The organism is Enterococcus pingfangensis, from assembly GCF_005405205.1.
Classification (GTDB): domain Bacteria; phylum Bacillota; class Bacilli; order Lactobacillales; family Enterococcaceae; genus Enterococcus_A; species Enterococcus_A pingfangensis.
In genome coordinates, this window is the sequence record NZ_BJDP01000004.1 from 1 (window position 1) to 206,356 (window position 206,356).

193 protein-coding genes, 1 tRNA gene, 1 pseudogene, 3 riboswitches and 3 other annotated features are annotated in these 206,356 nt (G+C 40.1%); of the genes and pseudogenes, 153 read left to right on the forward strand and 42 right to left on the reverse strand.

The genetic code is table 11. The features are described from left to right. The first annotated feature begins 195 nt into the window (after nucleotides 1-195). The 12 genes from pstB (at nucleotide 196) to ccpA (ending at nucleotide 11,074) form a co-directional block, all read left to right on the forward strand. Nucleotides 196-951, forward strand: coding sequence for a phosphate ABC transporter ATP-binding protein PstB (pstB, locus tag FFM63_RS02015; protein WP_137608676.1), 756 nt, complete (start codon nucleotides 196-198; stop codon nucleotides 949-951). A 109-nt stretch (nucleotides 952-1,060) separates the two neighbouring features. After that, nucleotides 1,061-1,738 (forward strand): phosphate signaling complex protein PhoU, encoded by a 678-nt coding sequence (phoU, locus tag FFM63_RS02020; RefSeq protein ID WP_137608677.1) that lies wholly within the window; start codon nucleotides 1,061-1,063, stop codon nucleotides 1,736-1,738. 279 nt (nucleotides 1,739-2,017) lie between these two features. Beyond that, nucleotides 2,018-3,568, forward strand: coding sequence for a daptomycin-sensing surface protein LiaX (gene liaX, locus FFM63_RS02025; protein ID WP_137608678.1), 1,551 nt, complete (start codon nucleotides 2,018-2,020; stop codon nucleotides 3,566-3,568). A gap of 25 nt (nucleotides 3,569-3,593) precedes the next feature. Continuing rightward, nucleotides 3,594-3,911 carry a PspC domain-containing protein gene (locus FFM63_RS02030; protein WP_137608679.1) on the forward strand — a complete coding sequence of 106 codons (318 nt, stop codon included), beginning with the start codon at nucleotides 3,594-3,596 and terminating at the stop codon, nucleotides 3,909-3,911. Next, the gene (locus FFM63_RS02035; protein ID WP_137608680.1) at nucleotides 3,911-4,273 is read left to right on the forward strand and encodes a phage holin family protein; all 363 of its coding nucleotides are present in this window, start codon (nucleotides 3,911-3,913) and stop codon (nucleotides 4,271-4,273) included. The genes FFM63_RS02030 and FFM63_RS02035 overlap by 1 nt, the downstream gene beginning before the upstream one ends. Before the next feature lie 341 nt (nucleotides 4,274-4,614). Beyond that, nucleotides 4,615-5,550, forward strand: a complete 936-nt coding sequence (gene hprK / locus FFM63_RS02040; RefSeq protein WP_137608681.1) for an HPr(Ser) kinase/phosphatase — start codon at nucleotides 4,615-4,617, stop codon at nucleotides 5,548-5,550. A 1-nt stretch (nucleotide 5,551) separates the two neighbouring features. After that, a complete protein-coding gene (gene lgt, locus FFM63_RS02045; protein ID WP_137608682.1) occupies nucleotides 5,552-6,382 on the forward strand; it encodes a prolipoprotein diacylglyceryl transferase in 831 nt (276 codons plus the stop codon). A gap of 144 nt (nucleotides 6,383-6,526) precedes the next feature. Further along, nucleotides 6,527-7,546, forward strand: coding sequence for an NAD(P)H-dependent glycerol-3-phosphate dehydrogenase (locus tag FFM63_RS02050; protein ID WP_137608683.1), 1,020 nt, complete (start codon nucleotides 6,527-6,529; stop codon nucleotides 7,544-7,546). An 18-nt stretch (nucleotides 7,547-7,564) separates the two neighbouring features. Then, a complete protein-coding gene (galU, locus tag FFM63_RS02055) occupies nucleotides 7,565-8,458 on the forward strand; it encodes a UTP--glucose-1-phosphate uridylyltransferase GalU (protein WP_137608684.1) in 894 nt (297 codons plus the stop codon). 227 nt (nucleotides 8,459-8,685) lie between these two features. Continuing rightward, the gene (locus tag FFM63_RS02060) at nucleotides 8,686-9,123 is read left to right on the forward strand and encodes a DUF948 domain-containing protein (RefSeq protein WP_137608685.1); all 438 of its coding nucleotides are present in this window, start codon (nucleotides 8,686-8,688) and stop codon (nucleotides 9,121-9,123) included. A gap of 2 nt (nucleotides 9,124-9,125) precedes the next feature. Continuing rightward, complete coding sequence (locus FFM63_RS02065; RefSeq protein WP_137608686.1) at nucleotides 9,126-9,692, forward strand: YtxH domain-containing protein; 567 nt, start codon at nucleotides 9,126-9,128, stop codon at nucleotides 9,690-9,692. A gap of 377 nt (nucleotides 9,693-10,069) precedes the next feature. After that, a complete protein-coding gene (gene ccpA / locus FFM63_RS02070; protein ID WP_137608687.1) occupies nucleotides 10,070-11,074 on the forward strand; it encodes a catabolite control protein A in 1,005 nt (334 codons plus the stop codon). A gap of 144 nt (nucleotides 11,075-11,218) precedes the next feature. On the opposite strand, the gene treR is transcribed toward ccpA, so the two are convergent. After that, complete coding sequence (gene treR / locus FFM63_RS02075) at nucleotides 11,219-11,941, reverse strand: trehalose operon repressor (RefSeq protein ID WP_137608688.1); 723 nt, start codon at nucleotides 11,939-11,941, stop codon at nucleotides 11,219-11,221. A gap of 324 nt (nucleotides 11,942-12,265) precedes the next feature. On the opposite strand from treR, the gene treP reads away from it, so the two are divergent. Beyond that, on the forward strand, nucleotides 12,266-14,206 hold the full coding sequence (gene treP, locus FFM63_RS02080) for a PTS system trehalose-specific EIIBC component (RefSeq protein WP_137608689.1): 1,941 nt from the start codon (nucleotides 12,266-12,268) through the stop codon (nucleotides 14,204-14,206). A gap of 15 nt (nucleotides 14,207-14,221) precedes the next feature. Further along, the gene (treC, locus tag FFM63_RS02085; protein ID WP_137608690.1) at nucleotides 14,222-15,844 is read left to right on the forward strand and encodes an alpha,alpha-phosphotrehalase; all 1,623 of its coding nucleotides are present in this window, start codon (nucleotides 14,222-14,224) and stop codon (nucleotides 15,842-15,844) included. A 129-nt stretch (nucleotides 15,845-15,973) separates the two neighbouring features. Here treC and FFM63_RS02090 read toward each other — a convergent pair whose 3' ends face one another. The 4 genes from FFM63_RS02090 to FFM63_RS02105 all read right to left on the reverse strand — a co-directional run bounded on the left by FFM63_RS02090 (nucleotide 15,974) and on the right by FFM63_RS02105 (nucleotide 20,259). Next, nucleotides 15,974-16,477 carry a QueT transporter family protein gene (locus FFM63_RS02090; protein WP_137608691.1) on the reverse strand — a complete coding sequence of 168 codons (504 nt, stop codon included), beginning with the start codon at nucleotides 16,475-16,477 and terminating at the stop codon, nucleotides 15,974-15,976. A gap of 118 nt (nucleotides 16,478-16,595) precedes the next feature. Next, a complete protein-coding gene (locus FFM63_RS02095) occupies nucleotides 16,596-17,348 on the reverse strand; it encodes a 3-oxoacyl-ACP reductase (RefSeq protein WP_137608860.1) in 753 nt (250 codons plus the stop codon). Continuing rightward, nucleotides 17,345-17,566: a DUF2829 domain-containing protein gene (locus FFM63_RS02100; RefSeq protein ID WP_137608692.1), complete on the reverse strand. Its 222-nt coding sequence runs from the start codon at nucleotides 17,564-17,566 to the stop codon at nucleotides 17,345-17,347. Before FFM63_RS02100 ends, FFM63_RS02095 begins: the two co-directional genes overlap by 4 nt. Nucleotides 17,567-17,883: 317 nt before the next feature. Continuing rightward, nucleotides 17,884-20,259, reverse strand: coding sequence for a transglycosylase domain-containing protein (locus FFM63_RS02105; protein ID WP_137608693.1), 2,376 nt, complete (start codon nucleotides 20,257-20,259; stop codon nucleotides 17,884-17,886). 337 nt (nucleotides 20,260-20,596) lie between these two features. Between FFM63_RS02105 and tyrS the strand changes: the two genes are divergently transcribed. The 3 genes from tyrS (at nucleotide 20,597) to FFM63_RS02120 (ending at nucleotide 23,766) form a co-directional block, all read left to right on the forward strand. Further along, complete coding sequence (gene tyrS, locus FFM63_RS02110; protein WP_137608694.1) at nucleotides 20,597-21,859, forward strand: tyrosine--tRNA ligase; 1,263 nt, start codon at nucleotides 20,597-20,599, stop codon at nucleotides 21,857-21,859. A gap of 92 nt (nucleotides 21,860-21,951) precedes the next feature. After that, nucleotides 21,952-22,857 (forward strand): AEC family transporter, encoded by a 906-nt coding sequence (locus tag FFM63_RS02115; protein WP_137608695.1) that lies wholly within the window; start codon nucleotides 21,952-21,954, stop codon nucleotides 22,855-22,857. Between the two features lie 18 nt (nucleotides 22,858-22,875). Continuing rightward, a complete protein-coding gene (locus FFM63_RS02120) occupies nucleotides 22,876-23,766 on the forward strand; it encodes a deoxyribonuclease IV (RefSeq protein ID WP_137608696.1) in 891 nt (296 codons plus the stop codon). Nucleotides 23,767-23,946: 180 nt separating this feature from the next. Here the strand turns inward: FFM63_RS02120 and FFM63_RS02125 are convergent, their stop codons facing one another. Next, the gene (locus FFM63_RS02125) at nucleotides 23,947-25,197 is read right to left on the reverse strand and encodes a glutamate-5-semialdehyde dehydrogenase (protein WP_137608697.1); all 1,251 of its coding nucleotides are present in this window, start codon (nucleotides 25,195-25,197) and stop codon (nucleotides 23,947-23,949) included. Next, nucleotides 25,190-25,999, reverse strand: coding sequence for a glutamate 5-kinase (gene proB, locus FFM63_RS02130; protein ID WP_137608698.1), 810 nt, complete (start codon nucleotides 25,997-25,999; stop codon nucleotides 25,190-25,192). Before proB ends, FFM63_RS02125 begins: the two co-directional genes overlap by 8 nt. A gap of 293 nt (nucleotides 26,000-26,292) precedes the next feature. On the opposite strand from proB, the gene FFM63_RS02135 reads away from it, so the two are divergent. From FFM63_RS02135 to FFM63_RS02175, 9 genes are all read left to right on the forward strand, one after another. After that, nucleotides 26,293-26,511, forward strand: a complete 219-nt coding sequence (locus FFM63_RS02135; RefSeq protein ID WP_010740033.1) for a YneF family protein — start codon at nucleotides 26,293-26,295, stop codon at nucleotides 26,509-26,511. A gap of 244 nt (nucleotides 26,512-26,755) precedes the next feature. Then, the gene (gene trxB, locus FFM63_RS02140; RefSeq protein ID WP_137608699.1) at nucleotides 26,756-27,670 is read left to right on the forward strand and encodes a thioredoxin-disulfide reductase; all 915 of its coding nucleotides are present in this window, start codon (nucleotides 26,756-26,758) and stop codon (nucleotides 27,668-27,670) included. 232 nt (nucleotides 27,671-27,902) lie between these two features. Next, the gene (locus tag FFM63_RS02145; protein ID WP_137608700.1) at nucleotides 27,903-29,627 is read left to right on the forward strand and encodes a phospho-sugar mutase; all 1,725 of its coding nucleotides are present in this window, start codon (nucleotides 27,903-27,905) and stop codon (nucleotides 29,625-29,627) included. A gap of 14 nt (nucleotides 29,628-29,641) precedes the next feature. Continuing rightward, nucleotides 29,642-29,929, forward strand: coding sequence for an ArsR/SmtB family transcription factor (locus FFM63_RS02150; RefSeq protein WP_137608701.1), 288 nt, complete (start codon nucleotides 29,642-29,644; stop codon nucleotides 29,927-29,929). A gap of 127 nt (nucleotides 29,930-30,056) precedes the next feature. After that, the gene (locus FFM63_RS02155) at nucleotides 30,057-31,346 is read left to right on the forward strand and encodes a homoserine dehydrogenase (RefSeq protein WP_137608702.1); all 1,290 of its coding nucleotides are present in this window, start codon (nucleotides 30,057-30,059) and stop codon (nucleotides 31,344-31,346) included. 2 nt (nucleotides 31,347-31,348) lie between these two features. Continuing rightward, on the forward strand, nucleotides 31,349-32,407 hold the full coding sequence (thrC, locus tag FFM63_RS02160; RefSeq protein ID WP_137608703.1) for a threonine synthase: 1,059 nt from the start codon (nucleotides 31,349-31,351) through the stop codon (nucleotides 32,405-32,407). Next, on the forward strand, nucleotides 32,404-33,267 hold the full coding sequence (gene thrB, locus FFM63_RS02165; RefSeq protein ID WP_137608704.1) for a homoserine kinase: 864 nt from the start codon (nucleotides 32,404-32,406) through the stop codon (nucleotides 33,265-33,267). The genes thrC and thrB overlap by 4 nt, the downstream gene beginning before the upstream one ends. 492 nt (nucleotides 33,268-33,759) lie before the next feature. Beyond that, nucleotides 33,760-34,032 carry a hypothetical protein gene (locus FFM63_RS02170; RefSeq protein WP_137608705.1) on the forward strand — a complete coding sequence of 91 codons (273 nt, stop codon included), beginning with the start codon at nucleotides 33,760-33,762 and terminating at the stop codon, nucleotides 34,030-34,032. Then, nucleotides 34,017-34,946 carry a homoserine O-succinyltransferase gene (locus FFM63_RS02175; RefSeq protein WP_137608706.1) on the forward strand — a complete coding sequence of 310 codons (930 nt, stop codon included), beginning with the start codon at nucleotides 34,017-34,019 and terminating at the stop codon, nucleotides 34,944-34,946. The genes FFM63_RS02170 and FFM63_RS02175 overlap by 16 nt, the downstream gene beginning before the upstream one ends. A gap of 2 nt (nucleotides 34,947-34,948) precedes the next feature. Here the strand turns inward: FFM63_RS02175 and FFM63_RS02180 are convergent, their stop codons facing one another. Then, on the reverse strand, nucleotides 34,949-35,803 hold the full coding sequence (locus tag FFM63_RS02180) for a pyruvate, water dikinase regulatory protein (RefSeq protein ID WP_137608707.1): 855 nt from the start codon (nucleotides 35,801-35,803) through the stop codon (nucleotides 34,949-34,951). 85 nt (nucleotides 35,804-35,888) lie between these two features. Between FFM63_RS02180 and FFM63_RS02185 the strand changes: the two genes are divergently transcribed. From FFM63_RS02185 to glyS, 20 genes are all read left to right on the forward strand, one after another. Continuing rightward, nucleotides 35,889-36,326, forward strand: a complete 438-nt coding sequence (locus tag FFM63_RS02185; protein WP_137608708.1) for a Fur family transcriptional regulator — start codon at nucleotides 35,889-35,891, stop codon at nucleotides 36,324-36,326. 137 nt (nucleotides 36,327-36,463) lie between these two features. Beyond that, nucleotides 36,464-36,640, forward strand: coding sequence for a 30S ribosomal protein S21 (gene rpsU, locus FFM63_RS02190; protein WP_002356740.1), 177 nt, complete (start codon nucleotides 36,464-36,466; stop codon nucleotides 36,638-36,640). A 20-nt stretch (nucleotides 36,641-36,660) separates the two neighbouring features. After that, nucleotides 36,661-37,107, forward strand: coding sequence for a GatB/YqeY domain-containing protein (locus FFM63_RS02195; RefSeq protein WP_137608709.1), 447 nt, complete (start codon nucleotides 36,661-36,663; stop codon nucleotides 37,105-37,107). A gap of 379 nt (nucleotides 37,108-37,486) precedes the next feature. After that, complete coding sequence (locus FFM63_RS02200) at nucleotides 37,487-38,407, forward strand: PhoH family protein (RefSeq protein ID WP_171000185.1); 921 nt, start codon at nucleotides 37,487-37,489, stop codon at nucleotides 38,405-38,407. Between the two features lie 15 nt (nucleotides 38,408-38,422). Beyond that, nucleotides 38,423-40,627, forward strand: a complete 2,205-nt coding sequence (locus tag FFM63_RS02205) for an HD family phosphohydrolase (RefSeq protein WP_137608711.1) — start codon at nucleotides 38,423-38,425, stop codon at nucleotides 40,625-40,627. Continuing rightward, entirely contained in the window at nucleotides 40,627-41,100 is a 474-nt protein-coding gene (ybeY, locus tag FFM63_RS02210; protein ID WP_137608712.1) for an rRNA maturation RNase YbeY, read from the forward strand. The genes FFM63_RS02205 and ybeY overlap by 1 nt, the downstream gene beginning before the upstream one ends. After that, complete coding sequence (locus FFM63_RS02215; protein WP_137608713.1) at nucleotides 41,078-41,473, forward strand: diacylglycerol kinase family protein; 396 nt, start codon at nucleotides 41,078-41,080, stop codon at nucleotides 41,471-41,473. The genes ybeY and FFM63_RS02215 overlap by 23 nt, the downstream gene beginning before the upstream one ends. Before the next feature lie 54 nt (nucleotides 41,474-41,527). Beyond that, entirely contained in the window at nucleotides 41,528-42,427 is a 900-nt protein-coding gene (era, locus tag FFM63_RS02220) for a GTPase Era (protein WP_137608714.1), read from the forward strand. Nucleotides 42,428-42,552: 125 nt separating this feature from the next. Next, nucleotides 42,553-43,332: a DNA repair protein RecO gene (recO, locus tag FFM63_RS02225; protein WP_137608715.1), complete on the forward strand. Its 780-nt coding sequence runs from the start codon at nucleotides 42,553-42,555 to the stop codon at nucleotides 43,330-43,332. A gap of 303 nt (nucleotides 43,333-43,635) precedes the next feature. After that, nucleotides 43,636-45,195, forward strand: coding sequence for an ATP phosphoribosyltransferase (hisG, locus tag FFM63_RS02230; RefSeq protein ID WP_137608716.1), 1,560 nt, complete (start codon nucleotides 43,636-43,638; stop codon nucleotides 45,193-45,195). Next, nucleotides 45,192-46,514 (forward strand): histidinol dehydrogenase, encoded by a 1,323-nt coding sequence (gene hisD / locus FFM63_RS02235; RefSeq protein WP_137608717.1) that lies wholly within the window; start codon nucleotides 45,192-45,194, stop codon nucleotides 46,512-46,514. The genes hisG and hisD overlap by 4 nt, the downstream gene beginning before the upstream one ends. Nucleotides 46,515-46,572: 58 nt before the next feature. Beyond that, on the forward strand, nucleotides 46,573-47,631 hold the full coding sequence (hisC, locus tag FFM63_RS02240; protein ID WP_137608718.1) for a histidinol-phosphate transaminase: 1,059 nt from the start codon (nucleotides 46,573-46,575) through the stop codon (nucleotides 47,629-47,631). Next, on the forward strand, nucleotides 47,628-48,221 hold the full coding sequence (hisB, locus tag FFM63_RS02245) for an imidazoleglycerol-phosphate dehydratase HisB (RefSeq protein ID WP_137608719.1): 594 nt from the start codon (nucleotides 47,628-47,630) through the stop codon (nucleotides 48,219-48,221). Before hisC ends, hisB begins: the two co-directional genes overlap by 4 nt. A gap of 181 nt (nucleotides 48,222-48,402) precedes the next feature. Continuing rightward, nucleotides 48,403-49,029, forward strand: coding sequence for an imidazole glycerol phosphate synthase subunit HisH (gene hisH / locus FFM63_RS02250; RefSeq protein WP_137608720.1), 627 nt, complete (start codon nucleotides 48,403-48,405; stop codon nucleotides 49,027-49,029). Then, complete coding sequence (hisA, locus tag FFM63_RS02255; protein ID WP_137608721.1) at nucleotides 49,026-49,745, forward strand: 1-(5-phosphoribosyl)-5-[(5-phosphoribosylamino)methylideneamino]imidazole-4-carboxamide isomerase; 720 nt, start codon at nucleotides 49,026-49,028, stop codon at nucleotides 49,743-49,745. Before hisH ends, hisA begins: the two co-directional genes overlap by 4 nt. 129 nt (nucleotides 49,746-49,874) lie before the next feature. Then, complete coding sequence (gene hisF, locus FFM63_RS02260; RefSeq protein ID WP_137608722.1) at nucleotides 49,875-50,633, forward strand: imidazole glycerol phosphate synthase subunit HisF; 759 nt, start codon at nucleotides 49,875-49,877, stop codon at nucleotides 50,631-50,633. 109 nt (nucleotides 50,634-50,742) lie between these two features. Next, nucleotides 50,743-51,375 (forward strand): bifunctional phosphoribosyl-AMP cyclohydrolase/phosphoribosyl-ATP diphosphatase HisIE, encoded by a 633-nt coding sequence (hisIE, locus tag FFM63_RS02265; protein WP_137608723.1) that lies wholly within the window; start codon nucleotides 50,743-50,745, stop codon nucleotides 51,373-51,375. A 92-nt stretch (nucleotides 51,376-51,467) separates the two neighbouring features. Continuing rightward, on the forward strand, nucleotides 51,468-52,295 hold the full coding sequence (locus tag FFM63_RS02270) for a histidinol-phosphatase (RefSeq protein ID WP_137608724.1): 828 nt from the start codon (nucleotides 51,468-51,470) through the stop codon (nucleotides 52,293-52,295). A 352-nt stretch (nucleotides 52,296-52,647) separates the two neighbouring features. Continuing rightward, nucleotides 52,648-53,535, forward strand: coding sequence for a glycine--tRNA ligase subunit alpha (gene glyQ / locus FFM63_RS02275; RefSeq protein ID WP_137608725.1), 888 nt, complete (start codon nucleotides 52,648-52,650; stop codon nucleotides 53,533-53,535). A 1-nt stretch (nucleotide 53,536) separates the two neighbouring features. Next, nucleotides 53,537-55,615, forward strand: coding sequence for a glycine--tRNA ligase subunit beta (gene glyS, locus FFM63_RS02280; protein WP_137608726.1), 2,079 nt, complete (start codon nucleotides 53,537-53,539; stop codon nucleotides 55,613-55,615). Between the two features lie 75 nt (nucleotides 55,616-55,690). Here glyS and FFM63_RS02285 read toward each other — a convergent pair whose 3' ends face one another. The 4 genes from FFM63_RS02285 to FFM63_RS02300 all read right to left on the reverse strand — a co-directional run bounded on the left by FFM63_RS02285 (nucleotide 55,691) and on the right by FFM63_RS02300 (nucleotide 60,224). Then, on the reverse strand, nucleotides 55,691-56,632 hold the full coding sequence (locus FFM63_RS02285) for an AEC family transporter (protein WP_137608727.1): 942 nt from the start codon (nucleotides 56,630-56,632) through the stop codon (nucleotides 55,691-55,693). 49 nt (nucleotides 56,633-56,681) lie between these two features. After that, nucleotides 56,682-58,634, reverse strand: a complete 1,953-nt coding sequence (locus FFM63_RS02290; RefSeq protein WP_137608728.1) for a fructose-1,6-bisphosphatase — start codon at nucleotides 58,632-58,634, stop codon at nucleotides 56,682-56,684. Nucleotides 58,635-58,769: 135 nt separating this feature from the next. Beyond that, nucleotides 58,770-59,582, reverse strand: a complete 813-nt coding sequence (locus FFM63_RS02295; protein ID WP_137608729.1) for a pyruvate, water dikinase regulatory protein — start codon at nucleotides 59,580-59,582, stop codon at nucleotides 58,770-58,772. A gap of 12 nt (nucleotides 59,583-59,594) precedes the next feature. Then, a complete protein-coding gene (locus tag FFM63_RS02300) occupies nucleotides 59,595-60,224 on the reverse strand; it encodes a helix-turn-helix transcriptional regulator (RefSeq protein WP_137608730.1) in 630 nt (209 codons plus the stop codon). Between the two features lie 239 nt (nucleotides 60,225-60,463). On the opposite strand from FFM63_RS02300, the gene FFM63_RS02305 reads away from it, so the two are divergent. Continuing rightward, nucleotides 60,464-60,535 (forward strand) — tRNA-Glu (locus FFM63_RS02305). 335 nt (nucleotides 60,536-60,870) lie between these two features. Here FFM63_RS02305 and FFM63_RS02310 read toward each other — a convergent pair. Next, nucleotides 60,871-62,112, reverse strand: a complete 1,242-nt coding sequence (locus FFM63_RS02310; RefSeq protein WP_281276885.1) for a helix-turn-helix domain-containing protein — start codon at nucleotides 62,110-62,112, stop codon at nucleotides 60,871-60,873. Nucleotides 62,113-62,139: 27 nt separating this feature from the next. Beyond that, a complete protein-coding gene (locus FFM63_RS02315; protein ID WP_137608732.1) occupies nucleotides 62,140-62,388 on the reverse strand; it encodes a hypothetical protein in 249 nt (82 codons plus the stop codon). A gap of 496 nt (nucleotides 62,389-62,884) precedes the next feature. On the opposite strand from FFM63_RS02315, the gene FFM63_RS02320 reads away from it, so the two are divergent. The 6 genes from FFM63_RS02320 (at nucleotide 62,885) to FFM63_RS02345 (ending at nucleotide 71,271) form a co-directional block, all read left to right on the forward strand. Continuing rightward, nucleotides 62,885-63,142, forward strand: a complete 258-nt coding sequence (locus FFM63_RS02320; RefSeq protein ID WP_137608733.1) for a hypothetical protein — start codon at nucleotides 62,885-62,887, stop codon at nucleotides 63,140-63,142. Continuing rightward, nucleotides 63,136-65,895 carry an MSCRAMM family protein gene (locus FFM63_RS02325; protein WP_137608734.1) on the forward strand — a complete coding sequence of 920 codons (2,760 nt, stop codon included), beginning with the start codon at nucleotides 63,136-63,138 and terminating at the stop codon, nucleotides 65,893-65,895. Before FFM63_RS02320 ends, FFM63_RS02325 begins: the two co-directional genes overlap by 7 nt. Beyond that, nucleotides 65,896-67,191, forward strand: coding sequence for a pilin N-terminal domain-containing protein (locus FFM63_RS02330; RefSeq protein WP_137608735.1), 1,296 nt, complete (start codon nucleotides 65,896-65,898; stop codon nucleotides 67,189-67,191). 91 nt (nucleotides 67,192-67,282) lie between these two features. Beyond that, the gene (locus tag FFM63_RS02335; protein WP_137608736.1) at nucleotides 67,283-68,809 is read left to right on the forward strand and encodes a SpaH/EbpB family LPXTG-anchored major pilin; all 1,527 of its coding nucleotides are present in this window, start codon (nucleotides 67,283-67,285) and stop codon (nucleotides 68,807-68,809) included. A 102-nt stretch (nucleotides 68,810-68,911) separates the two neighbouring features. Further along, the gene (locus FFM63_RS02340; protein WP_171000181.1) at nucleotides 68,912-70,099 is read left to right on the forward strand and encodes a class C sortase; all 1,188 of its coding nucleotides are present in this window, start codon (nucleotides 68,912-68,914) and stop codon (nucleotides 70,097-70,099) included. Continuing rightward, nucleotides 70,096-71,271, forward strand: coding sequence for a class C sortase (locus FFM63_RS02345; protein WP_137608738.1), 1,176 nt, complete (start codon nucleotides 70,096-70,098; stop codon nucleotides 71,269-71,271). The genes FFM63_RS02340 and FFM63_RS02345 overlap by 4 nt, the downstream gene beginning before the upstream one ends. 154 nt (nucleotides 71,272-71,425) lie before the next feature. Here the strand turns inward: FFM63_RS02345 and yidC are convergent, their stop codons facing one another. Both yidC and FFM63_RS02355 read right to left on the reverse strand, forming a co-directional pair. After that, entirely contained in the window at nucleotides 71,426-72,358 is a 933-nt protein-coding gene (gene yidC / locus FFM63_RS02350) for a membrane protein insertase YidC (protein WP_137608739.1), read from the reverse strand. A gap of 104 nt (nucleotides 72,359-72,462) precedes the next feature. Next, on the reverse strand, nucleotides 72,463-72,735 hold the full coding sequence (locus FFM63_RS02355) for an acylphosphatase (protein ID WP_137608740.1): 273 nt from the start codon (nucleotides 72,733-72,735) through the stop codon (nucleotides 72,463-72,465). Between the two features lie 178 nt (nucleotides 72,736-72,913). Here FFM63_RS02355 and FFM63_RS02360 point away from each other — a divergent pair, with 178 nt between their 5' ends. The 4 genes from FFM63_RS02360 to efp all read left to right on the forward strand — a co-directional run bounded on the left by FFM63_RS02360 (nucleotide 72,914) and on the right by efp (nucleotide 75,737). After that, entirely contained in the window at nucleotides 72,914-73,675 is a 762-nt protein-coding gene (locus FFM63_RS02360) for a TrmH family RNA methyltransferase (RefSeq protein ID WP_137608741.1), read from the forward strand. Between the two features lie 128 nt (nucleotides 73,676-73,803). Then, nucleotides 73,804-74,301, forward strand: a complete 498-nt coding sequence (locus FFM63_RS02365; protein WP_137608742.1) for an HD domain-containing protein — start codon at nucleotides 73,804-73,806, stop codon at nucleotides 74,299-74,301. 123 nt (nucleotides 74,302-74,424) lie between these two features. Next, nucleotides 74,425-75,063 carry a YczE/YyaS/YitT family protein gene (locus FFM63_RS02370; RefSeq protein ID WP_246033272.1) on the forward strand — a complete coding sequence of 213 codons (639 nt, stop codon included), beginning with the start codon at nucleotides 74,425-74,427 and terminating at the stop codon, nucleotides 75,061-75,063. A gap of 110 nt (nucleotides 75,064-75,173) precedes the next feature. Then, nucleotides 75,174-75,737, forward strand: a complete 564-nt coding sequence (gene efp, locus FFM63_RS02375; protein ID WP_137608743.1) for an elongation factor P — start codon at nucleotides 75,174-75,176, stop codon at nucleotides 75,735-75,737. A gap of 91 nt (nucleotides 75,738-75,828) precedes the next feature. On the opposite strand, the gene FFM63_RS02380 is transcribed toward efp, so the two are convergent. The 3 genes from FFM63_RS02380 to FFM63_RS02390 all read right to left on the reverse strand — a co-directional run bounded on the left by FFM63_RS02380 (nucleotide 75,829) and on the right by FFM63_RS02390 (nucleotide 78,559). Beyond that, the gene (locus FFM63_RS02380) at nucleotides 75,829-76,728 is read right to left on the reverse strand and encodes a WaaS/CpsH family glycosyltransferase (RefSeq protein WP_137608744.1); all 900 of its coding nucleotides are present in this window, start codon (nucleotides 76,726-76,728) and stop codon (nucleotides 75,829-75,831) included. Nucleotides 76,729-76,910: 182 nt separating this feature from the next. Then, nucleotides 76,911-77,438, reverse strand: coding sequence for a folate family ECF transporter S component (locus FFM63_RS02385; RefSeq protein WP_137608745.1), 528 nt, complete (start codon nucleotides 77,436-77,438; stop codon nucleotides 76,911-76,913). A 35-nt stretch (nucleotides 77,439-77,473) separates the two neighbouring features. After that, a riboswitch (THF riboswitch) is annotated at nucleotides 77,474-77,570 on the reverse strand. 86 nt (nucleotides 77,571-77,656) lie between these two features. Continuing rightward, nucleotides 77,657-78,559 (reverse strand): LysR family transcriptional regulator, encoded by a 903-nt coding sequence (locus tag FFM63_RS02390; protein ID WP_137608746.1) that lies wholly within the window; start codon nucleotides 78,557-78,559, stop codon nucleotides 77,657-77,659. A gap of 323 nt (nucleotides 78,560-78,882) precedes the next feature. On the opposite strand from FFM63_RS02390, the gene FFM63_RS02395 reads away from it, so the two are divergent. From FFM63_RS02395 to FFM63_RS02425, 7 genes are all read left to right on the forward strand, one after another. After that, the gene (locus FFM63_RS02395) at nucleotides 78,883-79,737 is read left to right on the forward strand and encodes a sugar phosphate isomerase/epimerase family protein (RefSeq protein WP_137608747.1); all 855 of its coding nucleotides are present in this window, start codon (nucleotides 78,883-78,885) and stop codon (nucleotides 79,735-79,737) included. A 15-nt stretch (nucleotides 79,738-79,752) separates the two neighbouring features. Then, nucleotides 79,753-80,601 (forward strand): shikimate dehydrogenase, encoded by an 849-nt coding sequence (locus FFM63_RS02400; RefSeq protein ID WP_137608748.1) that lies wholly within the window; start codon nucleotides 79,753-79,755, stop codon nucleotides 80,599-80,601. A gap of 56 nt (nucleotides 80,602-80,657) precedes the next feature. After that, nucleotides 80,658-81,941: an MFS transporter gene (locus FFM63_RS02405; protein WP_137608749.1), complete on the forward strand. Its 1,284-nt coding sequence runs from the start codon at nucleotides 80,658-80,660 to the stop codon at nucleotides 81,939-81,941. Between the two features lie 250 nt (nucleotides 81,942-82,191). After that, nucleotides 82,192-83,520 carry a citrate transporter gene (locus FFM63_RS02410; RefSeq protein ID WP_137608750.1) on the forward strand — a complete coding sequence of 443 codons (1,329 nt, stop codon included), beginning with the start codon at nucleotides 82,192-82,194 and terminating at the stop codon, nucleotides 83,518-83,520. A 28-nt stretch (nucleotides 83,521-83,548) separates the two neighbouring features. Continuing rightward, entirely contained in the window at nucleotides 83,549-85,669 is a 2,121-nt protein-coding gene (locus FFM63_RS02415) for a hydantoinase/oxoprolinase family protein (protein ID WP_137608751.1), read from the forward strand. 14 nt (nucleotides 85,670-85,683) lie between these two features. After that, a complete protein-coding gene (locus tag FFM63_RS02420; RefSeq protein ID WP_137608752.1) occupies nucleotides 85,684-86,298 on the forward strand; it encodes a hypothetical protein in 615 nt (204 codons plus the stop codon). A gap of 123 nt (nucleotides 86,299-86,421) precedes the next feature. Next, a complete protein-coding gene (locus FFM63_RS02425; RefSeq protein ID WP_137608753.1) occupies nucleotides 86,422-87,258 on the forward strand; it encodes an SDR family NAD(P)-dependent oxidoreductase in 837 nt (278 codons plus the stop codon). A 172-nt stretch (nucleotides 87,259-87,430) separates the two neighbouring features. Here FFM63_RS02425 and FFM63_RS02430 read toward each other — a convergent pair whose 3' ends face one another. Continuing rightward, on the reverse strand, nucleotides 87,431-89,338 hold the full coding sequence (locus FFM63_RS02430) for a M13 family metallopeptidase (RefSeq protein WP_137608754.1): 1,908 nt from the start codon (nucleotides 89,336-89,338) through the stop codon (nucleotides 87,431-87,433). Nucleotides 89,339-89,526: 188 nt separating this feature from the next. On the opposite strand from FFM63_RS02430, the gene FFM63_RS02435 reads away from it, so the two are divergent. From FFM63_RS02435 to FFM63_RS02460, 6 genes are all read left to right on the forward strand, one after another. Beyond that, a complete protein-coding gene (locus tag FFM63_RS02435) occupies nucleotides 89,527-90,072 on the forward strand; it encodes a C39 family peptidase (protein WP_137608755.1) in 546 nt (181 codons plus the stop codon). Between the two features lie 120 nt (nucleotides 90,073-90,192). After that, nucleotides 90,193-91,164: a ribose-phosphate diphosphokinase gene (locus FFM63_RS02440; RefSeq protein WP_137608756.1), complete on the forward strand. Its 972-nt coding sequence runs from the start codon at nucleotides 90,193-90,195 to the stop codon at nucleotides 91,162-91,164. Between the two features lie 216 nt (nucleotides 91,165-91,380). Next, the gene (locus FFM63_RS02445) at nucleotides 91,381-92,526 is read left to right on the forward strand and encodes a cysteine desulfurase family protein (RefSeq protein ID WP_137608757.1); all 1,146 of its coding nucleotides are present in this window, start codon (nucleotides 91,381-91,383) and stop codon (nucleotides 92,524-92,526) included. A 55-nt stretch (nucleotides 92,527-92,581) separates the two neighbouring features. After that, nucleotides 92,582-92,929 (forward strand): DUF1831 domain-containing protein, encoded by a 348-nt coding sequence (locus tag FFM63_RS02450; protein ID WP_137608758.1) that lies wholly within the window; start codon nucleotides 92,582-92,584, stop codon nucleotides 92,927-92,929. A 194-nt stretch (nucleotides 92,930-93,123) separates the two neighbouring features. Then, on the forward strand, nucleotides 93,124-93,765 hold the full coding sequence (locus FFM63_RS02455; RefSeq protein ID WP_137608759.1) for a hypothetical protein: 642 nt from the start codon (nucleotides 93,124-93,126) through the stop codon (nucleotides 93,763-93,765). Nucleotides 93,766-93,855: 90 nt separating this feature from the next. Continuing rightward, on the forward strand, nucleotides 93,856-94,461 hold the full coding sequence (locus FFM63_RS02460) for a metallophosphoesterase (RefSeq protein ID WP_137608760.1): 606 nt from the start codon (nucleotides 93,856-93,858) through the stop codon (nucleotides 94,459-94,461). Nucleotides 94,462-94,526: 65 nt separating this feature from the next. On the opposite strand, the gene FFM63_RS02465 is transcribed toward FFM63_RS02460, so the two are convergent. Together FFM63_RS02465 and FFM63_RS02470 are read right to left on the reverse strand one after the other, a co-directional pair. After that, the gene (locus FFM63_RS02465; protein ID WP_246033273.1) at nucleotides 94,527-95,900 is read right to left on the reverse strand and encodes a PH domain-containing protein; all 1,374 of its coding nucleotides are present in this window, start codon (nucleotides 95,898-95,900) and stop codon (nucleotides 94,527-94,529) included. Beyond that, nucleotides 95,900-96,277 (reverse strand): GntR family transcriptional regulator, encoded by a 378-nt coding sequence (locus FFM63_RS02470; RefSeq protein ID WP_137608762.1) that lies wholly within the window; start codon nucleotides 96,275-96,277, stop codon nucleotides 95,900-95,902. Before FFM63_RS02470 ends, FFM63_RS02465 begins: the two co-directional genes overlap by 1 nt. 181 nt (nucleotides 96,278-96,458) lie before the next feature. On the opposite strand from FFM63_RS02470, the gene mnmA reads away from it, so the two are divergent. After that, a complete protein-coding gene (mnmA, locus tag FFM63_RS02475) occupies nucleotides 96,459-97,577 on the forward strand; it encodes a tRNA 2-thiouridine(34) synthase MnmA (RefSeq protein ID WP_137608763.1) in 1,119 nt (372 codons plus the stop codon). Nucleotides 97,578-97,634: 57 nt separating this feature from the next. On the opposite strand, the gene FFM63_RS02480 is transcribed toward mnmA, so the two are convergent. After that, nucleotides 97,635-97,865 carry a hypothetical protein gene (locus FFM63_RS02480; protein ID WP_137608764.1) on the reverse strand — a complete coding sequence of 77 codons (231 nt, stop codon included), beginning with the start codon at nucleotides 97,863-97,865 and terminating at the stop codon, nucleotides 97,635-97,637. A gap of 328 nt (nucleotides 97,866-98,193) precedes the next feature. On the opposite strand from FFM63_RS02480, the gene FFM63_RS02485 reads away from it, so the two are divergent. Together FFM63_RS02485 and FFM63_RS02490 are read left to right on the forward strand one after the other, a co-directional pair. Continuing rightward, nucleotides 98,194-98,565, forward strand: coding sequence for a DUF1033 family protein (locus tag FFM63_RS02485; protein WP_137608765.1), 372 nt, complete (start codon nucleotides 98,194-98,196; stop codon nucleotides 98,563-98,565). Beyond that, the gene (locus FFM63_RS02490; RefSeq protein ID WP_137608766.1) at nucleotides 98,504-100,579 is read left to right on the forward strand and encodes a DNA topoisomerase III; all 2,076 of its coding nucleotides are present in this window, start codon (nucleotides 98,504-98,506) and stop codon (nucleotides 100,577-100,579) included. Before FFM63_RS02485 ends, FFM63_RS02490 begins: the two co-directional genes overlap by 62 nt. 208 nt (nucleotides 100,580-100,787) lie before the next feature. Here the strand turns inward: FFM63_RS02490 and FFM63_RS02495 are convergent, their stop codons facing one another. Further along, on the reverse strand, nucleotides 100,788-101,711 hold the full coding sequence (locus FFM63_RS02495; protein WP_137608767.1) for a ketopantoate reductase family protein: 924 nt from the start codon (nucleotides 101,709-101,711) through the stop codon (nucleotides 100,788-100,790). Between the two features lie 144 nt (nucleotides 101,712-101,855). Between FFM63_RS02495 and FFM63_RS02500 the strand changes: the two genes are divergently transcribed. The 13 genes and pseudogenes from FFM63_RS02500 to rlmN all read left to right on the forward strand — a co-directional run bounded on the left by FFM63_RS02500 (nucleotide 101,856) and on the right by rlmN (nucleotide 117,539). Further along, the gene (locus FFM63_RS02500) at nucleotides 101,856-102,350 is read left to right on the forward strand and encodes a TetR/AcrR family transcriptional regulator (RefSeq protein ID WP_137608768.1); all 495 of its coding nucleotides are present in this window, start codon (nucleotides 101,856-101,858) and stop codon (nucleotides 102,348-102,350) included. 98 nt (nucleotides 102,351-102,448) lie between these two features. Next, nucleotides 102,449-105,127, forward strand: a pseudogene (locus tag FFM63_RS02505) (sigma-54-dependent transcriptional regulator). 119 nt (nucleotides 105,128-105,246) lie between these two features. Then, on the forward strand, nucleotides 105,247-105,564 hold the full coding sequence (locus FFM63_RS02510; protein WP_137608769.1) for a PTS sugar transporter subunit IIB: 318 nt from the start codon (nucleotides 105,247-105,249) through the stop codon (nucleotides 105,562-105,564). 11 nt (nucleotides 105,565-105,575) lie between these two features. Then, entirely contained in the window at nucleotides 105,576-105,905 is a 330-nt protein-coding gene (locus tag FFM63_RS02515) for a PTS lactose/cellobiose transporter subunit IIA (RefSeq protein ID WP_137608770.1), read from the forward strand. A gap of 11 nt (nucleotides 105,906-105,916) precedes the next feature. Then, nucleotides 105,917-107,056, forward strand: a complete 1,140-nt coding sequence (locus FFM63_RS02520) for a GNAT family N-acetyltransferase (protein ID WP_137608771.1) — start codon at nucleotides 105,917-105,919, stop codon at nucleotides 107,054-107,056. 66 nt (nucleotides 107,057-107,122) lie between these two features. Beyond that, nucleotides 107,123-108,376 (forward strand): PTS sugar transporter subunit IIC, encoded by a 1,254-nt coding sequence (locus FFM63_RS02525; protein ID WP_137608772.1) that lies wholly within the window; start codon nucleotides 107,123-107,125, stop codon nucleotides 108,374-108,376. A 120-nt stretch (nucleotides 108,377-108,496) separates the two neighbouring features. Beyond that, nucleotides 108,497-109,885: a glycoside hydrolase family 1 protein gene (locus FFM63_RS02530; protein WP_137608773.1), complete on the forward strand. Its 1,389-nt coding sequence runs from the start codon at nucleotides 108,497-108,499 to the stop codon at nucleotides 109,883-109,885. A 25-nt stretch (nucleotides 109,886-109,910) separates the two neighbouring features. Continuing rightward, nucleotides 109,911-111,002, forward strand: coding sequence for a DUF871 domain-containing protein (locus FFM63_RS02535; protein WP_137608774.1), 1,092 nt, complete (start codon nucleotides 109,911-109,913; stop codon nucleotides 111,000-111,002). 80 nt (nucleotides 111,003-111,082) lie between these two features. After that, nucleotides 111,083-111,308: a binding site (T-box leader), on the forward strand. A 232-nt stretch (nucleotides 111,309-111,540) separates the two neighbouring features. Continuing rightward, a complete protein-coding gene (locus FFM63_RS02540) occupies nucleotides 111,541-112,182 on the forward strand; it encodes an amino acid ABC transporter permease (protein WP_137608775.1) in 642 nt (213 codons plus the stop codon). Nucleotides 112,183-112,195: 13 nt separating this feature from the next. Next, on the forward strand, nucleotides 112,196-112,831 hold the full coding sequence (locus FFM63_RS02545; protein WP_137608776.1) for an amino acid ABC transporter ATP-binding protein: 636 nt from the start codon (nucleotides 112,196-112,198) through the stop codon (nucleotides 112,829-112,831). Between the two features lie 57 nt (nucleotides 112,832-112,888). Continuing rightward, on the forward strand, nucleotides 112,889-113,719 hold the full coding sequence (locus FFM63_RS02550) for an amino acid ABC transporter substrate-binding protein (RefSeq protein ID WP_137608777.1): 831 nt from the start codon (nucleotides 112,889-112,891) through the stop codon (nucleotides 113,717-113,719). Nucleotides 113,720-113,837: 118 nt separating this feature from the next. Beyond that, complete coding sequence (locus FFM63_RS02555) at nucleotides 113,838-116,219, forward strand: DNA translocase FtsK (RefSeq protein WP_137608778.1); 2,382 nt, start codon at nucleotides 113,838-113,840, stop codon at nucleotides 116,217-116,219. Between the two features lie 252 nt (nucleotides 116,220-116,471). Beyond that, nucleotides 116,472-117,539, forward strand: coding sequence for a dual-specificity RNA methyltransferase RlmN (rlmN, locus tag FFM63_RS02560; protein ID WP_137608779.1), 1,068 nt, complete (start codon nucleotides 116,472-116,474; stop codon nucleotides 117,537-117,539). An 87-nt stretch (nucleotides 117,540-117,626) separates the two neighbouring features. On the opposite strand, the gene FFM63_RS02565 is transcribed toward rlmN, so the two are convergent. The 5 genes from FFM63_RS02565 to FFM63_RS02585 all read right to left on the reverse strand — a co-directional run bounded on the left by FFM63_RS02565 (nucleotide 117,627) and on the right by FFM63_RS02585 (nucleotide 121,089). After that, a complete protein-coding gene (locus FFM63_RS02565; protein ID WP_137608780.1) occupies nucleotides 117,627-118,106 on the reverse strand; it encodes a DUF2798 domain-containing protein in 480 nt (159 codons plus the stop codon). 151 nt (nucleotides 118,107-118,257) lie between these two features. Further along, complete coding sequence (locus FFM63_RS02570) at nucleotides 118,258-119,088, reverse strand: NUDIX hydrolase (RefSeq protein WP_137608781.1); 831 nt, start codon at nucleotides 119,086-119,088, stop codon at nucleotides 118,258-118,260. Nucleotides 119,089-119,189: 101 nt separating this feature from the next. Continuing rightward, the gene (locus tag FFM63_RS02575) at nucleotides 119,190-120,119 is read right to left on the reverse strand and encodes a peptidylprolyl isomerase (protein ID WP_137608782.1); all 930 of its coding nucleotides are present in this window, start codon (nucleotides 120,117-120,119) and stop codon (nucleotides 119,190-119,192) included. A 148-nt stretch (nucleotides 120,120-120,267) separates the two neighbouring features. After that, nucleotides 120,268-120,663 (reverse strand): YtxH domain-containing protein, encoded by a 396-nt coding sequence (locus FFM63_RS02580; RefSeq protein WP_137608783.1) that lies wholly within the window; start codon nucleotides 120,661-120,663, stop codon nucleotides 120,268-120,270. Continuing rightward, nucleotides 120,664-121,089, reverse strand: coding sequence for an HIT family protein (locus FFM63_RS02585; protein ID WP_137608784.1), 426 nt, complete (start codon nucleotides 121,087-121,089; stop codon nucleotides 120,664-120,666). Between the two features lie 191 nt (nucleotides 121,090-121,280). Between FFM63_RS02585 and FFM63_RS02590 the strand changes: the two genes are divergently transcribed. From FFM63_RS02590 to FFM63_RS02665, 16 genes are all read left to right on the forward strand, one after another. Then, on the forward strand, nucleotides 121,281-122,018 hold the full coding sequence (locus tag FFM63_RS02590) for an ABC transporter ATP-binding protein (protein WP_137608785.1): 738 nt from the start codon (nucleotides 121,281-121,283) through the stop codon (nucleotides 122,016-122,018). Beyond that, entirely contained in the window at nucleotides 122,011-123,219 is a 1,209-nt protein-coding gene (locus FFM63_RS02595; protein WP_137608786.1) for an ABC transporter permease, read from the forward strand. Before FFM63_RS02590 ends, FFM63_RS02595 begins: the two co-directional genes overlap by 8 nt. 3 nt (nucleotides 123,220-123,222) lie before the next feature. After that, entirely contained in the window at nucleotides 123,223-124,092 is an 870-nt protein-coding gene (dat, locus tag FFM63_RS02600) for a D-amino-acid transaminase (RefSeq protein ID WP_137608787.1), read from the forward strand. 89 nt (nucleotides 124,093-124,181) lie between these two features. Next, nucleotides 124,182-124,964: a phosphotransferase family protein gene (locus FFM63_RS02605; RefSeq protein ID WP_137608788.1), complete on the forward strand. Its 783-nt coding sequence runs from the start codon at nucleotides 124,182-124,184 to the stop codon at nucleotides 124,962-124,964. 110 nt (nucleotides 124,965-125,074) lie between these two features. Then, nucleotides 125,075-125,725 carry a tRNA (guanosine(46)-N7)-methyltransferase TrmB gene (gene trmB, locus FFM63_RS02610; RefSeq protein WP_137608789.1) on the forward strand — a complete coding sequence of 217 codons (651 nt, stop codon included), beginning with the start codon at nucleotides 125,075-125,077 and terminating at the stop codon, nucleotides 125,723-125,725. 84 nt (nucleotides 125,726-125,809) lie between these two features. Further along, nucleotides 125,810-126,730, forward strand: a complete 921-nt coding sequence (comGA, locus tag FFM63_RS02615; protein ID WP_137608790.1) for a competence type IV pilus ATPase ComGA — start codon at nucleotides 125,810-125,812, stop codon at nucleotides 126,728-126,730. After that, nucleotides 126,714-127,727 (forward strand): competence type IV pilus assembly protein ComGB, encoded by a 1,014-nt coding sequence (comGB, locus tag FFM63_RS02620; RefSeq protein ID WP_137608791.1) that lies wholly within the window; start codon nucleotides 126,714-126,716, stop codon nucleotides 127,725-127,727. The genes comGA and comGB overlap by 17 nt, the downstream gene beginning before the upstream one ends. Next, a complete protein-coding gene (gene comGC / locus FFM63_RS02625) occupies nucleotides 127,724-127,996 on the forward strand; it encodes a competence type IV pilus major pilin ComGC (RefSeq protein ID WP_137608792.1) in 273 nt (90 codons plus the stop codon). The genes comGB and comGC overlap by 4 nt, the downstream gene beginning before the upstream one ends. Beyond that, nucleotides 127,965-128,432: a competence type IV pilus minor pilin ComGD gene (gene comGD, locus FFM63_RS02630; RefSeq protein ID WP_171000182.1), complete on the forward strand. Its 468-nt coding sequence runs from the start codon at nucleotides 127,965-127,967 to the stop codon at nucleotides 128,430-128,432. The genes comGC and comGD overlap by 32 nt, the downstream gene beginning before the upstream one ends. Then, entirely contained in the window at nucleotides 128,410-128,691 is a 282-nt protein-coding gene (comGE, locus tag FFM63_RS02635) for a competence type IV pilus minor pilin ComGE (protein WP_246033274.1), read from the forward strand. Before comGD ends, comGE begins: the two co-directional genes overlap by 23 nt. Beyond that, nucleotides 128,678-129,091: a competence type IV pilus minor pilin ComGF gene (gene comGF, locus FFM63_RS02640; protein WP_137608794.1), complete on the forward strand. Its 414-nt coding sequence runs from the start codon at nucleotides 128,678-128,680 to the stop codon at nucleotides 129,089-129,091. Before comGE ends, comGF begins: the two co-directional genes overlap by 14 nt. Then, nucleotides 129,084-129,404: a competence type IV pilus minor pilin ComGG gene (gene comGG / locus FFM63_RS02645; protein WP_171000183.1), complete on the forward strand. Its 321-nt coding sequence runs from the start codon at nucleotides 129,084-129,086 to the stop codon at nucleotides 129,402-129,404. Before comGF ends, comGG begins: the two co-directional genes overlap by 8 nt. A gap of 166 nt (nucleotides 129,405-129,570) precedes the next feature. Continuing rightward, nucleotides 129,571-130,578 carry a class I SAM-dependent methyltransferase gene (locus FFM63_RS02650; RefSeq protein WP_137608795.1) on the forward strand — a complete coding sequence of 336 codons (1,008 nt, stop codon included), beginning with the start codon at nucleotides 129,571-129,573 and terminating at the stop codon, nucleotides 130,576-130,578. Between the two features lie 47 nt (nucleotides 130,579-130,625). Then, the gene (locus FFM63_RS02655) at nucleotides 130,626-131,822 is read left to right on the forward strand and encodes an acetate kinase (protein WP_137608796.1); all 1,197 of its coding nucleotides are present in this window, start codon (nucleotides 130,626-130,628) and stop codon (nucleotides 131,820-131,822) included. 134 nt (nucleotides 131,823-131,956) lie between these two features. After that, nucleotides 131,957-132,307 (forward strand): BMC domain-containing protein, encoded by a 351-nt coding sequence (locus FFM63_RS02660; RefSeq protein ID WP_137608797.1) that lies wholly within the window; start codon nucleotides 131,957-131,959, stop codon nucleotides 132,305-132,307. Nucleotides 132,308-132,309: 2 nt separating this feature from the next. Further along, complete coding sequence (locus FFM63_RS02665) at nucleotides 132,310-132,750, forward strand: EutP/PduV family microcompartment system protein (RefSeq protein WP_137608798.1); 441 nt, start codon at nucleotides 132,310-132,312, stop codon at nucleotides 132,748-132,750. A gap of 16 nt (nucleotides 132,751-132,766) precedes the next feature. Then, nucleotides 132,767-132,940, forward strand: a riboswitch (cobalamin riboswitch). Nucleotides 132,941-133,059: 119 nt separating this feature from the next. Here the strand turns inward: FFM63_RS02665 and FFM63_RS02670 are convergent. Further along, complete coding sequence (locus tag FFM63_RS02670; protein ID WP_137608799.1) at nucleotides 133,060-133,956, reverse strand: PocR ligand-binding domain-containing protein; 897 nt, start codon at nucleotides 133,954-133,956, stop codon at nucleotides 133,060-133,062. Between the two features lie 283 nt (nucleotides 133,957-134,239). On the opposite strand from FFM63_RS02670, the gene FFM63_RS02675 reads away from it, so the two are divergent. The 25 genes from FFM63_RS02675 to FFM63_RS02790 all read left to right on the forward strand — a co-directional run bounded on the left by FFM63_RS02675 (nucleotide 134,240) and on the right by FFM63_RS02790 (nucleotide 160,549). Further along, complete coding sequence (locus tag FFM63_RS02675; RefSeq protein ID WP_137608800.1) at nucleotides 134,240-134,518, forward strand: BMC domain-containing protein; 279 nt, start codon at nucleotides 134,240-134,242, stop codon at nucleotides 134,516-134,518. Between the two features lie 16 nt (nucleotides 134,519-134,534). Continuing rightward, nucleotides 134,535-135,344: a propanediol utilization microcompartment protein PduB gene (pduB, locus tag FFM63_RS02680; protein ID WP_137608801.1), complete on the forward strand. Its 810-nt coding sequence runs from the start codon at nucleotides 134,535-134,537 to the stop codon at nucleotides 135,342-135,344. A 19-nt stretch (nucleotides 135,345-135,363) separates the two neighbouring features. Next, nucleotides 135,364-137,025, forward strand: coding sequence for a propanediol/glycerol family dehydratase large subunit (locus FFM63_RS02685; protein ID WP_137608802.1), 1,662 nt, complete (start codon nucleotides 135,364-135,366; stop codon nucleotides 137,023-137,025). Between the two features lie 12 nt (nucleotides 137,026-137,037). Then, nucleotides 137,038-137,703, forward strand: coding sequence for a propanediol/glycerol family dehydratase medium subunit (locus tag FFM63_RS02690; RefSeq protein WP_137608803.1), 666 nt, complete (start codon nucleotides 137,038-137,040; stop codon nucleotides 137,701-137,703). A 13-nt stretch (nucleotides 137,704-137,716) separates the two neighbouring features. Beyond that, complete coding sequence (locus FFM63_RS02695) at nucleotides 137,717-138,229, forward strand: diol dehydratase small subunit (RefSeq protein WP_137608804.1); 513 nt, start codon at nucleotides 137,717-137,719, stop codon at nucleotides 138,227-138,229. A 38-nt stretch (nucleotides 138,230-138,267) separates the two neighbouring features. Then, a complete protein-coding gene (locus FFM63_RS02700; RefSeq protein WP_137608805.1) occupies nucleotides 138,268-140,103 on the forward strand; it encodes a diol dehydratase reactivase subunit alpha in 1,836 nt (611 codons plus the stop codon). Beyond that, nucleotides 140,093-140,470 (forward strand): glycerol dehydratase reactivase beta/small subunit family protein, encoded by a 378-nt coding sequence (locus FFM63_RS02705; protein ID WP_137608806.1) that lies wholly within the window; start codon nucleotides 140,093-140,095, stop codon nucleotides 140,468-140,470. The genes FFM63_RS02700 and FFM63_RS02705 overlap by 11 nt, the downstream gene beginning before the upstream one ends. Continuing rightward, a complete protein-coding gene (locus FFM63_RS09915; protein WP_137608807.1) occupies nucleotides 140,467-140,937 on the forward strand; it encodes a BMC domain-containing protein in 471 nt (156 codons plus the stop codon). Before FFM63_RS02705 ends, FFM63_RS09915 begins: the two co-directional genes overlap by 4 nt. 27 nt (nucleotides 140,938-140,964) lie before the next feature. Further along, nucleotides 140,965-141,249, forward strand: coding sequence for a BMC domain-containing protein (locus FFM63_RS02715; RefSeq protein WP_137608808.1), 285 nt, complete (start codon nucleotides 140,965-140,967; stop codon nucleotides 141,247-141,249). Next, entirely contained in the window at nucleotides 141,242-141,874 is a 633-nt protein-coding gene (pduL, locus tag FFM63_RS02720; RefSeq protein ID WP_137608809.1) for a phosphate propanoyltransferase, read from the forward strand. The genes FFM63_RS02715 and pduL overlap by 8 nt, the downstream gene beginning before the upstream one ends. A 15-nt stretch (nucleotides 141,875-141,889) precedes the next feature. Further along, nucleotides 141,890-142,729, forward strand: a complete 840-nt coding sequence (eutJ, locus tag FFM63_RS02725; RefSeq protein WP_137608810.1) for an ethanolamine utilization protein EutJ — start codon at nucleotides 141,890-141,892, stop codon at nucleotides 142,727-142,729. A 64-nt stretch (nucleotides 142,730-142,793) separates the two neighbouring features. Continuing rightward, nucleotides 142,794-143,330, forward strand: a complete 537-nt coding sequence (gene pduM / locus FFM63_RS02730) for a PduM family microcompartment protein (protein WP_137608811.1) — start codon at nucleotides 142,794-142,796, stop codon at nucleotides 143,328-143,330. Continuing rightward, nucleotides 143,281-143,544 (forward strand): EutN/CcmL family microcompartment protein, encoded by a 264-nt coding sequence (locus FFM63_RS02735; RefSeq protein WP_137608812.1) that lies wholly within the window; start codon nucleotides 143,281-143,283, stop codon nucleotides 143,542-143,544. The genes pduM and FFM63_RS02735 overlap by 50 nt, the downstream gene beginning before the upstream one ends. A gap of 17 nt (nucleotides 143,545-143,561) precedes the next feature. Next, nucleotides 143,562-144,563, forward strand: coding sequence for a cob(I)yrinic acid a,c-diamide adenosyltransferase (locus FFM63_RS02740; RefSeq protein ID WP_137608813.1), 1,002 nt, complete (start codon nucleotides 143,562-143,564; stop codon nucleotides 144,561-144,563). A gap of 2 nt (nucleotides 144,564-144,565) precedes the next feature. Then, nucleotides 144,566-145,951 carry an aldehyde dehydrogenase family protein gene (locus FFM63_RS02745; RefSeq protein ID WP_137608814.1) on the forward strand — a complete coding sequence of 462 codons (1,386 nt, stop codon included), beginning with the start codon at nucleotides 144,566-144,568 and terminating at the stop codon, nucleotides 145,949-145,951. Nucleotides 145,952-145,966: 15 nt separating this feature from the next. After that, the gene (locus FFM63_RS02750; RefSeq protein ID WP_137608815.1) at nucleotides 145,967-147,082 is read left to right on the forward strand and encodes a 1-propanol dehydrogenase PduQ; all 1,116 of its coding nucleotides are present in this window, start codon (nucleotides 145,967-145,969) and stop codon (nucleotides 147,080-147,082) included. 132 nt (nucleotides 147,083-147,214) lie between these two features. Beyond that, on the forward strand, nucleotides 147,215-147,937 hold the full coding sequence (locus FFM63_RS02755; RefSeq protein WP_137608816.1) for an MIP/aquaporin family protein: 723 nt from the start codon (nucleotides 147,215-147,217) through the stop codon (nucleotides 147,935-147,937). A 31-nt stretch (nucleotides 147,938-147,968) separates the two neighbouring features. Beyond that, nucleotides 147,969-149,159, forward strand: coding sequence for an acetate/propionate family kinase (locus FFM63_RS02760; protein WP_137608817.1), 1,191 nt, complete (start codon nucleotides 147,969-147,971; stop codon nucleotides 149,157-149,159). Between the two features lie 59 nt (nucleotides 149,160-149,218). Next, complete coding sequence (locus FFM63_RS02765) at nucleotides 149,219-149,614, forward strand: DUF4430 domain-containing protein (protein ID WP_137608818.1); 396 nt, start codon at nucleotides 149,219-149,221, stop codon at nucleotides 149,612-149,614. An 86-nt stretch (nucleotides 149,615-149,700) separates the two neighbouring features. Further along, nucleotides 149,701-149,873, forward strand: a riboswitch (cobalamin riboswitch). A 121-nt stretch (nucleotides 149,874-149,994) separates the two neighbouring features. After that, a complete protein-coding gene (locus FFM63_RS09775) occupies nucleotides 149,995-150,159 on the forward strand; it encodes a hypothetical protein (RefSeq protein WP_171000184.1) in 165 nt (54 codons plus the stop codon). After that, nucleotides 150,143-155,839 (forward strand): prenyltransferase/squalene oxidase repeat-containing protein, encoded by a 5,697-nt coding sequence (locus FFM63_RS02770; protein WP_137608819.1) that lies wholly within the window; start codon nucleotides 150,143-150,145, stop codon nucleotides 155,837-155,839. Before FFM63_RS09775 ends, FFM63_RS02770 begins: the two co-directional genes overlap by 17 nt. A gap of 2 nt (nucleotides 155,840-155,841) precedes the next feature. Beyond that, nucleotides 155,842-157,059: a DUF4430 domain-containing protein gene (locus FFM63_RS02775; protein WP_212741163.1), complete on the forward strand. Its 1,218-nt coding sequence runs from the start codon at nucleotides 155,842-155,844 to the stop codon at nucleotides 157,057-157,059. A 127-nt stretch (nucleotides 157,060-157,186) separates the two neighbouring features. Beyond that, nucleotides 157,187-158,086, forward strand: coding sequence for an energy-coupling factor transporter transmembrane component T (locus FFM63_RS02780; protein WP_246033275.1), 900 nt, complete (start codon nucleotides 157,187-157,189; stop codon nucleotides 158,084-158,086). After that, the gene (locus FFM63_RS02785; protein WP_137608821.1) at nucleotides 158,067-159,758 is read left to right on the forward strand and encodes an ABC transporter ATP-binding protein; all 1,692 of its coding nucleotides are present in this window, start codon (nucleotides 158,067-158,069) and stop codon (nucleotides 159,756-159,758) included. The genes FFM63_RS02780 and FFM63_RS02785 overlap by 20 nt, the downstream gene beginning before the upstream one ends. Next, nucleotides 159,731-160,549, forward strand: a complete 819-nt coding sequence (locus FFM63_RS02790; protein ID WP_137608822.1) for an ECF transporter S component — start codon at nucleotides 159,731-159,733, stop codon at nucleotides 160,547-160,549. The genes FFM63_RS02785 and FFM63_RS02790 overlap by 28 nt, the downstream gene beginning before the upstream one ends. Before the next feature lie 58 nt (nucleotides 160,550-160,607). Here the strand turns inward: FFM63_RS02790 and FFM63_RS02795 are convergent, their stop codons facing one another. The 4 genes from FFM63_RS02795 to FFM63_RS02810 form a co-directional block, all read right to left on the reverse strand. Then, entirely contained in the window at nucleotides 160,608-161,165 is a 558-nt protein-coding gene (locus FFM63_RS02795; protein WP_137608823.1) for a BMC domain-containing protein, read from the reverse strand. After that, nucleotides 161,162-162,508: a 4Fe-4S dicluster domain-containing protein gene (locus FFM63_RS02800; protein ID WP_137608824.1), complete on the reverse strand. Its 1,347-nt coding sequence runs from the start codon at nucleotides 162,506-162,508 to the stop codon at nucleotides 161,162-161,164. The genes FFM63_RS02795 and FFM63_RS02800 overlap by 4 nt, the downstream gene beginning before the upstream one ends. A gap of 53 nt (nucleotides 162,509-162,561) precedes the next feature. Next, entirely contained in the window at nucleotides 162,562-163,737 is a 1,176-nt protein-coding gene (locus tag FFM63_RS02805) for a phosphotransferase (RefSeq protein ID WP_137608825.1), read from the reverse strand. A gap of 352 nt (nucleotides 163,738-164,089) precedes the next feature. Then, nucleotides 164,090-164,614 (reverse strand): CDP-alcohol phosphatidyltransferase family protein, encoded by a 525-nt coding sequence (locus FFM63_RS02810; protein ID WP_137608826.1) that lies wholly within the window; start codon nucleotides 164,612-164,614, stop codon nucleotides 164,090-164,092. 264 nt (nucleotides 164,615-164,878) lie between these two features. Between FFM63_RS02810 and FFM63_RS02815 the strand changes: the two genes are divergently transcribed. The 4 genes from FFM63_RS02815 (at nucleotide 164,879) to FFM63_RS02830 (ending at nucleotide 169,453) form a co-directional block, all read left to right on the forward strand. Then, nucleotides 164,879-165,445, forward strand: a complete 567-nt coding sequence (locus FFM63_RS02815; protein ID WP_137608827.1) for an NAD(P)H-dependent oxidoreductase — start codon at nucleotides 164,879-164,881, stop codon at nucleotides 165,443-165,445. A gap of 194 nt (nucleotides 165,446-165,639) precedes the next feature. After that, nucleotides 165,640-166,491 carry a DUF368 domain-containing protein gene (locus FFM63_RS02820; protein WP_137608828.1) on the forward strand — a complete coding sequence of 284 codons (852 nt, stop codon included), beginning with the start codon at nucleotides 165,640-165,642 and terminating at the stop codon, nucleotides 166,489-166,491. Nucleotides 166,492-166,539: 48 nt separating this feature from the next. Beyond that, nucleotides 166,540-166,756: a binding site (T-box leader), on the forward strand. Nucleotides 166,757-166,809: 53 nt separating this feature from the next. Further along, nucleotides 166,810-168,249, forward strand: a complete 1,440-nt coding sequence (gene proS, locus FFM63_RS02825) for a proline--tRNA ligase (protein WP_137608829.1) — start codon at nucleotides 166,810-166,812, stop codon at nucleotides 168,247-168,249. A gap of 232 nt (nucleotides 168,250-168,481) precedes the next feature. Next, nucleotides 168,482-169,453: a D-2-hydroxyacid dehydrogenase gene (locus tag FFM63_RS02830; protein ID WP_137608830.1), complete on the forward strand. Its 972-nt coding sequence runs from the start codon at nucleotides 168,482-168,484 to the stop codon at nucleotides 169,451-169,453. 99 nt (nucleotides 169,454-169,552) lie between these two features. Here FFM63_RS02830 and FFM63_RS02835 read toward each other — a convergent pair whose 3' ends face one another. Further along, nucleotides 169,553-170,488: an aldo/keto reductase gene (locus FFM63_RS02835; RefSeq protein ID WP_137608831.1), complete on the reverse strand. Its 936-nt coding sequence runs from the start codon at nucleotides 170,486-170,488 to the stop codon at nucleotides 169,553-169,555. 176 nt (nucleotides 170,489-170,664) lie between these two features. Next, nucleotides 170,665-170,872, forward strand: a binding site (T-box leader). A gap of 243 nt (nucleotides 170,873-171,115) precedes the next feature. On the opposite strand from FFM63_RS02835, the gene hisS reads away from it, so the two are divergent. The 4 genes from hisS (at nucleotide 171,116) to FFM63_RS02855 (ending at nucleotide 177,336) form a co-directional block, all read left to right on the forward strand. Next, nucleotides 171,116-172,414, forward strand: a complete 1,299-nt coding sequence (gene hisS / locus FFM63_RS02840; protein ID WP_137608832.1) for a histidine--tRNA ligase — start codon at nucleotides 171,116-171,118, stop codon at nucleotides 172,412-172,414. 120 nt (nucleotides 172,415-172,534) lie between these two features. Next, entirely contained in the window at nucleotides 172,535-174,307 is a 1,773-nt protein-coding gene (aspS, locus tag FFM63_RS02845) for an aspartate--tRNA ligase (RefSeq protein WP_137608833.1), read from the forward strand. Nucleotides 174,308-174,411: 104 nt separating this feature from the next. Beyond that, nucleotides 174,412-175,290: a YitT family protein gene (locus FFM63_RS02850; protein ID WP_167483489.1), complete on the forward strand. Its 879-nt coding sequence runs from the start codon at nucleotides 174,412-174,414 to the stop codon at nucleotides 175,288-175,290. Nucleotides 175,291-175,461: 171 nt separating this feature from the next. Beyond that, on the forward strand, nucleotides 175,462-177,336 hold the full coding sequence (locus tag FFM63_RS02855) for an acyltransferase family protein (RefSeq protein WP_137608835.1): 1,875 nt from the start codon (nucleotides 175,462-175,464) through the stop codon (nucleotides 177,334-177,336). Nucleotides 177,337-177,529: 193 nt separating this feature from the next. Here the strand turns inward: FFM63_RS02855 and FFM63_RS02860 are convergent, their stop codons facing one another. After that, a complete protein-coding gene (locus FFM63_RS02860; protein ID WP_137608836.1) occupies nucleotides 177,530-177,811 on the reverse strand; it encodes a GIY-YIG nuclease family protein in 282 nt (93 codons plus the stop codon). Continuing rightward, complete coding sequence (locus FFM63_RS02865; RefSeq protein WP_137608837.1) at nucleotides 177,801-178,535, reverse strand: tRNA1(Val) (adenine(37)-N6)-methyltransferase; 735 nt, start codon at nucleotides 178,533-178,535, stop codon at nucleotides 177,801-177,803. The genes FFM63_RS02860 and FFM63_RS02865 overlap by 11 nt, the downstream gene beginning before the upstream one ends. A 75-nt stretch (nucleotides 178,536-178,610) precedes the next feature. On the opposite strand from FFM63_RS02865, the gene FFM63_RS02870 reads away from it, so the two are divergent. From FFM63_RS02870 to FFM63_RS02885, 4 genes are all read left to right on the forward strand, one after another. Further along, entirely contained in the window at nucleotides 178,611-179,240 is a 630-nt protein-coding gene (locus tag FFM63_RS02870; RefSeq protein WP_137608838.1) for a lysophospholipid acyltransferase family protein, read from the forward strand. Nucleotides 179,241-179,464: 224 nt separating this feature from the next. Continuing rightward, on the forward strand, nucleotides 179,465-180,598 hold the full coding sequence (locus FFM63_RS02875; RefSeq protein ID WP_137608839.1) for an exonuclease SbcCD subunit D: 1,134 nt from the start codon (nucleotides 179,465-179,467) through the stop codon (nucleotides 180,596-180,598). Then, complete coding sequence (locus FFM63_RS02880) at nucleotides 180,598-183,720, forward strand: AAA family ATPase (RefSeq protein WP_137608840.1); 3,123 nt, start codon at nucleotides 180,598-180,600, stop codon at nucleotides 183,718-183,720. Before FFM63_RS02875 ends, FFM63_RS02880 begins: the two co-directional genes overlap by 1 nt. Further along, nucleotides 183,721-186,900 carry a DEAD/DEAH box helicase gene (locus tag FFM63_RS02885; RefSeq protein WP_137608841.1) on the forward strand — a complete coding sequence of 1,060 codons (3,180 nt, stop codon included), beginning with the start codon at nucleotides 183,721-183,723 and terminating at the stop codon, nucleotides 186,898-186,900. A gap of 15 nt (nucleotides 186,901-186,915) precedes the next feature. On the opposite strand, the gene FFM63_RS02890 is transcribed toward FFM63_RS02885, so the two are convergent. Beyond that, nucleotides 186,916-187,635, reverse strand: coding sequence for an HAD family hydrolase (locus tag FFM63_RS02890; RefSeq protein WP_137608842.1), 720 nt, complete (start codon nucleotides 187,633-187,635; stop codon nucleotides 186,916-186,918). Nucleotides 187,636-188,417: 782 nt separating this feature from the next. Here FFM63_RS02890 and spxA point away from each other — a divergent pair. The 4 genes from spxA (at nucleotide 188,418) to pepF (ending at nucleotide 192,850) form a co-directional block, all read left to right on the forward strand. After that, the gene (gene spxA / locus FFM63_RS02895; RefSeq protein WP_010739854.1) at nucleotides 188,418-188,816 is read left to right on the forward strand and encodes a transcriptional regulator SpxA; all 399 of its coding nucleotides are present in this window, start codon (nucleotides 188,418-188,420) and stop codon (nucleotides 188,814-188,816) included. Nucleotides 188,817-189,084: 268 nt separating this feature from the next. Continuing rightward, nucleotides 189,085-189,729 carry an adaptor protein MecA gene (locus FFM63_RS02900; protein WP_137608843.1) on the forward strand — a complete coding sequence of 215 codons (645 nt, stop codon included), beginning with the start codon at nucleotides 189,085-189,087 and terminating at the stop codon, nucleotides 189,727-189,729. Nucleotides 189,730-189,889: 160 nt separating this feature from the next. After that, a complete protein-coding gene (locus tag FFM63_RS02905) occupies nucleotides 189,890-190,891 on the forward strand; it encodes a competence protein CoiA (protein ID WP_137608844.1) in 1,002 nt (333 codons plus the stop codon). A 141-nt stretch (nucleotides 190,892-191,032) separates the two neighbouring features. Continuing rightward, nucleotides 191,033-192,850, forward strand: a complete 1,818-nt coding sequence (gene pepF, locus FFM63_RS02910; RefSeq protein WP_137608845.1) for an oligoendopeptidase F — start codon at nucleotides 191,033-191,035, stop codon at nucleotides 192,848-192,850. 249 nt (nucleotides 192,851-193,099) lie between these two features. On the opposite strand, the gene FFM63_RS02915 is transcribed toward pepF, so the two are convergent. Together FFM63_RS02915 and FFM63_RS02920 are read right to left on the reverse strand one after the other, a co-directional pair. Then, on the reverse strand, nucleotides 193,100-193,747 hold the full coding sequence (locus FFM63_RS02915; protein WP_137608846.1) for a DsbA family protein: 648 nt from the start codon (nucleotides 193,745-193,747) through the stop codon (nucleotides 193,100-193,102). Then, a complete protein-coding gene (locus FFM63_RS02920; protein ID WP_137608847.1) occupies nucleotides 193,744-194,352 on the reverse strand; it encodes a CYTH domain-containing protein in 609 nt (202 codons plus the stop codon). Before FFM63_RS02920 ends, FFM63_RS02915 begins: the two co-directional genes overlap by 4 nt. A 210-nt stretch (nucleotides 194,353-194,562) precedes the next feature. Here FFM63_RS02920 and yjbM point away from each other — a divergent pair, with 210 nt between their 5' ends. The 5 genes from yjbM to FFM63_RS02945 all read left to right on the forward strand — a co-directional run bounded on the left by yjbM (nucleotide 194,563) and on the right by FFM63_RS02945 (nucleotide 198,926). Continuing rightward, nucleotides 194,563-195,228 carry a GTP diphosphokinase gene (gene yjbM, locus FFM63_RS02925; RefSeq protein ID WP_137608848.1) on the forward strand — a complete coding sequence of 222 codons (666 nt, stop codon included), beginning with the start codon at nucleotides 194,563-194,565 and terminating at the stop codon, nucleotides 195,226-195,228. Beyond that, nucleotides 195,200-196,003, forward strand: a complete 804-nt coding sequence (locus FFM63_RS02930) for an NAD kinase (RefSeq protein WP_137608849.1) — start codon at nucleotides 195,200-195,202, stop codon at nucleotides 196,001-196,003. Before yjbM ends, FFM63_RS02930 begins: the two co-directional genes overlap by 29 nt. Nucleotides 196,004-196,008: 5 nt before the next feature. Then, entirely contained in the window at nucleotides 196,009-196,902 is an 894-nt protein-coding gene (locus FFM63_RS02935) for an RluA family pseudouridine synthase (RefSeq protein ID WP_137608850.1), read from the forward strand. Between the two features lie 168 nt (nucleotides 196,903-197,070). Continuing rightward, nucleotides 197,071-198,441: a magnesium transporter gene (gene mgtE, locus FFM63_RS02940; protein ID WP_137608851.1), complete on the forward strand. Its 1,371-nt coding sequence runs from the start codon at nucleotides 197,071-197,073 to the stop codon at nucleotides 198,439-198,441. A gap of 41 nt (nucleotides 198,442-198,482) precedes the next feature. Further along, the gene (locus FFM63_RS02945; RefSeq protein ID WP_137608852.1) at nucleotides 198,483-198,926 is read left to right on the forward strand and encodes an NUDIX hydrolase; all 444 of its coding nucleotides are present in this window, start codon (nucleotides 198,483-198,485) and stop codon (nucleotides 198,924-198,926) included. Nucleotides 198,927-198,983: 57 nt separating this feature from the next. On the opposite strand, the gene FFM63_RS02950 is transcribed toward FFM63_RS02945, so the two are convergent. Then, nucleotides 198,984-199,619: a copper homeostasis protein CutC gene (locus FFM63_RS02950; protein WP_137608853.1), complete on the reverse strand. Its 636-nt coding sequence runs from the start codon at nucleotides 199,617-199,619 to the stop codon at nucleotides 198,984-198,986. Nucleotides 199,620-199,855: 236 nt separating this feature from the next. Here FFM63_RS02950 and FFM63_RS02955 point away from each other — a divergent pair, with 236 nt between their 5' ends. The 4 genes from FFM63_RS02955 (at nucleotide 199,856) to recD2 (ending at nucleotide 204,547) form a co-directional block, all read left to right on the forward strand. After that, entirely contained in the window at nucleotides 199,856-200,683 is an 828-nt protein-coding gene (locus FFM63_RS02955; RefSeq protein ID WP_137608854.1) for a methyltransferase domain-containing protein, read from the forward strand. Between the two features lie 239 nt (nucleotides 200,684-200,922). Then, nucleotides 200,923-201,426: a tRNA (uridine(34)/cytosine(34)/5-carboxymethylaminomethyluridine(34)-2'-O)-methyltransferase TrmL gene (gene trmL / locus FFM63_RS02960; protein ID WP_137608855.1), complete on the forward strand. Its 504-nt coding sequence runs from the start codon at nucleotides 200,923-200,925 to the stop codon at nucleotides 201,424-201,426. Between the two features lie 25 nt (nucleotides 201,427-201,451). Further along, the gene (locus FFM63_RS02965) at nucleotides 201,452-202,105 is read left to right on the forward strand and encodes a histidine phosphatase family protein (RefSeq protein ID WP_137608856.1); all 654 of its coding nucleotides are present in this window, start codon (nucleotides 201,452-201,454) and stop codon (nucleotides 202,103-202,105) included. A gap of 36 nt (nucleotides 202,106-202,141) precedes the next feature. After that, nucleotides 202,142-204,547: an SF1B family DNA helicase RecD2 gene (gene recD2, locus FFM63_RS02970; RefSeq protein WP_137608857.1), complete on the forward strand. Its 2,406-nt coding sequence runs from the start codon at nucleotides 202,142-202,144 to the stop codon at nucleotides 204,545-204,547. Nucleotides 204,548-204,673: 126 nt separating this feature from the next. On the opposite strand, the gene FFM63_RS02975 is transcribed toward recD2, so the two are convergent. Beyond that, the gene (locus FFM63_RS02975; RefSeq protein WP_137608858.1) at nucleotides 204,674-205,663 is read right to left on the reverse strand and encodes a diacylglycerol/lipid kinase family protein; all 990 of its coding nucleotides are present in this window, start codon (nucleotides 205,661-205,663) and stop codon (nucleotides 204,674-204,676) included. A gap of 268 nt (nucleotides 205,664-205,931) precedes the next feature. Between FFM63_RS02975 and FFM63_RS02980 the strand changes: the two genes are divergently transcribed. Beyond that, a complete protein-coding gene (locus FFM63_RS02980; protein ID WP_137608859.1) occupies nucleotides 205,932-206,231 on the forward strand; it encodes a hypothetical protein in 300 nt (99 codons plus the stop codon). The last annotated feature ends 125 nt before the right edge of the window (nucleotides 206,232-206,356 follow it).

Below are 206,356 nucleotides of genomic sequence, written 5' to 3' on the forward strand. Positions count from 1 at the left end.
TTAGAAAAATCAATTCCTATATATGAAAAAGGATGCCAGTTCCACTTTTTACAGTTAAAACGATTAAAATAATTTAGTAAAAACAAGCGAATCATTTTCAGATAAAATCTAGTGGAATGGTATACGGCTTGAAAATAAGACTGATTTTTCTTTTTAGAAAAATCAATTCCTATATATGAAAAAGGAGAAAATTGAATGTCGAAGATTATTACTTCCAAAGACCTTCATTTATATTATGGTAAGAAAGAGGCCTTAAAGGGCATCGATATGGAAATTGAAAAAGGTGAGATCACTGCGATGATCGGACCTTCAGGTTGCGGGAAATCTACTTATTTGCGGTCGTTGAATCGGATGAATGATTTGATCCCCGGAGTGACGATCACCGGCAGTGTCATGTATAAAGGCAAAGATATTTATAGTCCTAAGACAGATACTGTAAATTTACGTAAAGAAATCGGCATGGTTTTTCAACAGCCGAATCCTTTTCCCTTTTCGATTTACGAAAATGTTATTTATGGGTTAAAATTAAAGGGCGAGAAAGATAAAAATAAACTTGATCAAGTCGTTGAAGAAAGTTTGAAAGCAGCTTCGGTCTGGGATGATGTCAAAGATAAATTACACGAGAGTGCATTGTCATTATCTGGCGGACAGCAACAGCGGGTATGTATTGCTCGGGTGTTGGCGGTCAATCCTGAAGTGATTTTAATGGATGAACCTACCAGTGCATTAGATCCGGTATCAACAGGTAAAATCGAAAATATGCTGCTGGAATTAAAAGAAAATTATACGATCATCATTGTGACCCACAATATGTCGCAAGCTTCACGGATCTCTGATCGCACGGCATTTTTCTTGCAAGGGGAACTGATTGAATTTGATCAGACAAAGAAGATTTTCTTAGCACCGGGAAAACAAGAGACCGAAGATTATATCTCAGGAAAATTTGGTTAGTATCCGACATAAAAAACTTGCTATTAAAACACTTAATTGGATAATATAACTATAATGAACAGTTAGAAACTTTATCAGCAACAGACAACTATTAATAAGGAGGGCAACGATGTTACGTACACAATTTGAAGAAGAGTTGTTGAATCTTCACAACCAGTTTTATGAAATGGGTATGATGGTCTCAAGTGCCGTGCATAAATCAGTGCGCTCATACATTGACCATGACAAAAAAATCGCGCAAGAGGTCATCGATCACGATATCGAGATCAATGACATGGAAGTCCGCCTAGAGAAAAAAAGTTTTGAAATGATCGCTTTGCAGCAGCCGGTCACAACGGATTTACGCACGATCATCACGATCATGAAAGCCAGCTCTGACTTGGAACGAATGGGAGATCATGCGGTATCTGTCGCAAAATCAACGATTCGCCTGAAAGGTCTGCCGCGGATTTTAGAAGTTGAAAAAGAGATCAATGAAATGTCTAACTACGTTAAGAAAATGGTGGACAATGTCTTGATCGCTTATGTGAAGACGGATGAAAAGGATGCCCGCATGATCGCCAAAATGGATGAGCGGGTAAATGATTATTTCCAAAAAATTTATGATATGACTACCAATACAATGGAAAAAGAATCAGATACGATCATTAGCGGAACAGACTATCTGCACGTTGCCGGCTATTTAGAACGTGTGGGTGATTATGTGACCAATATTTGCGAATGGATCGTTTATTTGGCCACAGGAAAAATCACTGAGCTGAACAGCAATCGTAATGAGACTTTTTAAGAGGAGCCAGCTGGAAGATTCTAGCTGGTTTTTTCTTAATTCGTGAAGTCTTAAAAAAATAGTTTTCAATCGGACGTATTTTAGTTAAAACGGTGATTATTTCTGCACTATTCTTATGAGGGTATTTAAGCCAGATTCTTTCCAAATAAATAGGAAGTAACTCTTTATGAAGTCGGATAAAAAGATGGGTCTTTAGTCCTATGACAAATGCTCAGAAACATTGCATAATATGAATGTAAACAAAAGTAATGTATTTGCTTTTTGAAGGAGGCAATTTCTATGAATGAAAGACAAAGAATTTTAGAATTAGTGAAAAAAGGTATTTTATCAACTGAAGAAGGTTTAGATTTATTAGAAAGCATGGCTAAGGCGAAAGATGAGGAACAGATCAAACAAGCAGCAGATAAAGTTGATTCTTATCACCGCGACCAAGCGACGAATTTAGTTGATGAATGGGAAAATGAAACGGACACTGAAGCAACGACTGGTTCCGAAAAACAGGACTTGGAAGAACTTGAAGCGTACTTCGATGATTTAGCGACAGAAGCGAACCAAATTTCTGTACATATCGATGAAATCAATCAAAAGAAAAAAGAATTACGTGCAGCGCTTCATGAAAAAGAAGAAGTTTTGATGGAATTGGATACAAAAGAAGAATTGGATACTTTGTCAGAAGAAGATGATGCGATCCGTGAAACTGTGGAAGATGAAATCGATGAGTTGAAAGAACAAATCGAAGAGCTAGATGAACAAGCAGCTGAGCAAGAAGAAGAATTGAAAAATGTACAATCTAGTCAAAGCGAGACTCGCAAAGAACGCAATCGTGCGCGCTTTGATATCCCAGATGATTTGAAGGACCAAGCAAGCGAAACATTTACACAAGTTGGTGAAAAATTAGGAGAAGCTGGCGTTCAATTAGGCCGTTTGATGAAGAAGACATTAAAAACAGTTTCTAATACAGTAGAAGAAAATGTTGATTGGAAAGACTTCAACGTAAAAGTTCCCGGACTTGTGACTTCTAAATTCGAACATCAATTTTTATATACCGATGTTGAACCGACCTTGATCGATATCAAGCTGGCTAATGGGAAAGTTATCTTGAAAGCTTGGGATGACTCAGCAATCAAAGTGGATGCGAAAATCAAACTTTATGGTAAAATGAGTGAAGCAACACCGCTACAATCATTGTTAGAACGTAGCCAAATCGAAGTGAACGATGAACATATCTCGTTCCAAATCCCGAATAAACGGGTCCAAGCAGAATTGACGTTCTACTTGCCAAAACGCACCTACGATCATGTAGCGGTAAAATTATTAAATGGTGATTTAGTAGTTGAAAAAATGGATGCAAAAGATGTTTACGCGAAATCAACAAATGGCAACATCAACTTCAAACAGATCAATGCGACCATGCTTGAGATTCAAGGGGTCAATGGCAATATCGAAATTCGCGAAGGTGAAATTTTAGACTCGATCATCGAAACAGTCAACGGCAGCATCACGACGAAAGCTACAATTCAAAATTATGGGATCTCATTAGTCAATGGCGATGTGCGGTTGACAGCAGTCCATGATAATTTACAAAAAATCAAAGCAAGCTCAGTGAATGGGAATGTTAAAGTTGCATTGAACAAGTCGATCGGTCTAGAAGGACTAGCTAAGACAAATTTGGGCAGCATCAACGATCGCTTATCGGACTACGAAGTGATCAGAGAGAAAAAAGAAAAAACAAATCGTTTGCTGCAATTCCGTCGAGTGGCTGATAAAATGGCTAAGATTGATGTTTCAACAACAACTGGTAGTATTTTCTTGAAAGATATTGATAACTAAGAAATAATAAGGAAGGAAGATTCATATGCGAAAAAGATTACAGAAGTCACGAACAAATGTGGTACTGACTGGTACCTTAGCTGGGATCGCCGAGTATTTCGGCATTGACCCAACAATCGTGCGTGTGATTTATGTTTTCTTGAGTTTTGGCTTGATCGGCGCACCGATTGTATTATATATCTTGTTAGCATTAGTGATCCCTGCAGGTCCAAGAGGTGGGGATTCGTATGGACATAACAATCCATACTATGGCAACAATGATTACACCAACTACGAGAAAAAGGCGTCCCGCCAACGTAAGAAAGCGGATAAAATTGACGATGATGACTGGAGCGACTTTTAATGACTTACTTACAGCGCTTAATAGCTAACGCATTGATTTTTATTTCACTGTCGGTGCTCTTCCCCAACCATATTTATGTGGAAAGTCTGGTGATGGCTATTGTCGCAAGCTTTGTTCTATCAATATTGAATACATTAGTGAAACCAGTTTTGACTTTACTTTCACTGCCGTTGAATATTTTGACATTTGGACTGTTTAGCTTTGTGATCAGCGCTGGTATGTTGCAATTGACTTCTAACTTATTAGGAAATTATCGCTTTGGTTTCTCTAGTTTTACCGTTTCTATTTTAGTAGCAATCGTGATGGCGATCATCAATGCGATCGTTTCAGAACATAATATCGACAAGTATGCGGATAGGTAAATAACCTATCCGTTTTTTTTGTATGTCTATCTTTTGAGGATTTGATCGTGGATGGAACAAATCCTCAACTTGTTCAGCAAAAGGATCAGCTTATGAAAATAAAACTATTTCTATATTATGAGCAAATACTGCTCATAATTATTCGCGGTTAGCTGACCGGTCATTTCTTCAGACAAGTGACGACAGCTGTTTTACTAAATTCAAATTAGACGGCAGATCCCGTTGGTTTCATGAATTATTTGTAAAGCCTTTCTTATTCTTACTTTTGAAAGCTGTCTCTACCTAGTCACTCTATTGATAAAATGATAAAATAGAGCGGAAGTGTAGAAAAGAGGGATTATATGACTGAAACAGTGAGAGTAAAAGATTTAGTTGATAAACTTTCATTAGAAGTAGTAACAGGCGATGAAGAAAGTCTTACGCGGGTTGTCACCACTGGCGATATTTCTCGTCCTGGATTGGAATTGACCGGCTATTTCAATTACTATTCCCATGATCGGTTGCAACTTTTTGGAAATAAAGAAATTACCTTTGCAGAACGCATGATGCCAGAAGAGCGTTTGATGGTCTTGCGTCGGATGTGCAGTGATGATACACCGGCATTTATCGTTTCGCGGGGATTGACACCGCCAAAAGAAATGATCATAGCCGCTAGTGAACACAATATTCCAGTACTGAGCTCACCAATCTCGACCTCGCGTTTGTTGGGAGAAATCTCAAGCTTTCTAAATGGCGGCTTGGCACCGCGGACGAGTGTCCATGGTGTATTGGTCGATGTGTATGGTTTAGGTGTGTTGATCCAAGGGGACAGTGGGATCGGTAAAAGTGAAACAGCTTTGGAATTAGTCAAGCGCGGACATCGTTTGATCGCAGATGATCGTGTCGATGTTTATCAACAAGATGAATTGACTTTAGTCGGTGAACCGCCTAAAATCTTGCAGCATTTGATCGAAATTCGTGGAATCGGGATTATCGATGTGATGAATCTATTCGGTGCCAGTGCTGTGCGAGGATCAATGCCTGTCCAACTTGTCGTTTACTTGGAGAGCTGGTCTAAAGATAAAAAATATGATCGCCTAGGCAGCGGTAATACTGAAGTAGAGATCGCTGAAGTAAAAATCCCGCAAGTGAAAATTCCAGTGAAGACTGGGCGAAATGTCGCCATTATCATCGAAGTTGCGGCAATGAATTTCCGGGCACGTACGATGGGTTACGATGCGACGAAGACCTTTGAGAATCGCTTGACCCAATTAATCGAAGAAAATTCGGGACAGTAAGATGTTAGCACAAGTAAATCGCGTGGCCTTTGAATTATTAGGTCTTCAAATTTATTGGTACGCGATTATCATCGTTTCAGGAATCGCCGTTGCTTTATGGCTGTCCAGCCGAGAAGCTGTACGAGTTGGTCTAAAAGAAGATGACATGACAAACTTTATTCTCTGGGCATTGCCGATTGCAATCGTCGGTGCTCGCTTGTATTACGTTTTATTTGATTTGGCACCGTATCTTGCTGATCCAGTCCAGATTTTTAATATTCGAAACGGCGGATTAGCGATCTATGGCGGATTGATCGCGGCGGTGATCGTTTTGATCATTTATACACGGTATCATTTTATTGATCCTTGGCTGTTTTTAGATGTAGTTGCTCCGGGAGTCATGCTGGCGCAAGCGATGGGCCGTTGGGGAAATTTTATGAACCACGAAGCGTATGGTGGCGAAACGACGCGTCAATTTTTAGAGAACTTGCATTTACCGCAATTTATCATCAACAATATGTACATTGACGGCGCTTTTCGACAACCAACCTTTCTTTATGAATCCATGTGGAGCTTTTTAGGATTTGTCTTGATCCTATTCATTAGAAAAAATGGGAAAATCAAGCGTGGCGAACTCTTTTTAGGCTATATGATCTGGTATAGTTTAGGTCGCTTCTTTATTGAAGGAATGCGGACAGATAGTCTTTATTTATTTGGCGGAATCCGAGTATCACAGCTATTGTCGGTGATTTTATTTGTCGGCGGACTTGTTTTATTATATTATCGTCGAAAAAAAAGTACGAATATTAAGTTATATGAACGTGATAAAGGTGTTAATCAAGCTTTAATTTAAGCCAGAGACGTCAGCTGCCTGTGTTATGATAAAGAAAAAGGTTCGAGACTTGTATTATGAACTAAATGCCAAATCTGTAAGTTATTTTATAATGGCAGATTGGAATATAGGATGAGGCGTAATATAAACTAGGAGGAACTCTCGGTGAAACAAAAAGTAGCAGTTTTAGGACCCGGTTCTTGGGGGACCGCATTAGCAAAAGTATTAGCTGAAAATGGTCACGAGGTCAGACTTTGGGGAAACAATGAAGCGCAAATGGATGAGATCAATACGTATCATACCAATCGTCACTACTTGCCTGATTTAAAGATTCCTGAAAGTATCAAAGGGGAAAAAAGTTTAAAAAATGCGATCAAAGATGCGGATGCTGTTTTATTTGTTATTCCAACAAAAGCTGTTCGGATCGTCGCACAGGAATTTGCACAAGTAGTTGAAAATAATCCAGTGGTCATCCATGCAAGCAAAGGTTTGGAACAAGGCACCCATAAACGCATCTCAGAAATTTTAATAGAAGAGATTCCCGAAGAGCATCGTCAAGGTGTGGTTGTTTTATCAGGTCCTAGTCATGCAGAAGAAGTAGCGGTCCACGATATCACAACGATCACAGCTGCTAGCGAAGACAAAACATTAGCGGCATATGTTCAAAAATTATTCATGAATGAATATTTGAGAATTTATACGAATACCGACGTTATCGGTGTCGAGACGGGTGCGGCATTAAAAAATATTATCGCATTAGGCGCAGGCGCACTGCATGGTCTTTCTTACGGAGACGATGCGAAGGCGGCCATTATGACTCGCGGTCTAGCAGAAATCAGCCGTCTCGGTGTAGCAATGGGTGCCAATCCATTGACTTTCATTGGGCTGAGCGGTGTTGGAGATTTGATTGTTACTTGTACATCCGTTCATTCGCGAAACTGGCGGGCAGGCAATCTTTTAGGTAAAGGTCATAAATTAGATGAAGTTTTAGACAACATGGGGATGATCGTTGAAGGTGTCTCAACGACGAAAGCGGCGAAAGAACTGGCTGATCGTTTGAATGTCAGCATGCCGATCACTGAAACGATCTATGATGTTTTGTATAATGGTAAAGACGTCCGTCAAGCATGCCGTGATTTGATGATGCGTGAAGGTACGTTTGAAAATGAATTTACTTTAGAGTAGAAAGTGTGGGAAAAAGTCATGCGAGTAAAAAAAGCAGTCATTCCAGCCGCTGGATTAGGAACAAGATTTTTACCGGCTACTAAAGCGATGGCCAAAGAAATGCTGCCGATCGTTGACAAACCAACGATTCAATTTATCGTGGAAGAAGCATTAAATTCTGGTATTGAAGATATTTTGATTGTGACTGGAAAAGCGAAACGTCCAATCGAAGATCATTTTGATTCAAATATTGAATTAGAGATGAATCTGAAAGAAAAAGGCAAAACAGATTTATTGAAATTAGTTGAAGAAACGACTGACGTAAACTTACATTTCATCCGTCAATCACATCCTAAAGGGTTAGGTCACGCGGTTTTACAAGCCCGCGCTTTTGTAGGAAATGAACCCTTTGTCGTCATGCTTGGGGATGATTTGATGGAAGATCGTGTGCCGTTGACTAAACAATTGATGAACGATTATGAACAAACTCATGCGTCAACGATCGCCGTAATGCGTGTCCCAGAAGATGAAACCTCAAAATATGGGATCATCAATCCGGGTGAAGAAGTTTCTAAAGGGTTGTTCAACGTAAAGAATTTTGTAGAAAAACCAAAACCTAAAGAAGCTCCAAGTAATTTGGCGATCATTGGCCGCTATTTATTGACACCTGAAATTTTTGACGTTCTGGCAACACAAAAACCAGGGGCTGGAAATGAGATTCAATTGACCGATGCGATCGATACATTGAATAAGACCCAACGCGTTTTTGCTCAGGAATTTAACGGAAAACGTTATGATGTAGGCGATAAATTTGGGTTTATGACAACGAGTATTGAATATGGTCTGAAACATCCAGAGATCAAGGATAAGTTACAAGATTACATCATCGCTTTAGGCAAAGAATTAAGCGAACAAAATAAACCAAAAAAATAATAGATAAGAAAAGGTTGTGACAAGAGTTTTGTCACAACTTTTTTGTAGCGTTCTATAAAATGTTCTGACTTGATCAGTTAAACGAACTATTTTCAAAATTTTTCAAAGCAGCTCGCATAGCTGATTTTTTATTCGATGGGATTATAACTCTTTCTCTTTCATTAATTTACGTGAGAATGGTATAATTTAAGTTAGTATAGCGAGGAAAAACGGAAAGGAGCGATTAAATGAGTTTAGGCGGTATTGCAGCCCTGATTGCAGCGCTAGCATTTGTTGTTTTGGTTATTTTTTTAGTTCGTGTCTTGAATCAAGTCTCAAAAACGGTTGAGAAAGTTGAGACGACTGTGACTGAAGCCAATACAACGATCGATGTTCTTACTAAAGACGTGGATCTGCTCATGCAACAAGTAGAAGGATTATTGGTTAAAGGCAATCATTTATTGAATGATATCAATGGAAAAGTAGAAACAATCGATCCATTATTTACGGCGGTAGCTGATTTGAGCCAGAGTGTTTCTGATTTAAATACTACCAGTCGAAACTTAGCGGGAAAAGTCAGCGGAGCCGGTAAGAATGCGGCGAAAGCCAGTGTAGCAGGAAAAGTTGGTGCAACAACGATGAGATTCTTTAGAGATCGCAAGACAACAACGAAAGCGGAGGGATAAGAATGGCAAAACGCGGAAAATTTTTAGCAGGCGCCTTGATTGGCGGCGCAGCAGCAGCGGCAGCAGCTCTACTATTAGCACCTAAATCAGGGAAAGAGTTGCGTGAAGACTTAGCGAAGAAAACAGATGATTGGTTAGATCTAGCTTCAGATTACACAGATGATTTTGTCACAAAGACAAGTGAGATGGGATCAATCGTGAAGGAACGGGCTTCTGATTTAAGCGATCAAGCAAATGACTTGGCTTCGAATGTAAAAGGGAAAGTCGCCGATTCAAAGGATGAGATTGATGAGCTTACTTCGGACACGTTGGAAGATTTGAAACGTCAAAGTTCAGATTTATCTGATCGTTTCCGTAAAGCGGCAAGCGATGCGAAAGACGTTGCTGAAGATGCTTCAGAAGATATCGTGATCGATGTTAAAGAGACGAACGAAGGCGCAAAAGAAACAGTCTCTGAGGGTGCGGAAGCTTTAGCCGATAAAACAAAAGAACTAAATGAAGAAAAACCAGATTTCGCTGAAGTTAAAGAAGAACTAAAAGAAGAAATTGAAAAAAATAATCCCGAATAGCAAAAATGGCTCTCAGTATTGAGAGCTTTTTTTGTGGAGAATTCAAGAATAATTGAGTCAGCGCGCGCGAAGAATTTAGCGACAAGCAGCAGCCAGATCGTATCCATACCGTCATTTTCTAAATAGGAGTGTGAGCGAAAGATACGCGAAGTCTGTACAGCTGATTTTATAACTAATCAACGTTTGACAAGACATAGTACAGCCAGAGCAGTTGACTTTAGAGACAGCAATCGCAGAGAAAAGCAAGAATTTACATAAAACGCTTACATAAAATTAAGAAAAAAAGTGTAAAACGGTTGCAATCAATGAAACAACGTGCTATTATCTTTTAGAAATGTAAATGACATTTTCTGAAAACATGATAAAAGGAGCATACCATGGAAAAGCAAACAATTACGATTTATGATGTTGCCCGCGAAGCAAATGTTTCAATGGCGACCGTTTCTCGTGTAGTCAACGGCAATCCCAATGTAAAACCAACAACACGTAAAAAGGTGTTAGAAGTTATTGAACGTCTAGATTATCGTCCAAATGCTGTTGCACGCGGATTAGCGAGTAAGAAAACAACGACTGTCGGTGTAATCATTCCCGATGTCAGCAATATGTTCTTCGCATCATTAGCTCGCGGGATCGATGATATTGCGACGATGTACAAATATAATATTATTTTAGCCAACTCTGACGGCGAAGCACAAAAAGAAGTCAACGTGTTAAACAACCTATTAGCAAAACAAGTAGACGGTGTTATTTTCATGGGACATCGCATCACGGATGAAATCCGTGCTGAATTTTCTCGTTCAAAAACACCAATCGTTTTAGCTGGTTCAATCGATCCAGACGAACAAGTCGGCAGTGTCAATATCGATTATACAGCTGCAACGAAAGAATCAATTGACTTACTAGCCAAACACGGCAATAAGAAAATTGCTTTCATCAGCGGTGCGTTGATTGATCCAATTAATGGACATGCCCGCATGGATGGCTATAAAGCATCATTAGCTGAACATGGTTTGGAATACAGTGAAGGTTTGATCTTTGAAGCACCATATAATTTCAAAGAAGGAATCGCTTTGACTGATCGTATTTTAAACAGCGGAGCAACTGCGGCTTATGTTACGGATGACGCATTAGCAATCGGTTTATTAGATGGTTTGATCGACAAAGGCGTAAAAGTTCCTGAAGAATTTGAAATCATCACAAGCAATGATTCATTGCTGACAGAAGTAGCTCGTCCGCGCTTGAGCAGTGTGACTCAGCCATTGTATGATATCGGTGCTGTAGCAATGCGCTTGTTGACAAAAATGATGAACAAAGAAGAAATCGAACAAAAAACGATCGAATTACCACACGGTGTTTTCGAAAAAGGTTCAACTAGACAATAATTAAACGAGTATGACAAGAAGAATCCTGTTTTAAAATAGAGCAGTCTATTTTACAGAAAAAACTTCACTGTTCATATTTAAGAGGCTGCGGCAATGGATGCTGCAGCCTCCTTTTTTAGTAAAAAAACTGTTGAATAGGAGAGCTTACATCGTTGATGGATGTCGCCGCGCAAAATCAAAGAAGCGGAATTTATCGACTTGATGACGGCTCTCAGTATATTGAAATTGATGCGCATCGCTAGTAAAAACCCGACTTTTCACCGATACGATATTGATATCGTGTTGATTGAGATCAAGCAACTCACGATCTTCATCAGTCAATGCGTCGATCGTGATCTCTTTTTCAGCAAAAGAAATATTGATCCCTAATTGATTCTCAAAATATCGATAAATAGAATCCTTCGCAATTTCCGTATCTAGCTCCGGTACGATCTCAATCGACAACAGATCTTTATCGAGGATCACTTTTTTTTTATCGATCGTGCGAGTGCGGATCAGCTCCCAACAAATAGCCCCCACTTCAAAGCCGGTAATGTGCGCGGTTTCTTGATTGATCGTGATTTTTCTAAGACTGACCACCGCGGTGCTGCTTTCATAGCCGTAAGAATTTTGTAATTCTTTATAACTAGTCAGACCAGAAACAGGAAAACGCAGTTGTTCTCGTTTCAAAACGAGTGAACCTTTGCCTTGAATTTTTTGGATATAGCCATTAGCCATTAAAAGTGCGAGGGCTTTTCGAATAGTATCGCGGGAAACGTGGTAAGTTTGCCGAAGTGTATTTTCACTAGGCAGGTACGTGCCTGCCTCATAAATATCTTTTAAAATCCCCCGTTCGATTGCTTGATAAATTACTTCATAATTTTTCATCAAATCATCCTAACTTGTCCGTATATGTTTTATCATTATACAAATAAAGAAATAGAAAGTAAAACGCTTTCTATGGAGCTTCTAAAATTAAAATGAGAAAATTTTTATTTTAGCTAGAACTTGTTGGTTTAACTACCAACCTGTTGGTAGTTGTCAGACTAAAAAGAGGAAGATAAAAATCGTTATCTTTCATTTAGATTAAAAATATCTAATGTAACGGTTTTTACCATACATGTAAGCGGTTTACAAAAGGGGTTGGACCAGATATAGTCAAAGTATCAACTGAACTTATCCATACAAGTTAAATTGATCGGAGGAGAAAAAATGGAAAAATACGAAAAGGATACGAAAGACTTATTGGAGGCCATTGGTGGTTCCCAAAATATCTCGGCAGTGACCCATTGTGCCACGCGGATGCGTTTTGTTTTAAATGATCCAAAAAAAGCGAATGAAGAAAAAATCGAAGACATTCCCAGCGTGAAAGGGATGTTTACCAATGCAGGACAGTTCCAAGTAATCATCGGAAATGATGTCGCTGTTTTTTACAACGAATTCGTCAAGACTTCCGGCGTGACAGGTGTCTCAAAAGAAGCGGCAAAATCAGCTGCGAAACAAAATCAAAATCCAGTCCAACGCGCCATCACTGTTTTAGCAGAAATTTTTACCCCATTATTACCAGCAATTATTGTCGGCGGTTTGATTTTAGGATTTCGCAATATTTTAGAAGCTGTTCCAATGGGGTGGCTGGATGGTCAAACGATCGTTGAAGCTTCAACTTTTTGGAGCGGGATCAATGGATTCTTATGGCTGCCAGGTGAAGCGATTTTCCACTTCTTACCAGTGGGGATCACGTGGAGTATCGCTCGTAAAATGGGTGCTACAGAAATTTTAGGAATCGTTCTTGGGATCACGTTAGTTTCGCCGCAATTGTTAAATGCGTATGCGGTAAACGGAACGACTGCTGCAGAGATCGCTAAAAATTGGACTTGGGATTTTGGCTTCTTTACCGTTGATAAGATCGGTTATCAAGCACAAGTTATTCCAGCAATGTTAGCCGGTTTTCTACTAGTATATTTAGAACGTTTCTTCCGTAAACATATTCCAGAAGCAATCTCGATGATTTTTGTCCCGTTCTTTTCATTGATTCCAACAATTTTAGCAGCTCACCTTGTTTTAGGACCGATTGGTTGGAAAATCGGTACAGCGATCTCAGCTGTAGTGAATGCTGGTTTGACTTCTAGTTTCAGCTGGTTATTCGGTGGAATCTTCGGAGCGCTGTATTCACCGCTCGTTATCACAGGGTTGCATCATACAACTTTAGCAATCGATTCACAGTTGATCGCAGACTTTGGTTCAACTAATTTATGGCCAATGATCTGTTTGTCGAATATCGCGCAAGGTGCGTCTGTTTTAGCAGTTGTTTTCGCTCATCGCGGCAATAAAAAAGAAGAACAAGTTTCGATCCCATCTGTAATTTCTGCTTGGTTAGGAGTTACAGAACCGGCGATGTTCGGGATCAATCTGAAATATACGTATCCATTCATCGCTGCTATGATCGGCAGCGGGATTGCAGGACTGTTTGTTACTTTATTTAAAGTTCGTGCATTGTCGATTGGTGTTGGCGGACTGCCAGGAATTTTGGCGATTCGTCCGCAAGACTATTTAATCTTTGCGATAGGGATGGTTATTGCGATTGCTGTGCCGTTTATTTTAACATTGACCTTCCGGCGGATTGGTTTATTCAATAAAGTTGACCGCTCAGAAGATGTCCCAACTTTAGACAATGAAACAGTTCAAACAGCTGGAGCAACGGTTGAATTATTTGCGCCTATTACTGGCAGATTACATCCGTTAAGCAGTGCGAAAGATCCAGTTTTTGCAGAAGGCATGATGGGACAAGGCGTTGTGATCGATCCGAGTGAAGGAAAATTATATGCACCATTCGATGGTCAAATCAGTTTATTGTTTCCAACAAAACACGCGATCGGGTTAGTCAGCACGGAAGGCACAGAAGTATTGATCCATATTGGAATCGATACGGTTCAATTGGATGGAAAATATTTTACGAGCCATGTGGCACAAGGCGATAGTGTGAAAAAAGGCCAATTGTTGATGGAATTTGATATAGCGGCAATCAAAGCGGCAGGCTATGAAGTACAGACCCCAATCATTGTGACGAATTCGACTGAGTTTCAAGTGGATTCTCTAATTGAAGATGCGGCGGTCACCACTACTGAAAAAGTCTTACTAGCGACAAAATTATAGATATTGGAGGACAAAATGAGTTTTAAAGAGAAAGTAATTTACCAGATCTATCCAAAATCATTTTTAGATACGAATCAAGACGGTGTAGGCGATCTGCCTGGGATCAAACAAAAAATTCCTTACTTAAAACAGTTGGGTGTTGATATGGTTTGGTTAAGTCCAATCTATAGTAGTCCGCAAAAAGACAATGGCTATGATGTAGCCGATTATGTCGCCATCAATCCTACGTTTGGGACGATGAAAGATTTTGATGATTTGATGGCTGCGGCAAATGAACATGGCATCGAAATCATGCTGGATATGGTCTTTAATCACGTATCTACAGAACATGAATGGTTTCAAAAAGCATTAGCCGGCGAAAAAAAATATCAAGATTATTTTATCTTACGTGATGAGCCGACGGATTGGGTCTCAAAATTCGGCGGCAATGCTTGGGCGCCGTTTGGCGAGACCGGTCGTTATTATTTGCATCTCTTTGATAAAACACAAGCCGACTTGAATTGGCGCAATCCAGAAGTTCGTAACGAATTATTTAAGGTCTTGCATTTTTGGATGGATAAAGGTGTCAAAGGATTCCGTTTTGATGTGATCAATCTGATTGGTAAAAATGAAGTGTTGAAAGACTGTGCTGAAAATGACGGCAAACCGGCTTATACGGATCGTCCCATCACGCATGAATTTCTTCAAATGATGAATCAAGCAACTTTTGGTCAAGCAGACGAAATGATCACAGTCGGTGAGATGAGTTTCACTACAGTAAAAGAATGTATTTTGTATACAAAACCTGAGCGTGAAGAATTAAATATGACCTTCAATTTCCATCATTTGAAAGTAGATTATAAAGATGGAAAAAAATGGACGCAGATGCCGTTTGATTTTGCCAAACTAAAAGAATTGTTTCATACTTGGGGAACGCAGATGAGTGAAGAAAGCGGCTGGAACGCTCTTTTCTGGAATAACCATGATCAGCCGCGGGCATTGAATCGATTCATCGATGTGGATAACTATCGTATCGCTGGGGCTAAAATGTTGGCCAGTGCGATTCATTTAAATCGCGGTACACCGTATATCTACATGGGAGAAGAAATCGGGATGCTCGATCCAGATTATGATTCGATGGAACAATATGTCGATGTAGAAAGTCTAAATGCTTATCAAGAGCTGTTAGACACTGGAAAGACAGAACAAGCGGCCTTTGAGATCGTCAAAGCGAAATCACGTGATAATTCCCGTACCCCTATGCAATGGGATAACGAAAAGTACAGCGGTTTTTCACAAGTCGCTCCGTGGCTAACAATTGGAAGCTCCGCGGATGAGATCAATGTAGCCAAAGAATTGCAAGAAGGTTCTATTTTTAAATATTATCAACAGCTGATTAAATTACGGAAGGAATATCCTGTGATCTCAGCAGGCAGCTATGAAGCCTTTTTGCCTGAACATCCGCAGATCTATGGTTATATCAGACGTTTAGCAGAGCATTCGCTCTTAGTGATCAACAACTTCTTTGCAGAAGAGACGACGATCGAATTGCCAGAAGAATTTTTAACCGGAAAAGTTTTAATCGATAATTATGCTACTGAAAACATTACGAGAGAAATCACGTTAAAACCGTATCAAACCATGGCGATCTATTATTAGAATCGTTACTACGGAAAATGAGCAAAACTATTTTTTACGCTCGTTTCATTTACGCAGCTGTAAAAGTAAATACTAAAAAGGGTTCCGAAGAAATAAACCTATTTCTTCGGAACCCTTTAATAATAATGACTATTTTGTCAGATCGATTCGTTTATTGACTAAATAGATCAAGCAGCCGCCTAATCCCATAGAAAGCAATTCGCCTAAGCCGATAATCAGCCAGTTAAAGAAAAACGGTGCTTGATAGAAAAAGCTTAACTGTCCTGCGACTGTAAACATTGAAAAGGCAAAAATCAAAGCGGTTATGATCATTTTCTTTTTAAGACTCGTAATATTTTTAGTTACTGCTCGACAAATCAGTAAAACAATCAAAGTAGAGATACTGCCTAATAAAACATCGACAATTCCTAGCGGAGAGGCTAGATTGGCGATCGCCACCCCTAAAGTCACTGCGATAGTGTAGCGTTTGTTGAAAAGCGGCAAGTAATTGAACATTTCGGCTAACCGGAATTGAATCGCCCCAAAACTTATCACGGATAAAACAATCGTGACAGCGACGTATAGTCCCGTCACAACGGCCATTTTAGCCGTGTCAGTGGTTGTCCAGCGAGCTGAACTTTTTTCAAGATGCATTTTATCATTCTCCTTTACAAGACAAAGTCTCGTTGATAACTGCGGCCAAAGGATCGAAGTGTCGCAGTGCGAATTTCTCGCTAGTACTTATCTTAGAGGATTTCAAAAAAATTGCAAGCTATTTTAAAAGCCAACCGCCATCAATCGGCAAAATATTTCCTTGCATATAGCGTGCTTCCTCACTTGCTAAAAACAATGTGGCATAAGCAACCTCTTCCGGAGCCGCCCAACGTTTAACTGGAGTTTCATCCGCGACCCATTGTGCCATCTGACCGTCACCGGCAAAGTCAGCTTGATTCATCGGCGTCTTGATCGCGCCTGGTGCCAGAGCATTGACATGAAGTCCTTTATCCGCGTAGTCCAGTGCCAACTGTTTAGTAAAACCAACGATAGCATGTTTGCTGGCAGTATAAGCGATCCCGCCACCGCCAGCGACGAGTCCAGCAATTGAAGCCATGTTGATGACCGTTCCTTGATTTTCCAATAATTCCTGCAAAAGTAATTTGGTCAGCGTGAACATACTTTTTACATTCGTATCTAAAATGCGCGTCCATAAAGTGTCGTCTGTCTCAGCCAACGGCAAATAATCATCCAGCACACCAGCAGTATTCAGTAAAATATCGACTGTACCGAACACGGTATGACAGTGTTGGAGTGCTGTTTGCAGATCAGTTTTTTCACGCACATCACCAAGAGAAAAAGCAAAGCGTTCCGGAAACGTCTGCTGAAATTTTTGCAGCGATAATTCTTGTTGATCAAAGGCAAAGACTTGTGCGCCAGCATTCAACAATGCCTGTGCTTGAGCCGCCCCGATTCCTGAAGCCGCACCAGTGACAAAAACTGTTTTATTTGTGAAATCAAAGGTCATCATTTGACGATTTTCCAATCGTCCGCCAAAATATCACAAACCGTCGGAGCAAAGCTGGAGAAGCCTTCATCGGCTGTTTTGATCAAAAAATAAGGTGTGACAGGCGAGCCGTCAAATTGTTGATTTTCAACGAGTGTGACATATAACTCAAAACCGCCCCAGCCTTCACGGATAATTTTTGCGCCTTTTTTCAGTTCTGGTAAAATTTCTTCAAATGTCATTAGTTTTTCTCCTTAGTAGATTTATTTTAGTTCGAGTCGCATATTTCAATGATTTATCAAATAGTTTTTATTTTAAGATATTGAAAAACACACGAGCATTATTTAAAAATGATTTTCTGTTGGTAGAATACCAAAAAGTAAGAGCAGTCACAAGAAGATTAAGAAAAATGACGTCTCATTGCTGCAAATGGTAATTGAAGCTGAGAAAACTTGAATGAGGGCCGCTTGCGGTTTGAAAAAAGGGATATGACAGAATGTCACATCCCTTTTTGCTGAAATAAACAGTGTTCTAAAAGCAGCCTCTTCAGATTACTTAATCAGTCATCATCATCTGTTTCAGTATTTTTGTTTTTGGTGCTGACTTTATTTCGTGTATTCCAATAAGTCTTGTAGTCATCATCATCGCCGCCGATACCAAATTCATAGGTATTTTCTGCCGGCCCGTCTTTTGCCCAAAGAGAAGTTGTTTCGCCGCTTGGAACTTGATAAGTTGTTCCATTGTGAGTGACTTTTCCAGATTTCAAACCAGTAAAATCAGAAACTTTGATCTGTTTTACTTCATCCGCTAACTCAAATTCTTCGTTTTCGGCAAATACAGATGGATTGACTTGATAGATTCGGCCGGCAAGATAAGCCATGTAAGTCGCTGTTCGATTACCCGCGCCATCATTCATTGGCTTGTTGTCATCTCGACCAGTCCAAGTTCCCAATGTAATCGAAGGAGTGGAAACGATCAACCAATTATCGGCATAATTATCAGTCGTCCCCGTTTTACCGACCCAGTCAGCAGTACTTAAAGAATAATTCACACCGCTTAAAATAGATTTGAACGGAGTAGTATGCTGTTCGTCGATCACGCTGCGCATCATATCATTCATAATCGAAGCCGTGGCTTTCGAATAAACTTGCACTGGATCATTTTTATGTTTATAGATTTCTTTACCCGTGCTGTCGGTGATAGATTCAATCATGTAGCCTTGCTGATAAACGCCGCCGTTAGCTAACGTTTGGAATCCATTAATCTCCGTTAAAGTCGAAATACCGGTCGTACCTAATGGCGCCGATTCAACGCCCCAAGTATTCGAAGTCGGGTAATTCATCTTCTTCAAATAATTATCGTAAGCAAATTGCTCAGAACCTTTATTCGTCAACATATCTTGATAAACATGGTAGGCGGTGATATTGGTCGATTCAACTAATGCTTCGCGTGCTGTTTGGAAAGTTTTTGAACCTTTGTTTTCCGCATTTTCCAACTCTTTACCTGCGTGTTCGCCGCGTTGGTATTTCATTGGGAAATCGGCAATCCGTGTGGCACTGCCCAGCAGTCCTTGATCGATTGCCGGACCGTATACTAAGACTGGCTTAATCGATGAACCAGCTTGCCGGACCGTATCAAACGCGTGATTATTTTGGTTCGTACTGTAATCACGACTGCCAATGAAACCGTAGATCCGACCTGTTTGATTATCCATCATGACCGTCCCGGGTTCGATTGTCGCACCTGATCCATCATCTAAATATTGTCCGTATTCAGCGACCCCAAGCTGCATCGCATCATAGATGTTTTTATCGATCGTTGATTTCACAACGAGTCCTTGGTTTTGCATTTTGACTTTAGCTTGTTCGACATAGCGGCTGCGGACATCATCTTTGTCATATTCACTGTCGCTGACGCCGTCTTCTTCAGCTTGTTGCTTTGCTACGATGCTGATTGCTTCGTTGTAGACGGTATAATATAAGAAGCCGTGTTGTTGGACTTCAATGTCTTGACGCGCTTGGAAATCTTTTGCAAGATCATATTTTTTCGCTTCATCGTATTCTTTTTTAGAAATCATTTGCTGGCGATACATATTGAAAAGAACATCATCTTTACGAGCCATTCCGAGCGAATAATCTTGTTTTAAGTCTCCTGTGTTGGTATAAGGACTGTAAACAATCGGACTTTGCGGCAAACCAGCAATGAAAGCTGATTGCGGCAAGCTCAAGTCTTTTGCGTGGACGCCGAAGATACCGATCGCAGCTTCTTCAACGCCGGCGATATTTTGTCCTTTATTGTTACGGCCAAAAGGCGAGACGTTTAGATAAGCAGTCAAAATCTCATCTTTGCTTAGATATTTTTCTAAATCAAAGGCTAAGACGATCTCGTTCGCTTTTCGTTTGAAGGAAGTCTCGTTAGTCAAAACTTGCTGTTTAACTAGTTGCTGGGTCAGAGTCGAACCGCCTGATCCGGCACCAAAGCCAACGACTTCTCCTAACAAGGCACGTACGACAGCTTTAGGGACGACGCCGCGATGTTCATAAAAATTCTCATCTTCAGTAGCGACTAAAGCTTTTTTTACCCATGTAGAGATCTCATCAGAATCAACCTTCTCACGGATCGGATCCGATTGAATCGTTGCTAACTCTTGTTCATCCGCATAAAGCAATTTGGATGGTTCCGCGATGTCGCCAACTTCTTGTTTCATTTCCGTCTTTGTCGGTGTCGGTGTTCCTTCGACAAGATGGGCGAAATACCCAGCCCCGATCCCAACGACGAGCAGGCCGCCTAAAAAAAGGACTACGATGAAGCCGAGTAACAGCGACTTGATCACCCGCAATGAAACATTGAGTGCAAAAAAACCGCCAAGAGTAGATTTTGCTTTCTTCTTGCTACTCTTTTTCGGTTGTTTACTTATTTTTTTCTTGTGAGCCAAAAAGTCCACCTCGTTAAATTCTATTCATTTTAATTATCTGTTGAATTATAGCAAAGTTTTACTTCTATTAACAAGCAGATCCAATGTTTGTAATCAAAACTTCAACTAATTGTTAAGTAAACAAAATGAATCGGATCCAATCAGCAGACTTCTATCGGCTAAAACAAATTTTATTCGCGCAGAACTTCGAATAAATCCGGCGAATGCCTTTTATTTCCTCGTTTTTTCGGTTAATATGGGAAAGTATAAGCAGCAATCATTAAGAAATGAGATGCGTAATGAATAGATATTTCACTTTTCTAAAGCGAGGTATCAGAAATAATTAGGAGGATAAAAAATGCATTCAGACTTTTTCCAAGAATTAAAAGCCCGTGGCTTAATTTTTCAAGCAACCGATGAAGCAGCCCTAGAAAAACAATTAAATGAAGAGTCTGTTAAACTATATATCGGTTTTGACCCGACGGCAGACAGTCTGCACATTGGTCATTTATTACCGATTTTGACGTTGCGTCGTTTCCAACAAAACGGACACGTGCCGATCGCTTTAGTTGGCGGCGGGACCGGGATGATTGGAGACCCTTCATTTAAGGATGCAGAACGTCAATTGAATACGTTAGATACCGTTCAAAGCTGGTCGCAAAGTATCAAAAATCAGCTTTCTGGGATCATTGACTTTGAAAATAAAGAAAACCCAGCAATCGTCGCCAACAACTATGAGTGGTTGGGCGAATTAAAAATGATCGACTTTTTACGCGATGTGGGTAAAAACTTTACGATCAATTACATGATGAGTAAAGAAAGTGTGAAGCGCCGAATCGAGTCGGGCATTTCGTACACAGAATTTGCTTACCAATTATTACAAGCCTATGATTTTTACGAATTGAATAAACGCTATGGTTGTTTGCTGCAATTAGGTGGAAGCGATCAATGGGGAAACATCACATCAGGGATCGAATTGATTCGGCGTGAAGAGGGCAAACAGGCTTTTGGCTTGACGATGCCGCTGATCACTAAAGCTGACGGAACAAAATTTGGGAAAACTGAAGGCAATGCAGTTTGGTTAGACCCAGAAAAAACGTCACCTTATGAATTCTATCAATTCTGGATCAATACAGACGATCGTGACGCGATCAAATTCTTGAAATATTTTACTTTCTTGAGTTTGGCAGAAATTTCTGCGATCGAAGCAGAATTTACAGCAGCACCTGAACAGCGCGCTGCGCAAAAAGCTTTGGCAAAAGAAGTCACCGTGTTAGTCCATGGTGCAGAAGCTTATGAACAAGCGGTGCATATTTCTGAAGCACTATTCAGCGGTAACGTAAAAAACTTGAATGATGAAGAAATCAAACAAGGATTCAAAAATGTACCAAACTACCACGTACAAGCAGACGATGATCTGAATTTAGTCGAGATCTTGCTGACAGCTGGGATCGAAAATTCGAAACGACAAGCTCGTGAAGATATTACTAACGGTGCTATCTATATCAATGGCGATCGTGTGCAAGAAGTTGCGTACACATTAAGCGATCAAGATAAATTAGCAGATAAATATATCGTTATTCGCCGTGGCAAGAAAAAGTACTTTGTTTTACAATTTTAGTTAGGACTGCAAGGGATTGTACCAATATTTTGGAACAATCCTCTTTCTATATATTGCTAGGTAAGCGTTTTTTAGGTTGAAGAGGTGCGGATATGCGAGCAGTTTTATTAAATTCACTGGGATTATTTGTTATTATCTTGATAGGCTATTTGACTAAACGGCTCAACTTATTAACTAAAGCAGACGGGTCGCTGATCTCAAAAATAGTGGTCAATGTCACATTGCCGGCAGCAATCGTCGTAAATCTGCAGTCATTAGTGATCAAAAATCAGTTATTGCTCTTGATTTTAGCAGGACTGTTTTTAAATTTAGCAATGATCCTCGTCGGTCATTTCTTATCAAAGAAACAGGAACATGTCGAACGCGAATTTTTAATGTACAGTGTTTCAGGTTACAATATCGGGAATTTTGCGATTCCTTTTGTGCAAAGTTTTATGCCGCTGGCCATTCCGATTTTATCTTTTTTTGATATTGGAAACAGCGTCATGTTAGCCGGCGGATCCAATGTAGTGATCGAAGGCATCAGCGGCGGGACGGAAGAGCGTCCTAGTTTCAAAAAAGTGCTTGGGCGTTTGGGACGGTCTGTGCCATTTCTTTGCTATTTGATCATGCTGCTTTTGCGTGTGTCAAAGATCAATCTGCCACAAGACTTCTTTCAAATGGTACAACCGATCGCTAACGCGAATACTTTTTTATCGATGTTTATGATCGGATTGTTTTTGGAACTGCGCTTGCCGAGAAAAGATCTGACGTTGGTGGCACGAGTCTTAATGATCAAATATGGCGTAGGACTATTGATCGTATGTTTAGTGCTGCTGCTGCCACTGCCGGAAATGATCAAAATCGTTTTATGTTTGGTCTCTGTCGGACCAATCCCGACATTTGGTGTTATCAATAGTGTCGCAGCTGGAATGCGAGCAGAAGTGGTGGGCTTTACCTCATCTCTGAGTTTTTTGATCAGTCTGCCGCTGATGACAAGTTTATTATTATTTCTATAAAAAAAGCTGGAGGTTTTTATGTTAATTGGTTCTCATGTAAGTATGAAGGGAAAAGGTATGTTATTAGGCGCAGCGCAAGAAGCTGCCAGCTACGAAGCATCGACCTTTATGATCTATAGCGGCGCCCCGCAAAATACCCGCCGCAAATCAGTGGAAGAGATGAACATTCCAGCTGGTGAAGAATTTATGAAAGAGCATAATTTGTCCAACATCGTGATGCATGCGCCGTACATCATTAATTTAGGTAATACACAGAAACCAGAGATGTTTCCTTTTGCCGTTCAATTTTTGCGTGATGAGATCATGCGGGCAGAAGCTTTAGGCGCAATGCAGATCACTTTGCATCCAGGTGCTCATGTAGGTGCTGGCGAAAAAGCTGGCTTAGATCAGATCATCAAAGGATTGAACGAAGTATTGACTAAAGATCAGCGTGCGCAAATTGCTTTAGAAACGATGGCAGGAAAAGGAACAGAATTAGGCAGAACATTTGAAGAATTGGCGTATATTATCGACGGAGTAACTTTAAATGAAAAACTTTCGGTGACTTTTGACACGTGCCACACCAATGATGCCGGCTACAATGTCAAAGAAGATTTTGACGGCGTATTGGCAGAATTTGACCGCGTGATTGGTTTGGATCGTTTGAAAGTTCTCCACATAAATGATTCAAAAAATCCTATCGGTTCTCACAAAGATCGCCATGCCAATATTGGTTTTGGTACGATCGGATTTGATGCGCTGAATGCTATCGTACATCACGAAAAGCTGGAGCAGCTGCCTAAAATATTGGAAACACCGTACGTGGGAGCAGACAAAAAGAATCAACAGGCTCCTTACGGTTTTGAAATTGCGATGTTAAGAGCTGGAAAATTTGATCCAGATTTATTAACAAAAATCCAAGCACAATAAAAAAACCGACACCCAAAGCGATCAGCTGCTCGTAAGGACTTAATTATTTCTTTGTCCTAACAAGTCAGCCGGTCTTGTGGAGTGTCGGTTTTTTGCGATTATTTCTGGTATAAAGTGAAGCTGCATCGTTAGACAAGCGGACCGAACGTTTTTAAGTTTGACTTGCTGTAGAATCAGCAGCTATTCTCGAATTTGACCATCGCCGTAGATGATGTATTTACTAGAAGTCAACTGTTCCAAGCCCATTGGTCCACGAGCATGTAATTTTTGCGTAGAGATTCCAATCTCTGCACCAAGTCCAAATTTAAAACCGTCAGTAAAACGAGTGGATGCATTGATATAAACTGCCGCTGCATCGATTTCTTTCAGAAATTTTTGTCCATTATGATAGCTGTCAGTCACAATCGCTTCTGAATGTTTAGAGTTGTAGTGATTGATGTGCTCGATCGCTTCATCGATAGTAGCGACGACTTTGACTGCTAAAATGTAATCCAGAAATTCAGTTGACCAATCTGCTTCTGTGGCCAAATTCGCTTGCTTTAAATGAGATAAAGCGAGAGCATCGCCTCTTAAAGAGACGTGCTGAGGTGTCAAAGCTTTTTCGATCATCGGTAAAAATTCAGCGGCAATCGCTTCGTGAACCAATAAAGTTTCGACAGCATTGCAGACGGAGGGGCGTTGTGTTTTTCCATTGACAACTATTTTTAACGCCATCTCCAACTGTGCGGCAGAATCAACATAGATGTGATTATTGCCGGTACCTGTTTCAATTACTGGGACGGTCGCATTATTTTTGACGTGTTGGATCAAACCGGTACCGCCGCGGGGAATCAAAACATCTAAATACTCATTCAACTGCATCAGCTCATTTGCTGCAGCATGAGAAGTATCGTTGACAAACTGAATCATTGCCGGATCTAGCTGATTGTCGCGCAACGTCTGCTGCATCAGTTTTACTAAGATTCTATTAGAGTAAAAAGCTTCTTTGCCGCCGCGTAAAATTACCGCATTGCCGGATTTGAAACACAGGCTAGCCGCGTCGGTAGTTACGTTTGGCCGCGATTCAAAAATAATCCCGATCACACCTAAAGGAACCCGTTGTTGTCCAATCAACAGCTGATCTTCTGTCCGCCACATTTTTTCTACTACGCCGATTGGATCAGGCAATGCCGCTACTTGTCGAATCCCCTCAGCCATCTCTTGAATTCTTTTATCCGTTAAGCAGAGTCGATCGATCATCGGCTCAGAAATCCCGTTTTCCTTTGCTCGGCTCAAATCCTGTCGATTTTCCGCCAAAATTATTGCCGCGTTAGTTGTTAAATCATTTGCCATTTGCAGCAAGCAATTATTTTTTTGTACAGTTGTTAGCTGACTCAATTTTTGTGCAGCCGATTTACTTTGCTGTCCTAGTGTGGTCAATAAATTAGTCATATTTTTCCCCCTTAAATAATGTTCCGACTTCTTTGCCTGCTAAGATATCAAAAATTATTCTAGGAGGTTTGCCGTTTGCCAAGACCATCGTACTTTTTTCTGCTAAGATTCTTTGAGCGGCTTTCAGCTTACTGACCATGCCGCCCGTACCAAAACGACTGCCTTCACCGCTAGCTTGATCCAGCAATGTTTGATCGATCACTGAGACAGTAGAGTATAAGACAGCATGTTCATTTTTGGCAGGATTTTCCGAATAAAAACCGTCAATATCGCTTAACATGATCAAGACATCTGCTTTCATTAGTTGTGACACGATCGCGGATAATTCATCATTGTCGCCAAATTTTCTCGTGTGATCCATTTCATCGACTGCTACGGTATCATTTTCATTGATGATCGGCAGAATTCCCATTGCGAGCAGTTGGTCCAATGTATTGATGACGTTTGAGCGGCTTTCTGGAAAATCAACGACATCGCGTGTCAATAAAACTTGAGCCGTTTGTTGACTGTATCTTAAAAAGCGCTGATTGTAGATTTGCATCAGTTCCGCTTGACCGACTGCCGCGACCGCTTGTTGCAACGGAATCTCGCACGGACGTTGGGAAATCATCAGTTTAGCCATCCCGACACCAATCGCACCCGAAGAGACTAACAATATTTCTTTTCCTTGATTGCGAAGGTCAGTTAAGACGAAAGCTAATTGATCAATACCGTCCAAATTGATCTTGCCGTTTGGATGGATCAAGGAACTTGTCCCGATCTTCACCACAATCCGATTGACGGACCTTAAAAAATTTCTCATAGTTGCACCTCTTCACTTAGCCACCAGGAAGAAAGGTATTGTTTCGAAGTTTAGCATATTTTAATTATTATTTCACCATTTTTTTATAATTTACTGAAGAATTATGCGGTTTATTTGGTTTTTATCAATAGAAAAACGTCCTGCTCTTCTTTTATATAGAAAATAAATGACGGATAAGCAATCAGATTGAACGAAAATTTCATAGTTTGATTTTAAGATTTTGAAAACGGCTTTTCTTTTGCGGGATCTTCTAGTAAAATGTATGAGAATGTGTCAGGAAAGGAGCGGTGAAAATGGTATCAACTGGAATTGTAGTATTGATCGCAGTAATTGCTGCACTATTAGGTGCTGTTGGCGGTTTCTTCTTAGCCCGTAAATATATGCAAGACTATTTCAAAAAGAATCCTCCAATCAACGAGGATATGTTACGTCAAATGATGATGTCGATGGGGCAAAAACCTTCAGAAAAAAAAGTGCGTCAAATGATGCAACAAATGAAAAATCAACAATAATCTTTGAAAGGACAATCGTCGAAGGATGGTTGCCCTTCTTTTTTGATAAATTTAGAGCGAAACACACAATCTGCAGCTAACTTCAGTTGAAGAAATCAGTTTTCAAAAATTGAGAGAACTGATTTTGATGGGCGTTTCGCAGCGGATGCAACCTGTTAAAGCAGAAAGCAGGGCTCGCAAAGCAGATTTGTCGACAGAATAAATTCTTGGATGTAAAGTAAAGCCGAATGGGGGAATTGCTGAAATGTATGATGTAATAATTATTGGTGCGGGTCCGGCAGGGATGACCGCAGCCTTATATGCTTCACGTTCAAATTTGAAAGTTCTTTTGATTGAACGCGGGGCACCCGGCGGACAAATGAACAACACCGCTGAAATTGAAAATTATCCAGGGTTTGAGTCCATCATGGGACCAGAGCTTGCGATGAAAATGTATGACGGCGTCACAAAATTCGGTACTGAAAATGCTTATGGGATCGTTCAAGATATTAAAGATCATGGCGATTACAAAGAAGTCATTACAGAAGATAAAAAATATCAGGCTAAAACAATCATCGTTGCAACAGGCTGTGTGCATCGGAAACTAGGTGTACCAGGTGAAGAATCTTTTGCAGGTCGCGGCGTTTCTTATTGTGCAGTCTGTGACGGAGCCTTTTTCCGTAATAAACGTTTGATTGTTGTCGGCGGCGGCGATTCAGCAGTAGAAGAAGCAATTTATTTAACACGTTTCGCTTCTGAAGTTGTGATCGTTCATCGTCGTGATGAATTGCGGGCACAAAAAATCATTCAAGATCGTGCTTTTGCAAATGAAAAAATTTCATTTATTTGGGACAGTGTTGTCGATGAAATCGTCGGCAATGAGATGGTCGTGACGGGTGCGCAGATCCGCAACGTCAAAACAGGAGAAGTCCACTTAGAATCAGCAAATGGCGCCTTTATCTATGTTGGTTTGGAACCATTGACTGAACCGTTTAAAAATAGTGGGATTACGAATGCTGCTGGCTGGATTGAAACTGATTTTGAAATGAAAACGAAGATTCCGGGTGTTTTTGCGATTGGTGATGCTCGTGAGAAAGATTTGCGTCAAATCACGACAGCCGTTGGCGAAGGCGGGATCGCAGGCCAACAAGTCTATAAATATATTGAAGAACAAAATTGATCTTAGGGGATGCGACAAGAGGATTGTCGCATCTTTTTTTCGACTAAGCGGCGTTTTAGTCATTTCTTCAGAAATAAGTCAAAATTTTTTTGAAGCTGTCCGCTATTGTCGTGCGCTTTTTTTGCGAGGAGAGCTGTGGCGCTTTTTTTAGTCTGACATAGATGTTCCCTTTGCTGGATATAACAGTAATGGTATACTTAGATGGTAAAAAAATTTGAAAGAGGTGTGTTTCATGTCTTGGGAACAAGTTTATGAACAATGGATCGATTCAGATAAATTAGATGAAAACATGCGAAAAAAATTACAAGACTTAGGCAAAGACCCTGAGTTGAAAAAAGATGCATTTTACAAACCATTAGAATTTGGAACCGCGGGAATGCGCGGAATCTTAGGGCCTGGCGTCAATCGAATGAATATTTTTACCGTTCGCCAAGCAACTGAAGGATTAGCACGTTTTATGGATACGCAAGACCCTGAAACGAAACGTCGCGGAGTGGCAATCGCTTATGATTCACGTCATATGTCGCCAGAATTTGCCATGGAAGCAGCAAAAACATTGGCAAAACACGACATTCCTTCGTTTGTATTTGAAAGTCTGCGGCCAACGCCAGAATTGTCTTTTGCCGTTCGTTTTGAAAATGCCTTTACAGGAATTATGATCACTGCATCGCACAACCCTGCGGAATACAACGGCTATAAAGTATACGGCGAAGATGGCGGGCAAATGCCGCCTGAAGACGCGGATGCATTGACGAAATTTGTCCGTAATGTGGAAAATCCGTTAGAAGTCGAAGTATTATCAGATGAAGAAGTTGAACATAGCGGCTTGATCACTATTATTGGAGCTGAGGTCGATTCCGAATATTTGAAAGAAATCAAATCCGTAACGATTGACCAAGCGCTGATCAATGAAATGGGTAAAGAATTAAAACTAGTTTATACACCGTTACATGGGACAGGCAAAATGCTTGGAGAAAAAGCCTTGAAACAGGCCGGCTTTGAAAAATTCATGCTTGTTCCTGAACAAGCAATCGCTGACCCAAATTTCTCAACTGTAAAATCACCAAATCCAGAAGAACATTCTGCGTTTGAATATGCGATCAAATTAGGTGAACAAGAAGGTGCAGACTTATTGATTGCGACAGATCCTGACGCCGATCGTTTGGGTGCGGCCGTTCGTTTGCCGGATGGACGTTATCAAGTTTTAACAGGAAATCAAATCGGTGCTCTTTTGATTCGTTATATTTTGGAAGCACATAAACAAGCAGGAACTTTACCAGCAAATGCGGTAGTCTTGAAATCGATCGTATCGAGTGAATTAGCGACAACGATTGCGGCTAGTTACCATGTGAAGATGGTAGATGTGTTGACCGGCTTTAAATTTATCGCTGAAAAAATTCAACAATATGAAGCGGATCATTCGCAAACATTTATGTTTGGTTTTGAAGAAAGCTACGGCTATTTGATCAAATCTTTCGTTCGTGATAAAGATGCGATCCAAACCTTAGTCTTATTAGCGGAAGTTGCGGCTTATTATAAAAAACAAGGTAAAACACTGTATGACGGCCTTCAAGATATTTTTGCAGAGTACGGCTATTACGCAGAAAAAACGATTTCTGTTACATTAAGCGGTGCTGAAGGTGCTGAACGAATCAAAACGATTATGGAAAACTTACGTAGTGAAGCACCAAAAGCATTCGCTGATGTTGCAGTTACGCTGACGGAAGACTTCAAAACAGCCAGAGCGATCGCGGCTGATGGCTCTGAAAAGGCAATTGAGATGCCTGCTTCGGATGTCTTGAAATATACGTTGGCTGATGAAACTTGGTTAGCGATTCGACCTTCTGGGACAGAACCAAAAATCAAATTATATATCGGTGTGAAAGGTGATTCTCACGATACTGCCGCAGAAAAAATTGCGACTTATGAAGAAGCAATCCGTAAAATCGCCGAGTAAATGAGGGCTAAAAAATGAAGGAACACGAAGAGTTTCAAGCGGTCAGTCAATTTTTTAAAGTTTTGAGTGATCCGACACGGTTAAAAATTTTAATGTTTCTGAAAGAAGGCGAACGCAATGTTTCATCGATCAGTGACACGTTAGCGATGGAACAATCCGCTGTTTCTCATCAATTGCGACTATTACGCGACAATCGGTTAGTAAAAGCACGCCGTGATGGCAAGGCGATGCTATATAGTTTGGATGATCAGCATGTCTTAGATGTTTTAGAACAAACCTTCCGTCATGTCTTACACCAATAAAAAAGAGCTTTTCCAAATTTTTTGGAAAAGCTCTTTTTTTTTATGAGAATTTTGTTATACTGGTAGCTAACTATTAGAGAATGATGAAATTACTTTTAATAATAATGCAATTTAACGGAGGCGGATTATGGAAAAAGCAGTCAAGGTGGGTCTATTAGGATTAGGTGTGGTAGGTACCGGCGTCTTAGAAATTCTAGCAGATCACCAAGAAAAAATTCAAAAAAGTATTGGTGGCTCCTTGGTTGTAACGAAAGCTTTGATTCGACCAGGAGAAGATAAAAGTCAGTTAGCTAAAAAATATGATTTAGAATTAGTCACTGAGCTAGAGGCGATTTTGAATGATCCGGAAATTTCAATCGTTGTAGAAGTAATGGGACGGATCGAACCGGCCAAGACTTTCATCACAAACGCACTCTTAGCCGGCAAACACGTCGTGACTGCCAACAAAGATTTAATGGCTCAGTATGGCAGCGGATTGGTTGATCTAGCACGTGATCAACAGCGAAATCTATATTATGAAGCCAGCGTGGCAGGCGGGATCCCGATTTTACGGACGATTGCCAATAGCTTAGCGGCAGATGATATTACAGAAGTCTTAGGGATCGTCAACGGCACGACCAACTATATGTTGACTAAAATGGTGCAAGAACATCGAACGTATGAAGAAACACTGAAGGAAGCTCAAGAACTTGGCTTTGCGGAAAGTGATCCGACAAATGATGTTGACGGGATCGATGCCGCTTATAAAATGGTCATTTTAAGTAAATTTGCTTTTGGGATGACGGTAGCGATGGATCAAGTCAAGATCAAAGGAATCCGCGGGTTAGCGGCAGAAGATGTTGCGATGGCTGACCGGCTGGGTTACACCGTTAAATTGATTGGGTCAACGATCAAAAAAGACGATACGATCTCTGTTGAAGTTGGTCCTGTACTTGTGGCGCAAAATCATCCGCTAGCTTCGATCCATAACGAAATGAATGCAGTATTTATCAAAAGTTCAGGGATCGGCGAATCGATGTATTACGGTCCAGGTGCGGGTGCCCGGCCTACAGCGACAAGTATCGTAGCGGATCTGATGACGATCGTCAATAAGATGAAAAAAAATACAGTCGGTCATCGGTTCACCGGCTATACACAGCCAACCAAAATCACGCCGCCAAGTGAAAATACCAGCAAGTATTTCTTATCATTGGAAATGCCGGATGAACCAGGTCAATTTTTAAAACTTGCTGAGATTATGACACAAGCAAAAGTTGGCTTTGAACAAGTTGTTCAAGAAAAAGGCAACGGAACAAGTGCACGAGTAGTTTTGATTACGCATGAGACATCCGAAACGGAATTAGCAACGATCCAGCAAGGAATCAAAGAAAAAACGAGTTATAAATTATTGTCATTAATGAAAGTTATGGGGGAATAACGATGTATGAAGGTTTATTAAAACAATATAAAGAATATTTGCCAATCACGGATAAGACACCGCAAATCGCTTTAGCAGAAGGAAACACACCGCTGATTCCTTTGAAAAATCTATCAAAAGAGTTAGGCATTACTTTATACGGAAAATACGAAGGATTAAATCCGACCGGTTCATTTAAGGATCGTGGAATGGTGATGGCTGTCGCTAAAGCAGTGGAAGATGGCGCAAAAGCGATCATCTGTGCTTCAACGGGTAATACGAGCGCGGCAGCGGCAGCCTATGCCACACGAGCAGGGATCAAAGCTTATGTCGTTATTCCTGACGGGAAAATCGCTTTAGGGAAACTGGCTCAAGCAATTGCTTATGGTGCGGATATCATCTCGATTCCCGGAAACTTTGATGAAGCATTGAAAGCTGTTCGCGACATTGCTAAAACTGAAGCAGTAGCTTTAGTCAATTCAGTAAATCCCTATCGATTAGAAGGTCAAAAGACAGCTGCTTTTGAAGTTTGCGAACAATTAGGAAAAGCACCAGACGTGTTGGCGATCCCCGTGGGTAATGCCGGAAATATTTCTGCTTATTGGAAAGGTTTCAAGGAATGGCACGAGAAAAAAGGAACGGAATTACCACGAATGCATGGTTTTGAAGCAGAAGGCGCAGCGGCCATTGTGAAAGGCCAAGTCATCGAAGCACCTGAAACAGTCGCGACAGCTATTCGGATCGGGAATCCAGCCAGCTGGAAACTAGCCGAAGCAGCGCGTGATGAATCAAACGGCTATATCGATTCAGTGACAGATGCAGAAATTTTAAATGCTTATCGTAAAGTCGCCGCTCAAGAGGGTGTTTTTGTTGAACCAGGTTCTGCAGCGTCACTAGCAGGAGTGATCCAACACGTGAAAAATGGTCGGATCAAGCCAGGTGAAACCGTTGTGACAGTCTTTACCGGAAATGGCTTAAAAGATCCTGATACAGCAATCAAAGAAACAGATATCAAAATCAATAAGATGAGCGACGTGGAGGATATGCGCCAACACTTACGTGAAGGAGTGGCGGCTCTATGAAAATCCGCGTCCCGGCAACCAGCGCCAATTTAGGTCCTGGCTTTGACTCGTGCGGCATTGCTTTGTCACAATATCTAACAATCGAGATAGGTCCGGAAACTCGGACCTGGCAGATTGATCATCAATTAGGCAGCAAGATCCCTTCAGATGAAAGAAACTTGTTGATCAAAACTGCTTTAGATCTTGCACCGAATTTGAAACCGCACCAGCTTACGATGATTTCAGATATTCCGATTGCACGTGGTTTAGGCAGCAGCTCATCAGTAGTCGTAGCGGGGATCGAATTAGCCAATCGTTTAGGAAATCTAGGGATGACGCCACAGCAAAAAGTAGCCTACGCGACAAAAGTCGAAGGTCATCCTGACAATGTGGCGCCAGCGATTTGCGGCGATTTTGTAGTAGCAAGCTACAACAACGATGAAGTAAATTTTGTGGAGCATACTTTTCCCGATTGTGATGTGATTGCTTTCATCCCAAATCACGAGTTATTGACTTCAGAAAGCCGTGCTGTTTTGCCAAACGAAATGTCTTACCGCGATGCGGTGCAAGCTAGTTCAATCGGCAACGTGATGATTGCGGCCATTTTAAACGGCAATTTGCCGTTAGCTGGTAAAATGATGGAACGCGACATCCTGCATGAAAGTCATCGCCAACACCTTGTTCCGCATCTCAAAAAGATTCGGGCATTTTGTAAAACATACGGCGGCTATGGCAGTTTTTTAAGCGGTGCTGGACCGACTGTTTTAGTGTTGACACCGCCAGAAAATACTGAAAAATTAGTCGCCGTTTTGCAAGACTTCGACCCCGAAGCATTGATCGATGTACTTTCAATTGAAAGAGAAGGCGTACAAATATTTTAATTGCATTGAAGAGAAGAGTATAATCAATCGGACTTGACAGAGAGCTTCGGAAACTGAGAAGAAGCAGCAGCGATTTGTTAGAAGATGGCCTCGGAGCAATTGTCGATTCGACACGGGAACGCCCGTTACAGCAGTTCGTAGCAATACGACGAAAGTTCAGTCTTGTAAGAGACTGATAAACTAAGGTGGTACCACGGAACTCCCGTCCTTTCATAGCTGAAAGGATGGGAGTTTTTTTGCGTTGAGATGACTCCGGAAAAAAAGTTTAAAACAAAAAACTATTTAGTTGATTGATCCAGTCAATTGATCGAGATACATATAAAATTTGGAGGTTGTGACAGAAGGCAAGAAGGCAGCTTCAAGAAATACGACTTATCGTCAAAGAAGCCGAAGCACCGTTTATGCGAAAAAGGCGAGGAGACAAGATTTTTATCACATCACCAGAAGTCAGTTTTATTTTTGAATTAAAAAAGCCAAATGAGGAGGAAAATAATGGAAATTGAAACGAACTATTTGGATTATAGAAATTATCCAGACAATAAAAAATTAAACGTACTGTCAAACACGATCGATGATCATAAATCTGCAGCTGAAGTGGAAAATTATTTAAAGTGGAATATTGTCAGTGATTGGCAGAGTCGCCAACAATTGAAGTGTTGCACCAAATCAGAAATTTCCTTGTTCGTCGGTCTGGAAAAAACAGAACGATGTACGTCGTTTTTAGTAAGTAGTCTAAGGGGGGATGTCTTATGCCGATTCGCTTAGAGCCTGATTTTCCGGCAAAAGCCATTTTAGAGTCCGAGGACATTTTTGCGATTGCTGATTCTCGCGCGAAACACCAAGACATCCGTCCGTTAAAGTTATTGATTCTCAATCTGATGCCAAATAAAATTGACACAGAGATCCATCTACTGCGTTTGATCAGTCAAAGTCCGCTGCAGATCGATGTGAATTTTTTGAAAATTGCTAGCCATGAACATAAGCATACGAGCAAGAACCATCTAGACGAATTTTATTTGGATTTTTCTCGGGTAAAAGAGACTTGTTATGACGGGTTGATCATTACCGGCGCACCAGTCGAGCAGCTGGCGTTTGAAGACGTCGATTACTGGCCGGAATTAGTAGAGATCATGGAATGGAGCCAATCGTCAGTGACTTCTGTCGTCCACATTTGCTGGGGAGCACAAGCCGGATTGTATCACCATTTTGGGGTTGATAAAGTTGCGTTTAAAGAAAAACTTTTCGGGATATATAAACAAGCTATCGAACATCAATTTCGCTTGTTCAGAGGTTTTGATGATCGTTTCTGGATGCCGCAATCACGTTATACGGGGATTGATGAAGAACAAGTTCGTCAGAAGAAGATCCGAGTGATCGCTAAAGATGAAACGGGTCAGTCGACGATTTTGATTTCTGAAGATGAACATGATGTTTTCTTGATGGGACATTTTGAATATGGTACCGATACTTTAGAAAAAGAATACTTGCGCGATCGCGAGCGGGGAATAGCGACTGCTGAACCAAAAAATTATTACGAGGACGGGAACATCCATAATTCTTGGCGGGCACAAGCGCATTTGTTTTATCATAACTGGCTAAATGATGTGTATCAACTCACGCCTTATCACTTAGAAGAGATTCGACAATTGCAAAAAGAAAGAAAGCTGAGATCGATTTGATCTCAGCTTTCTTCTTCCATAAAGTAATAACTATGGTCTTCTAAGTCTAAGGCACTCATAATCATCGCCGCTGTTTCTTCAATGGAAAGAGTCGCCACGTTGATGATCTCACAACCTAACTTATGATAAAGCTCATGGGCAAATTTTAATTCTGCTTGGATTTTTTCTCGATCTGAATAAGCCGTTTCGGGATTTAAACCATAAGCACGCATCCGTTCTTTGCGAATTCCGATCAAAACTTCGGGATCATTGGTCAAGCCAACGATTTTTTTAGGATCGATTTCAAACAATTGTTTTGGGATATGAGCTTGAGGGATCAATGGCAAGTTGGCAACTTTCAAGTTTTTGTTGGCTAAGTACAGGCTCAAAGGTGTTTTTGACGTTCTGGAAACACCCAACAAGACAACGTCAGCTTCCAAAAAGCCGCGGGGATCTTTGCCATCATCATATTTGACCGCAAATTCCATCGCTTTGATGCGTTTGAAATAATTATCATTCAAATGGTGCAATGCCCCGCGTTCGCCGGTCGGTTCAAGCTGGGCTCGTTTTCCTATTTCACTAACAACAGGATTTAATAGATCCATTGTAAACAGCTCTTCATTATCAGAAAAATCTTTAGCAATTTTAGCTAAGTCGGGGTCGATCAATGTATAAATGATCATGCCGTTTTCAGCTTTGGCATCATTCAATGCTTTCATCAATAATTCTTCCGTATGCACAAAGGTCCGGCGGAAGAGACAAAATTCCACAGTTGGATACTGCGCCATTGAGGCTTGAGCTAATTTTGAAGCAGTTTCTCCTGCAGAATCGGAGATGATAAAAATAGTGACTACTTCGTTTTGTTTTTCGCTATCCATAAAGAAAATCTCCCTTGCAATCAGTGATAATTTATTATACCATACAGTTTATTCGGAATCATTACACTTTGAAATGAGGAATACGATGACTCAGACAACGTTATTAGAAAAAGCTATCGCGAAAGTAAAAGAAAATGGCTTTAAGTATACCAAGAAACGTGAAACACTGTTGGATTATTTGATCAAAAGCAATCGTTACGTTGCTGCCCGCGAAGTTTATGATTATTTGAATGGACAGTTTCCCGGCCTGAGTTACGATACTGTTTATCGCAATTTAAGAGAATTTTGCGAGATTGGTTTGATCGAAGATACCGAACTGCAAGGAGAGATGAAATTTCGCTTCAGCTGCAGTGAAAATTTTGAACACCATCATCATTTTATTTGTACGGTCTGCGGGATGACAAAAGAGATTCATATGTGCCCAATGAATTTCTTTGAAGAACAGTTGGATGATTGCGAGATCGAAGGCCATCGCTTCGAGTTATATGGGCGATGTGCGAAGTGTCAAAAAGTTAATGAATAAATTAAAATTAAAATTCTTCAGTACCTTGACTCAAAATAGCCCATTAGCTATAATGACTTATGGACGGTCTTGTTTATTGAGAGTATCTTTCAATAGCAAAAACGGTTACATTTCAAGCCCGGAGGGAGGGAATTTATATGTCAAAAACAGTGGTTCGTAAAAATGAATCTCTTGACGATGCTCTTCGTCGCTTCAAACGTTCCGTTTCAAAAGCAGGGACTCTGCAAGAATCTCGCAAACGTGAATTTTATGAAAAACCAAGTGTGAAACGTAAGAAAAAATCAGAAGCAGCTAGAAAACGTAAGAAATTCTAGTCTGTGAACGGAGTGATTCGATGTCACTACTTACTACCTTGAATGAAGACATGAAGCAAGCGATGCGAGCAAAAGACAAAGAGACTTTGCAAGTGATCCGGATGCTGAAAGCTTCGATTCAAAATGAGCAAATAAAAAATGGTCAGGATTTAAATGAGGAAGAAGAGTTGACTGTCTTATCTCGCGAGATGAAACAACGTCGAGATTCTTTAACCGAGTTTGAAAAGGCTGATCGCGCCGATTTGGCTGATAAAGTCAAAAAGGAAATCGTAGTTGTTGAAAAATATTTGCCGGCTCAACTTTCCGAAGAAGAGATCCGCGCAATCGTTACAGAAGCAATTACAACAACAGGAGCCGCTTCACCAAAAGAATTTGGTAAAGTGATGGGTGCAGTGATGCCGAAAGTCAAAGGCAAAGCCGATGGCAATCAAGTCAATGCAATCGTCAAAGAGCTTCTGAACAATTAAGCAGTAATGAAAGTCGAGAGAATTTTCTCTCGACTTTTTTTGTGAGGATTACATAGTTCAGCATTTACTAACAGCAGAGGCTGCAAGCCAGATGTATCTGCTAGAAAACAAAGTAAAAATAGAAAAGACTGCTCCAACAAAAACATCCGTGCTTTGAAATTAGGAAAATGAACCAGTAAACGATGGAACTTCTGCCAGCAGGATCGCTTCTTTTTTAGCGGCAGTTTCTTTTGATTTTTTATGAAAGTTTAGACAATTTTGCTTTTATTTAGAGTGTGGTATTATAAGATGGAATGATTTACGAAGGGATGAACGCTTGTTGAATAGCAACGATTTTGAGTCGTTAGAAATAAAGCTTGATGGAAATGATGACATCAGTATGCTTTTAGGTACCCATGATAAACATATAAAATTTTTAGAAGACAATACTGAAACTACGATCAATACTCGCGGTGAGATGATCCAAATCATCGGACCAAAAGAAGAAACGCAATTAGTGGCAGAGATTATCCGAACGCTGCAAGTTTTGATCGATCGCGGGATTAAGATTGCAACGCCCGATGTCATGACGGCCTTGCGTTTGGGACGCGAAAATCACTTAGATGAATTTATCATGATCTATGAAGAAGAATTACTAAAAGATCGCAATGGAAAACCAATTCGGCCTAAAAATATCGGTCAGAGCCGCTACATCGCAGCGATTCGCAAGTCGGATGTAGTTTTCGGAGTGGGTCCTGCGGGGACTGGGAAAACGTATTTAGCGATCGTCATGGCAATCGCCGCATTAAAAAAAGGCGAGGTTCAGCGAATTATTTTAACGCGTCCAGCTGTTGAAGCCGGTGAAAGTTTAGGTTTCTTGCCGGGGGATCTGAAGGAAAAAGTCGATCCGTATTTACGTCCAATGTATGATGCACTGCATCAAATTTTTGGAATGGAGCATACGAACCGTTTATTAGAACGCGGAGTTATTGAGATCGCACCATTAGCTTACATGCGCGGTCGGACATTGGATGATGCCTTTGTCATTTTGGATGAAGCGCAAAACACGACGATCTCACAAATGAAGATGTTTTTGACGCGTCTTGGGTTTAATTCTAAGATGATCGTCAATGGCGATACCTCTCAAGTGGATTTGCCGAAAGGACAAGTCAGCGGGTTGATCCACGCTGAGCGAACGTTAAAAGGAATCAAAAAAATCCGCTTTGTAAACTTTGAAGCAGGGGACGTAGTTAGACACCCCGTAGTTGCAGAAATCATCGAAGCGTACGAGCAAGAGAACCTACGGCGCCAAGAGAAGTAGTCAGGAGGGAATTGAATGTTAAATCAACCCATCAATAACTTGCTGAAGAAGTTAGGTTCCAAATTTATAGTGATTATTCTAGGCGTTTTTTCACTTATCTTAGTTTTGACGATGCTTACTAGTGTGATTCAAAAAAGTGTAGACTATCAAGAAGGTCAAGTTGCCACAGAAAGCATTCGTGCTAATAAGACGATCGAAAATAAAGATGAAACGGATCAAAAACGTCAGCTGGCCGCTGAAGCAGTTACGCCTGAATATACATATCAGGCTGATTTAGCCAACACACAGCATGATCGGATCAGTCAATTGATCACCTTGATTCAAAAAGCCAATAGTGAGCTGGATAAAAATTATCAAAGCAAAGTCTCACAAGCTAAGGAAGGCGAAAAAATTCCTCAGCCGACGGTAGATGAGCGGGTAGCGGCGGTTAAAAAGAATTTTGAAGGTCTAGATCAAGACACAGTTACTTTTTATCAACAGCTGCCGGAAGAGTTTTATCAAGCAGTCGTCCAGTTGAGTTCCGCTGATTTGACTAAAGTCGGAACGGAAAGTTTGAGCCTTTTAGACGAACAAATGACCAAACGGATCCGCCAAAGCGATCTTGTTGAATACAAACAACAAGCCATCGACAAGATCCAAAATTTGGGTTTGTCTGATGCGTCTAATCAAGTCATCCGCTACTTATTAGATGACGGAATCGTGATCAATGATTCATTGAATCAAAAACGGACGGATGAATTAAAAGAACAAGCCAGCGACTCAGTCCAGCCGGTGATGATCTATCAAGGGGAAGTCATCGTGCGAGAAGGCAGTCAGATCGATGCTAATTCGATCAACAAGTTGAAATTACTAGGTTTGACCAGCTCAAGTACTTCGATCTTTCCATTAATCGCAATGATTTTAGCAACAATCTTGCAAGGGGTATTGCTGTGGTTTTATAGTCGGCAATTTGAAGTCGAATTTCAACGGGTGCGTTTTATTTTATTTTATAGCGCAACGATGGTGATCGGCGTCGTTATCATGAAGATCCTCCAAAGTTTTCAAGGCAGCAGCTCCAATAATTTGGCGCTGTTCTTCCCAGCCGCTTTTATGCCTTTAATCTTGACAGTCTTTGTCAATCGGCGGGCGGGGGCGTTATCGGCCGTTTTCCAAACGGTCTTCGCGTTGTTTATTTATTACAATGTGATTGGAACGAATATGCTGCCGGTGATTTTGATGACGTATCTATTTTCAGGCACATTGGCTGTTATGGTGAAACAAAAACGATTAGCCGATCAGCTGAAACAAGCGATGCTTTGGATTGTGGCGTTCCCATTGTTTTGGTCGATTATTTTGAGTATCTATCAAGGTATGTCCTTTACTGATTCGCAAACTTGGGGATTATTATTAGGCGCCTTTGCTGCCAGCATCTTATCTTTTATTATGGGGATGGGGTTGCAGCCATACATTGAAATTTTAGTGACCGACAGCAGCGTGATCACGTTGAATGAGTTGAGTAATCCTAACCATCCGCTGTTGAAAGAGCTGTTAGAAAAAGCTCCTGGAACATACCATCACTCGATGATGGTAGCTAATCTGAGTGCAAATGCAGTAGCAGAGATCGGCGGCCGCTCGCTGCTGACTCGAGTAGCGTGTTATTATCATGACATTGGCAAGATCCGTCACGCGAATTTCTTCGTTGAAAATTTGCCAACAGGCGCCGAAAATCCGCATAATTTTTTACTGCCGGAAGATAGCAAACAAATTATTTTTGGTCATGTCATCGAAGGAGCAAAAATTTTGCAAGAATATAAGATGCCGCAGATGGTCATCGACATTTGTTATCAACATCATGGGACAACCTTGATGAAATTTTTCTACTTTAAAGCAAAAGAACGCAATCCTGAAACGACCGAAGCGGAGTTCCGTTATCCGGGACCTAAACCGCAGACGCGAGAAGCTGGAGTTGTGAATATCGCTGATAGTTGCGAAGCTGCAGTTCGAGCAATGGATCATCCTTCGATTGATAAGATCACCGATTTTGTGCACAAGTTGATTGAAGAACGAATCAACGATGGGCAATTAGATGATTCTGGTTTGACTTTAAAAGAGATTCGTATCGTTGAGAAATCATTGATCAGCGGATTGAGTTCGACCTTCCATTCTCGGATCAAGTATCCAAGAATGCAATCAGAGGCAGAGAAAATGAAAGAAGAGCAAGAGAAAAAAGGGGAAGAGTAATGGATATTACCTTTATTGATGAAACCGAGCAAGTCTCGAATGAAAAAATCCAAGAAATCGACGGTGTCTTACAATTTGCAGCGGATTATTTGAAGCTGCCGGAAGATACGGAGATGTCGGTGACATTTATGGATAATGCCGCGATCCAAGTTATCAATCGTGATTATCGCGGAAAAGATGCACCGACAGACGTCATCAGTTTTGCCTTGGAAGAAGAAGGGGAAGATGAAGTTCCAATCATCATGGATGAAGAAGATCCGATGCCGCGCAATCTTGGCGATATTATGATTTCTACAGAGCGTGCCAAAGAACAAGCCGCAGAGTATGGGCATAGTTTTGATCGTGAGTTAGGCTTTCTAGCCGTCCATGGTTTTTTGCATATCAATGGGTATGACCATATGACAGCTGAGGATGAAAAAGAGATGTTCGGTCTGCAGAAAGAGATATTAGATGCCTATGGACTTAAAAGATAAAACGGGGAAAAATAAACATTTCGTCACGTCTTTAGAATTTTCGATCCAAGGAATCAAAACGGTTTTTCAAGAAGAACGTAATATGCGCGCGCACGCAGTCTTTGGACTGATGGCGATTCTTGTCGCATTCTTGTTGGGCGTCTCTGTGCTTGAATGGCTGTGGATCTTTTTAGCGGTCTTTCTAGTTTGGATCGTAGAAATCATCAACACCGTCTTTGAAAATGTCGTGGATATGGTGACAGATCACCATTTTCATCCGATCGGAAAAAAAATCAAGGATATGGCTGCCGGAGCAGTTTTAGTCACTTCGGTATTTGCCGTGATCGTTGGTGTCATTATCTTTTTACCAAAAATTATTGAGCTCTTTCTTTAGTCAAAGACAGCAGACTCAAAATAGCATTTATTTGCTATCAGGAAGGAATGGAATATGTCAGAACATAAATCAGGGTTTGTAGCGATCGTCGGTCGACCAAATGTCGGCAAATCAACATTGTTGAATCGGATCGTTGGGCAAAAAATCGCCATTATGAGCGACAAGGCGCAAACGACTAGAAATAAAATTCAAGGTGTTTATACGATACCGGAAGCACAAATCATCTTTATCGATACACCAGGCATCCACAAGCCGCGCCATCGTCTAGGCGATTACATGGTTGAGATGGCTTATAGTGCGCTTAGAGAAGTTGATGGGATCATCTTCATGGTTAGCGCAGATCAAAAACGCGGCCGCGGCGACGACTTTATTTTGGAGCGTCTAAGCAAACAAGAAGTTCCGGTTTACTTAGTGATCAATAAAATCGATACGATCCATCCAGATGAACTGTTAGCGATCATCGATGATTATCGTACGATCATGGATTTCAAAGAGATCATTCCCATTTCGGCAACTGAAGGAAACAATGTCGAGCATCTGCTTGAAACATTGGTCGATCAAATGGACGAAGGCCCGCAATATTTTCCTGATGATCAAATTACCGATCATCCAGAATACTTTATCGTTTCTGAATTGATTCGAGAAAAAGTTTTGAGTTTAACTAGAGACGAAGTACCGCATTCTGTAGCGGTCGTGACCGAGTCGATGAAGCGCGACGAAAATGACAAAGTTCATATCCAAGCGACCATTATTGTTGAACGAACGAGCCAAAAAGGCATCATCATTGGTAAAGGTGGTAAAATGCTGAAAAACATCGGGACACAAGCCCGTAAAGATATCGAGACACTTTTAGCAGATAGAGTTTATTTAGAACTATGGGTCAAAGTCCAAAAAGACTGGCGAGATAAACAAACATATCTGCAAGATTACGGTTACCGAAAAGACGATTATTAAACAAGAGCTTCACGAATTTCTCGTGGAGCTTTTGTGCACCCGTTCTGCTTTGCGCAATTTTTTATGTTTGATTTAGAACGAACAAAAAATAATTAAATCCAGAATTAATGGCGAGAGGTGAGTTTATGGCACAGATCGGTGAGACAAAAGGAATCATTTTATTCAGCCGTGATTATAAAGAAAAAGACAAATTAGTCAAAATATTTACCGAATCAGCCGGCAAAGTGATGTTTTTTGCGAAAGGGATCCACCGTGCCAACCATCCTTTGCAAACAGCGATCCAGCCCTTCACAGAAGCAGTATTTATCGGAAATATGAAAACCGAGGGCTTGTCTTTTTTAAACAGTGCCAAAGAGGTCCATCCTTTGCGGAAATTACAAGAAGATATTTTTTTGAATGCTTACGGCTCATATATTTTAGGTTTGACCGATGCCGCAATCGAAGATCATGTCTACGATCCGGCATTGTACGGATTTACGCGGGAAGCTTTGCAGCGGATGAATGAGGGGGCAGACGGCGAGACGATCATGAATATTTTTGAAGTGCAGATCATGCAGCGATTTGGTGTTTCGTTGAATTGGCAGGCTTGCGGTGTGTGTGGCAAGAAGACGGGGGCCTTTGACTTTTCTTCAAAATATAATGGAATCCTTTGCCAAGAACATTGGGATTTGGATCCGCGGCGCTATCATGCTGATCCGCGGGCTATCTATTTTCTGCGCTTGTTCAATAGTGTGACGTATGAAAATATCAATACCATCAATTTAAAACCCGAAACAAAAAAATCGATCCGTCAAACATTGGATCAACTGTACGAGGAGTACATCGGCTTACAGTTGAAAAGCAAGAAATTCATTGATCAGATGAGCGAGTGGCAAGACATATTAAAACCAAAAAATGAAAACTAATCTGCAGAGCCTGAACGGTGCTGCAGATTTTTTTATTACTCATTTTCTTTGAAAATTTCAGGGATTTTACGATAGGGATGATTTTTTATTTGTTAAAGAGTGCGTTGTTCCACAGATTTTCATTGCTAATTTATGATAAAACAATTAATATTATTAGAAATAAATAATATTTTAACGGTAAAAATGAGAAAAGCATTTTGTGTTGTGAGTTAAAACTGCTGGTAAATCAGTCTATCTGGTGAAAGTCAGCTCGCTTTTAATCTACAACAATGAGAATGTTAATAAGAATTGGGAGTGATGAGCATGGAAGAATTATGGGAAGTATTGAGGCCTGAAGAACAAATCGAATTAAAGCTAAGAAAGTTGTATACTCAGCATCATTTCCATCCTTATCACTTAAATAACTTTGAAGATTATGGAAGTTATCAACAAAGCTACAATTTTTTAAGAAACTCATCGATTATTACGTTTACTGGAAATGATGGTCGAACGATGGCATTGAAACCAGATGTGACGTTATCGATCGCTAAAAATACGCCAGCCGGAAAAGCACGGAAAGTCTATTACGTAGAAGATGTGTACCGTCATGATCGGCAAGCGGGAGAATATCAAAAAATTTATCAAATTGGTCTGGAGATCATCGATGAGATCACTTGGGAGAATCAGCTGGAAGTATTGGAACTGGCTTGGGAAAGTTTGGCTCAAGTTGGCGAAGGAACGCTGGATCTTTCTCACATGGGGATTTTAAATGGGATCTGTGACCGTTTTGCGGAAGAAGATCGCCAGAAAGTATTAGATTGTTTGCGGGATAAGAGTTCTCACGGCATGGATGCATTGACTGCAAAAGCGGGACTTGCAAAAGAAGAATCTGAAAATCTAGCCAAATTGGTTCGTTTGTCAGGGGATTTTGAAACGAAATATCAACGGGCAAAAAAATTATTGGCAAGTTATCCTGAAGCGCAAGCGGGTTTAGAGGAGCTGAAGCAATTATACCAAGCGTTGCAAGAAAAAAATCTAGCCGAAAAAGTTCATTTACGTTTAGATTTTTCAATTATGAATGATGCGGATTATTATAGCGGATTGTTGTTCCAAGGTTTTACAAAAGAGGCGCGCGTGACGATTTTGTATGGCGGACGATATGATCAGTTAATGAGCCGTCAAGGAAAAAATCAAGGAGCGATCGGTTTTGGGATGAAGTTGAATCATGCCGGACAAAAGATCCCGGTGGCAAGTGAAAGTGCTGAATATTTGAATATCGCTTTACCTAAAGGTCGAATGGGAGATGCGGTCTATGAGCTGTTTACGAAAGCAGGTGTCGCGGCTAAAGGAGTTTTTGCAGAAAATCGGAAATTGATTTTTTGCGATGAGGTAAACAAGCTGCGTTTCTTTTTAGTAAAGCCGAGTGATGTCGCGATCTATGTCGAGCATGGTGCCGCTGATATCGGTGTAGTAGGTAAAGATGTTCTGTTAGAAAGCAAAGCTGAAGTGATCGAATTTTTAGACCTTCACATGGGCAGCTGTCGTTTAGCAGTCGCCGCGCACAATGATTTTGAAGAAGATTTTTCACGCCCTTTACGTGTGTCAACTAAATATCCGCAAATCACAAGAGCATACTATGAAGGCCGCGGGCGTTCGGTAGAATTGATCCAACTACATGGTTCAATCGAATTAGCTCCGCTATTAAGGTTATCAGATGTGATTGTTGATATTGTCGAAACGGGAACGACGTTAAAAGAAAATGAGCTAAAAGTCATCGAAGAGATTGCGCCGTCTTCCGCACGTTTGATCATCAACAATGCGACTTGGCGTTTTAAACAGGAAAGAATCCAGAAAGTGATCGAGAAGGTGAGGGAACAATTATGAGAGTTTATTCCACCCAAAAGGATTCAGTAAATGACATTTTAACGCGGAAATACGCTGAAACTGCGGATGTCTCCACGATCGTCCAAAAAATCATTGCGCGTGTACGGGCTGGAGGCGATCAAGCGGTCTATCAATTAATCGAAGAAATAGATAATGTCGCACTTGATTCATTGGCGGTGAGCAAAGCAGAAATCGAAACGGCTTTGCAAACAGTCTCGGCTGAATTGCTGGCAGTGATGGAGCAAGCAAAAGCCAATATTCTTGCGTTTCATCAAAAACAAGTCCGCCAAGGATTCGTTTCAACTGAGCAAAATGGGGTTGTAATGGGTCAACGAATCTTGCCTTTGTCTTGCGTTGGGGTTTACGTCCCCGGCGGAACGGCCGCGTACCCCAGTACCGTGTTAATGGACGTATTACCGGCAAAAATCGCCGGAGTCAAAAAAATTGTTATGATGACACCAACGGATAGTGAAGGCAATGTTCCAGTTGCGATTTTGGCCGCAGCAAAAATCGCCGGAGTAGATGAAATTTATAAAGTCGGCGGCGCGCAAGGCGTGGCGGCACTTGCTTATGGAACCGAGACGATTCCGAAAGTAGATAAAATCGTAGGTCCCGGAAATATTTATGTGGCGACGGCCAAACGGATGGTCTATGGAACCGTCGATATCGATATGATCGCCGGACCGAGTGATGTTTCGATCATTGCTGATCACAGTGCCAATCCGCGCTGGATCGCAGCGGATCTTTTAGCCCAAGCAGAACATGATAAATTAGCGCAAGCAATTCTCATAACGACAGAAGAAGCATTGATCGAAAAAGTTCAATTAGAACTAGAAGAGCAATTGGCTGAATTACCGCGAAAAGAAATTGCAGCCGCCGCAATTGAAAACAACGGGAAAATAATTTTGGTCCGAGATTTGGCAGAGGCGACAGATATCGCCAACCAAATCGCACCGGAACATCTTGAATTGTCAGTCGCTGAGCCATTTGCTTTACTAGGAAAAGTTGAAAATGCCGGAAGTGTTTTTTTAGGCCACCATACGCCAGAAGTTTTGGGAGATTATTTTGCGGGTCCGAATCATACTTTGCCGACTGAAGGAACAGCACGATTTTATTCACCATTATCAGTAGATGATTTTGTTAAAAAGAGCAGCTATCTTTATTACACTCCAGAGGCGCTGGAAGCAGTCGGCCCAGCGGTCGAATTGTTTGCGGAGACCGAAGAGTTGATGGGTCACGCACGTTCGATGAAAGTTCGAAGAGACAGTGATCCTGCTTTTACAGCAAAGGATAAAAAGAGTGCGGACAGATCTGTCTGACAGAACACGAGATTTTTTTAAATGAATTTGTAAAAGGCGTTGAATTAGGAGGAAAAGAATGACCTTTTTAAATCAGAAATATCAAGATTTAACTCCCTATACACCAGGCGAACAAGTAGATGAACAGGTGTATATCAAATTAAATACCAACGAGAATCCGTATCCGCCCGCGCCAAGCGTGCAACAGGCAGTCAGTGAAGCGGCGAAAAAGTTGAATCGGTATTCAGACATCGCCGTCGAAACTGTCGCCAAACCATTGGCTCACTATCTGGGTGTGAAGCAAGAACAACTATTTCTTGGTAATGGCAGTGATGAAGTGCTTTCCTATCTTTTTCAAGGATTCACGGAAAAAGGAATCGCTTTTCCTGACGTAACTTACGGTTTTTATCAAGTCTACAGCAATCTTTATCAAGTAGAGACACAAGTTGTTCCGCTGAAAAAAGATTTTTCACTGGAACTAAAAGAATACGATGGATTAAAGGGAACGGTGATTTTTGCCAATCCTAACGCACCGACTGGAATTTATCTGACGCAAGAAGAAATTTGCGACTTTTTAACACGCCACCCGGATCGTTTGGTCGTGGTGGATGAAGCCTATGTTGATTTCGGCAACCAATCGATGGTGTCCTTGATCAATCAATATAAAAATTTGTTCGTAGTCGGGACTTTTTCTAAATCACGCCAGTTAGCTGGTGCGCGCCTAGGTTTTGGTGTAGGGAATGCGGAGTTAATTGCAGACCTGAATCGTTTGCGCTTCAGTCTGAATCCTTACAATGTCAATAGTTTGACCCAAGCAGCCGGTGGTGCCGTCTTGCACGAACAAGCTTACGTAGATCAGAAAATCCAAGAAACAATCCGTGTCAGAGAATGGAGTAAAAAAGAGTTGACAAGACTAGGGTTTGAACAGACCGATAGTCAAGGCAATTTTTTATTCGCGAAACATCCAAAAGTGGCAGGTGAAAAGCTGTTCACTAGTTTAAGAGAAAACAACATCTTAGTCCGCTGGTTCGACCAGCCGCGCATAAAAGAGTATTTACGAATCACGGTTGGGACACAAGAACAAATGGAACGCTTGATAAACGTTTTGACAACAATAATAGAAGAGGTGACAGTATGAGAAAAGCGGAAGTGATTCGCCAAACATCTGAAACAAAGATTCAGCTGGCCTTGACGATAGACGGCACTGGACAGCAAACGATCAAAACAAAGATCGGTTTTTTAGATCATATGTTGGAATTGTTCGTTCGGCATGGTCGTTTTGATTTGGAGCTTACTTGTGACGGTGACATTGAAGTAGATGCGCATCATACAACAGAAGATATCGCCATCGCACTTGGACGGGCTTTTTCTGAAAGTCTGGGCGAACGTCGCGGGATCACACGCTACGGCAGTATGTTGCTGCCGATGGATGAAGCGTTAGTGATGACTGCTGTCGACATCAGCGGCCGCGGGATGGCAGTCGTCGAGTTAGACATTCCTAGCGAAAAAATCGGTCAACAGTTTGATACTGAATTAGTCGAAGAATTTTTTATCGCGTTTGCGCGTGAATTAGGAGCGACGATCCATTTGCATCAAATTGCTGGAAAAAATAGTCATCATATCGTTGAAGCGTGTTTTAAAGGTTTTGGCCGGGCATTAGGCGAGGCGACTGCGGTCAATCAGCAAGCTCCGGATGAAATTCCATCCACCAAGGGAACAATCAATTGATGACTAAATTTTGACGGGGTATTCATGTTTAAAAATGTTAGAGGAAGTTTAATTTAGGGTAAATATAAGCAATCATGACGTTAGAAAAATTTAGACAGTACGGATAAATCAACTTTGATTTAGATACTTCTGTCAACTTAAGCAATCACGTTCATTGAAATGATTCTAAAGGAGGAAATTCATGCTAGCAATTATAGATTACGGCGTGGGCAATTTGTTTAGTTTAGCGCGTTCATTGGAGTACTTAGGTGTTAAATGCCAAATCACGCGTTCCCTAACCGAATTAACCGCCGCCGATCGGATCATTTTGCCAGGAGTCGGCGCGTTCGGCGATGCACGCAAAAAACTTGATGAATTATCACTAGTTGAGCCCATCCAAGAGTTAGCAGCGTCAGGCAAACCTTTTTTAGGAATTTGTCTGGGGATGCAGCTGCTGTTTGATAAAAGCGAAGAATTCGGCGATCACCCAGGTCTGGGACTGATTCCGGGACGAATCGTTTCTATGCGCGGGGCATTTGAACAAGCGAGTATCGATCTAAAAGTTCCGCAGATTGGCTGGAACAAGCTAAACGTACACAATCACCAAAGTCCGCTAGTGAAATCACTAGGAGAAAATGATTTTGTTTATTATGTCCACAGCTATTATGCGACAGATTGCCAAGAACATTTAATTGCAGACAGTGAGTATGGGATCTCGATCCCTGGTATCGTCCAAAACAAAAATGTTTTCGGCACGCAATTTCATCCGGAAAAAAGTGGAACGGTCGGTTTAAATATCTTAAAAGCTTTCACGGAGGTGCCTGTATGAAAATTTTTCCAGCGATTGATCTTTTGGATCAGAAAGTCGTTCGGCTCTACCAAGGGGATTATCAGCAAAAAGAAGTTTTTGGCGATGATCCAGTTGCCTTTGCCCAGTCATTTGAGCAAGCCGGTGCAAATTATTTGCATCTCGTTGATTTAGACGGGGCTAAAGCGGGGAAGCTGCACTATTTTGAAATTGCACAAAAAATTGTTGAAAACACAAATTTATTTGTAGAAGTCGGCGGCGGGATTCGTGACGAGGAAACGATCAAACACTGTCTATCAGCCGGTGTAGATCGAGTTATCCTCGGAACGATCGCTCAAAAAGATCCTGCGTTTACACAAGCGATGCTGAAAAAATATGGAAATAAAATTGCCATCGGCGTAGATGCTAAAGATGGAAAAGTCGCCGTCGAAGGCTGGTTGGAAAAAACAGAGACGGATGCGTTTGGATTTTGTCAGCAATTAGTCGTTTGGGGAGCTGAAACGATTATTTTCACTGAGATCGCCCGCGATGGGACCGGTGAAGGGATCAACTTGCCGCTGTATCAAAAACTCAATCAGCTAGAGGCAGAAATCGTGGCTTCTGGCGGGGTAGCGTCTTTGAAAGATATTGAAGGGTTGAAACAGTTAGGGATTTCCGGCGCGATCGTCGGAAAATCACTGTATAACGAAAGTTTGAAATTAGAAGATGTTCTAGCGGCAGGCAGAGAAGAGTATTAATCATTCTGCTATGCCCGATTTGTCTGAGTCAGCTGATTTGCAATGCAGAAATAAAACGGGACTGTTCAGCAAACTGATTTGCAAAAAGGCGGAAGTATTTTTACAGAAACGATAGTGGGAGGACAATTAATGATCGCAAAACGAATCGTTCCATGTTTAGATGTGCGTGATGGACGTGTTGTCAAAGGGGTCAATTTTGCGGGGCTGCAAGATGTCAATGATCCAGTGACGTTGGCGCGTTTTTACAACGAGCAAGGCGCAGATGAGTTAGTCTTTTATGACATCACCGCTTCAGCAGAAGAGCGGGGACTATTCACGGATATTTTAAAAGGTGTGGCGTCAGAAGTATTCATCCCTTTGACTGTTGGCGGCGGGATCAATACGTTGTCTGATTTTGAACGTGTTTTGAATTGCGGTGCGGATAAAGTCAGTATTAATTCTGGTGCGCTTCGCCGGCCACAGTTGATCGAAGAAGGTGCAAAACGCTACGGCAGCCAATGTGTCGTTTTATCAGTAGATATTCGGCGTGTCGGTGACCAATGGCATGTTTTTGCAAAAGGCGGACGCGAAGATACGGGATTAGAAGCGTTGGAATGGATCCGTCAAGGCGAACAGCTGGGAGCGGGCGAATTAGTCATCAACAGTATGGATACAGATGGTGTGAAGCAAGGCTTTGATCTCAAGCTGCTGGAAACTGTCAGCAAGAACACTTCGTTACCCATCGTAGCTTCTGGCGGGGCTGGGAAAAGTGAAGATTTTATTGACTTGTTCCAATTACCGAAGATCGAAGCTGGTTTAGCTGCCTCGATTTTCCATTATGGCGAAGTGAAGATTCCAGAATTGAAAAAACAATTGCTGGCCGCAAAGATACCCGTTCGGATCGTTTAGACTATTAAGCGGATTTTTACAGGATTTTAAAGCCATTCTATTTTAGAAATAAATTTATTTTTATTTTTTCGCAAAAGGCGGATGCCAATTTGAACTAGGGGTGAAAAACATGACGAAGTTAAAATTTGATGATCAAGGATTGATTCCGGTGATCGTTCAAGATGCGGAAACCAATGAAGTACTGACATTGGCCTATATGAATCAGGAAAGTTATGAATTGACGTTGAAAGATCAATTGATGACTTTTTATTCTCGCAGCCGCAAAGAGTTATGGCGCAAAGGCGAAACTAGCGGGAATTACCAACATCTAGTATCGCTGAAATTAGACTGCGATCAAGATGCACTAGTAGCGAAAGTAAAAAAAGAGGGACCGGCTTGTCATACTGGCGCAGAAAGCTGTTTTAATGAAGTTTTATTTGGCAAAGATTCGGCTAGTACGATCGACGCTTTGTATCAATTAGTCAAAGATCGGAAAGAAACGCCGCAAGAAGGCAGCTATACTAGTTATTTATTTGAAAAGGGCGTTGAGAAAATTTTGAAAAAAGTCGGTGAAGAGTCGACGGAAGTTGTGATCGGTGCAATGAAAGAAGATCATGACGAAACGGTTTTTGAAATTTCTGATTTGGTGTATCATATTCTTGTATTGATGGTGGAAAGAGAGATTGATTTGGCAGAAGTGCGCCAAGAATTAGCAAACCGCCATGTTGTTGATAAAAAAGTGAAACAAGAACGGATGCAGTAGCTGCAAGTATGATTTTTGGTTGGCAGAAAAGTTAGCCAGCCAAAATATCAGACACATTTTCAACAGATTCATTTAAACTAGGAGGATCAGCGATGTTTTATTCAAATGCACATACCCACAGCACGTGGTGCGACGGAAAAGATACTTTAGCAGATATGGCGCAAGCAGCGATTGATTTAGGTTTTACGGATCTGGGATTTACGTGTCACTCGCCGGCACCTTTTGATCCAAGTTGTCCGGGCGTGCAAAATGAAGCAGCTTATCAAGCCGCATTGCATGAATTAAAGCAGCAATTAGCGGGGCAATTGAACATCGTCTCAGGATTAGAATGGGATTATTACAGCCCGGATCCAATGGACGGCTATGATTACACTGTAGGCTCTGTTCATTATTTTCCGCCGCGGCAAGGGGTTTTTCGCAGTGTCGACGAAAGTCCGGAAAGTCTCATGCAGACTGTGGATCAGTGGTATCAAGGAGATAGTATGCAGCTAGTCCAAGATTATTATGATACGGTGGTCAAGCACATCGATCAAAATCATGCGAAGATCGTCGGTCATTTTGATTTGATCACAAAGTTCAATGAAAAACAGCCTTGGCTGGATGAAGATAGTGAAAAATATCAAGCAATCGCTTTGAAGGCGTTAAATGATGTGATCGATATCATCCAAACGTATGACGGAATGGTGGAGATCAATACAGGAGCGATCTCGCGCAACTGGCGAACGACGCCGTATCCGAATCCTTTTTTACTGAAGCAATTGAAGCAACGAGAATGCCCAATCATTATTACAAGCGACAGTCATGAAACGACGACATTGACTTGTCATTTTTCTGAAACGGTCAAATTATTGAAAACAATCGGTTTTACCGCAACAAGGCAATTAAAAGACGGAATTTTTCAGCCGATTTCTTTTGATTAAGAGAAAGATTTGACAAAAGGGGTGCGGTGTCGCTATTATAGAACCAAGTTGAATACGTGCGAAGATCAAATTTAGAAATTTGTGGAAGATCACAGCGAGTTTGGGATAGTGGGAGCCAAACAGGGAAACAGATTTTGTTGGCATTTGTGAGCACATTTAGTTAAAGCTGCCAAGCACTCTTGCTTGGAAGTAGGGTGGAACCGCGTTGATACGTCCCTATGCCGAATCTCGGCATAGGGACTTTTTTTGCGAGCGCCACTTTTTATTTTAGTATGGTCAGTGGAGTCATGAGCTAGCTGCTCTGTGAGTTAAAAGAAAAATAAAAGTTAATAATCAAACAGGAGGAAACAAAATGAGCAAGTTAACGGTACAAGAAATGATTTTGACGTTGCAAAAATTTTGGTCAGACAATGGCTGCATGTTAATGCAAGCCTACGATACAGAAAAAGGGGCGGGGACAATGAGTCCGTATACTTTTTTACGGGCGATCGGGCCAGAACCATGGCGTGCGGCTTACGTGGAACCTTCACGTAGGCCGGCTGATGGACGTTACGGGGAAAATCCTAACCGGTTGTATCAACACCATCAATTCCAAGTAGTGATGAAACCTTCACCAAAAAATATCCAAGAGTTGTATTTAGACAGCTTGCGTTTATTAGGAATCGATCCGCTGGAACACGACATTCGTTTTGTAGAAGACAACTGGGAAAATCCTTCAATGGGTTGTGCCGGTGTTGGTTGGGAAGTTTGGTTAGACGGAATGGAGATCACCCAGTTTACTTATTTCCAACAAGTCGGCGGTCTGCAATGCCGTCCAGTAACTTCTGAATTGACTTATGGCTTGGAACGGTTAGCTTCATACATTCAAGCGGTTGATAGTGTTTATGATTTAGAATGGAGCGCCGGTGTGAAATACGGTGAGATCTTCAAACAACCTGAATATGAACATTCAAAATATTCATTTGAAGAAAGTAATCAAGAAATGTTGTTAGAAAACTTTGATAAATTTGAAAAAGAAGCCAAACGTTGTATTGACGAAAATCTAGTACATCCTGCGTACGATTACATTTTAAAATGCAGCCATACGTTCAACTTGTTAGATGCTCGCGGAGCGGTATCTGTAACAGAACGTGCCGGCTACTTAGCACGGATCCGCAATATGGCGCGTGCTGTTGCTAAAATTTTCGTAGCTGAACGTGAGAAACTAGGCTTCCCATTATTGAATCAGGAGGGCAAATAAGATGGCGAAAAATCTATTATTAGAAATTGGTTTAGAAGAAATGCCAGCCCACGTGGTGTGGCCAAGCATCAAACAATTAGAAGAAAAAATCTCAAAATTTTTGGCAGAAAATAGTTTGACCTTTGAATCGATTGAAAACTTTTCAACGCCTCGTCGGTTAGCAATCCGGGTAACCAATATTCCTGATCGACAAGAAGATGTACAAGAAGAAGTCAAAGGTCCCGCAAAAAAAATCGCACTAGATGCTGAAGGCAACTGGAGCAAAGCGGCCGAAGGATTTGTTCGCGGCCAAGGCTTGACGACGGATGCTATCACATTCCGTGAGCTGAACGGTGTCGAATATGTCTATGTCACAAAATACATCCACGGAAAAGAAAGCAAAGAAGTCTTGACTGGATTGTTAGACGTTGTCAAAAGCATGACTTTTCCAACTATGATGCATTGGGGCGACACGATGTTTGAATACATCCGTCCGATTCATTGGATTGTGGCTTTATTAGATGATGAAGTCATTCCCTTTGAATTATTGGATGTTCAAACAGGACGGACGACAGAAGGCCATCGTTTCTTAGGAGATCAAATCGAGCTTACAAATCCGAGTGAATATGAAGAAAAATTAGCAGAACAATTCGTAATTGCCGACGCACATAAACGCCAACAAATGATCGTGGAACAAATCGAAGTGATCGCTGAAAAAAATAAATGGGTCATCGATCTGGATGCTGATTTGTTAGAAGAAGTAACAAATTTGGTAGAATACCCAACCGCTTTTGTCGGCGATTTTGAAGAACGTTTCTTATCGATACCAGAAGAGGTTTTAGTTACTTCGATGAAAGAACATCAACGTTACTTTGAAGTCCGCAATCAAGCAGGAATGCTATTGCCACATTTTATTTCAGTCCGTAACGGCAACAGTGTGAAATTAGACAATGTCGCTAAAGGAAACCAAAAAGTTTTAGCGGCCCGTTTAGAAGACGGCGAATTTTTCTTTGAAGAAGATAAGAAATTGTCGATCGAAGACTGCGTTGAAAAATTAAAAAATGTGACTTTCCACGAAAAAATCGGCAGCATGTATGAAAAAATGCAGCGGGTTGGTTTAATCAGTCAAGTGATCGGTCAACGCGTTGGATTAACTGAGGAAGAATTAACGACTTTAAAACGTGCATCAGAAATCTACAAATTTGATCTAGTTACGAATATGATCGGAGAATTTCCTGAATTGCAAGGGATCATGGGCGAAAAATATGCCTTATTAAAAGGTGAGACACCGGCTGTTGCTGCAGCGATTCGTGAACATTATTTACCGACGTCAGCTGACGGAGAATTGCCAAAAACAGTGATTGGAGCGGTTTTAGCGATTGCTGATAAACTGGACAGCGTATTAGGCTTCTTCGCGGTAGGCATGATCCCAAGCGGTTCAAATGATCCTTATGCATTGCGTCGTCAAACTTATGGAATCATCCGGATCATCGAAGCACAAGGTTGGACCTTCCCGTTCACCGATATGCAAGGAGCAATCGTGGATGCGATCAATGAAGACGTCTTAGATTATGGAATCCATTTCAACCGTGACCAAAAAGAATTCATTGAGTTCTTTAAAGGCCGGATCCGTCAGCGCCTGCAAATCTATAATGTCCGTCACGATATCATCGATGCGGTAGTAGATTCAAGTCAAGATGATTTAGTGCAAATTTTCAAAACAGCTCAGATCTTTGATCAGCATTTATCGGATGAACATTTCAAAGAGACGATGGAAGCTTTGACGCGGGTCATTAATTTGACGAAGAAGATGGAGCCGGCCGCGATCAATTACAAAGTTGATCCTCAGTTATTTGAAAATGACAGCGAAAAAGAGCTTTATGCCGCCGTAAAAGAAGCCGAAGATGAATTTGCAAACCAAAGTATGGCTGAAAATTATCAAACTTTAACGAACTTGCGTCCAGTGATCGAACGTTATTTCAATGACACGATGATCATGGTCGAAGACGAAAAAATTCGCGACAATCGCTTGAATCAATTAGCGATCATCACGCGGATGGCCAATGCGTTAGCAAGTATCGATAAGATCATTACGAAATAAGAAAAATCAAACACTGCTGATTTACGAAATAGTGCCATAATAAAAACCTTTGAGTGCAAACTCAAAGGTTTTTTCTTATAGGATCAATTTTAATAATAGCGGGATGTAGGCGAGATAAAGTAAGACAGAATAGCCTAAGGATGACGCTGCAAATTTTTGATCGGCGTCATAGGAACGAGCCAAAATTGGGACAGAATTTTGGACGGGCATAGCTGATTGAATGATAAAAACAGAAAGCATCAAAGGCGGTACGCTGATCCATTGTCCTAATGACCAAACGATCAAAGGCGAAATCAGATAGCGCCCGATGAGCACACCGAGAATATCTTTGTTCAGTTTCAGGTTTTTAATGCCGACATTATAGACGATGATCCCAATTACAAACATTGACAATGGTGTCGTCAAATTCGCGAGATAGGCTAAAAATGTCGCGATGGAATTTGGCACGGTCAGGTTTATCAAAACCATACATAAGCCAAGCAAGAAGCCTAAGAGTGCCGGTGAAAAAATTTTCTTTAAAATCGGAATCAAATGAAAACTGACGGTCGCTTGTTCGATCTGCGGATTATCGCGAGCGATGAAATAAATTCCTAATGTCCAAAAAAGTGTCGTATTGACGATGTAATAGAGCAAGACATAAGGAACCGCCCGTTCACCAAAGATCGCTAAATTGATGGGCAATCCGATAAAGATCGTATTGGAACAAGTGAACATCGTAGAAAAAATCCCTTTGCGAGCTGGTGAGATATGGAAGATCCGTCGATAGATAAAACTGATCACAAAAGTCAACAGCATCGAAAGAAGCGGGATCACCATTCCGCCAACAAGATGCAGAAATTCAGAGCGGGAAAAATTTTTGGTGATCGTCAAAAACATATTGCAAGGCAAGGCGATCTGTAAAACTAATTTTGAAAAGGCGTCGCCGATTTGATTTGTGAACCACTGTTTATAGGTCAAAACGTAGCCGATAAACATTAAAACAAAAATAAAAAGGATATTGATATATGCAGAAATCATTTTTTCACCCCAAGTCTACTGTCTACTATACAGAAAAAAACGGATGTCATCAATTGCTGATGACGCCCGTATGTTCATTTCTATCTTGATAATTCAGTAAGCCGGTTAAATTTTCGATTTGTTCCTCGAGACTGTCGCCAACGGTCGTATCCTTGATGAGGACACGCGTCAAATCTTTATCGATCACGCGTTTCAAAGAAGTTTCATCGACTTGTCTAGTTAATAAATTCTCAACCGACTCAAACGGATCATGGGTGACCAATTGGAAGCCGTAAGAATTATTCAGCAATGAGTACCCAGCGATGCCCGTCGTCTTTTGATAAGCTTTAGAGAGCCCGCCGTCGATCACAAACAGCATGCCTTCACCTTTGATCGGCGATTCGCCACCTTTGACCCTCACCGGTGTATGGCCGTTGATAATCCGCGAGTGGGGAGAATATAATGCAAATTCTTCTAAGATCAGCTGACAAGTTTCATAGGTATCACGAAACTGATAATATGGATTTTTGATTTCTTTATGGGTCTTTTTATCAGCGATAAAGTAGCGCTCGAAAGTAGTCATGGCACTTTTGCCAAACTGGGGTGAAACTTTTCCCGTCCAACAATACCAGATCCAATCAGCGGCTGAACTATCTTTTTGCTGGCTTTGACAACCAGAACGAATCTGTTCTTCAAAAAAGTTCAAAAGATCTTTCCCGCTGTGATCCTTGCCGGCAACGTTCAGCGGCAGAAAACTTCCATCAGCTTTTAAGGGCAGACAACCGTGAAACAGAAGGTGCTGGTTATAAACTAAATACATCGAGCCTTTATCTAACAACAGCTGCATGTGTTCTCGCATTTTTGTTGATTGTTGGAAAGAAGCCAACAATGTATCTACTACATATTCTTCTTGTTCGGTGAGCGCATGAACATCTTTTTGGATCGTTTGGAAACAGCTGCCTTGCAATGGATACTCTTTGCCAGCTAACCGGATCGTTTCTTGCTCGAAGTCGATTTTTTCTAACAGCAGCCGATCATTCATTTGAAACTCAGGATGTCGTTTGATCAATTGACCTTCTAATTTAAATTGAATAACTGACAACGCTTGGTGGACTTTTTCCAAGCTGTCTAAACTTTCGATTGAATAACTTTCCCCACTATTTTTTTCTTTTGGCGTAAAAATTGGATTCTTTTGATAATGTTCTTCTGCATACATGAAGAGCGGCCGGAGATTCAAAGCATACGCCTGTTCGATCTCGTATAAATAATTATAACGAGCAGCGATTCGTAACAAGGTCATCAAACAAGCGCGGGAGCCAGCATACGCACCCATCCACAAAATATCGTGGTTGCCCCATTGGATATCGACAGAAGGATGCTGGCACAAAGTATCCATAATTTTATCAGCAGCGGGTCCGCGATCAAAAATATCACCGACTACATGAAGATGATCTAATACCAAACGCTGGATACTTTGACACAAAGCGATGATAAACGGTTTACCTTGCTCCAAATCTAGTAAGTGGGCTAGGATCTGATCAAAATAAGCGGCTTTGTCAGTGTAATTCGTATCCGTATACATCAGTTCTTCAATAATATACGCATATTGTTTCGGCAGCGCTTTCCGAACTTTTGAACGTGTATATTTTGTTGAGCAAAAAGCCAGCAATTCTAATAATTGCCGGATCTTTTTCCGATACCAAGAACAATCACGATACGCATAGAAGTCTTCATCTGACAATGCTTGCTGCGGATAAGCAACTAGGATCGTTAATTTGTCTTTTTCGTGTTCTGTTAAGCGGTCACCAAAAAGCAAGCTGATTTTTTCTTTGATATTTCCGGCACCAGTGCGCAAGATGTGATCAAAGGCGGCGAACTCCCCATGAATATCACTGATGTAAAGTTCGGTTCCTTTTGGCAGATGCATGATGGCTTCTAAGTTGACCAACTCAGTCATGATCGCTTCTTTGGTACTAAATTCTTTTTCCAACATTTGATAATATTTTTCACGGGTCGATAGCATACAGGCACTCCTTATTCAGATTGGTTTTTCACAGATCGATCGAGCAGGCTGACTCTCTTTTTAGGTTTAGAAAAAATGAGGTTGAGAACTGCTTTATTCACAAGAGTTTTTAACCTCAACTAGCTGAATCATATTTTATAGCGAGTTATCTAAGTATTCGCAAATCAGTGTCGCTGATTCTTCGATTGATTTGTCGGTAACGTCAAGTGTAAAAGCACCTAGTTCATCATAAATTCCTAAAGCATAGTCGGCTTCTTCTTTGATTCGATTAATATCTGAGTAGCGGGAATTTTCAGCCAGACCTAAAGAATTCAAACGACTCATCCGAATTTTTTTCTGAACTTCAGGCTCGATCATTAGCCCAACAAGTTTTTCTTTTGGCACAGCTTTGATCTGTTCAGGTAAAGGCACTTCTGGAATCAAGGGCAGATTCGCTACTTTGATTCGTTTGTTTGCTAAATACATACTCAAAGGTGTTTTAGAAGTCCGCGAGATCCCCAGCAAAACAAGATCTGCTTCTAAAAATCCTTTGGCATCTTTGCCGTCATCGTATTTCACGGCAAATTCAATCGCCGCTACGCGATCAAAATATTCTTGATTTAATTTATGCACCACACCGGCTTGTTGCAATGGCGCAACGCCGGTTTTTTGATGGACGATCTCCATAAAAGGACTCATCAAATTAATATACTGCAATCCTGTCCGTTCACCAAAGTCTTCAATGATTTTAGTAAGATTGTCGCTGACTAAAGTAGTCACTACGATCGCGCTGTCTTTTAAAGCATCGCTTAGAATACTCGTTAATTCATCTTCATCTTTAGTGAAAGGAAAACGGTAAGACAAATCAAAATCCACCGTAGGAAATTGTGCCGCTACGGCATTAACTAATTTAAGCGACGTTTCGCCGACTGAATCAGAGATCATATATAGAGGTACACTTTTTTTCATTATTTTTTACTCCTATCGATTGGTTTCCGTTTGTTTTGCTTGCTGCATAATGTAATTGAAAATTCGAGATTTCGTAATTTTTCCGATAACTTTTTTTGGATCTTCTTCGCTGACCACCGGCAGTGAATCAACTTGATAATCCAGTAAAACAGCGCCCGCCTCTAAAATCGTGTAATCTTTTGTACAAGTTTGTAGATGCGGCGCGCGCGTCATCACGACCGCTACGGGTGTGCTTTGTAAGTTGCTATTCAATGAAGCTCGCAACAAATCTTTGCGAGACAATAAGCCCACAAGATGTTGATCTTTATCTGTTACATAAATAGAACCCACATCATACATAAACATATTAGTGATCGCATCATGGATCGAAGTATCTTGCGGTGTCAATAACGGAGATAACATGATTTCTTCAACCTTGACGGAAAATATTTTATCAAATAAAAACTGCTCGATGCCTACACCGGTATAAGTGTAACCAACTTTAGGGCTGGCTTCTAAAATACCCGCCATAGTCAAGAAGGAGAGATCAGTTCGTAGAGTAGCATGTGAGATTCCTAAGTGATCAGCGATTTTTTCGCCGCTCAACGGTTGATCGCGTTTGACGACCTCGATGATTTTCTCTTGCCTTTGTGATAGATTCATAGGTCCTCCTAGTAATGCATTCCTTTTTTAAAAAAAGAAAATTAATTTTTTCATTAGTAATTCAAACGGATTGCCTAAAAAAGACAAACGCGTGAATACACATTCTATTATACACGTAAAAACTATATAAACAACATGAATGATTAAATAAACACATATTTGATTATTCAAAAAAATAAAGGAAAAATCCTTTCTAAAAAGTAGATTTAGCAGTATAATACTTTTTGTTGATAAAAGACAACCTGTTAGTCAAGGGGTCAAGACGCCGCGTTCTCAGCGCGGAGGCACGGGTTCAAATCCCGTACAGGTTATAAAGATAGTTAGAGTTGATAGGACGGCCTTTTTGGATCGTCAGTCAACTCTATTTTTTTTACCGTTTTTTCTCTGTGTGGCAGGAATTTTTCAGAAGATGGTCAATAAGAAAAAAGTGCCAGCAGTTTTTGAATCAACGGATAATAGTTAGAAGAAATCTTTTCGATGGCAGGAACAGTAAGCCGGAAAGATTTTTTGTGCGTTTTCAGGTGGGATATAAAAAATACTGACAGAAAACCACTAATGATTTTTGTCAGTATAAATAGGAGCACCATCAAATTTGATCAATTTTTATCCCTCAAGGAAAAGATAACCAGAGAAACGGCTTTTTAAATCAAAAAGCAAGTTCTTCTGCTTGGAGATGGTAGGAGATATTCTTTTTTTGATGCTGTTTTCGTAAAGTCCGATACAACGCGATATGATCCGTATTTTTACTGAAAAAATTAAAAACAAAATACGGTAACGTATTGTTTTTTGGGAGCAGCAATGCTGAAGAACAGATCAGAAAATCATAGTCTGCCATGGCATGGATCGAAAATGGGACTAATTTGATGAATGAAAGATCCTTTAGCCGTTGCGTGATGTCTTGGCGAAACAGTTGGTTAGATTCTACGACTAGAGAAACAATCAAAGGTTGTTGCTGACCGGCAGATTCAAAATATGCCAGAGTCAGCCAGGTGAATAATTCGATCAAACAAGTTTGACAGCCTTGCAACCATTCAAATCCCCGACGTTTACTGAATCGCATAAAAAAGCGGGTGATCTTTTGCTGAAGATAATCGTAATGAATAGAAGGACTTTGACGAAAATAAACTAAAAGATTAAACAATGTCGGAAGTCGTTGCGGGAAAATATAGTAACAGACCAATATGTTATGCAAATTCCCGTGGATATCGGGATTTTTTTTCAAGAGACCAGTGTCCCCGCGGATGATCGTTTTTTCCCAAAATGCTTCAAAACTAAGCAAAATAGTTGATAATGAATTTTTTTCAGTGAGATATTGCTGAATCATTGGCAAGCGCGGATCATCGATCCCGGTATAAGTAGGCGCGTAATAATGCATAAATTGTAAAAACCGATATTCTGCATACAGCTGATCTTTTGATACAGGGAAAAAATGCTCCAGTGCATCTAGCGGCATTGCACTTTTCTTGGAGAAAACGGCATCGTAACGTTCATCATCTTCAACGTAGAAGCCAGCTTTCGTGCGCAGATAAGTAATTTCAACAAATAGATAGATTTCTTTTGTCCCAACATAATCGCGTCCTAAAGGGATCTCGTGACTCAATGCAGCTAGTGTAGTCGCTAATTCACCTGATTGGAAATGTTGGAACAACGATTCGCTTCCTTTTGAGACGGCCCAAATAAGATTGAATAAAGTGATTCGGATCAAGCGTTCATCGCCTTTTAGCGATAATTGGCTGCGATTGAAAGTCAATCCAAATTGCTGGACATATTCTGCTAATGGCTGGAGATGCCGCATACATGAGGCGATACTGACATAGTGAGATTGACAAAATGTCTTTAAATCTTTTTTTGGATGTTCCAATAAATAAAGCAAACATTGATGAGGCACACCTTGATAGACCAAAAAAGCAAAATATTAGTCATAAGATACTTCTGAAAGAGGGCAGCTGACTTGTTTTTGTGGAGTGAACAATACTGCCGCTTGATTGATCGTTGAACAATCGGCCGCTATTTCATTCAATAAAACTTGTGTCGTGCTATAGACGTACCCAAGTTCATCGCTAATCGACTTCACCGTATACTCTCCCGCAGGCAACCGTTCCAAATGATAAAAGAGAGCCAATTTTTTTTGTTCTTTTTTTGTTAAGAAAATTGTTGCTAGCAAGCTCTCCGCCTTCTTTCTAATTGATATCTTAACTTTATTATAAAGGAAATATGAAATATTATCAAAAACCATCTGTCAAATACAATATAAGTCATCCAAACAATTATTTTTAAATGATAATCAGAGTAAATAAAACCTATAACAAGAAAAAAACTTAAAAATTCTTATTATTGATCGGATTATAATAATCAATTTTAATGTACTATTTTATTTTTTTTGATAAATACAAAACGTTATTATGAAAATATAGTTATTTTACTCGCTCTGTATATGATAAAACAGGATATTTTTAAGCTAAAAAGCGTTATAAAACTAATTAAATAACCTAAATACATATTAATTGGTTATAAAACAATTATATTGATAAACTTAATGTGTAATAAATAAAATATTTTTAAGAAAACGAGGGTGGGATTAAAACAAATGAGTCTATGAAGCCCAACAAAAAACAAGGTAGCAGTTCAGGGATTTTGTAAGAAAGGATGTGGATAAACGAATGAGAATGAGGAAAAAAAGACAGGCACTGTGGTCGATAGTTGCGATTTTGATGATCATTTTTCCTTATATTTTGTCGATAGCTTCAGTCTTGCCGCAAAAAGTCGAAGCAATCACGACAGGGGAAGTTATTTTCGATCAAGAGGATATGGGACGAGTAGAAGTTTCATATCAAGAAAAAGAAACCATGATCGATGGCAGATTGATTATCAGAAATACGAAGATGCAAGTATCGAATACGATAGCCAACGCTTGCTGAAACTAAAATTAGATACAGTATCAGATATCAACAGCGGGCTGAAGGATCCTGCTAGTATGCAGCTGCAAGCAGATGGTTGGTTAGTTGAGTCAACGTATTCAACAACGTCAAAAGGCAAAATTCTTTTAGAAGTACCGAAAGAAGAAAATACTTTGGCAGTTGAGATCCAGTTTGATGAACGTCGCGCAGTGATAAACGAGAGCGATCCAGCGGAGTTGGAAGCATTGGTTGAAGAAGACAGTCAAGATATTCCGGAGCTTCAATTAACTGATATTTTGCCGGCAGAAATGCAAGGGCCGTATCAAGTAACTGCCCAAGTAGACACGGCAGAAGAAACACAAGCAACGGAAGCAGAAAACGAAAATGATCAAGAAGAAACAGTAGATGCGGCAGCAAGCTTACCTAGCCGTGCAACACGAAACATTACGCGGTCATCAGAATTTCCAGATATCAGATCAACTAAGCGTGCACAGTTAGCGACTAAAGATGCAGATGGAAATCCTTTGTCGCCACTAGATGCGTGGAATCAACGATTGTATGAAATTACATTTGATTTGACGGCGACTGCGCCCTTGCTTCATGGCGAGGCAGATATTGTGTTTATCATGGATGGGAGTTCTTCTGCTTCAGGTGGGGACCGTTACGCGGATGTGCAAGCCGCTATCACATTTTTAGAGCAGGAACTTGAAGGGACAGGAGCCACAGTCAATATTGCGATTTTACCAGCTAGTGGAGCATTTAATCCTAATAATAATAAGCAAGGTATCAAACTTGATTTTGCGTCATTAGAGGACTGGACTAAAGAAAACGCTGACGGGGAGACTTTGTTTGAGGATCAGATCAATAAAATTCATAAAGACAATTACGGTGGAAACAAAAAAGCTATCGTAACAAATGAATATATCAATGAAGTGCTCTTACCGGGGCGAAATAATCACGCCTTTGTTGTTTATACAGTAGGGACAACGATCAATGATCCTGATTCTGTTGGAGCATATGTGAATACTGCAGAACATCTTTCCCCAGAAAATACTTTTGTTGCACAGTCTGAAAATATGGATAATGCCTGGTTATCTAATGGAGTCACCATAGCAGAAAACTATTTTCATAACAATAATGTGGGCGAAGGAGACATCGTCAAAGCCATGGTGGATGCCTTGGTTAGAAAGCTGAGGATCAATAATCTTCAATTGACGGATGAACTCAGCCAATATTTTGAGATCGTTGCAATTCCTGAAAACGAAGAAGACGGTCCAAAATTTTCCATAGCTAATGATGGAAAAACATTTAATGTCACAGATATTGAATTAAATAGTAATGATCCGGCAGAAGGCGAAGAGGCCTATTATTCTTGGAGCACAACGATCTTAGTCAAAGCAGAAGAGGCCTTTGTCGGAGCAGATGTGGTGCCAACGAATATCGGAGAAAGTTCAGGGATAAAAATACCTGAACTGGAAACAATGCAGCCGTTTGAAACAGTTGATGGTGATGGATGGGAGTATGAGCTTACTACTCCTTATGTAGATGTGAAACTACATGCTCCGATACCAATCGAAACAAATGAGACGATCTTATTGAACCAATCAGCTAAGGATATCGATGAGATCACCAAAGGCTGGCATGAAAAAATATGGAAATCAGAGCATGATCACAAAGATATTGAACATAAACATGAGCTGAAAGATGATTTTCATAAAGATCATAAACCTCATCCGCAAAAAGACGAGACGTACGAATCTGAGCATACTATAAAAGCGGGTGTAGCTAGTGAAGAAATGGTAGCAGCTGAGTACGTTGCAAATTATGGAACAAAAGAATTAGAAGGTTTAGAAGACCCAGAAGCAGATGCTTATCCGCGAAGCAATCAGCATGTTCGCTCAGTTGTTCATAACGTACAAGTTTTAACAACAAAATTAACAATCGACAAAAAATTAGATGGCAAGGAACTTCTAGAAGATTTCAAAGCAACTTTTAACTTAGAAATCGTGGAAACAGCCGAGCCGATAGAACCAGAATATTCAGAAGAGCGTACATTACCAGATGAGGACTTGGAATTTGAAGAACTTGGTGTAGGAACGTACGAATTATCAGAGCAGTTAGCAAGTGAATTAAATGGAATAAAAATCGCAGGACCATGGGAAATTGTTGTATCAGAAAAGGCCAAGCAAAATGCGGATGATCCGCCGACTTTTGAACTATCGATAGGCGATCAAGAGATAGTTGTTACAGAAGACGGTTTCCTCCTTGAACTGAATAACGAGTCAAAAGAACTAGCAGTCGATGTCCTGAAACTTGACGAACATTCGCAAGCACCAATCAGCGGAGTGACGTTTGAGATTCATGATTCAGTCGAGACGCTGATTGCTAGCGGCACAACAAATGACCATGGGGAATTGATTTTTGAAACAGAACCTGAATTTAAGGTGAACGAGACATACACATTAACAGAAACTTCTGTCCCAGGTGATTACGTAATGCTGTCAGAAAAAATCAAATTTAAGATCGACAGCACGGGCACGTTGACGGCTTTTAAAGGAGATGACGACGCCTATCCACTCATTTCCGAAAAAGACTCAGGAGATATAAATGCCTTGCTATTTGAGATCACGGTTCTGAATCGACCTAAAGGACAGCTACCGACGACAGGCGGCGAGGGTCGAAGGATGTTTATGATTATTGCAGCGATTTTGATTGTCTGTGCCATGGGAACTAGCGTCTATTATGTCTATCGCAACCGAAAGGGGGCAAAGTAAATGAAAAAAATCAAAGGATATTTCTTCCTACTTTTACTTTTGCTGCCGTTTTTCATCAGTGGACCGGGCATGACACTGCAAGCGGAGGCGCAAACAGAAGATGTTGAATTGATCGTGCACAAGCGAATGGTCAGAGATATCAATTATCAAGACATAGAAAAATTTTCAAATAATGGACTAGTCGCTCCTGAAGATGCCGACGTGATCACTAAATCAGTTCCGTTAAATGGAGCCCATTTTAAGATTTATGACATGACGGAGTATTATGCGAGTCAGAGATTATCACCAGAAGCTTTTATGACTAGTATAGCAACGATGTCGCGGTCACAAATCGGCCAGTTGATTGAAGCGGAAAACTTGTCAGAAGTTGCTAACCCAATCGAAACAGGAAAAGATGCTGAGTTAGGTGATGGTGTTGCTCGCGTGACTGTTCCGCGAATGAATGGTGAACGCTACGCTGTCTATTTATTATTTGAGACCCATATCGATCCAGAACTGGAATTAAATGTCGATATTGAAAAACTAGCAGTACCGTTAGCAGTGATCTTACCGATTGAAAATCCGGTAAATCCAGAAGAAGAGCTAAGCCAAATTCATATTTATCCTAAAAATGTCGGCTACTTGCGAGATCCTTACTTTTTCAAATATGGAAAAACTTCGAAAACCGAAGAAGGGATTGGCGTACCATTGGAGGGAACAGAATTTGTTCTTTACCAGTTAGTTAATGGTGAAAAATTGTATCTAGACATCAGTTCGCTCAATGATCTGCAAAATGTTTGGGTACCTTCTAATGATCCACTGAATAACGCGAACATCACGAAATTTATTTCAGATAAAGATGGATTGGTTTCAATGAATGGCCATTTCCTTGGTTCAGGTACCTATTATTTTGAAGAAGTCAAAGGAATAGAGGGCTATGAAATCACAGAAGAGGATCAAGCAATCGAAGTGATCGTACCGGATCTTTGGGAGGATGAGAATGGCAATCCAAACTATGTGACGGTCAATGGTCAAATTATGGATGAATTAATTGAAGGAGGGGTGCCGGATTCCGCATATGAAAAAATTGAGCCGCGAGTTTATAACTACCAAGCTTCAACCGATCCAGAAAAAGTAATACCGGAGCAGCCTTCAGGGCAAACGCCGGAAGCAACACCGCCTAAGAAGCCATTTCTGCCAGTGACAGGAGAAGCAAAAACACTTATATCACTGATCGGATTATTGATCTTAGGGATCGTGGCGTTCATCTGGTATCGGCGAAAAGCAGTCATCAAAGCAGAAACGAAAGGAGAGTAGAGCCGCTAAACGAGACGTGTAAATGAAATAGTTTCGATGAATTTAGGTATGAGTCAAAAAAATAGAAAATTAAAATCTAGGAGGAAAAGAGATGAAAATGACAAAATTATTTGGCCTGATAGCCACCAGTTTAATAGCCTTGCCGCTGTTTATAGGCGGAGCATTAGGTATGGGAGAGGTCGCGGAGGCGGCGGCAGAAGATCCAGTAAAGGTTACATTGCATAAACGTGTCTTTGAAGGTGAGGATTATCCCAATTCCCCTATTCAAAATACTGGTGCATTGATAGACAATTTTGGTGGGGAAGCATTACCTGGAGTTACTTTTACGGCTTATGATATTACAGGATACTATCATGCACAAATTAACAATAGCTCGCAAAGTGCTGTAACGAATGCCATTGTAGCGAATACATCTGCCGCACTTAATGACATAAGTAGTTCGAAAATTGAAGATATTGTTACTGATTCCGAAGGTCTTGCTGTTTTCAATGATTTGCCAGTAACGAGTACGTACCAAAATGTAACAAAAGACGCAGTCTATCTCTTTGTCGAAACTGGCACGCCTGGTTCGACGACTGTCACAAAAAAAGCAGCACCAATTGTTTTAGCGATGCCAATCTATGGTATTACTACAAATACTAGCGGAAACGTGACTTACACTGATGAACTAAATAAAGACATTCATCTTTATCCTAAAAATCTGACCGCGACCGATACAAAAGAAGTTGATTATGGCGATACTGCAGTTCCAGTTTATGATGATGAAGAAAAATTATTGTATTACACTGCCACTACTGCCGATACATTTGACTATACGTTAACGATCAATATTCCGGCAAACATCGATTCTTTAGGCTCGTTCACTATTACCGATATACCGACTGCTGGACTAGCACTAGTTGCAGAACCAACAGTCGGATCAGAACTGATTGAGGATACCGATTATACATTTAATGAAAGTGGTAATGGATTCGTAATTGGTTTGGCTCCTGGTAGTACGGCTGTTAAGGCTTTGGCCGGGCAAACGTTGACCATTACCTATCAGATGAAGTTTGTCGATACTATTGATGTCGATGACTTACAAAATAATACGGCCTATGTCTCGATTAATGGAACTAAACAGCCTGATTTGATCACTGATGAGGTCGGAACGGGAGGACACAAATTTACTAAGGTAGATAGTCATACTGGTGAAGGTTTAGTTGGAGCAGAGTTTGTCATAAAAAATGCTGAAAATAAATTTGCAAAATTTACGGAATTAAGTGATGGAACCTATAAGTTTGATGGGTGGGAAGATAATCAGCCTCAAGCGACAACTATCAAATCAAAAACAGGCGGTGCTCTTAATGTAATCGGACTTTCTAATGGCAGCTATAGTTTGATTGAAACCAAAGCACCATCTGATAAATACGTACAACTAACAGATGCAGTAGCTTTCACTGTGACTCACGGGGAATATGAAAACACTGCCTTAAATACAGAGGTCAGCAATACGCCTAAAGGATTATTGCCTTCTACAGGCGGGAACGGGATCTTGCTCTTCTTAGCAATCGGTCTTGGACTGATGGCCGGTGCCTTCATTTGGTACAAAAAAGTAAAACGGACTGTTGAAGTTTAATCAATTATTTTAACAAAAAAACAGATTGAATCAGTTCATTTTGAGACTGTTTCAGTCTGTTTTTTTAAACTACATAGAAAAACGATGGAGGAGGTGATACGGATGGTAAAAAAACAGCAGTCTAGCCGAAAACAGCAAACAAATCTTGTGATCAAGTGTTTGATCGTGGGAATGTTTCTAGCAGGTATCGGGGTATTTTCCTATCCTTTCTTTGTCGATTCTTTGAACAATTATCTTGATCAGAAAATGGTGGAGAAGCATCAGCAAGAAACTGCTGAACAAAATCAAAAAAATCGGGAACAAGCATTGGAAAAAATGGCCGCTGAAAATGCGAAGCAATCAGCGGAAAAGCAGCTTCCTCATGGATTGATCGAGGAGCTGTTTGATCCAGCTGATCTTCAAGGAAATCATTCAGCAGAATATTACGAAGAGCGGCTGTTAGGTGCGCTATATATTCCTAAAATTAGGACAAGTCTGCCGGTATTCAACGAGACGAATCCGGTCCTTTTAGAAAGAGGGGCGACGTTGCTGCAAGGAACGTCTTACCCGATTGGCGGAACAAGTACGCATTCCGTGATCACTGGACACACCGGCTTGCCAGAAAAAATGATTTTTACCGATTTGGAGAACTTGCAGTATGGCGATCAATTTTATATCGATATTTTAGGTGAACGTCTTGCGTATCAAGTAAATCAAATCCAAGTAGTATCCCCAGATAATCTGGACGTGTTGGCTGTGCAAGAAGGACGTGATCTCGTCACGCTATTAACCTGTACGCCTTATATGATCAATTCGCATCGTTTATTGGTGACCGGTGAACGGGTTCCTTACAAAGAAAAGATGGAAGCGGCGATCAATCGAACCAAACACTACCAATTTTGGCGGCTTGTAGGATTGATTGCGCTCATCATGGGAATTTTAGGGGGGTTCTTGTATTGGCTGTGGCGCAAAATAGTTTTAGTTCGTGCGGCAAAACAAACGTATACGATCCGATTTTTCGACGCAGAGCCGAATTTTCGACAGTTTCAATTAGTCCAAAAAGATGGGACGCCGGTTCTAAAAGATGGCAAACCGCTGATTGAACAAGCGAGCGAACAAGGCGAGATTTGCTTTTCAGAAATTCCTGGGGGGATCTATTTAGTCATTGATCCAGAAAAACACGAGCAATTATTCAAGGCGAAAGTTTGGCGTGTAAAAGATCAAACATTTCGTTTGATTGGAAAAAAAGGCAACAAGCTTTCTAAGAAAGACGGCAATTATCTACTTACCAGTAGGAGTGTGGTGAAATGAAAACAGGTGGGAAGAAAAAGTTGATCACGCGAATCTTGATGCTCCTGCTTTTTCTGGTGGGGAGTTTGACAGCGTTGTATCCTTTTTATTCAGATGCAGTCAACAGTCTGATCGATCAAAAAATGGTTGAGAATTATCAAAAGAAAGCCGATAAACAGCGGCTAGAACAGATGAAAAAAGCTAATGATTCTAATACTGAACAGGGAACGGTTCTGGCGGATCCGTTTGAGGAAACAGGCGAGACTATTTCTGATAGTCAGAAGTACCTTGATAAACACTTGATAGGTACGCTGGAGATTTCTTCTATCAAAGCCGTGATGCCAGTCTATGATACGACAAATGAATTTTTGCTGTCACGAGGAGCGACTGTTTTGCAAGGAACCTCGTATCCAACGGGAGGAAAAAATACGCATGCTGCGATCTCGGCGCACCGGGGATTGCCTCAGCGTCAATTGTTTACTGATCTGCCGAAAGTCAAAGAAAAAGATATCTTTGTTTTGACAATTGCCGGCGAAAAACTTGCTTATGAAGTCGATCAAATCAAAGTTGTAGAACCCAATGAGATTGAAGACTTACAAGTGATTCCGGAATCAGATCTTGTCACATTGATCACCTGTACGCCCTATATGATCAATTCACATCGTTTATTAGTTCGAGGATACCGAGTCCCTTACACGGAAAAAATCGCTTCAGACACAAAACAAGCTGTCGGTACACGGCGATTGTATCAATGGGCGATCTTAGCGGGGATCATCGGGTTATTAGTGGGAATCGCTGCATTAATATACCGTATGTTTAAAAATTATTGGCTGCGTAAAAAAACATTTGATTTAGTATTTTATTTGCAAGATCCGCAAGGGATACCATTGCAGCAACACCCTGTACTTTTAACTGATCGTCGCGGAAAACAAGTTTTACAGCGAAATGACGCCCCCTTTATTGTTCAGTCAGATATGGAAGGCAAAGTTATTTTTGAACAGCTGCCGGGAAACGTTTATACCGTTATGTTAGCAGAGCAAAAAAGAGCAAATGCGGCTCGCTTTCGAGCGGGATTCACAAAGCTCAAACAAACAGAGCCAAGCTTTTTCTTACCCAAAAGAACGACGCTCAGTAAAAAAATCGTTTCAGAACAGGTAATTATTCAAGTAAATCAAGAGAATCCAACTAGCTAGTATTTTCATTTGCTTAGATAATAAAATCGCTAGCGACCCGCGTTGTAGGGTGTTAGCAATCCTTTGATCTTAGTGAAAACGCTCAGTTTGTTAAACAAAAAAAGCTAAGCAGATCAGTTTCGATCAGCTTAGCTTTTTTACGTTTTTTCAATGATTATTTGCGTTGCTGTTTGCCAGCGTTGCGGCCGTTGTTATTATTTTTACCGGCATTTTTTGGTTGGCTGACTTGTTTTGGTTTGATTGGTTCAGCCTTTTTGATTGGTTTGGTCACTACTTGTTTGGGTGGATTTTTTTTCAAGTCTTCTTGGATTTTTGCTTTGATACGAGGGCGCATCAAAACATTCGTGATAAAGGTTTGAAGACAGCTAAAGACTCCGCCGACTACCCAATACAGAGCAACTCCTGCAGGGGACGTGAATGACATGAAGACGATCATCAATGGTGAAGCGATCATCATACTGCGCATTGTTTTCTTCTGTTCTTCAGGCACACCAATCAGTGAGATGTAGCCTTGTAATAAGTAGGCGATCCCGACAACGACAACTAGGACATAACTTGGCTTTGCCAAATCGATCCCGATGAAAGTTGAATGTTGGATTCCTTCAGAAAAACGAGCGGTGTAATACAATGCTGAGAAGATCGGCATTTGAATCAGTAACGGCAAACAACCCATACCGCCCATCATGCTGACGTTGTTTTCTTTGTAGACAGCTTGCATTTCACTTTGTGCAGCCATCTGTTCTTCTTTTGTCGTTGCCTGTTTTACTTTTGCTTGAGCTGCATCGATTTGTGGTTTGATCGATTGCATTTTTTCAGATTGAATCAATGATTTTTTCGATTGGTGAATCCCTAATGGCAAGATGATCAAGCGAACAATGATCGTCAAAACAATGATTGCTAAGCCATAAGACCAGTCGAAATTTTGAACCATCCAATTCAAAAAATTCTCTAGCGGAACGACCAGTGTACGATACACAAGACCTGACGTATCCGGGTTGCCATTTTTATCCGAGCGTACACAGCCTGAAAGGATTAAAAGAACACCCAAAAGTCCAGAGCCTAAAAGCCAATTTTTAAATTTTGTCATTTATTTCTTCCTCTGCTAATAAAAATTTATACAGGAAATACTATACTAGATAACACAAGCCTTTTCAATTAAATTCGAGAAAATCGGCGAACCTTGTCATATTTTTAATAGACGACATTGAATTGATTAAAGTCTTTGATCGCGGGGTCTTCAAATTGTTCGATGTGTTTGACTTTAGCGAAAGGATTCTGCGGTTTTCTAAGTCTTGTGATAAAATGTTCGATCTGTTCACTTGTTCCAACTGCTTCGATGGTCACGCTGCCGTCAGCTTCGTTTTTTACTGTACCGGTCAGTCCAATCTCTACGGCTAATTGATAAGTAGTATAACGAAAACCTACGCCTTGTACTCGTCCAGTAACATTGAGATGCATCTTCATAAGAAAACCTCCTGTTTATTTTTCGCTTATACTCTATGATACCGAGTTTTACTAGTTGTTACAAGAATTCACGTGCTATAATGGCAGACGAGATCGTCTGTTTTTTCTGTTAGAAAGAACCAAACGTGAAGAACTGATTTCTTCCATTATAATAGATAGCAAAAGCGAGGAGCCCAGCATGAAAGAAATTCAATCAAGTAAAAATACATTGATCAAAGAAACTAAAAAATTACAGCAAAAAAAATACCGTCAGCAAACGCAGAACTACTTATTAGAAGGCTTTCATTTGATCCAAGAAGCACAAACAGCCGGTGTAGTTTTAAAAGAAGTATTTGTCAGTCAACGTGGATTAAATGAGTGGTCTGCTTGGATCGAAGAAAACTTGGCAGAGTATTATTTAGTTTCCGATGAGGTATTAAAGAGTTTAGCTAGTCAGCCCGCACCGCAAGGAATGATCGCTGTAGCAGAAATGCCGCAAAAAGAGGAACTAGATTTTTCTGGCGCGTGGTTGTTACTAGATAATGTACAAGATCCTGGCAATGTCGGGACGATGATCCGGACAGCCGATGCAGCAGGATTTTCTGGAGTGATCTTGGGTCAAGGTAGCGCAGATCTCTACAATCCGAAAACATTACGTAGTACGCAAGGCAGCCTGTATCATTTGAAAATCAGCAATCAAGATCTAACAGAGATTATTCCGCAGTTTCAACAAGCCGGCAGTCCGGTCTTTGGGACCGCGCTAGATAAAGAAGCCAAAGATTATTTGACAGCAACTAAAATGGAAAATTTTGCGTTAGTGATGGGAAATGAAGGTCAAGGGATGTCACCGGAATTATTGGCGCTGACAGATCAAAATCTTTATATCACGATCAAGGGACAAGCGGAATCTTTGAATGTCGCGATTGCGGCAGGCGTGCTGATGTTCCATTTATTTAAATAATTCTTCACAATTTGTTAATCGATATTAAGGAACTATTAAACTTTATTTTCAGATTTGTGGAAGCCTATTCAAGCTTTTCAAGCCGTGCTATAATTGGTGGCAGCAACAAGAAAAGGGGCTTTATATCCATGACAGAAAACTGGCGTGACGATGAGGAATACGTTTCTTATATTGAAGATCTATTAGCTACCGAAGAAGTTCAAAAATTAGCGAATTATACCCAACATATAAATTCTACTCGTTTAGAACACTCAATCAGTGTTTCTTATACAAGCTACAAATTAGCAAAACAATTTCATGGAGATGTAAGAGCAACTGCTCGTGCGGGCTTATTACATGATTTGTTTTACTATGACTGGCGGACGACGAAATTCGATGAAGGTTCGCATGCGTACATGCATCCGCGGATTGCTGTGAAAAATGCCGAAAAGATCACTGAGTTGTCAGATCTTGAACGGGATATTATTGTTAAACATATGTGGGGCGCAACAATCACTCCTCCCAAATATAAGGAAGGTTACATTGTAACGCTGGTCGACAAGTATTGCGCGATCGTAGAAGCTGCCATTCCTTTGGTAGAGCGGTTCAATTCCTATAAAGGACGTTTTAGAAAAGGCTGGAACTAATAGAGACTTATTAGGCACCAAACAAAAAACTTGTTTGGTGTCTAATTTTTTGCCGGTTTCTTAGGTTTATGGATCAGAAAGAGCGATGTTCAGCTTAAACGGTTCATGTTAAAATATTTTTTTATGAAAGTGAGGAATAAAATTATCAAACCAAATGTAACAAAGCAATTATTTTTTACGATTCTTGGAACATTTATCGCCGCAGTCGGCGTTCGTCTGATCGTTGTCAGCGGATTAGGGGCAGATGCGATCAGCACGTTAGTTTTAGGTATTTTGCAACACGTCCCATTAAAATTCGGGACGGTCAGTATGCTGTTCAACGGCATTATTTTAGTCATCATCTTCTTTTATGATCGTAAAATGATCGGCTTTGGCAGTCTGATCAATAGTTTCGGTTTAGGTTTTTGCTTAAATATTTTAGATTGGCTCGGTATTTTGCAGACGATTCCTAGCGGTACAGGCTATTTTTCGATTATTGCGGGATCAATTGTTTTTGGCATCGGAACGGGGATCTATCTCTTAGCTGATGCCGGTTCAGCCGCCTACGAATCCTTAATGATCTTATTAAAAAAGTTATTGAAAAGTTCAGTAAAAATAGCGCGGATCGTCTTAGATGCACTCATCTTTTTAACTGGTTTTTTACTCGGCGGTCATATCGGATTGGGCACATTGATCGTTTTGCTTTTAATGGGACCCTCTTTGGAGCTGACACTGAATCAACTGCCTAAATTAAGCTTTTTCCGGATCCAAGAAGCCAAATAAAGGGAATCCAATGTTTTTTCCAAGCAGATAACGACTTTTCCCTAGTAACTAGAAAAGTTATTTGCTACAATGAATAAGGTTCAGCTTATATAGTAGAGGAGTGCTTATCAATGATAGCAGCAAGCGATTTACGCGCTGGTATGACTTTTGTTCAAGACGGAAAATTGATCAAAGTTTTAGATGCCAGCCACCACAAACCTGGTAAAGGAAATACCGTTATGCGTATGAAATTACGCGATGTTCGTTCTGGTTCAACGTATGACACAACTTTCCGTCCAGAAGAAAAATTTGAAAAAGCGATGATCGAAACAAAAGCAGTTCAATATTTATACAGCCAAGATGACGTGGCTATTTTTATGGATCTAGAAACATATGAACAATATGAGATCCCTGTTTCAACGGTTGAAGAAGAAATGAAATACATCCTTGAAAATATGGAAGTAAAAATCCAATTCTTCGGCGACGAAGTGATCGGCGTGACATTACCGACTTCAGTTATCTTGAAAGTCGTTGAAACACAACCATCGATCAAAGGCGCGACAGTTACTGGTTCAGGCAAGCCTGCCACAATGGAAACTGGTTTAGTCGTGAACGTGCCTGACTTTATTGAAGAAGGCGAAATGCTGGAAATCAATACTCAAGAAGGTACGTACCAAAAACGTGCAAATAAATAAAAAGCAAGAGGCTGCGATTTTTATCGCAGCCTCTTTTTTCATAGTAAAGAAAGACTGTTGCGGCCTTTTGTGTGCGCTAAGTGGTTAGTTTTTACAGTGCGCTTTTTTGTTCCATCAGTTCGGGATAATATTCAAATTTTTCAAAAATTTCGGGCTGATGATTGACGAAGCGTTTGACCCAGTTACTCACTTCAAAAAAATCAAGCATCGTTTGGTCAGCTGGTCGATAAGGGGTAGTTAAAAAGGCGGGCAATTGACTCAAATCAGGTCCGATCATAAAGACATTGTTTGGATCGTAGAGACGATAAAAGGGCAGCATCTTATTGGTTGTGACTAATTTTTTTTGCAAGAAAAGTGATTCAAAGGTGCGCAGAGTCACACCGTATTGTCCAGTCCGCAAAATTTCCAAGATTCCTTTGCTGCGCTTGACTAGTTTCAAGTACTCATCGTAAGGCAAGTAGCCGGCTTGTTCGTTTCCGCGTTTTGGCAAAATATGATAAAACGTAGAAAGTCCCAAAGACTCGAAGCGATCTTTCAATTCTAAGGCTTGTTGTTTGCGCCCATTGTCATTGGCACCGAAGAAAATATCATACTCCGTGTGATCTAGCGCTTCGCCAACTGTGTGGGTATAAAAGGAGCTATTGTGTTTTAAATTTAAATCGCGTGCTTCTAATGGATCGAAGTGATAGATCTCATCGATCGCGGGTTCTTTTTGACAAGCAGTCAGCTTTTGGTAATGTTCTAACTTGAAATGATTCCAGAAAAACAGAATAATCTTTGCTTTGGTGAAGGGACGGATCTTTGCGGCCAGCTCCGGTTCAAAACCGTAATCTAAAAAGATGATCAATTGAAAATTTTTTAAGTATTGGTTTAAGTGATTATTACTTGCGGCAAGTAAATCTTTCCCTGAACAAACGCTAATTTCCGATAGGGCAGGGAAAAAGTAAAGTGAACGGTCTTTAGGAACGATCAATACGTCAGAATTTTTCATTTTTCTCCCGGCTTTCATCTCAGATTTTCCACAGCATAGCGCTTTCTATAACGAATAGCGATTATTATGCTTGAGAAAAATAATACAAAAAAAGAGACTGCCTATGGGATAAGACAGTCTCTAAAGGAATTCATAGTGTGAAAGAAATAACTAAATCTATATAAACATAAGGTTTTCGTAAACTATGCGCGATTAAAACGTGCGATCCATTGTTTGTAAGGCAGCACACCACCTAAGAAATAGGTAATGGCTGTTTGGATTGGAATCCAAATCACTGTTTTAATTAAGCGCGGTGCCCAGATCACCCAGCTGTTCAATGGAACATGATACATCATTGCCAGCCAAAGCGGCGTTAGGATCAGATTGATTAAAATTGTTGAGACTAACACGGATTGAATCGAATTTTTCCAAGTGATTTCTTTCTTGTAGAAAAAGTAGCCATAAATTGCTCCTTCAAGAAAGGCATTGATCGTAAAACCGATAAAAAATGGTGCTTTCGCAAAAAGCGACATTCCAATAAAATCAGCGATTACTGCGCCGACCCCTGTCCATAGCGGACCGAACAGCATGCCCATAATAATTTCTGGAATAAAGGCAAAACTGACTTTAAGAAATTGTGTCTCGATTCCTAATAGACGAGACAAAGTGACCATCATGGCAATCAAAAGCGCCATCGTTGTGATGCTTCTAGCATCGAGGTGTTTCTTCATTTCTAGCATCTCCTTATCGAGCTGCTACATCTTCATGCAGCGAATGCGAAAACAAAACCGCAGACTAAGTCTTTCGTCCAGAGGACAACATCCCATCCCTCCAGCACTTAACGCTTTATTTTCTACTCTGTTTTTTTGAGGTTAGACCTCGAAAAAATAGTAGCACAGAATGCATAAGGAAACAATCTTTTCAATTCGAAAGTGTCAATTTTTATGTGCTAATATACGATTTTTTTAGGATCTGAATGGGCCAAGACGAATTCCTTGAAATTTATGACGGCAGGAGTGAGGTACGCTTCTTTATTTGTAACTAAATAAAAGGAGCGATCTTGGATCACATTTTTCAAATGAATCGTTTTCAACGGCAAATGTTTCAAAATATACATGTTTGGAACGACCGCAATCCCAAAACCCTGACTGACAAGACCGGCGATGACTTGATCCACCGTTACTTCATAAGTGATCGTATAGCTGCAATTATTTTTTTGAAATACTTCATCAATCACATTGCGCAAGCCGCTGTTTTTGCTAAAGCCGATCTGCTCGTAAGGTTGGGTCTGCTCCAAATAAACTGCGTCAAATTGTGCCAAAGGATGGTCTAAAGGCGCGATCACCACTAATTCTTGACTGGCAATTGGTAAAAATTCGACGCTAGGTTCATTAGGCAAATACGACGCGATTCCGATATCATAATGCATATTTTTGATCCCGTCGACGATCTCTTTCGTTACGCCAGATGAAGTATGAAAATCAAACAGGATCTCTTTGTCTGGATGGGCATCATGGAAATCGCGGACCAGCTTTGGGACAAAGGTCGTTCCTAGCACCGGTAAAAAAGCGAAACTGATAAAACCGCTGCCTTTGCTGATTTTTGTGATCGTCTCGATCCCGTCGTCTAATGTTCCTAACGTACGCGAAACATAATCTTGAAAAATTATTCCCGGTTTGGTCAACACGACATTCCGGCCTTTTTTTTCGAACAAAGTCACGCCCAATTCATCTTCAAGCGAAGCGATGGCATTGCTTAAACTTGGCTGTGTTACATTTAACAATTTACTGGATCGAGTATAGTGCTGCTCACGGGCTAAGACATCAAAATATTTTAAATGTTGTAAATTCATCTGTACGACTCCTTGTTAATAGGCTTCTTTAAAGGTCCACTGACAATAATCTAATTCGTTCGCATTTGTTCAAAAGAGAAGCGCGTTCATAAAGCTTTTCTATGAGTATATCAAAACTTATATGTTTTACCTATAGGTCATTCGATAAAAACCAATTAGAATTTTAAAGAGCATCACGTTAAAATGAATGCAAGATTTGATTGTGAAAACCGACTCATAGTGAATGTTTCGAATTCACGTCAAAAAAATTTCGCAATGGTGGGACTGCAGCCTGTCATGTGAAATAAATAACTTTAGGAAATTAGCTATTAGGAGGAAGAAAAATGACAAAGGCACCATTGACGATCAGCTCTTATACTTTAGGAGTAGACATTGATTTTGAAGAACGGGTAAAAATTGCTAAAGCAGCGGGCTTTGACGGCATCGGCTTACGAGCTGAAACATACATGCTGGCGATCAAACAAGGCTATTCTGATGAACGAATGTTAGAAATATTAGCAGAAAATGATATGAAGGTGACCGAAGTTGAATACATCACGCTTTGGGCTGATCCAAATAAAACGCAAGAAACACCCGAAACGTTGCTGCAACAATTTAAAGAACAAACGATTTATCATATGGCACGTTTGTTTGGTGTCGGACATATCAACTGTGGATTGATGGAAAATTATCCAGCAGAAGTTCATATCAAAGCATTTAAAGAATTGTGTTTGCGAGCAAAAGAATTAATAATTGGACTAGAATTTATGCCTTACAGCGGCGTTCCTGATTTAGCCAGCGCTTGGAACATCGTTAAAGAAGCCGGTTGCGACAACGGCATGTTGATCTTAGATACATGGCATTGGGCACGGGCTGAAACAATGGCAGAAGATTTGAAAAATGTTCCTGCAGAAAAAGTAGTGTCGATCCAAATCTGCGATGTGTTAGAACGTCGTTATCCAGATCCAATTTTACGCGATGAATCAATGCACGATCGTCTATGCCCAGGAACAGGCTGGGGCGATACAGTCGGCTTCTTGAAAGCAATCAAAGAACACGGCATCAAACCACGTGTAGTCGGAACCGAAGTTATCTCTGATCCGATTTTGAGCTTAGGTTACGAAAAAGCTGCTCAAATGAATTATGACACTAGTATCGATGTCATTAAAAAAGCTTGGCCAGAATTATTAGAAGATTAAAAGGTAGGTAAGAAAATGTTAGAAGGCGTATCAGGTAAAACACAATTATATGGATTGATTGGAAGCCCAGTGGGACATTCCGGCTCACCTGCGATGTACAATTATGGTTTTGAACAATTAGGGATCGATGCAGTTTATTTAGCATTCGATGTCAAACTCGATGCAGTGGAAAAAGCATTCCAATCTGTTCGTACATTCAATTTACCAGGAGGCAACGTCACGATGCCTTGTAAAGGTGAAGCAGCAAAATATATGGACGAATTATCACCCGCCGCTGAAATGGTCGGTGCGATCAATACGTTCCAAAATAAAGACGGCAAACTTATTGGTCATATTACAGATGGGATCGGTTTTGCCGACAATCTGAAGAATCATGGCGTTGAAGCAAAAGGGAAAAAATTTGTGGTAATAGGAACCGGTGGTGCAGCAACGGCGATCCAAGTACAATTAGCAATCGAGGAAGTTGCATCAATCGATATCTTCAATATCAAGGATGACTTTTTCGCAAAAGGCGAAGAAACCGTTGCACGAATCAAGAAATTTTATCCTGGGCTAGCAGTTGCGATTCATGATTTAGCTGATGCTGAATTATTGAAACAAAAGATCGCCGAAGCAGACGTCTTGGTAAATGGAACAACCGTCGGAATGGGAACCGGTTCAACGAAAACACCAATCAGCGATCAAAGTGTTTTTCATGAGAACTTAGTTGTAGCCGATACGATTTACAATCCGCCAAGAACCCAGTTGATCAATGATGCGGCTGAAAAAGGCTGCAAGACAGTAACGGGCGAAGGTATGTTATTAGGACAAGGAAAAGCATCATTTAAGATTTTTACGGAGCAAGAATTACCAGTTAGACCATAAAAACTCACACGTATTCTTCGGAATACGTGTGAAAATTTCCTATAAGGAGTGGAAAGATGAGATCAAAAAAATATATCATGTCATTAGTGACGACGTATTTGTGTTATTTTACACATGGCATGCAAGCACTTATTCTTAGTCAAAATATGCCTTATTTTTATGAAAAATGGGGTTATACAGATCCGACAGCCGGAGCGGCAGCCGTTTCTCTAGCAATTACAGCAACTGGTTTCGGTAAATTCGTTTCCGTTTGGATCGGCGGCGAGATCTCTGATAAGATCGGCCGGAAAAAAATGGCGATTGGCGGAGCAATCCTTTATATCATTTGTTTTGCTGGATTATTGTTGAGTCCAAGTATGGTGATTGCAGCTATCTGTGCCTTTATGGCAGGTGTTGCCACATCAGGTTTCTGGGATGCATCTTTGTATCCAGCAGTTCAAGAAGCCGCACCAAAATATTCTGGATCAGCTTTATTGGGAATCAAGTTATTCGTTTCACTAGCAGGGATCGTTTATCCGTTAATGGTCGTTAACTTTACTGAAATGGGTTCACCACAATTAAGCGTAATTATTCCACTTGTTTTATCTGTCGGCTGTTTGATTTTAGCGGCGGTCTCACCGTTTGCTTACGACGATATGATGAAAGAAAACAAAGATCACTCGGATGGAAAAAATTCCGATGCGATCAAACAAGAAATTGAAGCTGCAAAAGCCAAAATGTTAGTAAAACCAAATATTTTAGTTAATTTCATTACTATGTTCTATGCTTTTTTATGTATGTTTATCATGTACGGTGCTCAACAATATACCAAAGCATTTGGGTTGAGCAATGCTGGTTTGACCGAGATCCAAGCAGCAGGCTTGACTTCGATCTACACATTCGGCGGAATCATCGCCGTAGTCTTCTGGGCGTTCTTGATGGGTAAATTACGTTGGAACCCATTGAAAGTTTTAGTGATTGATTCAGTCTTTACTGCGTTAGCACTTGCGGTCGTATTGATTATTCGTCATCCGGCAGTGATTTACGCAAGTATTGCAGCTTTAGGTTTCTTCGCATCCGGCGGCGCTTTACAAACTGGATTAGGCTTGCGGCAATTATTCTGTCCAGGGCCTAAAGGTCGAAATACCGGGATCTATTATACATTCATGGGATTTGCGAGTACCTTTTTACCGTTCATTGTTTCAACAATGACCAAGTCGGTAGGAGAAAAACAAGCTATTTATATTATGATGGGCTTGCTTTTAGTGGCAGCATTGATGGCTACTGTCATGATGATCTATTTATTAGGACAACACAAAAAGGTTTTTGGATACAGTGCCTTTGAAAAAATGCGTGATTAATTGCGAAAAATGGAGGCTTGACTATAACTAGTCGCCTCCATCTTTTCCATATTTGGCTTGATATAATAGTTTTTTGCTTGAAAAAAATGCGGAAGATCAACTGCCATTTAACTAGACTGATCATTTATTATTCGGCCTTTTTCTATTTATTTTTTATTTCAAATGAATGGTGAAAAGTTGAATGGAAAGCTTCTTTTGCAAGTGAAATTGCGTGTCCGTTGTTGGGCACTAGGTAATTTAGGAGGTCCTTATGGATATTATTATTGGACTATTGCTGATCTGTTCCTTTGCGGGGATGGTCATTTATTGTATCAAAGGTCATAACTTGATGATTGGCTTTTTCATCATGGCGACGATTTGGACAGTTTTACCAATTATTGGGAATCTGTTGTCGCCAAATGCGGCATTTGCTGGGTTGACGATCCAAGACATGCTGCACCAAGTGTATCAAACAGCTCCAGAGAAATATGGGGCTTCTGTTATGAATATTTTCTTGGGCGCTTTTTTTGGCCGAATCTTATTAGACACTAGTATCGCAGCGACAATCATTCGAAAAAGTGTTGAATTAGGCGGAGACAATCCGGCGGTGATTTTAGCGATCGTAAATTTAATCAGCGGTTTTATCTTTACATCAATGACTGGCGGTGGTTCGGTAATCGCCATCGCAGTAATCGTCTTACCCATTTTATTTTCGATTGGAATTCCGAAAGTTGTCGGCTTTTTCTCTTTTACGGGATCTGTTGCCGCAGGTATTTTCTTAAATCCGATTAACTTTGGTCAATACTCAGCTTTTTTTCTGAATTCAAATGGCGGACAAGAATACTCGTACAATGATTATTTTCCCTTCGGAATTTTAGCTTTTGTCGTGATGATCACAGTAGTTTCATTGGCTTCAATGATTTATTTGAAAATGGAAAATCTTACATATTCTTGGGCGGCAGTCAAACAAAGTGAAGTTGTGGAAGCACCAGGAATTTCGCTGATCACGCCATTTTTACCAGTAGTAGGAGTCATCGTTTTTAAATTGCCAGTGATCTTATGTTTTATTTTGGCAAGCTTGTATGGCTTAGGAGTTTGCGGCGGCTTGAAGGGAAACTTCCGCGAAATCTGCCGAACAATCTCACGGATCTTTACCGAAGGGGTAAAAGACATGTCAGCATTGATCGCTTTTTGGATCACTTTAGCGATGTTCAATGATGCAGCAGTTTATGCGGCACCTTATTTTAAAGAAATCATCGGCGGCTGGATTCCAGCTTCACCGTTAATTTTATGTATCGCATTTGGTATCTTAGCGCCATTGACGTGGTTCAAAGGACCGCTGTCTTTGATTGGTTCCGGTGCGGCTTTACTTGCAGTGGTGAGTCAGACAACGAATTTTCCCACCACGTTTTTATATCCCTTGTTTGCTAGCGTGCTGATTGGTATGGCTCACTTTGACATTACGATTTCTTGGAATGCGTGGGGGCTGGGCTTCAATCGAATCAATGCAGTCGATTATATGAAGATAGCATTGATTCCAGGTACAACAGTGGCATTGATTTTGGAAATCGCTAATTTTTTCCTCAACAATCCGCTATAGATTTTAAAAAGTAAGGGGAGTCTCAAAAATGAAACGACGCGTTCGAATCGGGATCGATGTCGGTGGTACTCACACAAAAGCGGTAGCAATCGACAATGATACTCAAGAAATTATCGGAAAATCATCCGTAAAAACAACCCATGACAGCGAACAAGGTGTAGCTGAAGGTGTGGCCAATTCCTTTTTGAAATGTTTGGCAGAATTTGATATTGCACCTGAAGAAGTTGTCTTTGTCGCCCATAGTACGACCCAAGCAACCAATGCTTTATTAGAAGGAGACGTCGCTAAAATCGGGATCATCAGTACCGCTAAAGCAGGTCTCGAAGGCTGGCTGGCTCGACCACAAACCAATTTAAAAGATATTGATTTAGGTACAGGCAAAAGTATTTACGTGACTTCTCGTTATATTTCACAAAAGAAACTGACGGAAGAAGAAATCGAGAAAGTTATCGATGAACTTTTAGCAGAAAAAATTGATGTCTTAGTGGCTTCGGCGGCTTTTGGTGTTGATAATTTATCTTTAGAAGAAAAAATTGCAGCGGTCGCCCGCAAAAAAAATGTTCCAGTGACATTAGCCTCTGAGATGACCAAACTTTACGGCTTGTCGCGGCGAACGCGCACAGCGACGATCAATGCATCGATTTTACCGAAGATGTTGGAAACGGCTAATTCGACTGAAGAAAGTGTACGCTCTTCAGGAGTGGATGTCCCATTGATGATCATGCGCGGAGACGGCGGTTTGATGGATGCTGTTGAGATGAAAAAACGTCCTGTCTTGACGATGTTGTCAGGCCCGGCGGCTAGTGTCATGGGAGCGCTGATGTATTTAAGGACTTCAAACGGAATCTATTTTGAAGTTGGCGGCACTTCAACAAACTTAGGTGTGATTAAAAATGGCCGACCAGTGATCGACTATTCAGAAATTTCGGGACATAAAACGTACGTTAATTCGCTGGATGTTCGAGTGCTGGGGGTTGCTGGCGGAAGTATGATCCGGGTGAACAAAAGCGGTGTGAAAGATGTCGGTCCGCGTAGTGCGCACATTGCCGGTCTGGCTTACGCTGTTTATACCCCAGAAGAAGAAATCATCAATCCGCAACTGGAGCTGTTTTCACCAAGAGAAGGCGATCCAGCAGATTATGTAGCAATCAAATTGGAAAACGGCAAGCGCATCACGATCACTAACTCTTGTGCGGCAAATGTTTTAGGCTATGTGGCAGAAGAAGACTTTTCTTATGGAAATGTTGCTTCGGCTCGAAAAGCGATTGCACCTTTAGCGGATTATTTGAATCTAACGATTGAAGAAGTTGCGCGGCAGATTTTAGTCAAAGCAGTTGAGAAAATTGAACCAGTCATTCGCTCTTTAGCAAAAAAATATCAACTTGAAAAAAATCAAATGACTTTAGTTGGTGTCGGCGGCGGGGTAGCGGCATTGATCAAATTCGCAGCTGAACGAATGGATTTGAATTATAAGATCCCAGAAAATGCTGAAGTGATTTCTTCGATCGGTGTAGCTTTAGCAGCCGTTCAAGATGTCGTTGAACGGATCGTGCCAAGCCCTACAAAGCGGGACATCCAAGCAATCAAACAAGAAGTTACAGACATGGCGATCGAAAGCGGCGCGACAGAAGACAGTGTCGAGGTCCATATCGAGATCGATCCTCAGACGCAAAAAATCACAGCACGGGCGTCCGGTTCAACTGCAGCTCAAGCAACCGAACTCCAGTCTGCAGCGACTGAAGCGGAAGAATTTGAGATCGCGGTCCAAGATTTTCGTTTGCCAGCCGAACAAGTCCGATTGTTAGATGCAACCGATCACTTCAATATTTATGGTGCCAGTACGAAAAAAGGCAATGGAATCCGAGTAATCGACAAAAAAGGATTTATTCGCGTGCAAAGAGAACATGCAGAAGTAGTCAAAACATCCATCCAAAGCTATTTTGAAGTAGTCAATCAGCTTTGGGAAAGCATGGCGAATTATCAAAGTGATTTGATCATTCGACCGGATTATTATTTCTGTGTCGGACCGCGACTGTTGGATTTTTCCAGCACTGACTTTGCCCAATTGACGATGCTGATGGAAATTGAAATGAGCGAAATCATTGGTACAGATGAGATCATTATTATTGCGGCGAATCGGTATATTTAGAAGGGATAGTAGGGATGGACTTTGATACTTTAGCGCAAGAAGATATCAACTATGGAAAATATTTGCTATCACAAGATCATTTGTATAAAAAAATCCCTGAAAATCAGCGCTCAAAACTGATCCAACAGGCAGTTGAATGCGGAAAAACCGCGGCAGAAAATCTAGCAGCAGACGATTTGTGGGACTATTGTCATCAAGAAAAAATTGAGATCGAGTTTTTTCAAGAAGAGCTGAAAGCAGAAAATTTTCGGTTTGTCTTAGCCGAGTTTCAATTACCAAATCGGATTCGTCTCAATCAAAGTCTGTTGACCGCGGCAGAACCCTTTTTATTAGCGCAGGATTTTTTTAAAGATCAGCGAGTAGCGGATATTTTGTTAGCGCATGAACTGTATCACTATCTGGAAAATCAGCAGCAGTTATTTACGATCAAAAAGCAGTTGACGTATCAAACAGGTCCGTTTAAACGACAAGCTCGCTTGCATGCACTCAGTGAGATTGCAGCGATGAGTTTTGCACAAGCTCACTTAGATCTGCCTTTTTCACCAGTCATCTTGAACCTTGCTTTGCTGTATCCGATCGCACCTGATTATAGTGAACAGCTGGCAAAACGACTCTTGGTGATTGATTGAACAAGACTATAGATTGATTAAAAAAAAGAATTAGTATTCACCGATTGGATTCAGTATATTTAAAGTAAGCAAAGGGTCATTTTTGATAAAAGATGATCCATAAAATGAACAGGAGCGGAAATAATGGAAAAATCATGGTTAGATTTAGCAAATGACGTAGTAGTGATTACAGGCGCTTTAGGCGGAATGGGACGGAAGATCGCAAGTGATTTTGCGGAACAAAAAGCGAACTTAGCCTTAGTCGATTTAAACGAAGAAGCCACTAAAAGCTACGCGGAAGAATTAGCAAATAAATATGGTATTAAGGCAGAAGGCTATGCTTGCAACTCAACAGTTGAAGAACAAGTAGACGCCTTAGCAAAAACAGTCAAGGCAGATTTTGGCAGAATCGATGTATTGGTTCAAACAGCGGCGATCTTAACTTTCAGTCCATTGGAAGATTTAGCTTTAGACGAATGGAAACGGACGATCGATGTAAATTTAAATGGTTATTTCTTAGTTTCACAACGAATCGGCCGTGTGATGATCGAACAACAATCAGGCCGCATGGTCCATATTTCAACGATCGCTTCACTTTCACCAGAAACATATTCAGGTGCTTACAGCCCAAGTAAAGCGGGTGTGAATATGCTGTCTAAGATGATTGCTGGTGAATGGGGACAATATGGTATTCGCAGTAATTGTGTATTGCCATGTTTTGTTAAGACACCATTATCAACTAAATTCTATGAAGATGCAGAAGTTGAAGAAGGCAGAAGACGAATGACGGCTAATCGCCGAATTGGTGAAGTTCAAGATATTTCAAACGCAGTATTATATCTTGCCAGCAAACGTTCTGATTACACGAACGGACATGAATTGCGCGTAGAAGGCGGATTCGGTAATATGATCGGCGATCTAGTGCCAAAACCAGGCGGACGTCGTCAATATGCAATCGATTCAAAAAAACCAAAAGCTTAATAATAGCAAAGGGATGTGACAAAATTTTGTCACATCCCTTTTTCGAATAAATGGTGAGAAATAGTTTCAAGAAATAAGCCAAAATTTCACAAAAGTTGAGAAGCCTTTTTCGCAAAGTCGTTCTTATTTTTTGAAGCGGCTGCTTCTGGTATAATCGCTAACTTACATAGAATTACCAAATAGTTACGCGTTTTTCAGGAGCTAAATACATAGTATCAGCTGGTTTGATATCAAAGGTTTGATAGAACTCTGCCAAATTTTTGACTTGGACATTGGCCCGTAATTTATTCGGTGCGTGAACATCGACTGACAAGAGTAATTGTGTGTATTCTTGGCGGGCTTTCATTCGCCAAATCGTAGCCCAGTTGATAAAGAAACCTGCAAGGTCGGCATCAGCATCTTTTTTGGCGGCTTCTAATGCACAACTTAATCCGCCCGCATCAGCGATATTTTCTGAAACGGTCAATTTGCCGTTGACTTTTCCGCCGGTAATTTCCAATCCATCAAATTCGGCGATCATTTGATCGGCCAATGTTTGGAAATATGCTTGATCATCGTCTGTCCACCAATTGTTCAGATTTCCATACTCATCAAATAGCGAACCGTTGTTGTCAAAGGCATGAGAAATCTCATGGGCGATGACTGCGCCGATCCCGCCAAAGTTTTCGCTGCTAGATTGTTCCAAGCTGTAAAACGGTGCTTGTAAGATCGCTGCTGGGAAAACAATGATATTACGAAACGGATGGTAATAAGCATTGACAGTGTTGGCGCTCATTTCCCATTCATCCCGTTCGACTGGTTTATTCCATTTTGCGTACTCGTCGCGACGTTTTAACTGACTAAAGTGCAATGCGTTGCTTAACAGCGAGCCGCCATTTTCAGCTGGAGTCACTGTAAATTGTGTGTAAATCGGCGGAATTTTTTCTGGATAGCCGACATGAATGCCGAGCGTTTTTAATTTAGTGATAGCTTTTTCGCGAGTAGCTTCGCTAAGCCAGCTGTTGCTGCTCAAACGTTCTTGATAGATTCCAATCATTCGCTCCACCATTTGATGAACATCTTTTTTGGCTTGTTCGCCAAAATATTTTTTTCCATAATAGTCGCCGATGATTTGATCGAAACGTCCAGAAGCAAGATAGAATGCCGCTTTTTCTTGCGGGCGGGCTTCCGGCGCACCAGAGAGTGCTCGGTTATAGCTGCCGCCGACTTGACGGAATTCTTCGCTGAGATAAGCGGTCAAAGCATTAATCGTCATGACCAGCATCCAGCTTTTCATTTGGGGAAATGTTGCTGGTGTGATCAAGCCATTTAGTTTTGCAAAAAATAGCGGTTCGGTCACGATGATTTTTTCAGGAACTTCACCGACTAATCCGATCAATAATTTTTTCAAGTCCAACTGTTGGCTATGCTTGATAAATTCTTCGCCGCTTTCAGGATTATACATTTTGCTATAGTCAGCATTTTCTTCGGCACTTTTTACGTGAGGAGCCAGCAATTTATCAAATTGAAGGGCTTCATCTGTAATTTTTTCAGCTGTATCAGCCTCGTAACCTGCTAGGGCAAAAAGTTTCAGTGTCATCTCTTTAAAAATCGCTAAAAGTTGCGGTGCTTGAGGATGATCGGGTTCATAATAAGTTTTGTCTGGCAAAATCAGATTGGGGGCGCCTGCGAATAACGCGTTGATTTTTGTGTTTTTCATATCCGCATCGACGTCTACACCAAAAGGCAGAGGAAGTCCCTCGAGTACCCAGCGGGTCAATTGCTGATCTAAATCAGCCAGATTTTTTAATTCTGATACTTGATTTAATAGCGGAAGCAAAGGGGCTACTCCATCTTGATCGCGTTTTTGATAATCGTTTGCTAATTGAAAATACGCGATGTATTCTTTCATCAAGTCAGTTGGAATCAGTGAAGGATCGGCACTCATCTTTTTCGTATCAGCGATCAATAAGTCATCGATTTCATCGACCAGATCTTGAAAGCCGCCGGTTGCCGGCTTATCGGCTGGAATGACGACCTCCTTGATCCATTCGCCGTTGACTGCTTCATATAAATCTTCTTTGATTTTTGTTTTATCCATAAAAACTTCAGCTCCTTTGTCATTATGATCTAATCTATATTATAATAAAACAATTGATGGACTGCTCATAGGAAGAGCACTTTTTTAGAAACCTTCGTTTATCTAGGCAGCTATCGTCAGCAAAGGTCAAAGTTAATTATGATACATTTTAGAAAATAGACAAAATAAAACGATTTGGCGGTGGAAAAATGACGGATTCACTTGATCACTGGGTAGAATTAAAGAGTTTTGAAAAATATCGCGAGTGGAAAACGCCGCGAGGATTTTTGTGCGGAACTTATGCCGCCAGTGTGCTATTGGCGTACTGGCAAGATGAGCTAGATCAAGACTGCTTGCCTAGTTTAGAAATAAATAGTAAGCAAAAAGAAGAATTGATCCGCGTCTTACAATCGTTCTTACAGCCAATCGATCTTCCAACGATCCCTTGCCAGATTTCTTTAGGCTTGAATCGTTTCTTTCGCCGTTACCAGATTCCTTACCGTGCCAGAGGAACAGCCATTGGTTCGTGGCAGCGGGTAACTAAACGGATCACAGCAGGCGAGCCGGTTATGATTGGACTTTTGCAGATTCTCGGCAGCAGTTACAAAAATCATTGGGTCGTGGTTCACGGCTTTATGGAAACTGCGGATGGACAAAAATTTTATAAAGTTCATGACAACTGGGGCAACAGCGAGGCGATCATTCCTGCCGAATGGGGAAATGGAACGATCACGCTAGTTTCGCAAAAGGCTTAAAGCAATCGGATCTGTGTCGGATTTTAAGAATTTATTTGTTCGATTCGGTTGAAAAGTAAAATCTACAGCAAATAACTAAACTATGTTAAACTAGGGGTACAAAATACTTGGAGGGACACCATGTCAGAAGAAAGTAATGGAAAGTTTAAAATTTTTAGTCTTAATGGGAATAAACCATTGGCTGAAAAAATCGCCGATGTTTGTGGCGTGCCGTTAGGAAAAAGCACTGTCAAACAATTCAGTGATGGAGAGATCTCTATCAACTTGGAAGAAACGGTCCGCGGATTTGATGTTTATGTGATCCAATCGACGAATGAACCGGTAAATGATTATTATTTAGAGTTATTGATTATGATCGATGCGTTAAAACGTGCGAGTGCAAAAACGATCAATGTCGTCTTGCCATATTATGGTTACGCTAGACAAGACCGTACCGCTAAGCCGCATGAGCCGATCACAGCTAAATTAATAGCGAATTTACTTTCAAACGCAGGTGCAACAAGAGTATTGACCCTTGATTTACATACAGTACAAGTCCAAGGTTTCTTTGATATTCCAGTCGATAATTTATTTACGATGCCATTGTTTGCGCATTATTATCGCCGTCGCGGGATGGTCGGTGATGACTATGTCGTCGTATCGCCAAAAAATAGCGGCGTGCAGCGTGCCCGCAGTTTAGCGGAGTATTTAGATACAGCAATCGCGATCGTCGATGTTGCGGAAGAAGGAAATCCAGATTCCGGCTATGTGATTGGGGATGTTGAAGGCCGATGCTGTATCATGGTCGATGATATTTTGAATACCGGCGGAGTCTTTTCTAATGCAGCAAAAATATTGAAAAAAGCTGGGGCAAAAGAAGTTGTTGCTTGCGCATCGCACGGATTATTGTCACCTCCAGCAAAAGCGAATTTAGATGCTGCAGACATTGAAGACATTTGCATCACAGACTCTGTCTTAACGGGTCCTGAGCGCCATCCTGAAAAGTTGTCGATCATCAGTTGTTCAGTCTTAATGGGTGAAGCAGTTAAACGAATCCATAAAAATGAATCGGTCAGCCCGTTATTTACAATGGAACAAAAAGATTTCAAATAAAAAAGGGCCCTGTGTCCTTTTTTTGTCAGCTCGAATTTCTAGCTAGATTTTCAGTTGTTACTAAAATTCAAAGTTTTAGTTTGCAAAACAAGGCCGGATGTTCAGTTAGCGGCAGATTTTGCAGTGAGTGAAGTTTTAAGAATAAGAGATCGAACAGTTTAGCAAAATAATAAAAATATATTCAAAAAGCTGGCTGTCAGAAAGGTTCGAAGATTTGTGGAAAATATTTATTTAGATCATGCGGCGACAAGCCCGATGCACCCAGAAGTAATTACAGCGATGACAGAAGTTATGACGGATACTTTCGGTAATCCATCAAGTGTCCATCATTTTGGCCGTCAAGCCGCTAGAAAATTAGAAATGGCTCGAGAAGTTATTGGGAAAAGCCTCGGTGTAAAATATCATGAGATTATTTTTAACGGCGGCGGAACAGAAGGCGACAATACAGCGATTTTAAGTACGGCTTTTGGTCGTCAAAATGAAGGACGCCACTTGATCACGACTCAGATCGAGCATCCTGCAGTTATTAATACGATGAAGTATTTGGAGACTCAAGGATTTGAAGTGACTTACTTGCCAGTAGATCGTAAAGGGAATCTATCGATGGCAGATTTTGAAGCCAGCTTGCGTCCTGATACGACGTTAGTATCAATCATGTACGGCAATAATGAAATCGGTAATCTAATGCCGATCAAAGAAATCGGTGAGCGTTTGAAAGAGCATCCCGCGTATTTTCATACCGATGCTGTTCAAGCTTACGGCAATCAATTTATCCAGCCTCATGAACTAGGAATTGATTTTCTAAGCACTTCTGCGCATAAAATCAATGGACCAAAAGGTGTCGGATTCTTATATAAAAGTGATGAAGTAAAATTAGTCCCACTACTTCGCGGCGGAGAACAAGAAGAAAAACGCCGTGCAGGAACCGAAAATCTTGCGGGGATTTGCGGAATGGCCAAAGCGGTAGAACTATTGACCGAAGAAAAACGTGAAGCACAACGGAATTTATACGATCAATTCACTCAGAAAATTTTAACGATTTTAGATCACGAAAAAATCGATTATCATGTGAATGGGGATCTAAGCAATAAACTGCCCCATGTCTTGAATCTTCGTTTTAGCGGAATCATCAATGATCTGCTGTTGGTGAAATTGGATCTGCGCGGTATCGCGGTTTCGACTGGTTCGGCCTGTACGGCAGGAACGGTAGACCCTTCGCATGTACTAGAAGCGATGTATGGCAAAAATGCGCAGGAGGTCAAAGAATCGTTGCGCGTAAGTTTTGGTTATGGCAATACGATGGAACAAGTAGAATATTTTGCAGAACAGCTTGTAGCTAGTTTAAAAGAACTCACAAAGTAGATTGAAATGACGAATGCATATCTTTATAATTAAGATTAAAAGATGAGGTGAGCAAATGGCATTTACAAAAACGGCAACGATCAGAGGGGCAAACTATCAATACGCGTTAGCACCAACTGCTAAAAGATACACATTGCGTGATAATGGGTTTACCGAAACAAGTTCAGGTAATTTCCAACTAGTTCGTCCGTTGCAAGCGACGCCCCAAAGTAAAGAAGGATTCAAACTAAAGATTACGGTGACAAAAGATCTCAGCGCGTTGAAAATGTCGGTGACGACAGCTAATGGACTAAAAGTAGTCGATATTTTTAAAGATGCTAAACAAGAAATGGTCCAAGAAAAATTTTACTTTCTAATGGATGGGATGATTGATCGCGGATTGTTCGTCAAAGAAGAAATTTAAGTTGAAACGGTTTTTGTCTGAGAAGATGAGAGCCGTTTTTTGCGCTATTTTTAGAGAAATACAATAATAATAAAGCGTTTTCTGTTGGGTTGTAAATGTAATTTTTTTAAGTTTTTTTAATGCTTAGAGGCTTCAATTTTAGCAGATTATGGTACACTAATGATAAGAAAATTGTTGGAAATGTAGGTGAGAAGTTGGTTCACAAGATAGACACGATCGAGCATCATAAAATTATTTCTGATTTCCGTCTCTTGTCAGGGCTGACCGTCTCAATTGAAGACTGTGCCAAGCTGACGAAAGCGTTTCAAAAATATGGTGTCGATGATTATTATATTAGTGATTACGAAGGAAACAGTTATTTGACGCGGTATGTCGATTATTATATCGACGGTATTCCTTGTTGGGAATATAAAAAGCAATACTTGATCCCGCTGATTTTTCGCGACATGCCTGACACTAAAAAAATGTTCCATGATACTTATCGTTGGGAAGCTTTTTTTATTCTCTTAGATTGGTATCTGAAATACAATCCAGAAAAAGTGATCATCAAATGCAAAAAGCAAAAAAAACAGCAAGTAATCGATACAGCTTTTTTAATCTTTCGTTTGTGGGAAATTTGTGATGGAGCGGCGTTTCCAATCGCTAATTTCAATAATCTTTCTGAATTTGAGCAGTGGAATCAGATCTTTCACTTGATCGATACAGGGAAATCCTTTAGACGCACCAAAGAATTCGATGCGACTAGAGTAGAGGATTTAACTCAGCTGGAGGCTGTTATTGCAATTATTAAACTAAAATATCAAGCACTTTTACAAAAACAAGGCTACCAAATCTAAGTTGGTAGCCTTATTTGGCGATACAAAAGCGCATTTTTTCAAGATAGATGGTAAAATAAAAGAAATAGACTTCCTCTGTAGGTGATGAGAATGAAATATTTTATAGCAGATACACATTATTTTCATGAGAACCTGTTGGGCAACAACGACTTTGCGCCGCGCTTATTTGATTCTGTTGAAGAGATGAATCAGCAAATGGTCACTGCCTGGAACGCGGTGGTGAACGAAAAAGATACGGTGTATCATTTGGGGGATGTAGCGATGCATCCGCTGTATGAAAAAGGGTTCCCCGCGATTTTAGAACAATTGCTGCAATTGGAAGGGAAAATCATATTCATTAAAGGAAACCATGACTCGCGGACATTTTTCAAATATTTGGCAGCCCATAATCCAAAACTTGCAAATGGCACCGCAAAGTTCGAATTTCAAGATGTCGGAGCGATTGTCAAGTTTAATCACCATCAATATTATTTGACCCATTATCCAATGCTTTTAGGCAAAACAGTGAATATTCGCAACTTGCATGGTCATATCCATAATTACAGTATGCCGATCGCAGAAGATATCAATGTTGGAGTCGACGCACCCGAACGCAATTTCTTGCAAACACCCTTACCGTTTGGGACCCCCATCTCTGAAAATTTGATAGATGAGATCGCGGCCTATAAAGAAATCGAAGTAAAAAAATTAAAATAGCCAGGATTACTAATGAAAAAATCAACAGACTTATTCCGTTGCTTCGTGAATAAGTCTGTTGGTTTTTATTGATTGAATCGTTGGATCGTTTGATACAGCTTTTTCGTTTCTGCTGGTTTTTTATTTGTGTAGTAATAAGAATGATCATTAGTAGTGATCGTTAAAATGGGTTTTGACTGATGATCAACGAATAAAACTGCAGATTTACCCGCGATTCGATAATGACCAATATCATAATTATTAGTCGCGAGCCCATTTGTTCGAATGCCAGTCGGTATTTGTTCGGTCAATTCAACTTTTGTGATTTGATCAAATGGAATATTCTGCTCTTTGACGAAGGGACCATCAAGGATGACCGCTTCGTTTTTTATTTCATAACTAAGCGGATCGGGATGATAATCCAATACGTATAATGGGACAATAGTAACCGCCATGGCAGCAATCAAAATTATCGGAATCAGTCCTAAAAAGATTTTCCCGGCAGTTTTACCTAAATTAACGGAGATATTCATACCGATTCGATCGGGAATCATCAAGCGATTGTCATTCGGATTGTAATACATCCCGTAACGCCAATAATAATCCTCGCCAAAATAACGAAAAGTAGCGGTGCTAGTCAACAACTGATCTTGTTTTTGCCGAAGCCGAACCAACCACCACAGAGAAGCACCACAAAATAAAAGGATCAAACTGATTTCTAAAATCGTCAAGAGGCTAAAAAATTTGACATCCATTTTCATCGTCAATAATGGGATAAAGATGATCAAGCTGATCAGCCCGCTCATAAAAACGGAGAGACTTGACCAGTAAAATTTAGTGAGATCATTGTATTGTTGATTGATTTTCTGATCGGCCGTCAATGGGCGGACCGGCAAACGGCTAATAACCCGCCAAATGAAAAACATCATCCCCCAGATGAGTACGTTAATGATCAAGAGCATCAGTGCCAGATCAAGCAGTGCTCGTTGATAAAGCAGTCCGCTGAGTAAAAGAATCAAGCCTAAAGACAATAAGAACCACCAAGCAGAGACGAGTTTGCGATTTTTTTCAAGGACTAAGCGAGTATCGATCTGGATCGGCTGAGTAGTCAGCTGCCAGTGATTTTCAACGATCAGTTGATGTCCTTTACGGATGTAGCGCAAGGTGATCAAATAATTCGTGCCAATGGTCAAATATAAGAGTAGGAAAAATAGCAACATAAAGCTGGAATCTTTCATAGGGATCAAGAGCACAAAATCGAGGATCGTTAAGATAGACGCCGCTTGAAATTGACGGGTACGAAAACTTTTTGAAAAGTGCAGGACTTTTGGATCATCGATTTTTTCTGCTGGAAAAGTATTTTCAACGATCACATAATTATGCGGCTTAGCAGCCAAACTGCTGACCAAAGCCATAATAAAGTTACATGCGATTAAGACTACTAAAATAATCAGAGCCATCATTGGTTCTCACCCTTTCTAAAAGAAGACAAAATTGTTTGGATCTTGTCGCGCAGTTTTTCTTCATCTGGTTCAGCTAAATAAAGTTCTGCTAATAAAAGTGTCAAATTTTCTTCATTGGTTTTGCCTGAAACAACTGGTAATGGTGCAACGACAGTCCCTTTACGACGATCAGTCAGCAAATACCCTTCTTCGCGCAATTGCTGATAACCTTTTGAGACAGTCATTGTATTGATTCCGATCTCATCAGCGATTTGTCGAACAGTGGGCAGCTGTTCAGCGGGATTTAAGTCACCTTTTGCGATCCCTATAATGATTTGTTTGCGCAGTTGTAAATAAATCGGTTCATCTGAATGAGGATTGATTTCTAAAATCATAGTAGCGACCTCCTTTGTATTGTTTATATTAATACAAATAATACAAAAAGACAAGAAAAACGCCATTTAAGAATTATTTATCGAAAATTTAGGATTTATGTTGTATAATGCATGTTACTGAAAAGTTGCGACCTTCAAATCGTAGAGTTTTCGGAATCTAGATTGAAATGATGGTGATACTGTGTCTAACAGCAACACACGAGTCGTCGTAGGAATGAGCGGCGGCGTCGATTCATCAGTAACTGCTTTGTTGTTAAAAGAACAAGGCTATGATGTAGTCGGCATTTTTATGAAAAATTGGGACGACACTGATGAAAATGGTGTTTGTACCGCGACGGAAGATTATAAGGATGTGGCGAAAGTCGCTGCCCAAATTGGGATCCCTTATTACTCTGTCAATTTTGAAAAGGAATATTGGGATCGTGTCTTTGAGTATTTCTTAGCAGAATATCGTGCCGGACGCACGCCTAATCCTGACGTAATGTGTAACAAAGAAATCAAATTCAAAGCTTTCTTAGATTACGCGATGGAATTAGGAGCAGATTATGTAGCAACTGGACATTATGCCCAAGTCGAAAAAGACGAAAATGGTGTCGTCCACATGCTACGCGGTGTCGATAACAACAAAGACCAAACGTATTTCTTGAGTCAATTATCACAAGAACAATTGGCAAAAACGTTGTTTCCATTAGGCGGAATGCAAAAACCAGAAGTTCGTGCAATCGCGGAACGTGCTGGCCTTGCAACGGCGAAGAAAAAAGATTCAACGGGCGTTTGTTTCATCGGCGAAAAGAATTTCAAGCAATTTTTAAGCAACTATCTGCCCGCTAAAAAAGGGAAGATGGTAACATTGGACGGCGAAGAAAAAGGCGAACACGATGGTTTGATGTATTATACGATCGGCCAACGTCAAGGTTTAGGCATCGGCGGCGGCGGAAAAACGCAAGAACCGTGGTTCGTAGTCGGTAAAGATTTAACAACAAATACGTTATATGTGGGTCAAGGCTTTCATCATGAAGCATTGTATGCGACAAGTTTGGATGCTAGTGAAATTCATTTTACAACAAATGAAGGACAGCCAAAGGAATTCAAGTGCACAGCGAAGTTCCGTTATCGTCAGCAAGATGTTCCTGTTACGGTTCGTTTGCTGGATGGCGATCGGGCTGAAGTGATCTTTGACGAACCTATTCGTGCGATCACACCAGGACAAGCAGTTGTCTTTTACGATGGAATGGAATGTTTAGGTGGTGGATTAATCGATCACGCGTACCAAGCAACAAAAGAATTACAATATATTTAAAAAAAGTTGGCAACAAAAAAGTAGTCACCGTTGAATTTGACGGGTGACTACTTTTTATTATGCAAGGCCTTGAGAAAAATGGGCCATTGCGACTTTGACTTCATCTAATTTTTCCGGTTTGATCAAAGGAAAAAGTTGTTCTTGCAATTGTTTGAACTCTTGTAAGTTTAGTGCAGCTGTTTCTTGGTCCGCAAAACTTTTGATTAAGATTTTCTTTGCTTCATCCTCTTTGCCTTCAATGGCATTGTTAAGGAAAAAATCAAGGAATTTTAATTGTCCATCAAGCATGTTCGTCACTTCTTTCATTAGAATTATTTATTAGTATAAAAAACTAACGAAAATTTTACCATTAATAAGACTTGGATTTTATAATATTTTTACTAGAGCAATGACTGCTAAAAACGGAGGACGTTTTAAACATAGTTTTCATTCCTCTTGCAAAAGTTATATAAAATTCTTTTGCTTTGTGGTAGGCTATAATTAAGAAAAAAACAACATTTTTCTGCAAAAAATTTATAGTTTTCAATTTTTTGTTGAACTTATTTCAATTGAGAACATTTTTCTTGTATTTTTATTTCATGATACTTATGATTGGGGTAGAAAGAAGGAGAGTAAGATGTATCAGGTGATTACCATGTATGGGGACAATGAACCTTGGTGGTTCTTTGAAGAGTGGCAAACAGATATCCAAGAGACCGCGACTTTTGAAGAGTTTGACGCGGCAGTAGCTTATTATGAACATCGTTGGAGCGAGCTCCAAAAAACCAATACATATAGCAATGCAAAACAGAATTATTTAAGCGCATTTTGGAAAGAACAGGACGAACGCTGGTGCGAAGAGTGTGATGATTATTTGCAACAGTACTGGGGACTGGCGCTATTAAAAGATGAACAACCATTAACGGTTGCTAGCAGAAAGGAATTTTATGAAACAGCTCATTATAGCGGAAAAGCCAAGTGTTGCAAGAGACTTGAGCAAGGTGCTTAACGCTAATCAAAAAAATAAGAATTATTTTGAAGGACCCAATGTTGTTGTGACTTGGGCCCTTGGTCATTTATTGAGTCTAAAAATGCCGGAGGATTTAAATAGCGAATGGCAAAGTTGGCAAATGGAGACGTTGCCGATGATCCCAAAACATATCGGGATCAAACCTTTGCCGAAAACTCGTGGACAATTAAAATCAATCCAACAGTTGGCCAAACGCAAAGATATTTCAGAAGCGGTGATCGCGACAGATGCGGGTCGTGAAGGCGAACTTGTGGCCCGCTGGATCTTGGAATATGTGCGCTTTGAAAAACCTGTCAAGCGGTTGTGGATCTCTTCGCAAACTACTAAAGCGATCAAAGATGGTTTCAAGCAATTAAAACCAGCCAAAGAATATGATAATTTGTATCAATCCGCTTTAGCCCGGGCAAAAGCGGATTGGTTAGTCGGACTGAATGTTACGCGGGCATTGACTGTTAAATATGAAGATAGTTTATCAGCAGGTCGGGTACAGACTCCGACACTTGCGATGGTCCGCCAGCAAGAAAATAAAATTGAAAAATTCCGCCCACAGAATTATTTTGTCATCTCTTTAGAAGTCGATGGTCAAAAAGCTAAACTGAATCAAAAGAATCCATACGGTATCACTGAACGCGATGCTGCAGAAAAACTAGTCAAAGAAATGATGCAGCAAAAAGGGACAGTGACTGACATTACTGAAAAAGAAAAGACGGAACCCGCACCGCTTCCTTATGACTTAACAGAAATCCAAAGAGAAGCCAACGCTCGTTACCAATTCTCTGCGAAGAAGACGTTGACGCTCGTTCAAAGTTTATATGAAACACACAAGATCGTAACCTATCCGCGAACAGATAGTAAATATCTGACAAATGATATGAAAGCAACGATGAAAGAACGATTGCAAGCGATCAACGATTTTGCACCAGAAGTGAAAACTTACATTAAAAATGGTGCGCAAGTAAAACAAACGCGTGTATTCCAAGATAATAAAGTAACGGATCATCATGCTTTGATCCCAACCGAACAGCGGCCACGTTTTGAGAAGCTGTCGACGGATGAACAAAGGATCTATAATCTGATCGTGACACGTTTTTTAGGTTTATTTGCAGAAGCTCACAAAGAAAGCCAGCAGAAAGTAACAGTAACTTTCCAAAACGAAACATTTACTTTCCGACAAAATACGGTCTTAACGGCGGGCTGGAAACCGGCTGAAGAAGCAAAAAAAGCGGTTCAATGGTCAGACGGGATGAAAATTGTACCCAAGTTCACGATTGAGAAAGCCTTGACTGCACCGCCCAAACCGTTGAATGAAGGCACATTACTTGCTCAAATGGAGAAACATAGTTTGGGAACACCAGCAACGCGGGCAGAAATCATTGAAAAACTGATCAAGTCTGAATTGATGGAACGGACGAACACCGGACTAGCCGTCTCACCGAAGGGTAAACAATTGTTAGAATTAGTAAACCCATCATTAGTCACTCCAGAACTGACCGAAAAATGGGAAAAACAACTAGAAGCGATTGCTAACGGCAAATACAGCAGCAAACAATTTTTACAAGAGATTGAAGCAGACACGAAAAAACTGGTCAGCGAAGTTAAACACAGTGATAAAAAGTATCAAGATTTTTCAATCACAGCTAAAAAATGTCCAGAGTGCGGATCACCGTTACGCGAAAAAAATACTCGGGATGGCAAGATCTATATTTGTACCAATCCTGAATGTACGTATCGCCGCCGAAAAGATCCTAAAGTTTCCAATCATCGTTGCCCGCAATGCCACCGCAAGATGGAGATCATCGATGGCAAAAACGGTGCCTATTTCCGTTGTAAATATGATGGAACGACCGAGAAGATGTTAGATAGAAAAGAACGTTCGAAAAAAATGACGAAACATGAAGAACGTCGTTTATTGAAGAAAATCAATGACCAAGAAGAACCGCAAGAAAGTCCGTTGGCTGCGGCATTAAAAGCAGCGATGGAAGGCAATGACTAGACCGCCAAGATAAATTCTAAGTCTGCAATTTAATTTACTAATCATTATGATGAGGGCTTGTAAGAACTAAAGGCAAAGGGGTGTGACAACTGTCACATCCTTTTTTTTCTGCCTGACGATGTCTTTTCCTAAAATAAGGTAAGCAGTAAACACAGAAGATAGAAAACATCAAAGGGCGACCTTTGATGCTTTTTTAGTATAGTGGAATCTACGATGACTGTTCATATTTTTCTTTTGCTGCTTGCAATAGTGAGTCGAGCTGTGGAGCGGGTGTTATCTGATAACGTTCGAACGACTGGATCAAATGATAGATTTCTTTAAAAGTTCCTTGAACGAGCTGACGGATAGGCAATCGATAGTATACAGCAAAAAATAATTTTATCAGCCGCGGGTGTCGTAAAAATTTTTTTTGACCACTTGGCAATATTTCTACACCAGCTGTTTCCAAGAGTGCAAAAGCCTCTTTCATAGCGAGCGATAGTACCGCTAAATCACCTGACTTGCGAATTTTTTCAGAGGAAAAATCATAAAGGTATTCAAAGGAATTTTGAACCATAATCAAGACTGCGTGGCTTTTCAGCCAATCATCTATTTTTGTTTCGTAACTCCAAGTAGAATCACTTTGGCTGAATGCAGCATTTAAAAGCTGGGTTATTTTAAAATCAGTATGCAGCGAGCCAACTTTCAGCTTACCTTTTCCAAAGCGCAAAATAGAAATCCCTTTTTCAGTATTCGTCCCGCCAGTCATTTGAAACCCAAAATAAATAGTTTTAGGAGACTTGCTTTTTTCTTGCAATTCTTTTTCTAAAGCAGCCGCATCAAGTTGATTGCCGATAAAAAGAATCGTGGAGCTATTGTTTCTTGCCAATGGTTCGATGATCGTTGGGAAATCACTGTATTTCATTGTAACAAAAATCAAATCATATCGGTCATCTGGTTGGAGGGTTTCAATCACACGAATGGAATCTTTGGTTTGCTTTTGCTGAATCGAGTGGTCCAGCACTAGACCATCCGTTAACAATTTTTCCTTCCTTTTTCCTCGCGCTAACAGTGTAACTTCATTGTGTTTATTCATCAGTGAATGCGCAAGAAAACTTCCTTGGATACCCGCGCCATAAATTAATAGCTTCATTTGTTCATCCTTTCGATAATCAACAAGTGTTGATTATTCAACTTGTGTACAATATGATAGAGAGACAAGTAAAAAGTTGCAATCAACAAAAGTTTATTTGTGTTGATTACTCAACAGAATCGAAGAAATGATTGGAGCAAAATGATGGATCGACGGAAACGAAAAACCCAAAAAGGAATCACGGCAGTTTTTTATCAACTGTTAAAAGAAAAAAGCTATGAAGAAATATCAGTCAGTCAAATTTGCCAAATTGCAGATATCAATCGTGGAACATTCTATCTTCATTTTATTGATAAAGATGATTTACTTGAAAAAAGCATTGCTGATGAAATGCAAAGATTAGTCGAATATTGTGAGCAAAATGGCGAGACAGATAATCAGAAAAAACTCGAAAAGACCTTTGAGTATATCACTGAACATCGTGAAAAATTGAAACGAATGCTCAATGCGGATAAACAAGGTTTTTTTACTCAGTTTCAAATCGATTATTTGCTGGAGCAGTTGACCGGTCAATCACATTTAACTAGTCTGTTTTTTGCGCATGGAATTGTTGGGCTGTTGGAATATTACTTGCTGAACGATATTTCTAAAATTGAAATCTCACAGGAATTGGAAAAAATCACGCAGTTACTTCGTTAGAACCGTCTGAAAACTTTCTCAAGGATAATTTAGTAGAAATCTAAAAAGAAAAGGGTTACAATGATAAATGGTTTAGACCATTTGCAGGAGGGGTTTTTTTGAAATCGAGAAAAGATGAAGTATTGGATGTATTGAGAGCAAATCCTAACGAACAAACGGCACAAGAGCTGGCAAATCAATTAGGGGTCGATCGCACGAACGTCAGCCGCTATTTGAATGAATTAACGAAAGACGGAGCAGTCAAAAAAATAGATGGCCGCCCAGTGAAATTTCAAATTGCCGCAGTATCAGCGGAAAAACATATTAATTTTGATAATCTGATTGGCCGCGAAGATTCGTTAAAGAGTCAGATTCAAAAATCAAAAGCGGCAATTTTGTATCCGCCGCGAGGTTTGCATACGATTATTTTTGGTGAGACAGGAACTGGGAAAACGATGTTTGCAGAATGTATGTATCGCTTTGCTGTTTCAGCCGCTGTTTTAGATGAGAGTGCACCGTTTATCACGTTTAACTGTGCAGATTATGCCCAAAATCCGCAACTGCTTTACGGTCATATTTTTGGAGTGAAGCGCGGAGCATTTACCGGAGCAGAACAAAATCGCGAAGGTCTGATGGAAAAAGCTGATGGCGGGATTTTATTTCTAGATGAGATCCATCGTCTGCCGCCAGAAGGTCAAGAGATGCTCTTTACTTTTATTGATAAAGGAACCTTTCGTTCATTAGGCGACGGTCAAGAAAAACAAGCGTCGGTCCAAATCATAGGAGCTACGACAGAGACAAGTTCGGTATTCTTGTCGACTTTCAATCGCCGGATTCCTATGCAAATCGAACTGCCGTCTTTAGCAGAACGCTCATTAGATGAACGTTTAGCGATCATTAAAGAATTTTTGCAGCAAGAAGCAAATCGTCTGCTGCAAGAGATCGCGATCGATAAACGCAGTCTGCTGGCTTTTCTTTTATATAATGCCGAAGGAAATATCGGACAGTTGAAGCGCGACTTGAAATTGGTTTGTGCCAAGGCTTTTTTACATCATCAAACGACTAGTGAATCAGAAAAATTGATGATCGTAGAAGAAGATCTGCCATTGGTCGTCCAAAAAGGTTTGCTGCGGATGAACGAGGTCCAAGACAAGCTGACCCCTTTTATGGATAAGAAAAATCTTTATTTGACGTTGAAACCTGGAACTGAGGAAGTTGTTTGGGGACAAGATCCGAATAAAGATATGGAAGTCTATCATTCAATTACTTATAAATTGGAAAAGTTAGGGCGCGAGAACTTATCGGAGATTGATCTGGAAGAGTTAATTTCTAACGATGTCGATCAATATTTTGAGACCTACGTTGAGGAGCTTTCCCATACGAATGCGTATCGGGAGATCATTTCAGATGAGCTGTGGAAACTAGTGAATAGTTTGTATGACTTTGCTTCTAAGCAAATGCAACGTGAATATGATGAAAAAGTGCGGTTTGCTTTTGCCTTGCACATCAGTTCGACGATCGAACGAATTCGCGGAAATTAATTCATTTCTCATCCTAATTTAAATGATATTCGCCGCAACTATTCAAAAGAGTTTCAGTTGGCTATTGAATTGTCCAATCGGATCGAAGAAGCCTACAACATTCTGATCCCGTTAGATGAAATCGGGTTTATCACAATGTTTTTGACGATGGATAACCAAGAAGTAAAAAAAATCGATGAACGGCAAGTGGCAGTGCTAGTCGTCATGCATGGAAAATCAACGGCATCCAGCATGCTAGAGACTGTTCAGGACTTATTGGGGACGACTAACGGAATCGCGTTCAATATGCCGCTGACGTTGGACACTGAGGCGATGTATGGCCAAATCAAAAATTATATCCAAGCAAGACGCGAAACTTTTTCAGAAGGGATCATCTTACTGACAGATATGGGATCACCAAATAATTTTGGTAATTTAATCTTTCATGAGATGGAAATTCGGACTCGCGTAATTTCGATGGCAAGTACGATGCTGGTGTTGGAAAGTTTACGGTTGGCAACATTAGGCCGCTCTTTAGAAGAAATCTATACGAGCGTTATCTCGATGTTCCAAAACATGGTTCGATTAGAAGAGCCGACTCAAAAAGATGAAAAGAAAGTGATTATCGTAGCTTGTTTTACCGGCGAGGGTGTTTCCAAACGCTTGAATGAAGTAGTTTCGCAAATCGTCAATCTGGAAGAATTTGAGATCATTCAGATGCAATCATTGGAACGTGAAAGTTTCAAACATCGGATCGATCAGCTGATCACTCATAAAGATATCGTGGCGATTGTAGGAACAATGGAGATTCATTATCAAAAGATCCCGTTCATTCCCGCAATGAATCTATTCAAGCGGAATAAAATCTTGGAATTTCAAGATCTATTAGGCAGTACGATCTCTCTGCCGGAAATGGTCGATTCGTTGACTAAAGATTTTTCACCAGAAATAGATGTAAAAACACTCTTTTTACTGATTGATGATGTACTGAAGGGAATTCGCAAAGAACAAGAACTGATTATTGAAAATACTGCCGTCCAAGCATTGAGTGTTCATCTCGCCTTCTTAGTCGACAAAATCAAAAAAGGTGAAGAGCGGCCAGCATTTGAGAATGTAAAATATTTCCATCAGTTGCATCAATTACGTTTCAATCAAACGGCTGTTAAGCTGACAGTCATTGAAAAACAATTTGGTATTCGATTCACTGAAGATGATATTGCGTACATTGTAAAAACGCTTGAAGATAATCGAGTAGAACTAGGATCGCATAGTGTGTAATCCTAGTTTTTTTGTGTGTAAGATGAAAACCTTATCAAACGGGCTTCTGTGCAACCTAAAAGTTGGCACGCAACTTGCATTATATAAAGTGAATAAGAAAAAACGAAGGGGTGTCAATTATGAAAAGAATTATGTTAGTTTGTGCAGCAGGCATGAGCACGAGTTTATTAGTGACAAAAATGGAAAAAGCTGCCGAAGCTGAGGGAGTAGAATCAGATATTTTTGCAGTTTCATCTTCAGAAGCAGATACAAAATTAGAAGATGCCAGCAAACCAGTCGACGTTTTATTATTAGGACCGCAAGTTCGATTTATGAAAGGGCAGTTCGAAACAAAATTAGCAGACCAAGGTATTCCAGTCGCAGTTATCGATATGAAAGATTACGGTATGATGAATGGCGAAGCTGTTTTAAATACTGCACTTAATCTGATGAAGTAGGAGTGGAGCAGATGAGCGATGCAATGAGTCAAGAACAATTAGAAGCAGTCATGGGTTTGATTATCAACGCGGGCAATGCAAAAAGCGATGCAATGGAAGCGATTCAAGCAGCTAAAACCGGCGACTTTGCCTTAGCGCAAGAAAAGCTTGAAGCGGCGGATCATGCCTTAGTCGAAGCACATCATTCTCAAACCGGATTGTTAACAGAAGAAGCCAGCGGAACACCGATGACATTGACGCTGTTAGCCGTCCACAGTCAAGACCATTTAATGACGAGTATTACTTTCAATGATATGGCGAAAGAAGTCGTCGAGCTTTATAAACGTTTGGGGAATGAATAGGAAGTGATCTGGTGAAACTAACGCGTGATCATCCAACATTAGAAGCAATCACAAGTTTAATTGAATACGCTTTTAAAAAACAACAACCGATCATCAATGATCCGCTCTTCTTATCGCGTTATGAGCATGCGGATTGTTATGGCGTATATCAAGACGCGGAATTGACTAATTTAGTCATGGCAAATCATTTTGAAATCCAACTTTTTCAACAGAGAGTCAAAATGGCCGGCGTTGGTTATGTAGCTAGTTATCCGGAATATCGCGGTCAAGGCGGTATCAGCAGTATTATGTCTGAGCTGTTATCTGATCTTTATGCACAAGGTGTAGCGGTCTCTCAGCTGGCTCCTTTTTCTGAAGCCTTTTATCGGCAGTTTGGTTATGAACCGACAAGCCGCAGAAAAACGTACCGCATCCCGGCAAAAGCTTTTACTTATTTACCAAGTGAAAGAAAAGGGCAAGTCAAACGTGGAACTTGGCAGCAGATGAAACCGCTTATCAAAGCGATTTATCAGCGTTTACTGTTGCAGCAGCAAGTGGGGACAGTCGTGCGTGAAGACTGGTGGTGGGAACGGTTGAATATGTATTACCCGCACCGTTTTTATGCCGCAGCTTTTGATGATGCGGGTACAGCTAAAGGCTATATCATTTATCGAATGCAAGGCAACACATTAGTCGTCGATGAACTGGCATATGAGAATGAATTTGCTTTACGAAAATTATTAACGTATCTAAAAGCCCACGTCTCATCATTTGACGAATTTCTTTATCATGCACCTGTGTACGAACGAATCGAAAAATGTTTTCTCGAACAAGAAGCACTTATGATCACTTTAGAACCTTATATGATGAGTCGGATTATTGATATTGAGCAATTATTAACAAAATTTCCGATTCAGCAAAAAGAAATTATTTTAGAAGTGACCGAAGATAAAGAATGTCCTTGGAATGTGGGCAGTTGGCTAGTCAGTCAAGGTACTTGTCAAAAAGTACAAACAGCCGGCGAGGTTAAAGCCACGATCCATGGGTGGAGTGAATTATTATTGGGAGAATTAACTTTAGCCGAAGGAATTTTCTTAGGCAAGGTCACAGCCTCAGAGGTTGAAACTGAAATTTTTCCCAAAGGTCAGCAACGGTTTTATGATTATTTTTAAAATAGTTATCAAGTTCATTTTTATTAAAAAATGAATCAATTAAAATTATTTAGGAGGATTTAAAAAATGGATGGATTTATTAATTTCATGGAAAAACATTTTATTCCGTACGCATCAAAAATCGGTAATCAACGTCATTTGATCGCAATTCGGGATGCATTTACAGTGACCATGCCGCTGATGATTTTAGGGGCGTTGGCGGTAATGCTGAATAACTTGCCGATTCCAGCTTTCCAAAATTTCATGAATGGGATTTTCGGCGGTGAAGCTTGGAAAGGTTTCGGCGGAGCGGTTTGGAACGGAACATTTGGTGTTCTTTCTGTCTTTATCGCATTCTTAGTAGCTTACAACTTAGCCCATCATTACGGTAAAGATCCAATCGGAACTGGGGTAGTGTCTGTCGCTTCTTTCTTTACTTTAGGAGCAGCACTTACTGGGATGAACTCATCCGGTCTATTCGTAGCCTTGATCGTAGGGATCATTGTCGCAGAAATCTTCACTCGTTTAGTTGGAAACGAAAAATTAGTAATCAAAATGCCTGATGGTGTACCGCCAGCAGTTGCACGTTCATTTGCTTCATTATTCCCAGCAATGATCACTGTTTCAATCTTTGGTTTAATTGCAGCAATTATTGCCGGTTTCGGTGTAGAAGATATGTTTGCCGCTTTCTATGGCGCAGTTCAAGAACCGTTCATGGGCTTGGCAAATTCTTATGGCTCAGCATTATTGATCGCCTTCATCACACCGTTCTTATGGTTCTTTGGTTTACATGGCGCCAACATGATCGATCCATTCATGCAAGCAATCAATGCGCCAGCGATCGAAGCAAACAATGCCGCACTTTCAGCTGGTAACGCAGCACCTTATATCGTCAACAAACCATTTATCGATTCATTTGTCAATATGGGTGGTACTGGGGTGACGATCGGTTTGATTATCGCAATCTACTTAGTTGGACGCAAAAACAAACCATTCATGGTCGTAAATAACTTAGCAGCAGCTCCAGGTATCTTTAATATCAATGAACCATTGATGTTCGGTTTGCCATTAGTATTGAATCCGATCATGTTCATTCCGTTTATTTTAACGCCAATGGTCTGTGTAACAACTGCTTATTTTGCAACTAGTTTTGGTTGGGTGCCCGCAGCAACGGTTATGCCACCATGGGTAACACCACCAATCATCGGCGGATTCTTAGCAACACAAAGCTTCTCAGGTGCCGTTTTAGCCGCTGTAAACTTAGTGATCTCAACGGTTATGTACTTACCATTCGTATCATTAGCTACAAGACAAGAATTGAAAAAAGTAAACGAAGCTTAAGCATGACTAGGGGGTTATGGATCACGCGATCCCTGCCCCCTTTTTTCAGTTTTGCTCCAGGACAGAACATGACAAGAATCAGAATATCACTAAAAAATAAATTGAGTTAGGAGATTTATAATGAAAATTTTTCCCGAAAATTTTTGGTGGGGGGCAGCAACATCTGGCCCGCAAAGTGAAGGACGCTTTAACAAGAAACATGCAAATGTTTTTGATTATCATTTTGAGATTGAGCCGGAGAAATTCTACAATCAAGTAGGTCCGGATACGGCTTCGAATTTTTACAATAGTTACAAAGAAGATACGCATATGATGCGATCAATCGGCATGAATAGTCTGCGAACAAGTATTCAATGGAGCCGATTGATCGATGATTTAGAAACAAATACAGTAAACCAAGCGGCAGTTGATTTCTATAATAGTGTGATCGATACTATGCTTGCAGAAGGTATGACACCGGTAATGAATCTGCACCATTTTGATTTACCGGTTGAATTGTATGATAAATATGGCGGCTGGGAATCAAAAAAAGTTGTAGACCTATATGTTGGGTTTGCACAAAAATGCTTTGAATTATTTGGCGATCGCGTGAAATTTTGGACCACCCACAATGAACCAATGGTCGTAGTAGAAGGCGAGTATTTGTTCCAATTCCATTATCCAAATATCGTTAACGGAAAAAAAGCGGTACAAGTCGCTTACAATTTAAATCTAGCTTCTGCTAAAGCAATCCAAGCGTTTCGCAAACTGGCGATCAAAGACGCACAGATCGGAACGATTTTGAATCTGACACCGACTTATGCAGCGTCTGAGGCGCCGAAAGATCAAGAAGCGGCACGGATCGCGGAACTTTGGAATAATAAAATGTTTTTAGAACCAGCAATTTATGGACATTTTCCAGCAGAATTAGAAGAGTTGTTAACCAAAGACAACGTGTTGTGGGCAACGACCGCTGAAGAAAAAGAAATTTTGAAAAATAACACGATTGATTTTCTAGGAGTGAACTTCTATCATCCTAATCGAGTAAAAGCACCAGATGTAGCACCAAACTCAGTCGGTGAATGGATGCCGGATCGTTATTATGATGCGTATGATATGCCGGGCCGTCGAGTGAATTTGGATCGCGGCTGGGAGATTTATCCAAAAGCGCTGTATGATATCGCGGTGAACATCAAAGAAAATTATAAAAACATTCCTTGGTACGTGTCTGAAAACGGAATGGGCGTCTCAAATGAAGAGCGTTTTATGAATTCTGACGGCGTGATCGAGGATGATTATCGAATTGATTTTGTGCAAGAACATTTGGCTTGGCTGCATAAAGGGATCGAGGAAGGCTCGAATTGTTTCGGTTATCATATGTGGACACCGATTGATTGCTGGTCATGGCTGAACGCTTACAAAAATCGTTATGGTTTCATTTCAAATAACATCCATACTCAAATCAAAACGATCAAAAAGTCTGGTTACTGGTTCAAAGAAGTAACTAAAAGAAATGGGTTAGAAGAATAGTTGAGCCAAACAAGGAGGAAGAGAAATGAAACGTGAATTAGGCATTTCAGTTTATCCTGATCATAGTGATCCGCAAGCTGACCGCGATTATATCAAAAAGGCGGCAAAATTAGGTTATACTAGAATTTTTATGAGTATGTTAGAAGTTACTGAAGGAAAAGAAAAAGTCAGTGAAAAATTCGGCAGTATTATTCATTATGCAAAAGAGTTAGGTTTTGAGACGATTTTAGATATTGCGCCGGCTATTTTCAACGATCTAGGCATCTCTTATGATGATCTAAGTTTTTTTGCCGAGTTAGGTGCTGCCGGAATTCGTTTAGACGAAGGCTTTGACGGAAACAAAGAAGCCATGTTGAGCTACAATCCGGAAGGGTTAGCAATCGAGTTGAATATGAGTAACAATGTTGCGTACCTTGATAATATTTTGTCTTATGAAGCCAATGAACCCTTTATTTACGGCTGTCATAATTTTTATCCGCAAGAAGGATCGGCACTGCCCTACGACTTTTTTATCAGCTGCAGTGAACGTTTTAAAAAACAGGGAATCAAAACAGCGGCCTTCATCACGAGTCATGACGCACAATATGGACCGTGGGATATCAATGATGGTTTGCCGACTTTAGAAATGCACCGTCATTTGCCAATTGATTTGCAAGCACGTCATCTGTTTGCGACTGGTTTGATCGATACGGTGATCATTGGCAATGCCTATGCCTCCGATGAGGAATTAGAAAAAGTAGCCGCAGTAAACCGCTACAAATTAAGTTTAGGTGTGGAGCTTTCAGAAAAGATCACAGAAGTGGAACGCAAGATCATTGCTGATCCGAAACATTTTCGCCGCGGCGATATCACAGCAACAGCTGTCCGTTCGACCATGGTGCGGGTAAAATACGCCGCTGTCGAAAATCCAGTCCACGACAATACCCAAGAATTTCAAATTGGTGATGTAGTCATCGGCAATGATGATTTCGGCAAATACAAAAATGAATTGCAGATCGTTTTAGTCCCTCACAGTGATCCGCGGAAAAATCTAGTGGGGAAAATCCCACCAGAAGAGCGGATCATGCTGGACTTTTTAAAGCCATGGGCAAAATTCCAGTTCGTTCCTAAAAATTAAATTTGAAACAAATGAAAAAAAGATGAAGATTATCGGTTGACAAAACCTGCGAAGGCGTGTAAAGTATGACTCAACTTAATCAAACGACAATGAAAAGAAGAGTAGCAGTTCATTTGTTCCAAGAGAGTCTCTGGTTGGTGGAAAGAGACAGCAATGATTTGTGAACCACATCTTTGAGTCGATCAGCTGAAATAAGTAGGTTGGTCCGGTAGAGCCCGTTAGCGCAGAGGTCAGATTGACCAATCGAGATTGTCCGTTGTGAAGCGGCGATAAAAAAAGGTGGAACCACGTAATTACGTCCTTTAGTCCTAGCGACTAAAGGATTTTTTTTATTTCACTGATTGGACACTGACCCAAAGAGGTTCTTTTTGTGAAAAAAGAACAAAGATGAGGTGGAACCACGTAGTTAACGTCCTCTGGTAGAGATACCAGGGGGCGTTTTTTTTCAGCCGCCAATTCTGCTTCAACTAGAATCAACCGAGTTAAAATGAAGAAATTTCGAAAGAGCAAGCTTTCGATCACATGGAGGGATTTTGAAATGGATTATTTAATCGACGTCATGCCGCAATTATTACAAGGCGCGACGACTACACTGAAATTATTTGTTTATACGATACTGGGCTCATTGCCGCTAGGGGTGCTGCTGTCTTTTGGTTTGGCCAGCCGCTTTAAACCATTACAATGGATCTTACGTTTTTATGTTTGGATCATGCGAGGAACGCCATTACTTTTACAATTGATCTTTGTTTTTTATGGCTTGCCATTAGTTGGAATTATTTTTGATCGTTTTGAAGCCGCACTTTTTGCTTTCGTATTAAACTATGCCGCTTATTACGCAGAAATATTTCGCGGCGGGATTCAATCCATTCCAGTTGGTCAGTATGAGGCGTCTAAAGTGATTGGGTTGACCCCCGTTCAAACTGTTACACGGATCATCATTCCGCAAGTCGTCAAAATCGTATTGCCTTCAGTTGGAAATGAAGTCATCAATTTAGTAAAAGATACCTCGCTTGTTTATATCTTAGGTCTATCCGACGTGATGCGTGCTGGGAAGATCGCGATGGAACGAGACACCACCTTACTTCCGTTATTTGGAGTAGCCATTATTTATTTATTATTGACAGGTGTGACTTCTGTCATCTTGAAACAACTAGAAAATCGTTTGAACTATTATCGTTAGGCAGGTGAGAAAAATGATCGAATTAAAAAAAGTAAACAAATCTTTCGGCAACAAAAAAGTGATTGATAATTTGGATCTAGTGATTCCTGAAGGTCAGATCTTAGCGATCGTCGGTCCATCCGGCGGTGGGAAAACAACCTTGTTAAGAACGTTGGCTGGTTTAGAAACCGCAGACAGTGGCACCTTTTTATTAGATGGACAACCTTTTGATCCGACGTCTTCGAAAGAACAGGAACAAGTCGTCGGTGTGGTCTTCCAAGATTTTCAATTATTCCCACATTTAAGTGTCTTGGACAATATTACGATTGGTCCGCGTTTGGTCTTGAAAGAAGACAAAGCAACCTATATGAATAAGGCAGAACATTTGGCAAAAATGTTGGGTATAGAGGAATTACTGAACAATTATCCTTATCAATTATCTGGCGGGCAAAAACAACGGTTAGCGATCGCTCGAGCAATGGCGATGAATCCGAAAGTTTTAGCTTACGATGAACCGACCAGTGCGTTGGATCCCGCATTGCGGCAACAAGTCGCAAACTTGATTTTAGAATTGAAAGCCGATGGTGTGACGCAGATCGTCGTAACCCATGATTTAGTTTTTGCTGAAGAAATTGGCGATCAGTTATTGAAGGTAGAACCGATCAAATAAAAAGGATCAGCTATCTGCTTCATTTTAGCTACTAAAAAACAACTAGGAGGAATAAGTATGAAATTGAAAAAGATTGTTTTGGGAATGGCAGCCGTTTTAGCATTGGTGACGTTGACGTTGACGGCGTGCGGCAAGGAAGAAGCCAGCGGTGACGACAGCTGGAAAACGATTGAGAAAGACAAAAAAGTGACGATCGGTTTAGACGATACATTTGTTCCGATGGGTTTCAAAGATGAAGACGGAAAAATCGTTGGTTTTGACGTAGATTTAGCAAAAGAAGTCTTCAAAGAATACGATATCGAAGCAGAATTCCAACCAATCGATTGGTCGATGAAAGAAAGCGAATTGGCAAACGGAACGATCGATTTGATCTGGAATGGTTATACTGTCACGAAATCACGGGAAAAGAAAGTATTATTCTCTGACGCTTATGCTCAAAATGAACAAGTCTTAGTCACTAAAAAAGACAGCAATATCACTGAAGCAGAAGGCATGAAAGACAAAGTCTTAGGCGCGCAAGAAGGTTCTTCAGGTTATGAAGCCTTCAATAATCAAACGGAAATCCTAAAAGACATCGTGAAAGAAAATGACGCGACCTTATATGCCAGCTTTAATGAAGCGATGATCGATTTGGAAAATGGCCGAATCGATGGTCTCTTGATCGACAAAGTATACGCGGATTACTATTTGAAACAAGCGGGCAAACTAGACGCATTCAATATTTTCAGTGTCGGCTTTAAAAATGAAGATTTCGCGGTAGGTGCACGTAAAGGCGACAAAGAGTTGGTCGAAAAAATCAACAGTGCGTTCAAAGATTTACAAGAAAATGGAAAATATGGCGAGATCTCGAAGAAATGGTTTGGCGAAGAACTAACTTTACCTAAATAATTGAGAAGAAAGCAGCTTATAAAATACAAATGCGGATCAACTAGAAAGAAAAGGCGAACAAAACTTTTGTTCGCCTTCTTTTTTTTGTATAATGGTACAGAATGGAAAGAGGGATAGCATGGCGCAAAAAAAGCGTACAAAGAAAAAAAGAAAAACAAAAAAACAAAAACAACTGCAAGAACAGCGCCTGATTATCGTCATTGGGCTTTTATTCATTTTGTTCACGATTTTTTCCTTATTCAAACTAGGTTTCTTAGGAAATTTGATCGCAAATGTATTGCGGCTGATCGGCGGCAACACGTACCAATTTTTAGCATTGCTGCTGGGAATGTATGGCGGTTTGCTCGTAGCCAAAAATACAAAATTGCGGGTGACTAAACCGCGGCGTTGGATCGGGATTGGTGTTTTCTACTTAGGCATTTTAGTGATCCTGCACGCACGGTTGTTTGCAAATGTTCAAAGCAAAGATCCGAATATCTTGAAAACGACATGGGATTTATTGATGTCTGATCTTTTAGGAAATCAAATTACGCAAAACGTCGGCGGCGGGATGCTGGGCGGTGTGCTCTATAATTTGACGCACTTCTTAGTTTCACAAGTCGGCAGCTATTTGATTGCAGGGTTGCTATTAGTTTTAGGCGTCTTTTTATTCAGTCTCTTAGAATTCAATCAAGTAACCGATTATTTGGCGGAATTTATCGAGAAGATGCAAGCAAAATTTTCTGAATCAGATGAGAAAAAAGCATTGCGCGCTGCGAAAAAAGCAGAGCGGCAATCGCAAAAGGCACAAGCACAAGCTGAAAAACGGGCTGCAGAAAAAGCCAGGATGGCCGCCGAACGGGCTGAACAAGAAACCGTTCGTTCAGCAGTACCAGACGAACCGATAAAAAATAGCCCAGAGCCTTCAGAACCAGAACAAATGACCTTAGTACCGATTGAAGGCTTCCAAGAAAACTTAGAACCTTTAAAGCCGACAGTTGCGAAAAAGCCGCAGCTTGAAGAAGAAATCGATGATCCGGGTGATTTAGAATTTGAGATTAATGCGGAACCAGAAGATCACGACTATCAATTACCACCGTCGACTTTGTTGGATTCGATTCCGGCAACCGACCAAAGCGATGAATACAAAAAGATCGAGCAAAACATCAAAGTGTTAGAAAAAACATTTAACAGTTTTGGTGTCGACGCAAAAGTGGTCAAAGCCAGTTTAGGGCCATCAGTCACCAAATTTGAAGTTCAACCGGCAGTAGGGGTGAAAGTCAGCAAGATCGTCAATTTGACGGATGACATCGCGCTAGCATTAGCTGCTAAAGATGTACGGATGGAAGCGCCGATCCCCGGTAAATCATTGATTGGGATCGAAGTACCCAATAGTACGATTAGTACAGTATCTTTCCGAGACATTATTGAATCGCAACCCAATCATCCAGATAAAATCTTAGAAGTTCCTTTAGGTCGAGACATTTCCGGCATGGTGCGGACCGCTGATTTAACCAAGATGCCTCATCTGCTGATCGCTGGTTCGACTGGGAGCGGGAAATCGGTTGCTATCAACGGAATCATCACAAGTATTTTGATGCGGGCCAAACCGAACGAAGCAAAACTGATGATGATCGATCCGAAAATGGTCGAGTTGAATGTTTACAACGGGATTCCACATTTATTGACGCCCGTTGTAACGAATCCGAGAAAAGCGGCACAGGCATTACAAAAAGTTGTGCAAGAAATGGAAGAACGTTATGAGAAATTTGCGGCGACTGGTGTGCGCAATATCTCAGGTTTCAACGAGTTAGTCATTCAGAAAAATTTAGAAGACGGACAAAACCGGCCAATCTTGCCGTTTATTGTGGTCATCGTTGATGAATTGGCTGACTTGATGATGGTGGCAAGTAATGAAGTAGAAGATGCAATCACACGTTTAGCACAAATGGCGCGGGCGGCGGGGATCCATATGATCTTAGCGACACAACGGCCAAGTGTGGATGTCATCACAGGGATCATTAAAGCCAATGTGCCATCACGGATCGCTTTTGCTGTTTCAAGCGGGACGGATTCGCGGACGATTATTGATGGGAATGGCGCGGAGAAACTTTTAGGCCGCGGGGATATGCTGTTCTTGCCGATGGGTGAAAACAAACCAATCCGGGTCCAAGGTGCGTTTATTTCTGATCATGAAGTTGAACAGATCGTAGAATTTGTTTCAGATCAGCAAGAAGCCCATTATGAAGAAAAAATGATGCCGACCGAAGAAACGACAACTGCACCGTCAGAAAATCCGCAAGACGAATTGTATGAAGAAGCAAAAGCATTAGTTGTTGATATGCAGACGGCAAGTATCTCCTTGCTGCAACGCCGTTTCCGAATCGGTTACAATCGAGCTGCTCGTATCGTTGACGAATTGGAGGATCATGGGGTAATCGGACCATCGACTGGCAGCAAACCACGAGAAGTCTTTTTACAAAAGGCTGAAGAAGAACCAGAGAATCCGTTGGAAAACTAAGAAAATGGTCTAGAGAAATCTAGACTATTTTTTTGTTTTTCCCAAAGTTAATTGTTTTCTCTTTGTGAATCAGTTATAGTATGTAGCGAATGTTGCCAGTTTTTTAGATGATTGATTCATGAGAAAATAGTCGTCAAGCTTGTTTAAATAAGAGAATGCGGACAAAGAGCAGCAGAATATTTAATAATTTCTGATTTCGTGATTGAACTAGCAAAGCTAGCACTTTGATACAAGATAGTAGGAGGTAATACTTTGGAAAAACCCTCAATTTATGGTTTGAGAAGAGAAGAATTAGTCGAATGGTTTTTGGAACATGGAGAGAAAAAATTCCGAGCTGTGCAAGTTTGGGAATGGCTTTACCGCAGCCGCGTGAGTGAGTTTGCGGAAATGAGCAACTTATCGAAACAAACGATCGCGCTGTTGGAAGAAAACTTTATCATCAATCCGTTGAAACAATTAGTCGTGCAAGAAGCTAGCGACGGTACGGTCAAATATTTATTTGAATTGCCGGATCACTTAATGATCGAAACAGTTCTGATGCGTCAAGAATACGGTTTGTCTGTTTGTGTAACGACACAAGTCGGCTGCAATATCGGGTGTACATTCTGTGCGTCAGGTCTGTTAAAAAAACAGCGTGATTTGACAGCTGGCGAAATCGTCGCTCAAATCATGTTAGTCCAACATTATTTTGATGAACGTGGTGAAGAAGAACGCGTTTCTCATATCGTTGTGATGGGGATCGGCGAACCATTCGATAATTACAACAATGTGATGAATTTTCTTCATGTCATCAATGACGACAAAGGAATGGCGATCGGCGCTCGTCATATCACCGTTTCAACGAGCGGTTTAGTTCCTAAGATCAAAAAATTTGCGGAAAATGGTCTACAAGTGAATTTAGCAATCTCGTTGCATGCACCAAATAATGAAATTCGTTCAGCGATCATGCGGATCAATCGGAGTTTCCCAATTGAAAAATTGATGGACGCGGTAGACTATTATATTGAAGAAACCAATCGCCGGGTCACTTTTGAATACATCATGTTAGCAGGCGTGAATGATCAGCCGGAACATGCGCAAGAATTGGCTGATCTAATGAAGAACAAGAAAAAATTGGTTTATGTGAATTTGATTCCTTATAATCCAGTCAGCGAACATGACCAATATTCTCGCAGCAGTAAAGCAGCAGTGCTACGTTTTTATGATGTCTTGAAAAAGAACGGGATCAATTGCGTGATCCGAAAAGAACACGGAACAGATATCGACGCAGCTTGCGGACAATTGCGGAGCAAACAAATGAAGAAAGTTGCGGCAAAATAAATTTTTGCGCTACGATTGGGTAAGTAAATAAATTTTAGCAAAAAAACAGCCGAGCATACATCAAATGTATGTTCGGCTGTTTGTGTCTTATGCTAAGATCGTGCCAACTGGAAAAATTCTTCTGAAAACTTTTCGCACAAGCGGACCGGCGATAAGCAATTGGAAAGGGAGTGCCATTACGACATTTTTTAAAATATTTGTGCCCCAAACAATCAAGAGCTGATCCCAAGCCTGTGTGTGGCTCAATACTTCAACTGCACCATAAAGGGACATGAAGAAGACCATTGGTAAAACCATACAGCAAGAAACTGTAAGGACCATCCGGATAGGGCTAGCTGAAGCGGGTAGTAGTTTGAAGGCGATTTTTTTGGCTGTTGCTGATACAACAAACCAATCTAAAAGCAGCGCGCATAGGTAACCTAAAGGCAAACCTATCCAGGCAGTTTTTAAGACGTCTAATGTGAAAGCCCCCGTATGTAAATAAACATTGTACAAACTCATCCAAAGCACCATCACAAAACATATCATTACAGTATAAACAAAACTTTCTCTTTTATTTCTTGGCATAAAGATCCTCCTATAATTTTGAATACAAAAAAGCGGCAATCGTATAACTCGCTACGACAACCACTTTGGGAATCTTCACTGCGTTATGGAAAGACAATTTTTTTGCTTCTCCATTATATACAGACTTTTCCATTTAATGTAAGTAAAAAGTTTATTTTTTTTCACCAATCTCATCTTTTAGACGATAAATCTTAGAAGGACGGCCAATTCCAACCGGTCGTTCACCTAGTTCATCAAAATATTGCAGCATTGCTTTTTTGAAATTAGAATGGTCGACCGTTCTGAAATCAACGCCTAAGAATTTGGCAAAGACTTTGCGTGCTTCGGTAATCGTAAACTCGGCACCTAAGACTTGTAGAATCAGCGGTTCGTGATCCATTTTATTTACGACCCGATTGAAAGCTTTACGGATGATTTCATTGTGGTCAAAGGCCAATGTGTCTTTACCGATTGATTTGCCTGTTTCCAAATCGATTTCAATGGAAATATCGTCTTCACTCGTCAAACGGATCGTTTCGCCATGCCGCTCCATATTGAACCAGCGCGCGTCTTGCGTATCATCACCAGCAGTCGGCGGTACTTGACCGATAAAAGCCAAATAGCTGACAGTGATGACCCAGCCGCGGGGATCACGATTGGGTGAACTGAAGGTATGAAGCTGTTCCACATTTTTTCTGCCGATCACTAGCCCCGTTTCTTCCGCTGTTTCACGCCGCACGCTGTCATTAGTCGATTCATCTCGCTCCACAAAGCCGCCAGGAAGCGCCCAGGAGTTGCGATAGGGATTGCCGCGCCGTTGGATCAGCAAGATCTTTAATTGATCTTCTTCCTTGTTGTAGCCCATGATCACGATGTCGACAGTGACAGAAGGTTTTTCGTATTCTGGATGCGCTTGTTCTTTGTACCAAGCGATGAATTCTGCTTCATCTGCTTCGTGTTCATAATAATCTTTTTCTGCTTCTTTAGAGGCAAATTTTTCCATGTAGTGTTCACCTATTTTCTTATAAGTATTTTCTACTTTATTGTAGCATGAATACAAAGAAAAGGGGAACTCCGCATGGAATTCCCCTTTGTTTGCTCAAATTATTTTGTTGAGTCAGTTGTTGTTTGACCAGAACTGTCAGTAGTCAAGAATTCAGATAAGATATTTTCAAATGAATCATCTTTGATCTTAACATTTGCTTTCTTCAACTCTTTTGAAATAACTTCAGAAGAGAAGGTTTGGTCAGCCATTTGTGTATCTTCGGCGATTTGTTGCAATTCTTCTTTGTATTTGTCCATGTCATTGCCTTTAGATGAAGTTTTTTCCATCTTCACAATGTAATAACTTGTTTGGTACGTAGATGAATCTGTTGCAGTGATCACGTCAGAAACTTCACCATTTTTTAACTTGAAGGCCGCTTCTTTTACTTCAGAAGGAACAGTTGATGATTGCGAATCAAATTTGATTTGACCGCCATCTTCTTTTGTTGTTGAATCTTGTGATTTTTCTTTTGCGATTTTAGCGAAGTCGCCTTTATCGTCTAACTGTTCTTTGATTTCTTTAGCATCGTCTTCACTGCTTGCTAAAATAATTCGAGCAGTCACTTCAGGATGGAATGAATCCCAGGCTGTTTTTAAATCTTTATCAGTGATCTTCAAATGTGCTTTCAAGCCTTCTTGGAAAGCGAGTGATTGTTTCAAATATTCTTTATATGATTTCTTTGTGTAACCGGCAGATTGTAATTGGGTATCAAAAGTATCGCCCAATTCTTTTTTCTGCTTATTGTATTCTTTGTCGACTTCTTTGTCGGTTACTTTATCACCATAAGCATTTTCAAATACTTTATAGATGATCATGTTGCGGACCAAACTTTGATTGGTTTGTTCTTTCTTTGCTTCGGTATAGAAATCTTCGACGGTGATTTTTCCGCCTTTCATGGTCGCGATGTCTTGATTAGAACTTCCTGAACAGGCTCCTAATACAATCACGCTAAGCAAGCCTGCTGTGGCTAAAAGGATCTTTTTCTTCATTTCTATGCTACAACTCCTAAAATTAAAATGTACATCTGTTTGTTAATCCGTCCCAACTATAACATATCTAAAATTACAAAGGAAAGGGATAAAAATAGTTTCCGAGAAAATTCATAATTAAAACACAATTACTTAAACAAATCTGGGGTTATTCACCAGTTTCTGCAGGTCTTGTCAACGAAAAGCGGCCTTTTTTGATCACAGTCGTGTCTGCAGTTTGAGTTTGTGGCAAGGATTGATTAATCTTTTCTAATTGTGCTTGGATCTGTTGAATCCGAGGATCTGCTTGAAAACGAAATTCTTCAAGATCTTTTTCTACGCCGGATTTAAAAGCAGGGGCAAGGGTATCGAATGTGTTTTTTAAATTAGTTGCTGATTCGCGAAATGCGGTCAAATTATCATTTAGTTCATCCGTCAGCACCACCAACTCGCGTGTATTGGTAATTAATTTTTCACGCGTCTCTTCTCCTTTTCGCGGAGCTAACAAGAGTCCGCCTAGCGTACCGAGGCCTGCGCCAAAGAGAATTCCTTTGAAAAATCCCATCTATTTCACCTGCTCTTTGATCTTATCAGCGATTGCTTGCATCTCTTCTGGTTTTTGTTGTTCCGCATGATTGCCGAAATGAATGGAGAAATCGTCTTTTTTGCTATAACGCGGAACTAAATGAACGTGGGAGTGGAAGACCGATTGATAAGCAAGTTCTTTATTATTATTTAAAATATTCAAACCTTCCATTTCGGGAAATGCTTTTTCAAGGGCACGCGCGATTTTAGGAATGCGGGCAAAAACATCGGCTGCCAGTTCTTCATCGTAATCAAAAATATCAGTCACATGTTGTTTTGGCACAACTAATGTGTGGCCTTTGGTGGCTTGTGAAATATCTAAAAAAGCATAGACTTTTTCGTCCTCATAAACTTTGTAGCTGGGGATTTCTTGATCGATAATTTTACAAAAAATACAATTTTCCATTGCAAACATCCTTTCTAATTACTCATCATCACTTTATTTTAGATCACTGCTAGTGAAAAGCATCCTGACAAGTGTAATTTCTACTTTTACTTTACCATAACTTGTAATACTTGTGCGGGAAAAGGTCAAGTGAAGCGTAATTATTTGCGGGATTCTGCTATAATACTAACTAAGAAATTGGAGGGGATAAAATGAGCTTAGCAATTCAGCATGTTACAGGCGGTTACGGCCATGTGCCTGTTTTAAAAGATATTGATTTTGAAGTCAACAATGGTGAAATGATCGGTCTGATCGGCTTGAATGGTGCCGGAAAATCAACCACTATCAAAAATATCATCGGTTTATTGACACCGCAAAAAGGGACGATCACGGTTGATGGATTAACGCTGCAAAAAGATCCTGAGAACTATCGGAAAAAAATCGGCTACATCCCTGAGACACCTTCATTATATGAAGAACTGACGTTACGCGAACACATCGAAGTGACGGCGATGGCTTACGATATTCCAAAAGAAACAGCGATGCAGCGAGCAGAATCCTTATTGAAGACCTTTCGTTTAGAAAATCGGTTGGACTGGTTTCCAGTGAATTTTTCTAAAGGGATGAAACAAAAAGTGATGGTCTTATGCGCTTTTTTGATCCAGCCTAGTTTATACATTATCGATGAACCATTTTTAGGATTGGACCCGCTGGCAATCAACGCTTTATTGGAATTGATGGTGACGATGAAAAATCAAGGAGCGGCGATTTTGATGTCGACGCATATTTTAGCGACTGCCGAAAAATATTGTGATCGCTTCGTTGTGCTGCATGAAGGAGAAGTCCGCGCTCAAGGCACGTTGCAGGAGTTGCAGGCAGAATTTGATTTGCCGGGCGCTTCTTTAGATGAAATCTATATCGCACTGACAAAGGAGAAAGAACATGCTTGATTTTTTTCTATTGAGGCGTCAGCGCCATCAGAAAAAAATGATGAAATATATGCGCTATGTATTAAATGATCATTTTGTTTTGGTGTGTTTATTCTTAGTTGGCGGCTTGGCATTCTATTATTCAAATCTATTGAAACAATTACCGCCTGATTTTCCTTGGAGTTTGCCGATTGTCGGGATTATCTGGTGGCTGGTTTTACCGTTTGGCAGGTTGGCGACTTTAGTGGAACCGGCGGATATGGCGTTTCTATTGCCAAAAGAAAAAGAGATGGGCGGGTATCTATCGCGCGGATTACGGCATTCGCTGGCGTGGCCTTTCAGTATTGAAACATTTGTCTGCGGGGCGTTGCTACCGTTAGTCGTGTTAGCCAAGCAGGTGAGCTTTGTTCATTTTTTCTTTTTCTTAGTGATGCTTTGGAGCTTGAAGTTAGGAAATTTACGGATCCAGCGTTTGGCCTGTTATCAAACAGCCCAAACACAAGCCCAACGTCTCATGTTTTTATGGGTTATCGCCAGCGGTGGAATCATTTTTATCAGCTTGTATAGTTTTGCTTGGCTTGGGACGATCCTTGCACTCATTGCCGCGTTTGGTTTTGTTTTACTGACACAAGAAAAAGACCGGCTGTTAGATTGGAGCAGGATGATCGACCGAGAAAATATGCGGCTGCATCGTATCTACCAATTCATCAATTTGTTTACAGACGTTCCTGAAATCGAAGCAAAAGTTCGCCGGCGAAAATACTTAGATGGTCTATTAGCAAGAATTTCCTTCAAGCAAGAGAATACATTCTTGTATTTATTTGCTCGCGGTGCTTTGCGCGGTGCAGTTTTTGGCGGTTTATTTTTCCGCTTGCTGATCGTTGGGGCAGTCTTGTTAGTTTCATTAACTGATTTTCGGTTTATTGTCGGAGTCAGCGCATTATTCATTTATTTGATCGGGTTTCAAATGATCCCATTGTATAATCAATTTGATTATATTGGCGCGACGCAGCTGTATCCTGTAGCGGAAAAATATAAGAAAGCCGCCTTGCAACGTTTGATGGTGATTTTACTGTTTGCGGCGGCAGTTATTTTCAGTTTGTGCAGTTTAGTTCATTTATCGATTTTTGAGACGCTGATTTTGTTTGTAGTACTTTTAATTGAAATTGGTTTGTTCGCTTGGTTTTATCTCCCAGTCAGAATCAAGAAAATGGAGGGTTAGCAGATGAAAGTATTATGGAATGAACAAATCGTCGATGAATCGGCAGTAAAGATTGATTTAGAAGATCGCGGGTATCAATTTGGCGACGGCATTTATGAAGTGATCCGCATCTATGATGGCTGTCTGTATATGGAAAAAGAACATTTGGATCGTTTATGGGACAGTGCGGCAAAAATCCGTCTGCCGCTGCCTTTTACTAAAGAAGAATTAAGTCGGCGTTTGCGACGCTTAGCGCGAGAGGTTGGTTTGGCTAATGCTCGAATTTATTTTCAAGTGACTCGCGGGACCGCGAAACCCAGGCTACATGATTTTCCTGATTCTACAGTCGTTCAACCGGTCTTATTAGCAGATATCCAACCAGTGTCACGACCAAGTGTTAACCAAAAGCTTGGTATTCGTGCTGGGTTTGTCGAAGATAGAAGGTGGCTGCATTGCGATATCAAATCGATCAGTCTATTGGGCAATCTGTTGGCGTTAGATGAAGCCAAACAAAAAGGCTATGATGAAGCCGTTTTGCTGCGTGACGGCTATGTGACGGAAGCCTCAGCTTCTAATTTGTGGATGGTGAACGAAGGAATCCTTTATACGCATCCCGATGGACAGTTGGTTTTACCGGGAATCACAAAAATAAAAATTCGTGAATTGGCAATAGTGTTAGGCATTGAACTAAGAGAAACAGCCTTTACTAAAAAAGAATTATTAGCTGCTGATGAATGTTTCAAGTCTAGCTCAGTTGCTGAAATCATTCCGATCGTTGCGCTCGATGAGCAAAAGATCGGCGAGGGAATGCCTGGAAAAGTGACAAAAAAATTACTGAATGCGTATCATGAAGCCATAAAGTTAACGGTTCAGACGCATCGCAATGAAAAATAATCAAAGAAGAACATACATGCTCTTGACTCAGACCTCTTCCGCGACTAAAATAGTAAATACGTTTAAAATGCTAGGGGAGGGCCTTGGGAATGGAATTTCAGTTGGATAGTGACTGGCGCGTACAGCCAATCAAAGGCGATACGGGAAAAACGTATATCGGTTACCGTGACGAAGATCGCGTCTTCATTAAACGAAATACCACCCCGATGTTGGCGGCTTTATCTCGTGAAGGCATTGCACCAAAACTTGTTTGGATCAAACGGACAGGAAATGGCGACACATTGACCGCGCAAGAATGGTTAGATGGTCGGATTCTTGAACCGGAAGAAATCTCGCGCCGCAACGATGTAGTCGATGTGCTGTATCACTTGCATCACTCGCCTTCATTGAAAGTGATGTTAAAAAAAATGGGTGGACGTCAAGTCTCACCGCAACAGCTCTTGGCTGATTATGAAGCAAATTTACCGACGATGATCGAGCAAAACGCTTTTATTGAATTGGTCTATGATTATTTAAAAAAGAACGTTCCAACGTATGCTAAGAAAAATTATACTGTGGTACATGGCGACGTGAATCATCGAAATTGGTTAGTATCTTCTAATTATTTATATTTAGTTGATTGGGATTCGGTGATGTTTGCGGATCCGGCGTTAGATATCGGAACGATTTTAGGAAGTTATGTCCCGCTGTCTAGTTGGAGTAAATGGCTGGTCCGTTATGGCATTCGCCCAACCGATGAAAACATGGAGCGGATCTATTGGTACGGCTTGATGAGTCTGCTGCTGGAAATTGCCCGCCAATACAAACGGGATGAATTGCATCATATGAATCAAGTGATTTTACAATTAAAACGAATTTTTGCCGGAAGCTGAACGTTTTGTTCGGCTTCTAGTTTTGTCAGGCAACAGGTTCGTTCTGCGTTTCAAAAAGTTCAAACTGAAATACATAGGAAAAATAGAAAAAGGATTTTGGGAGGAAAATAATGCGAGTTAGAAATCGTCCAGGTGCGGCAGAAATGTTAGCAGCTCGGCCCGAATATGTCGTACAAGAACCGGATGCGTGGAAAGGCCGCTGGTCTGAGCGTTTTGGAAATGATCATCCGATCCACATTGAAATTGGGATGGGGAAAGGCCAATTTATTATTGGGATGGCTGCGGCTCATCCAGAGATCAATTATATCGGCATAGAAATGCAAGTCAGCGTGATCTCGATCGCTTTAGATAAATTAGTTGAAGCTGAATTACCTAATTTACAATTATTGCATGTGGACGGTTCTGAGCTGACAAATTATTTTGCCGATAGTGAAGTCGACCAGATTTATTTGAATTTTTCTGATCCGTGGCCTAAGAAAAAGCATGAAAAACGCCGTTTGACGTCACCTAGTTTTTTAGCAGTAGATGAAGAAATCTTGCGACCTGCTGGAGAGATCCATTTTAAAACGGATAACCAAGGATTGTTTGAATATTCATTGAGTAGTTTTTCAAAGTACGGCATGACCCTGGAACAAATATGGTTAGACTTGCATAAAAGTTCGTATGAAGGGAATATTATGACTGAGTACGAAGAAAAATTTTCAAATAAAGGACAGCGGATCTATCGAGTAGAAGCCCGCTTTCAAGATAAAACAAAATAGAAAAAGTTGAAATATGAGCCGAATTTTCGGTTCATCTTTTTTTGTCTGCAGTTTTTTTGCGTATCTTATTCATGAGGTGAGGAAATGGAGATCGAACAACTTTCAGATGAACTGATTCAGCATGGTTTTGAGCGACAAATGCAAGATCTGTACTTGCTGCCCCAAAGAGAAAAGTATCGCTGTTTTTTTCGCCGCGGCCCATTTTATGATCATAAGAATCTATCTTTTATTAATAATGAATTATGCACAAGCACCGCTTTGCAGCTGATCAATCGTTTCAAATATTTAGGTCAAATGGATGTCAGTGAAAAACGCAAAGTTCAGCTGGGTGCGATCTCTTACCCCTTAGCACATGGGAAGCAGCGTTTGCGTTTGTCGGCTGTTGGGGATTATTTGCAACAAGAAAGCTTAGTCATTCGCTTTTTGCATCAATTCGGCAGCAGTCCGGAAGTCTATCATTTGCCGGAACAAATCAATCTGCTCCAAGAATATACGAAAAAACGCGGTCTTTATTTGTTTTGCGGTCCTGTGGGTTCAGGAAAAACCACGTTGATGTATAAGCTGGCACGAAAAAATAAAGGCCAAGTCATTACGATTGAAGATCCTGTAGAAATCGAAGAACCCGATTTTTTACAGCTGCAAGTAAATGAAAAGATCCACCAAAGCTATGATGAACTGATCAAGCTGTCATTGCGGCATCATCCAGACATTTTGATCATTGGCGAAATCCGCGATCAGAAAACTATCCAAGGGGCGATTCGAGCGGCTCTAACGGGCCACTGTGTCTACGCCACACTGCATGCGGCTAGTTTGGAATCTGCTCACGCTAGGATCTTTGAGCTAGGCGGAGAAGCTTCTTTATTAAAAGAGTGTTTACGAGGGATCGTTTATCAAGAATTATTAGCAGTAAATAAAACAGTGGGTCTATTAACAAGCTATCGTTTTTATCAAGAAAAATTGTATTTTACTTGGGAAGAAGGGCTGCAGTGTGTGGAACAAAAATAAATTGACGAAAAAACAACGCATTGATTTTGTTCAGCTGCTGGGAGATTTATTGGTAAACGGCTTTAGTTTGCAGCAAGCGTTCGCTTTTTTTGTTAATGCGAACCTTTTTCCATCAGTGATTTTGGCAGAGCTGCAACAAGACCTTCAGCATGGGAAAAGTCTAGCGCAGAGTTTTGTTCAATTGCAGTATTCAAATGATCAAATTTTACAGATCGAATTAGCTGAATCTCATGGCGATCTTGCTGACACATTATTAGGGATTGCCAAACAAATGCGGTTAGTCCAACGCCAGCAAGAAAATTTTCTTAAGGCGGTCTCGTACCCGTTGCTGTTATTTATTTTCTTGATCACGATTTTGTTGGGAATGCGCTTTTTCTTGTTGCCGCAATTGATCGCCAGCGGCATGATCCGTGCTGAATCTTTTTCAGTCCAGCTGATAAAAGGCATACCTGTGATCGGACTGGGGATACTTATTGTCTTATTTATTTTAGTGTTGTGTTGGCGAATCTGGGGAAACAGGCGAAACTATCTTACGCGGTTCAGTCTGCTGACTAGAATTCCTGGTGTCGGTACTTTGTTCAGCAATTATTACTCAGCGTACTTTGCTCTGGAATGGGGCAAGCTTTTTCAGCAAGGATTGGAGTTGCACCAGATTATCGAATGTTTGCTAGTAATCGAGGGGAAATCTTTGATGCAGGAATTAGCCGCTGATTTGAAAACTCGCTTGTCCCAAGGAAGCACGTTAGCGAAAGAATTAAAACGTTACCCTTTTTTAACGAAAGAATTCAGCCGAATCGTCTTCCAAGGAGAAGCCCGAGGGAATTTAGGCAAAGAGCTGCTAACTTATAGTCAATTAGTTTGGCATCGTTTTTTTAATCAATTGGAATTTTTATGTTCATGGATACAGCCGTTGGTCTTTTTATTTGTGGCGCTTTTAATTGTGAGTTTGTATTTAACGATGCTCCTGCCATTGACAGATTTGGAGAGGATTTTATGAAAAAACAAGCTTCAGGCTTCACGTTGTTAGAGATGATCGTCGTGATTTTCGTCATCAGTTTGTTGTTGTTATTATTTGTCCCTAAATTGATCAAGCAAAAAGAAAGTGCCGGCAAACAAAGTGATGTCGCGATTGCTAAAGTAGTTGAAACGCAAATCGAAATTTTTGAATTAGACCATGGAAAGAAACCTAGCAAAGCTGAATTGATAGATCAAGGTTATGTTAAGGAGAAGCAATATGAAGCCTATGAACGTGTTGAGGAAAAATAATGCTGGATTTACGCTGATCGAGTCGTTGATCGTGTTAGCGCTAGTTTGTAGTTTTGTGTTATTACCGACGATCGCGCTTAAAAATTGGCAAGCTAAATTAGAGAAAGTCTTCTTTTATTATCAATTCGAAAAATCAATTTTGCATTTACAGCAAGTAGCGATTGCCGATCATAAGGGCACACGGATCGATCTTTATAAAAATGCACAATTGATCATCTTTTTTACAAACCATACGGAGTTGCCATGGCGAGAATTGCCAGTTCCGAAAACACTCAAACTAGAAAGTAGTTACGCGGTTTTATTCAAAGCTGGAACTGGCAATATTTCTACGACACAGCCTGGAACGGGCAGTATCCCCAAAATCGTTTTTTCAGATGCAGGAGAAATAGTTACTTATCAATTTCAGCTGGGAAGTGGTCGCTTTGAAAGGAAATAAAGGCTATATCTTACTAGAAAGTCTGATCAGTCTGATGATTTTATTGATCCTTGTTACTAGTTACATCGGAGTAACGGCAAAAATGCAACGTGCTAGTCAAGAACGGTTGGCATTATTAACAAACTATCGTGATCTTTATACAGAGGTACGCCGTTGCCGCTTGCATTCAGTAAACTCAACGAAGCCACAAATTGAAATCTCATTGGAACAAGGAAAGGCTGTGAATCATCAAGGAGGAATCGTAATTGTCAAAAAATAGCGGCTTTACTTTGCTGGAAAGTCTCGTCGCTTTGCTGATGCTTAGCGGCATTTTATTACTGCTTTCAAGTTTGATCCAGCATGCGCATAAACTGGAAGAAAACTTGAGCAGTTATCAACAGATTGAAGGGGAGATCTTTTTACTTCAATTGGACAATGAAATGGAGAATCTTCAATATGAACAAACAACTTCACGAGAGATCTGGGCGCAGACTGCTCAAAAGGAACAAGTCATCATTAAAAAATATCAAGATAAATTGATCAAGGAGCAATCCAAAGGCTATCAGCCATTACTGACAGGAGTGAAACAATTTGTTTGCCAAGAAAATAATTATGGTGTGGACTTTGTTGTTACCTTTACTGACGGGAAACAAAAAGCGGGAACGTGGATCTTTGAATAGCCAAGGCGGAGTGTTGCTGTCTGTCTTACTGGCTATTTTTTTGTTTAGTTTTATACTTTTGAATCTAACTACAAGTTATCATCAAACAGCTGACTTAGCAGCGCGAACGGAGCAATTGTATCAAGCAAAAATCGCCAAGGAACTTTTCTTAGCCGATTTTCCTAAATTAAATAAGAAAGAAGGAATCTGGAAGTTTAATCAAGGAGAATTAACTTATAGTACAGAGCAGGAACAACTGAAGCTGGTAGTGAAAATTAAAAAGAAAACATATCATTTTTATGAAAAAATTAGCACATCGACCTCAACCGATTGATATAACACAGGGAATTAAGCGGATGAAGAAGAATATAGTGTAAAAGATACCTTTATATCGAATTAGGAAAACAATGATAAAAAAAAGAAAGCGATTGATTAATTGGAATATGTTCGCTAAAATAGAACAGGTATCGTGAGTGTTATATTAGTTTGAGAGGTGCAAGATGAACCCAGAAAAAATTGAGACAGCTTTTTCTTTGATGGAAGAAGCGATCATTGCATTGCAGCAATCGCTAGGAACTTCTTTCTTTGACGCTTACATTGAAAATGCGGAGAACTTAGTCGACAATGCGAAAGTACGCGTGCTTGATCAGCAGCCGGATGCGGCTACTGTCGCAAAAGTAGAAACACTATATCAAGAATTATTAGCGTTAGCTTTAGACAAAGAAGATTGGCGGAAATTAACGCAATTGATTTTGCTTAAAGGCTCAAAAAATGAAAATTTACAGCCTAATCATCAATTGACGCCAGATAGTATCGGCTTTTTATTTGTCTTTTTGATCGAACAACTGACGTTGAAAAAAGATCAGCCATTAGAAATTTTAGATATCACTGTCGGAATGGGCAATCTATTGCTGACAGCGTTGATCAATTTGCAAGCAGCAGGCTATTCAGTCAACGGAATCGGCGTTGATAATGATGAGACCTTACTTGCGATTGCCGCTTCAGACAACTTATTGATGGGCGAAACAGTGAAATTATTCCATCAAGATAGTTTGCAAGATTTATTGGTAGATCCAGTAGATTATGTGATTGGTGACTTGCCAGTCGGTTATTATCCGAATGATCAGCAAGCGCAGAAATTTGCGACACATTCTGAAAAAGAACACAGCTATGCCCATCATTTATTGATGGAACAAGCCATGAACTACGTGAAGCCAGCAGGTTTTGGCTTATTTTTAGTGCCAAGTAATTTCCTTGAGGCAGAGCAAGGCCCATTACTGCAAAAATGGTTGAAAGATGATGTGTTATTACAAGGGATCATCCAATTACCGGATGAGTTATTTAAATCAGAGCATTCACGAAAAAGTATTTTACTGTTACAAAAACAAGGTGGAACAGCAGAACAAGCGGAAAAAGTTTTACTCGTTCATTTGCCTTCGTTGAAGGATCCAACACAAGTAACAGAGTTCTTTAAAAAATTCGAGGACTGGAAGTCTTCTAATTTATAAGCCGCTCTAATGGGCGAAAAGCAATTTAATTATAGAGGAGAGTTAACATGTCAAAAACAATTGCAATCAATGCCGGTAGTTCAAGTCTAAAATGGCAACTGTATCAAATGCCTGAAGAATCAGTCATCGCAAAGGGAATCGTTGAACGAATTGGTTTAAATGACTCAATCTTTACGATCAAATATGGCGACGGACAAAAATTCGAACAAGTTTTGGATATTAAAGATCATGAAGTGGCAGTTCAAATGTTACTAGATCAATTGATCGACTTAAAAATCATTGCGTCATTTGATGAAATCGCAGGCGTTGGCCACCGGGTAGTAGCTGGAGGCGAATACTTTAAAGATTCTGTTTTGATCGATGACGATGTCTTAGCAAAAATTGAAGAATTAAGTGAATTTGCGCCGTTGCATAACCCGGCAAATGCTATGGGAATCAAAGCATTCCGTCATATTTTGCCAAATATCGTCAGCGTGGCTGTTTTTGATACTTCTTTCCATGCGACAATGCCGGCAACGAATTATTTATACAGTATTCCAAAAGAATATTACGATAAATTTGCCGCTCGTAAATATGGTTTCCACGGAACAAGCCATCGTTATGTTTCTGAACGTGCCGCAGAATTATTAGGCAAACCACTTGAAGAAACAAAAATCATTACTGCCCACATCGGTAATGGCGGTTCAATAACAGCAGTTGAGGGCGGAAAATCTGTTGATACATCAATGGGCTTCACACCATTAGCTGGTCTTACAATGGGTACGCGTTCTGGTGATATTGATGCCTCATTGTTGCCCTACTTGATGGAAAAAACAGGTATCAAAGATATCAATGAAATGATCGATGTATTGAACAAAAAATCAGGCGTCTTAGGCCTGACTGGCATTTCAAGCGACATGCGCGACATCGAAAGCGGTGCAGAAGAAGGCAATGCAGATGCTATTTTAGCGTTAGATATTTACTGTGATCGTATCCGTAAATATATCGCACAATACATTTCAGTGATGGATGGCGTGGATGCAATCGTCTTTACTGCGGGTGTTGGTGAAAACGCAGATCCTGTTCGTCAAATGGTTCTAGAAAGAATGACTTGGTTCGGCATTGAGATTGATAAAGAAATCAATCAGAGCGTTCACGGAAAAGAAGCAGAAATTTCAACAGAAAATTCTCGTGTGAAAGTTTATGTGATTCCGACCGATGAAGAAGTAATGATCGCTCGTGATGTGGCACGTTTAGGAAAATAGTCCGTTAACCTCTTACCAAATTTTGGTAAGAGGTTTTTCTTTTCTAGAAAAGGAAAAGCATAATTTTGTTGTGGAAGAACAAAACTATGCTATTTTTTTATGTTAAACTTTTTGTGAAAGTGAGAGTGACTTTTATGAATGAAAAAAGAATGATTGAACGTTCTATTCAAGAATATGTACCAGGGAAACAAGTTACACTGGCTCACTTGATTCCACATGCTAATCAAGAAGTCTTTGAAAAATTAGGACTTGAACATACAGGTGATGCGATTGGTATTTTGACAATTACACCAAGTGAAGCATCGATTATTGGCGCTGATATTGCTAAAAAATCTGGAAATGTCTCGATTGGTTTTATGGATCGTTTTAGCGGAGCAGTAGTCATTATTGGTGAGGTGTCTTCAGTAGAGTTTGCATTAAAACAAGTGACCAATTCATTAGCAACGGTCTTAGATTTTGACGTTGCAGAAATAACTAGGACTTAGCGATGAAGCGAGTCATTTTTATTGGAGAAACAGGATCAGGTAAAACCACACTGATGCAAATTATCAATGAATGGGAGATCAAATACCACAAGACTCAACAAGTATATTTCACAGACAATGTGATTGACACACCAGGTGAATTCATGGAGAATCGTTTTTACTATAATGCACTAGTTAGTTCTTCAGTTGGTGCAGACTGTGTTGCGATTGTTCAGAGCATTACGAGCAAACAAAATTATTTTCCGCCATGTTTTTCTTCTCGATTTACTAAACCAATGATTGGTATTATTACAAAAACCGATTTAAAACAAAATCAAGCTGAATTTGATTTGGCCAAAAAAAGGTTGGAACTGGCTGGGGTAAAAAAGATATTTCCAGTGTCCATCTATGAACAAGAAGGAATTTCTAATTTCAAAAATTTTTTATTAGCAGATAATTTTTGACAGCGTATTCAAAATGAGTTATTATAATGTGAAGAATTGAATAGAAGCATTTGGAGCAGGGAACAAGGTGTGAATCCTTGGCAGACCCTTTCTACTGTATAAGCAGACGAGATCTCATAACGCCACTTTCGGGAAGGCGAGATTTAGGATGACGCGAAGTCAGGATACCAGCTCTTTTGCTGAGATAATTGTATTGGGAAAGTTATTTCACCATAAAATAGTCATAGCGACGTTTATTTGGTGAGGTGTCTTCCAGACACCTCTTTTTTTATCCAAAAAAACAGCCCTTAAAAAGGCTGTTTCAAGAATTTATTTCACTTTTCGATAGTTGACTGGAGTCATTCCTACAAGTTCCTTGAAGATTTTACAAAAATAGCTTGTTTGCGAATACCCGATATTTTGTGAGATTGACTTGATACTTAAATTAGATTGGGCCAACAGTGTCTTGGCTTGTTCAATTCTTTGTTGATTCAAATAAGTAATGAAACTGATGCCCATTTCTTTTTTAAAAAGTCGGCTAAAATAAAATTGACTCAAATAAACATGATTAGCCACGTCTTCTAAGGTTAAGTTGGTCGTTAAATTGTTTTCTATATATGCAATTGCTTTGTGGATCTCATCGTTTTTTGAATTGATCGCTGATTTCATCTCTTTCTTAGTGGTGTGAAAATTAAATTTAATGCGATTGCGCGGGTCGGTTTCATCAAAATGGTAGTCACCAATCGTTTTTAACAATGCAGCAGCAGATTTTATTTGAGTTGTGGAAACAAGCTTGATTTTTTTTCTAGCTTGTCGTAATTCTGAAGATTTCTCCCAATTAGTAACAATGGGATGGATTCGGGTGAATGGACTTTGAAGATCTTCGTCCATTTCCACTTGGCCAAATAATGCAAAACCTAACAACTGATTGTTTCGAATAATGGGTAATGAAATATCTGTGAGACCAGCATGACAACGGTAGATACACGGATCTCCATTTTTTGATGCTTCTAAACCGCCAAATGCATCACATTTTTGACAAAGAGATTTAAATTCAGGTTTTGAGCGCATAATCTGACAGAAAGGTGAAAAATTATATAATTCAGATGTTTCGTTTCCATGGATATCAACGATCACAGAACCGAAATCCGCCGCAAGAGCAAAGTCTTTGATTGTTTTAGATAGTTTTAATGAGCTTTCTGAGTTTAATGTGTTGGGGGTTTCCATGTAAGCGCCTCCTAATTACATATTATTTTAACAGAATAAAAAGAAAATTTAAATCTTGTTAATGATAATATCATTATTTTGACAAGCGAAAGACAAAATATTATTATGGAAAAATCCTTTTTAACCAATGATTAGGGTTTATTTGTCGCTGTTTTAGAAATTTGAGGAAGCAAAATTTTAATATTATAAATAAAGTGATTGAAAGATAGGACAAATTTGTTCTATCTTTTTTGTTTATTATAAAGAATGTAAGGGCTATCAAATTAATTAGGAGGAATGTTTTATGCAACAAGAAGCGTTAGGAATGATTGAAACGAGGGGACTAATCGGTGCGATTGAAGCAGCAGACGCGATGGTCAAGGCGGCAAATGTTTCATTAATAGGAACAGAAAAAATTGGGTCTGGATTAGTCACTGTAATGGTTCGAGGAGACGTTGGTGCGGTCAAAGCAGCAGTTGATGCTGGTGTTTCTGCAGCTAATGCTGTTGGAGAAGTGATTTCTAATTATGTTATCCCACGACCTCATACCGAAGTTGAAGGCTTGCTCCCTAAGTCAGAATAGAAAGGGTGAATAGCTGATGACAAATACAGATTTACAAATTGAAGAAATTATGAAGCGTGTGTTAGAAAAAATGGATACTGGAAATGAAATAAAAAAAACTAATGAAGGAGATCGAAAAATGATTGATAAGCAATGTGCATTGACAGAATTTGTGGGAGCGACCGAGTTTGGAGACACGATTGGATTAGTAATTGCTAATGTGGACTCATCTTTATTAGAAACCATGAAATTAGAAAAAAAATATCGTTCGATTGGAATCGTTGGTGCACGTACGGGTGCCGGACCACACATTATGGCTGCCGATGAAGCAGTTAAAGCGACCAATACCGAAGTTATCTTAATTGAGATGCCGCGTGATACAAAAGGTGGAGCGGGTCATGGATCATTGATCATCTTTGGTGGAGATGATGTTTCCGATGTGAAACGTGCGGTGGAAGTAACATTAAAAGAGGTTGATACGCGTACGTTTGGCGATGTTTATGGAAATGAAGCCGGTCACATTGAATGTCAATATACGGCTCGTGCAAGTTACGCATGTAATAAAGTGTTTGGTGCACCTGTTGGGAAAGCATTTGGGATTTTAGTTGGTGCTCCTGCTGCAATTGGCGTGGTAATGGCAGATACAGCATTGAAATCAGCAAATGTAGATGTAGTGACATACGCAACGCCGCAAAATGGTCAAAGTTTCTCCAATGAAGTGACGATGACAATCACAGGGGATTCTGGTGCTGTTCGCCAAGCAATTATTTCAGCCCGTGAAATTGGGTGCCAATTATTGGGAACTATGGGAAGCGCGCCTAAAAACGATCAACCATCATACATTTAAGAGTGGGAGTGAAAAATAGATGAAATCAAAACGATTTGAGGAATTAGAAAAAAGAGCGGTTAATCAAGATGGTTTCGTAGATGAATGGGTTGAAGAAGGATTAATTGCTATGCAAAGTCCCAATGACCCTAAACCTAGTATTAAAATTGTTAATAATGAGGTAGTTGAACTTGATGGAAAAAGTAAATCAGATTTCGATTTGATTGACTCATACATTGCACAATACGGAATAGATTTAACGCGAGCAGAAGAAGTGATGAATATCTCTTCTAAAGACCTGGCAAACAAGATTGTAGATCCTAATATTTGTCGAGAAGAGATCATTCAATTGACAACAGCAGCAACGCCAGCAAAATTAAATGAAGTCGTGGGCCATATGAACGTAGTCGAAATGATGATGGCTGTTCAAAAAATGCGTGCGCGTCGTCGTCCGACTACTCAATCTCACGTTACGAATCTGCGTGATAATCCTGTTCAAATTGCAGCAGACGCAGCTGAAGGGGCTTTACGTGGATTTGATGAACAAGAAACAACAGTTGCAGTAGCTCGTTATGCGCCTTTTAATGCAGTGGCACTTATGGTCGGATCTCAAGTGGGACGTCCGGGTGTATTGACTCAATGTTCATTGGAAGAAGCAACCGAATTAGATTTAGGAATGCGCGGCTTTACTGCTTACGCTGAAACGATCTCAGTTTATGGTACTGAGCGCGTCTTTACAGATGGTGATGATACACCATGGTCTAAAGGATTCTTAGCCTCTTGTTATGCATCTCGAGGATTAAAAATGCGCTTTACTTCTGGAACTGGGTCAGAGGTACAGATGGGTTATGCTGAAGGGAAATCAATGCTTTATCTTGAAACACGTTGTATTTATTTAACAAAAGCAGCGGGTGTTCAAGGCTTACAAAATGGTTCAATCAGTTGTATTGGTGTTCCGGGTGCAGTTCCTTCAGGAATTCGTGCAGTTTTAGCAGAAAACTTGATTGCTATGTTACTTGACTTAGAAGTAGCTTCTGGAAATGACCAAACATTCTCTCATTCTGATATTCGCAGAACAGCACGTTTGTTGATGCAATTCTTGCCAGGAACAGACTATATTTCATCAGGATACTCTGCAACACCAAACTACGACAATATGTTTGCCGGCTCCAATTTTGATGCAGATGATTATGATGATTATAACGTCCTTCAGCGGGACCTAAGAGTCGATGGCGGCTTGCGTCCGGTAAGTGAAGAAGATGTTGTAGCTGTTAGAAATAAAGCAGCAAAAGCATTGCAAGGCTTATTTAACAAATTAGGCTTGCCAACGATCACTGATGAAGAGGTTGAAGCAGCAACTTATGCTCGCGGCTCGCAAGATATGCCTGATCGTGACATGGTTCAAGATATCAAAGCAGCAGAAGAATTATTGGCGCAAGGATCTACAGGTCTTGATCTTGTGAAGGGATTATCTGAAAGTGGTTTTGAAGATATAGCAGCAAGCGTACTTAATCTTCTAAAACAACGTGTAGCAGGAGATTTCTTACAAACATCTTCAATTTTTGATGCAGATTGGAATGTGATTTCTGCGGTCAATGATAAAAATGATTATGCCGGACCAGGCACGGGTTACCGTCTTGATGGTTCAGAATGGGAAAAAGTGAAAGCTATTCCTAAAGCAATTAACCCGAAAGATATTTAAGGAGGAGTAAAAATGACAGAACTGAATGAAAACCTTTTACGCTCCATTATTAAAGAAGTTTTAACTGAAATGGAAGCGAGTACAGTTGATCAGCCCGTTGCATTTGAAGAATCAAAAACTGAATCTACTTCATCATCGGATTGGTTCAAATCTGTTGGTGTGGCTCAGCCAGGGAAATCTCAAGATGAAGTAGTTATCGCAGTAGCTCCCGCATTCGCTGATTCACAGACAACCAATATTGTCGGTATACCACATAAAGATATTTTGAAACAAGTAGTTGCTGGAATTGAAGAAGAGGGCTTAAAAGCTCGAATCGTTAAAGTTTATCGGACATCTGATGTGGCATTTGCAGGTGTTGAAGGGGATAAATTATCTGGTTCAGGAGTTTGTGTGTCGATTCAATCGAAAGGCACGGCAATTATTCATCAAAAAGATCTACAACCATTATCAAATCTAGAACTTTTCCCGCAAGCTCCGTTGATCACTTTAGAAACATATCGTGCGATCGGAAAAAATGCTGCGAAGTATGCTAAAGGCGAATCACCAAATCCAGTACCTATGATGAATGATCAAATGGCTCGTCCTAAATATCAGGCTTTATCAGCTTTGCTACACATTAAAGAAACAAAACACGTAGTAATTGGAAAACCAGCAGAAGAAATTGCTGTAACTTTATAGTGAGGTGACTAGAATGAATGAACAATCTATTGAAAGTTTGGTTCGGGGTATCTTAAAAGATATGAATAGCGGTACGAGTGCTACTGCAACAGAAAATACAGCAGATACTGGCGTAGCAACGGTCGCTGATTATCCAGTTGCCAAAAAACATCCAGAGTGGATAAAAACTAAAACGGGTAAAACATTAGATGATATCACTTTAGAAAATGTTTTGAATGGTTCTTTAACACCAGACGATTTAAAAATCACACCAAGAATTTTAAAAGCACAGGGAGAAATCGCAACAAGTGCAGGCAGAAAGACGATTGCATCTAATTTTGACCGGGCATCAGAATTGACAGTAGTTCCTGATACTCGTGTTTTAGAAATGTACAATGCACTACGTCCATATCGTTCAAGTAAACAAGAATTACTGGATATCGCGAGTGAACTGGAAAATAAATACAATGCCCAAATTAGCGCAGATTATTTCCGCGAGGCAGCTGAATACTATGAAAAAAGGAAAAAATTAAAAGGTGATAATTAATTTCTAATTTGGAATTTCAGGAAGAGGAGCAATGAATGATGAGACATGTAATTGGAATTGATATTGGTAATTCCTCAACTGAAGTGGCCTTGGTAGAAATTGATGACCACCAACATATTCGATTCCTAAAATCAGCTATTGCAGATACGACTGGTATAAAAGGAACGAAGAAGAATTTATTTGGGATTTATAAGGCAATCAATGAGGCGTGTACAAAAAATCACTTGTCAGTCAACGAGATTGACTTGATTCGAATCAACGAGGCTACACCAGTAATCGGGGATGTTGCGATGGAAACTATCACTGAAACAATCATTACAGAATCGACTATGATTGGACATAACCCGAAAACTCCAGGTGGATTAGGCTTAGGGGTAGGAACGACTATTCGCTTCAATGAATTAGAAAACAAGGGTAAACGAGCAACGCCTTATATTGTGATTATTGAAAAAGCATTTGAATTTGATGATGTTGCACGAAAGATCAATCATTTTGTTGAAAATGGATTTGAGATCACTGCAGCAATCATGCAATCAGATGATGGCGTCTTAGTAAATAATCGTTTAAGTAAAAAAATTCCAATCGTGGATGAGGTTTCCTATATAGATAAGGTACCAGTGGATATGTTAGCAGCAGTAGAAGTTGCTGAAACGGGTCGCGGAGTTTCACAATTATCTAATCCGTACGGGATTGCGACCGTCTTTAATCTCGATTCGGAAGCGACTAAAAATATTGTACCAGTAGCCCGAGCACTAATTGGCAATCGTTCTGCAGTTGTAATCAAAACGCCAAAAGGGGATGTCAAGGCACGGACGATTCCAGCAGGAAAAATCGAGATTACCGGCGGCAATCGGCGAAACACTGTGAGTATTTCAGCGGGTGCTGAAAAAATCATGGAAGTGATCACTGCGTTTGATACGATTGATAATGTCACTGGCGAATCAGGAACAAATGTTGGCGGTATGCTTGAAAAGGTTCGATTAACAATGGCGGAACTGACGGATCGTCCAATAGATCAAATTTTTATTCAAGATTTATTAGCGGTCAATACATTTGTACCAATCAGCGTTAAAGGTGGATTAGCCGGGGAATTCTCTATGGAGCAGGCAGTTGGGATTGCTTCAATGGTGAAATCAGACCACTTACAAATGTCAAAAATTGCGGATGAAATTCAACGAGATTTAGGAATAAAAGTTGAAATAGGTGGTGCTGAAGCAGAGGCAGCGATTTTAGGCGCGCTAACGACACCAGGTACCTCAGCTCCTCTTGCAATTTTAGACTTGGGTGCCGGTTCAACTGATGCTTCAATCATCAAAAAAGATGAAACGATTGTGGCAACTCATTTAGCTGGTGCGGGTGATATGGTAACCATGTTGATTCGCTCAGAACTAGGATTAGAAGATACTTATTTGGCTGAAGATATCAAGAAATATCCGTTAGCGAAAGTAGAAAATATTTTCTATATTCGCCATGAAGATGGCGCAGTACAATTCTTTGAGAAACCATTAGATCCCTCATTGTTCGCTAAAGTCGTTGTCGTTACTCCGAATGGTTTTGTTCCGATTCCTGGCGATGATTCTATTGAGAAAATTCGTTTGGTTCGTCAAACCGCGAAAGAACGTGTTTTTGTTACGAATGCTTTACGTGCTTTACGTCGTGTAAGTCCAACAGGCAATATTCGTGATATTCCATTTGTTGTAATTGTTGGAGGATCTGCACTAGACTTTGAGATTCCGCAAATCGTAACTAATGCATTATCCCATTACGGCTTAGTGGCGGGGCGCGGCAATATTCGTTATGTTGAAGGGCCACGAAATGCAGTAGCGACTGGATTGATTCTCTCTTATTTGAGGGAGGGATTAGATGGAGCTTGATTTTACTGTTCGACCAGTGGTAGTGATTTATCTTTCACAAATAAGTTTGGCGGAAGAGATTCAATATGTATTATACGGTTTGGAAGAAGAACAAATTCCGTATTCTTTAGAACAAGAAAATCTTTCAACAGCTGTGGAAGCGGCTTATGCTGCGGCGAATCAATCTTCTTTAAATGTTGGAATTGGCTATGTAAACAATGAAGTAGCACTCCATTATAAAAATTTGGCACCAGAAACTCCTTATCAAGCGATTCAACGAGTTGTAACTTGTCCATCATTACTTTTGAAAAAATTTGGTGGGAATGCGGCACGTTTAGTAAAGGGTGTGCCATTCAAATCAATTGATCTTTTGGAGGTGAAAAAATGAATCACGCAATTGGCTTAGTTGAAGTAAGAGGTTTAGCCAGTGCAATCGATGTATCAGATACGATGGTGAAAGTAGCAAATGTTGACCTTTTAGGTGTTGAAAAAGCAAAAGGCTTTGGTTTGATGACTATTAAGGTCGCCGGAGATGTCGGAGCTGTAAAAGCAGCAGTTGATGCAGGAAAAGCTAAAGCTCTCGCTAACAACGTTTATCTGTCTTCATTAGTTATTCCTCGTCCAGCCAATGATTTAGAAAAAGTTTTCTTCAAAAAAGAAGAGGACGTTGAATTGATGTCTGAAAATATTGAAAAAGAGCAACTAATAGAAGAATCTGCAGAAGATTCAAAAAAGAAATCCGAAGAAAGTATTCTAGCAACTACATCAGTAAATGAAGCACCCGTAGAAATCCAAAGCAAAAAGAATCAATCAAAGGTTCAAAAAAAAGCGATGGATAAAAAAAAGAAGAAGTAACTACAAAGTTAAATAGGAGGAATAGATATGAATGATGCATTAGGAATGATCGAGACGAAAGGTTTGATTGGCGCAATCGAAGCAGCTGATGCCATGGTAAAAGCTGCCAATGTTACATTGGTGGGAACTGAAAAAATTGGTTCTGGTTTAGTAACAGTTATGGTTCGAGGCGACGTTGGAGCTGTAAAAGCCGCAGCTGATGCCGGTTGTGCCGCAGCTGAAAAAGTGGGAGAAGTGGTTTCCGTACACGTGATCCCAAGACCTCATCATGATGTTGATCAAGTTTTGGTACCTAAAGTAGGCAATGAGTAATTATAATAGCGAGGAAATTAGACGAATTGTTCGTGAAGTACTGTTAGAGATGAAAACGGAAACCTTTCCGATTGGAATCTCTAATCGGCACATACATTTAACGGAAGAACATTTCAATATTCTATTTCCCAATGAAACAATCGAACCAGCTAAACCTTTAAAACAACCGGGTGAATTTGCTTCAAAGCAAACTATAACCTTAGTAGGTCCGCGAGGAGAAATAAAGAGAGTTCGAATTTTAGGTCCATTGCGTAAACGTTCACAGGTAGAAATATCAAAAACAGATGCACGAAACCTGGGTATTCAGGCGCCGATTCGTTTGTCTGGTCAACTTGATGATGCCGTCGAAGTAAAGCTGCAAAGTGAAGCCGCAGAGTTAACAATTCCTGCTGCAATTGTAGCCAAACGTCATATCCATCTTAACTATCAAGATATGGAACGGTTGAAATTAAAAGAAGGACAAGTTGTTTCAGTTGAGATTTTTGAAGGTTCGCGAAAAGTTGTCTTTGAAGATGTCGAGTTGCGGCCAGGTAAAGATTTTATTTTAGAAATGCATGTTGATACAGATGAAGCAAATGCTGCAGATATTCAATCAAATACACGAGGACGGATTATCGAAAAATAATCCAAAGGAGGAAGTATGAAATCAATCGAAAAAGCCAATAAATTATTAACATCTTTTCATGAGCTTGTAAATACAAAAAAAATACAAGCCTTTGATTCTAAAGATGGCTATAAGGTGGGAGTTGATTTAGGTACTTCCTCAATTGTTTTGGTTGTTTTAGATGGGAAGAATCGCCCAGTTTTTGGTGCTTTTGAATATGCCAATGTGATTCGTGATGGATTAGTTGTTGACTACCAAAAATCGGTTGAAATCGTGAAGCGTTTGCGAGTCCAAGCGGAAGAGGCTCTAGGGTTTTCATTGGAGGCAGCATCAGGAGCGATTCCACCAGGAACGGTAGGAAATAATAAACGTGTTGTTGCAAACGTTATCGAGAGTGCAGAAATGGTCGCCGACCAATTGGTAGATGAACCAACCGCTGCCGCGCTTGTTTTAGGTGTAGAAGATGGGGCAGTCGTCGACGTTGGTGGAGGAACGACTGGCATCAGTATTTTTGAGCAAGGACAACCGCTCATTGTTGAAGATGAGCCGACTGGCGGGACACATATGACTTTGGTGATTGCCGGGAATCATAAAATTTCAATCGAGGAAGCTGAATTAATCAAACGTGATCCAACACGTGATCGGGAGAATTTTATTATTTGTCGACCAGTGATTCAACGGATGGCTGATATTACGGCCAATGTCTTAAAAAAACATCCTACATCTCCTATTTATGTTGTTGGCGGTGCTTCTTATCTGACAGAATTTGAGAAAGAATTTTCAAACTACTTAGATCAAAAAGTTTTTAAACCGAAATATCCTCAATTTGTTACACCGATTGGAATTGCGATGTCGTCAAATCCAATTATTATTTGACTAGAAAGATGAAAACAATTATCAATTTGAAATACTATATCAGCAATGGATTGGGAGTAAGGATATGGACGAGTTAGTTGAGCGAATCATTTCAATTATCATTCAGCGGGAAAAAAAGACCTTGTTCCTTTCTTGCCAAGCATCTACCGATATCGACCGAGGAATCAGCGCGTTTTTATACAATAAGTATATCCATTTAACAGAAGTGGATATCCTCTTTTTAGAACGGTTCAAAAATAAAGATCAGAATGATTCATTCATTAAGTGGCTGTATCAAAGTTACAATTATGATTGTTGTCTGATATTTGAACTGGCGTTTTCAAATACTGATTTGATTCCTAATGAATTATTCAACGAATGCAGTGTGAAATTATTCAATAATCAAGGAAAACAGTATCTTTTATTTCCCAAAAAAATCATTACTTTTCAACAAGTAGCAATGCTGAGCTCGAAGCAGATTCTTTTATTAGCTTCAAATCAATCCATCACTGACTTGGCAAAAGAACGATTGCAGGAAATGAAAATAACTGTTATAGAAAGGAGTTTACCGTATGCTGATGGCAAAAGTAATTGGAAGTGTAGTTTCAACCCAAAAAGATGAATCATTAGTTGGAAAAAAATTAATGATTGTTCAGCCAATCAATTCTGAGCAACAGGTGATTCGCTTCCAACAAGTAGCAGCGGACACAGTGGGGGCTGGTATTGGAGATTATGTGTTGTTGACTAGTGGTTCTTCTGCCAGAAAGCTATTTCCAACTCCTTCAGATGCTGTAGATTATGCAATCGTTGGAATTATTGACACCTTTGATTTATAGGGAGCTGAGGAAAATATATGGCGATTTATACAAAAACGGGAGATAAAGGAACGACAAGTCTTTTTGATGGAACAAGAGTTAAAAAATCGGATTTGCGAGTAGATACTTATGGTACTTTTGATGAATGTTGTGCTCAAGTCAGCGTGGCTCAAAAACTAACTAATCATCCAGAGACCATTCAACATTTAGAATGGGTGCAGCATAAACTATTTCAATTAAATGCTGAAATCGCTACCGATAAAAATATGGCAAAGCTAGCAGCAAAAAGTACATTGATCGCAGAAACTGATATCCAGCAAATGGAAGATTGGATTGATCAATATACGGTACGTTTACCAGAACTGCATAGTTTCATTTTGCCTGGACAAACCCTATCATCTGCACAATTACATGTGACAAGGGCCGTTTGTCGGCGCGGTGAACGGCTGCTGACAGAACTTTCAGAGACGCTCGAGATCCGAGAAGAACTACGAAAATTCGTGAATCGATTATCTGATTGCTTATATATTTTTGCACGGATGGAAGATCATGGTGAATCTGAAAAAAAGTTGGTAGATGAGATCCTACACCGATATTTGGAACAAAGTGGGACTCAAGCTAATCCAAATAAAGAAAGTAACTTAGCAAGAAATTATAAAATTTTTCAAGCTTGTGAACAGCAAGCTAAAGCAATGGGAATCCCAGTATCAATGGCATTGGTAGATGAATTTGGCAAACTAGTTAGTTTTTATCGGATGTCGGGAGCGTTGCTTATCAGTGAATCTTTAGCTCAGAAAAAAGCATACTCTGCCGTTGCAATGAAGAGTGATACCCATGAATTAAAAGGAAAGATCCAACCTGAAGGAGAGCTGTATCAATTGGAGTCATTGACTGATGGAAAGATCGTGACCTTTGGCGGTGGATTCCTAATCAAAGATTCAAGTGGAAGAATTCTTGGCGGTATCGGAGTAAGCGGAGGTGCAGTTGAAGAAGATATGACAATTGCCCAAAAAGGGTTAGAGAAGTTGAAGGAGATTTAATAATGGAAGAAAAAGTGATAAAAGATATGATTATAAAAATTCTTCAAGAATCTCAAAAATCAGACACTCCGTTAAAGGAATTTGGGGTCTTTGAGACAGTAGAAGAGGCAGTTAAGGCAGCAAAATTTGCTCAAGAAACTTATGAGAATCAGACTTTGGAGACACGAAGGAAAGTCATCGAAGCCCTTCGCTGTGGAATGCGCCCATTCATTGAAGAGATTGCTTGTAAAACAGTAGAAGAGACAGGTATGGGTCGTTGTGAAGATAAAATTCAAAAATTACAATTAGTTTTAGATAAAACGCCAGGAGTTGAAGATCTGAAAACGGAAGCTTTGACTGGTGATAATGGAATGACACTTTATGAGCTATCTCCATATGGTGTGATTGGGGCAATAACACCAAGTACCAATCCAGCTGAAACATTAATGTGTAATGCAATCGGAATGCTAGCTGCTGGTAATGCCGTCTACTTCAGTGTACACCCAGGTGCAAAGAAAATCTCTCGCTGGGTCGTAAGCAAATTAAATGAAATCGTATACGAAAGTTGTGGGATTCAAAATCTGATTGTGACGATCACTGAACCTTCTATTGAAGCAGCTCAAGAAATGATGACACACCCAGATATTTCTTTATTGGTAATTACAGGTGGACCGGGAGTAGTTCGTCAAGGAATGAAAAGCGGGAAAAAAGTCATTGCTGCAGGAGCTGGGAATCCTCCAGCGTTGGTGGATGAAACAGCAAATATTGAAAAAGCAGCAAAAGATATCGTAATTGGTGCTTCTTTTGACAACAATATTTTGTGTACAGCAGAAAAAAGTGTAGTTGCGGTAGAACAAGTAACTGATTATTTGATTCTGCAAATGGAAAAGCAGGGAGCCTATCTTGTACAAGATGAAGCCATTATTCAAAAAATGGTGGATATGACGATTATGGAAAATGGTGCTCCAAGCCGGAAATTTATTGGGAAAAATGCTAATTACATCTTGGCAGAAGTTGGGATTCAAGTAGACTTTGATGTTCGGGTAATCATTTTGCGAGCAGACAAGATTCATCCGTTTGTTACAAAAGAGATGCTAATGCCGATTTTACCGGTAGTAACAGTAACTGATTTTGATGAAGCACTAGCTACAGCTTTACAAATAGAAAATCGATTGCATCATACAGCGACGATGCATTCACAAAATGTTGGTCGAATGAACTTAGCTGCAAAGAAATTTCAAACATCAATTTTTGTTAAAAATGGCTCATCATTTGCAGGATTAGGTTTTGGCGGCGAAGGGCCAACAACTTTTACAATTGCAACACCAACTGGAGAATGTACAACCACTGCACGAGATTTTGCTCGAAAACGCCGCTGTGTTTTGACGGATGGTTTTTCTATTCGCTAGAGAGGAGGATATTTCTTGAAAAAATGGTCAATGAAGCCAGAAATATATTCAGGTGTTGATAGTCTAGAACGACTACAGCAATTTGAAAAAGAAAACCTCTACTTTGTATGTGATCCTTATCTAGCAGAATCAGATAGTTTAAAAAGAATTTTAGGATATGTCAGACAGACTAACACTGTTAGTATCTTTTCTGATATTATTCCAGATCCGCCAATCGAGACGGTAGTAAAAGGGATTGAGAATATGGCACAGCAACAGCCTAGCGTGATTATAGCTGTTGGTGGAGGATCAGCAATCGATACAGCTAAAGCCATGCTATTTTTTTATAAACGAACGACTGGAAATAAAGTAAAACGTTTCGTTGCGATACCTACCACGAGCGGTACTGGTTCTGAGGTCACAAGTGCTTCTGTTATTACGGATACACAAAACAAAATTAAATATCCGATTTTTCATGAAGCGATTATTCCTCATGAAGCAATCTTAGATGCTAGTTTAGTTATATCAAGTCCGCCATCAGTTACTGCATTCAGTGGACTTGATGTGCTAACGCATGCGATTGAATCCTTAGCATCTATAAATCGGACAAACTATACAAACGCTTTAGCTGAAAAGGCCGTAGAGCTTGTTTTCCAATTTTTGCCAACGTGTGTTAATCAAGGAATGGAATTGGAAGCACGAATTCAAATGCACGAAGCCTCTACTTTAGCCGGATTAGCTTTTGATGCTGCGGGTCTGGGTGTTTGTCATGCAATCGCTCATCAAGTTGGAGCAAATTTCAAAGTACCGCATGGGTTGGCTAATGCCATGCTGCTCCCTTATGTGATTGAGGCGAATAGTCAAGACAAAGAGACAAGAAAAATGTATGCACGAACTTCACGTAAATTAGGCATTTGCCCACCTAGCTTGCCAGATCATCTAGCTGTTTCCAATTTGGCACAAGCAGTTCAACAATTGGCTATTGAGTGTAAGGCACCCATCAAATTAAATAGTTTCGGTGTTCAAGAAGAGGCTGCGTTGTTGGCGGAGGATATCATTGCAAAAAATGCTTTGAATGATATCACTTTTAAAACGAATCCGATTCAATTCTCAACTGAAGAAATCAAAGCAATCTATCGAAAAATTATTTAAGCAGTTGTTTTTTTCTTTTGTTTTCCACTTTAGCAAGTAATCGATTCATACTAATTAAAGAAACAACAGGCGATGTAAAAAGCAATATTAATTTTTGAGCAAATACAACAACAAAAACAAGGAGTTGACAAGATGGACAAAGCAGTAATAGGAGAATTTATTGGAACGATGGTTTTGACGCTTTTTGGTAGTGGAGTAGGCTGTTCGATCAATTTGAAAAAAACTTTAGCAAAAACTGTTGGATCAAACTGGGTACTTGTGGCATTTGGATGGGGAGCTGCGGTAATGCTTGGAGTTTATTCTGCAGGATTTTTTGGTGCTCCAGGACATTTGAATCCAGCTGTTACGATCTCTTTTGCAATTGGTGGAATTATAGATTGGGGAATTGTCGTTCCGTATATCATTGCTCAAATGGTTGGCGGATTTTTAGGTGCGTTGATCACAGCGATTCATTTTCTGCCGCATTTTAAAGAAACGGGTCCAGAAGAAGGAAATTCTGTTGGAATTTTTGCTACAGGTCCAGCGATCAGTGATCCACTAATGAATTTTGTCAGTGAAGTGATTGCTACTTTTGCCTTTGTATTTACTCTGTTGCTATTACCAGGAAAAGATTTCGCTGGTGGATTACAACCGATTGTTTTACTGTTCTTGCTAGTAGCAATTTCATTTTCTTTTGGCTCAACTACGGGTTATGCCATTAATCCAGCTCGGGATTTAGCTCCACGATTAATGTATACATTGATACCATTACCGAATAAAAATAAAGATTATAATTGGAGTTATGCGTGGGTTCCTTTAGTTGGACCAATCGTTGGCGCAACAATTGCAGTATTATTTGTAAACGCTTTTAGTTAAGAACGAATGTATTAGAATGTGAGGGAATTATTTGAATAAGAAAATTATGGCGATCAATTCAGGGAGCTCATCATTAAAGTTCCAATTGTTTCAAATGCCGGAAGAAGAACTATTAGTAAAAGGACTATTTGAACGAATCGGTCTAGAAGAAGAAATGATTTTCTCTTATTCGATAAACGATATGAAAGTCAAAACAGTAGTAAAGGGAAAGACTCATGAGGCAGCAATCGATTTCCTTTTACAATTTTTACTTGAAAAGAAGATAATGGGTAGTTTGCAAGAATTATCGGGTGTCGGACATAGAGTGGCTCATGGCGGTGAAAAATTTAAGCATTCAAGTTTGATTGATATGACCGCATTGCAGCAAATTAAAGACTTGGCTAAATTAGCACCGTTGCATAATCCGGTAAATGCTATCGGAATCGAAGCGTTTCAAAAAGATCTGCCTGACTGCCCTCAAATTGCTGTGTTTGACACGTCATTTCATCAAACGATGGCACCTAAAAATTATGTCTATCCATTGCCGTATCGTTTCTACGAAGAAGACAGCATCCGACGTTATGGGTTTCATGGAACAAGCCATCAATTTGTCGCCACAGAAGCAGCTAAAGAACTTGGAAAACCATTGGAGTCTTTAAAAATAATTTCTTGTCATCTTGGAAATGGCGCAAGTATTTGCGGCGTCAAAGAGGGGAAATCAGTGATTACTTCGATGGGCTTTACTCCATTGGCCGGTTTAATGATGGGGACCAGATGCGGAGATATTGATCCTTCGATCATCCCATTTTTACAATATGAAAAAAATCTTTCAGCTAGTGAAGTAGAAGTTATTTTGAATAATGAATCTGGCTTCAAAGGAGTAACAGGATTCAGCAGTGATACTCGTGATATTATGAGCCAAGCAGAGATTGGAAATGAGAAAGCTCAACTTGCGCTAGACATGTTTACCAGTCGAGTCAAACAAACAATTGGTGCCTATGCGGCCGAGTTGGGTGGTGTCGATGTCTTGATCTTTACGGCTGGGATTGGTGAAAATTCCGCTGAAATCAGAGAAATGATTTGTGAGAATTTGGCATTTTTAGGAATCCAGATAGATCAGGAAGAAAACCAGAAAAATAATAAAAAAATTAGTTCAAGCGAATCAGCAGTACAGGTATTAGTAGTGGAAACGAATGAAGAATTAATGATCGCACGAGATACCTTTAATTTAATTACAATTTAAAAATAAAGATATTCTAGCTAGAAATTAAGTTTTCTAGCTTTATTTTGGAGGGAAATTAAATGAAGAAAAAAACCGGAATGATTTTTCTAATTACTTTTGTAGTAATGATCTTGACTGCTTGTGGAGCAAATGACGCAACAGAAAGCAGTTCAACAGACAGTACCAAAGAAAAAGATATCTCGGTAACACTTGTTTTGAAAGAAGATGGGCAAGAATTTGAGTCAAAAAAAGTAACGGTTCAACCAGATACAACACTTTTTGCAGCGATGAAAGACAATTTTGAGGTGAAAGCTGAGGATGGTTTTATTACAGCAATTGATGGAAAAGAACAGGATAATAAGGCAAATAAATATTGGACCTATACTGTCAACGATAAAGAAGTCAATACTGGTGCTCAAGAGGTAAAATTAAAAAATAAGGATATCGCTATTTTTGATTTAGCTGAGATGAAATAATAGAATTCTGTTCTTAAAGTGAAAGTATATGAATTTTTTGTCCTGTTCTATAATAAAGCAAAAACTTCTAAAGATATCCCTTATAATAAATAAAAATAGAATAATAAAAAGTTATTTGATTAGGGAATGAGGTGAGAATCCTCAACAACCCCTTTTTACTGTATAGCAGACGAAATCTCCTTTGTGCCACTTAATGGGAAGGCGGGAGAGAGTAGGGAGATGCGAAGTCAGGATACCTAATCAAAAACAAATAAAACGATTGGATTGGGAAAATTGTTTTAGGCAGATTGTAATTCTAAATCGCTTGAAGCAGAAAGACCTTAATTGAGTCTTTCTGCTTTTTTTAATGATTTTTCAAGAAACGGAGATGGAGGAAGAATATGAAAAAGTTTTGGGTCGGGATTCATAGTTTGATGGTCGTAATTATTCTCTTTTCGAGTATTTTCTCAGCGGCTTCGATCGTCTATGGAACTGAAAAAAATTCATCAGAGGCAACAGTAGCTGCCTCGAACATCGAGACAAAAGCAAGTGATTCAGCAAACTGAAGCCGCGGAAACAACAGAACCAACAAAAAAAGTTCAGGAATTGATTCAAGCAATAGAAAAACTATCTTCAGCGACTGTGACTTATCAAGAAAAAGGACAGGTTGAAGCTCTGATTGAGACATACAATACGTTCTCTGAAACAGAAAAACAGCAAGTAACAAATAGCTCTGTATTAAGTCAAATGATTCAGCAGATCAATCAACAAGAGCAAGTTCAGCCGCAAGTACGACAGAAAAGTGAAAAAACGAAAATCACAATGACTGTAGAGCGATTAGTTTTAGGCCAAGGATTTATTGTGGAACCATTAGAACTAGAAGTTGATCCTTCTTGGAATTATGCGCAAGTTTTTGATTACGTTTTGAAAAATGAGGCATATACATATGAATTTACTGGGAATTTAGACGGTGGATTCTATTTGGCAGGGATTGATAATGCCGACACTGGAAAATTGGCTATTCCTGATTCGGTAAAACAATTAGGCGACCAATTAGGTACCCCTGTTGCCCAACTAACTGTTGAAGACAATTTCGAGCGTCCAGCTTTAGCCGAATTTTCGTATACTAGTACATCAGGCTGGAAATATTCAGTTAATCATAGTTTTCCAGGAGTTGGTATGAGCAGCCGGATTCCTCAAACTGGCGATGTCTGTCGAGTGCAGTTTACATTACTTGGTTTTGGCAGTGATTTAGGAGCTAGTTTTGGTGGGGGTTCAAAAATCACGGTAGCCAATAAGGATGAATTAATTCGTAAAATAGGAGAAATCAACCAAGACAAAGAAACTTGGCTCAATAAATATGGAGAAACCGCAGAGGCAGCCTATAATCAAGGAATGAAAATTTTGAAAACGCTTGATTCTTCGCAAAGTCAAGTAGATCAAATACTTAAACAACTTAAGGAAATTGAACCCGAAATAGTGCCTGAAGTGGAAAACGTTATAAAAAAAATAGATGCACTTGGTGAGATAACTTTAGAAAAGGAAAAGCAAATTGAAGAAGCACGGAACAGTTATGATGCCTTAACACTTGAACAGAAAGCTCAAGTTGGGCAAACTAAATTAGCTATATTGTTGGCAGCAGAAGCAAAATACAAAGAATTAGTAGAAGCAAATCAAGTATCAACAATCATAAGCTATATTAATAGTATTCCGCCACTAAATAGTCTTAGTCTGAGTCATCAAATAGATGTACAAAATATTCGTGCCCAATATGATCAGTTAGCAGAACTTTTGAAGCCCAGAATAACAAATTATCAAAAATTATTGGATAGCGAACAACGTCTCAGCGAGTTGGAAGCAGCAGAAAATTCGGAATTAGTTGAGATTCAAAAAGTGATAGAATTAATCGATAACTTACCTAATCCAGTGACTGAAGAAGCTAAATCGGCAATTGAAACGGCTCAAAAAGCCTATGATGAATTAACAGATTTGCAAAAAGACAAGGTGACTAATTATCAAAAATTAAGAGAAGCTCAAGAACAATTTGCAAATTTAAGTATTATGAATAAAACAAATTTTGCAATCAATCAGGCTAGTGCGTATTTAGCAAAAAAATACAGCGGTGAATGGACAGCATTTGCGATGGCTCGTATTCCAAATTCAATCACTGTTGAACAAAAGATGAATGAATACAAGAAGATAGCAGCGAAAGTTGAAGCAGCAAATGGAAATTTCAGTTCATGGACAGACGCGGCTCGTTATGGAATCGGGATTGAATCACTAGGAGGCAATGCCAGCGATGTCCGTGGACACAATATTCCACAAGCAATGATTGATCATATAGATTCAATAAAAAAAAGAACCTTGAATAATTCAATCTATACCTTGATCACCCTTGATATGAGAGAGTATGGACTGAAAGAGGAAGAAGCAATTCAAGAGGAATTGGTAGATGATTTGTTGTCAAAACAAACCCCTGATGGTGGTTGGAATTTGAATGGAACTGTAACAGGCGCGGGAGATGTTGATTTGACTGGTATGGCTTTAACGGCATTGTCCGCCCATCGTGAACGTGAGGATGTCCAAACTGCTATTAGAAAAGCGATTCTAATGTTGAATAACAATTTAACGAAAGAGGGCGACTTCTTTATAGAAAGCTGGTTTGCTGCAGAAGGTAATTCGAATTCAAATTCTCAAGCTTTGATGGGATTAGCTTTGAACGGTGTAGATATTTCGCAATATTCACTGGAAGAAGGTCAAACGAATCCAATCAATGGTTTGATTTCTTATCAAAAGACAAGCGGCGGTTTTGTGTGGCAAAAATCAGAACCTTATGAAGATACAATGGCTACGGAACAAGCCCTTTACGCATTGGTTCAAGTTCAATTATCACATGATGGAAAAGGCTCAAGTTATGACTTTGAAAAAAATCCGATTTCACCACTCCCAGCAGAAGATTTCGCTGCTGATGCGGAACAAGTCAATCAATTGATTCGAGGGCTTCCTGATCCTGAGAATATACGTTATCAGGACAATACTAGCGTTGCAGAGGCCCAAACGGCTTATAAAAAGTTAGCTCAAGATGCGCAAAAATTAGTAGAACAAGCTTTGATCGAAAAATTGGCTGACTGTCAGGAAAGAATTTCATTAGATAAAACGAGTGCTAATAAAGTAAAAACAGTAATAAGCCAATTGCTTCAAAAAGTTTCTGAGGCGACTTTAGATCAAAGAACGGCAATTGAAGAAGTCTATAGTCACTATCAGACGCTGACAGAACAGCAAAAAGAATATTTAGATCCAACATCAACCAATAAATTTCTGGGGATTTATCAAGATTTGCAAGTTTTGATCAAAGATGCAGAGACTTTAACGGAGTTGATTTCGGAAATCAAACAGCTTCCTGAGCCGGGAAAGGTTGAACTAGCAGATCAAAAAGCAATTAATAATTGCCGCAAACTTTATGATAGCTTATCAGAAAAAGGGAAAAAACAACTATCCTCTGAACTACTAATAAAGCTCCAGAATTGCGAGAATAAATTAGCCGAACTTGTAATGATCAAAGAGTTAATTGTACGAATTGAATCTTTGCCAGAGACAATCACATTAACTGATAAAACAGAAATTGAAGCAGTGCAATCAATCTATCAGTCACTAACAGAAGAACAACAGAAATTAGTCACCAATCTAAGTAAATTTAAGCAAGCTCAGGCTCAGTTAAAGAAACTTCTTTTATTGGATCAAGTAGATCAATCGATTGAAAAGGCTGTTTCGACTGTTGAAGGATCATTTTATGGTGAGTGGCAAGCCTTTGCTTTGGCACATTTACCAAACAACTTGACAGATGAACAAAAAATGAATGCTTACCGTAAGATTGCTGATGCAGTCGAAAAGGCAGATGGAAATTTCAGTTCATGGACAGATGCAGCTCGTTATGGAATCGGTGTTGAATCATTAGGGAAAAATGCTAGTGATGTGCGGGGACACAATATCCCACAAGCAATGATCAATCATATTGATTCAGTGAAAAAAAGAACTTTAAATAATGCAATCTATGCTTTGATCACTCTCGATATGCGAGATTACGGATTGAAGGAGGAAACGGCTACCCAAGAAGAACTGGTAGATTATTTATTATCCAAACAAACTATCAGCGGCGGATGGAATTTGAGTGGCTCAACGACAGGAGCAGCAGATATCGATCTGACGGGTATGGCTTTGACAGCGTTATCTGCCCATCGCGAGCGTAAAGATGTCCAAGAAGCTACTAGAAAAGCGGTCATATTATTGATTGATACTTTGACAGAAGATGGGGATTTCTTTATAGAAAGCTGGTTTGCTTCTGAAGGGAATCTAAACTCAAATGCACAAGCATTAATGGGATTACTATTGAATGATGTAGATATTTTTTCTGAAGATTTTTTAAGCAATGAGAAGACTCATCCAGTAGCAGGACTATTGTCCTATCAATTGCCTAATGGCAGTTTTATGTGGCAAAAATCTGAACCTGAGGAAGATTCAATGGCAACTGAACAAGCTCTATATGCTTTATCGCAGTTGAGATTGACACTTTCGGATAAGGGATCAAGTTATAATTTTGAAGAAAATCCGGTCTCCCCATTACCAAAAGAAGCTTTTGAATCTGTGGAAACACAGATTCAAAGTTTGCCAAAAATTGAGCAAATTTCATTAACTGACGAAAAGCAGGTTCAAACGGTACGAGACGCCTACGATGCTTTATCAAAAGAAGATCAAGCTAGAGTGAAAAAAGAATTAGTTGACAAATTGATAGCAGCAGAAAAAAGGATCAATTTGTTATGGAGCGAGTCAGAAGCTGCCAAAGAACAATCCAAAGCGATGTTAAAAGCAACTAAAAATTATATAACTAATCTATTTTCTTCCAATAATCCACAATTTGGTAATGAATGGATGATCATGGGAATCGCGCGTGAAGATATCAGCAGTTTAAATCAAACATATAATAAAATCTATTACGCTAATATTGTAGAGTATATCAAACAGAAAAATGGTCAGTTGCATGGTGGGAAATATACAGAATTTTCTCGTTTAGCCTTGGCGGTGACTGCCATAGGCAAAGACGCTAGAAATGTTGGCGGGTACGATTTGTTTGATTACCTTAGTGATTTTGATAGGACGATTTATCAAGGCGTCAATGGTGCAATGTTTGCATTAATTGCTGTTGATGCTAAAAAGGAATATCAGTTTAAACAGCCTGAAGGAATTGCTAACTACACAACTAGAAAGAAACTTATCGATCATATTCTAGAAAACCAACAATCTTTTGGCGGATGGAACTTAGCCAATGATGAGGATCAATCGATGGCTATTGACCTGACAGGAATGGCTTTACAAGCTTTAGCTCCTTATTATAATGATTCGAATTACCCGAAAGTTCATGCGGCAGTTGATAAAGCAATAAACTTTTTATCAAGTAAACAAAATAACTATGGAGCTTTTGGCGAAAAAAAATCACAAAATGTTGAAGAAGTTGCTCAAGTTATTACAGGTCTCTCAGCATTAGGGATTGATCCAGGAACTGATGCCCGCTTCAAGAAAAAAGGAAAGAGCTTAATTCAAGGACTAGCACAATTTCATATTGCTAATAGTGGTTTCATGCATGTTCTGCCTGGAGGAACCTCAAATGGTGGTGGAGTAGGCGGAGAATTAGATCCGATGGCATCTGAACAAGGATTCTATGCATTAGTCGCATATAAACGCTTCTTAGACCAAAAGCATCGGTTGTATGATATGAATGATTTAGAACTGAATTCGGAAGAACCTGATGTAGAGCCGACGATTCCTAAACAGCCTAATGATGATGGAACGGATCCGGTTGCTGACCAGCAAAATAATAAAGATTCTGGCAAGAAAATTTCTTCCAACACAACTACTGGAATTGGTGATCTACAATCGTCAGGCGAAACAAAATATACACAATTGTATGGAACAAGTAGTGACGCGACACCACTATTTGCCAATCAAAATCCGATCTCAAAAAAATCGATAAAAAATCAAGCGTCGCCTGAAAGTAATACAAAAGCATCAAAGAAAAAAGCTTCAGAAGACTGGGACTTTACAGGCGAGAACTATGAGGCCGCTTCAGATGCTAAGAGTGCAAAGAAGAAAAAAAGTAAAACAACTAGAACAGCTGTTGTGGTTACTTTAGGAACTGCCGCTACTGCGGGGTTATCTGGTGGATTATGGTGGTTCTTTAAGAGAAAGGTCTAGTGATGAGAATGAAAAAACATATGCTTATGTTGCTTTTTATGATCAGCAGTTTATTTTTAGTAGGCTGCAGTCAAAGTTTGGCGGAGAGTGGTTCTAAGGTCACATCCTTACAAGCTGAAAATAAAATCCCTTCAGATGGAGTTATTTCTGAAAAACAAATGAAGACGATCGAGAATAAAAACAAAGAGGTTCGCTTCACTAAAAAAACGGAACAGCTAAGTTATACATGGATTTATCATGGAAAACAGGTTCAAAATGCTGTGAAGCAAAAATTGAACCTGTCGATCAAAACCAAAAATTTAGAAGCAGTTAAAAAGTTGGCTAATAATGCATCCGAAGCGATGGAAATAACTAGTGAATCGATGGAACTAGCGGGAACACCAACAATTGAATTGAAATTGAATTCTAATTGGAATGTAGATAAAACGCTGCTTGTTCGTAAGCATAAAGGTAAATTGCAATTGGTCAGCGATAGTCCAGTAACTGTAAAAAAAGAAGATGGAGCCACGATTTTATCTTACCCAGTTTTTGAAAGTGGTGTAACCTATTATTTAATTGGTGGCGGAAATCAAGAGAATACGACAGATACTTCAACAGATGGAACACAGTCAGGAGTAAAACAAGACCAAACGGTAGCAAGTGGACAAAATCAGCTAGCTGGCTCAGATTCGTCAACTAACGAAGTGGATAATTCCGGACAAACGCCAACTGAGACAACTACGGAGAAAGACAATCAAACAGAGGTCAATGGAGAAGTAGCTTCCACTGCTAATAATAAGGCAAATAGTAACAAAGATTCTTCAGAAGTTACAGCAACTATTTCTATTTCTTGCAGCACGATCCTTAATAATCGTGATAAATTAAATAAGAGCAAGGCTTCTTTTGTACCAAGCAACGGCATCATTTTAGGTGCTAGTCCGGTTGAAGTAAAATCGGGTGAGAGTGTATACGATCTGTTGGTACGAGCAACGAAGCAAGCAGGGATACAGATGGAAGCGAGTTGGACACCAGTATATGATGCTTACTACATTGAGGGAATCAACCAACTTTATGAGTTTGATTGCGGCAATCTCTCCGGGTGGATGTATAAAGTCAATGGCTGGTTTCCAAATTATGGCGCGTCAAAATATGAGGTTCAAAAAGGCGACGTTATCGAGTGGGTATACACTTGTGACCTTGGAAGAGATATTGGCGGGTCAAATATGATGAACGAAAAATAGTGTGAGGGGGAAGGAATTTAATTATTCCGTAGACATGAATCAGACAAAGCAATATCGGCAAGATGCGTTCTATCGATGCCATCCACTTGTGAATTTCTTATACTATTTTATTGTTCTAGGTGTGACGATGTTTTGTTTACATCCGGTTGTATTAGTAATTGGTTTTTTATCCGCGCTTATCTATGCCGTCAGTTTGAGAGGCTGGCGGCAAATCGTAGGTGTGCTAGTAAAGTTTATTCTTCCTGGAATGTTGATTGTAGTATTGGTGAATCCCGCGTTCAATCATTATGGTGTGACGGTCTTTTATACTTTTGAAAATGGCAATTCACTGACGCTTGAAGCATTGGTCTACGGTATAGTTCTGGCAATGGTTTTGGGAATTTCTATGATTTGGTTCCATTCCTTTAATGTCATTATGACTGGCGACAAATTTGTTTATCTTTTTGGCAAAGTTTTACCAGCTAGTTCTTTGATTTTATCAATGGTTTTTCGTTTTGTGCCTAAATTTAGTCACCAAGCCCAGATTATACGTAAAGGACAGAAGAGTATTGGCAGGGATATTTCAAATAATACATTCTTCAAAAAAATAAAGTATGGACTAAAAATATTTTCGATCTTAGTAACTTGGTCGTTAGAAAATGCGATTGAAACAGCTGATTCCATGAAAGCACGAGGTTATGGTTTGAAAGGACGAACAGCTTTTTCAATCTATCGACTAGATAAACGTAATGGATTTTTATTGATGTTGATGGTTATTATGGCAGGTTTGTTTTTATTCACTGTTTCTAAGGATGCTTTATTTGTCAGCTATAACCCAATTATCGTAATTAAAGGATTTCCGCTTACTTGGTTGAGTGGGTTCGGTCTTTTAAGTTTAACAATATTTATGAATATTCCGTTAGGTTTGCAGTTTTGGGAAACCTATCACTGGAGAAAGTCGCTAAAGCAATTATCAAAAAAAAGAGAATTACCGAGTTACTTTAATCAAATGGATGGAGCTAAAAATTATGAGTATCATTGGAATTGAAAATTTTTCTTTTACATACCCTCGCCAAACAGAAAAAATATTGAATCAGATCAACTTAACAATTGAAGAAGGAAGTTTCAATGTTCTGTTCGGGAAAAGCGGTTGTGGAAAAACAACACTTTTACGGCATTTAAAACCGGTCGTTGCTCCTCATGGAGAAGTGGAAGGAAAGATTGTTTTTCAAAATGAAGATATCAAAAATCTAAATACTCGCCGACAAAGTGAAGAAATCGGTTATGTCTTACAAAATCCCGACAATCAAATCGTCACAGACAAAGTTTGGCATGAATTGGCTTTTGGATTAGAAAGTTTAGGATTTGATTCAGCAACTATTCGTTTGCGGGTTGCAGAGATGGCTTCTTATTTTGGTATCCAACATTGGTTTATGAAAGATGTAACTGAATTATCAGGGGGGCAAAAACAGTTATTGAATTTAGCAAGTGTGATGGTTCTTCATCCTAAGCTGTTGATTTTGGATGAACCGACTTCTCAGCTGGATCCAATCGCTGCCAGTGAATTTTTAGAGACTGTTCACAAAATCAATCAGGATATTGGAACGACTATTATTATTACTGAACATCGCTTGCAGGAAGTATTACCAATGGCTGATCATTTGATTCTGATGGACCAAGGAGAGATTCATCTTCATGGTACTCCTCAAGAGGTAAGTCATCAAATGCATCAAACGAATGATGATCTGTTTATTGCGATGCCCGCACCATTGAAAATTTTTCTGAAGACTCAGAAAGTAGGTACCCATTATCCAATTACTGTTAGAGAAGGTCGTATTTGGCTAGAAAGTCTAAATTTAGCACCTATTTCAACTGAAATTGAAAACTCAGCAGCTGAAACTAGTCCACCGTTATTACAAGTAAAAGATATTTGGTTCCGCTATGAACGAGATGGAAAAGATGTTGTAAAGGATCTTAACTTCGAAGTTTATCCGGGAGAGTTTTTTGGATTAGTTGGAGGAAATGGGACTGGGAAAAGTACTACGCTTTCTCTGATCAGTCGAATTTATCGCCCGTACCGCGGGAAAATCTTACTTGAAGGGAAAAATATTAATAAACTTTCGAGCTATTATTTGTATCATAATTTTCTGGGTGTTTTGCCGCAAAATCCGCAGAGTTTATTTGTTAGAAAAACTGTTCTTGAGGATTTATATGAAATGATTGACGGTCCAAAAGAGAAAAAGACAGATGCTTATGCTTTGTCTATGGAGAAAAAAGATGCGGTCGCAGGAGTCATCCAACTGACGCACTTAGAACATTTGTTAGATAGACACCCGTATGATCTCAGTGGTGGAGAGCAACAGCGGTTAGCCTTAGCTAAGATATTATTATTACGCCCTAAGATTTTATTGCTGGATGAACCGACAAAAGGCTTAGATGATTTTTATAAACAAGAATTCGGACAAATTTTACAAGAGTTGAAGGAACAAGGCGTATCTATTATTATGGTTTCTCATGACGTGGAATTTATTGCGGAACATGCGGATCGTTGCGGACTGTTTTTTGAAGGGAATATCGTGACAATAAAAGCAACGCGAGCCTTTTTTTCAGGAAATAGTTTTTATACGACTGCTTCGAATCGACTTGCACGCAAATATTTTCCAGAAGCGGTGACGGTAGAGGAGGTAGTAGCATGTCTAAATCAACAAAAGACTTTCTAAAAGCTTTTTATTCAGATACGGAATATGAAGGAGAATCGTTTGAACGGCAGGCTGTACCAGAATTTCAGTTGTGGGATCAAATAATCAAAAAGCAAGCACTGTCTAAACGGACGAAACTTGCGCTACTGATCTATTTTTTACTGACGCCTTTAGTTATTTATGTGGGGATAAAAGTGGGCGATCGGAAATATTTAACTGTAAGTTTAATATTGATGGTCATGGCGATGGCACCTTTTTTCTTAATTTTTGAGAAAAGGAAACCAAAAGCTCGTGAACTGATTGTGATTGCTGTACTTGTTGGTTTAGCAGTGGCTGGTCGGATGGCATTTTTCATGTTGCCGCAATTTAAGCCAGTTACAGCGTTAGTGATTATCGCGGCAGTTTCCTTTGGTGCAGAAACCGGATTTTTAGTAGGTGCCTTATCGGCTTTAGCTTCGAATATTTTCTTTACACAGGGACCGTGGACTCCTTGGCAAATGTTTGCCTTCGGGATGGTTGGATTTATTGCAGGTCTATGCTATCAAAAAGGATTGCTGCGAATGAATCGCATCGCACTAAGTCTTTTTGGATTTGTTAGCTGTTTTATTATTTATGGAGGGATTATGAATCCCGCGTCACTGTTTATGTATTCTAGTGTCGTAACTAAAGAGGCATTGCTGGCGACATTTATATATGGGGCACCGATGGATCTCGTTCACGCTGGTTCAACTTTCATTTTTCTCTTTCTTTTTTCTAAACCAATGTTGGAAAAATTGGCTCGAATCAAAATTAAATATGGATTGATCCATTAAAAAGAACCGTCTGCCAAAAGTTTACTTTGGGCAGACGGTTCAAAATTTATTTATATTTTTATTGGATAAGACTGTCAACTAATTCTGGACGAGGATTAGACAAGACTATTTTGTTGATTAGCATAGCTTGATCTTTTGCGCCTTTTGCGCCAGCTTCAACCGCTGTTTTTACTGAGGCAACATCACCAGTCAGAACGACGAAGGATTTTCCAGCAATACCTGTTCCTAACTGGATAGCTAAAAGCTCAACATCAGCAGCTTTGACTGCAAAGTCAGCAGCAATAATCGATCCAGTTGCTGAATAGTATTCTAAAACGCCGATAGCTTGAATCGTTTCTGGTATTTTAGCCATATTTATAGCTTGAATAACTGTCGGATCAACGCGAGAGATCGTTAATTCACCGACTACATAACGCCCACCTTGTTCTACTCCAATCTCCATTGACCGCTCGATTGCCCCAACGTGACCACAAATCATAATATAGTACTTTCCAGGACAACTTGCGCGTGCCATGATCAATGTCGAATCAGCAGCTTTTAGCATATAGTCTACAACTTCGATACCTTTAGCGATGCTATTTAATTCTAAAAATCCGATGGTATCCATTTTTTTCATAAGGCACTCCTTTCGATCGTAATGCTCGTGGTAACAGCAGTAACGATACCATCAATACTAGCGTGAATATCTGCTCCTAATGCTTTTTCTGGTTTTTTCCCGATCAAATCCCCAGCCTTTATTTGGTCACCAGGCTGAACGACGGGTTCACAAGGCGCGCCGATATGCATTTTCATTGGAATAGTTACTACATTTGTTTCATGTTTGCAGAGTTCATTTACTTTTAAATCAGCGTATTGTTTCAAGCCATTCTTCAGCAATATTTTTACTGGCGGAACTTGTTGATACTCACGCATTAGTGAGGGAGTCAAAGGGATTTCTTTTTTCTGGTAACGAATCCCTTTTTCCGCTAGACGATGTTTTACATAGATATTTACTTGACGTGGCATCAAACCCATCGGACATGCGATCGTTTCACAAATCCCACATTCACAGCAAAGAAGTGCTTCTTTCCAAATTGGATCATCGTCGATATCGTCAGGAATTTCGGTAACTGTCAAATGACGCATAATTCGATGCGGATGAATCGGATGACCAATTTGGTAGCGTGGACAGAGCTCAGTACACAAGCGACATTGAATGCAAGAGGAGCGTGCTTTATTGATAACTTGAGGCATCTCTTTTTCAAGCAATTCATAAATAAAATCTTGCTTTCCAGTGATAATGATCCCCGAAGTTGTTTTGGTGACGACTTGTTGTGAAAAATCTTCTTTAGTTCCGGTTTTTCCCATCATAGGCCCCCCGTTAATGAACATAAAGTCATCAATCGTAGCTCCACCAGCTAATGTGAGACATTCTGTAAAAGAAGTCCCAATCGGTACTTCTAAAATTTTAGGTTCCTTAACCGCACCAGTGATCGTTAATAATTTATGAGTAACACTTTTTCCATGTTGAGCTCGATAAATATTCAGCATCGTGGAGATGTTTGAAATGACACAGCCGACATCTAACGGAATCCCGCCTGGCGGAACCGTTCGTCCAGTGATTTCAAAAACCATGATCTGTTCATCACCAGCAGGATAAAAGTTATTCATTTTGAAGAGTTTGATTGGAACATGGAGTACTTGAATGGCATTCTCTAATGCTTGGATCTCTTCAGTATAATGAGCCTTTGTAGCAATTACGATCTGCTTAGCTTCTAATAATTCTCCGACATCAGCGATTGCTTGGACACATTCTTTTGCGTAGTGGTTCATCACATAATGATCTTTTTTTAGCAAAGGTTCACATTCGGCTGCATTAATTATAAAATATTCCGTCTTAGTATTGTACTTGGCGGCAGTTGGAAAACCTGCGCCACCGCAACCAACAATTCCAGACGAACTAATTTGTTCCAATAGCATATTCGTTCCTCATTTCTTTAAACTAAGATGACTCAGCAGTTCTAGTTGACACATTAATTATTAAAAAAGATATTCTGCTTTTCACTAATCAAACAACAAACCTCATCAGCCGTCGTTAATTGTTTTCGATGTTTCATCAAGTTTTGAGCTAAACCCATGGAAATTCCTTTAGCCAAAAAGCGCTCTTTAGAAGTTTCCAGACAATCAAAATCAGGAAATTCACCTAAATTGGCGATTCGATTGATATTGGCCATCGCTAAATATCCAAGCGAGTCTTGAAAAATTGCTAGAAATCGTTCCCGCTGATTACCAGAAACATGATCAGAGAAATAGATGAAGTATGTCTTATAAACATCTTTAATTACTTGTAATAAAAAAGCGCACATTGAATCATCACCTCTAACAGAAAAGGCTGCGTATTGAGACAAGATATTTGCTAAAAAATAGCCAAGATCATAAGAGAAGGGACCAGTCATGGTATATTCCATATCGATTACTTTAATGGATGTTGATGAAACAAAAATATTTGAAGTATGAAAATCTCCATGGATTAAGCACTCATTTCTATTCGAAAGTTTATCAATCAATGAATCCCAATCTTTTTTTACAGTCGAGTCCTTTAAAATTACTGCTAAAATATCTAAAAGCGCTGCCTGCTCTAAAGGAATATTACTTTTTTTAGCAGCCGGTTTTAAGATGAATTTAGTAATAATCTCCCGCATATTTGAATTTTGAAAGTGATCGACTAAAGATATCCAATTTTCTTTTGACAATTTAAACTGAGATGTGGCTAAGTGAGTCCGTGCAAGGTATTCACCCACTTGTTTTCCTAATCGTGGGAATTGCTTCCCATGGCATAGGGAAAAGCGAAGAACCTCTAAATACGAAAGATCTTCCATAATAAATAAATGCGCTGTTGGATCAGAAAAATAAGTCATAGGAACCATTTGGGGAGCTAGTTCTGAACGTAATTGATACGTCATATATTCTAAATGATTACGTTTAGGATCAATCGGCATGAGGGAGATGCCGCTAGAGGGTACCTTTTTTGAATGCTTAAGAACAAATTTTTGCTTACCTTGTCTAAGGGTGTAAAGATAGTTTATGTAGCCGTCAATATATTTATCTTTTTCGTTGGAAAGAGCCGTCACAATAAGTGGACTGGGTTTGTTAAAAAGTGTAGTTTGATGAATTAAATAGTTTGTGAGTGTATGTTCGCTAATCTCCATTATGCTCCTCCTTACACCTTGTTCTATCAATAATTTTAGCGAAACATACAGCGAAAATATATAATAAAAATATGCACTTTATAGGAAAGTGCTGGAAAGCCTTTAAAGCCTACGAACCATAGTAAATACTCAAAAAAAGTGAGCAAAAAAATACAATAAAAAGACCGCTTTCAATTTGGAATTAAGGACAAGCAATCTATCAATTCTTTGAAAGTCTTAATCAGACAACCATATTTTTTCTACTTTAATGAGCACTTATGCAATCTTCTGTTTCGAGTCCCATTATTTGTATGTTTGTTTCATTAAAAAATCTGGATGGAGATTGATTTATTTGCAATTAGCCTTCCTACGACTATTTTTTTCGGAAAGTTGTCACATTTTTATCGAGTTTTTTAGTTGTTGATACGATCAAGAGTTCTTCGATGGCGGATAGGGCACTGCAGACTAAAAGAATAATACTGAAGGGTTTGACTGGAACGAGCAATAAAATGAGCGGGGCTAAAAAAAGCAGCAGTCCAGTTAATTTATTCAAATAGCTGTGTAGACTCGCAAATTGCCGGAAACGAAAGTAGCCGATCAAATAGGTAAGGCAACGGATTAAAGCAATCATAAAAATACCCCACAGCAAAAAATTCGGGAGTTTGATCGTAAAGATGACTTTTGTCGCGACAACTATAAAAAAGATCAAATCAGCCAAACTATCCAATAAAGTTCCAAGGCGGCTTGTCCAATTCATTTTCCGAGCAATCCAGCCGTCGAGAATATCTGTTATTCCTGCTAAAAAGTAAAGCAGAAAGAAAAATTGATCGGCGGCGATCACTATCAATAATGAGGCAAGGATCCGTAAAAGCGTTAATAGATTAGGAATATATTTCATGCGTCTGCTCCTTTGGTTAAGGGATCAATCGATGAGATGAAAGCTTCGTTCTAGTCTCAAATCGTATGTCATCCGGCAAATTTTTGTTCTTTGTTTCTGCTCAGATACGTTATTTTATTCTGGGGAAAATTGGTAGCCAGAATCAGTATTTTATTGAAAGATAATTTAACTTTATCATGTTTTTAGCGTGCTTGAAATCAAACTGAAATCGAATTGCAATGAATTTGTGCTATTTTTAATAAAAAGCGGTAAGGGGAAGTTGGAATGACAACAACATTGATTATTGATCATCCGTGGAAGGAAAGCTTTAATCACGGGGTGTTGAACCATTTGATCGCGGGTTTGGAACAGGATCAGAAAATCTATCAGGTGATCGATCTGAACAAAGATGGCTTTGATCCAGTGATGTCTGCTGAAGAATTAGCGGTTTATCAGCGCGGTTCGGTTTTAGATCCGTTGGTTTTGCATTATATGAGCTTGTTGCGGGAGACGACGCAGCTAGTTTTGATTTTCCCGATTTGGTGGTACAGTTCACCCGCAAGTTTAAAGGGCTTCCTTGATAAGGTATTGCTGAATGAATTTGCTTTCTTTGACGGCGGCAATGGGATTCAACCACTACTAGCAATCGACTCAGTCGTTGTCTTTACTACTTCGGATCAACCGACAGAAAGTTTGGACCAACATTGCACCCGCAGTTACAAGCATCAGTTAACGACGACATTAGAAGATATCGGTTTGCGAAATATTTCTTGGCATCATTTAGGCTCGCTGAAAAAGCTGAGTGAAGAAGAACGGCAAGCGTATTTAACAACGGTATATGACAAGCTGTAAAATCTGATAATGGCCGAACTGTATCAAGCAATAGGGATCACTTATTTGCATTTGTTAGCTATAAAAATCTAACTACATCAGAATCTCAAAACTTTCTTTAATTTTCGACGTAAGACCTTGAGCGGGTCTTGCGTCATTTTCTTTTTATCGGTACACTGGCTAAGATATAAAAGAAAGATGAGGATTATTTTTTTATGGAAAACGAAAAGGTTACGCAGCCGAACAAAAGCGATTGGATTTTACGCTTTATCAAAGGAATGTTCATCGGCTCAGGATTTATTTTACCGGGAGTCAGCGGAGGGGCCTTGGCGGCGGTATTTGGTATTTATGAACGGATTATTTCATTTTTGGCTCACATCACAAAAAATTTCAAAGAGAATGTGCGCTTTTTTATTCCTGTAGGATTAGGCGGTATCGCGGGGGTTTTTGTCCTTTCTTTTGCGGTTAGTTTTTTATTAGGGGAGTTTGAGACGATCATGTTGTGGTTCTTTGTCGGCTGTATTATCGGAACAGTGCCGGCATTGTGGAAAGAAGCTGGAAAAAAAGGCCGTGCAACAAAAGACTATGTTATTTTGGTTATTAGTTTTGTTGTTGGTTTTTGGTTCTTGTGGCAAGGTTCAAGTTTATTTGGTCACGTAGATCAAAATTTTGTAACTTGGATGATCGCTGGTGCATTAATTGGTTTGGGCTTGATTGTACCGGGGCTTAGTCCTTCAAACTTTTTAGTCTATATGGGCATGTACAAAGCGATGGCAGACGGCTTCAAAACAATCGATATGGGTGTGATCATTCCAATCGGGATCGGCGGATTAGTCACTGTTTTGAGTTTATCAAAAGTAATGGACTGGGTATTTAGTCATTTTTATGCGGCGATGTATCATTTTATTTTAGGAATTGTTTTTGCTTCAACGGTAATGATCATCCCGACAGATTATAGTGGGATCGGTTTCCTTGGTTTCGTTGGCTGTGCGGTTTTATGTGTGCTAGGAGCAGCGCTTGGCTGGTGGATGAGTCGTTTGGAAGAACGGTATGTTCCAGAAGATTAAAAAATAATTTGAAATTTAGGCTTGCAATTTTGATGAGAAGTCTTTAAGATGATGGTAAGCATTTGGAATAGTAATAAATTTTATTGGCAGCAGAGAGTTGATTCATCGGCTGAAAGATCAACGTGCCCACTGAAATTTATGAACCTACCAAAGAAGATTGATGCGAAAGCAGCACGCGACTCTAGCGTTATTGGAGCTGAAAGTTGGGTCAATAAGATTTGACCAAGCAAGGTGGTACCGCGAAATTATCCGTTTCGTCCTTACAGTTGTGTAGGGATGGAACGGTTTTTTTATTTTTATTTTTAGGAGGATGCATGAATGACAAACTTACAAAAAGAAGATTTTTCAAAATGGTATTTACAAACAATTCAAAAAGCTGACTTGATGGATTATTCACCTGTTCGCGGTTGTATCATTTTTAAAGCTGATGGTTATGAACTTTGGGAACATATCCAAGAAGATTTCAACAAATGGTTACGAACACAAGACATCCGTAATGTCTACTTCCCAATGCTGATCCCTAAACATTTCCTAGAAAAAGAAGAAGAACACGTAGAAGGTTTTGCGCCAGAATTACCTTGGCTAACTAAAGTTGGTGATGAAGAATTAGAAGAACCTTATGCATTACGGCCAACATCCGAAACATTGATCGGCGATGCTTTTTCTAACTGGATCAATTCTTACCGTGATCTTCCTTATGAAATCAACCAATGGGCGAATGTTTTCCGTTGGGAGAAAAAAACGATGCCATTTTTACGGACTTCAGAATTCTTATGGCAAGAAGGCCATACAGCTCATGATTCTGAAGAAGCTGCTCGCGTACGGACGATGAGTGCTTTAGAAGCGTATGCTAATTTAATTGAAAATACGTTGGCGATCCCTGTTTACCGCGGACAAAAAACACCGTCTGAACGGTTTGCAGGTGCGGTAGATACGTATTCTGTCGAGGCAATGATGCGTGACGGAAAAGCCGTCCAAGCAGGAACGTCTCATTACCTTGGTCAAAACTTTGCAGAAGCGTTTGATATCAAATTCTTGAATCGCAACAATGAACATGAATATGCATATACAACGTCTTGGGGAATCTCAACTCGTTTGATTGGCTCATTGATCATGGTTCACGGCGACGAACAAGGATTGGTTTTACCACCAAAAGTTGCGCCAACACAAGTAATCTTGATCCCGGTTGGCCCTTGGCAAAAACAACCAGCTATTTTGGATCGTTTACATGAATTGAAAGCATCATTAGTTGAAAAAGGTTTGCGCGTTCGGATCGATGAAACGGACAACACACCAGGCTTCAAATTTAACGAATGGGAATTAAAAGGGGCGCCATTACGAATTGAATTCGGCCCGCGTGATTTGAAAAACAATCAAGCCGTTATCAAAATGCGTGATCTAGAAGACAAAGAATCTGTCTCGTTAGAAGGCATTGAAGAGTATATCACCGAACAATTGGATATCATGCAAACACGTTTATTCGAAAGCGCGCAAAAACGCTACGGTGAAAATGAACATACTGATATCGATACGTTAGATGAATTGAAAGCTCATATCGAACAAGCCAAAGAATCAGGAGAAACACCAGGATTTGTCTTGATCGGTTGGGATGGCACGGAAGAAACTGAAGCCAAAATCAAAGAAGAAACGGGCTTCACGACTAGAAATATTCCATTTAACCCACCTGTTGAAAAAACAGTCGACATCGTTAATGGAAAACCTGCGAAACATACCGTTTGGATAGCACGCGCGTATTAATTTGAGGAAGTCCGCCACAGTATCGCCAGTTTATTAAAATTTTTTTTGCAATTACTGTTTAATCAATCAGCCACCAGTAAGCAGGAAGGTCGGGAATTTGATTTCCCAGGTTGATCTGTGCGGTTATATTCTTAGAGTCTGAGAGCATCAATCAAATTTGGTTGGTCATCTCAGGCTTGTTTTTTTTTGAGAAAGATGGGTAGAATAGTTATAGGATGTGAGGGGGATTTCAATGAAAATCGTTGTACTAGATGGCTATGCGTTAAATCCGGGAGATTTAACTTGGAAGGCTTTTGAAAAATTTGGAAAAATAAAAATCTATGATCGTACGTCTTACACGAACAAACAAGAAATTATTGAACGAATCGGTCAAGCGGAAGTGATCTTGACGAATAAAACGCCGATCGATGAAGCGGTATTGCAAGCGGTGCCACAAGTGAAATATATCGGGGTGTTAGCAACTGGCTATAACGTGGTGGATCTCACTGCTGCTAGTAAGCGAGGAATCTCGGTCACGAATATTCCGGCGTATGGTACCACTGCTGTGGCGCAATTTACGTTTGCATTGTTGTTAGAAATTGCTAACCAAGTAGGATTGCACAGTGCGTCTGTTCATCAAGGCGCATGGCAAAACAGTCAGGACTTTACGTACTGGAAAACACCTTTGATGGAGCTGCAAGGAAAAACGATTGGCTTGATCGGGTACGGTGAAATCGCCCAAGCAACGGCTACGATTGCTCATGCATTCAATTTAAATGTCATCTACTGGAATCATCGGCCCAAACAAGCGCAAGCAGTCTGGGCAAAGCAAGTCACGTTAAACGAATTGTATCAGCAAGCCGACATCATCAGTTTGCACGTTCCACAAACAGCTGAAACAACGAAAATGATCGATCAGACGGCGATCCAGCAGATGAAAACTGGTGTGATCTTATTGAATACCGCTCGGGGCGGTTTGTTAGATGAAGCCGCTGTAGCAGAAGCTTTGAACAACGAAAAAATTTATGCGGCGGGAGTAGATGTAGTTTCAAAAGAACCCATGAGTAAAGAAAATCCGTTACTGCACGCTAAAAATTGTTTTATTACACCGCATATCGCATGGGCGCCTGTAGAAACCCGGCAACGGCTGATGGAAATTGCCGCAGACAATCTGCGTGCCTTTTTAGCCGGCGAAGAAAAAAACGTTGTGAATCAGAAATTATAGCAGTATTTGTTAAAATACGCTGTATCGTTTTTATAAAAAAAGCTGTGACCGCTTGTCCCTCAAAAATTTGGCTTTAAGGGAAAGGATCACAGCTTTCTTCTATTTAAATAGTTGATCGATCTTATCGAAGTCTGCAGCAGTTAATTGGATATCAACGGCTTTGGCATTTGCTTCTACTTGATCAGGGCGTTTTGCGCCAGGGATCACTACATCGATTTGCGGGTGTTTTAAATACCAGGCTAAAACTAATTGCGTAACGGTAGCATCATAGTCTTTTGCGATTGGTTGCAATTGATCCACTTCAGTAATGATTTCTTTGAAGCGTGGTCCTTTGAAATCTGGATTTTTGCTGCGCAGATCACTTGCAGCAAATTGAGCTTCTTCACTGTATTTTCCAGTCAAGAGGCCAGAGTCTAGTGGGTAGTATGGAACGAAGCTGATCTTATTTGCTTTCAAATAAGGAAACAGATCTTTTTCGTGTTCGCGGTGAATCAGGCTGAAACGATCTTCTACAATGTCGACATAACCGTCTTGATTGGCTTCTTTTAATTGTGCCACTGAAAAGTTTGAAACACCGATCGCACGGATTTTACCAGCTTCTTTTAATTTGTGTAGCGCGGCGACCGCTTCGTTTTTAGGAGTCGCTTCATCTGGAAAATGGATATAGAAAATATCGAGATAATCTGTTTGAAGTCTTTGTAAAGCGGCTTCAACAGCATTTTTAAGAAATTCGGGCGAGTTATTGAATTTTCCGCCTTGTTGCAAGTCGTGTGCCGCTTTGGTCGCTATAATTACTCGGGAACGATCAAATGCTTCCTCTTGCAAAACTTCACCGATCAATTCTTCTGAGCGGCCGTGACCATAAGAAAAAGCCGTATCTAATAAGGTGATCCCATTGTTGAGGGCAGCTCGAATCACGTCTTTACCCATAGCTTCAGATAGGTCTGGATAGAGATTGTGTCCGCCTACAGCATTTGTTCCTAAACCCAAAGAACTTGCATAAACTTGTGATTTTCCAATTTGAACATCTGTCATTTATTATTCGCTCCCTTGTATTTATTCGCTTGATTAAAGATTCAGCTATTCTATTTTAGTCTAAAATAAAGTGTCAAAAAAAGCGAATATTCTTACTTCTTTTTTATTTGTGGCAAGAAAATCACTTGACTTTCAGACCTTTTTTTAGTAGCTTAGTAAGAGGTAAAAACATCAATGAAATATCTATGAAGGAACTAGTAAATTACGAAAAAACGTACAGAAAAAATTGCCTCGGCTGAAAGCAATTTCGTAAAGAGTAATTGAAAGACAGTCTGGAGATGAGCGCGTGCAAAGCCGCTCCGTTACGCAAGCGTTAATTGCTAAAGAAAAAGAGCGAGACTCTTTTTAAAAATAGGTGGTACCGCGATAATTTTCGCCCTTGTTCAATTCGAACAAGGGCTTTTTTTCAGTTTTGTTTAGACTGTTTAGTTCAAAATGGGCTAAGCGCTCATACTGTTTAGCGAAATGAATGGCGGATGAAGGGATACTCATTTTCTATTTTTAGGAGAATGAGCGCTTCAACGAGGAGCCGGCTGTCAATCGTACTTTTTGTATCAAGCGAGATCGATTTAGTAAAATAGATTTTATGATGAATCAACTACATAAAAATGAAAAAGGAGATCAACCATGAGTTATCAGCGACCAAAAGGGACCAATGATATTTTACCAGGAGAAAGTGAAAAGTGGCAGTTTGTCGAAGAGACGGCACGTTTAGTATTTAATGACTACCAATATCAAGAGATCCGCACGCCGATTTTTGAACATTACGAAGTGATAGCTCGCAGTGTCGGTGATACGACGGATATCGTATCAAAAGAAATGTATGATTTTTATGATAAAGGAGAACGCCATGTGACCCTTCGTCCTGAAGGAACGGCCCCGATCGTTCGAGCATATGTAGAAAATAAATTATATGGTCCTGAGTTTAGAAAACCTTACAAAGTTTATTACACTGGCCCGATGTTTCGTTATGAACGTCCGCAAAAAGGTCGTCTGCGTCAATTCCATCAAATCGGTGTTGAAGCTTTCGGCAGCGAAAATCCTAGTCTAGATGTAGAAGTAATGGCAATGGCGATGGATTTCTTCAAACAATTAGGAATTAGCCAATTGCGGTTAGTGATCAATTCTTTAGGAGATCAAGAAACGCGAACAAATTATCGCAAGGCCTTGATCACATATCTTGAAGCGCATGAAGAAGCGTTGAGCGAAGATTCGCGCCGTCGGTTACATGAAAATCCGTTACGTGTGTTAGACAGTAAAGATCGCAAGGATCAACCAATCGTCGCGGATGCACCAAGTATTTTGGATTATTTAAGCGACTATGCGAAAACATATTTTGAAGGTGTCACCAAAACATTAGAATATTTAGCTATTCCATATGAAATTGATCACCGCATGGTTCGCGGGTTAGATTACTACAATCATACGATCTTTGAAATTATGAGCGATGCGCCAGGAATGGGCGCACAAACGACTATTTGCGGTGGCGGGCGCTATGATGGCTTAGTTGAAGAGCTTGGCGGACCAGAAACACCAGGTATTGGATTTGCGATGGGGATCGAACGGATTCTTTTAACATTAGAACAAGAAGATGTAATGATCCCAAATGCTGACAGCTTGGATGCGTATGTCGTTGGTCTGGGTGAGAGCACAAATTTGGAAACATTGAAAGTCGTTCAAACGATTCGCGGCTTCGGTTTTTCTGCCGATCGCGATTTCATGGGACGTAAAGCCAAAGCCCAATTTAAAACTGCCGATAAAGAAAACGCGAAATTAGTCTTAACGTTAGGTGAAGATGAATTGGCCAAAGGCGTGATCAATGTCAAAGATTCAGCGACTCGTGAAGAGAAAACTTTCTCTTTGGCAGAAGTATACGAAGATTTTGCAGCAATCTATGACCAAATGACGACGCCAAAATTCGACTAATGATCGAATACGGTCCAAATGATTTTGTTTCATTCAAACAAGTAATACACGGGATAAAAGTTCTTCTGTTTTTTCTTGAAAAAAATAGGAATATTCATAAAAAATGAAGGAGTGGAAAAAATGGCTAGACGTACAGTCTACTGCGGACGTGTGTCCGATAAATATTTAGATCAAAAAGTAACATTAAAAGGATGGGTGCAAAAGCGTCGTGACTTAGGCGGTTTGATTTTTATCGATCTGCGTGACCGCGAAGGTGTGGTGCAAGTAGTCTTCAACCCAGCTGAATCAAAAGAAGCATGGGAAATCGCAGACCAATGCCGCAGTGAATTTGTTGTTGAAATTACAGGAACGGTCATCCGTCGTGATGCAGGTTCTGTGAATAAAAAAATGGCAACGGGTGATTTTGAAGTTAAGGGAGAAGCTATCACAATTTTGAACAGCGCCAAAACACCGCCGTTTTCAATTGAAGATGAACAAAATATCAGCGATGAAGTTCGTTTGAAGTACCGTTATATGGATTTGCGTCGTCCAAAAATGACACAAAATCTAATGATGCGTCATCGTTTAACACAATCTGTTCGTCGTTTCTTAGACGGCAATGATTTCTTAGATATTGAAACACCTTACTTGGCAAAATCTACGCCAGAAGGTGCCCGTGATTATTTAGTGCCATCACGTGTCCATGCCGGTCATTTTTACGCATTGCCGCAATCACCGCAAATTTTGAAACAGTTATTGATGACAGCTGGTTTTGACCGCTATTATCAAATCGTTCGTTGTTTCCGTGATGAAGATCTGCGCGGGGACCGTCAACCAGAATTTACCCAAATCGATATTGAAACAAGCTTTTTAACAGCTGAAGAAATCCAAGAATATACAGAAGCACTGATCGCGCAAGTCATGAAAGATGTTCGCGGCGTAGAAGTCACATTACCATTTCCACGGATCACTTGGGATGAAGCAATGGAACGTTACGGTTCAGATAAACCTGATACTCGTTTCGAGATGGAACTGATCGATGTAACAGAAATTGCTGCAGCAACTGAATTTAAAGTCTTCCGTATGGCATCTGATAATGGTGGTGTCGTGAAGGCGTTGAACGCAAAAGGCGCAGCAGACAAATATTCACGTAAAGAATTGGATCGTTTAGGCCAATTTGTTGGACAATTTGGTGCGAAAGGATTGGCTTGGATCAAAGTTGATGAAAATGGCGAATTAACTGGACCAATCGCGAAATTCATGGGCGGTGTCAGTGAAGAATTGAAACAAGCAACAAATGCTGAAGCAGGCGATGTATTGATGTTCGCGGCGGATCAATTCTTAACAGCCGTAACCGCATTAGGCGCCGTTCGTTCAAAAGTCGGAAAAGAGCTTGGTTTGATTGACGAAGATCGCTTTGATTATTTGTGGGTCGTAGATTGGCCGCAATTTGAATTTGATCAAGAATTAGGCCGTTATGTTTCTGCGCATCATCCATTTACGATGCCGATGGAAAAAGATATTCCTAACTTGAAGGACCATCCAGAAAAAGTTTATGCACAAGCTTACGATATCGTCTTGAACGGTTATGAATTGGGTGGCGGTTCACTACGTATCAATACACGTGAATTACAAGAACAAGTCTTTGAAACACTAGGTTTCACTCGTGAAAGTGCTAATGAACAATTCGGCTTCTTATTAGAAGCATTGGATTATGGATTCCCTCCAATCGGCGGAATCGCTCTTGGTTTAGATCGTTTTGCAATGTTGCTGGCAGGTGAAGACAACATTCGTGAAGTAATCGCCTTTCCTAAAAACGGAAAAGCCGCTGATCCAATGTCAGATGCACCAAGTACAGTTTCTCCATTGCAACTTTACGAATTGAGCATCGACGTTACAAAAGTAGAAGAATAAGAAAACACTAAGATAAGCGCCTTCCTTTGCGACAGGTGCTTTCTTTTTTTCAGAGGAATACGTATAATGTGAGTGAAATTTTGAAATGAGGCGAGAATAACATGATGAAAAAGAAGATAGAGGGCTGGCCGCACCATGATTATGCTACCCGATTATCTGTCGCAGTTGTTTATGCATTTTTAGCGGCGATTGCCGTGAACTTTTTTTACCAGCCAGGTCACATCTATTCCAGCGGAGCGACTGGTTTTGCCCAGATTTTGACGACTTTGTCTCATCGAGTCATCGGTTTTACCGTTCCCGTATCCGTGACGCTCTTTTTGATCAATGTGCCGCTTTTTTTCTTAGCTTGGTTCAAGATCGGTCATAAGTTTACGATCTTCACTTTCATCACTGTTTTTTTAACATCATTTTTCATTCATATTATTCCAGAGACGACGTTGACGAGCGATCCGATCATCTGCGCGATTTTTGGCGGAGCAATCATGGGTGTCGGCATCGGGTTCGCGCTAAAAAATGGTTTGTCTTCTGGTGGACTCGATATTTTGAGTATCACGATCCGTAAACGCACAGGAAAATCCGTCGGCTCGATCTCGATTATTTTTAATGTGCTAATCATGCTGATGGCAGGGATTTTATTCAGTTGGCAATACATGTTTTATTCTGCTCTGGCGATCTTCATGAGCGGGAAATTGACAGATGCGCTCTATACAAAACAACGGAAGATGCAAGTCATGATCGTGACGAAATGTCCGGAACGTGTGATCAATGGTATCCAAGATCAGATGCGCCGTGGGATCACCATCATCAATGAAGCAGAAGGTGCGTATAAACACGATAAGCAAACTGTTCTGTTTACTGTTGTGACTCGCTTTGAATTGCCTTTACTAGAATCGATCATGCGAGAAAATGATCCGGATGCGTTTGTCAGTATTTCAGAGAATGTGCGGATCATGGGTCGTTTTTATGAAGAATCAATGGATTAAAGTTGGGAAAATACTCCCAGCTTTTTTTCTTTAAGGAAAAAGCTGAATGGCTCGATCGACAGAAACTGAAGTTTTTAGGAAATCCTTTTTTTATTAATAAATTGTTGCAGTTTATTAAATTTATACGTATAGTTAGTTTGATATTCTATAGTAAAGTTGGAAAAGAGAAATATGGGAAAAAGACTAAAGCATAGCCGTTATATTACGGGGTTTGACGGCATTCGTTCGTTAGCTGTAATCGGCGTCATTTTATATCATTTAATGCCTACGCAAATGCGTGGCGGGTACTTAGGAGTTCCGATTTTTTTTGTAGTCTCGGGTTATTTGATCACCGATTTACTGCTGCAGGAATGGAATCAGACGAAGCGTATCGATATTAAACAATTTTATTATCGACGAATGAAACGATTGTATCCGGCATTGGTTACGATGTTGATCGGATCGGCGGCTTATATCACTTTGTTTCAGCGAAATCTTTTGAATAATTTAAGAGGCAATGTTGTCAGCAGTCTGCTCTATGTCAATAACTGGTGGCAGATCAATCACGGGATGTCGTATTTTGACCGTTTTTCAAGTGAATCACCGTTCACACATATTTGGTCGCTGGCAGTCGAGACACAGAATTATTTGATCTGGCCGATCGTTTTTGTTTTACTAATCAAGCTGGTAAAAAATAAAGGAAAAATATTTCTGGGAATCTTAGTTGCTGCTTTGTTGTCTGCTATTTTGATGGCTGTTTTATATGTCCCAGGACAAGATCCGACACGGGTTTATTACGGGACCGATACTCGCTTGTTTTCTATTTTATTAGGGGGAGCCTTAGCCTTTATTTGGCCAAGTACTCGCTTGAAAGCACAGATCCCCGTACAAGCGAAGCAAGTATTAAATGGTATCGGATTGGGTTCCTTGATCTTATTGATTTTAGCCTTAATATTTTTACGCAACGATCTATCCTTTGTATATTATGGCGGGATCTTTTTAGTAAGTTTGTTAAGTGTCTTGTTGGTCGCAATCACAGCTCATCCTGGCGCAAGTTTGAATCGCTGGCTGACGAATCCGGTTTTTACATGGCTTGGAAAACGGAGCTATGGCATTTATTTGTACCAATTTCCAGTGATGATTTTTTACGAAGCCAAAATAAATGTAGCCGATCACACGATACTTCATACCATCATGGAAATTATTTTGATCCTGTTTGTCACTGAGCTTTCTTATCGTTATGTAGAGAAACCATTGCGGACGTTCGATTATCGCCAAACTTTTACTACTTTGAAGACAACTTTTTGGGCGCCGGTCAAGAGTCGCAGAAAGATCGGTTTTATCTTTTCTAGTTTGATCACATTGATCGCGTTGATTGGGATCATTATTGCACCGACGAACAAAGTAGATGCGGAGCAGCAAGCGTTGCAGCAGCAGATCGAACAAAATAAAAAGGCTGCGGAAAAAACAGAAACTTCAACTAGTGATTCGGCTGAAACGGATCAGTCGGATCAGACGACTGCAAGTTCCCAAAAACCGCTTAGCTTGGGGGAAAAGTACGAGCTTAGCAACCGTGAAGTGACTAAAGCGAAAAAACTAAAAGTTACGGCTTTTGGCGATTCCGTTTTGTTAGCAGGCTCTAAAGGACTGACAGAAATCTTTCCAAAAATGATAGTTGATGGAGAAGTCGGGCGACAATTGCAAGACGGTCCGGCATTGCTGCAAGCATTGAAAGATAAAGGCGAACTGAATGATACGATCTTATTGAGTCTCGGAACGAATGGTCCATTCAGCCAAGATGATTTCGCACAGATTATGAATGTATTAGGGAGCAAGCATCAAGTTTTTGTTATCAATACACATGTGCCGACGCGCCGCTGGCAAAATGATGTCAACACTATATTAGCGGCCGCAGCGGAGCAATATAAAAATGTCCATCTCATCGACTGGTACGGATTCAGTAACGAACATAGTGATTGGTTTTACGATGATCAAGTCCATCCTAACGAGGTTGGTTCTGTTCAATACTGTCATTTGATTGCAACTGAAATACTTAAAGGACAATAAAAGCGCTCCAGATTAAATTAAAACTGCTGATTTCTTGCATTGAACAAGGAATCAGCAGTTTTTAATTATTTATTTGAGTAAATCAAACGAAACATCACGATTGAAAAACAAACCAGTCAATAGAAAAAGCTGCTTGAGAGCTTTGTGTCATTTTTTTGAAATGAAACGGACAGCTGTATTTAAAAAAGATCTTTCAGATAGAAAAAAGATTTTTACTTTGGTTGGATTGTAAGTAGTTTTCTTTTTGTTTCCGGGATAATTTTTTAAAAGCGGCTTCGGCTTTTAAGGCTTCACTGCGAGTAGCAAAGCGTTCCGCATGGATCATTTGAAGCGGGCGCCGACTTTGCGGATGGGTGTATTTTGCGCCTGTGCCGGCATTGTGTTGTGCTAGCCGTCTAGTCATATCAGTTGTATAACCACCGTAAAAACTGTGATCTTTGCATAATAAAACATAAAAGAAATGTTCAGTTGCCATAAAGCATCTCCTGTAAAGCGGCAGAGTAGTTGCCGGATTCATCATAAGTATATAATGGAGGAAGAAAACGCAGCCCTTCATTTTTGCCGTCTTTGATCCCTTCGATCAATAAGACATTGGCTTCTTTTCCTGGTTTAGGATAAACAAACTGGATTCGTTTTGGCGCAATCCGATGTGCGCGCAAACAATCGATAATCTCTAAAAAACGATCTGGACGATGAACCAGCGCAAAACGGCCGTTCATTTTTAATAGTTTAGCTGCAACACTGACAACATCTTCTAATGTCGCGTGAATCTCGTGGCGCGCGATTGCCAGATGAGGGTTGGGATTTTTTTGGCTCGTTGGCAATTCCTTAAAATAAGGCGGGTTGCAGACCACTAGATCTGCCGAATCGGCTCGGACAACTTCAAAAGAATTTTTTAAATCTAGTTCATGCATCGTGAGCTGGTCTTCTAAATGATTCAGTTGAATACTGCGTTTGCCCATGTCTGCTAGCCGCGGCTGTAATTCGATTTGTTCGATTGCAGCGGAGGTCTTACGACTTAAAAAAAGACCGACTGCGCCATTACCGGCACAAAGATCGATGATTTTTCCGCGTTTTGGAACTCGCGGGAAATTTGCTAATAAAACCGCATCGATGGAAAAAGAGAAGACTTCTGAGCTTTGGATGATCTGAATATCCTCGGCGTAAAGTTGATCGATTCGTTCACCTTTTCTTAACAATTTCTTTTGCCCCCTTAAAAAAATCATACCGTTGTATTATACTACGTTTAGTTAGGTAACTGAAAGGAAGAAAAAATGTTTTTTAAATTTATCCGCGCCATCGTCCGCGTTCTTTTAGCGGTCATCAATGGCAATGCTCATTATCAAAATCAAGAAAAACTGCCGGAAGGAAATTATATTCTCGTTGCTCCGCATCGAACGTGGTGGGACCCTTTTTATATTGCATTAGGGGCGGCGCCTAAACAGTTTAGTTTTTTAGCTAAAGCTGAGTTGTTTAAAAATCCGATACTGCGTTTTATCTTAGTCCATCTGAACGCTTTTCCAGTGGATCGTGACAAACCAGGACCAAGTGTAGTAAAACGTCCGGTCAAAATATTGAAAGAATCGGATAAAAGTTTGATCATGTTTCCAAGCGGGACACGCCACTCATCAGAACTAAAGGGCGGGATGACGTTGATTTCACGTTTATCGAAAAAACCGATCGTGCCTTCAGTTTATCAAGGGCCGACTAAATTTTCGGAGTTGTTTAAACGGACCCCCGTGGTCATCCGTTTCGGTGATCCCATCGATATTTCAGATATCAAAAAAATGGACAAAGATGGTTTAGCAGAAGTTGAAAAACGGGTCCAAACGGCTTTTGATCAATTAGACCATGAGATTGATCCTAATTACAAATACATCGCTAAAGAAAAAGACACTGATTGATTCAGTGTTTTTTTCTTTGCGTCGGATTTTTTCTGTTATGGCAGTTAAACCTACCGTTACAGTCTAAGAACAGAAATGACTACGGGAACAATCCACGTTCAACCCTCAATGAAAAAATGATTAAAGACCGTGTTTTTTACCGCAACAACTAGTTGCAAGGCAGAAAAAAAGCCCAAATCATGTTATAATTTTGGGAAGGACTTAATTAGGAAAAGGGTGGATCGATGAAAGTTTTACATACTGCTGACTGGCATATCGGAAAAAAACTTCATGGCTATGATTTATTGCCAGATCAAGCATACATTCTTGACCAAATATTAGAAATTGCAAAATCAGAAGCCGTCGATGCGATAATGATCGCTGGTGATTTGTACGATCGTTCTGTGCCGTCAGAAGACAGCGTTCGCTTGTTAAATCAAACGATTGCTAAGTGGAACCTCACGGAAGGTTTCCCTTTATTAGTGATTTCAGGCAATCACGACAGTGCGACTCGCTTGGCGACCGGAGCACCGTGGTTTAACCAAGCACAGTTTCATCTTCAGACTCGCTTGCAAGATGCTTTTACTCCAATAGAAATAGAGAATACCCAATTTTATTTATTGCCGTATTTTGAACCCGTCGACGCACGTATTTATTTTGAAGATTCCGACTTGCGTACGATCCAAGAGACAATGCCAAGAGTGATCGAAAAAATGGAAGCAAGTTTTGATCCAAATAAAAAGCATTTTCTGATCAGCCATTTTTTTGTAGCGGGCAGCAGTAAGACTGATTCTGAAACAAAGATCGAAGTAGGCGGATTGGACGGAATCAACGGGAAGTTGTTAGCGGAGTTTGATTATGTGGCACTGGGTCATCTTCATGGGAAAGATGCGTTGAAACTGGAAAATGCGCGCTATAGCGGCTCGCCGTTAAAGTATTCATTATCAGAAAAGGATCAGCAAAAAGGTGTCTGGATCGTGGATACGCAGACGAATGAGTTTTCTTTTCGTGAGTTGACACCGCTTCATGAAATAAAAGAGCTGCAGGCTAGTTTTTCAAAATTATTAGATCCTGATTTTTATAAGGCAGTGAATCGGGAAGATTATTTGTCGTTTTTATTGGAGGATCGTGCAGTTATTCCTAATTTGATGAATCAGCTGCGTCAAGTTTATCCGCGGATCATTCAAGTTGAACGGGCGAATGGTTTTGAGACGGCTGTGTCCACCCGCTTGAAAGACGAGAATATCAAAGAAAAATCACCGATTTCCTTGACGGAAGATTTCTTTACCGAAGTCGCTCAAACGGAATTAACCACACAACAGAAGAAATGGATCGAAATGGGATTACATACGAGTTTGCAACAAGGAGGTGTCAGCTGATGCTTCCTAAAAAAATTATCATGGAAAACTTTGGACCGTTTCTGCATGAAGAAGTTGATTTTGAAGAAATGTCAGAAGCGCCATTGTTTCTGATCAGCGGAAAGACCGGGGCAGGAAAAACGACGATCTTTGATGCAATCACATTTGCTTTATACGGAGACGCATCCGGCGGGGTCCGTTCCTCAAATGAAATTCGCTCTTCTTTCGCTGAACCAACGGAAGAAACTAGGATTCAATTTCTTTTTGAACATCAAGGCAGAAATTATTCGATCGAACGCTGGCCGAAGCAGACCTTAGCGAAGAAAAATGGAAAAGGCGAGACGACCAAAAATCAAAAAGTCCAATTGAGTATTTTTGATGATACGGGTCAAGAGGCTGAAGCATATACGAAAGTAGACGCAGTAAACGAAGTGATCTACCAAATTCTGCATTTGCAAAAAGATCAATTTCGTCAGATCGTGATGCTGCCGCAAGGAGAGTTTCGGACATTTTTAAATGCCAACAGCACAGAAAAAGAGACCGTCTTGCGCAGTTTATTCGGAACTAATTTTTATCGTAACTTTACTGAGCGTTTGAAGTTTCAAAAGATTGAATTGGAAAAATCTGTCGGTGACTTGACGACGCGAATCGACCAGTTATTTCAACAAGTAGCCGCTGAAAAAGGGGCAACTTACGAAGAATCGTTAAAACTTGCCCGGTCATATTTGATGTCAGAAAAACAAACTTTGCAAACAAGTCAGGCTGAACTTTTGAAAAAACAAGCTGTGCAAAAAGAATTGCAGCAGCAGTTGCAACAAGCGCAAGAGCTTGCCGAACGGTTTTTACAAGTGCAAGCAACGCAGCAGCAACTGCAGCAATTAAAAGAAAGTTTGCCGGAACAAGCAGAAAAGAAAAAACAGCTGGCTCAGGGAAAAGCCACTGAAAATTTACGGCCGCTTTATGAGCGCGTACAAGAACTAGCAATGTTTCAAACTCAAAAAGACCAAGAAGCGGCTGAAAATCAGCGTCAGTTAGCAGAACTGGAACAACGAGTTGTGGACTGTCAAAAACAGGAAAAAGAATTTGAACTGCAACGTTCAGATCAACAGGCACAGGAAAAAGAACTGCAAAGTTTAGAATCTTTTTTGCCGCTAGTAAAAAGAAAAGCAGAACTGGAACAACAACAAACAGAGCTGATAGAACAACAAACGCATTATCAAACACAGTCAGCCAAAATCAGCGAGCGTCTGCAAACAGCTGAAAAGCAACAGCAATTATTGACGCGCAGACTGAATACGGAACAAAGTTGGCAAGATCGTCGGTATAAAGAATTGCAGCTGCAGCAACAAGCGGCACAATTACAAATGTTGGACAGACAGATCTTTGATCAGCAAGAAGCAGAAGAAGATCAGCAAATCAAATTGGCTCAGCTAGTTGAACAAACCAGTCAGATCAGCAATCAACTAACCAGTGAAACGGCTGATTATAAGAAATTGAAAAGCCGTTGGGCAGCTGCCGAGATTGCCCGCTTAAGTATGGATCTGCTTCCCGGCGAACCTTGTCCAGTTTGCGGTTCAAAAGAACATCCTGAGCCGGCGCCTCACAGTGTGTTGGCACTTGAGGATATAAGTCAATTGCAGGGTACCCTTGAAACACAAGAAGCTCGAATCAAACAATTGGAATTGCTCCGGGAACAAACTGAAGCTCGTTATGAAGTAGCAATAAAAACTTTTGATGAAGCGCAAAGCGAGCGAGCCCGTGCACAAGCAACCTTCAAACAACAGCTCACGCAACTTCAAGCAGACATTCAAGCGGATTATCAGCAAGAAGTCGCAGCGGAATTAGCAGAGTTAACCGATTTCCTTGCTGCTTGTCAAAAAGAAACGGCTGAAGCGTTAGCAGAGATCGCTGAGGCGAGACAGTCATTGGAATTATTGACGGCAGAACTTGCCAAAGAGCAAGCAGAGAAAAAAGAAATTGAGACTCGTGCGGCAAGGCTAAAAGATGAACTGCAACTAGTCGTCGGTCGTTTGACCAGTATCAAAGAACAGACGGCTGATTGGCAATTGTCGCAATTAGAAAAACGAATCGCCGAATTGACTCTAGCGTTAGAAAAATATCAAGAGCGGTTGTCCGCACACCAAATATTGACCAAAGAGCTTGAGCAGCAGCAAATTCGGCTGCAAGAACAAAAACGAGTTTTAACAAAACAGCAGCAAGAAACGGCTGAAAATTTACAAAAATATCAAACATCGCTGGATGAAAAATTGTCGGAATCCGACTTGGCATTCGAACAATTACAAGCACCGGCAGCAGATCTTTTATTGTTAGAAAAAGAAATTGCCGAGTTTGATCAGCAGCTTTTGATTTTAACAGATCGGCATAAACGATTGCTGGCAATGATTGAAAACCAGTTGGAACCAGAAACAGAACCGTTGCAGCAGCAATTGGCAGAGTGCGAAGCGGAAGTCACTCAATTGCAGCAACAGTATTATGCAAAAGAAAACCAGCTGCAGCAGCAACGTGAACTGGTTGGAGCAATCACAGCGCTGCAAGAAAAAAGTCAAGAACAGCTTGCTGAACTGAGTCAGATGATCCAGCTGTATCAAACGATGAACGGCGACAATCCGCAAAAGATCAGTTTGGAGCGTTACGTCTTGCAGTGGTACTTAGCAGAAGTATTACAAAGCGCTAATCAACAATTGAATCAGCTGACAAAAGGACGCTACCGTTTTGAATTGGAGCACGAAGCCGGACGTTCCAAAGGCAATACTGGATTAGAAATAAATGTTTATGACGACAATGCCGGTGCAAGCCGCAGCAGTCATACATTGTCCGGCGGTGAAAGTTTTATCGCGGCGCTATCGTTGGCATTAGGTCTGGCAGAAGTTATCCAAAATCAAGCTGGCGGGATTGCAATCGAGACATTGTTTATCGATGAAGGATTTGGCTCATTAGATGAAGAAGCGCTGGAGATGGCGATGGAAGCATTGGAAGGAATCGAAAATGCCGGACGCATGATCGGTATTATCAGCCACGTAAGAGAATTGAAAGAACGTATTCCGCAACAAATTATTGTGGAGACTAGCGGGACGGGTCGCAGCAGTATTCGTTATCAGCTAGAAGGATGGAGTGAAACGTAAATGAGATGGAGTATTCCAGAAAAAGTGATCGAACGCGGCAGAACATATTTAAAAGAAGGACGGGTCTTATCTGTTGAGGCAGATCTAGCGCGGCGTGTTTGGCACGGTGAAGTATTAGGCAGTGAACTTTATCTGGTTGATTTAGACGGCAGCGGAAAAGAAAATGATATTTGTGCGTGTCCTTATTGGGAAGAACATAGTTACTGCAAACATACTGTCGCGGTTGAATTGTACTTGCGTGAAAAAGGCTTGTCGCGAGTGATCAAACCAGAGACAGTCTTACCGAAAAAAATGGAGAGTAGTGTTTCTTTTGCTGATTTATTGAACCAAGGTTTCTCACGTTTAGAAAAAGAATCCGAGCCGCTGCAATCGTTATTTGTTGAGTTTGTCGTTGAGGCGATCCCAACAAATCCTTATCACCCCGAGTTGGATGTCTTAGCAGTCTCGTTAAGGATCGGCAGCAATTTAAGCAAACGCAGTTATATCGTGAAAAATTTATACGATTTCCTGCATGCTTATCAAACAGATTCGGCTTACAGCGTTAATAAACAATACCGTTTTCAAATTGAGGCGGGCGCGTTTGATCCGAAGTGTCGTGATCTGATCGAAGATTTAGTAGGAGTCAGTGAGACGTATCAATTATTAGGAAAAGCTGGGCTGCAAGTCAAAGGCAAGTTGGACAAACGCTATCTTCTATTGCCTGTCCATCGAATCCAAGAATTGTTAGAAGGCATGGAAAAAACGGGTCAATTGAGCGTCAAATTAGGTGAAAAGACTTATTCCGAGGTTCATGAAGGCCAAGAACTACCTGTTTCTTTTGCGCTGGAAAAACGAGGAGAAAATGATTTTGCGCTGACGATCAAAGACGGTTTCACTAATTACTACAGCAATTATTTCTTAGGATTCGTGGGAAATTCCTATTATTTGATGACTCGCGAACAACAAGATACGTATATTACATTGAAACAGCTGATGAAGCGCTTGAAAGAACCTGTGATCGCTTATGAACAGCGCCAGCTTTCACAATTATTCACAGAAGTTTTTCCTTACTTAAGAAAGATCGGTCGAGTAAAAGTCACAGACGATGTTGCAGAAATCATGAAGGAAGAGCCGCTGCGGGCAGTGGTGATTTTCCGCAAAATCAAAGGTATGATCAAAACTGAAGCAGAATTTCATTATGGGAATGCTTATTTTTCTACCAATGAGACGCATCAGCCTAAGCTGCCAAACAATGTTGAAATTTTACGCGATCGGAAAAAAGAAAAAGAGATCCTTGATCTGTTCGATACGTATCGGTATCAAAAAATCGATACCGGCTTTGAAAAAAAATTACCGGTCAAAGATAATCTCTATTATTTTTTCAAAGTCGAAGTGGAAGAATTTAGAAGATATGCCGAAGTCCGTATGGGTAAAAAGCTGCGTCAATTATTCTTAGATGGCGAAGAAGTTCAACCAACTATTGAAGTGGATCAATCTGGTTCATGGCTGGACATCAAATTCGATGTTACGGGCATCAATGATAATGAGATCGATCAAGTCTTGAACAGTTTATTGCGAAAAGACCGATTTTATACATTGGACAACGGCGAAGTTTTATCCTTTGATTCAGAAGCTTTCCAACAAACAAGTGAAATGATTGGTCAATTGCGAGAAAAAATCAGTGCAAAAGATGGATTGATCCGTTTACCAAAGAGCCAAGGAATCGCACTAGAACAGCGCTTGAAAGATAATCCGCAAGCACAATTCAGCGAAAGCTTCACTACGATGGTGCAAGATCTGACCCATCCAGAAGATTATCAAGTCGCTTTACCAACGGATCTGCAAGCCACATTGCGTCCGTACCAAGAAGCGGGTTTTCGTTGGTTGAAGATGTTAAGTGATTATGGTTTTGGCGGGATTTTAGCCGATGAAATGGGTTTAGGTAAAACAATCCAAGTCATTACTTTCTTATTAGCTGAAAAAGCACAGCGACCGATTAAGGCTTTGATCGTGACGCCAGCGAGTCTTGTTTATAACTGGCAAGCAGAGATCAAAAAATTTGCACCAAGCTTGCATTCAATCGTCATCTCGGGAAATCGGAGTGAACGAGAACAACAACTTGCGGATGCGGAAGAGATTGTCATTACTTCTTATGCTAGTTTGCGCCAAGATATTTCACTGCATGAAAATGCGGAGTATCAGTATATGATCTTGGATGAAGCGCAAATGGTGAAAAATGCTTCCACAAAAACATCCAGTGCATTGCGCAATTTATCGATTCCGCATCGAATCGCTTTGAGCGGGACACCGATTGAAAATAACTTAGAAGAATTATGGTCACTGTTCCAAACAGTTATGCCAGGCTTTTTCCCACCAATCGGACGCTTTCGTCAAATGGCAGTTCCAGAAATCGCCAAGATGATCCAACCATTTGTTTTACGGCGGGACAAAAATACCGTCTTGCAAGAGTTGCCAGAACGGATCGAATCGAATGTGTTGAGCAGCTTAACAGAAGAACAAAAGACCGTATACTTAGCCTATCTTAAACGGATGCGCCAAGAAGTCGATCAAATGGATTCTGCAACTTTCCGCAAACAACGGGTAAGTATTCTAGCTGGTCTTACGCGGCTGCGTCAAATTTGTGATGATCCACGGCTGTTCATTGAAGGGTATGAAGGCGGCTCTGGAAAATTAGAGCAAGTCAAAGATTTAGTCCAAGCGGCAAAAGAAAATGGGCGACGTGTATTGCTATTCTCCCAATTTACTAGCATGCTCTCTATTATGGAAGAAGAATTTGCGGAAGGCGGAATTTCGAGTTTCTATTTGCGCGGCAGTACAAAAGTCTCTGAACGCTTAAAAATGGTTGATGCTTTCAACGCAGGCGAAAAAGATGTCTTCTTGATTTCGTTAAAAGCCGGCGGTACCGGTTTAAACTTAACTGGAGCTGACACTGTTATTCTTTATGATTTATGGTGGAATCCAGCGGTGGAAGAACAAGCAGCCGGTCGGGCACATCGGATTGGGCAGAAAAAAGTTGTAGAAGTATGGCGAATGATTGCTGAAGGAACGATTGAAGAACGAATGAATCAATTGCAGCAAGAAAAACGCGAATTATTCCAAAAAGTGATCCAAGGCAATGAAGAACAAACCAATAAACTAACCGAAGAAGATATTCGGATGATCTTGAGTATCGGGGAATAAAAAAGTTTGCAGCGCTTAGCGTTGCAAACTTTTTTTAGTGATAAAAGCGTTGTTCAACTCTTTAAAACTTGTAATCTCTTCATCGTAGATCGCTGTTTGATCACTTGTGATCATCCGTTTTTGATGATTGAACCACCAGACAGACCATCCAGCAGCTTTCGCACCGAGCACATCGTTATCAAAACTATCACCCACGTATAAAAGAGAATCAGGCGTCAAGTTCAATTTTTCTTCCATTAAACGGAAAATATCAGGATCAGGTTTTTGAATCTGTACGCCATCAGAAATGATAATATTTTCTTGATTGATCCAATTCGTTAGTTGCAAGGCGTTGATTTTGTCTGTCTGCCGCTTTACCGGTCCATTTGTGATGATTCCGATTGGTACTTCTTGCTGGTTCAAATAATCTAAGGAAGCGCTGATTTCAGCAGGTAGAGCGATTGATTGCAACGCCTGATCATACGCGGCTTGAAATGCATCCAATTCAGAATCGGCTGGTACAAAATCAAAATCAGCGAATGCCAGTCGGATTCTTTCGTAGCGCATTTTTGCTAAAGACCATTCGCCAGTGATCGACTTTAGGTAATGCAAATCACTGTAGTGGCGAAAGCGGATGAATAGTGCGTTCATTTTTGTTAGCGGAAAAGTTGGAAATAAGGCAGTAATCGCGTCAGCAAACGGCGCTTGTTGCTCGTATAAGGTATCATCTAAATCAAATACAATTCCTTGAATCAATCGACTCACTCCTAATTTTTGAATAGTTTTATTATAGCAAAAATTTATTGGTTTTAATGAAATTAAATGAAAAATACATCATTTAAGTCACTGCTTGTTATGTTATGTAGGATTTAATCTATTGAAAAAAACATGAATGCGAATCAATCAAAAATATTCTTAAGGAGAAAAATAATGATTGGAAAGGTAAATATATCCTCAAAAAATTAAGCTTAAAATTTATTTAATAGGCTGATCTATTTTTTATTTTTTTGGCTATTTGAAAACTGTATCTATTCTTAGAAAGTAGACTTAGTAAAATAGCTAGTACAGGAAAACGACGGAGAGGATAAAATAAAATAACTATAAAAAGCTGATGTCAGCATTTTAATTGTTGTTCTATTTTAAAATCATTCTAAAAAGAGCTTGATATATAAAGTTTTATATACAGTTTTTTAGTTTTTGCAAAAAATTATCGTCCATTTTTGAGAAGATAAAAAAATTTTTTTTAAAATAAAATTGATCATTTAATAAAAATAAAATAAAAAATAGTACAGATATATGGTGTGTTATATCACATTGTAAAATGAAAAACATGCCACTGTTTTCTCATCTTAAAAATGCGGAAGTGTCGTGATAGCTTATATTTGGTCGCCTAAGATTAAATAACGTTAATATTTGTAAAAAAAAAGCAAGACAGCTCTTTTTTTTGTTACCTTTTTTTTGTATAATAGAAACAGATAGCAGGAAGCGGTAATTACCTGTTACAAAAAAATTGAGAGTCAAGAAAAGGAGTGATATGTATGTTAACGCTATATACTTCCCCTAGTTGTACATCATGTCGGAAAGCACGTGCTTGGCTGCAGGAACATGAGATTCCTTATGTTGAACGTAATATCTTTTCTGAGCCATTGAATATTGATGAGTTAAAGGCCATCTTACAAATGACTGAAGACGGAACAGAAGAAATCATTTCAACCCGTTCGAAAGTTTTCCAAAAGTTGAATATGGATTTAGATGAATTGTCACTGAAAGAATTATTGGATTTAGTTAAAGAAAATCCTGGATTGTTGCGTCGTCCGATTATGATAGATGAGAAACGTTTGCAAGTGGGTTTCAACGAAGATGAAATTCGTCGGTTCTTGCCACGTGACGTTCGCCAATATGAATTACGTCAAGCCCAATTGATGGCTGGATTATAAAAGCAGTACCCCGCTGAGTCGGGGTATTTTTTTGTCTAGTAATCATTTATAGGAATGCACTTTCTCCACGATTCAGAAATAGCCTTTGTACGTTTCTGTTTAGCTCAACGGGTCAGAGGGAGTAAATAAAATGGAAGTTTTTAATTTGTAGAAACCGATTTGTTGCGTTTATTTATAGATTTCAATAAAATTCAACGGCTTTCTTTACTTTTAAAAGTAATCAGTTACAATGAACATATAATCTATCTTTAAAGTGAGGTGTGCCAATATGGAGATGGAACACATCAATGAGAATACGATCCGAGTTATTATTGAGAATGAAGATCTAGCTGAACGTGGAATTACTTTCTTAGATTTACTAGGAAACCATCGCGAGATCGAATCTTTCTTTTACAGTATCTTAGAAGAAGTCGATATTGAAGATGAGTTCAAGAGCAGCGAAGCAGTCACTTTTCAAGTGCTTCCCAAAAATGACGGTTTAGAACTATTTATCAGTAAAAATCTGACACCTGAAGATCTTAACAAGATGAATGATTCTGCTGAGTTCGAGTCAAATGATTTTGATCAATTGATTCGCCAACAAATCTTAGCTAACTCTGAAAGTCTTGATGAGAGCGGAGAAATAAGCCGTTTACGCGTTTTTCAGTTAGGTAGTTTTGAGGATATGATCGAATTAGCAAGCTATCACTTTTTAGATGATGCCTGGTGTGATTTGTATCTATTAAATGAGACCTACTACTTGCAGGTTTATTTTGACCCTGAAATTTTTGGCGAGCATGCGTTTTCTGATGTTACAGCAGAAATTTTAGAGTATGCGCAAGATTCTTCTGTATCTACAGAAATGTTGGAAGAATATGGGAAACTTTTGATGAAGCAAGATGCGATTGAAACGACTCGTTCATATTTCAACTAAAAAATTTTTAAAAATAAAGTGTCGGCAGAAAAAAATTCTGTGAGATGCCTAAGGTCTGTGGCTTAAGTCGCAGACCTTTTTTCGTTGAAATCAATTCTATAAATGAGTAAAAAATTTATTTCAGCTGAGTAATTGCGTATCTTTTTTTGAGGTGAAGAAAATGTTGTTTGCTTACACTGAAGAAAAAAAGCTGATCGCAGCTTCAGAGCAGATCGATGAAAAGAACTGTTTTTGCCCAGATTGCGGCGAGTCGGTGATTCGTAAAGCTGGAAAAATAAAGATTCCGCACTTTGCCCATACTAGTGGGACCAATTGTTTTGGCTTGAGTGAGGGCGAGACACAGGAACATTTGCAGCTGAAACAATTATTTTTAGACTGGGGCGAGCATTTTGAGTGCGGCTGGAAAATGGAAGAACCGCTGACTGATCTGGCGCAGCGCCCCGATTTACTGCGGGAAAATTTAGCCGTAGAAATCCAATGTTCCGTGATAAACGGCTCACGCTTGGCCGAACGAATCAACGGTTATAATCAAAAAGGGTATCAAAATTGGTGGCTGTTGGGGCAGAAATTATGGCCTGCAGATCGGCTGACACATTTGCAGCGGCAGTTTTGTTCATTCGATCAAGTAAAAGGAATCCATTTATGGTTGTTGGAAAAAGATCAGCTTCGCCTGCTTTATCATATTTATGAAGGAGAACAGTTTGTTTATCGGGAAGCTTGTTGGCCTAGTTATTCGCAATCACTGAGTGAAATCTTCCAATCGTCTGTTTTTGAACGGCCGCTCCCACTTTTGCCTACCATTGAGAAGAGAAACAATTGGAAGCTGGCGTTGAGCATGAAGTTAGTTCAAAGAAATCCCAAGATTCGGGGATTGCAACACTACTTCTATCAGGAACACCGGCATCTGTTGTTTTTGCCGGAGTGGATGTATTTTCCCAGCCGTTATTTCTTTTTTTACCAAGAAGATCTTTTAGTCTTTCGTTATTTGTTTCAAAAAGAGGCAAAGAATGCTTCACTTATTTTCCAAAAATTTTTAGCTTATCGTGCCGAAAACCAAAAAGAATGGGTCTTTCATCAAGTGGATCAGCAAGAAATTTTAGAAAGACTGTATCTTGAGGCGATTTTTTGTCAAAGAAAGGCTAAAATTTCAGCGATTCGCTGAGCTTTTAAAAATACTTTTTCCTAAATTGTGGTAAGATTGAGATTGAAAAATCAATGCGGCGTTGTTCCGCATACGTGTGGGAAACAACGATTGCCAGTAGAGTTATGCTTAGAAAAAAGCAAACGAGTTAGGAGTGTTTTTATGAGTGAAGCAAAACAATTGCCAAAACGCCAAGAAGTACCGGCTGAATTGACTTGGGATTTGACTAAAATTTTTGCAGATGATGCTGCGTTTGAAGTAAAATTCCAAGCTTTAGCTAAAGAATTGACGGAAGTCGATACGGTCAAAGGCAGTTTGGGACAAGGAGCAACAGAATTTTTAACCGCGATCGAATACGTGTTAGATATTTATCGCAAAGCAGAAGTTATTTATGTTTACGCCCATTTGAAAAATGATGAGGATACTGCAAATACAGCTAATCAAGCCCTTTATGCTCGAGCATCTAGTTTGATCGCGCAAGTTAGCGAAGCTGTCAGCTGGTTCGAACCAGAAATGCTGCAACTGTCAGATCAAGAGATCCAGGCATTTTTTGAAGCAGAACCTAAACTAGCCTTGTACCGTCATTTTGTTGAACAAATTATTTCTGAAAGAGCACATATTTTACCGGCTGAACAAGAAGCGTTGCTAGCAGGAGCTAGTGAGATTTTCGGCAGCTCAGCGGATACTTTTTCCGTTATGAATAATGCGGATTTAAAATTTCCAGTGGTCAAAAATGAAGCTGGTGAAGATGTCCAATTGACACACGGTGTTTATGGTCAATTATTAGAAAGTACGGATCGTACTGTTCGCAAGCAAGCATTTCAAGCTTTGTACACCGTGTACCATCAATTCCGCAATACATTTGCGTCAACATTGAGCACTCATATCAAAGGCCACAATTATAAAGCAAAAGTCCGCGGGTATCGTTCAGCGCGTGAAGCGGCATTAAGCGGAAATCATATCCCGGAAGATGTTTATGAAACTTTGACGTTAGTGGTCAATCAATACTTGCCGTTGCTACATCGCTATGTAGAATTACGAAAAGAACTGCTGGGAGTGGAAGAGCTTCACATGTACGATCTATACACGCCGCTTTTAGCTGACGCACCGATAAAATTTACTTACGAAGAAGCACAAGAAAAAGTTCTTGCCGCTTTGAAACCATTAGGTGAAGAATACTTGGAAGTTGTGAAAGAAGCTTTTGCGGAACGCTGGATCGATGTTGTTGAAAATCAAGGCAAGCGCAGCGGCGCCTATTCTTCTGGAGCGTACGACACTCAACCTTATATTTTATTGAACTGGCACGATCGATTAGATGAATTGTATACGCTGGTCCATGAGATGGGACACAGTGTCCACAGCTACTTCACCCGCCATGCTCAACCGTATGTTTATGGGGATTATTCGATCTTCTTAGCTGAAATCGCCTCGACGACGAATGAAAACCTGTTGACAAGCTATTTGTTAGAAACAGAAAAAGATCCTGAAGTCCAAGTCTATATCATTAATCATTATTTGGATGGGTTCAAAGGAACGATTTTCCGTCAAACACAATTTGCAGAGTTTGAACATTTTATTCACACGGAAGATGCAGCTGGGAATCCGTTGACCAGTGAACATTTAAGCGAGTTCTATAGTGAATTGAATGCAAAATATTATGGGCCTGTCGTAGTAAATGATGAAGAGATCAAAGATGAATGGGCACGGATCCCTCATTTCTACTATAATTATTATGTGTATCAATACGCAACTGGCTTCTCAGCGGCAAGCGCGTTAGCAAAAAGAATCGTTGAAGGTGAGCCTGAGGCATTAGAGAAATACTTGACTTACTTAAAATCAGGCAGTAGTGATTATCCAATCGAAGTCATGAAAAAAGCTGGCGTCGATATGACGCAGCCAACTTACATCGAGGACGCGATGGAGATTTTTGCGCGGCGATTAGATGAATTAGAAGAGTTAGTAGGAAAATTAAAAAAATAGCGAATTAAGGTTGTAACAGAAGCGGACAGCTTCAAGAAGTAAAAAGGAATTTGAGGAAATTATTTTTCAAAGTTTCGGTTTAAGCAGCAGCTACTTCTTGCCGTTTATTCGAAAAAAAGGGAGAGTGACAAGATTTTTTGTCGCTCTCCCTTTCCTTAGATATAGAAATAGTTTGTAAAATGTGGGGGGATCCTTGCCGTTGCATTTTCTGATTGTACTAAAAATAGGCTGAGAAGTCCCAGCCTATTTTTAGATTAGTGATAAATGATGGTCAAATTCAGATCGACTGATTGCCGCAGTTTTATTTTGCAATTCTAAAAAAGCGGTCAATGATTCTTTTGTATTATAGGTATCTAAAATATGATGGATCATGTCGCACCCTTCAATGAGGATCCCTGCGTCGCACCCTTCACCATAATTATAAATCACTGTTGAAGGATGGGAGGTGATCTTCATTTCATGAGCAATTTGCTGATCGGCTAAGAATGCTTCTTGAACAAAATCCGAGTGGCGATCTTCTAAAAACATTTCTAAGTCACCGCCAACTTTATTGAAAAGCTGGATAGCCAACTTTTTTGAATAAGGTTGTTTTTGTTCACCAACGACTTTTTGCAACTCGACTAGGAAGTCGCGTCCGCGTTTTTTTCCTTGTAAATGAGCAGCTTTGACGTCCAGTGTCGCAGAATGAATTTCTTGGGATAATTCTGTTCTTAATTGGGTATCTTTTTCCGATATGCCCAGCCGGTTCATAAACTCTGAGACCGTCTGTAAATTCATGATAGGGATCAAACGCAGTTGGATATTCATGTCGTATGCTTTGATCAAATCGATGATTCGCCGTTCAATCGATAAACAGCTTGTGCCAATTGGATTAACAAACAAATAAATCTCAATCACTGGAATCCCTCCGTCTTTTTATCCCGTTTCTGTTGTGCAGCGACGGCACGAACAATTTTATTTTGTGTTTTTCGATACGGCAGCTGAAAATTATTCAGCAATTGTTTGAATTCAGCCTCACCATAACTAGCATCAGGAACTTCTATTTCCAATTCAAAGTCGTGCTGATCACTATACCAGCTTTCATCTAGTGCTAATTTTCCTTCTGGGATCATGAACTCGACTCTTTTAGTCGTCAATTGTCCAATCAAGTGCAAGTCAGTTAAGGAGATAGCTAAATTGTGTAGCTGTGCTAAAATTTCGATAGCTTTGGAGGTGAATTGATTATTTTGCAACGCTTGCTCTGTATCCGCAAGGGTGAGTGTATCGGTGATTTCTAAAAGACCGATTGATTGGGGAACTTTTAAAGTTGCCTCAGCTTTTTCGGCAAAGCGGAGAATTCTTAATCCCATACCTTGTTGTTTTAGTTGAAAATCGACGGTATCAAAATAAAGATTCGTCTGTATGACAAATTGATCATTCGTAATCGTGTAGTAATGTAACAAGCGTTCGTATTCATCATTTGTCAGCATACTCTTGAATTCGATTTCAATTTCTTTACTCAAATTTATTCTACTCCTGATCTATAAAAACTTCTAATACTAGGTATCCTCACATAAAATATGTTAAATAGTCAAACAATTAGAATTGAATTTGTGAAAATGTTAGCGTCTTGTAATATTTGTTAAGGGACAAAAATATGACATTTTTTTCTATCGAAATGAAAGTTTATGATAAGATAAGTAAGGAATGGAAATAGAAGCGGGGGATCTATAATGGAGAGAGACTGGGATACATTTCTTGCGCCTTATGAATTGGCAGTAGCTGAATTAAAAATAAAATTACGCGGATTACGCAAACAATATCGAACGAGCGGGGAACATGTTCCAATCGAATTTGTGACTGGACGTGTCAAACCTGTAGAAAGCATTACTAACAAAGCGGAACTGCGGGGGATCCCATTGAATCGGCTGGAAGACGAGATGTCTGATATGGCGGGAATGCGTATCATGTGTCAGTTTGTGGAAGACATTCCGCTAGTCGTAGAAATTTTACGGCGGCGAAATGATATGAAAATCATTCAAGAGCGAGACTACATTACAAACCGAAAGGCCAGCGGCTATCGTTCGTATCATTTAGTTATCGAATATCCAGTCCAAATGTTGGAAGGCGAGAAAAAATTGCTCGCTGAAATCCAAATACGGACATTGTCGATGAACTTTTGGGCGACTATTGAACATTCGATGAATTATAAATATAAAGGACAAATTCCTGAAGAGATCCAAAGACGGTTATTCCGTGCTGCTGAGGCGGCCTATCAATTGGATGAAGAAATGTCCAGCATCCGCGGTGAGATTCAAGAAGCACAGCATGTATTCAATCGCAAGGAACAAAAGAAAGAAGTGGGACAGCATGACTTTAAGGATCGGAATCATCCATAATCAAGAAGAAAAATCAATTCTAGTGTTGCAACGTTTGCGGGGATTATTAGCGGATAAAGACGATTTAGAAATCGTTGAACGTGATCCGGAACTTGTGATCACGATTGGTGGGGACGGCACATTGTTATCGGCTTTTCATCGCTACAACCACCGTTTGAATGAAGTCCGTTTTTTGGGAGTCCACACCGGCCATTTAGGCTTTTACACCGATTGGCGGGATTATGAATTGCCTGAACTAGTCGATAGTTTAAGCGGTGAGCAAGGCAAAAGTGTCAGTTATCCGTTATTAGATGTCGTTTTGACTACTCGCAGCGGCGATCAGCGGCACTTTTTAGCGTTGAATGAATCCACGATCCGCAAAGGCAGCCGTACGATGGTGGCGGATGTGTACATTAAAGAAGAACTGTTTGAACGCTTTCGCGGTGACGGCTTAGCAATCTCTACACCGACCGGCTCGACAGCGTATAATAAAAGTGTTGGCGGGGCAGTCGTTCATCCAAGCATCAACGCGATGCAATTAGCGGAGATCGCTTCATTAAATAATCGTGTCTTTCGAACGTTAGGTTCACCCAGCATCATCGGTTCTCATGAATGGATTGATGTTCGCTTAAAAAGCAATGAGGAACATTTGATTACGATCGATCAACTTGATATCATTCGAAAGGATATCGTATCGATCAAGTATAGAATCGCCGATGAACGGATTCATTTCGCTTCTTATCGGCATATGCATTTCTGGCATCGGGTCAAAGATGCTTTTATTCGAGAGGATTAATTTTTGTGGAATTCAAATGGACTTATCAGGAGCAGGAAAGTTTGCTCGTACGGACGTTTCTAAAACGTCAAGGCATTTCAAAAAAATTACTAGCTAAAATTAAATTTAAAGGTGGGAAAATTTTAGTAAATGAGACCGAACAAAACGTCTTGTTTTCTTTAAAACCCCATGATATGGTAACTGTTGTGATTCCAGACGAAGAACCACATGAGACGTTGTTAGCAGATGATGTGCCCATTGAAGTTGTCTTTGAAGATGCGCACGTATTAGTAATCAATAAACCGGCAGGGATTGCTTCTATCCCGGCGCAGTATCATCCGCGGGGGACGATGGCAAATCGAGTCAAGGCCTATTATGTGGCTAAGAATTATACCAACCAAGTAGTCCACGTTGTGACACGTTTGGATCGGGATACTTCGGGGTTGATGCTGTTTGCTAAACATGGTTTTGCTCATGCGAAGCTGGATCAAAGTTTGCAAAAAAAGCAGTTTATCAAAAAATATCAAGCATTGGTTTCTGGCGAAGTAGCCGCATTAAAAAAGCACGGGGATATTTCTTTACCCATCGGTCGTGACCTATCTTCCTTATTAAAGCGTCAAGTAATCGAAACGGGTCAAGAGGCTGAGACTGAATATTGGTTGAAAAAACGAAATCAATCGTGTGCTTTAGTGGATGTTCAATTACACACCGGGCGGACCCATCAAATTCGGGTACATCTTTCAGCAATTGGCTGTCCGTTATTAGGTGACGATCTTTATGCAGGTGCAATGAATCTGGGAATCGAGCGGCAAGCGTTGCATTGTTACTCGCTGACATTTCCGCATCCATTTACTGGTGAAGAATTATCTTTTGAACTGCCGCTGGCTGCAGATATGGAAAAAATTGCCGAGATGATTTAAAAAGATAAATTAAAAGATACGCTGACGTTAAATGATCGAAGCTGTCAATGACAGAAAAAAGTTCGGTGCAAAAATGAAACTAAGTGTTTGCTGATCAAAACGATATTGAAACGAGCAGCATTGTTTTTTTGTGCGAAATAATTTATTAAAACGAGTGAGGTGAGATTGATGGATGAGAACCAAGAAGAACTAGAAAGACATTTCCAACAATTACGGGAGGAACTGGATCAGAATGATTTACAGGCCTTTCGTGACCACTTTTTGGAGCTGCATTTTTATGATCAAGGACAATTTTATCAATCTCTGAATCAAGAAGAACGACAGCTCATGTACTCGTACCTGTCACCTAAAGAATTGGCGGATATGTTTGACGTCATTGAAGAAGACGATGATTATGTAGATGAGTATTTGACCGAGATGCGTCCGCAATATGCCGCTGATATGCTGTCTGAGATGTATACGGATAACGCGGTGGATTTGCTGAATGAGCTGGATAAAAAACCAGTAGCGAAATACTTGAGTTTGATGGATTCTGAACACGCCAATGAGATCCGCGATCTGCTTCATTATGAAGATGACACAGCCGGGTCTTTGATGACGACAGAGTTTGTTTCGATCGTGGCAAATCAAACGGTTCGTTCGGCCATGTATGTTTTGAAAAAGGAAGCTCAAATCGCTGAAACAATTTATTATACGTATGTCGTAAATGATGACAATCAATTAGTGGGGGTAATTTCACTGCGTGATTTGATCATCAATGATGACGATACGATGGTCGCCGAAGTGATGAGCGAGCGGGTAATCTCAGTTCACGTAGGCGATGACCAAGAAGACGTCGCGCAAACATTTCGTGACTATGATTTCCTTGCCTTGCCTGTAACAGATTATGAGGATCATTTGTTGGGAATCGTGACTGTCGATGATATCATTGATGTAATCGATGATGAAGCGGCTAGTGATTACTCTGGTTTGGCGGGGGTCAATGTCGATGAAGTCGATGAGAATCCTGTCAAGGCAGCGTCAAGACGATTACCCTGGCTGATTACGCTGCTGTTTTTAGGAATGACGACTGCAACATTGATCAATCATTATGAAGCGCTGGTTAGTAAAGCAAGTATCTTAGCCGTTTTTATCTCACTGATTACAGGAACTGCCGGTAATGCCGGAACGCAATCTTTGGCGGTTGCTGTGCGACGCTTAGCGATTTCTGATGACAGCGAAAAGAATTTTGGCAAGCTGGTCCTTGGCGAGATTTTGACTGGATTAGTAACGGGATTAGTAACAGGTATAACGATTTTTATCATTGTCGGTATTTGGAAACATAATTTTATTTTAGGTTTTGTGATTGGTACGGCGATGATGGCGGCTATTACAGTAGCAACGTTAGCCGGCAGCTGGATCCCGATGGTCATGGAGCGGTTAGGATTTGACCCGGCAGTTGCCAGCGGTCCGTTTATCACCACCTTGAGTGATTTGACCAGTGTCCTGATTTATTTCAATATTGCCAGCCTCTTTATGGAACGGTTTATTGGACAATAATTGCTGATTTAAAAGACATATGCTGAAAGTAGTGGGGAATTTTGAAAAATGCTTATGCCATTATTATTCGTAATGGATTGATTTTATTGGTTCGCCGGCCGGGAATGCCTGTTTGGGATTTGCCGGGAGGTGCTCTGCTTCCAAATGAAAAGGAGCGAGACGGAATGCGGCGCCTAATCAAGGAATTGCTTTCTTTTGATAGTACCGTGGAAGACCTGATTGGTATTTATACAAAAGAGTATCACGAAGAAATCACGTATGTGTATAAAGTACAAGAAACGGTTTCGCAAAGCAGGATGGAATCGCAGGACTACGGGGCTTTCAACTTTTTTGATATCCATAATCTGCCGCTGAATATTTTTCCGGATCGGCATCGCCAGATTAAGGATTATTTGACGGGACGTTATCCAGTCCGGTGGCGTTTTAAACAAAATCGTTGGTTTGCTCGAATCGAAAAATTTATTACTAAAAAAGGAGGGCTGTGACAATCAACTGTCATAGCCCTTCAAGTGTAAAAAAGATGATGGTAATACCGTTTTTTGTTAATTAGCTACAATCTTTGTGCCGTGCAGTTCGTTTACCCCTAATGTCTGTGCAATTCTTTCCGCGTTTTCTGCGGTGATTCCTCCGCCGGGCAAAATAATAATGCGTCCAGCCGCGTAATCGACTAATTCTTTCAAATGCGGCAGGGTTTCATCGATCGTAGCGGATGCGGGACCGCCATGAGTAAGGATTCGGTCGATTCCCAGTTGCGCAAACCAATCGATCGTTTTAAATTGTTCTTCTTTTGAAAGTTCATCAAAGGCCATATGAAAAGTCGTCATCAAGCCCGCACTGTTGCCCAACAACATTTCTAAGGCTTCTTCATCGACTGCATTATTTTCTGTCAAACAGCCAAACACAACGCCATCAGTTCCTGCATTTTTAGCATGGATCAAATCATTTTCCATAATCTTTAGTTCAATATCGTTATAGACAAAATCTCCGCCGCGCGGTCGGATCATAGTCATGACTGGTATATGTTTTTCACCAGCAAAAGCTAAAACTTCTTCAATCACTCCCATGCTAGGGGTCGTACCGCCGACAGCTAAGTTGTCGCATAATTCAATCCGGCCGGCTCCTGCTTGGATCGCTTTTGGGATATCCGTATAATTTTCCGCACAAAATTCTTTAATCAAGATTCAATCCTCCAGTTTTTTAGTATTAAAATCAATAGTTGAGGTAGAACGGTCTCAATCAGAAGAAACGTTCAGCTTAACGCTCTGCCTAAAGCAGAATCGTTTTTCTGCATGAAATTCCAGTATAAATCGTGATGCTAAACTTCAAGCACGCCTCGCATCTAGTTTAGCATATCTCGGTGATAGTAGGAATAGCAGAACTGTGCTATGATAATCAGCAAAAAGGAAGTGAAAAAATGCTTAAAAAAATTGAGCGGAGTGCTTTGTTTTTAGCAGAGCAGCATGAGCTGTTCTGCTGTCCAAAATGCCGCCATGAAATGATCCAACAAGAAAAAAGTTTGATTTGTGTAAATGGTCATCGCTTTGACTTGTCGAAAAAAGGCACGTTGTACTTTTTAGACCATCAAATCAAGACGGACTATGACAATCAAATGTTTGCACCGCGTGGACGAATGATCCGTTCGGGGATGTATCAACCGGTCATCGAAAAAATTGCTCAGCTGATCCAAACGGGTAATTTATTAGATGTGGGTTGCGGGGAAGGCAGCTTTGTGCAGCAAATTACCCAATTAAAGAAAAATCCAGTAACGATCGGCTTTGACATTGCTAAAGAAGGGATCTATTTAGCCAGCAATCAACCGACCGAGGCTTTTTGGTGTGTCGCAGATCTAACAAATCTGCCATTTACTGATCAATCCTTCGATACGATTTTAAATATTTTTTCACCTTCACAATATCGTGAATTCAAACGTGTGTTAAAACCGGATGGCTGTGTGATCAAAGTTGTTCCGCAAACCGGCTATTTACAAGAATTGCGTGCAGTCTACCATCCTGATGGCAAAGCGTATTCGAATGAAGCGGTCATTCAACGATTTGCCGCAGAAATGCAAATCGATCAGCGGGAACGAGTCACTTATGAGTTCGAGATCCCGGCAGAAAATCGCTTAGATCTGTTAGAGATGTCACCGTTAGAATGGCAGGTCCCTGCGGAAATAAAAGCGAATTTAGCGCAAGATCCTTTGAGGAAAATAACAATTGATGTCGAAATATTAAAAGGGCATTAGAGTAATCGTTTTCATTTGAATTCATGAAAACAGAAGGTTGCATTTGTTACTTCGTGATGTTATAGTACTATCAAGTTGTTTTTCATTGGTTTTTATCAGGTTCCTGTTCTGATAAAAGTTAGTGAAAAGTGCTTCACTAACGTAGTGACTCGCCGTGCTAGACACCGAGTTGGTACGTTTTTTTTTGTTTAAAAGCAGTTTTATGAAAATAAATCTTAAATCAGAACGAGGGAACTATCATGACAAACCATATCGTATTATTTGAACCACAGATTCCTGCTAATACAGGAAATATCGCACGGACTTGTGCGGCGACCAATTCACCGCTGCATTTGATTGAACCTCTAGGCTTTTCCACTGATGACAAACATTTGAAACGGGCGGGTCTTGATTATTGGAATGACGTGAACATTACTTACCATCAAAATTTGGCAGCTTTTTTAGATTATTTAGGCGATCAACCGTTGCATTTGGTCACAAAATTTGCCAACGCAACCTATTCAGAAATTAATTATACTAAAGGTGATCATTTCTTTATGTTTGGAAAAGAGACGACGGGGCTACCGGAAGAATTCATGCGGGAAAATGAAGAAAAATGTTTGCGGATTCCAATGAATGATGAACATGTTCGTTCACTGAATCTTTCCAATACGGTTGCTTTAGTTGTTTACGAAGCGCTGCGTCAACAAGATTTTCCGCAGTTAGAATTGACGCATCATTACGAACACGATAAGTTGGACTAAATAAAGGACTTAGAGAGGAAATTTTATGAAACTTTACTTTACACGTCATGGCAAGACTCGTTGGAATCAAGAGAAACGTTTCCAAGGAATGATGGGGGATTCTCCTTTACTGCCGGAAAGTTTAGCGGCGATCGAAGCTTTAGGAAATGAATTGAAAGACATTCCTTTTGAAAAAATTTATACTAGCAGTTTGAAACGGGCGTATCTGACTGCAGAAGGGCTCAACAAACAATTAGTACAACCCGCTGAGATCGTTCGTTCAGAAGACTTGCGAGAACTTGGCTTAGGCACTTTGGAAGGTCAACTGATTCCTGTGATCATGGAACGCTACCCGGAAGATATGGTAAATCTGCGTCATCACTTAGATTTATATGATCCAATCCCATTTGACGGAGAGAAAATTGAAGATATGTTGAAGCGGGTCAATGATTTAGTCGAAAAAGCGGTAGCTGAAGCTCAAACTGGACCGTTGCTTTTTGTTGGGCACGGCGCCGCATTGACTGCGGCAGTTCAAGCATTGACAGGTAAATCATTAGGCGAACTGCGCGCGATGGGCGGGTTGTTCAATAATAGTTTGACCATTTTAGAAGCGGACGATAAACTACCGTATAAATTGATTCAATGGAACGATGTCAGCTTTTTAGAAGGAATTGGTCCAAAACCGGATTCTTTACTTTAATTAGCAATGAATATTTTAGAAAGGAGGAGCGGCAAAATGTCAGATGAACAGTTATACATTGTGGGAACCTTAAAAGTAATCTTTTTTCAAAATCCCAGCAATTTTTACAAAGTTATGCTGATCAAAGTCAGTGAGACGAACAGCGATTATCTTGAACAGGAAATTGTAGTCACTGGCAGTTTTGGCGATATGCAAGAAGACGAAGATTATCGTTTTCTCGGACATTTTGTAGAGCATCCTCGATATGGTAAACAATTTTTAGTCGAAAGCTATGAGCAGGCACATCCGACTTCGGCTAATGGCTTAATCAATTATCTTTCAAGCGAGAAATTTCCTGGTATTGGAAAGAAAACGGCTGAAAAAATAATTGAAGTCTTAGGTGAAGAAGCAATCGACCAGATCATGGAAAATCCAGCTGTATTAGCTAAGATTCCTAATTTAAATAGTAAAAAACAAAAAGTAATCGTCGAGACCATTCGTCAAAATCACGGGATGGAACAGATCATCGTTGGATTGAGCCGTCATGGTTTCGGCAGTCAGCTCTCGTTTGCAATTTTTCAAACCTACCGGAATGAAGCGTTAGAAGTGATCGCGGAAAATCCTTACCAATTAGTTGAAGACATTGAAGGAATCGGTTTTAAAAAAGCGGATAGCTTAGCTGAACAGTTAGGGATTAAAGCAGACAGTCCACAACGGATACGAGCGGCAATTTTTCATCAGGTCAATGAAGATGCCAATCAAAGCGGCGATACTTATGTCGAAGCGCAACAGCTGTTGACAGAAGTCTTGCAGCTTTTAGAAACTACGCGGCCGGTTGAAATCGCGCCGGACCAGATTGCTACTATGATCATCCAACTGGTGGAAGAAGAAAAGATCCAACAAGAAGCAACGAAAATTTATGAGAATACCTTGTTTTATAGCGAGTGGGGGATTGCCGCTTCGATTGAACGGTTGTTGGCGCGAAAAAAAGAAATCAATTATCCGCAAGAAACGATCGCTAAAAAACTGCGCATGATTGAGAAGCAATTAAAGATCACTTATGGTGACTCGCAGGATCAAGCAATCAAGGAAGCGATTCGTTCGCCGTTATTCATTTTGACAGGCGGGCCCGGAACCGGAAAAACTACAGTTATCAATGGAATCGTTAAATTATTTGCCGAATTGAATGATTTATCGTTAGATTCCAAAGATTATACGAACGCGATTTTTCCAATCCTTTTGGCGGCACCGACAGGACGTGCGGCAAAGCGGATGAATGAAACAACCGGATTGCCGGCTAGCACGATCCATCGGTTGTTAGGATTAAATGCGAATGATGATACGCCGGATATCGAGGCTAAAGAATTGGATGGTGGCTTGTTGATCGTTGATGAGATGTCGATGGTCGATACTTGGTTAGCAAATACGTTGTTAAAATCAATTCCTGATAATATGCAAGTAATTTTTGTCGGCGATAAAGATCAATTGCCATCAGTTGGCCCAGGACAAGTTTTCCATGACTTGTTGCAAATCGAAGCGATTCCTAAAATGGAGCTGACCGATATTTATCGGCAAGGGGACGGTTCATCGATCATTCCCTTAGCTCACGAGATCAAAGGCGGCAAGTTGCCGCAAGATTTTCGGCAAAATCAAAAGGACCGTTCATTTATTGCTTGCCACGCTTTTCAAATGGAAGAAGTCATCAAACAAGTAGTCGAACGGGCAAAGAAAAAAGGATTTACTGCGCAAGATGTCCAAGTATTAGCGCCAATGTATCGCGGTCCAGCAGGCATTGATGCCATCAATAAAATGATGCAGGAAATTTTTAATCCTAACGATGGACGAAAAAAAGAAGTTCAGTGGAACGATGTCGTCTATCGAATCGGCGATAAAGTTTTGCAGCTGGTCAATAATCCGGAACTGAATGTTTTTAACGGTGATATGGGGATGATTGTCGGGATTATACCGGCAAAAGAATCAGAAGATAAAGTCGATGAGCTGGTTATTCAATTTGACAGCAATGAAGTCAGCTATAAACGTTCCGAGTGGAATAAAATCAAACTTTCCTACTGCTGTTCGATCCATAAAGCACAAGGCAGCGAGTTCAAGATGGTACTTTTGCCGATGGTTAAACAATATTCACGGATGCTGCAGCGCAATTTGCTGTATACAGCAGTGACCCGAAGCAAGGATCTGCTGATCTTATTAGGTGAAGAAGACGCGTTTCAAGTCTGTGTCAATCGAGAATCCGCTGTTCGAAAGACTACTTTGATTGAACGCATCATGACAAAAGGTGCAGAGACCGCGCCAGTTCCGCCTAAAAAAGAACCGTTTAAGAATTTTGAAGAAAAAACACAACCAGCTATAAATGAACCGACTATTTTAACGCCCAAATTGATTGCGGCTCAAAGTATTGATCCGATGATCGGGATGGAAGAGATCACACCGCTGATGTTTATGTAATGAAAAATCGGCGGGATCAACATGCCAAAGATGATTACTTCAATTTAGACTAGTAGTTGATTGTATAGATGAACTATTTTATAAATAAACGTTGATAAAAAAGGACCGAGAAATAAATCCGTAGATTTATTTCTCAGTCCTTTTGTCTGCATACCAGATATATTGTGTCGCAGTAGAAAAATTCAGATCAAAAGATCGTTCGCCCATCCCTTCGCCGTCTGCCTGTCCATATTGAGGGACAACAGAGACGATCCGAATCCGACTGCTGGTATAATGTTGATAGTGTTTGTTTTGCGTATGCTTCTTTTGCAAAAGTTGAATCAGAAAACGTAAGATCGCGGGTAAATTGGGCTTTTCTACAACGACTAGATCAATCATGTCTTTTTTCGGATCAGCCATTGGTGCAATTGCGATCCCGCCGCCGAAATAAGGAACATTTGTAGTCGTACATAAGAAAGTCCGCTCAAAATTCAAAGTCTTACCATTCAACTCAACAAGGATCGGAAACGTTTTTTGCGTAAAAATCGCTTTTACTAAGTGTAAAGCATAAGAAGCGGATCCTAGCCGATACTTATTCAAGAGTTTTTTTGAAGAAGAGGCATTTGTTGCCGCAACGATCAAGGCATCCAGACCAATACCGACATTGTTCAAAACGATTCCTTGTTCTTCACGAATTTTTTCTTCATAATGGAATGTATTGATCGGTTGGGGTTTTTCTGCTGAAGTAATTTGTTCAAACGCTTTTTCTGGATCACGTGACAGACCGATTCCGCGGGCAAAATCATTTCCCGATCCGGCAGGAATATAACTGACAGGAAGTTGCCGATCTAACGCGTAAAATTGATTGACAACCTCATGCAATGTGCCATCACCGCCAATCACCACTAATAGGTGAAATGAACGATCAACGTGTTCTTGTTCGCTATTTGTTGACCAAGGACTCAGCAAATCGATGATTCGCTCAACGATCGCGCGCTCATCCCCAGGATTTTCTGTGTAATAGGGGGTATATATGTAATCACCGTTATCAAGTAACTGAATAATTGTTTCTGCTGTTTTCGCTGCATTGCCGCTGCCGGCTGCAGGATTGATTAAAATATGATAATGAAACTTCATGACCTCTATCCTTTCAAAAAATGATTATAACAGAGTGGGAAGAGGAACTGTATAAAATTGAATCAATTTTTTTATGAAAACTTAAAGGTCCTATTTTTTTTGAGGGGATTTTTTGATAAACTGCTTTATTTTTTAGTATGGATTATTTCAGTAGATAAGTCAATTTTCGAAATGCTTTCAGATAGTTTGCCGAAATTGAATTGATTGAGCTTCAGGTGATACAATCATCTTGTAAAGAATACTTTTTTGTGATAAGGAGGATCAAATCATGTTAGGGATCGACAATGAATTAGAACAACTGTATAAAAAAGCCCAGCAGGATGGTGAAGCGGTTATCAAAGATCGTTGGACTTCCGGAAATTATGGATGTTGCAGTACGCGTGCACCACTAGTAGAAAAATACAAAATTAAAAATACGAACACCCAGGTTTCCCTTTATCTTTGGGGGACGTTAGTAGCGGAAATAAATCTCGAAAGTCAATCAACTGTTGTGAATCCTAACTATAAACTATCTAATTATGAGAAAAAAATCATCGACTGGTTTGTCCAACAACCTCAAAAAGCATAATTACTTTTAGCACGTAGCTTGTCTTTTTTAGGCAGGCTTTTTTTAGCTATCTTAATTGTCAAATTAAGTTAGACAAATCATCAATACTTACGTAACTCAAAAATACTTCCAAAGGTGTTCGATAA

Bases quoted from the DNA above. Each gene is read 5' to 3' on its own strand.
- pstB (WP_137608676.1), top strand. From the start codon at position 196: ATGTCGAAGATTATTACTTCCAAAGACCTTCATTTATATTATGGTAAG.
- phoU (WP_137608677.1), top strand. From the start codon at position 1,061: ATGTTACGTACACAATTTGAAGAAGAGTTGTTGAATCTTCACAACCAG.
- liaX (WP_137608678.1), top strand. From the start codon at position 2,018: ATGAATGAAAGACAAAGAATTTTAGAATTAGTGAAAAAAGGTATTTTA.
- FFM63_RS02030 (WP_137608679.1), top strand. From the start codon at position 3,594: ATGCGAAAAAGATTACAGAAGTCACGAACAAATGTGGTACTGACTGGT.
- FFM63_RS02035 (WP_137608680.1), top strand. From the start codon at position 3,911: ATGACTTACTTACAGCGCTTAATAGCTAACGCATTGATTTTTATTTCA.
- hprK (WP_137608681.1), top strand. From the start codon at position 4,615: ATGACTGAAACAGTGAGAGTAAAAGATTTAGTTGATAAACTTTCATTA.
- lgt (WP_137608682.1), top strand. From the start codon at position 5,552: ATGTTAGCACAAGTAAATCGCGTGGCCTTTGAATTATTAGGTCTTCAA.
- galU (WP_137608684.1), top strand. From the start codon at position 7,565: ATGCGAGTAAAAAAAGCAGTCATTCCAGCCGCTGGATTAGGAACAAGA.
- FFM63_RS02060 (WP_137608685.1), top strand. From the start codon at position 8,686: ATGAGTTTAGGCGGTATTGCAGCCCTGATTGCAGCGCTAGCATTTGTT.
- FFM63_RS02065 (WP_137608686.1), top strand. From the start codon at position 9,126: ATGGCAAAACGCGGAAAATTTTTAGCAGGCGCCTTGATTGGCGGCGCA.
- ccpA (WP_137608687.1), top strand. From the start codon at position 10,070: ATGGAAAAGCAAACAATTACGATTTATGATGTTGCCCGCGAAGCAAAT.
- treR (WP_137608688.1), bottom strand. From the start codon at position 11,941: ATGAAAAATTATGAAGTAATTTATCAAGCAATCGAACGGGGGATTTTA.
- treP (WP_137608689.1), top strand. From the start codon at position 12,266: ATGGAAAAATACGAAAAGGATACGAAAGACTTATTGGAGGCCATTGGT.
- treC (WP_137608690.1), top strand. From the start codon at position 14,222: ATGAGTTTTAAAGAGAAAGTAATTTACCAGATCTATCCAAAATCATTT.
- FFM63_RS02090 (WP_137608691.1), bottom strand. From the start codon at position 16,477: ATGCATCTTGAAAAAAGTTCAGCTCGCTGGACAACCACTGACACGGCT.
- FFM63_RS02095 (WP_137608860.1), bottom strand. From the start codon at position 17,348: ATGATGACCTTTGATTTCACAAATAAAACAGTTTTTGTCACTGGTGCG.
- FFM63_RS02100 (WP_137608692.1), bottom strand. From the start codon at position 17,566: ATGACATTTGAAGAAATTTTACCAGAACTGAAAAAAGGCGCAAAAATT.
- tyrS (WP_137608694.1), top strand. From the start codon at position 20,597: ATGCATTCAGACTTTTTCCAAGAATTAAAAGCCCGTGGCTTAATTTTT.
- FFM63_RS02115 (WP_137608695.1), top strand. From the start codon at position 21,952: ATGCGAGCAGTTTTATTAAATTCACTGGGATTATTTGTTATTATCTTG.
- FFM63_RS02120 (WP_137608696.1), top strand. From the start codon at position 22,876: ATGTTAATTGGTTCTCATGTAAGTATGAAGGGAAAAGGTATGTTATTA.
- FFM63_RS02125 (WP_137608697.1), bottom strand. From the start codon at position 25,197: ATGACTAATTTATTGACCACACTAGGACAGCAAAGTAAATCGGCTGCA.
- proB (WP_137608698.1), bottom strand. From the start codon at position 25,999: ATGAGAAATTTTTTAAGGTCCGTCAATCGGATTGTGGTGAAGATCGGG.
- FFM63_RS02135 (WP_010740033.1), top strand. From the start codon at position 26,293: ATGGTATCAACTGGAATTGTAGTATTGATCGCAGTAATTGCTGCACTA.
- trxB (WP_137608699.1), top strand. From the start codon at position 26,756: ATGTATGATGTAATAATTATTGGTGCGGGTCCGGCAGGGATGACCGCA.
- FFM63_RS02145 (WP_137608700.1), top strand. From the start codon at position 27,903: ATGTCTTGGGAACAAGTTTATGAACAATGGATCGATTCAGATAAATTA.
- FFM63_RS02150 (WP_137608701.1), top strand. From the start codon at position 29,642: ATGAAGGAACACGAAGAGTTTCAAGCGGTCAGTCAATTTTTTAAAGTT.
- FFM63_RS02155 (WP_137608702.1), top strand. From the start codon at position 30,057: ATGGAAAAAGCAGTCAAGGTGGGTCTATTAGGATTAGGTGTGGTAGGT.
- thrC (WP_137608703.1), top strand. From the start codon at position 31,349: ATGTATGAAGGTTTATTAAAACAATATAAAGAATATTTGCCAATCACG.
- thrB (WP_137608704.1), top strand. From the start codon at position 32,404: ATGAAAATCCGCGTCCCGGCAACCAGCGCCAATTTAGGTCCTGGCTTT.
- FFM63_RS02170 (WP_137608705.1), top strand. From the start codon at position 33,760: ATGGAAATTGAAACGAACTATTTGGATTATAGAAATTATCCAGACAAT.
- FFM63_RS02175 (WP_137608706.1), top strand. From the start codon at position 34,017: ATGCCGATTCGCTTAGAGCCTGATTTTCCGGCAAAAGCCATTTTAGAG.
- FFM63_RS02180 (WP_137608707.1), bottom strand. From the start codon at position 35,803: ATGGATAGCGAAAAACAAAACGAAGTAGTCACTATTTTTATCATCTCC.
- FFM63_RS02185 (WP_137608708.1), top strand. From the start codon at position 35,889: ATGACTCAGACAACGTTATTAGAAAAAGCTATCGCGAAAGTAAAAGAA.
- rpsU (WP_002356740.1), top strand. From the start codon at position 36,464: ATGTCAAAAACAGTGGTTCGTAAAAATGAATCTCTTGACGATGCTCTT.
- FFM63_RS02195 (WP_137608709.1), top strand. From the start codon at position 36,661: ATGTCACTACTTACTACCTTGAATGAAGACATGAAGCAAGCGATGCGA.
- FFM63_RS02200 (WP_171000185.1), top strand. From the start codon at position 37,487: ATGCTTTTAGGTACCCATGATAAACATATAAAATTTTTAGAAGACAAT.
- FFM63_RS02205 (WP_137608711.1), top strand. From the start codon at position 38,423: ATGTTAAATCAACCCATCAATAACTTGCTGAAGAAGTTAGGTTCCAAA.
- ybeY (WP_137608712.1), top strand. From the start codon at position 40,627: ATGGATATTACCTTTATTGATGAAACCGAGCAAGTCTCGAATGAAAAA.
- FFM63_RS02215 (WP_137608713.1), top strand. From the start codon at position 41,078: ATGCCTATGGACTTAAAAGATAAAACGGGGAAAAATAAACATTTCGTC.
- era (WP_137608714.1), top strand. From the start codon at position 41,528: ATGTCAGAACATAAATCAGGGTTTGTAGCGATCGTCGGTCGACCAAAT.
- recO (WP_137608715.1), top strand. From the start codon at position 42,553: ATGGCACAGATCGGTGAGACAAAAGGAATCATTTTATTCAGCCGTGAT.
- hisG (WP_137608716.1), top strand. From the start codon at position 43,636: ATGGAAGAATTATGGGAAGTATTGAGGCCTGAAGAACAAATCGAATTA.
- hisD (WP_137608717.1), top strand. From the start codon at position 45,192: ATGAGAGTTTATTCCACCCAAAAGGATTCAGTAAATGACATTTTAACG.
- hisC (WP_137608718.1), top strand. From the start codon at position 46,573: ATGACCTTTTTAAATCAGAAATATCAAGATTTAACTCCCTATACACCA.
- hisB (WP_137608719.1), top strand. From the start codon at position 47,628: ATGAGAAAAGCGGAAGTGATTCGCCAAACATCTGAAACAAAGATTCAG.
- hisH (WP_137608720.1), top strand. From the start codon at position 48,403: ATGCTAGCAATTATAGATTACGGCGTGGGCAATTTGTTTAGTTTAGCG.
- hisA (WP_137608721.1), top strand. From the start codon at position 49,026: ATGAAAATTTTTCCAGCGATTGATCTTTTGGATCAGAAAGTCGTTCGG.
- hisF (WP_137608722.1), top strand. From the start codon at position 49,875: ATGATCGCAAAACGAATCGTTCCATGTTTAGATGTGCGTGATGGACGT.
- hisIE (WP_137608723.1), top strand. From the start codon at position 50,743: ATGACGAAGTTAAAATTTGATGATCAAGGATTGATTCCGGTGATCGTT.
- FFM63_RS02270 (WP_137608724.1), top strand. From the start codon at position 51,468: ATGTTTTATTCAAATGCACATACCCACAGCACGTGGTGCGACGGAAAA.
- glyQ (WP_137608725.1), top strand. From the start codon at position 52,648: ATGAGCAAGTTAACGGTACAAGAAATGATTTTGACGTTGCAAAAATTT.
- glyS (WP_137608726.1), top strand. From the start codon at position 53,537: ATGGCGAAAAATCTATTATTAGAAATTGGTTTAGAAGAAATGCCAGCC.
- FFM63_RS02285 (WP_137608727.1), bottom strand. From the start codon at position 56,632: ATGATTTCTGCATATATCAATATCCTTTTTATTTTTGTTTTAATGTTT.
- FFM63_RS02290 (WP_137608728.1), bottom strand. From the start codon at position 58,634: ATGCTATCGACCCGTGAAAAATATTATCAAATGTTGGAAAAAGAATTT.
- FFM63_RS02295 (WP_137608729.1), bottom strand. From the start codon at position 59,582: ATGAAAAAAAGTGTACCTCTATATATGATCTCTGATTCAGTCGGCGAA.
- FFM63_RS02300 (WP_137608730.1), bottom strand. From the start codon at position 60,224: ATGAATCTATCACAAAGGCAAGAGAAAATCATCGAGGTCGTCAAACGC.
- FFM63_RS02320 (WP_137608733.1), top strand. From the start codon at position 62,885: ATGAGAATGAGGAAAAAAAGACAGGCACTGTGGTCGATAGTTGCGATT.
- FFM63_RS02330 (WP_137608735.1), top strand. From the start codon at position 65,896: ATGAAAAAAATCAAAGGATATTTCTTCCTACTTTTACTTTTGCTGCCG.
- FFM63_RS02335 (WP_137608736.1), top strand. From the start codon at position 67,283: ATGAAAATGACAAAATTATTTGGCCTGATAGCCACCAGTTTAATAGCC.
- FFM63_RS02340 (WP_171000181.1), top strand. From the start codon at position 68,912: ATGGTAAAAAAACAGCAGTCTAGCCGAAAACAGCAAACAAATCTTGTG.
- FFM63_RS02345 (WP_137608738.1), top strand. From the start codon at position 70,096: ATGAAAACAGGTGGGAAGAAAAAGTTGATCACGCGAATCTTGATGCTC.
- yidC (WP_137608739.1), bottom strand. From the start codon at position 72,358: ATGACAAAATTTAAAAATTGGCTTTTAGGCTCTGGACTTTTGGGTGTT.
- FFM63_RS02355 (WP_137608740.1), bottom strand. From the start codon at position 72,735: ATGAAGATGCATCTCAATGTTACTGGACGAGTACAAGGCGTAGGTTTT.
- FFM63_RS02360 (WP_137608741.1), top strand. From the start codon at position 72,914: ATGAAAGAAATTCAATCAAGTAAAAATACATTGATCAAAGAAACTAAA.
- FFM63_RS02365 (WP_137608742.1), top strand. From the start codon at position 73,804: ATGACAGAAAACTGGCGTGACGATGAGGAATACGTTTCTTATATTGAA.
- FFM63_RS02370 (WP_246033272.1), top strand. From the start codon at position 74,425: ATGAAAGTGAGGAATAAAATTATCAAACCAAATGTAACAAAGCAATTA.
- efp (WP_137608743.1), top strand. From the start codon at position 75,174: ATGATAGCAGCAAGCGATTTACGCGCTGGTATGACTTTTGTTCAAGAC.
- FFM63_RS02380 (WP_137608744.1), bottom strand. From the start codon at position 76,728: ATGAAAAATTCTGACGTATTGATCGTTCCTAAAGACCGTTCACTTTAC.
- FFM63_RS02385 (WP_137608745.1), bottom strand. From the start codon at position 77,438: ATGAAGAAACACCTCGATGCTAGAAGCATCACAACGATGGCGCTTTTG.
- FFM63_RS02390 (WP_137608746.1), bottom strand. From the start codon at position 78,559: ATGAATTTACAACATTTAAAATATTTTGATGTCTTAGCCCGTGAGCAG.
- FFM63_RS02395 (WP_137608747.1), top strand. From the start codon at position 78,883: ATGACAAAGGCACCATTGACGATCAGCTCTTATACTTTAGGAGTAGAC.
- FFM63_RS02400 (WP_137608748.1), top strand. From the start codon at position 79,753: ATGTTAGAAGGCGTATCAGGTAAAACACAATTATATGGATTGATTGGA.
- FFM63_RS02405 (WP_137608749.1), top strand. From the start codon at position 80,658: ATGAGATCAAAAAAATATATCATGTCATTAGTGACGACGTATTTGTGT.
- FFM63_RS02410 (WP_137608750.1), top strand. From the start codon at position 82,192: ATGGATATTATTATTGGACTATTGCTGATCTGTTCCTTTGCGGGGATG.
- FFM63_RS02415 (WP_137608751.1), top strand. From the start codon at position 83,549: ATGAAACGACGCGTTCGAATCGGGATCGATGTCGGTGGTACTCACACA.
- FFM63_RS02420 (WP_137608752.1), top strand. From the start codon at position 85,684: ATGGACTTTGATACTTTAGCGCAAGAAGATATCAACTATGGAAAATAT.
- FFM63_RS02425 (WP_137608753.1), top strand. From the start codon at position 86,422: ATGGAAAAATCATGGTTAGATTTAGCAAATGACGTAGTAGTGATTACA.
- FFM63_RS02430 (WP_137608754.1), bottom strand. From the start codon at position 89,338: ATGGATAAAACAAAAATCAAAGAAGATTTATATGAAGCAGTCAACGGC.
- FFM63_RS02435 (WP_137608755.1), top strand. From the start codon at position 89,527: ATGACGGATTCACTTGATCACTGGGTAGAATTAAAGAGTTTTGAAAAA.
- FFM63_RS02440 (WP_137608756.1), top strand. From the start codon at position 90,193: ATGTCAGAAGAAAGTAATGGAAAGTTTAAAATTTTTAGTCTTAATGGG.
- FFM63_RS02450 (WP_137608758.1), top strand. From the start codon at position 92,582: ATGGCATTTACAAAAACGGCAACGATCAGAGGGGCAAACTATCAATAC.
- FFM63_RS02460 (WP_137608760.1), top strand. From the start codon at position 93,856: ATGAAATATTTTATAGCAGATACACATTATTTTCATGAGAACCTGTTG.
- FFM63_RS02465 (WP_246033273.1), bottom strand. From the start codon at position 95,900: ATGGCTCTGATTATTTTAGTAGTCTTAATCGCATGTAACTTTATTATG.
- FFM63_RS02470 (WP_137608762.1), bottom strand. From the start codon at position 96,277: ATGATTTTAGAAATCAATCCTCATTCAGATGAACCGATTTATTTACAA.
- FFM63_RS02480 (WP_137608764.1), bottom strand. From the start codon at position 97,865: ATGCTTGATGGACAATTAAAATTCCTTGATTTTTTCCTTAACAATGCC.
- FFM63_RS02485 (WP_137608765.1), top strand. From the start codon at position 98,194: ATGTATCAGGTGATTACCATGTATGGGGACAATGAACCTTGGTGGTTC.
- FFM63_RS02490 (WP_137608766.1), top strand. From the start codon at position 98,504: ATGAAACAGCTCATTATAGCGGAAAAGCCAAGTGTTGCAAGAGACTTG.
- FFM63_RS02495 (WP_137608767.1), bottom strand. From the start codon at position 101,711: ATGAAGCTATTAATTTATGGCGCGGGTATCCAAGGAAGTTTTCTTGCG.
- FFM63_RS02500 (WP_137608768.1), top strand. From the start codon at position 101,856: ATGGATCGACGGAAACGAAAAACCCAAAAAGGAATCACGGCAGTTTTT.
- FFM63_RS02510 (WP_137608769.1), top strand. From the start codon at position 105,247: ATGAAAAGAATTATGTTAGTTTGTGCAGCAGGCATGAGCACGAGTTTA.
- FFM63_RS02515 (WP_137608770.1), top strand. From the start codon at position 105,576: ATGAGCGATGCAATGAGTCAAGAACAATTAGAAGCAGTCATGGGTTTG.
- FFM63_RS02525 (WP_137608772.1), top strand. From the start codon at position 107,123: ATGGATGGATTTATTAATTTCATGGAAAAACATTTTATTCCGTACGCA.
- FFM63_RS02530 (WP_137608773.1), top strand. From the start codon at position 108,497: ATGAAAATTTTTCCCGAAAATTTTTGGTGGGGGGCAGCAACATCTGGC.
- FFM63_RS02535 (WP_137608774.1), top strand. From the start codon at position 109,911: ATGAAACGTGAATTAGGCATTTCAGTTTATCCTGATCATAGTGATCCG.
- FFM63_RS02540 (WP_137608775.1), top strand. From the start codon at position 111,541: ATGGATTATTTAATCGACGTCATGCCGCAATTATTACAAGGCGCGACG.
- FFM63_RS02545 (WP_137608776.1), top strand. From the start codon at position 112,196: ATGATCGAATTAAAAAAAGTAAACAAATCTTTCGGCAACAAAAAAGTG.
- FFM63_RS02550 (WP_137608777.1), top strand. From the start codon at position 112,889: ATGAAATTGAAAAAGATTGTTTTGGGAATGGCAGCCGTTTTAGCATTG.
- FFM63_RS02555 (WP_137608778.1), top strand. From the start codon at position 113,838: ATGGCGCAAAAAAAGCGTACAAAGAAAAAAAGAAAAACAAAAAAACAA.
- FFM63_RS02565 (WP_137608780.1), bottom strand. From the start codon at position 118,106: ATGCCAAGAAATAAAAGAGAAAGTTTTGTTTATACTGTAATGATATGT.
- FFM63_RS02570 (WP_137608781.1), bottom strand. From the start codon at position 119,088: ATGGAAAAATTTGCCTCTAAAGAAGCAGAAAAAGATTATTATGAACAC.
- FFM63_RS02575 (WP_137608782.1), bottom strand. From the start codon at position 120,119: ATGAAGAAAAAGATCCTTTTAGCCACAGCAGGCTTGCTTAGCGTGATT.
- FFM63_RS02580 (WP_137608783.1), bottom strand. From the start codon at position 120,663: ATGGGATTTTTCAAAGGAATTCTCTTTGGCGCAGGCCTCGGTACGCTA.
- FFM63_RS02585 (WP_137608784.1), bottom strand. From the start codon at position 121,089: ATGGAAAATTGTATTTTTTGTAAAATTATCGATCAAGAAATCCCCAGC.
- FFM63_RS02590 (WP_137608785.1), top strand. From the start codon at position 121,281: ATGAGCTTAGCAATTCAGCATGTTACAGGCGGTTACGGCCATGTGCCT.
- FFM63_RS02595 (WP_137608786.1), top strand. From the start codon at position 122,011: ATGCTTGATTTTTTTCTATTGAGGCGTCAGCGCCATCAGAAAAAAATG.
- dat (WP_137608787.1), top strand. From the start codon at position 123,223: ATGAAAGTATTATGGAATGAACAAATCGTCGATGAATCGGCAGTAAAG.
- FFM63_RS02605 (WP_137608788.1), top strand. From the start codon at position 124,182: ATGGAATTTCAGTTGGATAGTGACTGGCGCGTACAGCCAATCAAAGGC.
- trmB (WP_137608789.1), top strand. From the start codon at position 125,075: ATGCGAGTTAGAAATCGTCCAGGTGCGGCAGAAATGTTAGCAGCTCGG.
- comGA (WP_137608790.1), top strand. From the start codon at position 125,810: ATGGAGATCGAACAACTTTCAGATGAACTGATTCAGCATGGTTTTGAG.
- comGC (WP_137608792.1), top strand. From the start codon at position 127,724: ATGAAAAAACAAGCTTCAGGCTTCACGTTGTTAGAGATGATCGTCGTG.
- comGD (WP_171000182.1), top strand. From the start codon at position 127,965: ATGAAGCCTATGAACGTGTTGAGGAAAAATAATGCTGGATTTACGCTG.
- FFM63_RS02650 (WP_137608795.1), top strand. From the start codon at position 129,571: ATGAACCCAGAAAAAATTGAGACAGCTTTTTCTTTGATGGAAGAAGCG.
- FFM63_RS02655 (WP_137608796.1), top strand. From the start codon at position 130,626: ATGTCAAAAACAATTGCAATCAATGCCGGTAGTTCAAGTCTAAAATGG.
- FFM63_RS02660 (WP_137608797.1), top strand. From the start codon at position 131,957: ATGAATGAAAAAAGAATGATTGAACGTTCTATTCAAGAATATGTACCA.
- FFM63_RS02665 (WP_137608798.1), top strand. From the start codon at position 132,310: ATGAAGCGAGTCATTTTTATTGGAGAAACAGGATCAGGTAAAACCACA.
- FFM63_RS02670 (WP_137608799.1), bottom strand. From the start codon at position 133,956: ATGGAAACCCCCAACACATTAAACTCAGAAAGCTCATTAAAACTATCT.
- FFM63_RS02675 (WP_137608800.1), top strand. From the start codon at position 134,240: ATGCAACAAGAAGCGTTAGGAATGATTGAAACGAGGGGACTAATCGGT.
- pduB (WP_137608801.1), top strand. From the start codon at position 134,535: ATGACAAATACAGATTTACAAATTGAAGAAATTATGAAGCGTGTGTTA.
- FFM63_RS02685 (WP_137608802.1), top strand. From the start codon at position 135,364: ATGAAATCAAAACGATTTGAGGAATTAGAAAAAAGAGCGGTTAATCAA.
- FFM63_RS02690 (WP_137608803.1), top strand. From the start codon at position 137,038: ATGACAGAACTGAATGAAAACCTTTTACGCTCCATTATTAAAGAAGTT.
- FFM63_RS02695 (WP_137608804.1), top strand. From the start codon at position 137,717: ATGAATGAACAATCTATTGAAAGTTTGGTTCGGGGTATCTTAAAAGAT.
- FFM63_RS02700 (WP_137608805.1), top strand. From the start codon at position 138,268: ATGAGACATGTAATTGGAATTGATATTGGTAATTCCTCAACTGAAGTG.
- FFM63_RS02705 (WP_137608806.1), top strand. From the start codon at position 140,093: ATGGAGCTTGATTTTACTGTTCGACCAGTGGTAGTGATTTATCTTTCA.
- FFM63_RS09915 (WP_137608807.1), top strand. From the start codon at position 140,467: ATGAATCACGCAATTGGCTTAGTTGAAGTAAGAGGTTTAGCCAGTGCA.
- FFM63_RS02715 (WP_137608808.1), top strand. From the start codon at position 140,965: ATGAATGATGCATTAGGAATGATCGAGACGAAAGGTTTGATTGGCGCA.
- pduL (WP_137608809.1), top strand. From the start codon at position 141,242: ATGAGTAATTATAATAGCGAGGAAATTAGACGAATTGTTCGTGAAGTA.
- eutJ (WP_137608810.1), top strand. From the start codon at position 141,890: ATGAAATCAATCGAAAAAGCCAATAAATTATTAACATCTTTTCATGAG.
- pduM (WP_137608811.1), top strand. From the start codon at position 142,794: ATGGACGAGTTAGTTGAGCGAATCATTTCAATTATCATTCAGCGGGAA.
- FFM63_RS02735 (WP_137608812.1), top strand. From the start codon at position 143,281: ATGCTGATGGCAAAAGTAATTGGAAGTGTAGTTTCAACCCAAAAAGAT.
- FFM63_RS02740 (WP_137608813.1), top strand. From the start codon at position 143,562: ATGGCGATTTATACAAAAACGGGAGATAAAGGAACGACAAGTCTTTTT.
- FFM63_RS02745 (WP_137608814.1), top strand. From the start codon at position 144,566: ATGGAAGAAAAAGTGATAAAAGATATGATTATAAAAATTCTTCAAGAA.
- FFM63_RS02755 (WP_137608816.1), top strand. From the start codon at position 147,215: ATGGACAAAGCAGTAATAGGAGAATTTATTGGAACGATGGTTTTGACG.
- FFM63_RS02765 (WP_137608818.1), top strand. From the start codon at position 149,219: ATGAAGAAAAAAACCGGAATGATTTTTCTAATTACTTTTGTAGTAATG.
- FFM63_RS09775 (WP_171000184.1), top strand. From the start codon at position 149,995: ATGAAAAAGTTTTGGGTCGGGATTCATAGTTTGATGGTCGTAATTATT.
- FFM63_RS02775 (WP_212741163.1), top strand. From the start codon at position 155,842: ATGAGAATGAAAAAACATATGCTTATGTTGCTTTTTATGATCAGCAGT.
- FFM63_RS02780 (WP_246033275.1), top strand. From the start codon at position 157,187: ATGTTTTGTTTACATCCGGTTGTATTAGTAATTGGTTTTTTATCCGCG.
- FFM63_RS02785 (WP_137608821.1), top strand. From the start codon at position 158,067: ATGAGTATCATTGGAATTGAAAATTTTTCTTTTACATACCCTCGCCAA.
- FFM63_RS02790 (WP_137608822.1), top strand. From the start codon at position 159,731: ATGTCTAAATCAACAAAAGACTTTCTAAAAGCTTTTTATTCAGATACG.
- FFM63_RS02795 (WP_137608823.1), bottom strand. From the start codon at position 161,165: ATGAAAAAAATGGATACCATCGGATTTTTAGAATTAAATAGCATCGCT.
- FFM63_RS02800 (WP_137608824.1), bottom strand. From the start codon at position 162,508: ATGCTATTGGAACAAATTAGTTCGTCTGGAATTGTTGGTTGCGGTGGC.
- FFM63_RS02805 (WP_137608825.1), bottom strand. From the start codon at position 163,737: ATGGAGATTAGCGAACATACACTCACAAACTATTTAATTCATCAAACT.
- FFM63_RS02810 (WP_137608826.1), bottom strand. From the start codon at position 164,614: ATGAAATATATTCCTAATCTATTAACGCTTTTACGGATCCTTGCCTCA.
- FFM63_RS02815 (WP_137608827.1), top strand. From the start codon at position 164,879: ATGACAACAACATTGATTATTGATCATCCGTGGAAGGAAAGCTTTAAT.
- FFM63_RS02820 (WP_137608828.1), top strand. From the start codon at position 165,640: ATGGAAAACGAAAAGGTTACGCAGCCGAACAAAAGCGATTGGATTTTA.
- proS (WP_137608829.1), top strand. From the start codon at position 166,810: ATGACAAACTTACAAAAAGAAGATTTTTCAAAATGGTATTTACAAACA.
- FFM63_RS02830 (WP_137608830.1), top strand. From the start codon at position 168,482: ATGAAAATCGTTGTACTAGATGGCTATGCGTTAAATCCGGGAGATTTA.
- FFM63_RS02835 (WP_137608831.1), bottom strand. From the start codon at position 170,488: ATGACAGATGTTCAAATTGGAAAATCACAAGTTTATGCAAGTTCTTTG.
- hisS (WP_137608832.1), top strand. From the start codon at position 171,116: ATGAGTTATCAGCGACCAAAAGGGACCAATGATATTTTACCAGGAGAA.
- aspS (WP_137608833.1), top strand. From the start codon at position 172,535: ATGGCTAGACGTACAGTCTACTGCGGACGTGTGTCCGATAAATATTTA.
- FFM63_RS02850 (WP_167483489.1), top strand. From the start codon at position 174,412: ATGAAAAAGAAGATAGAGGGCTGGCCGCACCATGATTATGCTACCCGA.
- FFM63_RS02855 (WP_137608835.1), top strand. From the start codon at position 175,462: ATGGGAAAAAGACTAAAGCATAGCCGTTATATTACGGGGTTTGACGGC.
- FFM63_RS02860 (WP_137608836.1), bottom strand. From the start codon at position 177,811: ATGGCAACTGAACATTTCTTTTATGTTTTATTATGCAAAGATCACAGT.
- FFM63_RS02870 (WP_137608838.1), top strand. From the start codon at position 178,611: ATGTTTTTTAAATTTATCCGCGCCATCGTCCGCGTTCTTTTAGCGGTC.
- FFM63_RS02875 (WP_137608839.1), top strand. From the start codon at position 179,465: ATGAAAGTTTTACATACTGCTGACTGGCATATCGGAAAAAAACTTCAT.
- FFM63_RS02880 (WP_137608840.1), top strand. From the start codon at position 180,598: ATGCTTCCTAAAAAAATTATCATGGAAAACTTTGGACCGTTTCTGCAT.
- FFM63_RS02885 (WP_137608841.1), top strand. From the start codon at position 183,721: ATGAGATGGAGTATTCCAGAAAAAGTGATCGAACGCGGCAGAACATAT.
- spxA (WP_010739854.1), top strand. From the start codon at position 188,418: ATGTTAACGCTATATACTTCCCCTAGTTGTACATCATGTCGGAAAGCA.
- FFM63_RS02900 (WP_137608843.1), top strand. From the start codon at position 189,085: ATGGAGATGGAACACATCAATGAGAATACGATCCGAGTTATTATTGAG.
- FFM63_RS02905 (WP_137608844.1), top strand. From the start codon at position 189,890: ATGTTGTTTGCTTACACTGAAGAAAAAAAGCTGATCGCAGCTTCAGAG.
- pepF (WP_137608845.1), top strand. From the start codon at position 191,033: ATGAGTGAAGCAAAACAATTGCCAAAACGCCAAGAAGTACCGGCTGAA.
- yjbM (WP_137608848.1), top strand. From the start codon at position 194,563: ATGGAGAGAGACTGGGATACATTTCTTGCGCCTTATGAATTGGCAGTA.
- FFM63_RS02930 (WP_137608849.1), top strand. From the start codon at position 195,200: ATGACTTTAAGGATCGGAATCATCCATAATCAAGAAGAAAAATCAATT.
- mgtE (WP_137608851.1), top strand. From the start codon at position 197,071: ATGGATGAGAACCAAGAAGAACTAGAAAGACATTTCCAACAATTACGG.
- FFM63_RS02955 (WP_137608854.1), top strand. From the start codon at position 199,856: ATGCTTAAAAAAATTGAGCGGAGTGCTTTGTTTTTAGCAGAGCAGCAT.
- trmL (WP_137608855.1), top strand. From the start codon at position 200,923: ATGACAAACCATATCGTATTATTTGAACCACAGATTCCTGCTAATACA.
- FFM63_RS02965 (WP_137608856.1), top strand. From the start codon at position 201,452: ATGAAACTTTACTTTACACGTCATGGCAAGACTCGTTGGAATCAAGAG.
- recD2 (WP_137608857.1), top strand. From the start codon at position 202,142: ATGTCAGATGAACAGTTATACATTGTGGGAACCTTAAAAGTAATCTTT.
- FFM63_RS02975 (WP_137608858.1), bottom strand. From the start codon at position 205,663: ATGAAGTTTCATTATCATATTTTAATCAATCCTGCAGCCGGCAGCGGC.
- FFM63_RS02980 (WP_137608859.1), top strand. From the start codon at position 205,932: ATGTTAGGGATCGACAATGAATTAGAACAACTGTATAAAAAAGCCCAG.